The sequence below is a fragment of the Azospirillum sp. UENF 211521 genome (genome assembly GCF_058780535.1).
On the sequence record NZ_JBSNCF010000002.1, the window covers coordinates 340,001 to 570,686 of the forward strand.

Genomic DNA, 230,686 nt, shown 5'->3' on the forward strand with positions numbered 1-230,686 from the left:
CGCCGCTCGGGGCGGGAATGCCTTCGGCGTTGAGGGCGAGGGCGATGCGCTTGGGAGACAGCCCGGTTGCGTAATCGCGGAAAACCCGACGGACAACGGCTGCCTCGGCCTCGTTGATGCGCCGCTGTCCGTGCACCGGCAGCCCATCGGGCCCAAAGGCGTGCACGACATCATAGCCGTAGCACCGCCCGCCCGCCGAAGCACCAGCCTCCACCCGGCCGCGCAAGCCGCGCCGCGTCTTGTCGGCGAGATCCTTCAAGAAGAGGGCGTTCATCGTGCCCTTCAGGCCGACGTGCAGATCGGTGATTTCCCCCTCGGCCAGCGTGATGATGCGGATGCCGGCGAACTGCATGCGCTTGAAGAAGGCGGCGACGTCCGCTTGATCACGGCTGATCCGGTCCAGCGCCTCGGCCACCACGACCGCGAAGCGGGCGGCCATCGCGTCTTCGATCAACGCCTGAATGCCGGGGCGCAAGAGCGAACCGCCGCTGATCGCCCGGTCGGCGTAGGTCTGGGTGAGTGTCCGGCCTTCCCGAGCGAGACGCTCCCGGCACGGGCGAACCTGGTCCTTGATGGAGGCGTCACGCTGCTGGTCGGAGCTGTAGCGGGCGTAGATGACGGCTTTCATGCTCAGCCCTCCACGCTCGGGCGTCGGCCCCGGGTTCCCGGCCCTGTCCTGCGCAAGTGCTGCACGGTGTCCTGCAATTGTCGGGCGGCGTTCAGCGAGGCCGCATGGTTGTAGTAGCGCTCCGATGTCCGCAACGTGGCATGGCCCAGAATGGACATGATGATCGCCACCTCCTCGGGAGCCCGAAGCGCGACGGTGGTCGCCGCGCAGTCCCGGAAGAAGTGCGGCGGGATCGCAACCCCAACCGTCCGTTTGGTCACCCGCGGCAGGATCTGCTGCACGCTTTTGAGGTCGAGGGGCCCAAGCCGGCCGATCCACAAAGCGTCCGACGCCAGCCCCTCCAACAGGACCGGGCGATGTTCCGTAAGGTACGCATGCAAATGGGGCACCAGAGAACTGGGCCACGGGAATTCCAGTGGTCGGTGCGTCTTCATCTCGGAACCGGCAAAGCGCACGAGCACGGAATCGTCGTCGATGAGGACGTGCAAGCCGAGCGCCATCATCGCGAGGTTGGACAGGCGGATGGGCCGCAGCGCCAGGAAGGCCATCAACAATCCGTCGCGGTAGTGGAGCGCCCGGGTGCGCGGATTGCGCTTGGACTGCGCCTCGCTCATCAAACGCAAGCCGGCCTCGACGAGGCGGTTGGTCTCAACCAGCCGATCCATTTTGCTGCGCGCCGGCACCGCCTGCGCTTCCAACCGAGAGGCGGCGGTGCGCAGCCAACCGATATCGGCACCGGGCGCCATGACGCGGACCGCTTCGTGCAGGCGCGTGATCATGGTCGCAATCGATTTTGGTGCCAGGGAACGGCGCAGGTAGGCGAGATAACCATGCACGCGCTCGCGGGTGATCCGGCCGTCCGGCGGAAGGACGGGATCGAGCAGGCTCTGATCGGCGAGCCATGCCAGCCAGTGACCGTAGCACAGGACGGTGTGGTCCGCGGTGACGGCACGCCAATGGGCAGCCAGACCGGGATCGTCCAGCGGGTCCGAACCAGCGCGGGCCATCTCCCAGGCGTGGCGGTCAACGTCCGGCCAGGTTTTCAGGGCGAGCGGGGCCAACGGCAGAAGGCGGCGGCCGCGGGGCATCACCGAGCCTCCATACGGCGTGGGGAGAGTGATGGCCTGGAGCGGAGATCTTCGACCAGCCGATCATAACGACGGATGTTCGCGGCGCGTTCCTCCCCGGCGTAGTGGGTCACCGTGGTGGTGATGTTCCGATGCCCGAGCAGTTGGCGGGTCCCTTCGTAGTTGGTCGGGTCGTGCTGCAGGTTCAGCTTGGCGGCGATGTGACGGAAGCTGTGCGCCGTCACCGTCAGTCCGGTTTCCTTGTGGACCTGAGTGCTGATCTGTTCGGACAGGCGGTGGAGAGCTTTGTGGCCAGATCCCTTGCCGGGGAACAAATAGCGGTTGTCCGGCTCGGTCAACTGCGGGCGATACTCACGCAGATAGAGGTTGAGCAGACGGGTGGACGCAGGCGGTAACTCGAAGGCGAGATCTTGGCCGTTCTTCACCTCGTGTGCCTCCAACACGATGTGGACGGTGTCGCCGATCGGTGAGCGGGTCCAACGCAAGTGGCGGTCGAGGCAGAGCGTGGCCAAGTTGGCGCGACGGATGGCCGTCATCAGCAACAGTTCTACAGCGACGGCGGTCTGAACGCGCAGCGCTTCGCCGCGGGTGCCGAGCGCTTGGCGGTAAACGCTGTCGGTCACCCGCTGGGGAAACTGCAGCAGGTCGGCGAGGCGGGCCGGGTTGTCGAGCTGGCGCAGAATGGACTTGTTTTTGTCGGTCATCCCTTGCCGCGGCGGCCTGATGCGCCGGACGACGGCGCGCAGTACTTCCAGTTGATCATCCGGCAGACGCACCCAGTGCTGGGCGGCGCCCAGCATGGCGATGGCCAGGGCAGCCGGCTGTGCCTTGCCGTGCCCGTTGTCCGTGATGAGGTACCGCAGCGCTTCTTTGAATGTGTGCACTGTGACCAAATCGGCGAGCGACTTGAGTGTGCTCGGGTCGTTGCCGCGCAAGGCGATGGCGGAGGCCCACATGCGGACCTGCTGCCGGCGCGCCTTGAGTGTGCTCGGCTTCATCGGCCTCTTGGGGCCGAATTCGGCCAAGGGATCATCACCGGTCAGTTGCGCGAGCCAGTTGTCGACGTCGGTCTGCAGGCTTTCGGGAAAGCAATGCCATTCCAGCGACCATTGCCGGGGCGAGCGCGGCAACGTGAGGCGGGTCTTCGGCCAAGTCGGGACAGCCGTCGTCATCCGGTTCCAGATGCGGACCAGATCGCGCTGCATGGTCGCGGGGCCGCGGCAGAAGTCCACCTTGTCGAGGTAGTGACGGAAACCGGCTACCACGGTGTCATCGACATGCTCCGGAGCGATGTCCCGTTCCGAGCAGAAGCGGAAGAAGCGGGTCAGGGCATAGCGCGTGAATTTGCTGGGAACCTGCTCATAGAGGGCTGCCCAGGCCTCCGTGAAGATCCGGGTATTGCGGCCTTCGGACCAGCCAACCAGCCGAAGCGTGCGGGTGAGATCGGCCCGCAGGTTCTGCAGGCGCTTGGCGCTGACGCCGACCTCACGCGGGTGCAGCTTGTGCAGGCGAGCCAGCAAGGCGCGCTCGTTGGCCTCCAGCTGATCGGGGGCAGCCTTCAGGAGCTTGGCGATGGAAACGATCGACGAACGCAGGGCTCGCTGCTTGCCAACCTCGAGATCAGCTGCGTCGAGGCTATCCAGCAATTCGGCGAGCGTGCGGGGCTTTTTCGCAATGGTCGGCGTGGTCGTGCGGAGGGCGGGGTAAATGGTGTCCATGGGAACCTTGTGGAATGTTATGGAGTGGCGCGATCCCGGTGACCGTTTTGGGACAGTACCACGGGACAAAACGGAAGGTTTTGCTCCGTAGTGTTCTCCCAATGGCCTCTCAACCCATTGAAATGGGCAGAACTATGAGGAATCCAGGTGAATTAGCGACGGTGCATCTTGATGAAGACTTCCAGGTCTTCGGGAGCGATGCGGACGAGGCGCCCAAAGCGGTGGGCGTGCAGGTGTCCAGCCTTGATCTGTTCGCGGATCCACCGCGAGCAGGTCTGGGTGATATCCGCGACCTGTTCGACCGTCAGCATGCGCGACTCAGTCGTCTTGGAAGGAAAGGTTTTCGGCATCGGAGGCTCCGGGTTTGGCGTCGCGGAAGCCGGGCAAATCTCCGAAGTCGCTGGTCCCTTCGATCCACGCCTTGGCGGCGACACGAGCCAGCAAGCGGGAAAGCCCGATGAGGCCGGTGTCGTCGCTCGGGCGGTCGTCAAAGCAATCCGCCGTAACGGGCGGATGCGAATGGCGCCGAACGGAGTGCAGTGAATCCGGGGTGATCATGCTCGTCTTCGCGGGAACGCAGTGGAAACGAGCCCCCATAATGTGAATTGGCCGGATTGCCGCAACAAGCGTGGAGTCCGGCCGAATAGGGCTATTTATCCTCCAGGCTCTCCAGGAACATCGCGGTCCTCGTCTCTTCGAGCTCCCGGTAGGCCTGCAGAGCCTCGTAGATGTAGGAACGCGAGCGCTGGTGCTCCTGCATGAGTTCCGCGACCAACCGCTTCTGGTTGCTCACCTGTTCGAACCGGGGAGCTATGAGCTCTCCGAAGGCTTCAAGTTGCCCCTTGCGATCCGGAATGGATTGGCCGCCCTTCGGGAGGCGGATGGCGAACAGCATTGGAGCGTCCGAGTTCGGGTCGAACAGCTCGGCAAGCCAACGTTGGTCGTCGGGCGCTAAGCAGCCGCCCTGCAGACGCCGCACCAGTTCGTTGACGTCCAGCTTGTGGAGCAATGGCCCCCACAAGGCGTCGTGTGCCGCATTTGGGTAGGTCGGCGGACGTTGGACGATACGACGCTTCAGAACAAATCTGAACGGTGCCTTTTCGGAGTTGTCGAGAAAGCGTGCCACCCAACGCTGCGCCTGAAACGACAGAAGCCCGCAGCGTAGCAGGTGGATCAACTGATCAAGTTTCCACTCCTTGTGCAGCTGGTGATTGAGAAGTGCATCACGCACGATTTCAGATCCGTCGGCCATAGTTGCCTCGGTTAATTCGGGTTCGAGAGTTTTTCAGTGGTTGGCCGTGCCAGCGGAGAGTGTCGACGCCGGTACAACCGCTGTCGGACTGAAACTATCACCAAATCCTTCAGGAACGTTCCCTCTTCACCTAATCAGAAAGGATTAGTGCATGTCTTGTGTTTACGACAGAAACGTTGCAAACACGCGCTCGCTGATGTTTGGCGAGGTGTATCGCAGGTTGTCCCCACACCACGCGAGACAAAATGACCACGCAGCCATGCTGCGCTACGCGCTCGCCAGCGCACGTTTGGCTGCAGGTGCATACCTCTGCCATGTCGGAAAGGACGGCTTCGCCTCTCTTTCGCGCATCGACCTCGAAAGGCTGCTGTCGCGGATCGTCTGGGTCGTCCAGACTTCAGTGAATGCTGCTGACGACCTTAAGATCTTGCAGAGCAAGCGGGTCAAGGAGGCCGCCGATTTGGCCCTCAGGTTCACGCACGCGATTGGGAAACGCCGGTTGGAGGATTGGACCGCTACGGAATGGCGGCGCTTTGTTTGCATGATATTTGGCGTGATCGGAGAGACATCGCTGTCCGACTGAGACGCGAGCGCAAGGAAGGAAGTGTCGACCACCACAACGTGGATGGCAACGCCGATCCGAGCATCTTTCTTCACGCCCGTTTCAAGCAGAAAGCGTGCACGGTGCCGTGTGCGCTTTCTCGTCGTCTGCTGCTTATATGCCGGGGCGAGCAACGCAGATCAGCGATTCGGGTCGGCCCTCATATCGTCGTTGACGGATATGCGCATGTGGGCATATCTATATTTCGCATATTCGAAAAACGGATATGCTTTTCAAGGTATATGCGCTATAAAGGATATCCTAATGCTGGAATATGCGTGTTCCCTTTTTCAAGCGCTCTCGGACCCCATTCGCCTCCGCTGTATCATCATGATGCGTCTTAATGGGGCCATGGCAGTCAATGATCTAGCGTTTCTTTTGCAAGTTCCTCAACCCAAGGTTTCTAAGCATTTGGCAATACTCAAAAATGCAGGACTCGCTTGCAGACAAAGGGACGCGTCATGGGTTAAATACAGTATCGCCCCCGAATTGCCGGCTTGGGTTCATGCCGTTATTGAACAAGCTATGAATGGTCTGGCGGAGGTAAATGATCCGGTTGTTGGGAAAGATTTTGAGCGCCATATGTTATACAGGCTTCCGAGTCAGAAAGATGGTGAGAATAATAAAAATGATAAACAGGAGAAATTCTCCTCACAAGGCAAGTATTCTTTGAAGAAAGTGCCTCTATAACTCTATGAGATTGGTAATCAGTTGGAAGCCCATGTGCGGGCGACCCCTCTGGCGCATGAGGGAAATCCGAACTGACTGGCCAAGAAGGATGCATCCACGTGTCCATCCTGTTGTTGCAGCCGCTGGCTGCTGACCTTGATGATTTCCGCGGATTGATGCAAATATCACCTCGTCGCGCTCATAGCCCGTTTCGAAAGCTGTACTGACGGGGCTAGGGTTTGAGGCGGCAGCTATTGGCAGGGAAACCCATTGCCGAAGGCCGCCGATGTGGACACCCGAGGACCGCCGGTTGGTTGGCGATTACGGCGCCTGCCAAGCCCGGCGAACGCCCCCGCAGCACGAACGTGTGCCGACTGCTGGATGCCCTGTTCACCGTGGTGCGGACTGGCTCCAATGGCGCTGCCTGCCGTCTCCACCGGCCTTCCCGCCCTGGCCCACAGCCTACAGCTACTTCCGCGCATTTCTGGAAGCCGGCGTGTGGGAAAACCTGCGTCATCATCTGGTGGTGATGCTGCGTGAGCAGGAGGGCAGCGATCCGACCCCAACCGCCGCCATTTTCGACACCCAGAACGTGAAGACCACGAAAAGGGGGACGCTCAGCTTCGACGCGGCCAAGAAGGTCAAGGGCCGCAAGCGTCACATCGCCGTCGACACTTCGGGCTTCTTGCTCGGTGTTCTCGTCCAGGCTGTCGACATCCAGGATACCGGCAGCACCGGCGGAGCGTTGCTGACGCGGATCAAGCGGCTCTATTGCTGGCTACGGGCCGTCTTCGCCGACAGCATCTGCAACCGGATGCCGGTGATCCTCGTCTATTTCCTGCTCGGGCTGACGCTGATCATTGTCCGGCGCATCGCCGGTGACGGCTTCATCCTCGTTCCGCGCCGCTGGGTGGTCGAGCGATCCTTCGGATGGCTCGGACGATGGCGACGCTTGTCCAAGGATCATGAGGAATGCACGGACGTCCCCGAGGCCATGGTCACCGTCGCCGCCATCAGAATCATGCTGCACCGTCTCGTTCATCCAAACCGAAGGCGGCTTCCTTCACCTGACTTTTGAAGGTCACGTCCCTGAACGTGGTGTAGGAGCTGTGGGGAACCGGCCCGCCGAAGCGCCCCCCAGAGCTGGCGTAGGCGGGCCGGTTTTCCACGGCGGGGCGGTCATCGTGGGTCTTCGGTAGAGTCTGGTCACCACACCTCAACCCGACCGAAGGGTGACCACGATGACCGACGAGATGATGGCGCTTCGCGCGCTGCTGGAGAAGAGCCCTGACGCTGACGTCTTGCGCGAGATGATCGGCTTCGCGGCCGAGCGGCTGATGGAACTGGAGGTGCAAGGCCTGACCGGCGCCGCCCACAGTGAGCGCTCCGCCGAGCGGCTGGTTCAGCGCAACGGCTACCGCGAGCGTGATTGGGATACCCGCGCCGGCACGGTTGAGCTGCGCATCCCCAAGCTGCGCAAAGGCAGCTACTTCCCTGGCTTCCTGGAGCCGCGCCGCATGGCCGAGAAGGCGCTGACCGCCGTGATCCAGGAAGCCTACGTCCACGGCATCTCGACGCGCTCGGTGGATGATCTGGTGAAAGCGCTCGGCATGAGCAGCATCTCCAAGAGCCAGGTCAGCCGGCTATGCGAGGAGATCGACGAGCGGGTGAAGACCTTCCTGGAGCGCCCCATCGAAGGCGATTGGCCGTACCTGTGGATCGACGCCACCTACGTGAAGGTTCGCCAGAACGGGCGCATCGTCTCGGTGGCGGTCACCATCGCGGTGGCCGTGAACACCGACGGCCGGCGCGAGGTGCTGGGCATGGACATCGGCGCCTCGGAAGCCGAGACCTTCTGGATCGGGTTCCTACGCAAGCTCAAGCGCCGCGGCTTGGCCGGGGTGAAGCTGGTGATCTCCGACGCCCACGAAGGCATCAAGGTCGCCATCTCCAAGGTGTTCCGCGCCACGTGGCAGCGCTGCCGGGTGCACTTCATGCGCAACGCCCTGGCGCATGCCGGGCGGAGCGGCCGGCGCGTGGTGTCGGCCTTCATCGCCACCGCGTTCGCCCAGGATGACGCCGGCGCCGCCAAGGCGCAGTGGCGCCAGGTGGCCGATCAGGTCCGCCCCAAGCTGCCCAAGCTGGCCACCCTGCTCGACGAGGCCGAGGAGGACGTGCTGGCCTTCATGACCTTTCCCAAGGAGCACCGCGCCAAGATCCACAGCACGAACCCGCTGGAGCGGCTGAACGGCGAGATCAAGCGGCGCACCGAGGTGGTGGGCATCTTCCCCAACGAGGCGGCGATCACCCGCCTCATCGGCGCCATCCTGCTCGAACAGAACGACGAATGGGCGGTCCAGCGGGCGCGCTACATGACCCTGGAAACCATCGCCCCCTTGCGCGATGATCTCGCCCTCACGTTGCCCGCTGCGACCACGTGAACCTTCCGGCCAGACACGCCGGTGACCAGATGAGCGCCCCGGCTCCTACACCACGCCTCGGGACACGACCCTTTTGCCTTTTGAAACAGGCGATCAGCTTGCCACCGTTTCAGAAAGATGGAGGCGCCGTCCACCACATCAGTGCACACCACATTAGCTCAGATGATGACTTGAATGGAGCCAATAAGCATGCCAGATTTTTTAATGGGTTCCTCCCCAGACGGCCTATTTATGAGGTTGGGTGATGAATGGTGCGTCTGAGCGGAGTTGGGATGTGATCGAAGGGCGGCGGAGCCGCACAGGCCTGTTTGCGTTTTTGATGGGAATACTGAATGGTGTCAACATAGCGTTAACATTGGCCTTTTTGTTAGAAGTAAAAATTACCCTTCCATAGCCATCAGGTCATAGCCATTGGACCATAATTGTCTGGTATTCGCAGAGTGACCCGCTCCCCTGAAACTTCTCCACGCTGAGTGAGAGTCCGTCGAGCAAGGAGACGGACATGAAGAAGAGTCGGTTCAGCGAGGAACAGATCATTGGAATCCTGCGCGAGCAGGATGCCGGCAGGCCAACGGCGGAGGTCTGCCGTGAGCACGGGATCAGCGAGGCGACGTTTTTCCAGTGGAAGGCGAAGTACGGCGGTCTGGAGGTGTCGGAAGCCAAGCGGCTGAAGAGGCTGTTCACCTCGCTCGTCCATGCCCGTGCCGTCCTGGCGGTGTGGCACAGCGATTACAACCACGTCCGACCGCAATTCGGCCTTGGCGGCGCCGCGCTGATCGAGGTTGCCACGCGAATGTCGCCACAACCGGGGCCGGGGCATGCCCCGATTGCCATCAACGCCCGGTCAGGGCATTACATGAGGGAACTCCTACTCTGAGCGGAGGAAACTTGCGGAGCAGGTCAGCCTGCATCCTCATCGTCGCAACCCGCCTCGCGGAGTTCTGAAAACTGTGCCTCACACTCTGCCATGAGGCTATGCGATAGTGGTGACTGTCGCTGCGAACAACTCATTTAGATTCTCGGCTGTGCCCGAAGGCGGCATTAGCGCTTCATGGAACAGCCGGCGTTTACGAGTAAGCAATCCGTTCAGATTACGGTCGAAAGCCGAACAACCTTCGCCCAACACCGCCATGGGGATGTGCACGAACACGGGCTTGGTCTGGCCGATCCGCAGGGCGCGGCCGGTGCACTGGTCCTCCACCGCCGGGTTCCACCAGCGTGAAAGGTGGATCAGGTGGTTGGCGCTGGTCAGCGTCAGGCCGACACCACCAGCCCGAGGCGACAGGATCATCGCGTCGAATCCGTCGGCGCTTGCCTGGAAGCGGTCAACCCGCGCTTGCCGGGTGGTGCCGGACACTTGGCCGCTGATGATCATGGGCGGGGCAACGAGCCGATAGCGCCGTTGGAGGATGCCGGCCAAGCGCGCCTGCATCGCGAGGTCCTCAAGGAAGATGAGAACGCGTTCGCCTTTTCGAGCAATGTCGTCGAGCGCCGTGAAGGCGGCGGTCAAGCGGGCGGATGCGGCGATGAATGCGTCGTCGCCGACGGCGCTGTCGGGGGCCGGATGAAGCGATATGGCGCGCATCCGCTGCAGTGCCCCCAGCATGGCGCCGGCCTTTTCCGCCGTCCGGGCTTCGGTAATGGCTGATTCATAGGCGTTCCGCTGCACCGGCGGCATCGGCGTTTCGTAGATGATCTCCTGCGGCAGCGGCAGGTCAGGCAGCCGGTCCTGTTTCAGCCGGCGCAGCAGCAGAGGCGCGCGGCCGCCATGCCAGGCGTCGAGCGAGGACTTCAGGCGCTTCAGCCGCTCCGGATCGGGCGACCGTTCATAGTCGGCGCTGAAGCTCTTCAACTCGCCAAGCACGGCCGGGTGTATGGCGTCGGTGATGCACCACAGATCGGACAGGCGGTTCTCTACCGGCGTCCCGGTCATGGCGATGCGGAAGTCGGCGTTCATCGCCTTGGCCGCATCGGTCAGGCGCACGCCGGGCGTCTTGATCTTCTGCGCCTCGTCGAACAGCATGGCCGCGAAGCGGATCTTGCCGAAATCACGATCGAAGTCGCGCAGGGTCTCATAGGTGGTCAGCACCCAGTCGGCGGACTGCAGCGTATCGACGTCGAGCGCCGGGCTACCGTCGGCACTCCGGCGCTTCAGTGCGGCCAGCCCGCGTCCGAATGCCTCGGTGCAATGGCCGAGACCAGGGGAGGCGAGGTGGCGGTCGGCCTCCGCCCGCCAGTTCTGCAATAGGCCCGTCGGGGCGACGACGGCGACCGGCGCGCGCGGGATGGCGCCCTCCGCCATGCCGGCCCGAAGCCAAGCGAGGAAGGCCAAGCCTTGCAGGGTCTTGCCCAGTCCCATGTCGTCGGCGAGCAGAACGCCCGGTCGGCCCATCGTCCATGCCTGTTGCAGCCACGACAGCCCTTCGGTCTGGTGGGGCTTCAGCGGTGTGGCGAGTGCCGGCGGCAGCGATTGTGACGAAGCGGGGCGGGGCGAGAACTGTCCTTCAACCTCCACCGCCTCTTCGTTCGGGCGGATCAAGAGCACCTCGGGCCCGCTTTTCTCGTCGGACGTCGGTTCTGCCGGTGGTGGTGGGTCCTTCGGCATGCGGTCGGCGGCGAGTTTGTTCAAGGCCGCCAGCGTGTCGGTGGTGGCCGGAACGGGAATGTCCTGCCCGTCCACCAGCACCGACACGCTGGGCAAGCCGGCCCCGATGGCATCCTCCACCCGCGCGCGCAGCGCGTTGGCCTCGTCCTCCGTCAGGGGCACCGCCCGGTCGCCGATCATCAGGCCGGAGGGCGGCGGAGTGGCCGCGGCCGGTCCCCCCTTGCCACCCGCATCGCCCCTTCCGCCGTCGCCGAACCAGTCGGTGCGGGCGAGCGGCACCCAGGGCACGACCCGCGGTCGCCACAGGCCCAGCCCTACCACGCGGTCGGCGTAGGCGGCGGTTTCGCGAAAGACGGTCTCCAGGACCGTGTCGTCGACGTCGGGTCCGAGGGCATCGCGCAGGAAGGCGCGGGGAGACGCGAACAGCGCCCGTCGTGTCGCCGGCGGCGCCGATTGGACGCGCCGCACCTCTTCCAGTGCCCGGCGCAGCACCGGCGTCGTCACGGCGTACCAATTGCCGCCCAGTGCGTAGACGGACCGCGACGTGGTGAAGCGGTTGAACTGGTCCTCGCCGAAGATCCGTTGCCGGTCCTCCGTCAGCAGCGGCTGCTCCGGGGCGTCGCCTGCCCGATGCAGGATCGGCACCAGCCGCGCAGCATCGCCGTTGCCCTTCAGGTCCAGCGAAAAGGAGTCCGCGACGGCGATGGTCATTGTGCCGATCAACCCGCCGGCGTCGGCCGTCCCGGCATCGATCGCGGCGGGCAACACCTCGCGCAACGCCGCCATGGCGGCGAAGCGGGCACCCTGGTCGTCGCCCGAGGCCTGAGCCACGCGATCAACCGCCTCCGCGATCTGGAAGAGGGCATCGGGCAACCGTCCCCACTCCCCGCCGATCCGCAGGAAGGCTCCCATCCGCGTCGCTCCAACCACCGGCTGGCCGGTCGGGCGGCGCCATTCCAACTTCACGGTGAAGGAGGCGCTGGTGATCAGGCCCCTGGTCCGCAGATGAACCACCACCGGTGCGGGGGGCGGAAGCCCAAGCGCCGACGCCTCTCGGTTCGACAGGCCGGCGACCGCCCGGTGTTCGATCAGCAGAAGGTCGCCGTCGGCAATGGCGCTGTCGGCGGCGATCAGCCGCTGCGCCAAGTCGACGCTGGGCAGCAGGTTGTCTGGAACCGTCACCGCCCAGCGATCGACCGCCAAAGGTCCGGCCGGTCCGATCAGCCGGATTTCGACGCCTGCGGACTGCAGGTCGGCTGTGAAGCGATGGGTCATGTCGGCATCCAGTCGTGATAGGTCAGATGGATCCCCGCGCGATCGGCCAGCATCCGTGCGACGCTGCCCTGCCACCGGCTGCTGTCCGAGCCGATATGGCTCAGGCCGCCGGAATCGCGTCTTCCGTTAGAGCCATATCTGGGGTTTGGCGGGAAGGGGAGGCCGGCTCCCGTCACATCGTCACGCGAGTAGTTCCGTTGATAGAGTTTCGGCGCTGTCTTCCAGTCGATTGGCCATGCCCGAAGCTTCCCGTTGTGGCTCCATTCACAAAAAATCGTGTTCCGAACGCGCAGCAGGAGGATCGATTGATCACCCTGCACGCCATTGCCGCCCAAACGGGCAAAAGCACCGTTCAGGTCGCGAACGGCGCGCGCGGAGGCGTGGACGTTGGAACCGAGGGCCAGCCACGCATCGTCGATGCCGCCGGCTTCCAGGAAGGCCGACCAGAAAGCCTCCCGGTATCGCCATTGCTTGTCGTAGGCATAATCACCGATGACCTCGAAGAAGGCGTTGAGCGACGCCCGTGCCATCCAGCGACGCATCGCGGTAATCGCGTTCTCGCCGGCCGTTAGCCAGCGCTCCGGATGGAGGCGCGGATCGCGGAGATGGGTCAGGAGGAAGGACTGCACCGCAGCGCGCACCGACTCGTCGGGGGGGCGATGCTCGGTCATCCAGGGCGCCAGCAGACTGCGCGCGAGCTGGCCGTAGACCTCCGGTTCGGAAAAGCGCAACCGACCGTTGGGCGCCAGGAATTCCGTCAGGCGCGCCATGGCGGTTGCGCCGGCGGTGCCGACGAGGCATTCCGGCGCTAGTTGGAGCACCTCGTCCTGAACCGCGCGCATGTAGCCGGAGACGGCCCGCAGCGGATCGTCGAGGCACGCGCGGGCGAGCAGGTCGGGAACCGGATCGGTGCCTTGCAGGATGTGGCGCGCCAGCGTCTTCGGTCCCTGGGCGGCGTCGAAGAGGAGATACCCGCTGTCCGCCAGACGCCAGGGTTGAAGACGCGCATCGGAATTGCCGGCGATCAGGCGACGGATGGCGCGCCCGGCCTCTGCGATCCGAGGGCCATCCGGCGCAAAACCCTTCAACCATCCCTCGATGAGCGTCCGGCGCACCCCGGCGCGGCGGTCGGCCAGCCGGAGAACCGCTTCCAACAGTCCGTCCAGCGTGGCCAACGGTGCCTTGTCCGCCCACATCAGCCAAGGTGCATCCCGCAAGTCGCGCGGCGTTGCGGCATCCCAGCCCTGCGGATTGCGCGCGGCCTGTTGCAGCCGTTGGCGCACCGCCTGAAGGACATCGCCGGCCGGCAACGCCGGGGCCGCGTCACCGGCCGCCAGCGCGGCCACTATCCGCGCACTTTCCGGCACATCGGGCAGCCTTGCGCCGCGGCTCAGCAACTCCACGGCGGCATGCAGGGTCTTGAGCGCCTCGGCGGTGTGGTTCATGGGGGTGTGGTTCATGGGACGGTGCCCAGCAGGCCGCGGATACGGTCGCGCAACCGCTGCAACTCCTCGGAGGTGCGGGCGGACAGCACGAAGCGCAGGTCGATGCGCCGGTTGCGCCGGTAGTCCTCCTCCGTCGCCGCCTGGGCTTCGGGCAGGGGGCGCCGCTCGCCATAGCCGGACACGCCGAGTAAGGGGAGTCCATCGCTGTTGCGCAGCCCCTCCAGGACAGGCTGGGTCTGGCGCAGGGTCTGGAACACGGCCAGCGCACGGTCGGTCGACAGGCGGTCGTTGCGTGCCTGCGACTGCGACGGGGCAAGGTTGCGGTAGGGCTGCCGGTCCGTGTGCCCTTCCACCAGCATGGTTTCGAGGATCGGCATGCTGTCCGGCGGGCAGCCGTCCGCGCGTCCGCCCACGGCGTAGCAGGGCAGCAGCCCGGACAGGACGTCGGCCAGGGTCACGATAGTCTGCTGCGCCTCCGCCCGGTAGACGGCCTGCCCGGTCTCGAACAGGAGGTCGCCCGACAGCCGCAGAATGCCGGAACCGGGATCGAGCGACACGCGAACCCCCTGGTCCTGCAGAGACTTTTCCAGCGACAGCAGCAGCTGGTTGCGCAGGTTCTGACGGTTTTCCAGGTCGCGTTCGAGCTGGGCGACCGCCTCGGTCAGCAGGTGCCGCAGCTCTTCATTCTGCGCCCGCTGCCGGGCCGCTTCCTCCGACTGGCGTTGCGCCTCCGCCTGGGCCTGCCGTGCGCGCTCGGCCTGCTGCTGCGCCTCGGTCTCCGCCAGTTCGGCACGCCGCAGGGCCTCCTCATAGCGGGCGCGCTCGATCATCTGCTCTTCCTCCGCGTCGCGGAAGTTGAGGGCGAACACGGTCAGCATCAGCAGGAAAACGAACAGCACGCCGACCATCAGGTCGCTGATCGAGGCGAAGTAGCCCTCGCCGCCTTCGTCCTCGGCTCCGGTCGATGTCGCCATGTCCATTATCCTCAGCGCACAGCCGGTACGAAGTCTTCGAGGGTAGCCTCAAGATTCTGGACCAAGCTGCCCAGTTGGGTGGCCGCCTTCGCGAGATTCTGGTCGGTCTGGCTGACGAAGTCGGTGATCTCGCGCGTGAAGCCCTGAAGCCCGGTCTGAAGCGCGGCCAGGGTCTTCGCCAACTCGCGGTCCACGCCTTCGAAGCGTTGCGCGGCGCCGTCCAGGCTTGTGGTCAGCTTCTGGGCGGCGTCCAGCACCGTGGTGAAGCGGGTGGCGGTGCCGGACACCTGTTCGACCGCACGGCTGACCTCCAGCGAAGCTTTGGCCAATGGCTCCATGACCGCGCGGGCGCTCTGGCTGGCGGCGTTTATGGTGTCCGCCGCTTTGGACAGGGGCTCGGCCGCCTTTGCGGCGGCCTGTTCGAATTCCGTGCTGCGGGAGGCGAGCGTTGTGGCGGCTTGGCCCAGGGCGGCGATCTGGCCGGCCAGGCCACCGGCCCGTTCCCCAACCAGCCCGCCGGCATCGCGCATGGATCCGCCCGCGGCCTCGCCGCCCTTGCGGAGGGCGTCGGCCGCCTCGTTGCCTGCCCGGCCCAGCCGGTCGGCTGCACCGCTCAACGCCGTCGCGACACCATCCCCGGCTTCGCCTAGAGCCGTGCGGAGAGTAGCGGCGCTGGCGGTTCCGCTTTCCCGCAGCGCGTCGCCCGCTTGACCGAGCGCCGTTCGCAGATCGGCCATCATGGCCTGCAACTCGGTCCTCATGCCTTCGGTGGCGTCGGCGATGCGGTTCACCGCTTGCTCCGCCCCCTGGCCCAGCGCGCTGCCGCCTTCGGACGCCGCCCGTTCCAGGCCGGCGGACATCCGTTCTACCGACCGTTCCAGGCCGGCGGTGGTTTCCGCCACGCGGGCGGCCAGATGGCTGAAGGCCTCGGTTCCGGCGTTGCGGCTGCCTTCGGCGAGCGCCCGCAACTCCGCCACCATCGCCTCAATCGACGCCGAAAGGCGGGCGCCGCTTTCCTCCGCCTGCCGGCCCATGGTCGTTTCCATCGCGGCGGCGGCCTGGGCCAGGGTGGCGGCAACGCCACGGGCGGCTTCCTCGAAACCGGTGGCCGCGGCCTCGATCCGGGAGGCCATGTGCTGCCCGGCCTCGGCGCCGGCGGTGCGGCTCTGCTCCGCGACGGCACGCAGGGTCTCGGTCAGGCCGCCCATCTGGTCGGTGATGCGGGACAGTGCAGCTTCGGCCCCTTCGCCCATGCGGGCGGCCATGGCGTCGGCGGACTGCGCCATCCGCACCACGGCGTCACCCAACCCCTGCTGAAGACCTTCCAACCGCGCCCCCAGCCCCGACAGCGTCTCCGCCACGCCCTGCATGCGGTCGCCGGTTCCCCCCTGGAGCTTCTCCAAGAAGGCGTCGAGCATCGAGCGCATGGCGTCCTCATTGCGCGAGGCCATGCCGTCGGCCAGCCGGCCCATCGAGTTTGCCAGCGGGCCGATGTGCTCCCCGAGCCGCGTGTCGAAGGCGCGGTCCATGGCGCTTCCGAGCGAAACGGCCAGATCGTTCGTGAAACTCTCAAAATAGTCGGACTGCCGCGCCAGCAGTTCGTTCGTCTCCTGCTGGAGCGCGGCCGGCGTCATCAACGGAATGCGCAACTCAAGCGCCGCGTGGAAGCGGTCCAGGGCGCGTTCGACCTGCTTCAGGCGGTGTTTGCGGATGACCGCATAGACGATGGACAGCAGCATGCCCATCAGCGACGTGATGAACTTGAACGACGCCGTGTCGAGCAACTGCCGCAGAGCGCCGTTGCGTTCCGCCGCGGTGCCGGTCACCACCTCGCCGGCGCTGCCCAGCGCGACCGCAAGCCCAAGGAACGTGAACAGCAGTCCTGCGCCGACGAGCAGATTCGGCATGGCCGCGTGGTAGCGCAAGTCGGTTTCAATAGCCGGCCCGCGCAGAAGGTCCAGGTTGAACCAAGCCGCCGGTCGTGTCGTTGAGCGCACAGGGCGGCCCGTCGTCCGTGGCAGAAGCAGCGACTCCCGGTACTCCCCCCAAGCGCCGCGGAGGATCGGGTCGCGCCCCAAGCTGGCGTTGACCTCCTCATAGCGCTCGGCGAAGGACAACGCGTCGGCGGATCTGTCGAGTTCGCCATTCGCGGCCAGAAGAGAGCGGAGCAAACGCTTCGTTCCGTTATCCAAGGAGATAATCGAAGCCGTTGCCCAAAAAACAAGGAGTAGGATGACCAGCCCAATTGTGTAGGGATTGGAGATGATGGGAGCGACGGCTTGAGCTATGTTCATGGAGTGATGACTGCCTGAATAACCTCTCGCATACGATGGCATTTATAATTACAAATTCTTGAAAATGCCCTAACGGTATTGTGAATGCCAACCATAACCGTTTCGATCTATGACGGGGAGCAATTGTTGGAGCGGCGCGACTCCCGCGCGATCCTTCTGCCCGACCAACGCACGGCGGTGGTATGGCGTGGGCTGGCCTACCCGCTACTGAAGGGGGATCGTATCGACATTACGGGGGAGGCTGTGATCCCCACCGCCATCCCGCCGGGGCCGGCTGCGGCAGCGGCGCCCGTGGCACGCTTCGCCGTGGTCGAGGGGGTGGGGGAGGCCTATCTGCTGATCCAGGGATCGGTGCTGGATCGCGAGCAGGCGGCGGCCCGGCTGGCGGCTGGCGGACTCCCGGTCATCCGGTCCGGCCAGTATCTCAGCGAACCGGTGGACGGCTTGGCCGCCGACTGGTTCGTCAGGTTCGAAAGCCAAGCCGTTGCCCCAGGCGCTCTGGCGGCCCGCATCGGCGCCCTGCTCGAAGGTGCCCTGCTGTCGGCCGAGGGTCCCGCCAATATGGCGGAGTTGCGGCTTCGCCTCGTGGAAGGCGAACTGGCCCGGGCACACGCCGCGGCGGCGTCGCTGAAGGCGGAGGTTGCCGCCTTGCGGCTCGCGCTGGCCGAGCGAATGCCCGCCGATGCCCAGGACGAAGCCCGGGACCGGGCCGACCGGTTGCAGGCCGACTTAGAGGAACTGCAAAGAACGCTTGTCGAGGAGTTGAAGAACCGCCTCGCCGCGGAAGCGTTCGCGCTGGAAGCTCCGCCGACGCCACGCCCGGCGGCACCCGGGCGGCTGAGCGAGGAGGTGGCCGCCGTCTTTGCCAGCCTGCTGCCCCGCATCCGCTTGCTCCGCGCCAGCCTGGACGTGGCCGCCGTGGAGTTCTCCGACCGCCGGTTCCTGTATGGCGCCCTCGCGGAACTCGCCGCCGGCACCGGTGGAACCCCGGCGAACTGGAAAAAGGTCAAGGGCGCCGACCGCTGGTGGGAACGGCACATTTCCAACGGCCAGGATGACGCCGGCCGGATTTACGCGCGTCTGGATCCGGAAGACCGCAGATGGGAGGTGCTCGTGTCCCACAAGTCTGAGCAACCCAGGGACATTGCATGGTTACGATCCCGCGGCTGACCGGTGGCAGCCGTCGCGACAGGCCGTCTTTCGGCACCGACGCAGTAGCGCTTGGTCTACCCCAGGTCGCGGTCGTCCGGTGACATACCCCGTTGCGCGCCGTATAGTGTGCGCTCTCTGGGAGGAAATGTTGGGCCGGTCGGTCAATTTCGCATTCTTGGCGCAGCATGACACCCAGCTCGACCGGCTGGGGGCGCTGGCCGAGCGTTTCTTCGCCGAGGATGCCAACACCGCCATCATCAAGCTGCGCCAGTTCGCCGAACTGCTGGCCCAGCTCACCGCGGCGAAGCTGGGGCTGTGGACGTCGCCCGAGGAGAAACAGGCGGACCTGTTGCGCCGCTTGCGCGACCGCGGCGCCCTGACGCGCGAGGTCGGGGACCTCTTCCACTTCATCCGCAAGGCCGGCAACGCCGCCGCCCACGACCTGGACGGCGACCACGCGACCGCTCTGTCCTGTCTGAAGCACGCGCGCACGCTGGGCGTCTGGTTTCATCGCACCGTCACGGGCGACCGCGCGTTTGCCCCCAGCCCCTTCCTGCCGCCGCCCGATCCGCGCGCCGAGGGCGCGGCGCTGAAGGCAGAGCTGGAGCGGCTGCGCAAGGCGGTTGCGGAGCAGCAGTCGGCGCACGAGCGCATCGCGGCCGAGGCGCAGGCCGAAGCCGAACGGCGCCTGTCCGCCGAGGAACGCGCCGCCCGCGCCGACGCCGAGCGTCTGGAGTGGGAGCGGCTGGCGCAGGAGGCCGACGCCGACCGCGCGCGCCTGGAAGCAGAACTGGCCACCGCCCAGGCGAGCGCCGCCGCCGAAGCGCCCGAGGCGATCCAGCACCGCGTCGAGCTTGCTCACGAGGTCGGCCAGGGCATCGACCTGGACGAGCGCGAGACCCGCCGCCTGATCGACGCGCAGCTCCGCGATGCCGGATGGCAGGCCGACAGCGAAGCCCTGACCTTCGCCGCCGGCGCCCGACCGCAGAAAGGGTGCAACCTTGCCATCGCGGAATGGCCCACGGCGAACGGCCCGGCCGACTATGTGCTCTTCGCCGGGCTCACCGCCGTGGCCGTGGTGGAGGCCAAGCGCCGCAACGCCGACGCCCCGGCCGCCATTGATCAGGCGCGCCGCTACGCCGAGGGCTTCGTCCCCCATGGCGACGGGGCGCCGCCGGCGGAAGGGCCATGGGGCGCCATCCGGGTGCCCTTCCTGTTCGCCACCAACGGGCGCCCCTTCCTGCGCCAGTTCGAGACGGCGTCCGGCACATGGTTCCGCGACGCCCGCCACGCGGGTAACCTGCGCAAGGCGCTGGACGGCTGGTACAGCTCCGCGGGCCTGATGGAGCTGCTGCGCAACGACCCGCGCGCGGCGCAGGAGCGGCTGGCGCGCGACCCCTTCGCCTTCAACTTCCCGCTCCGCGACTACCAGGAGCGCGCCATCCGCCGGATCGAGGAGGCGATCGCCGGCGGCCGGCGCGAGGTGCTGGTGGCCATGGCGACCGGCACCGGCAAGACCAAGACCTGCATCGCGCTGGTCTACCGCCTGCTGAAGGCGCAGCGCTTCCGCCGCATCCTGTTCCTGGTGGACCGCACGGCGCTGGGTGAGCAGGCCGGCAACGCGTTCAAGGAAACGCGCATGGAGCACCAGCAGGTCTTCGCCGACATCTTCGCGGTGAAGGAGCTGGGGGAGATCGCCCCCGATCCCGAGACGAAGCTGCACATCGCCACCGTCCAGGCGCTGGTCAAGCGCACGCTCTACAGCGACGACCCGCCGCCCATCGACCAGTACGACTGCATCGTGGTGGACGAGTGCCACCGCGGCTACCTGCTCGACCGCGAGATGGGGGACGATGAGATCCGCTTCCGCGACCAGGGCGACTACATCTCCAAGTACCGGCGCGTGCTCGACCGCTTCGACGCGGTGAAGATCGGCCTGACCGCCACGCCGGCGCTGCACACGGTGGAGATCTTCGGCGAGCCGGCCTTCCGCTACACCTACCAGGAGGCGGTGATCGACGGCTGGCTGGTGGACCACGAGCCACCGCTGCGCGCCCACACCGCGCTCAGCCAGCAGGGCATCCACTGGGACGCGGGCGCGGCCGTGGACGTGCTGGACACCCGCACGGGCCAGCTCGACCTCATCAATCTGCCGGACGAGGTGCGGTTCGACGTCGAGGACTTCAACAGGAAGGTCATCACGCCGGACTTCAACCGCGTCATCGCCGAATGGCTGGCCGGGCACATCGACCCGGGCCTGCCCGGCAAGACCCTGGTGTTCTGCGCCACCGATCGGCACGCCGACATCGTCGTCGGCGCGCTCAAGGCCGCCTTCGCCGCGCGCTACGGCGCCATCGAGGACGATGCGGTGGTGAAGATCACCGGCAGGTCCGACCAGCCGATGCAGCACATCCGCCGCTTCAAGAACGAGGCGCTGCCCAAGGTCGCGGTCACCGTCGACCTGCTGACCACCGGCATCGACGTGCCGGAGATCGTCAACCTCGTCTTCATCCGCCGGGTCGGCAGCCGCATCCTGTACGAACAGATGATCGGCCGCGGCACCCGCCTGTGCCCGGACCTGTTCGGTCCCGGCATGGACAAGACCGCCTTCCGCATCTTCGACGCCATCGGCCTCTACGCCGCCATGCAGGACCTGACGGAAATGCGGCCGGTGGTGGCGAACCCCAACATCACCTTCGCCACACTGATGGAGGAACTGGCCGAGGCCACCGGCACGCCGGTGGACGCACCGCCGCCGCCCGGCTTCGCGTCAACGGGATTCGCTGAGGACGGCCCGGCCCCCTTCATCGGGCCGCCGGAGGTGGAGGAGCGCCGGTCGCAGCAGGCGCGCTGGCTGGTCGGCCAGATCGTCGCCAAGCTGCACCGCAAGAAGCGCCGCCTGTCCGACAGTGGCGCCCACCGCTTCCGCGACTTGGCCGGCAGCGACCCGGACGCCTTCATCCGCCGCCTGCGCGACGCCTCGCCGGAGGAGGCCGCGCGCCTGCTGCTTGACCACCGCGCGCTGATGGAGATGCTGGACACCCGCATCGGCGACGACCCGATCCACGTGCCGCTCTACACCGGCACCGACTCGTTCCGCCATGAGGAGACTGGCTACGGCCCCGGCATCACCCGGCCGGAGGACTATCTCGCCAGCTTCCGCAGCTACCTGACCGAGAACATGAACCGCATTCCAGCGCTGGCCGCCGTCGCCAACGCCCCGCGCGACCTGACCCGCGCGCAACTCCGCGAGGTGCGGCTGCGGCTGGAGCAGGACGGCTTCGGCGAGGCGGAACTGCGCGCCGCCTTCCGCGACGCCACCAACGCCGACATCGCCGCCTCGATCATCGGCTACATCCGCCAGGCAGCGCTGGGCGATCCGCTCTTCCCCTACGACGAGCGTGTGGACCACGCCATGCGCCGGGTGCTATCCAGCCGTCCCTGGACGCAGGCGCAGCGGCAATGGCTGGAGCGCATCGCCCGGCAGATGAAGAAGGAGGTCGTCATCGACCGCGAGACGCTGGATCAGGGCGAGTTCCGCCAGCAGGGCGGCGGCTTCGCACGGCTGAACCGGGTGTTCGACGGGCGGCTGGAGGCGATCCTAGGGGAGATCGGCGAGGGGATTTGGGGGAAATTTGGGTAATAAATTTGCTTAGAGCAATGTATGCCGCATTTCCCTAAGAAAAATATTAATCATATGGTGAGAAAATGAAGAAATGGATCGATTTTAGTGTTGATGCTAGTTCTTGGGCTGCGGTAAGTCGAGCCGTTCCCGGAACGTTTCCAACAGGTACTTGCAGCTTTTGTTTTCCACTGTCGGAAGTTCTTCTCATTATAGGATTAGTCACCATCCCAGGAAGCGCATCAGGAATTTCATTGGCCGAGTATTGGGCTTGGTTGCGATATTTTTCATGTGTGGATGACGGCAGAAAGCTGGCTTTGAACGCTTTTTGCAATGAACTCGATTTACATCAAAAGACAATTTTGAGTGATGATTTTGGCATGGGATTCGCCTTTTATTGTATGAAGGAACTTCTTGAATTTGAGGAATTTTGTGATGGAGCGTATTTTGAAAAACGTCTACTCCGAAAACTGGGAGGCCACTATATTGGAAAAGTTGCAAAGAGTGGTGCTCGAAAGACGCCTGATTTTGTGTGCAAGTCATATGGGCCGGATTTTTATCATCAGATTGAATGCAAGGGAACGCAAAGTAGCTATTCTGCGTTGAATAAACAAATTCAGGCTGGGATGACTCAAATAAAAAATATGAGTTTTCCCGCCGCGGTTTCTGGAGAGCGAATTGTGGTTGGGACGCTGGTTGAGTGCTCTGGAAAAGATCATAATTCAAAAATAGTAGTTGCCGATCCCGAATGGCAGGCAGAATTAGTTTTGTCAGAGCAGGATCTTCCTATTGTTGATGATGCTTTAGTAAGAGGCATGGTCGGAAAACTTCTGTGCGCTTCTGGCTTGCCGTCTACTTCATCAGTAATCATGGATCCTGATGGTGGGGTCGACTATGCTGAAAGGTTAGACCTTCCAGATTCCCATGTGGACTCTCTCCGGAGACAGGCCAGTAAAAGAAAGGAAAATGCTGTGACCGAACTGAGGCGAGGATCGATGCAGCAATTTTCGATCGGCTCTGGGGTGTTCATGGGTAGGGAGGCGGTAATTAACTTCAATTTACCAGTTATAGTCAATGGGTTGGAGTTTAGTAGCGCGATAATTCGCCAAGGTGTTGAGAAATCAGCTATTAATGGTATCTCCATAAACGACATTGATAGCGAAGATATCGGAAAATCTTGTCCTGGGTTGCGTCGCAACGGAAAAATAACGTCGAAATCAGAAAATGGATTCTCCGAACTTAGGATTGGAGAAAATTTTTATTCATCTTTGGAGCTTATTTAGTTTAAAATGAGTGGAAAAATGACCGCCACAACCGACATCGTCGCCAAGCTCTGGAATCTCTGCCACATCCTGCGGGATGATGGGATCACGTACCACCAGTACGTGACGGAGCTGACCTACCTGATCTTCCTCAAGATGGCGGCGGAGACCGGGGCGGAGGGCCAGTTGCCCGAGCACTACCGCTGGGCGGACATCCGCCGGCGCCAGGGGGGAGCAGCTGACCTTCTACAAGGAACTGCTGATCCACCTCGGTGCCGAGGGTTCGGCGCAGGTGCAGGCGATCTTCCAGAACGCGCAGACCTCGCTGCGCCAGCCGCGCATCCTCAAGGCGCTGGTGGAGGCCATCGACGGGCTGGACTGGTACTCGGCGCGGGAGGAAGGCCTCGGCAACATGTACGAGGGCCTGCTAGAGCGCAACGCGACCGAGAAGAAGTCGGGGGCGGGGCAGTACTTCACGCCGCGTCCGCTGATCGACAGCATGGTCGCGCTGATGCGTCCCAAGGCGGGCGAGTATGTCCAGGACCCAGCGGCGGGCACCGGCGGGTTCCTGATCGCCGCCGACCGCTGGATCAAGGCCCACACAAACAACCTGTGGGACCTGACCGAGGCCGAGCAGTATTTCCAGCGCCACAACGCCTTCTACGGGATGGAGCTGGTGCCGGACGCCCACCGGCTGGGCCTGATGAACCTGATGCTGCACGACGTCTCAGGCGACCTGCAGCTCGGCGACGCGCTGTCAGAGCAGGGGACGCGGCTGCACAAGGCCGACCTGATCCTCACCAACCCGCCCTTCGGCACCAAGAAGGGCGGCGGGCTGCCGTCGCGCGACGACTTCACCCACCCGACCTCCAACAAGCAGCTGGCCTTTCTCCAGCACATCTACCGCGGCCTGAAGCCCGGCGGACGCGCTGCGGTGGTGCTGCCCGACAACGTGCTGTTCGAGGACAACGCTGGCCGCGACATCCGCCGCGACCTGATGGACAAGTGCGACCTGCACACCATCCTGCGCCTGCCCACCGGCATCTTCTACAGCGCGGGCGTCAAGACCAACGTTCTGTTCTTCACGCGCGGCCGCACCGACAAGGGCAACACCGGTGACGTCTGGGTCTACGACCTGCGCTCCAACATGCCGCAGTTCGGCAAGACCCGTCCGCTGACCCGCGAGAACTTCGCCGCCTTCGAGGCCGCCTTCGGTCCTGACCCGCTGGGCAAGGCCCCGCGAACCGACGAGGGCGAGCTGGGCCGCTTCCGCCGCTTCACCCGCGAGCAGATCGCCGTACGCGGCGACAACCTAGACATCACGTGGCTGCGCGACGAAGGCACCGACGAGGCCCTGCCCGAACCCGATGTGATCGCCGCCGAGATCATCGACACCCTGCGCACCGCGCTGGAGGAGATGGAGGCGCTGGCGGACATGCTGGGGCCGGACGAGGATGCGGGCGCCACCGTGGCGGAGGCTGCGGAATGAATGGACGGGAACTGCCGGCCGGGTGGGAAACGGCGGAGATCGCTGATGTCTCTGACGTCGGTGGCGGGCTTACAAAGAACTCCAACCGGAGCAGTCTTTCTCTGCGCCGCCCCTATCTGCGAGTGGCCAATGTCTATGCCAACGAGTTGCGTCTCTCTGAAATCGCCGAAATCGGCGTAACCGAAGCCGAAGCACAAAGAACGACACTCGAAGTCGGCGATGTTTTAGTCGTCGAGGGCAACGGAAGCGTTGATCAAATTGGTCGTGTGGCGATCTGGGATGGAAGCATAAAGGATTGCCTACACCAAAATCATTTGATTAGGGTCAGGAGCAGGGCGATCATACGTCCGAAGTTCCTGCTTCAGTGGCTGCTTTCTCCGGAAGGGCGGAGGGCAATTGAGCGCAAGGCTTCCTCATCTGCGGGGCTGCACACGCTCAGCATCTCCAAGGTCGCAAGTCTACCGATTCCTGTTCCCCCTCTCCCCGAACAGGGTCGCATCGTCGAGAAGATCGAGGCGCTGACGGCGCGTTCGCGCAGGGCGCGAGAGGCGCTGGATGCTCTGCCGGCGCTCATCGACCGCTACCGCCAATCCATCCTCGCCGCCGCCCTTCGTGGTGACCTGACGGCGAAGTGGAGGAGCGGTCAGGCGGACGTTGATGGAGGCATCACACTTGATGCGATCAGAAAGGCGTTCCAAAATCGACAAAACAAGGTTGTCGCTCCCAAGCCGGATTGGGAATGCCCGGAAAACATTCCAACTGGTTGGGCCTGCGAGCGACTCGAACTACTGTGCGATCCCTCTCGAGGGATCCCATACGGTATTGTGCAGACTGGCGAGCCATTTACGAGCGGTGTGCCGACCGTCCGCTGTGGCGATATCAAGGATTACCGCATAGATCTGGAGCGCCTGAAGCGTGTTGATCCGTCCGTTGCGGCAGAATACTCGCGTACCCGGCTGCGTGGTGGCGAGGTACTGATCGCCATTCGGGGGACGGTGGGCGCCACAGCCGTTGCGGGACTGGAAATGGCAGGAATGAACATCAGCCGAGAGGTTGCGATGTTGCCGGTCCTGCCCGGTCTTGATGCCCGATACCTCTGCTACTTGATGACATCACCTCAGGGAGCAGCGCACCTGATGCAGCACGTCAAGGGTGTGGCTCAGACCGGCATCAACCTTTCCGATCTCCGCAACTTTCCTGTTCTCCTGCCGCACATTGATGAACAACTCGCTATCGTGAAGACTCTGGATGCTGCCTTCGACCGGCTTCGGAGCCTGAATGAACTGGTCACGGAGAAGGCAGGTTGCCTCTCCACCCTCGACCAATCCATCCTCGCCAAAGCCTTCTGTGGCGAACTCGTCCCGCAGGACCCGAACGACGAGCCGGCCTCGGTGCTGCTGGAGCGCATCCGCGCCGAGCGGGCGGCGGCGGGGGAGAAGCCCCGGCGCGGGCGTGCGCGCAAGGCGGGTTGAGGAGACGGAGTCCATGTCCGACATCAAGGTGTTCCGCGTCACGCCCACCGGCGTCGCCGAGCGGGCGGCGGCGGGGGAGAAGCCCCGGCGCGGGCGTGCGCGCAAGGCGGGTTGAGGAGACGGAGTCCATGTCCGACATCAAGGTGTTCCGCGTCACGCCCACCGGCGTCGCCGAGTTGCCGACCAAGTCCGCCAGCATCGAGAAGTCGTTGCAGACCCTGTTCGAGAGGAACCTGGAAGCGCTGCTCGGGGTGCGCTTCCTCGCCACGGAGTATTCGACGGGCAAGGTGCATGGCGGTCGCATCGACACGCTGGGCATCGATGAGAACGGCTGCCCGGTCATCATCGAGTACAAGCGCGCGGTCAACGAGAACGTCATCAACCAGGGGCTCTTTTACCTCGACTGGCTGCTCGACCACCGCAAGGAGTTCCAGTGGCTGGTCATGGAGACGCTGGGCGCCGAGACGGCCAAGGCGGTCGAGTGGTCGGGGCCGCGCCTGCTGTGCATCGCTGGCGACTTCACCAACTACGACCAGCACGCGGTCAAGCAGATCAACCGCAATATCGAACTGATGTCAGTGCCGATTGGATACTCCCCGGAAAGGGCGACTGAAAATTCCCCAGGCTAACGCAACGGCAGGGCTCCGGGGCGTACGCCCCGGAGCCCTGCGGCCACTCGTCGCCCATGATCACCCTCCGAGGCGGAGGGAGAGGGCCGGTGGTCAGACTTGGGGAACTCGTCATGATTCTCGATCTCGCCCGCGAGGGCCTGTCGGTGTCAGCAATCGCACGCCGCACCGGCCTGGATCGCAAGACCATCCGCAAATACATCGCCCGCGGATTGGAGGCGCCCGCCTACACTCCTCGGCCGGCTCGGCCGACGCTGCTCACACCCTTCGAGCCCTATCTGCGCGAACGCCTGCAGGCCTTTCCCGATCTCAGCGCCCGGCGACTGCTGCGGGAACTCAAGGAGCGCGGTTACACCGGCGGCTACACCATCCTGAAAGCCGTGGTTCGCGCCATCCGTCCCACCCCATCACCGTCCTTCGAGCGCCGCTTCGAGACACCGCCCGGCAAGCAGGCCCAGGTCGATTTCGCCTTCTTCAAGACGACCTTCACCGACGAGCCCGAGGTGGAACGGATCGTCTGGCTGTTCTCCATGGTGCTCGGCCACAGCCGCATGATGTGGGCCCGCTTTGTGGCCCGCCAGGACCTGCAAACCGTGCTCCGCTGCCACATCGCCGCCTTCGACAGCTTCGGCGGCGTGCCGGAACAGATCCTCTATGACCGCATGAAAACCGCCGTGCTAGGCGAGATCGAAGACCCCGATCAGCCGACCCAAGGCATTGCCTACAACCCCAAGCTCCTCTCCCTGGCCAGCCACTACGGTTTCCTGCCGAAGGCCTGCAAGCCGTACCGCGCCAAGACCAAGGGCAAAGTCGAACGGCCCTTCCGCTATGTGCGCGAGGACTTCTTTCTGGCCCGCAGCTTCCGCAATCTCGAGGACCTGAACATCCAGTTCACCCAGTGGCTGGATCAGCTCGCCAACCGCCGTCGGCACGCCACCACCCAGCGCGTCGTCGCCGAGCATTTCGCCGAGGAGCGCCCCCACCTCAAGCCGCTGCCGGCCGGCCCCTTCAACAGCGTCCTGGCCCTGGAGCGCCGCGTCACCCGCGACGGCATGGTGTCGGTCGGCGGCAACCTCTACTCCGTGCCGGATTGCACCCGCCGGCGGACGGTGGAGGTGGAGGTCACCGCCGGCACCGTCACCATTCTGGAGGACGGCATAGCCGTCGCATCCCACCCGGCGCTGGAAGGACGAGGCCGGCGGCGCATTGCCACCGGACACCGGACCCAGCCCCCACCGCCCAACAGCCAGACGCCCAGGGAGGTCGCCATGCCCCCGGCACCTCCGCTGCAGGGCGGCACCGTCACGCCCCGCTCGCTGGCCATCTACGACACCATCGGCCGCCACTTGGCCAACCAGCCGGGGAGCCCGTGATGAGCACCACGTCGCTGGAAGCCGGCCCCGCCACCCTCGACCGCATTCGCCAATATCTGGTTGGGCTGAAGATGCCGCGCGCCTTGGAAGCGCTGGAGCACATCCTGCGCCGGTTGGAACGCGGCGAACTCTCCGCCCTGGAGGCCATCGACGCCCTGCTGGGCGAGGAACTGACGTTGCGCGAGGGACGCCGCATCAAGGCGGCCCTGAAGATGGGCCGGCTTCTCTCCATCAAGACGCTCACCGGCTTCGACTTCTCCTTCCAGCCCTCGCTCGATCGCGATCGAATTATGACCTTGGCGCAGCTCGACTTCGTCGACCGGCACGAGGTGGTCCATTTCCTTGGCCAGCCCGGCTGCGGCAAGACGCACCTGGCCCTCGCTCTGGGGGTGGAGGCCGTCAAGGCCGGCCGCTCGGTCTACTTCGCCACACTGGCCGACATCGTGAGCTCGCTGGCCAAGGCCGAGCGCGAGGGGACCTTGCGGGAGCGTCTGCGCTTCCTATGTCGGCCACAGCTGCTGATCGTCGACGAGATCGGCTACCTGCCGGTGATCCCCGGCGGCGGCAACCTATTCTTCCAGCTCGTCAACGCCCGCTATGAACGCGGCGCCATGATCCTGACCTCCAACCGCGGCTTTTCTGAATGGGGCGATGTCTTCGGCGGCACTGTCGTCGCTTCCGCCCTACTGGACCGCCTGCTGCACCATGCCGTGGTGGTGCAGATCGAAGGCGCCAGCTACCGCCTGCGCCGTCATGCCGAACTGATGCCGGACAACAACCGCAGCAGGCCGATCACGGCCCCACCGCTGGCTCCACGGCGCCGAGGCCGGCCACCAAAAGCAAGGAGCGCCGACACCGAAGCCAATCCATAGCCCTTCAAACCATCTGGGGATTTTTCAACCGACCGTTCTGAGGAAACTTCATTCGGCCTTTACAACTGATCCGCTACCGCCACTGCGGCGACGACCTGCTGCTGCTGGAACTCGTCAACGCGACCACGGCCACCGTGGCGGCGCGCACCCCGACGATCACGCCGACCGACCTCGCCGATTCACCCACCAAGGCGCCGGTGTCGAAGCCGACTGGCGCGAACCCATACCAGTCGCAGTTCATCGACTATCGGCTCGCGCAGGCGAGCCAGCCGATCAAGGATCTTTACGAGGCCCTGAAGGCGTTCCTGCTGGGTCTTGGCGACGATGTCCAGTTCAAGCAGCTCCAGTTCTACTTCGCCTTCAAGCGCATCAAGAACTTCGCCTGCGTCGAGGTGTACCCGCAGGCGGGCAAGGTCACGGTGTTCCTGAAGGTCGACCCGAAGACCGTGACCATCGATCCGGGTTTCACCCGCGACGTCAGCAAGATCGGCCACTTCGGCACGGGCGACCTGGAGATCACCCTGTCCACGATGGCGGATCTGGATCGCGCCACGCCGCTCCTCGTCCGCAGCTACGAAGAATCCTGACGCACGGCAGCCGCGTCGCCGTCTGAACGACAAGAACGACACAGGGGTTGCGCCGGCTACCGCCGGCTCATGCCCAGCAGGACAAGCCAGATGGCCTCGTCGATGTCCTGCATCTGGAGCAACGCGATGTTCTCATCGGTCGTCAGGCCGTTGTTCAGTCCGGCCAGATCGCGGCCCGCGGCGCTCCGGATCGTGGTGATGGTGGCGTCCCAGTCGATGGGGGACAGAGGAAGACTCCGGTTCTCCACATCATCGTTGTGGAAGCGCATCATCGCTGCATAGGCGGGGTGCCTCACGATCGCCGCGGGATCGAGTTGGGAAGGGGTTTCCCCGCGCAGCAGGTCGGCCACCGCCTGCGCGGCGCCGCCGAAGCCGCCGAGCACGTAAACCGGCTTGGCCGCCTGCAACGCAAGCAGAACCTCTTCCAGAATGCCAGGGTAGCGCCCGCTGAAGCCGGTCAGCTTGCCGCCCATGACGATACGGGCGTCCACGTCCGCCGTCATTCTCTGCCGCATGGCCAGCATGCCGCGTGCCAGCGCATAAGCCCCGGCGGGCGTCCCCGTGTCGGGCGCTGTTTTCGGATCGATCAACCCGGCGTCCGTCAGGTCGTGTGGCGGGAGGATCGGGATGACGCGCAGATGCTTGCTCTGTTTCGCCAGCCTTCCATCATCCACCGCCAGAAGTCTTGGGCCAGGGGAGATAGTTGAGGATTCGCTCGTATTGGTTGCGCTGACTGGCATTGTGCGCGCGCACCAGCCCAGTCAGGAACTCCGTAATTCCGGCGCTTTGAAGGCCGCCACCGTAGGCGAGCGTCGCGCCTTTGGAGAGCAAAGCCCTAGCGATCAGCTCCGTCCCCGCCAGCAGATGCTTGTCCGACAACCCGATCCCGTCCAGCCCACTGGTTGGCGTGGATAGGGAAAGCCCGACGACCCGACCGGCCAGATTCTGCTTGCCGCAGGTCAGCGGTGTGACCAAGCGGGTGCGGTGATGCCTCAAATCGGTCAGTTCGCATCGGGGAAGCGGAGGGTCCGGATAGACGATCGTGCGCAAACCTTTCCCGTTCAATCGGCGCAGATCACGGTCTTCCGGTGGGCGGGCGTACGGAATGGCGTTGTTCGGCAACCGTCCCATTGCCGACAGATGCGTCAGCCGTCCGCGTGCGTGGAGAAAGCGCATGGATTCCACCACCGCCGCCTCGACGGCGTCGCGAAGGCGTGCGCGCAGCTTTTTCTTCTTAAGCGACGGGTCGATGCGCAGACATGGCACGTTGCCCAAGCCTGGCAAGGATCGGTCGTCGCGATGCTCCAGCGCATCCAGGACGATGATCGGGCGTTGCAGGCGCTTGGCCGCCAGAACCTCAAGATGGCACCAGGGGCTGGCTCCGTAGCCATCCGAGCGCACCACCAGCAGGGTGCTGCCCGCTATGGCCGTTTCGATCTTTCGTTCGATGTCGTCGCCGGCCTTGATGTCCACCGTATCGAAGAAATAGCGGGTCGGGCGACCTTCGTGCGCCAGCAGCTTCCTGATCTTACGGGCGAGCGTATGTGAGCGCGGGTCGCGCTTGGTGTGGCTGACGAACAGGGTAACACCGGTCGGCGCGTCCGGCGCATGACCTTCGATGACGCGGCAGATCTGGGATGCCGCTTGCAGCCGCAACTCCTGCATCTGGCGTGCCGCCGGCTGACCGAACAATTGGATGGCAAGATGGGCGGTGATCGCGTCGGGAAGCTGAAGCGCGCAATCCTCGACCGCGACGACGATCAGCCGGTGGCGTCCCTTGGAGGCGTCCACCCGTTCCTGAAGGCCGGTCAGCGCCGCCGTCCATGCCTGGTCGAGGACGAAACGCCGCTCCACGAGGGCGAATATGATGGTGTGCGCGGCGGCGTCCAGATCAATTCCCACCGGGCCGGGATGGGGCCAGCCGTCGGGGCGGGTGCGGAAAAAGGTCGGAATGCCGATTTCGCGGGCGAAGGGCCGCACGGCGTTCCAGCTCAGCAGGGTGAACAGGGTTGTCGCCATCTCCCGGCAGTCCGGCCTGACCGCCGCATCGGCGTGCCAGAGAACATAGGCGTGGAGGAACGGCTGGGAGGTGGACATCGCGGCCTGGGAAGCTTGTCGAAGAACAGGCCGAACATAGTAATTGCACCCGGAAACGGCGAAAATAATTCCTTGCTGCGTCCGGTCACGGGATTGCCGCGCCTGACATCACCTCACGCTTTCCTGCGCTGCGAAGCGGTGGCGAAGACCGCGCAAAACCAGGGCGACGATCTCGTCGGTGTTGCGGCTCGCTGCCAGCTGCCGCAGTTCGGTGCGGTCGAGGCCGCTGTTCAGATCGGCCTCGGTCCTGCCCGTGAAGTCCGGCCCGGCATCCCAGGAGGCGTGCGGAACCCGCCCCGGATCGATCAGACCGAGCGCGCCGCAGACCGCGCCCGCGGCACCGCCGAAGCCGCCGGCGAGGTAGAGGGGATTGCCGGCCTTCATCGCCTCCAGCGACTCTTCGGCGACGCCAGGCATCCAGCCCTTGCAGCCATCGACCTGACCGCCGAGGAGGACAGCCGCATCGGCCCGCGCCGCAACCGCCCGGCGCATGGCGGTCAACCCCGTTTCCCAATCCGCCGCGCCGATGGCGCTGGCCGGCGGCTCGGCGGCGCGCCGGTCGGTCGGCATGGCCGAGCCTTGGAGATCGAGGAACTCCATCACGGCGGCTGGCGCCACGGCCTTGGCCCGTGCCTCCAGGTCGCTCCAGCCCATGGCGCTGTGAACGGGCCAGGGCAGCGGGTTGATCAACACCGGCTTGGTCACGTCGCTGGCGTGCCGGTGGGCGAGTTGGAACAGCCGCTCCGTAAAGCCGCCCTGGCGCAGGTCGCCGCCATAGATCAGGGTGGCCCCTTGGGCGATCAGGTGGCGGGCCAGTTCCAACAGGGCGTCGCGCAGATGGGCCCCGCCGAGGCCGAGGCGCGCCAGATCGGGGCTGTCCGACACCGACAGGCTGATGGTGCGTCCATCCAGGAAACGATCGGCCTTCATGGCGTTCTCCGTCAGGCTTGGGCCAGCCACTGGGTGAAGGACAGCAGCCGGACCCGAGGCGCCACCTCATTGAACAGCCGGGATTCCTCTTCCGCCATGGGGGGATCGGGGTACACCACCAGCCCGCCGCCGCGCCGCACGGCGGCCAGCGCCATCAACTCCGGCGTGCGCGGCACGAAGGTGACCTTGGCGCGCTTGGCAGCGGCGCGGGCCAGCGCGCAGCGGCACCGCCACAGATGGTCCTTCAGAACCTCGCGGATCAGGCGACCGACGACCAGCGGGATGCGGTCCGTCCGTCCGGCGTCCAGCCGCACCACCGGCACGTTGCCGAGATAGGGGAAGGACCGCTCCTCCCGGTCGGTGACGGCGTGGGCGACCACCATCGGTACCCCGGCGCGCTTGGCCTCGATCACCTCGCGCCGGCACCATTCGCGGCTGGAATAGCTGTCGGTGACGATGGCGAGGAAAGCGCCGCGCCGCACATTGTGCATCAGCACCGTGTCGAACGGCAGGCCGGCGGGGATGTCATGCACATCGAAGAAGCTGTCGTAGCCGGACCCCTGGTGCAGGTGATTGCGGATCGCCGTGGCCAACGCCCCGCCGGTTCCGTCGCCGTCATGCTTGGAATGGCTGAGGAAGAGCTGGACGTTGCAGAGATACTCGGCGAAGGCGTCGCGGCAGGCGCGGTTGCGTTCGGCGCGCTGGCTGATCCAGGCCCGCAGCATCCGGCAGCACTGGTAATCGAGGTCGGTGAGCATCCGCAGGGTCTTCGCCGCCTCGTCGCCCTCCCACTGGTCCCAGCGCAGGAAGTTGAAGCGCCCGACCGTGTGCGACATCGACAAGGCGCTTTTGTCCAGGCAGACCAGGAAGGGCCGGGCGCGCAGATCGGGCGTGTCGCAGGCGGCCACGACTCCCTCCAGCCACGTCACCCAGGCGCGATCGCCGGCCAGCGCCGCATCGGCCAGCACTACCACCGCCACCGTCTCGCCGGCCTGGAGATCGACCGGGATGGTGTCCGGCCCGCGCCGTTCGACCGGCACCCCCAGCCGCTCGCCCAGCGCCCGGTCGGGATCGCCGGTGAAATGAGAGAGCAGGCGGTTTTCCATCGCCTCCCCACCGGCGAAATCCGGATGACGGACGACGAAAACGGCAAGCGGCGGGCGGGCGGGCAGGGTCATGGTGGGTCCAAAGAGGGTGGTGATGGGGTGCCAGAGGCTGTGTCGAGCGGAGGCTGTGACGGGTCAGCGTTCCTCGGACGGGTCTGTCGGTGAAACAGGCGGATCGCTTTAGCCGCGGGCCTCGCGCAAGGCATTTTCCAGGAAGCTGATCCAGCCCCGCTGGTCGCTGGACAGCAGTCCCCGCGCGTTCAGCCGGGTCAGGATTGCCAGCGCTTCGGACAGATGCCGTTCCGGCTGCATGCCCGCTTGGGCGATCCTGTGGAGGCTGACCACCACATCGGTTTGGAACTGGGTGTTGTCCGGCTCCCTTTCGGCCAGTCGGCGGCGGATTCCCAGGCTTTCCTCATACAAAGCGCGCGCGCCGTCGGGATCGTTGCGCCGCTGGAGGTCGGCGACGTTGTCGAGGCTGACGGAGAGATCGCGCTGGAATTCGGAGTTGTCGGGCTCCCTTTCGGCCAGACGGCGGCGGATTCCCAGGCTTTCCTCAACAAGAGCGCGCGCGCCGTCGGGATCGTTGCGCCGCTGGAGGTCGGCGACCTTGTCGAGGCTGACGGAGAGATCGCGCTGGAACTGGGTGTTGTCGGGCTCCCTTTCGGCCAGACGGCGGCGGATTCCCAGGCTTTCCTCAACAAGAGCGCGCGCGCCGTCGGGATCGTTGCGCCGCTGGAGGTCGGCGACGTTGTCGAGGCTGACGGAGAGATCGCGCTGGAATTCGGAGTTGTCGGGCTCCCTTTCGGCCAGACGGCGGCAGATTCTCAGGCTTTCCTCAACAAGAGCGCGCGCGCCGTCGGGATCGTTGCGCTGCTGGAGGTCGGCGACCTTGTCGAGGCTGACGGAGAGATCGCGCTTGAATTCGGTGTTGTCGGGCTCCCTTTCGGCCAGACGGCGGCAGATTCCCAGGCTTTCCTCATAAAGAGCGCGCGCGCCGTCGGGATCGTCGCGCCGCTGGAGGTCGGCGACCTTGTTGAGGCTGACGGAGAGATCGCGCTGGAACTGGGTGTTGTCCGGCTCCTTCTCAACCAGACGACGCATGATCGCAAGACTGTCTTCGACCGCCTTCTTCGCTCCCTTGGGATCGCCGAAATCGGCGAGGGACTGTGCCAGTTCGTTGAGCGTCACGGAACGGGTCCGTTGCAGGGAGAGGTCATCCTGGTGGTCCGTTGCCAACTGGTCCAGCAGGTCACGGGCGTGCTGGAGGATTTGCCGCGTGATCGCGTTGGGCATGCCAGTGTGTCTGAACTTCTGCACCAGATCGAACACCAGCCCGTTGGCCGTACGGATGGCTGCGGTCAGGTACCGCCGCTTCCGCGCCGCCTCGGCTTGGGCCATCGCGTCGGAACGGCGGATGAACTCACCTTCTTCCTGGCCGAAGCGCGTCGGATGCGTGGTCAGCCAATCGCAGGCGCTGTCCAGGATCGCGCCGGTCAACAGGCCGCCGTCCTTTCTGTCCTCCGGCAGCCGTCGCCAATCCTGGAAGGCCTGCTCGATGCGCCGTTTGCCGATCAGAAAGTCACGTTCCTCGTCCAGCCAGCCGGCAAGGCGGGGCCAGACACGGAACAGCGCCTCGTGCGTCGCCTCCACCATGGCTGGGTCGTCTGGCGTTCCGCCACCGCGGCGCACCAGAAGCCGGGCTTCCACCAGCCGTTCCAACTGCGCCCGCGCCGGGGCGGGGAATCTGTCCAGCGCCGCCGCCTGCCGGACGAACAGTCCACTGTCCTCCTGCAGGCGCACCAGCCACGGCACGAAGGCGTCGCGCAGGGCGTGGTCGTCCTCGGTTTTGTGGAGCAGCGTGCCCAGCGCGGCTTCCGCGCGGTCGCGCACGACGGCGTCGAGCGGGCTGAGGCCGGTACCGCGCGCGCCCAGGCTCTCATAGCCGGCCAGGGTCAATGCGCCGCCGCCGCCGAAGCGGGCATGCAACTCGCTCAGCGCGACTGCGACCAGCGGCAGGGCGTCCGGTCGTCCGGCGTCGCGGGTCAGGGCGTCGATCAGCCCATCCTCCACCCGCAGGCGGGCCACCCGCGCCGGACCCCGCACCAGCGCGGCGATGCGGTCCAGAGGGATCGGGTCCAGCGATTGGGAATCGAATGCAACCGTCAGGGCGGGTGCCGATTGCAGGCCAGCCAGGTAATCGGAACGCAGCGTCGCGACGGTCACGAAGGGCAGCGCCTCGTCCAGCGCGTGGCTGAGCAGGGTGAGGAAGGCGGTCCGCTCCGCCTCATCGGCGAGGGTGAGCGACTCCTCCATCTGGTCGATGGGCAGCAGGATGCTGGCGTCGGGTGCGGCATGCCGGTGCCGCAGAGTCCGCGCGACCTCCGCCAGCGCGGCGCCGGGCGCCTCCCCCTCCAGCGCGTCCCGCCACCGCGCGATCCGCTCGAATCCGACATCGCCCACGTCGGCCAGCAGGCACTCCACCAACTGCGCGCGCGGCGACCGGCCGGGGCGGAAGGGCGGCAGGGCGATCCAGTTGCGGTGGTCGCGCTTCAGGCGCGGGATCAATCCGGCACGGAGGAGGGAGGATTTGCCGCTGCCCGACGCACCCAGCAGCAGGATCAGCCGTGCCCCGCCCAGGGTGTGGCGGACGCGCAGACGCTCCAGCATCCGGTGGACGTCCGGCTCACGCCCGAAGAACACCGCCGCCCGATCCTCCTCGAACGCGGCGAGGCCGGGGAAGGGCGAAAGGCCCTTGGCCAGTTCGAACCCATCGGCGGATTGCCGCGCGATGTCGGACAGCCGCTGTTCCAGCCGTTCCAGCCCGGCTTGCCGGTTGGGCTGCAGGTCGATGTACTGCAGATCCTTGCCCACCTCCAATGGGCGGGTCGGGGCAACGAACAGCGGAATGATGTCCTTGCCCAGCGCACGCGCCAGGATGAGTTCGGCGAAACACCATTTGGACTCATGCCAACCCTCGGTCAGGACGAGCAGAACCGCCTGCGCCCCCTCCAACCGGCGATAGATGATCTTTTCCCAGTCTTCGCCAGGAGGAATGTCGGTGTCGATGAAGGAATTCCCGAAGGCGCGATCGGCCAGCCACGTCTTCAGCCTTACCGCCTCTTCCTTGTCGTGCTTGGAATGGGAAATGAAGATGCGGGCCAATCGAATCTCCGCGACGCGCGGCGCTTTTCGCGCAGTGAGGGAAGTCGGCTTATTCTATTCACATTTAAAGCGGTTTTGCGAAAAATATCCACTCAAAGTCGCCCTATCCATGATGAAGTTTCCTCAAGGGGGTGGGTCCCAGCCCAGCGCATACGACTGGATGGTGCAATCCACTGACTGCAGCGCGAGAGGATTCGCGTAACGGGTTCCCCCCCCCCCCCCTTGATCGGATAGTGCTGTTTGTTCCACTCGCCTTCCTGATAGAGGATTCTTGGCGAACCTGTTTCGATTGAATTGCGCGGATGGTATTTCTCACGATGACGCCCGACCGGACGAACACCGCCCTGACGTTTCTCGACTACTGGCAGGCGATCGAGGCGTTGTCGCCGACCTCCCCGCCGAAGAGCGACCGCCGGGATCACGTCTGGACGGCGGGGGACGCGACGACGCTTCCCTGGCACGCGCGGATGCGGGCCACCTACGCGGAAACCCGCGACGTGCGCTGGCGATTCCTGGTCCACATCGGCCTGTTCGAGATGGAAGGCGTGGTCGAGGAACTGCGCGACCTGCTGGGCGTCGAGGACGATGACGAGCGTCCACGCGGCGGCGAAGCGTCGCTGGTGTGCCTGTGCGTCACCGCCGATGGCCGGCCTTACGGCACGCCCGCCGTCTCGGCGGTGCCGTGGGCGATGAGCGAGATCGCGGCGGCGAGGGGCGAACTGCGTTTCGGCGACGTGGCGGCGGTCGAGGAACGGGTCGTCACCCGCATCACCGATTATCTGGCCGAACGGCACATCCTGTTGCCCGAGGGCACGGAAGCCGGCGCCTCCCCAGGCGCCGGGGGCGGTGCAGAACCGGCGCTGACCACGGAGGATTTCGACGCCATCGCCGCCATCGTCGCCCGTGAGACCGGCTGGAAGCCCCGCGCCGGGCTGACGGCCAGCGCCCGGTTTAAGGGCGTGGCGCTGAAGCGCCGCAAGAAGGACGGGCGGTTCGGCGAGATCGAACCCGACCTGCTCAACAGCTTCATCCTGCGCGACCTCGGCCGGGTGTCCGGCGCGGTTGGGCGGGGCGAGCACGGTCCCGGCCTGACCCGCTACCTGTTAGGCCATGACGGGGACCGCACCGACGTGGTGCGCGACGCCGCCGCCGCCGAAGGGCTGCTGCACCCGTCCATGCTGCCGCCGGGCTGCTGGCCGTCGCCGGGCGGTCATCCCCTGGTGATGGCGCAGCAGATGGCGGTGAACGCCGCGCTGCGGACGCTGAAGGACGGACGCGGCGTCTTCTCGGTCAACGGTCCGCCGGGCACCGGCAAGACGACGCTCCTGCGCGACCTGATCGTCGCCGTGGTGGTGGAGCGCGCCACGGTGATGGCAGGGTTCGCCCACCCGAACGACGCCTTCGGCGAGAAGCGCGCCGTTCGCCACACCGACTATCATTTCTGGGAAATCGACGAGCGGCTGCGCGGTTTCGAGATGGTGGTCGCCTCGTCCAACAACAGCGCGGTCGAAAACGTGACGCGCGAAGTGCCGGCGCTGAAGGCCATCGACCCGCGCTGGCTCGATCAGGCCGATCACTTCCGCGAGGCGGCGGACACGCTCTTCGCACCCGAGGAGAACCCGGCGAAGCCCGGCGCCTGCTGGGGTCTGATGGCGGCGGTCCTGGGCAACAAGGAGAACCGGTCCTCCTTCGCCAACCGCTTCTGGTTCGGCCGGTTCGACCGGGTGCGGGTTCAACCCGTCCTGTTCAAGGCCGCGTTCCAGGAGGACGGCCCGTCGTGGCCGGAGGCGCGCGCCGCCTTCCGCCAGGCCCTTGCCCGCTTCGAGGAGCGGCGCGCGGCGCTGGTGGCGCTGGCCGACGACTTGGCGGCCATGGACGGGGCGCGGGCGGATCGGACGGCAGCGGCCGATGCGCTGCAAAGGGATGAGGCCGAAGAGGCCCGCGCAAGGCTGGAGGCCGCGGCGGCGCGGCAGGATCTCGTTGAGGCGTCGGCCCGTGCCCAGCGGCTCGCGCAATGCCGTGAAGCGGTGGAGCGGGAGGAGGCCGGCCGGGCGGCCCTGGCCCGGCTGGACGCGGATCTGGCCGCCGCCGTCCGGCGGGAGGCGGAACTGCGGGATGAATTGGCGCAAGCGGAGGCGGAGGTCGCCGCCTGCGGCGCCCGCCTTTCCGTGGAACGCGGGGTGGCCGAACGGCTGGACCGCGACCGTCCCTCGTTTTTCGACCGGCTGATCGACACGGCGCGCCAGCGCGACTGGCGGACACGCCGCTCGGCAGCCGAGGACGCCGTCACCGCGCTGGAGCGCGAGCGGGTGGAAGCCGATTTGCGGCGTGCCAAGGCGGCCGCCGCGCTGGACGCCCTGCGGCGCCAACGTGACGCGGCACCGGCGGGGCGCGACCGGGCACTGGAGGAAAGGGACGCAGCCCGTCGGGAGCTGGCGGAACTGCTGGGGGCGGAGGCGTCCCTCGCCGAACCGGCGCTGCTGCTGGAGGCTGGCGACTGGCCGGGGCTCGGCGAAAGTCTGCGCGCCCTTGCGGACGAGGCCGCCGGAGCCCTGCGGGCGGCGACCGACGAGGCCCGCCGCAAGATGGGCGAGGCGGACGAGGCGCAACGCCGGCTGGCCGCGTCCCGCGACCTGTGCGAGGCGCGAAAAGCCGCCTGTGCGGCGCTGGAAGCCCGGCTCGCCGCAAATGACGGTGGCTTTGGCTTCGCCGGCACCCGGATCGACGCGGCGTGGCGCGCCCTGCCGGAGGAGGAGCGGCAGAAGACCGCGCCCTGGACCGACGCCGAACTGCACGAACTGCGCGTCACTTGCTTCCTGCGGGCGCTGGACCTGCACAGGGCCTTCCTGTCCGCGGCGTCGAAGAAGGTCTGGACCAACCTGAACCGCTTCATGGACGTGCTCACCGGAAAGACCGCCGGTGACGCCATCGAGGGCGGGCCCGCGTCGCTGTGGGCCACCTTCGGGCTGGCGGTGCCGCTGGTGTCCAGCACCTTTTCCTCGTTCGACCGGCTGTTCGACGGGATGAAGGCGGAAAGCATCGGCTGGCTGTTCGTGGACGAAGCCGGGCAGGCCACGCCCCAGGCGGCGGCCGGCGCGGTGTGGCGGGCGCGGCGCGCGGTGATCATCGGCGATCCGTTGCAATTGGAGCCGGTCGTCACCCTGCCGATGCAGGCGGTGGAGGCATTGCGCCGCCGCTGCGGGCTTGCCGACCGCTGGCATCCGGTGCGGGCCTCGGCCCAGGTGTTGGCCGACCGGGCCAACCCGCTGGGCACCACCCTGCCGCGCGAGGACGGCGACCCGCTGTGGGTGGGCAATCCGTTGCGCGTCCATCGCCGCTGCCTGGATCCGATGTTCTCAGTGGCGAACCGCATCGCCTATGACGGGCTGATGGTGCGAGGCCGGGACGCCGTTCCGCCGTCCGGTCCGTTTGCCAGAAGCCGCTGGATCGACATCCCGGCGGAAGGGGCGGAAGGCCATCTGATCCCGGCCCAGCGCGATCTGGCCCGCGCCATCGTCAAGGCGGTTGGGGCCCAGACCGGACACAAGGACCGGGCGCCCGGCCTCTATGTGATCACGCCGTTCCGCAAGGTGATGAAGGGCTTGCGGCAGGCCTTGGAGCGCGACGGGTTCGATGAACGCTGGGTCGAATCCGCCGTCGGCACCGTCCACACCTTCCAGGGGAAGGAGGAGGGGCTGGTGCTGCTGGTGCTGGGCGGCGATCCGGCCAAGCCCGGCGGCATGGATTGGGCGGCGCTGGCACCGAACCTGCTGAATGTGGCCCTGACCCGCGCCCGTGAGAGCATCCTCGTCATCGGCGACCGCGACCGCTGGAAAACGCGCCGCTATTTCGACGTGCTCGCCGCCAACCTGCCGATCGTGGACGAGGCCGCCGTTTGGAAGGATATCGCCGGACTGCCCACGGTCGCCGCAAAGGATGGGGGCATGCGGCGCACATCATGATCAGTTCGGTGGAGGAGTGCCGTCTGGCGCCATGCATCGCCTGACGCTTCGCCGAACCCGGCCAGGCGCTCATCGTCGCATCATGCGCGGTGCCGGGGTCCCAGATGGCCCTATGCTGAAAAATAGAAGCGCATCTACGGGATTTCGCACTTATAGGGCGCTCCTTGACGCATAATCGCGCAACGCGCTTCCCTGTTGTGGTCGCGCTCGCTTTTTTGCTGAGAGATTTGGTAACCTGCTTTCCCTTTCGTTGGCGTCCGCATCATTGATCATGAGCCCTCCTCTCCCTTTGAACATTGTCATCCTCCTGCATGCGAAAAGAGAGGGTCGAGGTTTGCTGGACAACGGCGAAGGAGGGGTTCATGCGCTTGGACTGGAACAGCGGGTATCTGCATCCGCCGACGGACCGTACTGATGCGCACCGCTATTGTCCTAACCGCCTTGAAGGTGGAAACCAAGCATGTGTTGCGGCATGTGTCGAATGTGGAGCTGGAACAGGTCCGCACCACAGTTTTTCATGTCGGACGCTACCTTGGAGAAACAGGGGAATGGCGAATTGCCGTTGCGGAACTGGGGCCGGGTAACGTGTCCACAGCCATGGCGGTCGAGCGGGCAACTCAGCATTTCAGACCGGATGTGGCGCTCTTCGTCGGAATCGCCGGTGGGCTGAAAGACGTGTCGGTCGGCGATGTCGTGATCGGCACCAAGATCTATGGCTACGAATTCGGCAAGGTGGAGGATGATGGTTTTAAGCCCCGGACCGAATTCGGCCGTTCATCCGGATCCCTTGTGCAGTGGGCGAGGGCCGTCGCGCACGCAGACGGATGGCAGGCGCAACCGCGTGATCCGGCGACGGGTGAAAGTCGCGCAATCTTACCTGGACCCATCGCCGCCGGGGAAAAGGTCGTAGCGTCGATTCGAGCGCCGCTTTACCACTTCCTGAGACAGCAATACAGCGACGCCTTGGCCGTCGAGATGGAAGGCTATGGCTTTGTCGAAGGCTTGGCTTTCGTGGAGGATGTGCGCGGGCTGCTCATCCGCGGCATTTCCGACCTGCTTGCCAATAAAGCTGAAAGCGACGAAGCGGGCAGCCAGGACATCGCTGCTGATGCCGCCGCAGCCGTCGCTTTCGAGGTGCTGTCGCGGCTTCCGGCGCCAGCCCAGAGCGCTGGCAGTGCTTCTCACCTGGCATCGTTGCCCATCGCCCCAACGGCGGCAGCATCGGTCGTGGAAATTGCCGAAATCGCGCCTGGGCGGTTCGCCTGGACGGGGGTTGTGACGCTGGCCGATGCGGGACGGCTCTGGGACGAGTCTCCGCCTGTCGATTTGCTTCGCATCGCCGTTCGGCCGGACGCCCCGCCCCGGCTTCGAAACGCCCTGTTGCGGCTTCTCTGCCACGCTGAACCGGACGCGTTCAAGGTTGAGGTTTCGGACCACGAGCAGTGGCGGCGCATCTTCAATGGCTGCTTGGACAAGCACATGCCGATCAATGGTCCGCCGGAATGGAGAGCATCGTGGGGTGCGTGCCCTTCGCTTCCCGCCGGTTCGTCCGCCGGCGGGGAGACGGCCGCGGAGCTTGCTCGGCGGATCGAGACGGCACTCGACCGGTGCACGCTGGACGCGCTGGACGTTGGAATTCAGAGTTGCATCAATGGCCCTGGAACTGGCCGCAACAGGTACGGCATCGCGGTCGAGATGGAATTGGGAGAACGCCTGCTCGAACTCTGGGACCGTTGGAAGGCGGACATGAACGAGCCGACGCGGCGACGCTTTCTGGAGATGCTGGCGTCGATCCATGACGGCGACGGAAAACCTCACGGGCTGATCGGCGTCGGTCGGCAGACTTTGGTGAAATGCCTAGTACCGGCGGCCGTCCTCGCCCTCGTGGTGGCCGAATGCGGCGACGCCATTCTGCACCCGGATGGCACCGGTCCACTGAAACCTCATCATGAAGCGCCAGGGAATCTCGGCTCGCTCTCTCTGCGCGGCCACAGCTGCGGGGTGGAATGGGTTGACGACAAGCCGATCGAGCATTGGTTGGGCGCGCTGGAGGAATTGCCTTGGATGTGCCGTGTCATCATCCTCGGTTCCGTGCGCTCGCCGCAGAATCTGGCGCGCGCCCGTCAGCGGCCCATTGGACACCAGTCGCCCGACGGGCGACTGACCGACAACAGCCTGTCCCATCCCATCGCCCTCGTGTTTGACCATGGGTTCTCAACGGCTCTGAAAAGCGGTCACGACGCAGTCGAGCAGCATCTTCGGGACGTGTTCCGTGCCCGATTGCGGGAGCAGGCCCGCTATCTGGAACGGCTGACCAACCCAACCAAGCAGGAATCTGTTCTCCATGATTGAGCTGGAGTTCCTGGCCGGTTCCCTGGCGGAGCGTGCCGAAGCCATCGCCCGGCGCTGTCCGGATCCCTCGGCGCTGAACGTGAACCGCGAGTCCCATGGCATGTTGCGCAAAAGGCTGTGGGTCGAGGCGGCCGTGGGTGACGGGGAAGCGGATGAACCATCGGCCGTGACGGAGCGGGAACTGCCCGAGCGCTCCCTGGCGCTCGCCATCGGCTACCACCGAGTGCTGGTCGGCTCGCTCGGGACTGATCCGGACCTTGGTGCGGTGGAAGGGGTGTTGCGCCGTCATCTCAATCAGGCGGCCATCGATTGGTCTTGGCTTGGTCGGGCAGGTGACGATCTGTTGTTGATTCTGGTGGGTCCCCCGGGCAGCGACACGGACGATGCCTGGAAACACGCTCGCGAAGTGGTCGAGCGCAACGAGCGCGTCTGTCGGGTGTTGGTCTGGTTGCCGTCGGAGCCGGAGCTTAGCGTTCTCTGGCAAAATTCGTTGGACACCGTGATCGACCGGACATTCCTGGTGCGACCCTGGCTGCCCGACGAGAAGGTTGGGAATGAAAATCGAGACGACGTGATCAGCGCCCCGCTCGACCCTTGGGCGCGTCTGGCGGCGGAACTGGTGGACGAGGGCGAAGAGTTCGACGAGGCCGCGGCTCGGAGCTGGATCGATATCCTCTCCGCTTCGGAGCCCGGCGACGATCTCCCGGAGCGTCTGGTTGCCGCGCTGGAGGCCGCGCCATGAAGGATCGCATCCATCTAAGCGAGGTCCGGCTGGACGATTTTCGCAGCTTCGGACCGAACTGCCGCATTCCCTTGCAGGCGGGGCCGAGCGTGCTGGTGGTGGCCGGTCCCAACGGGCTCGGCAAGACGACCTTGATCGAAGGCATCGAATGGGCATTGACCGGCCGGATTCGCCGGTTCAGTCAGAGCGAAGGCGAGGTCGATCGTGCTCTGACCCGCCGCGGCGCGGCCCTCGGCAGCCACGCCGTGACGCTAACGTTCAGCGACGGAAAAGCCATCACCCGCGGGCCGCAGTCGATGCCCACCTTGTCGGATGTGCTGGACGTGCTGCGCGATCCCGCTTGGCCGCACGGGATTGTGGATCTGGGGCATTATCTTGGCCTGACCCATGTGCTCAGCCAGTCGTCGACTCTGCGGCTCACATCCCGCGATCCGCAGGAACGGTGGAGGGACCTCAGCGAATTGACCGGGGCGGAACGTATCGACCGGATGATTGACCGGTTGGGGCAAAGTACGAAGACACGCTTGAAGAAAGGCGCCAACAAAGAGGCGGAGGCACGAGACGAGTTCAAGGCCAAGCGCGACAGGTTGAAGTCGCTGCTGAATCAGGCGCGCGAGCACGACGCTCTCCTCTCCGCCGGTTCCGCCTACTCCGCAGACCAAGTGCTGGACGAAGCGATGACCCTGGTGCGGCGGCTGGCGTCCGCCGGCGGTTTCGAGGCGGAGGCACACGACGATGCGGCGTTGACCCTGGAGGCTCTCGCCGCGGCGGTTGAGATGAGCCGAACCTCTATGGCGGAGCGCCAGGCCGCGCTGGTGCGGGCGGAGCAACAGGTCGCCCCCTGGACAACCGGGGTGGCGGAGCTGGCGCGCCTCGACGGTGCGGTTGCGGGCGTGACGGACCTCCATCGTGCGCTCGTCGTCAAAGCGGATGCCGAACTGTGGCTGGAGCGGTGGGAGCGGCGCCGTTCACTTCTGGCGCAACAGCCGGCTGCCGATGCCGCCGTCAAGGCAGTGGCCGATCGGCTTGAGCAGCACCGCCGGGCGGTGAGGGACGCGAATGAGGCCCAGCAGCCTCTGGAGGATCTGAACACTTACCTCGCTGAAGCGGACGAAGCGGTGCGGATCGAGGAGGGCGTGTTGGCGTCGTGGCGGGCGCTGGCGGAGGAGGGGCGGGCGGTGCGCATCGCCCTGCGCGGCGTGGCCAACGAGGCGGAGGCGCGTGCGCAGGCGGAGGACGCGCTGCGGGCCGCCGAGGAGCACCATAGGGCCCTGGAGGAGGCGCACGACGACGCGACGCTGGCACTGGCGGACGCCGAAGCGGCGCGTGCCGCCGCTGCCGAAAGCGTTGCGGACAAGGCGGCTCACCTCAGCGCCCTGATCAAGAATTTGCACGAGGGCGACACAGAATGCCCCCTGTGTCTCGCCGTCCACAAGGACGGCAGCCTGTACGACCGTGCCCACGAAGCGTTGAAGCGGGAGGACCCAGGTCTGACGGCGGCGACAGCGCGCGTTGCGGAGGCGGGTGCTCGGGTAAAGGCGTGCCTTGACGCGATCGCCGCGCACGGTCCGCTCCGCCAAGCCGCCGCGGACGCCCTTCAGCCGTATCTGGATCGCCAGTCGGCGGCCAATACCCGGGCCGATACGCTCCGACACCGACCCGAGATCGGGGGGCGGCCGCTGGATGGGTTGGCCGAATGGCTCGATGGCCAAGTGGCCGCCGCCGAGACGGAGGTGGCGCGGTTGCGGGAGGTCCGGCGCGCGCTCGACCCTGCCGAGACGCTGACGAACCGGCGGCAGCGGGCGGCGCAAACGGTTATGAGCGCGGCGGAGGCGCTTGCGGCCGTTGAGAAGGAGCATGAAGACGCACGGGCGCGCGTCGACCAGATCCTGGCATCCGCCCTGTATGCCGTCCCGGACTCATTTGAACTCGACCCCGTCGCCGTCGACGCCGCCGTTGCGGAGGCCCGCGCGGCGCTGGCGAAGGCTGAGGTGGACGTCGATGCGGCCGCGCGCGCGGTGGACGCCCGCGTGCTCGCTGCGCCGGAAGGAACTCCGCTCGTGCAGTGGACGAAAGCCAACCTGGACGCATTGGCACAGGAGCGTGCGGGACTCGCCGCCCAGCAGGACGCCTATCTGCGGATCTGGAAGGAGAACAGGCTGCCCGGTGAGCCCGCCACCGGTGCCTTGGTGGAGGCGCTTGCCAGGATCGCCGACGCGGAGGACGTGGTGGGCGCCGTCGGCGAACGCTGCCAAACACTGAAGGCCGGTTACGACCGGTGGCTTGCCGACCAGCGTCGCCACGATCTGCAGCGGCAGATCAAAGAACTGGTGGATGCCGAGAAAGCTGTCGACGAGGAGTCCTATCTGGCTCTGCTCGACAAGCGCATCGCCGGCGCCGAACAGGCGGAAAAGCAGTGGAACCGCGCGCATCGGATCGCGAACCGGATTGCCGGTATCATCGACATGAAGCAAGCGGAGTACATCGCTACCATCGTCGATCCCTTGCGGCATCGCGCGGACCGCTTCGACCAGGTCTGGTCTTCGTTTCCTGACCTGCGCCCCGACATGGCGCATGTTCGTCGGCGCAAGGGAGCGAAGGGAGAGTTAACCATCACCCTCGATGACAACGACGCGAATCTATACTTCAGCGAAGGACAAGCCGGCGTCAAGGCGCTCAGCTTCCTTCTCGCCGCCAGCACGGCCCACTCCTGGTCACGCTGGCGCGCCCTGCTGCTGGACGACCCGTTGCAGTACAACGACCTCGTCCACAAGGCGGCGTTCCTCGATATGCTGCGCCCGCTGGTCCGGGCCGAATCCTACCAAGTGGTCCTGTCGACCCATGACCTGGAGGAGGCGCGCTTCATCGAACGCAAATGCCGAAACGCCGGGATCGCATTCAACCTGTGCCGTTTGCACGCCCTCGGGAAGGACGGCGTGTCCTATTCGATCGATGAGGAAGGATTTTCGCAATAACGGGAAAATTTCGCCGTCGTTGGCGGGTCCTGACGAAGCATCTCTCGGTGGCGCGTCCAACCTACCTACGGAATTCCAGATACGCTACTAGGCTGAGTTCTGTGGTCCCCGATCACCGGCATGAACCTGATCAATCACCTCGAGCCATCCCCGGTAGTGTACCACGTGGCCGACCAGCGGAAACGCGACGTCGATGTCGAACAGGAAACGCGCGCCGTTGCCGGACTCGCTGCACTCGATGGTCGGGCGGCTCCAAGCCGGCAGGGGCATGCCGAGCACTCGCCAGCCCACCAGCGACCAGGCAAGCCTGCCCTGCGTCGGCTCCAGCCGGAACAGAAGGTCGAAGGGGCCGAAGCGCTCGATCAGTAACCCGTCGTCACGCTGGCGTCCGGCTTCCATCGTGCTGGCGTACCGGCGCCCGGCGAAGCGGCGGTTCCAGAATTCGCGGCCCCGGCCATCGGGATGGAAGGAGACGCTGACCGGAACGCCCTGTCCGGGCTTGGGCAGGCCGGCGACCTTGCACAGCAGCCAGGCTCCGGGGTTGGCGGCGGCTCGGATGTCGGCCAAGCCGGCGGTGTGGACGCTGGTGGTGAGCGCGTGCAGGGCGCGCACGGGGCCGGGCAGGTCCTCGAACGCGGCGCCGAGGATGCGCTGAAACGGGGTCATGGCGACTTTCTCCATTAGAATTCCGGTTTGAACACCATCAGCCCGACGATTGCGACCATCGCCGTGAAGGCGGGCCAGCCGAGCGCGAACCAGATGCGGAAATAGCGGCGGTACAGCGGAGGCAGCGGGGTTCCCGCGGCGACGGCGTCCTCCGCCATCCGCCGCATGCGGATTTGCAGCCACACCACCGGCAGCCAGCACGCGCCGGCAATGGCGTAGAGCACCAGCGTCAGCACGATCCAGCCCGAGCTGAGAGGCCATCCCTGTTCCAGCGCGAGCCACAGGCCGCTGACCGGCTGGATCACCACCGTGGGCGTGGTGAACAGCCAATCCGCCAGCACGACGTTGCGGTTGGCGACGGCGATGGCGCGCACGTCCTTCGACAGGTTGCTGGCCATGCCGTGGAAGGCGGTTCCCAGCCCGGTGCCGAACAGCAGGATGGCCGACAGGATGTGGATGAGCTTGAGCGTGGTCGCGTCCATATCAGGCCTCCATCGCCATCATCGTCAGCGTCGCCGCGGCGATGGGCAGGTTCTTGAGAAGAGGGGCGAAGGGGTGCGTCCAGTGGTCCAGGGGCAGGCCTGTGGCGATGATGGTGAAGGCCGCCATGCTGGCGAGCATGGCGCCGCCGACCGCCACCGGGCGCCAGCGGGCGAGCAGGAGCAGTCCGAGGATCAGGTCGAGGCCGGCACCGCCGAAGAGGGCCAAGTCGGCCAGCGGACCCTGCAACCCAACCGACGCGAGCAGGCGGTGGGAGTCCTCCAGCGGATGCAGGCCGAAGGACAGCAGGCCGGTGGCGATCCACAACAGGGCAAGGCTCCAGCGCAACACCGGGCGCAAGACATACAAGCGCGCGTGCAGGCGGTCGGCATCGGATGCCGGGTGGCGGGCCAGCGCCTGCGGTAGGGCAAGGGGCGCCCGCCCGAGAATTGCGGTGAAGGGCGCCGGGTCAGCGGTGTTGCCGGCCTTCAGCATGGCGAGGGTTTCGCGGTTGACCTGCCCGGCCCGCAGCCGGTCGCCGATGGCCGCGGCGATGGCGAGCAGCGGTTCGGGAACCGGAAGATGGTGCCGCGGCGGCAGGCCCATCCAGGCCCGCAGCGTCGTGGTCAGGTCGTCGGTGGTCATTGGTTCCGGCCCCACCACGTCGATGCGGCGGGGCAGGAGACCATCCAGAGACACCAGCCGGACCACCAGCGCGGCGAGGTCGTCCACATGCACGGGCTGGACCGCCCAGCAGCCCGGACCGATGCGCGGCGGAAGCGGCAGGACCGCCAGAGCGGAAAACAGCGCCGTGCTTGCCCCGCCGCGGCCGCCGACGACCGATGGCCGCAACACGCAGCAATCCAGATCGTGGCTGTTCGCCAGCAGCGCTTCGCCATGGCCCTTCGTGCGTTGGTAGAGGGTCGGCCCATCCATCGACGCGCCCAGCGCCGACAGGTGGACCAGCCTCGGCACGCCGGCCGCCCGGCAGGCGCGGACCAGCCGTTCCGTTCCGTCGGCGTGGACGGCTTCCAGGCTGTTGCCGCCGCGGCCTCGCACCAGACCGGCGGCGTTGATGACCACCTCCTGCCCGGCCAGCGCAGCGGCGAGGGTGGCGGTCTCATCGCGGACCAGATCGAAATCCGCGCGTCCGGGCGCGGTCACGTGATGACCGGCGGCATTGAGGGCGGCGCGCAGATGCCGGCCAATGAAGCCGCCGCCGCCGATGATCGTCACCGTCCGCGGCGTGGACAGAAAGTCGGTGGACACCGGTAAACCCCCAGTTTCATTCTGTTTCCACCAGGGAATGGCAAAGGCTGTGCCAAAGCCAGGATGCGCGGGTTCCGGGGCTTGAGGCGCGTCGGTTGTTAACTGGGGTTGCGAAATGCGCTAGGGTCCCTGTCAACGTTGGATACACCTATATCGGACGAGGGAGTGGTCGGGGTGACAGCATCGGCGGCGCTGGTTGCGGCCATGGGGCTTTGCGCGCTGGGGGGCGCCGGGCTGGCTGCCTTGCTGTGGCGGCATGGGGGGGCGCTTCCCGGAACCAAGCCGCTGGCGGCGTTCCTGCTCCTGGTTGGCGGCTGGTCGGTCGGATTGCTGTTTCCCGGCCCGTTCGGTGCGGCGCTGATGGCTCTGGCGCCGCTGGGCGGCGCGGTGTTCGTCCATGTCGCCGCCGCCCTGACGGGGCGTGCCGGTTCGGGGATACCCTGGGCCTATGCGACGGGGATCGCCGCCACGCTCGCTGCGATGATCGGCGGGGCCGGACGCTTCGTTCCGTGGCCGGGAGTGGGCACTCTGTTCCGTTATGAAGTGGCCGGGCTGGCCGCGGTCGCGGTCACGGTGGGGCTGGCGGCGGCGGGGCATTGGCTGTTGCTGGACGAATGGCGCGGGGCCGGCGGTGTGCGCCGCCGGCAATTGACTCTGGTTCTGCTGTCCTCCGGCCTCGGCCTGCTGTCGGTCGGCGGGCTGGCCTTGCCGGTGCTTGGTGTCGACGCCTATCCGTGGCCTTTGCTGCTTCTTCCCCTGTACCTGATCGTGCTGGCCTACGCCGTGCTGCGTTACAGGCTGATGGCGGTGAACCGCTGGGCCGTGCGGGCGGTGTGCTGGGGCCTGCTGATCGCGCTGGCGGCTCTCGTGTCGGCCTTGAGCGCAGGATTCGCCGCGGAGCGGGCCGGCGCGCCGTTCCTGTGGACCGCCGTCGCGTTGCTCGGGGGGCTTGGCCTTGCCGGGCCGCTCCGCCGGCTGGCCGACCGCATCGTCCATCCCGGCGGCGAGGTGACCGCCGACGATCTGGCCCGCTGGCGCCGAGAACTGCAGGAGGCGGGCGACGAGGCCGCACTGACGGCCACGGCGGACCGGCTGCTGCGCGAGCGGCTTGCGCTCGCCGATGGCGGCACGCCGGGGGCCTTCGATCCGGTCGAACTGGACCGTGCCCCGCCCGGTCCGCGCCGTGTGGCCGGGGTGCTGGCGGACCTCGTCGCGCAGGCCCATGACGACCTCGCCCGGCGCCGGTCCTTCGCCGAACGCCAGCGGCTGGCGGAACTGGGGGCGCTGGCCGCCACCGTGGCCCACGACCTGCGCAACCCCATGAACATCGTCGCGATGGCCGTGGCCGACGCCCCGCCGGAGACGCGCGGCGAGGTTCGGACCCAGCTCGCCCGCATGGATGCCCTGGTGCGCGACCTGCTCGACTACGCCAAGCCGTGGCGGGTGGAACTGGCCGAGGTCGATCTTGCGGATGCGCTCGCCGCGCTCGGCGTTGACGTGACGGCCGACATCCCGCCGGGCCTCACGCTGCGCGCCGATCCCGCGCGCTTGCGGCAGGCCCTGGCGAACCTGCTGGACAACGCCGGGGCGGCCGGCGGGCGTGCGCTCGTAAGCGCCGAGCGCGCCCCCGGCAGCGTGGTGATCGAGGTGTGCGACGACGGTCCAGGCGTGCCGGAGGAGATCCGTGCCTCGCTGTTCCAGCCCTTCGTGTCGCGCAGCCAGGGGGGCACCGGGCTGGGGCTCGCCATCGTCGCCAAGGTCATGGCCGCCCATGGGGGTTCGGTTTCGCTGGCCGAACGGCCGGGGTGGTCCACCTGTGTCCGCCTGAGGTTTCCATCATGAGCACGCTGCTTCTCGTCGATGACGAACCCGCCTTTCTCCGGCTCGCCGCGGCGTGGCTGGAAAAGCAGGGGCACCGGGTGGTCACCGCCGCGGACGGGGCGCAGGCGCGCGACCTCTTCCAGCGGGAGCGCCCTGATCTGGTGCTGCTCGATCTTGTCATGCCGCCCGAACGAACGCCGGAGGCCGGGCTGGCCCTGGTGCCCGCCTTCGCCGCGGTGCCGGTGGTCGTGCTGACCGCGCACGCGGAGCATGACCTGGCCCTGCGGGCGGTGGCGGAGGGCGCCTGGGATTTCCTGGCGAAGCCGGTGGAGCCGGAGCTGTTGCGCTTCGTCGTCGCCCGCGCCCTCGCCAAGCGCGGGCTGGAGCGGGAGCTCGCCACCCTTCGCGCCGCCCGGACGGAGGAGGACGGGATGGTCGGCGCCAGCCCGGCGATCCTGCGCCTGAAGGAGATGATCTGCCGCATCGGCCCGGCGGAGGTGCCGGTGATGGTGCTGGGACCCAGCGGCAGCGGCAAGGAGCTGGTGGCGCGCGCCCTGCACGCGGCGAGCCCGCGCGGCGCCGGCCCCTTCGTGCCCGTCCATTGCGGCGCCATCCCGGCGGAGCTTCTGGAAAGCGAGCTGTTCGGGCATCTGAAGGGCAGCTTCACCGGAGCCCACCAGGACCGTCCGGGGCTGGTGGCCGCCGCCCATGGCGGAACCCTGTTCCTCGACGAGGTCGGCGAGATGCCGCCGGCCATGCAGGTCAAGCTGCTGCGCTTCCTTCAGGAAGGCACCTACACGCCGGTCGGTGGACGCCAGCCCCGGATGGCGGATGTCCGGGTGGTCTCGGCGACCCACCGCGACCTGGACGCCATGGTGGCGCAGGGCTCGTTGCGCGAGGATTTCTATTACCGCCTCAAGGGGCTGATCCTGCGCACGCCTTCCCTGGCGGAGCGCCGCGAGGACGTGGCGCTTCTGGCGGTCCGCTTCCTGACGGACGCCTCTCCGCGGCGGCTGCGCTTGGCGCTGGACGCGCTGGTGTGGCTGTCGGAGCAGGACTGGCCGGGCAACGTCCGCGAATTGCGCGCGGTGGTCACGACCGCCGCCGCTCTGGCCGAAGGGGATGTCGTGACGGTGGCCGACCTTGCCTTTGCCCGCAGCGGCGATCCAGAGGCGCTCGTCCCAGCCCTACCGGCCACCCTGGCCGAGGCTGTGGCGGCGCTGGAGCGCCGGATGATCACCGCCGCCCTGACCGCCACAGGGAGCAACCACAGCGCCGCCGCGCGCCGGCTCGGCCTGTCGCGGGTGGGGTTGTTGAAGATGATGACCCGGCTGGGGCTGCGGCAGTCCGCTCCATAACCCTTGGCGAACCTGGCGGTTCAGGCGTCGTCGTCCGGCCGGGCAAGCCTGACCTCGAACAGGGCGCCGCGCTCTGAGGGCAGCAGGGCGATGGACCCGCCATGAGCCTCGACGATCCCGCGCGCGATGGCGAGGCCGAGACCGGTGCCGCCGCTCTGCCTTGCGGTCGTGAAGAAGGGCGTGAAGATGCGTCCGGCGTTGGCGGGCGACACGCCCGGTCCGTCGTCGGACACCCGCAAAACCGCGCCGTCGCCCTCCGGCGCCAGCGCAACCTCCACCCGCGCCTCCGGCCCGGCATGGCGGCGGGCGTTCTCGATCAGGTTCGCCAGGACGCTTTCCAGCGCCTCCGCTTCCATGGCGACCGGAAGCGACGGGGGAAGGGAGGCCATGGCGTCGTGGCGGGCGGCAAGACGGGCCGCGACCGGCACGGCGTCGGTCGCCACCTCCTCGGTCACCCGCATCACGTCGGCCCGCGCCAGTTCCAGGAGACGGCGGACGAGGCGCGACAGCCGCTCGGCCTCGGCGTCCATGTTGGCCAGGAAGCGGTCCCGCTCTTCCGCCGACATCGTGTCCAGATGGTCGCGCAACAGCTCCACCGTGCCGCGGATGGTGGTGAGCGGGGTCTTGAACTCGTGCGACACATGGGCGGCAAAGTCGCGGATGTAGTCCGCCCGCTGCTCCAGCGTCGCGGCCATGCGGGTCAGCGCGTCCGACAGCTCGGCCACCTCGCGCACGATTGGGCGCTGCACGGGGGCCATCACGCCGCGCTCGCCGTCCGCCGTGCGCTTCGCCAGCGCGGTCACGGCGCGCAGCGGGCGGCTGATGGCGACGGTCCCGAGGCGCGCCAGCATCCCCACCGACGCGAGCAGAACCACCGCCAACCCGGCGAGGTGCCAGCGCTTGCCGTACAGGGTGTCGGCCAAACTGCGCGGCGTGCGCGACAGCACCACGACCCCGACCACGTGGCCCTCGTCGAGCACCGGATGGGCCGTGAAAATGCGCAACGAGCGGCTGCGTTCGGGCGCGGTGCTTCCCTCCGCCCGCGCCTTGTGGCGGCTGTTGCGTTCGCGCAGCACGCTGGTCGCGTTGCCCGCCAGGGCGTGGCGGACCTCCTCCTGCGCGGCCAGGGACAGGCCAAGATCCTCTCCGGTGCTGGCAACGACGATGCCCTGGGGATCGGTGACCCGCATGCCGGCGAGCGTGACGCGTTGCGCCTCGCGCAGGATCGGGGCCAGCGAGGCACCCGCCGTCCGGGAAGCGGGGGCGGGCATGCTCTGGACCGGGGCGGGATCGGGAGCGGCGGGCAGGATCGGGTCCTCCGCCAGGTCCAGCCCGGCGAAACGGGGCGTCCAGGGCGCGTCGAACCCCGGCGGGTGTGTCCAGAGAGGATCGACGGGCGGGCCCAGTTCCTCCGTCCGCCCCCCGGCGCGGCGCCACGCATCGCGATAGACGGCGGCGACCACGCCGGCCTGGGCGATCAGCTCCGATTCCGTCTGGCGGAGCAGGGCGCTTTCGTAAAGGCGCAGGAACCACAGACCGCTCAAGGGCAGGGTCAGGGCCGCGAGCGTCATCACCAGCAGCACGGTTCCGATGGACAGGCGCCCTATGGGCCGGTGCAAGGTCGGCCGGGGCAAGGTTGGCCGGAACCGTCTCATCGGCAATCCGACAGCTTGTAGCCCAGCCCGTGCACGGTTTCGACGGGGGCGCCGCCCACAGCCAGGAACTTGGCCCGGACCCGCCGGATGTGGCTGTCCACCGTGCGGTCGGCGACGTAGCGCTCGGTGGCGTAGGCGCCGTCCATCAGGGCATCGCGGCTGAACACCTTGCCCGGACGTTCGGCCAGGGTGCGCAGGAGGCCGAACTCGGTCGCCGTCAGGACCACCTCCGCCTCGTCCCAGAAGGCGCGAACGCCGTCCAGGTCCAGCCGCAGGCGGTTGTGCCGAAGCTCCGGCGGCGGCGGTGGGGAAGGCGGTGGCTCCGAGGGGAGCGCGCGGCGCAGCACCGCCTTGACGCGCGCCACCAGCTCACGCGGGGAGAAAGGCTTGCTGACATAGTCGTCGCCACCGAGCTCCAGCCCCAGAATCCGGTCGATCTCGTCGTCGCGCGACGACAGGAAGATGATCGGCACCCGGCTGTCGCGGCGCAGCCGGCGGCAGACCTCCGTGCCGTCCATCTCCGGCATGGCGATGTCCAGGAGGATGAGGTCGGGTGCGTCCTCCCGCGCCAGATTGAGCCCGCGGGCGCCGTCCCCCGCCTCCATGACGGCAAATCCTTCCCGCGCCAGGGCGAAGCGGACGATGTCGCGGATGTGGGGATCGTCGTCGATCAGCAGGATCTTGGGCATGGCGGATTTGGGCGTAGCGGACTTGGGCTGGGGCGGCGCCACCTTATCCGAAAAGCTGCACGGGTTCTGCACACAGTTTCCTCCCTGGTTGCACGGCGGCGTCATCGCCGCGGCATGGCGCACCGTCATGGTGACGGCACAACCCGGCCGGGCCGGGGCCCCGCTTCCAGGAGAGTCCGCTTGAGCACCCCACCCGAACCGCCGCTGCCGAACCCCGCCGCTCCGCCGCCGCTGCCGTATGGCCGCCGCTCCCTCAAGGTCGGGCAGATCGTCCTGCTCCTGCTGGCGACGCTGGCGGCGGGGTGGCCGATCTCGGCGATCATCGGGGAGCGCGAAGCGCGTCAGGCCGGCCTGAGGGCGGACTTCATGAAAAGCTGGGGGCCGGACCAGACCGTGCAGGCGCCGGTCCTGGTGGTGCCCTACGTCGATGCCGGCGGACTCTCGCGCCACTATCTGAAGATCGCGCCCGAAACCCTGTCCACGAAGGTCGAACTGGTCCCCGAACGGAAGGCGCGCGGCCTGTTCTCCGCCACCGTCTACACGGCATCGGTCGAGATGGCCGGGACCTTTTCCATGCCGTCGCAATCCAGCGTGGAGGCGCGGGTCGGGCGGGGCGCCACGATCCTCTGGAAGGACAGCCTGCTGTTGCTGCAAGCGTCGGATCTGGCCGGCATGACGGCCGGCGACCATGCGGCCTGGGACGGGGCGGCGGTTGCGTGGCGCAACTGCGGCGAACTGGTCATCCTTGCCGAGGAATGCCGGGGCGCCCTGCTGGTGGCCAAGCCGCCAACGGAGGTGCTTCCCGCCACAGCCGGCAAGATGCCGTTCCAGGCGACCGTGACGCTCCGCGGAACCGGCTCCTTCCGGCACGTCCTGATGGGGCGGAAGGCCGAAGCGGTCGTTACGGCGCCCTGGCCGACGCCGAGCTTTGCCGGTACGGCGCTGCCGACGGACTCGACCGTCACCGACGCGGGGTTCGAGGCGCGCTGGCGAAGCGTGGATTATGCCCAGCCGCCGCTCTGGACCTCGTCCCGGCTGTCCGAGACATCGACGGAAATGCGCGGACCCTCCGTCGGTGTCGACCTGCTGGAGGCGGTTCCCACCTACCGGATGATCCATCGCGCGTCGAAGTACGGCATCCTCTTCGTCGTGTTGTCCTTCACCGTCTATGGGCTGATCGAGCTTCTGTCGGTGGCGCGCATCCACACGATCCAATACGGACTGCTGGGGGTGTCGGTGACGCTGTTCCCCCTTCTGCTGGTGTCTTTCGCCGAGCCGTTGGGCTATGCCGCCGGCTATTGGATCGGTGCCGCCTTCGTCCTGACCCAGGCGTCGCTCTACACCGCGGCGGTCACCCGGCGTATGGTCCCGACAGCGATCTTCGCTACGTCGCTGGGCGGCCTGTTCGGGTTTCTGTATGTGCTCCTCAGCCTGGAGACTTATTCGCTGCTGGTGGGGTCGGTCGCGCTGTTTCTGGTCCTGTCCGCGGTGATGGCGGTGACCCAGCGTGTGAACTGGCGGGCGGGGGAGGGATGAGCCGCGTGATCGGCTGGTGCCTTGGCCTGCTGCTGGTCGCCGCCGGGGCCAACATCCACGACCCTTACCTGATGGCGGTGCGCGGCTGGTCTGGTCCGGTCATCGCGGCGGCCGGGCTTTGCGGTCTGCTGATCGTGCTGAGGCGCGGAGTCAGGCGACGGGTGGCGATGCTGGCGCTCTGGGCCGCGGTTCCCCTGGCGGCGCTGGGGGCGGAGGGTGCTTTCCAGTGGCGCAAGGCCTCCGTCCTGTCGGCGCCGGAGGCGGTGGCGTACGAACTGGGCCGGCATTTCATGATCGGTTACGAACGGGTTGAGGAGGTCGAAGGGCTGGCCGCGCGCGGCTTGATCGGCGGCGTCTTCGTCTCGCGGCGCAATCTGGCCGGGCGGACGGCGGAGGAACTGCGCGACGAGATCCACCGGTTGCAGGATATCCGTCGGCACGCCGGGCTCCCCTCGTTGCGGGTGGCCGCTGACCAGGAGGGCGGGATCGTGTCGAAGCTGTCGCCGTGGCTTCCCAACCGCCCGGCGCCCTCCGCGCTAGCCGGCATGCCGCCTGACGAGCGGCGCGCCGCCGCGCGCGCGTTGGGCCGCGACCATGGCCGGGACCTGCGGTCGCTCGGCGTCACGATCAACTTCGCGCCGGTGCTCGACCTGCGCACCGATCGGGCGCCCGACCTGCTGGATTTCAACAGCCTTATCGCGCGGCGGGCGATCTCAGGGGACCCGGCGGTCGTCGGGGACGTTGCCGCCGCCTACGCCGCCGGGCTGGCCGAGACCGGCGTCCAGCCGACCGTCAAGCACTTCCCCGGCCTGGGCCGCGTCGGCACGGACACCCACCATTTCCGAGCCGCCATCGGGGACAGCCGTGAAACGCTGGAATCCAAGGACTGGAGACCTTTTCGTCATGTTCTGGCGGGCAACCCGCAGGCGCTGCTGATGGTTGGCCATGTGATCCTGAGCGCCGTCGATCCCGACCGCCCGGCGTCCCATTCGCACCGCGTGGTGGATGGGGTGATCCGCCGGGACTGGGGGTACAACGGTTTGATCGTCACGGACGATCTGGTCATGACGCCCGTCTATCAATACGGCCTGTGCCGGGCGGTGGAGGAGGCACTCAACGCCGGGGTCGATCTGCTGCTCATCGCGTTCGACGGAGCGCAGTACTATCGGGCCATGGCCTGCGCCATGGACGCGGCGAGGCGTGGTGAACTTCACCCGACCGCACTCGCCGCCAGCCGCGAGCGGCTGGGCCGTAGTTCCGCCGAGGCGTTGCCGTAGCGTGCTCAACTACCCGCATCGTCTAAGGGGGAGGTGGGTGACTGTGCGGAGCAAACAAAGGCGGTTGCGTGCCCCCGCAACCAAAAAGCGTTGAAAGCCCGTCTCGCAAGAGACGGGCTTTCGGCATTTCAGACCAGCCGCGTCCGAGACGGACTGAGTCCGTGAGCGGCCTGCATCAGGCCCCGTCGGATGTTTTTTCTGCTTTCCGATCACGTCGGCGCGGGTCACTTCGCTCAGCGTGTCCTGATGACCTTTCAGCGTGTCCTGATGACCTTTCAGCGTGTCCTGATGACCTTGCTGTGGGGTGGAGGGCTGTTGCGCTATGGCCGTTGGTGGACGGCGGGGCATCGGAAATTCACCTCCCATACACGGCCGGCACCAACGCTCGGGCGGCGGGGTTGGACGAACCCGCCATCGATCCCCAACCAAGGGCGGGTTCTTGGCGTTATTATTTACTAATATAACAGTTATTTTTTGTGGCATACCAGAGATGCTTTTGTGTGAAATCATATTGACCTCCCGATGGTCGCTGGGCTTAATCGGGCGCCTTACACAGTTCGCGCCGGAGAGCAGCATGATGGGACGGGATTCGCGGGTCGCAGGTGGGATTCGCCGGAGGTTGGTGGTGGCTGCGGCGGCGATGATGACCGCCGCGGTGGTGGTCGGCGTGCTTCCCGGGGCGATGGATAGCGCCGCGGCGCAGGAAGCGCGCCAGGGCGGCACCCTCAGCATCATCCTGCAGCCGGAACCTGTGACGCTCACGCCCTCGACCAACATGGCGCAGCCGACCCAGGTGGTTGCCGGCAACATCTTCGACGGTCTGGTCACCTACGACTTCGAGCTGAAGCCGAAGCCGGCGCTGGCCGAGCGCTGGGAGGTGGCGCCCGACGGGTTGACCATCACGTTCCACCTGCGCAGCGGTGTGAAATGGCATGACGGCCAGCCCTTCTCGGCCGCCGATGTGAAATGGTCGCTGGAGAATATCTGGAAGACCATCCACCCGCGCAACAAGTCGCTGTTCGAGAACGTCACCCAGGTCGACACCCCGGACGACGCCACCGTCATCCTGCGCCTGTCGAAGCCGTCGCTGCCGATCCTGTCGGTGCTGAACGGCGTCGGCGCCCCGATCCTGCCCAAGCACCTCTATGAGGGCACCGACGTCCTCAACAACCCGTACAACAACAAGCCGATCGGCACCGGCCCCTTCGTCTTCAAGGAGTGGAAGCGCGGCGAGTATGTCGAGCTGACCCGCAACCCGGATTACTGGGAGGCCGGCAAGCCACACCTCGACCGGCTGCTGTTCCGCATGATCCCCGACGCCGCCGCCCGCGCCGCCGCGATCGAGAAGGGGGAGATCCAGTACGCCCCCTACAACCCGGTGCCCTTCCGCGACGCCGAGCGGCTGGCCAAGCTGCCGCGCCTGAAGGTGGACACCCGCGGCTACGAGTGGCTGTCGCCGCTGCTCTATCTCGATTTCAACGTCGAAAACCAGTATCTCAAGGACGTCCGGGTGCGCCGGGCCATCGCCCACGCCATCGACCGCGCCGCCCTGGCGAAGATCGTGTGGTTCGGCTACGCCAAGCCGGCGATCAGCCCGGTGCCGTCGTCGCTCGTCACCTTCCACAACGCCAAGCTGCCGCAGTACCCCTTCGATGTGAAGAAGGCCGAGGCACTGCTGGATGAGGCCGGCCTCAAGCGTGACGCCAACGGCGTGCGCTTCACGCTGACCCATGACTTCCTGCCCTACGGCGACGATTACCGCCGCACCGGCGAGTTCCTCAAGCAGGCGCTGAAGCGCGTCGGCATCGAGGTCACCATCCGCTCGCAGGACAGCGCCGCCTTCATCAAGCGGGTCTATGTCGACCGCGATTTCGACTTCGCCATCTCCTACAACAACGCCTTCCCCGATCCGCAGATCGGCGTGGTGCGCGCTTTCTGGTCGGGCTGGCTCGGCACCGGCACGCCCTGGACCAACGGGTCGGGCTACCGCAACGCCAAGGCCGACGCGCTGATCCAGGAAGCCGGCGTCGAGGGCGATCCGGCCACGCGCGTCGCCCAGTTCAACGAGTTCCAGGACATCGTGTTGGGTGACGTTCCTTCGCTGCCGCTGCTGGAGCTGAACTTCTTCTCGGTCTATTCGGCCGACCTCGAGGGCATCGTCGAACAGGGCGATCAGGTCTATTCCTCGCTGAAGAACGCCCGCTTCGTGAACGCCCCGAAGGGGAACTGACGCGCCGTGCTGACCTATCTCAGGCGCAGCGCCGCCCAGGTGGTCTTCGTCCTCCTGGGCATCGCGCTGATCAACTTCTTCCTGCTTCATCTGGCGCCCGGCGACGCGGCCCAGGTGCTGGCGGGGGAGTCCGGGGCGGCGACGCCGGAGTATATGGAGGCGCTGCGGCGGCAGTTCGGGCTGGACCAGCCGCTCTACGTCCAGTTCCTCCGCTATCTCGGCAATCTGGTGACCTTCGACCTCGGCTACTCCTTCCGCCAGTCGCTGCCGGTGTCGGAGCTGATCCTGCAACGCCTGCCGGCGACGCTGCTGCTGATGGGAACCGCCATCGGCTTCGCGCTGGTCGCCGGCTGCTCGCTGGGCTTCCTCGCCGCGCGGCGGGCGGGGAAGCTGACCGACACGGTGATCTCCATCGTGGCGCTGCTGTTCTACGCCACCCCGGTCTTCTGGGTCGGCATCATGCTGATCGTCGTCTTCTCCGTCATGCTGGACTGGCTGCCGGTCGGCGGCATGACCAGCGTCGAGGCCAACCTGAGCGGCCTCGCCCTGGTCGGCGACGTGGCGCTGCATCTGGTGCTGCCCGCGGTGACGCTCGGGTTGTTCTACCTCGCCATCTACGCCCGGCTGATGCGGGCGGCGATGCTGGAGGTCTACGGCCAGGACTTCGTCCGCACCGCGCGGGCCAAGGGGGTGCGGCCCCGCCGCATCGCCTGGCGCCATGTGCTGCGCAACGCCCTGCTGCCGATCGTCACCACGCTCGGCGTGCAGCTCGGCTCCATCCTCGGCGGGGCGGTTCTGGTCGAGACGGTGTTCTCCTGGCCGGGGCTGGGCCGGCTGGCCTTCGCGGCGCTCTTCCAGCGCGACCTCAACCTGCTGCTCGGCATCCTCTTCTGCTCGTCGGTGGTCGTGGTCCTCGTCAACATCGCGGTCGATCTCGTCTACACGCTGCTCGACCCCCGCATTGAACTCAACTGACCGATGGCGCTTCCCGAGACCGTTTCCCTCCCGCCGGCGCGGGCGGACTTCCGCGACACCACCGTCGGACGGCTGCTGCGCCGCCCGTCGGCGCTGCTGGGTCTGCTCCTGCTGGCCGGCATCCTGGCCATGGCGGCCTTCGCCGACATCGCCTTCACCGGCGACCCGCTGGACATGGCGGGGATGCCGCTGCTGCGTCCGGGCGAGGACGCCGCGTTCCCGCTCGGCACCGACATGATGGGCCGCGATCTGGCGTCGGGCATCTTCCACGGCGCCCGCGTCTCGCTGCTGATCGGCGGGGTGGCGGCGCTGGTGTCGCTGGTGATCGGCATCGGCATCGGCGCGCTGTCCGGCTATTACGGCGGGCGGGTCGACCGGGCGCTGATGCGGGTGACCGAGCTGTTCCAGACCATCCCGCCCTTCCTGTTCACGCTGGCGCTGGTCGCCATCCTGCAGCCGTCCATCGCCACCATCACCGCGGCCATCGGCATCACCTCCTGGTCGGGGCTGGCGCGGCTGGTGCGGGCGGAGGTGCTGCGCCTGCGCAACAGCGAGCTGGCCCAGGCCTCGATCATCCTCGGCGCTTCCGACGCCCGGATCATTTTCCGGCACATCCTGCCGAACGCGCTGGCGCCGGTGATCGTGTCGGCTTCCATCCTGGTGGCGACCGCCATCCTCACCGAATCCTCGCTGTCCTTCCTTGGCCTCGGCGATCCCAACGTCGTCAGCTGGGGCGGCATGGTCGGGGCGGGGCGCGAGACGATCCGCACCGATCCGCATGTCGCCGCCATTCCCGGTGTCGCCATCGTCATCGCCGTGCTGGCGCTGAACCTGCTGGGCGACGGGCTGAACGACGTGCTGAGCGGCAAGGGGGAACGGCGATGAGCCACGACGTGCCGAAGGAACCGGTGCTGGCCGTCGATGGCCTGTCGATCGGCTTCCAGACCCGCCGCGGCCTGCTGCCGGCCGTTCGCGAGCTGTCCTTCTCGGTCCGGAGCGGCGAGATGCTGGCCATCGTCGGCGAGAGCGGCTGCGGCAAGTCGCTGACCGCGCTGGCCCTGCTCGGCCTCATCCCGCCGCCCGGCCGGGTGACCGGCGGCACAGTGCGGCTGGAGGGCCGCGACCTGCTGGCGCTCGACGAGGCGGCGCTGCGGCGCGTGCGCGGCGCCCGCATCGCGATGATCTTCCAGGAGCCGATGACCGCGCTCAACCCGGTGCTGACCGTGGGCGAGCAGATCATGGAGGCGATCCTCGAACACGAGGCGGTCAGCCGCAAGGCGGCGCGCGAGCGGACTCTGGCGCTTCTGGAGCGGGTGCGCATCCCCGATCCGGAGCGCCGCTTCGCCGAATACCCGCACCGTCTGTCGGGCGGCATGCGCCAGCGGGTGATGATCGCCATGGCGCTGGCCGGCGCCCCGGCCGTCCTGGTCGCCGACGAGCCGACCACCGCGCTCGACGTGACCATCCAGGCGCAGATCCTGTCGCTGATCGACGAGCTGCGGCGTGAGCAGGGCACAGCCGTGGTCTTCATCACCCACGACCTCGGCGTGGTGTCGCGCTACGTCGACCGCGTGCTGGTGATGTATGCCGGCCGCAAAGTGGAGGAGCGCGACACCCGCGACCTCTTCGCCGATCCGCTCCATCCCTACACCCGCGGCCTGATCGCGGCACAGCCGCGCGCGGGGGCCGGTGCGGCCGGCGCGGTGCGGGAGCGTCTGGCCGAGATTCCCGGCACCGTGCCGGCGCTGGCGGCGATGCCGGCCGGCTGTGCCTTCGCGCCGCGCTGCCCGCTGGCCGACGAGCGCTGCGTCCAGGCCGTTCCGCCGCCGCGCCGGGCCGGAAGCGGCCTCGTCGCCTGCCATCACGCGGGAGAGACCCATGCCCTCTGACGCCGTTCTCGCCGCGCCCGCGGTTTCCGCCCCCGTCACCGCCACCCCGGTGCTGCGGGTGAGCGGGCTGTCCGTCGAGTACCGGACGGCGCGCGGTGTCGTCCACGCGCTGGACAACGTGTCCTTCGAACTGGCGCCCGGCGAGACGCTGGGGATCGTCGGCGAATCCGGCTGCGGGAAATCGACGCTGGCGCGGGCGGTGGTCCGGCTGCTCGACCCCAGCGCCGGGACCATCCGGCTGGGCGAGACGGACATCACCCACGCCTCGCGGCGGCGGATGCGCGCGGCGCGGCGCGACCTCCAGATGGTGTTGCAGGACCCGGCGGCCTCGCTCGACCCGCGCTGGACGGTCGGCGACCTGCTGGCCGAGCCGCTGGAGATCCACGGCATCGGCAGCCGGGCCGAGCGGCGCGCGCGCGTCGCCGACCTGCTGGGCAAGGTGGGGCTGCCGCCCGAGGCGGCGCAGCGCCGACCGCACGAGTTCTCCGGCGGCCAGCGCCAGCGCATCGGCATCGCCCGCGCGCTGGCGCTGGAGCCGAAGGTCGTGGTCCTGGACGAGCCCGTCTCGGCGCTCGACGTTTCGGTCCAGGCGCAGATCCTCAATTTGCTGACCGACCTGCAGAGCACGCTGGGTGTCAGCTTCCTGTTCATCGGCCATGACCTGTCGGTGGTGGAGTATGTCTCCGACCGGGTGGCGGTGATGTATCTCGGCCGGATCGTCGAGCTGGGCGGCCGCGACAGCCTGTGGCGCCGGCCCGCCCATCCCTACACCCGCGCCCTGCTCGACGCCGCGCCGAGGATCGACGGCCCGTCCGCTCCCGCCGGGCCGGCATTGACCGGCGACACGCCCAGCCCCTACGACCTGCCGTCGGGCTGCCGCTTCCACACCCGTTGCCCGATCGCCGCCGACGTCTGCCGGCGCTTGGCGCCGGCCATGCAAGCGTTGTCGCCGGGCCATCACGTCGCCTGCCATTTCCCGGACAGCGGGTCGGAACCGCCTTCCATGCAATCCGCGATCAACAGCTGAGCATGCGCCCTGCCGTGGCTCTCACTGGAAGGATTTGCGGGTCTTCGGGAGGTCGCCGCTCCGGACGCGTCGATCGGCCAACATTCCGACGAAAACGGACAATCCATCCTGCGGCGATGGCCGGAATCGTGGTGTCTTTGACATTCCAGACAGGAGGCTGACCGCCTACTCTGACTCCAGCGCGGCGTCCCGAGGCCTGAAGCCCGGGGCTGGCGGCTTCGGAACGGGGCAGGGGCGGAGAGGGGCATGCTCACCATCGGTTTCGTGGTGTTCGACGATTTCCAGGTGATGGGCATGGCCGCGCTGTCGGCCTTCGAGATGGCCAATCTTGTGCTCGACCGGCCGGCCTACCGGGTCCATGTGCTGTCGGAACGGGGCGGGCCGGTGCGCAACTCGCTGGGCTTCGCCATCGACACCGTCCCGTTCGGCGACGGCTTCCACGACACGACCATCACCATCGGGTCGTTGCGGGTCAAACCCTCGACGCCCGGTCTGCTGGCCTATCTGAGCGATGCCGCCGCCAACTCGCGGCGGATCGCCGGCATCTGCACCGGCGCCTATGTGCTGGCCGAGGCCGGCCTGCTCGACGGTCGGCGCGCCTCCACCCACTGGAGCCACGCCCGGGCGCTGCAGCGCCTCTATCCCAAGGTGAGGGTGGAGGAGGACCGCATCTTCAGCGTCGACGGCTCCGTCTGGACCTCCGCCGGGATGACCGCCGGCATCGACCTCGCCATGGCGCTGGTCGAGGACGATTTCGGCGCCGAGGTCGCCAAGCAGGTGGCGCGCAAGCTGGTGGTCTATCTGCGCCGCCCCGGCGGGCAGTCGCAATTCTCCGCCCTGCTGGATCTGGAACCGCGCTCCGACCGGGTGCGCCGGGTGCTGGTCTATGCCAAGGAGAACCTTAAGAACGAGCTGTCTGTCGAGGAGCTGGCGGAGGCGGCCACTCTCAGCCCGCGCCAGTTCAGCCGCCTGTTCCGCCAGGAGACCGGCCAGACCCCGGCCAAGGCCGTCGAGCATCTGCGGCTGGAGGCGGCGCGCGTGATGATGGAGGAAGGACGGCATTCCATGGACATCATCGCCCGCGAAACCGGCTTCGCCGACCGCGAGCGCATGCGCCGCGCCTTCCTGCGCGCCTATGGCCAACCGCCGCAGGTGGTCCGCCGCGCCGTGGAAAGCGGCCGCCTGTCGGCGCTGGAGTGAGCGTCCGACCAAGCCGGGTCTTCCCCGACACCTGGACATGGCATCCCGCGATGCTTCGGCGGCGGTAGCCTTTTCCATCGTCAAAGTTGGCGTTTTCCTGGGAAGGCATTGCTTTCCCCGACGCTCCCCCTTGCTTTCTTTCAACCGAACGGACACCGAGCCATGCAACTCACCGGCAACACCATCTTCATCACCGGCGCGACCTCCGGCATCGGCCGCGGCCTGGCCGAGGCGTTCCACAAGCTCGGCAACCGGGTCATCATCGCCGGCCGGCGCAAGGCCCTTCTCGACGAGGTGACCGCCGCCAACCCCGGCATGACCGCCATCGAGCTGGACATCGCCGACCCGGCCAGCATCCAGGCCGCGGCCGAACGGCTGATCGCCGAAAACCCGACGCTGAACGTCCTGATCAACAACGCCGGCATCATGCCGTTCGACGACGCCTCCGGCCCGATGGACGACGCGCAGGCGCAGTCGATCCTGACGACCAACCTCCTCGGCCCGATCCGCATGACCTCGGCGCTGATCGAGCATCTGAAGGCACAGCCGCGCGCGGCGATCGTCAACAACACCTCGGTGCTCGCCTACACGCCGCTGGCCACCACCGCGGTCTATTCGGCCAGCAAGGCGGCGCTGCACAGCTACACGCTGTCCCAGCGCTTCATGCTGCGCGGCACCGGCGTCACCGTGCAGGAGATCGCGCCGCCCTGGGTCAACACCGACCTGATCAAGAAGGGCGACGACCCGCGCGCCATGCCGCTGGACGCCTTCATCGAGCAGACGATGGCCGCGCTGGCCACTGACGCAGAGGAGGCTATCGTCGAAAGCGCCCGTCCGATGCGCGACAACGCCGGCCCCAACGAGCACGCCCTGGTGATGGGCTTCAACAGCTACATCGCCGACAACCCGATCCCGGTCTGATCGGGCAGGTCGCCGCAAGAATGGGCCGCCGGGGTCCCGCCCCGGCGGTCCTTTCTCCATTCAGGACCGACACCCGCTGGTCGGCCGAGCGCTCTGCGCCCGACTGACGTGGCATCGGCGGCGGTAGGACCTCAACCCGTCGCGCCGTAGCGGGTGACGGTCCGTTCGCGCGCGCCGAGGGTCTCGGCCATCCGCACGAGGTCGGCCAGCGACTGGGCGTGCATCTTGCGCATCAGGTTGCCGCGGTGGATTTTCACCGTAACCTCGCTCAAGGCCAGCTTCGCCGCCACCTGCTTGTTCATCAGCCCGGCGGTGACCAGCCCCATCACGTCGCGTTCCCGCGGGGTCAGGGTGGCGTAGAGGGTGTGCACCGCGTCGTCCTGGCCGCGCGCGGATCGGCGGCGGCCGTCCAGCGCCACCGCTTCCCCGACCGCCCGCAGCACGTCCTGCTCGGCGAAGGGCTTGGTCAGGAAATCGATGGCGCCAGCCTTCATGCCGCGCACCGTCATCGGGATGTCGCCCTGGCCGGTCATCAGCACCACCGGCACGGCGATGGACCGGTCGTGCAGCGCCTGCTGCACCTCCAGCCCGTCGGCGCCGTCGAGATAGACGTCCAGCAGCAGGCAGGCGGCGTCCACCGCCTCCGCGCAGGCGAGATACTCGTCCGGCGTGGCGAAGGTGAGCACCCGGTAATCGGCGGAGCGCAGAAGGCTTTCCATCGCGCAGCGCACGTCGGCGTCGTCGTCGATGACGCAGACCAGGGCGGGGCCTTCCTGGACGGGTATGGCCGGAGTGGGGACGGCGTCCCCGGACCTGCCGCCGTCGACGATGGTGCGATCCCCCATGGGTTCCTCCGTCACGTCCCCGCGCCCACGTCCCCGCGCCGTCGCAGCGCGCGGCCGGCCGCGGCATGGTAGCCCGTCCGCTCCCCGGCGGCAAAGCCGTCGAGGTCGTACCTCCGGATGGGCGTGCCACCGTGCGGCACCATTCCGGTCATGGTTCGGGAGTCCCCTGGCGTGTCGAGAGGGCGTCCTCGATGAGGAGAAGCAGGTTTTCCGGGTCGAGCGGCTTGGTCACGAAGGCACAGGCCCCCAGCGCCAGCGAGCGGCTGCGCACCGCCGGCGTCGCAAAGGCGGTCATCACGATCACGGGCGGGCGGCGGCCCAGTTGCAGCAGCACCATCTGCAGGCTGAAACCATCCATGCCCTTGAGGTTCAGGTCGGTGACGAGGCAGTCGGCGTCCCCCTCGTGGGCGAGGAACGCTTCCGCCGTGGCGAAGGTGCGGACCCGCATGCCGGCCGAGCGCAGGAAATTGCCGAGGCTTTCCCGGACGCCTTCGTCGTCGTCGACGACACAGATGGTGGGAACGCTCAACACGACATCGCACTCCGACCGGGGCCCGCCTCGTCAACCACCTCCGTCGCGGGCGTTCCATTTCAACAGCTTGGCCAGGGCGCGCCATCCATACCTGCGTATAGGTTGACCCCGGAGCGGCACCGCGCCGTTTCCGCCCGCGCGCCGCGCCGGCCATACGGGGAATCGCGTATTCCCGTCCATCCGCCGCTCTCCGATGATCGATCGGGACAAGAAGGCGTGCGAAAACAATGCGGAAGCCGGACGCTCAGCCCGCTTCCCGCGCGCGCCGCCCCGTGCCCCCGTCACGCAAGGGAGATCGAGATGATCCACGGCGATATCACCAGCAGCAACGACACCGTCGGCGTCGCCGTCGTCAATTACAAGATGCCGCGCCTTCACACCAAGGCGGAGGTGCTGGAGAACGCGCAGAAAATCGCCGACATGCTGGTCGGCATGAAAACGGGCCTGCCGGGCCTCGACCTCGTGATCTTCCCCGAATATTCGACCCACGGAATCATGTATGATTCCAAGGAGATGTACGAGACCGCCGCGACCATCCCCGGCGACGAGACCGAGATTTTCGCCGCAGCCTGCCGCAAGGCGAAGGTGTGGGGCGTCTTCTCCCTGACCGGCGAGCGGCACGAGGAGCATCCCCACAAGGCGCCCTACAACACCCTGATCCTGATGAACGATCAGGGCGAGATCGTGCAGAAGTACCGCAAGATCATGCCCTGGGTGCCGATCGAGGGCTGGTATCCCGGCACCTGCACCTACGTGTCGGAGGGACCGAAGGGCCTGAAGGTCAGCCTGATCATCTGCGACGACGGCAATTATCCGGAAATCTGGCGCGACTGCGCCATGAAGGGGGCGGAGCTGATCGTCCGCTGCCAGGGCTACATGTACCCGGCCAAGGACCAGCAGGTGCTGATGGCCAAGGCGATGGCCTGGGCCAACAACACCTATGTCGCGGTGGCCAACGCCGCCGGTTTCGACGGCGTCTATTCCTATTTCGGCCATTCCGCCATCGTCGGTTTCGACGGCCGCACGCTCGGCGAATGCGGCGAGGAGGAGTACGGCATACAGTACGCCCAGCTCTCCAAGTCGCTGATCCGCGACTTCCGCAAGCACGGGCAATCGGAGAACCACCTCTTCAAGCTGGTCCATCGCGGCTACACCGGCATGATCAACAGCCACGACGGGGTGAAGGGGGAGGCGGCCTGCCCCTACGACTTCTACCGGCAGTGGGTCAGCGATCCGGAGGGCACGCGGGCCATGGTGGAATCCTTCACCCGCAAGACGGTCGGCACGCCCGAATGCCCGATCGACGGCATCCCGTCGGACGAGCCGGCGCACCGCTGATCTCCTTCCGAAAGGCGGACGGCATGGCGCTTCAAAGCTACCGGATTGCGCGGGAACCCTACTATTGCCCGGCCGGCGACGAGATCGCCCTGTTCGAGGCGGCGCACGCCGACCGCCTGCCGGTGATGCTGAAGGGGCCGACCGGCTGCGGCAAGACCCGCTTCGTCGAGCATATGGCGTGGCGGCTCGGCCGGCCGCTCGTCACCGTGGCCTGCAACGAGGACCTGACCGCCTCCGACCTGCTCGGCCGCTACCTGCTGGAGGCGGAGGGGACGGTGTGGCAGGACGGGCCGCTGACCCAGGCGGTGCGCCACGGCGCCATCTGCTATCTCGACGAGGTCGTGGAGGCGCGCGCCGACACCACGGTCGTCATCCATCCCCTGACCGACGACCGGCGGGCGCTGCCGCTCGACAAGCGGAACGAACTGCTGGCCGCCCATCCCGACTTCCAGCTCGTCGTCGCCTACAACCCCGGCTACCAGAGCGTGGCGAAGGATTTGAAGGAATCCACCAAGCAACGCTTCGCCGCGCTGGAATTCGGCTATCCGGCGGCCGCCATCGAAACCGAGATCGTCGCCCACGAGGCCGGGATCGAACCGGCCCTGGCCCGGCGTGTCGTGTCGGTGGCGGAGCGCAGCCGCAACCTGCGCGGCCGCGGGCTGGAGGAGGGCGCCTCGACCCGCATGCTGATCCACGCCGGCCGGCTGATCGCCCGCGGCGTCGCGCCGGAGGCCGCCTGCCGGATGGCCATCGTCCTGCCGCTGACCGACGACCCCGACCTGCGCGACGCGCTGGCGGCGGCGGTCGGCGCCTGCTTCTGACCAGCTATGGACGGCGTTGACGGCGAAATCGCTCTGGCCGATGTCGAACGCCGGCTGAGGGCCTATGGGGCGGCGCTGTGGGGAAGCGATCCGCCCTTGCGGCCCCTGGTCCGGGAGGATGACCCAGCGGCGCTGCGGCCCCGCTTCGACGCCGACCTTGTCCGGCTGCCGGCGGTCTGGCCGACCCTCGACCTCTACCGGGCGGCGCTGGCGCATGCCGGGGCGCACCGCATGTTCTCACGACCCTGGCCGGCCAAGGGGCTGAAGCCGCTGCTGACCATCGTCGTCTCGCTGGTCGAGGACGCGCGGGTGGAGCATCTGGCGATGCGGCGCCTTCCCGGCCTGCGGCGGCTGTGGGCGCCGTTCCATCGCGTCGAACCCTCGCCGTCGCTGATGGCGGCGGACTTGCTGGAACGGCTGGCGCGCGCCCTGTTCGACGCCGGGTACCGGGACGGCAACGCCTGGGTCGACAAGGGGCAGCGCCTGTTCTTCGAGCGGCCGGAGCGCTGGGACGATCCCAATTTCAGCTTGGCGCTCGGCGGCGATCTGGCCGGCGACCTCGGCAAGACGCGGGTCCAGATCAACGCCCGGGGGCACCGCGTCGATCCTCCCTACCGCGACGACAACGGTGGTCTCTGGCTGTACGACACCCCGCCGGAGCCGCCGCGCGATGCCGACGACCCGCTGGAGGCGGTTCGGCCGGAGCCGGCGGAGGGCGAGGGGACCCGTCGGAACGGACCGCCGCAGGACTCTTCCGCGCCGGCTCCGCTCGCCGTCGCCGAAACCACCGCGCTGCGGCCGGTGGCGCGCTACCCGGAATGGGACCACCGCATCGGCCTGCACCGGCCCGACTTCGTCCAGCTGGTGGAATGCGAGCCGGAACACCGTCGGCCGTTGGAGGCGCCCGCCGATCCCCGGCTCGCCGGCCGGGTCCGCGCCCTGGTCCGCCACGCGGTGGTGGCGCGGCCGGAGCGGTTGCGGCGGCAGAAGGACGGGGACGATCTCGACCTCGACGCCTGCATCGCGGCGAGCGCGGCGCGGCGCCACGGTCACGCTCCGGACATGCGTGTCTTCCGGCGGGTGCGGCGGCGCGGCCGCGACCTGTCGGTCCTGCTGCTGCTCGACGCGTCGCACTCGACCAACGATCCGGCCAACGATCGGGCGGGGGACGGCACGGTGCTGGACCTCGAACGCCGGTCGGCCGACCTGCTGGCCGGCGCGCTGGCCGCGGCCGGCGACCGCTTCGCCCTGGCCGCCTTCCGTTCCGACGGGCGGGAGGCGGTGCATTGGCTGCCGGTCAAGCGCTTCGCCGAACCCTATGACGCGGCGGCGCGCGGGCGCCTCGCCGGGCTGGACGGGCGCTGGTCGACGCGGATGGGGGCGGCGATCCGCCACGCCGGCGCGGCGCTCGCCGCCCAGCCGACGCTGCGCCGCCTGCTGCTGCTGGTGACCGACGGCGAGCCGTCCGACATCGACTGCCCCGATCCTCGCCATCTGGTGGAGGACGCCCGCAAGGCGGTGCGGGAGTTGACCGGGCGGGGCATCGACGTGGTCTGCGTGGCGCTGGGCGGCGATCCCCACACGCATCACCGCATCTTCGGCCGGCGCAACGTGCTGCCGGTCGACCGGGTGGAGCGGCTGCCCGACATCCTCCCGACCGTCTATGTCCGGCTGACCGGCTGAACTTGCGGACGTCTACCGGCCGTTCAGCGCCCGCACCGCCATCGCGGCGGCGGCGGCGCGGTTCTCGACGCCGAGCTTCGCGTAGATCTGCTCCAGATGCTTGTCGACGGTGCGCGGGCTGAGGCCGAGGATTTCGGCGATGTCGCGGTTGGGCTTGCCGTTGGCGACCCACATCAGCACCTCCGCTTCCCGCGGGGTCAGGGACAGCTTGTCCTTGAGCTGGGTGTCCTCGCCGGCGCCCGTTTCCTCGGCCAGTTGAAGGAGAATCTCGTCGGGACCGGTCTGGCCGACCGGGCTCAGGCGCAGGCGGCGGCCGTCCGTGCCGGTGGCGATCACCACGCTGTCGGGCTTGCGTCCGGGGCCGCCGGCCTGACGGTCGGCCAGCCAGCGCCGCGCCTCCTCCGGCAGGGAGACGCCATCCCCCCCGGCGGTGCCGAAGGCCGCCTCCAGCATGCGGGTGGTCTGCGGCGTGCACCACAGCACCTCGCCCCGGTGGTTGGCGGCCAGCAGGGTGCGGCCTGTGACGTCCAGCGCCGCTCGCGTGCTCTGGGCGACGCGGGCGTTGGCGAGATGGGCGTACATGCGGGCGATCAGGGTCTCGGCGACGATGGGCTTGGTGACGTAGTCGACCCCGCCGGCGGCGAAGCCCTTCAGGATGTGCTCCGTCTCGGTCAGCCCGGTCATGAAGATCACCGGGACATGAGCGACCTGGCTGCTGCGCTTCAACTGCCGGCAGGTTTCGAAGCCGTCCAGCCCCGGCATGATGGCGTCCATCAGGATGACGTCGGGGGTTACCTGCTCCAGCAGGGCCAGCGCCTTGCGGCCGTCCAGCGCGACCAGCACGGTCACCCCGGCCTCCTCCAGCGCGTCGGTCAGGAAGCTTAGGGCTTCGGGTGAATCGTCGACGACCAGGACGACGTCACGCGGTTTGGTTACGGGCTTCATCGTCATGGCTGGACTCGTCATGGCGGGAGTTGTCATGGCGGGGCTTGTCATCGCGGTACACTGCCTCCAGCGCGGCCATATACTGGTTGAGGTCGTAATTGCTGACGAGCGTGCGCATGCGGCCGACGAAGCGCTCCAGCTCCGGATGGGCGGCGGCGATCTCGGCGAGCTTGGCCTGCATGCCGCGCACATAGCCGATGCGGCCGAGATGGATCAGCTCGGCGATGTGGTGCTGCGGCGGCAGCTCCGAGGGGGCGAAGACCGGCGGACCGGCGTCGGTGTCGGCCGGCGCCTCGTACTCCCACTCGACGCCGCGCAGCCGGCCGATGCAGGCCAGCAGCTTGGGGATGGACACCGGCTTGGCGGCGAAGCCGTCGTGGGGCTGGTCGCCGTCGAGGCCGGGACCGGCGCGGTCCTCCCGCGTGTCGGCGGACACCAGAATGATGGTGGTGTCGCCGTGGCCGGCGGCGCGCAGCCGCCGCGCCACCTCCAGCCCGTTCATGCCGGGCATGGAGATGTCGAGCAGGAGGATGTCCGGCCGGTGCCGTTCCGCCATGGCGAGGCAGGTCGGCCCGTCGGTCGCCTTGAACACGGTGAAGCCCAGCTCCGCCAGCAGGTCGGACAGCAGGCTGCGGTGGGCGAGGTCGTCGTCGGTGACCAACACGGTCAGGCGCGGGCCGCGATAGCCGCGGATCGGGTGGTCGGGCTGGCTGGCGGCGGTGGACAGCATCGCCGCCGACATCATCAGCCGCACCCGGAACAGGCTGCCCTTGCCGGGCGTGCTGGTCACGGTGATCTCGCCGCCCATCACCTCGGTCAGCAGCTTGGTGATGGTCAGGCCGAGGCCCATGCCGGGCACCATCGGGTTGGCGGCCGACCCGCGCTCGAACGGTTCGAAGATGCGCTCGCGGTCGGCCTCGGCGATGCCGGGGCCGGTGTCCTCCACCTCGAACTCGGCGATCTGGCTGCGGTGGCGCACACGCAGGCAGACCGAGCCGGAATCGGTGAACTTGATGGCGTTGGACAGCAGATTGATGAGGATCTGGCGGATGCGCCCCTCGTCGGTGAAGACGACCGGCGGCAGGTCCTCCGGCGCGTCGAAGCGGAAGGCGATGCCCTTGGCCTCCGCCTGCAGGTGGAACATGCCGACGAGCTGGTCGAGCAGGTCGCCGAAGCGCACCTCCCCCCGGTTCAGCTGCAGCCGGCCGCTTTCGATCTTCGACACGTCGAGCAGCCCGTCGAGCAGGCCGGCCAGATGCTCGGCGCTGCGCCGGATGACGCGGACGGCGTCGACCCGGTGCGGCGGCATGGCCGCATCGCGCTCCAGGATCTGCGAATAGCCGAAGATGGCGCTGAGCGGTGTGCGGAACTCATGGCCGATGCCGACCAGATAACGGCTCTTGGCGAGGTTCGCCGCCTCCGCCGCCTCCTTGGCCTTCTGGAGCTGGGCGTCGGTGCGCTCGTGGGCCTCGATCTCCCGGATCAGCAGGGCGGTCTGCTTCTGCGTCTCCTCCTGCGCCACCTTGCGGCTTTCCCGCGCCAGAACGAACAGCCAGGTGGCGACGCCGGCGACGATCATCAGGATGAAGTAGACCTTCCACAGCGTGCTGCCGATCAGTGCCTGCGCCTCGGCGTTGACCGAGGCGACCTCGACATAGACCAGCGCCAGCACCGCGCCGACCGCCAGCGCCAGCATCAGCAGAACGCCCAGATAATGGCCGAGCCGGGCCTTCAGCGCCGTCGCGGCCCGCGGCGGCAACACGGCGTCGAGCGCGTGGCGCAACTGCACGCCCAGCCGGGCGTCGGTCTTGCAGCCGTCGCCGCAGCGGGCGTCCAGCGAGCAGCAGAGCGAGCAGATGGCCCCGGCATAGATCGGGCAGTGGGCCATATCCTCCGTCTCGAAGGCGTGCTGGCAGATGCAGCAGCGGATCGCCTCCTCGCCGTTCCAGTCGTCGAAGGGACGGCGCGCGATGTAGGTGCCGCCGCGCGTCGCCCAGGCGATGGCGGGGGCCGCGACGAAGGCGGTGCCGAAGGCGAGGAAGGGCGCGCAGACCTTCAGCGTCGGCCCCAGCGCGTCGAGGAAGGCCAGCATCGACAGCATCGTCGCCAGCAGCATGGCGCCGACGCCCACCGGGTTGATGTCGTAGAGGTGGGCGCGCTTGAACTCGACGTGGCGCGGGCTGAGGCCCAGCGGCTTGTTCACCACCAGATCGGCGACCAGCGCGCCGATCCACGAGGCGGCGACGCTGGAATAGAGGCCCAGCACCGGCTCCAGCGTCTTGTAGATGCCGAGTTCCATCAGCATCAGGCCGATGACGACGTTGAACACCACCCAGACCACCCGCCCGGGATGGCTGTGGGTCAGGCGCGAGAAGAAGTTCGACCAGGCGATGGAGCCGGCGTAGGTGTTGGTGACGTTGATCTTGAGCTGCGACAGCACGACGAACAGGCCGGTCAGGCCGAGGGCGAGCTGCGGCGACGGCGTCACATACTGGAAGGCGACGAGGTACATCCGCGTCGGCTCCGCCGCCATCTCCAGCGGCACGGCGTTCTGCAGCGCCAGCACCACCAGGAAGGAGCCGAGCAGCAGCTTGATCGTGCCGATGACGATCCAGCCCGGCCCGGCGGCCACCAGCGCCGCCCACCAGCGCAGCCGCTTGGCGCCCGTGGCGTCGGGGTCGTAGGGCAGGAAGCGGATGAAATCGACCTGCTCGCCGATCTGCGCCAGCAGGGAGAACACCACCGACGCCGCCGCGCCGAACAGCATCAGGTCGAAGGCGCCGCCCGCGTCGGCCGCCTGGCCGGTGAAGCTGGTCCAGGCGCTGAAGGATTCTCTGTCCTGGACCGCGATGAACAGGAAGGGCAGGGCGTGCAGCGCCAGCCACAGCGGCTGGGTCCACAGCTGGATGCGGCTGATGACGGTGAAGCCGTAGGCGACCAGCGGGATGACCAGAAGCGAGCTGACGACGTAGCCGGCGGCCAGCGGCAGATCGAAGACCATCTCCAGCGCCGTCGCCATGATCGCCGCCTCGATGGCGAAGAAGATGAAGGTGAAGGAGGCGTAGATCAGCGACGTGATGGTGGAGCCGATGTAGCCGAAGCCGGCGCCGCGCGTCAGCAGGTCCATGTCCACGCCGTAGCGGCTGGCGTAGTAGCTGATCGGCAGCGCGCTGGCGAAGATCAGGACGGCAGCGGCCAGGATGGCGAGGGCCGCGTTGGTGAAGCCGTAACTCAGCGTGATCGCCCCGCCGATGGCCTCCAGCGCCAGGAAGGAGATCGAGCCGAGCGCGGTGTTGGCGACGCGCAACGGCGACCACCGCCGCGCCTTCCGCGCGGTGAAGCGCAGCGCGTAATCCTCCAGTGTCTGGTTGGCAACCCAACGGTTGTAGGTCCGCCGGATCGCGACCACCCTCTGGCGCCCCGCCATCGGCCCCATTCACCCTCCTGAGGATATGTTTGTCTCACTGATTGTTTATTAGCCCTGTTTCCGGGCATTTTCGCTAATAAATCATCCGTCCCCGCCAGTCTGTCAGGAACAGATCGGCCAGACAACAGAGTTGAAGCACGTCGTTTCTTGCGGGTGGAGACAACTGTTCCACTCGCTTCGGGGTGGTTGCAGGCGCTCGGGCGGTTCCAGTCTCCCGCGATTTTATAACGATTTGCCGACCGGCGCCCCTATACGCAAATCCACGTATTGCTGCGATGCACTGTTCGGCCAACCATCGGGCTGTCCTAACGCGGAACGTTCCGCCCACCCCCCAAAAAACACCGCCTTTCCGACGGCCGCGCCCGGTTGCGCGCCGTCGTTGCAAGGCGACAACGGCGAACATCAGGAGGTTTCATGTCCTCAGACAAGTTTGATGCGGGCAAGCCCGTTGGCGGGCTGCCGTCGCCGCTCCGCCGCAAGCTCCTCCTCGGCATGGCGGCGCTGCCGGCCGTCGGGCTGCTGCCGCGCGGCGCGCTGGCCCAGGCGCTGCCGACCGACGCCGTCAACACGACGAAGCTGGCGGTCACCGACAGCACGGTGAAGGTCGGCATCCTGCATTCCACCACCGGCACCATGGCGATCTCGGAGACCGGCTCGGTGCAGGCCGAGAAGCTGGCGATCGCCCAGATCAACGAGATGGGCGGCGTGCTCGGCCGCAAGATCGAGGTGATCCAGGAGGACGGCGCCAGCGACTGGCCGACCTTTGCCGAGAAGGCGCGCAAGCTGCTGGTCGAGGACAAGGTGGCGGCGGTGTTCGGCTGCTGGACCTCGGCCTCGCGCAAGGCGGTGCTGCCGGTGTTCGAGCAGTACAACGGCATGCTCTACTACCCGACCTTCTACGAAGGGCTGGAGCAGTCGAAGAACGTCATCTACACCGGGCAGGAGGCGACCCAGCAGATCCTCGCCGGGCTGGACTGGGTGACGAAGGAGAAGGGCGCCAAGAGCTTCTTCCTGATCGGCTCCGACTACATCTGGCCGCGCACCTCCAACAAGATCGCCCGCAAGCACATCGAGATGAAGGGCCAGAAGGTGGTGGGCGAGGAGTACTTCCCGCTCGGTCACACCCAGTTCAACTCGGTCATCAACAAGATCAAGCTGACCAAGCCGGACGTCATCTACGCCTCGGTGGTCGGCGGCTCGAACGTCGCCTTCTACAAGCAGATGAAGGCGGCCGGCATCGACCTGAACAAGCAGGTGCTGATGACCATCTCGGTCACCGAGGACGAGATGCTCGGCATCGGCGGCGAGAACATCGCCGGCGCCTACGCCTGCATGAAGTACTTCCAGTCGCTGCAGAATCCCAACAACGAGAAGTTCGTCGCCGCCTTCAAGGCGATGTGGGGCGCGAACAGCGTCATCGGCGACGTGACCCAGGCCGGCTATCTCGGCCCCTGGCTGTGGAAGCTGACGGTGGAGAAGGCCAAGAGCTTCGACATCGACAAGATCGCCGTCGCGTCGGAAGGCATCGAGTTCAGCGGCGCGCCGGAAGGCTATGTCCGCGTCCACGGGAACCATCACCTGTGGAGCAAGACCCGCGTCGGCCGCGCCCGTCCGGACGGCCAGTTCGACGTCGTCTACGAGACGGCGGACCTCATCGAGCCGAACCCGTTCCCGAAGGGCTACCAGTAAGGGCGGGGGCGTCAGACCCCCACCCTGACCCTCCCCCGCCGGGCGGGGGAGGGGACGACGGCCGAACGCCGACAAGGCTCCCGCCTCCCTCCCCTGCAAGAGCGGGGGAGGGCCGGGGTGGGGGCAAGTGTGACGGGAGTTCCCATCATGTTCGAGGGCTACAGCCTGGCCGAGCTCGGGTCGATCTTTGCCATGCAGGGATTCGCGGGGCTCATTCTCTTTTCCGTTTTCGTGCTGATGGCGCTGGGCCTCGCCATCATCTTCGGGCAGATGGGCGTCATCAACATGGCGCACGGGGAGTTCATGATCCTCGGCGCCTACGTGACCTATCTCTGCTCCAATTTCATCTCCAGCACCGTGCCGGCGCTCTTTCCGGCCTATTTCTTCATCGCCATGATCCTGGCCTTCTTCGCCAGCGGGGCGCTGGGGATGCTGGTGGAATGGGGGATGATCCGCTTCCTCTACCGGCGCCCGCTCGACACGCTGCTGGCGACCTGGGGGCTGAGCCTGATCCTCCAGCAGGTCTTCCGCTCGGTCTTCGGCGCGCGCGAGGTCGGCGTGGTCCTGCCGGACTGGCTGATGGGCTCGGTCGCCGTCACCGACACCATCGAGGTGCCGATCAACGGCCTGTTCGTCATGGGCCTGACCATCGCCATCACCGTCGTCATCTACGCCGTGATGTTCCGCTCGCGCTGGGGCCAGGGCGTGCGGGCGGTGATGCAGAACCGCACGATGGCCGGCGCCGTCGGCATCAACACCGAGAGGGTCGACCGCTACACCTTCGGGCTCGGCTGCGGCATCGCCGGGGTGGCGGGCAGCGCCTTCACCATGGTCGGCTCGACCGGTCCGACCTCGGGTCAGCTCTACATCGTCGACACCTTCCTGGTGGTGGTGTTCGGCGGCGCCCAGAGCCTGATCGGCACCATCGCGTCGGCCTTCACCATCAGCCAGGCCCAGTCGACGATGGAGTTCTTCCTCAGCGGCTCGACCGCCAAGGTGCTGACGCTGCTGACCGTCGTCGTGATCCTGATGCTGCGCCCGCAGGGTCTGTTCGTCCTCAAAGTCCGCCGCTGAGGAGTCCATCACCATGACGCGCAACCCTCAAAACGGCCTTCTCGGGCGCAGTCTCTGGCGCATGGACGGCGACGTCGCCGGCATCCTGCTGCTGGCCGCCCTCCTGGTGATCGTGCTGCCGCTGGGGCTCGACATCTTCCGGCTGAACATGGTCGGAAAGTACCTGACCTACGCCTTCGTGGCGCTCGGCCTCGTGCTGTGCTGGGGCAGCGCCGGCATCCTGTCGCTGGGGCAGGGCATCTTCTTCGGCATCGGCGGCTACTGCATGGCGATGTTCCTGAAGCTGGAGGCCTCCAGCCCCGAGGCGACCAAGATCCAGTCCACCCCCGGCATCCCCGACTTCATGGACTGGAACCAGCTCACGGCGCTGCCCTGGTTCTGGGAGCCGTTCCACAGCCTGACCTTCTCCATCGTCGCGGTGGTGGCGGTTCCGGCGCTGCTCGCCCTCATCGTCGGGCTGGCGATGTTCAAGCGGCGGGTCGGCGGCGTCTACTTCGCCATCATCACCCAGGCCTTCGCCGCCATCCTGACCATCCTGATCGTCGGCCAGCAGGGCTACACCGGCGGCATCAACGGCATCACCGACCTGCGCACGCTGAAGGGCTGGGACATCCGCACCGACGAGGCGAAGCTGGTGCTCTACTTCGTCAACGCCGCCCTGCTGATCGGCTGCATCCTGCTCTGCCTCACCGTCCGCCGCTCCAAGCTCGGGCGCATCCTGGTGGCGCTGCGCGACAAGGAGGATCGGGTCCGCTTCTCCGGCTACGACGTCGCCAACTTCAAGATCTTCGTCTTCTGCTTCGCCGCGGCGCTGTCGGCGGTGGGCGGCGCGATGTTCACGCTGCAGGTCGGCTTCATGTCGCCGTCCTTCGTCGGCATCGTGCCGTCGATCGAGATGGTCATCTACTGCGCGGTCGGCGGCCGGCTGTCGCTGCTGGGCGCGGTGTACGGCACGCTGCTGGTCAACTGGGCCAAGACGATGCTGTCGGAGAGCTTCCCGGAGCTGTGGCTGTTCGCCATGGGCGCCCTGTTCATCGGCGTGGTGATGGTGTTCCCCAACGGGCTGGCCGGGCTCTACCAGCAGTACATCGCCCCGCGGCTGCGCCGCCCGACCGTCGGCCGGACGACGATCCCCGCCACCGCGGCGCCGATCATCCCGCCCCACACCGCCGCCGACTGAGGAGGGACGGAGCATGGCCAACAACACCGATTACCTGCTGGCGGTCGAAGGGCTGACCGTGTCCTTCGACGGGTTCAAGGCGGTCAACGACTTGTCCTTCTACGTCGACAGCAACGAGATCCACGTCATCATCGGCCCCAACGGCGCCGGCAAGACCACAGTGCTCGACCTGATCTGCGGGCGGACCAAGGCGTCCGGCGGCTCCATCAAGTTCCGCAACAAGGAACTGACGGCGATGAAGGAGCACCAGATCGTCAAGGCCGGCGTCGGGCGCAAGTTCCAGAACCCGTCGATCTACGACGACCTGACGGTGTTCGAGAATCTGGAGATCTCCTACCCCCGCGGCCGCAGCGTGTTCGGCGCGCTCGCCTTCAAGCGCGACGCCGCGGTGCGCGAGCGGGTGGCCGAGATCGCCGAGATGATCTTCCTCTCCGACCATCTCGACCAGCGCGCCGAGTATCTCAGCCACGGGCAGAAGCAGTGGCTGGAGATCGGCATGCTGCTGATCCAGGACCCCGAGCTGCTGATGCTCGACGAGCCGGTCGCCGGCATGAGCGTGAACGAGCGCAAGAAGACCGCCGAGCTGCTGAACCGCATCATTCAGAACCGCTCGGTGCTGGTGATCGAGCACGACATGAAATTCGTCGAGGACATCGCCCACCGCGTCACCGTCCTGCACCAGGGCAAGATCCTGTCGGAAGGCAGCATGGAACGGGTGAAGAACGATCCCAAGGTCGTCGAAGTCTATCTGGGCCACTGAGCGGGGGATCAAGAGATGCTGTCCGTCAATCAACTCCGCGTGTCCTACGGCGAGAGCGAGGTTCTGCATGGGCTGGACTTCACCGTGGCGCCCAACGAGATCGTCGCCATCATGGGCCGCAACGGCATGGGCAAGACGACCCTGATGAAGTCGTTGATGGGGATCGTGCCGACGCGCTCCGGCGCCATCCGCATCGGTGGCGACGAGATCACCGGGCTGAAAAGCTACGAGCGGGTGGCCAAGGGCGTGGCCTATGTCCCGCAGGGCCGCATGATCTTCCCGACCATGACGGTTCAGGAGAACATCGAGACGGGCCTCAGCGTCCACGGCGGGCGCAGCGTTCCGGGGGACCTGTACGAGCTGTTCCCGGTGCTGCTGGAGATGAAGGGCCGGCGCGGCGGCAACCTGTCGGGCGGGCAGCAGCAGCAGCTCGCCATCGCCCGCGCGCTTGCCACCAAGCCGAAGGTGCTGCTGCTCGACGAGCCGACGGAGGGCATCCAGCCGTCGATCATCCGCGAGATGGCCCGCACCCTGCGCCGCATCCGCGACGAGAAGGGCCTCAGCATCATCGTGTCGGAGCAGGTGCTGAGCTTCGCGCTCGACATCGCCGACCGCGTGCTGGTGATCGAGAACGGCGAGATCGTCCACGAGGACAGCCGCGATCAGGTCGACGAGGCGAAGGTCGCGCGGCTGCTGTCGGTCTAGGGCGCGGCCAGGGATTGCCCCCACCCTAACCCTCCCCCGCTTCGCAGGGGAGGGGATCTGGTTCTCCCTCCCCTGCGTGAGCGGGGGAGGGTCGGGGTGGGGGCACCCGTTCCCCCCACCCCATCTCCCACCACAGAAGGATGCGCCATGACATCCGCCAAGTCCGCGTCCACCGCCTGCGCCGTGGTCGCTCTGCTGACCGCAGTGGCGACGCCGCTGACCGGGTCGAGCGCGGTGCCGACCGCCGGCCTCGTCCTTTCGGCGGCGCTGGCCGCCGCCGCCGCCGCGCTGGCCCACCGACAGGGTGCCGGGCTCCGGCGGCTCGGCGAGCGGGCCGCCGCGCTGGCCGGCGATGCGGCGGTCGGCGGCAACGATCCGCAGCGCGACCTCGCCGCCGCCCTCGACCGCATCGCCGCCGCCGCCGAGGCGCGCGCCGCCCACGAGGCGCAGCGCGACGCCGAGCGCAAGGCGACGGAGGAACGCGCCGCCCGGCTGGAGGCGCTGACCCGCGACTTCGAAGGCAAGGTCGGCCGGCTGGTGCAGACCGTCTCCTCGGCGGCCGGCGAAATGACCGACACCGCCACCGCGATGAGCGGCACCGCCGAGCGCAGCAACCGGCTGTCGGCGGCGATGTCGGAGTCCTCGGCCCAGGCGTCGATGAACGTGCAGACCGTGGCGACGGCGACCGAGGAGCTGTCGGCCTCGATCCAGGAGATCGGCCGGCAGGTCGCCTCGTCGGCCGCCATCGCCGGCCGGGCAGTGGCCGACACCCGCCGCACCGACGCGGTGGTGCAGAGCCTCGCCGACAGCGCCGCGCGGATCGGGCAGGTGATCGGGCTGATCCAGGGCATCGCCGGGCAGACCAACCTGCTGGCGCTGAACGCCACCATCGAGGCGGCGCGGGCGGGGGAGGCCGGCAAGGGCTTCGCCGTCGTCGCCAGCGAGGTCAAGACCTTGGCCAACCAGACCGCCAAGGCGACGGAGGACATCGCCACCCAGGTCGGCGCCATCCAGTCGGCGACGGGCGAAGCGGTCGAGGCCATCCACGCCATCGCCGGCACCATCGCCGAGATCAACGAGATCGCCTCGGCCATCGCCGCCGCCGTCGAGCAGCAGGGGGCGGCCACCCGCGAGATCGCCCGCAACGTGCAGGAGGCGGCGCGCGGCACCGAGAGCGTGGCCTCCAACATCGTCGGCGTGTCGGACGCCGCGTCCGACACCGGCATGGCGGCCGGGCAGGTGCTCGGCGCCGCGTCCCAGGTCGCCGGCCACGCCGACGAGCTGAGCCGCGAGGTCAACAATTTCCTGGCGGAGGTCAGCCTGCAATCGGCGCTGCGCCGCCGCGCCTCGGTGGCCGGGCGCCTGATGGCGGCGGGCACGGCGCGGCGCGTCCAGGGACTGGCGCCGGGCGCGCCGGCCACGGCCATCGTCAACAGGAGCGGCATCGCCGTCACCGACGAGGCGGTGACGGTCGGCATCCTCCATTCCGCCACCGGCACCATGGCGCTGAGCGAGGGCGGGTCGATCCAGGCGGAGATGCTGGCGATCCAGCAGATCAACGAGTCCGGCGGCGTGCTGGGCCGGCGGATCGAGATCGCGCAGGAGGACGGCGCCAGCGACTGGCCGACCTTCGCGGCCCGCGCCGACAAACTGCTGGGGCGGGACAAGGTGGCGGCGATCTTCGGCTGCTGGACCTCGGCCTCGCGCAAGGAGGTGCTGCCGGTGCTGGAGAAGCGCGACGGCCTGCTCTACTACCCGACCTTCTACGAGGGGCTGGAGCAGTCCCGCCACGTCATCTACACCGGGCAGGAGGCGACCCAGCAGATCCTCGCCGGGCTGGACTGGGTGATGCGCGAGAAGGGGGCGAAGAGCTTCTTCCTCGTCGGATCGGACTACATCTGGCCGCGCGCGTCGAACGCCATCGCGCGGCGCCACATCGAGGCCAAGGGCTGCCGCGTCGTCGGCGAGGATTATGCCGAACTCGGCGACACCCGCTTCGAGGGCATCGTCGCGCGGATCAAGGTGGCCAAGCCCGACGTGATCTACGCCATCGTCGTCGGCGGCTCGAACGTCGCCTTCTACAAGCAGCTCAAGGCCGCCGGGATCGAGCTGGACCGCCAGATCCTGATGACCAACAGCGTCACCGAGGACGAGATGATGGGCATCGGCGGCGACTACATCGCCGGGGCCTTCACCTGCGCCAAGTATTTCCAGAGCCTGGAGCTGCCGGCCAACCGTGCCTTCGTCGCCGCCTTCAAGGCGATGTGGGGGGCGGACAGCGTCATCGGCGACGTCACCCACAACGCCTATCTTGGCCCCTGGCTGTGGAAGCTGGCGGTCGAGAAGGCCGGCAGCTTCGACGTGGCGCGCGTCATCGCCGCCTCGCCCGGCATCGAGTTCGCCGGGGCGCCGGCCGGCGGCTTGCGCATCCACGAGAACCATCACCTGTGGACCCGCACCCGCATCGGCCGCGCCCGGCGCGACGGCCAGTTCGACGTGGTCTTCGAGACCCGAGACCTGATCGAGCCCAACCCCTTCCCGGACGGATTCCGGGAACTGGCGGCCTGAGGCCCCCTCCCTAACCCTCCCCCGCTTCGCGGGAGAGGGGACGGACGCCGCTTCGTGCAAAGCCCCCTCTCCCGCGAAGCGGGGGAGGGCCGGGGAGGGGGCTCGCAGCATCCACCCCTTCGTCACCCCATCAGTCCACCAATAAGGAAGAGCAAACCATGGCTGACACCCTGATCAAGGCCGACCTGTCGCAGTCTCCCTATGAGAACGACATGATCCACAACCGCTGGCATCCGGACATCCCGATGGCGGTGACGGTGAAGCCGGGCGACGACTTCATCCTGGAATGCTACGACTGGACCGGCGGGCAGATCAAAAACGACGACGATGCCGCCGACGTGCGCGACGTCGATCTCAGCCAGGTGCATTTCCTGTCCGGCCCGGTCGGGGTCGAGGGGGCGGAGCCGGGCGACCTGCTGGTCGTCGACCTGCTGGACATCGGCGCCTTCCCGCAGCAGCAGTGGGGCTTCAACGGCTTCTTCTCCAAGCAGAACGGCGGCGGCTTCCTGACCGAGCATTTCCCGCTGGCCCAGAAGTCGATCTGGGACTTCGAGGGCATGTTCACCAAGTCGCGCCACATCCCCGGCGTGCGCTTCGCCGGGCTGATCCATCCCGGCCTGATCGGCTGCCTGCCGTCGCACGACCTGCTGGCCAAGTGGAACAAGCGCGAGCAGGCGCTGATCGACACCAACCCGACCCGCGTCCCCGGCCTCGCCAACCCGCCCTACGCGCCGACCGCGCACATGGGCCGGCTGAAGGGCGAGGCCCGCGACAAGGCGGCCGCGGAGGGTGCCCGCACCGTGCCGCCGCGCGAGCATGGCGGCAATTGCGACATCAAGGACCTGTCGCGCGGCTCGCGCATCTACTTCCCGGTCTATGTGAAGGGCGCCGGCCTGTCGATGGGCGACCTGCATTTCAGCCAGGGCGACGGCGAGATCACCTTCTGCGGCGCCATCGAGATGGCCGGTTGGGCGCATCTCAAGGTCAACCTGATCAAGGACGGCATGGCGAAGTACGGCATCAAGAACCCGATCTTCAAGCCGAGCCCGATCGTCCCGACCTACAACGACTACCTGATCTTCGAGGGCATCTCGGTCGACGAGGCGGGCGAGCAGCATTACCTGGACGTCCATGTCGCCTATCGCCAGGCCTGCCTCAACGCCATCGAGTATCTGAAGAAGTTCGGCTACTCCGGCGCCCAGGCCTACTCGATCCTCGGCACCGCACCGGTGCAGGGGCACATCAGCGGCGTGGTCGATGTGCCGAACGCCTGCGCCACCCTGTTCCTGCCGACGCAGATCTTCGACTTCGACATCACCCCGAACGCCGACGGCCCGACGAAGTTCATCAAGGGCGACGTCGACATGCCGATCGCCCAGGACCGCGTGTAAAGAGAGAGAGAAGGGAGGCCGCGCCATGCCGATGTACGATTACGAGTGCCCGACCTGCGGCGACTTCACGGGAATGCGGCCGATGGCGGAAAGTGGCCTGCCGCAGCCCTGTCCCGATTGCGGAACCCCGTCGCAGCGGGTGATCCGCATGGCGCCGGCCTTCTCCGGGCTGTCGGCCACCGTCCGGACGGCGCACGCCACCAACGAGCGCAGCGCCGACCGGCCCAAGCTGTTGTCGGAGGTCGGGCCGACGCACAAGCACGGACCGGGCTGCGGCTGCGGCGGTGGTGGCAAGAAGGGACGCTCGGTGCTCCGCACCCCCGACGGGGCGAAGGGCTTCCCGACGGCGCGGCCGTGGATGATCAGCCACTGACGCGTTGAAGACGACCACCACCGAACGGCCCGCCTCCCCCCGAGGCGGGCCGTTTGCGTTTCCCGTCCCCGCGACATCCGACACGGGTCCCGGCGCCGATCGTCCGTTTCCCCAACATCGCTGTTGACCAAAGCTGTATTATGGATCATACAGGTTCCTGTCTTATGGAGAGACGGACACCGGTTTCCAGCGAGAAGGAGGCGGGGCACAGTGAAGTCGTCGGTCGAACCGCTGAAGGCGCGCCGGATCTATCTGCTGCTGCGCGACCGCATCATCGCCGGCGACCTGCCGCCGGGCGAGCGCCTGCCGGGGGAACCGGCGCTGGCCGCCGAGCACGCCGTGTCGCGGGTGACCGTGCGCCGGGCGCTCGACCTGCTGGAGAAGGAAGGGCTGGTGCAGCGCAAGCCCGGCTCAGGCACCTTCGTCCATGACAGCCGCGCGGTCCGTCCGATCGTCGCCGACCTCTCCAACGTGCTGTCGCACCTGATCGACATGGGGCGCAGCACCGACGTGAAGCTGCTCTCCTTCGGCTATGTCGCGCCGCCGGAGGCCATCGCCGAGAGTTCTGGGGCTGAAGCCGGGCGAGCGGGTCCAGCGGTCGGTGCGCGTCCGGCTGATCGACGGGGAGCCCTTTTCCTACCTGACCACCCATGTGCCGGAATGGCTCGGCCTGACCTATTCGGAGGCGGAGCTGGCGGCGCGCCCGCTGCTGGAGCTGATCGAACGGTCGGGCGTGAAGACCGAGCGGGCGACCCAGGCGATCAACGCCACGCTGGCCGGGCCGGAGCCGGCGGCGGCGCTCGATCTGGAGATCGGCTCGCCGCTGCTGACGCTGACCCGCATCGTGCACGACCCGTCCGGCCGCGGGGTGGAGCATCTGCATGCGCTGTACCGGCCCGACCGCTACAGCTTCCACATGGATCTGGTGCGCATCGGCGACGACGGGGAGCGGCGCTGGAGCCCGGCCCTGGGCCGGCCGCGCGCATCCGAGAACGCCAAGACCGACAAGAACAAAGCGGGCGAAAAGCCCACCCGCGGCTCGCGGGCCATCAAGCAGAGGAGTTGAGCGTTATGGGACGTTCGGTTCAGGACTCCGCACTCTCCGGCGTTTCCCGCCGCACGGTGCTCAAGGCGGGCGCCGCGGCAGCCGCCTTCGCGACGGTGGGCGCCCCGTCGATTCTGCGGGCGCAGACCCCGGCTGTGAAGATCGGCATCCTCCAGCCGGTGACCGGCGCGCTCGCCCACGACGGCGACCTCGGCCGGCTCGGCGCCGAGATGGCGATCAACGAGATCAACGCGGCGGGCGGCCTCAAGGCGCTGGGCGGCGCCAAGATCGAGATGGTCTTCGGCGACGCCCGCTCCACTCCGGAGGCCGGCACGCAGGAGGTCGAGCGCATGCAGGCCGAGGGCGTGTGCGCCATCGTCGGCGGCTTCGCCAGCCCGATCTGCCTCGCCGCCTCGCAGGCGGCGGCGCGCTACGATCTGCCCTATCTGGTCGATGTCGGCGTGTCGGACCAGATCATGGCGCGCGGCCTGACCAACACCTTCCGCTTCAGCCCCGGCTTCGGCAAGGTCACCCAGGTCGCGCTCGACAACCTGACCAAGATCAACGAGCTGGCCGGCAAACCGGCGAAGACCGTCGTGCTGGTGCACGAGGACGGGCTGTTCGGATCGGGCCTCGCCAAGCTGCTGCAGACCGAGCTGCCCAAGCGCGGCTTTGAGATCCTGGAGACCATCGCCCACCCGACCCCGGCGCGCGACATGTCCAACGTGGCGCTGCGCATCCGCTCGCTGAACCCGGACCTCGTCATCCCGTCCAACTACTACGGCGAGTTCGTTCTGCTCGCCCGCACCATGCAGCAGCAGCGCATCAAGCCGAAGGGCGTCTACGCGGTGCTGGGCGGGGCGGCGTCGAACGGACGCTTCGTCAAGGAGTTCCCGCAGGCGGCCCAGAACGTCATCGACTGCAACCACTGGCACGACCCGCAGAATCCGCAGGCCCAGGCGCTGCGCAAGGCGGTGGAGGCGCAGGGCAAGTCCTTCGCCTACAACGTCCCGCTGAACTATTCGAACGTGCTTCTGCTCGCCGACGCCATCGAGCGCGCCGGTTCCGCCGACCGTAAGAAGATCATCGAGGCGCTGAACGGCTCCACCTTCGAGGGCCACATCATGCCCTACGGCCCGACGAAGTTCGTCAACGGCCAGAACGAGGGCGCCACGCCGATCAACACGCAGATCCAGGGCGAGGACATCAAGGTGATCTTCCCCGAGTACTTCGCGGAGGCGAAGGCCAACTTCCCGGCGGCGTAACCCGCCGCATCGCCTTCGCACCTCCCGCCGTTCTCCCCGCCCGTCCCGAAGCGCCGCGCACCGGCCGCGCGGACGGGCGGGGGAACCGTCTCCCTCATGCGCGGGCTGCCATGTATTCACCTCAGATCATCCTGGAAGCGGCGCTGAACGGGCTGATGACCGGCGCGGTCTACGCGCTGATCGCCCTCGGCCTGACGCTGATCTACGGCGTGCTCCACATCATCAATTTTGCCCACGGCGCTCTGCTGACCTGCGCGATGTTCGCGGTCTGGGTGGCCTGGGCCTGGCTCGGCCTCGACCCCTATCTGGTGATCGTGCCGCTGGTGCCGCTGATGTTCGTGCTGGGCTACGGGTTGCAGCGCTTCGTCATCGGGCCGGCCAGCCACGGCGACGACGGCAACATCCTCCTGGTCACGCTCGGCCTGTCGATCGTGCTGGAGAACGTGCTTCTGGCGGTCTTCCAGTCGGACACCCGCACGCTCGACACCGATTACTCGTTCCAGGTGGTCGCGCTGGGGCCGCTGCTGCTGTCCTACCCGCGGGTGATCGGGCTGGGGGTGGCGGTGGTGGTCACCGGGCTGCTCTGGCTGGTGCTGAACCGCACCGACACCGGCAAGGCGATCCGCGCCGTTGCCAAGGAGAAGCTGGGCGCCAATCTCGTCGGCATCGACGTGCCGCACGTCTACGCCGTGACCTTCGGGCTGGGCTGCGCCTGCCTCGCCGTGGCCGCCGCGCTGCTGATGCCGACCTTCTACGTCAACCCGCGCATCGGCGGCGCCTTCGTGCTGGTCGCCTTCACGGTGGTGGTGCTGGGAGGCATGGGCTCGCTGCCCGGCGCGCTGCTCGGCGGCCTGTTCATCGGCGTGGTGGAGAGCCTGTGCGGCCTGCTGCTGGGCGACAGCCTGGGGCAGATCGGCATCTTCCTGATCTTCATCGCCGTGCTGCTGGTGCGGCCGACCGGCCTGTTCGGAGCCAAGGCATGACCGCGCGCGACCTGATCCCGATCGCCGTCCTGGCCGTCCTCGCCGCGCTGCTGCCGCTGGTGGTCACGTCGAGCCCGGTGATGAACTTCCTCGTCTTCACGCTGATCGTGGCGTTGGGCGCGCAGGGCTGGAACATCCTGGGTGGCTTCGGCGGCCAGTTCAGCTTTGGCCACGCCGCCTTCTTCGGCACGGGCGCCTATGTGACGGCGATCCTGCAACTGCGCTATGGAATCAACGCCTGGGCCGGGCTGCTGCTGGCGATGGCGGCGGGGGCGGCGGTCGCCTGGACCATCGGCTTCCTCAGCTTCCGCTCCGGGCTGCGCGGCTCCTACTTCGCGCTGGTGACGCTGGCCTTCGCCGAGGTGTTCCGCATCCTCGCCAACGCGGCCTCCTTCACCGGCGGCGCCGCCGGCCTGCTGATCAAGCTGGACGTCCACCCCGCCAACCTGCAATTCGCCGACCGCGCCGTCTTCTACTGGCTGGTCCTGGCCTTCGTCACCGGCGTGCTGCTGCTGACGCGCTGGATCCAGCGCTCGCGCTTCGGCGCGCAGCTCGTCGCGGTGCGCGAGAACGAGGACGCGGCCAAGGCGCTGGGCGTCGACTCCCTGAAGGTGAAGCTGCGCGCCATCGCCCTGTCGGGCGCGGTGACGGCGCTGTCCGGCTGCCTCTACGCCCAGTATTTCCTCTACATCGACGCCCACATCGCCTACGGCAGCTGGATCTCGGTGGAGCTTCTGCTCGCCCCGATCATCGGCGGCGTCGGCACCGTCTTCGGGCCGGTGGTTGGGGCGCTGACCCTGCACGGGCTGGGCGAACTCGCCAAGCAGTTCGCCGGCCGCATCCCCGGCATCGATCTGATCGTCTTCGGCAGCGTGCTCGTGCTGGCCGTCGCCTTCGCCCGCGGCGGCATCCTGGGCCTGCTGGAGCGGCTGCGCGACCGCGGGCGCGGGATGATGACGCGCGGCGCCAAGGAGGTGTCCCATGCTGGCCGTTGAGTCCGTCTCCAAGCGCTTCGGCGGCCTGATGGCGGTGGACAACGCGTCGCTCGTGCTGGAGCCGGGCGGCATCGTCGGCCTGATCGGGCCGAACGGCGCCGGCAAGACCACGCTGTTCTCGATGATCTCCGGCTTCGTCGCACCGAGCGACGGGCGGATCCTGTTCGAGGGCACCGACATCACCGGCGAGGAGCCGCACCGCCGCGCCGAGCGCGGCATCGGCCGGACGTTCCAGATCGTCCAGCCCTTCGCCGGGTTGACGGTGTGCGAGAACATCGCGGTCGGCGCCTATCTGCGCCACGCCAAACGCGCCGACGCCATCGGCAAGGCGCGCGACGTCGCCCGCCGCGTCGGGCTGGCGGCGGAGCTGGACCGGCCGGCCGGCGGGCTGACGGTGGCCGGGCGCAAGCGGCTGGAGCTGGCCCGCGCGCTCGCCACCGAGCCGAAGCTGCTGCTGCTGGACGAGGTGCTGGCCGGCCTGAACCCGTCGGAGATCCGCGACATCATCCCGGTGATCCGGGGCATCCGCGACGAAGGGGTGACGATCCTGATGATCGAACACGTCATGCAGGCGGTGATGAACCTGTGCGAGCGCGTCTATGTGCTGGCCCAGGGCCGCATGATCGCCGAGGGCAAGCCGGCCGTCGTCTGCGCCGATCCCCGCGTGATCGAGGCCTATCTCGGCCATGGCGCCGCCGCCCGCCTTGCGGCGGAGGGGGCGGCCCATGGCTGAGGCGCTTCTGAGCATCCAGGGGCTGAAGACCGGCTACGGCGCCACCGAGGTGCTGCGCGGCATTGACATGGCCGTGCTGGATCGCGAGATCGTCACGGTCCTCGGCTCCAACGGCGTCGGCAAGACGACGCTGAACAAGGTGCTGTCCGGTGTGCTGCCGCCCTGGGCGGGCGAGATCCGCTTCGCCGGCAACCGGATCGACGGCCGTTCCGCCGCGCGCATCGTCGAGGAGGGGCTGATCCAGGTGCCGGAAGGCCGCAAGATCTTCCCCAACCTGTCGATCCGCGAAAATCTGGAGCTGGGCAGCTACCGGCGCGGCAAGCCGAACCGGGCGCGGAACCTGGAGCGCATCTTCACGACCTTCCCCCGCCTGAAGGAGCGTGAGGGCCAGCTCGCCGGAACGCTGTCGGGCGGCGAGCAGCAGATGCTCGCCATCGGGCGCGGCCTGATGGCCGAACCACTGCTGCTGATCCTCGACGAGCCGTCGCTCGGCCTGTCGCCGCTGGTGGTCGAGGAGATGTTCGGGCTGATCCGCCAGCTGAACGCGGGCGGGCTGGCGATCCTGCTGGTCGAGCAGAACGTGGTCCAGTCGCTGGAGGTCGCCCGCCGCGCCTACATCCTCGAAAACGGCGTCTTCGCGCTGTCGGGACCGTCCGACGACATCGCGCGCGACCCCGAATTGAAACGCACCTATCTCGGCCTCTAGGGGCCGTCCGCTCGGGAGCGGTGACATGACAAGCCTGTCCTTTGACGTGAAGCCGGCGAGCGCGCTGCTCGCCGCCGCCCGGCCGTCCTGGCTCGACCGTTGGGGCACCTTCGCCGCCGGCCTGACCGTCGCCGACCTGCCGGCCCCGGTGGTGGAGCGGGCGAAGCTGGTGCTGCTGGACTGCGTCGGCGTGATCGCCGCCGGCATGCAGGAGCCGGAATGCCGAGCGCTGGCGGGCCGTATGGCTGAGACCGGCGGTTCCGGCGATTGCCCGGCCATTGGCAGCGGCCGGGGCCTCGCCGCCGGGTCCGCCGCCTTCCTCAACGGCGTGGCCGGAACCATGCTGGAGCTGGACGAGGGCAACCAGTACGCCCGCGGCCATCCGGCGATCCACGTCGTTCCGGCCCTCCTCGCCGCCGGGCCGCGCCTGAAATCCTCCGGTGCCGACTTGCTGACCGCGCTGGCGCTCGGCTACGAGATCGGATCGCGCATCGGCATCGCCGCCAAGCTGCTGGTCACCACCCACCCGCACGGCACCTGGGGCACGGCGGGGGCTGCGCTGGGCGTGGCCCACCTGAACCGCGCCGACGCGGCGATGATGATCGAGACGCTCAACATCGCCTCCACCCTCGGCCTCGCCACCAGCCGGCGGACGATGCTGGAGGGCGGCACGGTGCGCAACGCCTACGCCGGCGTGTCGAACCAGCTCGGCCTGACCGCCTGGGATCTGGCGGCGAGCGGCATCATCGGCGAGACCGACGGGATCGGCAGCGTGTTCGGCGGCGTCATCGCCACCGACTTCCGGCCGGAGCTGATGGTCGAGGAGCTGGGCGAGCGCTGGGAGATCGCCCGCAACTACTTCAAGCGTCACGCCGCCTGCCGCTACACCCATGGCGCGCTCGACGCGCTGGGCGACATCGTGGCGCGGGCCGGCGGGCAGATCGCCCCGGCGGAGGTTGCGGCCATCGAGGTCGACACCTACGTCTGGGCCGCCCAGCTCGACGGGGCCGAGCCGAAGAACATGCTGGCCGCGAAATTCTCGCTGCCCTTCGCGCTGGCGACCTTCCTCGCCAACGGCGCCGCCACGCCCGGCGCCTTCCGCGACGATGCCCGCCAGGACGCGGCGACCCGCGACCTCGCCCGCCGGGTGACGGTGCGCGAGGATCGCGGCCTGACCGCCCGCCTTCCCGGCCTGCGCCCGGCCCGCGTCCGCCTGACCCTGGCCGATGGCCGGCGCTTCGAGGCGGAGGCGCTGACCAACAAGGGCGACACCGAGGACCCCTACAGCCCGGACGAGGTGAGCGCGAAGTTCGCCGACCTCGCCGGTCCGGTCTGGGGTGCTGCCCACGCCGCCGCCATTGCCGACTGCGTCGCGTCGATCGACCGCGCGGCCGACCTTTCAACCCTGACCCGGCTTCTGTCGGCGCCCGCCGCCGCCGGGGGGAGCGTCTGAAATGACCCGACCCGATCTCACCTTCAAACAGCGGCTTTCCGAGGACCGCGTCGTCCTGGCCCCCGGTGTCTACGACGCCTTCACCGCCTCGCTGGCCGCGGCCGCGGGGTTCGAGGCGCTGTACCTGTCGGGCGCGGCCATCGCCTACACCCGGCTCGGCCGGCCCGACATCGGGCTGGTCTCGGTCAGCGAGGTGGCGGACACCATCGCGCTGGTGCGCGACCGCGTGCCGACGCCGCTGGTGGTGGACGCCGACACCGGCTATGGCAACGCTCTGAACGTGCAGCGCACCGTGCGCATGTTCGAGCGCGCCGGCGCCACCGCCCTGCAGCTCGAGGACCAGAGCTTTCCCAAGCGCTGCGGCCACCTGACCGACAAGGCGGTGATCCCGGCCGGCGAGATGGCCGGCAAGATCAAGGCGGCGGTCGACGCCCGGACCAGCGAAGGCACGCTGATCATCGCCCGCACCGACGCGGTGGCGGTGGAGGGCGTCCCGGCGGCGCTCGACCGCGCCCGGCTCTACGTCGAGGCCGGTGCCGACGTGCTGTTCGTCGAGGCGCCGAAGAGCCGCGAGCAGCTCTCCGCCATCGCCACTGACCTCGGCGGCATCCGACCACTGCTGGCGAACATGGTGGAGGGCGGGCAGACGCCGATCAGCTCCGCCGCCGACCTCGGCGATCTCGGCTACCGGCTGGTGATCTTCCCCGGCGGCATCGTGCGGGCGCTGGCCCGGCAGGCGCAGGACTATTACGGGTCGCTGGCCCAGCACGGCACCACCCAGCCCTTCCGCGACCGCATGTTCGACTTCAACGCGCTGAACGATCTCATCGGCACGCCGGAGATGCTGGCGCTCGGCGAAACCTACAAGGACTTCACCTCCGCCAAGCGGGAGGACGCGGCATGACCACCAAAATCCCCACCATCGACCCCGTCACGCTGGCCGTCCTCAAGGGCCGGCTGGAGCAGATCGCCGACGAGATGGACGCGACGCTCTACCGTTCGGCCTTCAACCCGATCATCGCCGAGGCGCGCGACGCCTGCCACGGCCTCTACCACGCCGAGACCGGCGCCACCCTGGTGCAGGGTATCAACGGCCTGCCGATCTTCGTCGGCGCCATGGCCTTCGCGGTCAAGGCGGTGATCGACAAGGTGGCGCGGGAGGGCGACCTCCATCCCGACGACATCTTCCTGTTCAACGACCCCTACGACGGCGGCACTCACCTGAACGACTTCCGGCTGGTGCGGCCGATCTTCCGCCAGGGCCGACTGTTCTGCTGGATGGCGTCGGTCGGCCACTGGCTCGACATCGGAGGCAACGTGCCGGGCAACTTCAACGCGCGGGCCACCGACAGCTTCCAGGAGGGCGTGCGCATCCCGCCGGTGAAGCTGGTCAAGGCCGGGGTGATGAACCACGACCTGCTGGCGATCCTCGCCGCCAACTCCCGCGTGCCGGTGTCCAACTACGGCGACCTGAACGGGCAGCTCAACGCGCTCGACCTCGGCGTGCGCCGGCTGACCGAGCTGCTGAACGAGCATGGCGAGGACACCGTCGCCGCCGCCTTCGACGCCTTCACCGCGCGGGCCGAGGCGCTGATGCGCAGCGCGCTGTCCAAGCTGCCCGACGGCACCTACAGCTTCGAGGATTATCTCGACAACGACGGCATCACCGCCGACCGTTTGCGCATCGCGCTCGACCTGACCATCGCGGGTGACCGCATGGTGCTGGACTTCTCCCGCTCCTCGGCCCCCTGCGCCGGGCCGCTCAACATCGCCTACTCCACGGCGGTCGCCTGCTGCTACGTCGCGCTGAAGCACGTCTTCACCGACGTGCCGGCCAACGCCGGCTGCCTCAACCCGATCACCTTCGTCATTCCTGAGACGACGCTGCTGGCGGTGAAGCCGCCCAAGCCGGTCGGTGGCTACACCGAGACCATCCTGCGCGTCATCGGCGTGGTCTTCGGCGCGCTGGCCCTGGCCGATCCGGCCCGCGCCACCGCCGCGCCCTTCGGCACCATCAACGCGCTGTCGCTGGCCGGCCACCGTCCGGACGGTTCGCGCTGGGTGATGTTCTCCTTCTTCGGCGGCGGCCTGGGCGGCAATCCGGAGAGCGACGGGCTGAACCACGCCAACAACCCGATCTCCACCGCCACCATCCCGCCGGTGGAAATTCTCGAAGCCGCCTATCCGGTGATGTTCACCCAATGGGCGCTGCGCCCGGATTCCGCCGGGGCCGGCCTGCACCGCGGCGGGCTGGGCGCGGTCTACGAGATCGAGGCGCTGACCGCCGCCGACGTCTTTCTGCTCGGCGAGCGCGGTGTCTTCGCGCCCTTCGGGGTGGCCGGCGGCACGCCCGCGGCGCTGAACCGCTTCGTCTGGCAGAGCGACGAGGGCGAGAAATCGCCGCCGCTCGCCTCCAAGGTCACCGACGTCAAGATCCGCGACGGCCAGCGCGTCCGGCTGGAGACGCCGGGCGGCGGCGGCTGGGGCAATCCGTTCCGCCGCGACGCCGAGGCCGTGGCCCGTGACGTGCGGCTCGGCTACCTCGGCGCCGAGGCCGCGCGCAGCGCCTACGGCGTGGCGCTGACCGATGACGGCGCGCTCGACATCGCCGCCACCGCGGCGCTCCGCGAAACCTCCGCCGCCTGACGAATCCGGAAGCAAGACCATGAGCAACGGTATCACCAAGGGCGCCATCGTCGGCGTCGATGTCGGCGGCACCTTCACCGACCTGTTCCATTACGACGAGGCGCGCGGCAGCTTCCGCACCGCCAAGGTCCCGTCCAACCGCGGCGATGAGGCGGTCGGCTTCCTCGCCGGCCTGCAGAGCTTCGGCCCGGTCGCCGAGCTGGGCTCCATCGTCCACGGCACCACGGTCGGCACCAACGCGCTCTTGGAGCGCAAGGGCGCCAAGGTCGGCCTCATCACCACCGTCGGCTTCCGCGACGTGCTGGAGATGCGCCGCCGCGACCGCCGCCAGACCTGGGGCCTGTGGGGCGACTTCGTTCCCGTGGTCGACCGCGATCTGCGGTTGGAGGTGGCGGAGCGCACGCTGGCCGACGGCACCGTCCGCGCCGCCGTCGATCCCGACGAGGTGCGCGCCGCCGCTCGCCGTCTGGCCGAAATGGGCGCCGAGGCGCTGGCCATCGTCTTCATCAACGCCTACGCCAACCCGGCCAACGAGCTGGCGGCGCTGGAGGCGGCGCGCGCGGTGTGGCCCAACGCCAACCTGGAATGCTCCTCGCGCATCCTGCCGGAAATCCGCGAGTTCGAGCGCACCTCGACCACCGCGCTGAACGCCTATCTCCAGCCGGTTGTCGGCAGCTACCTCGCCAAGCTCGACAACGCGCTGGCGGGGGAGGGGTTCGGCGGCCGCTTCCACATCGTGCAGTCGAACGGTGGCGTCATGTCCACCGACACCGCGCGGCGCCTGCCGGTGCGCACCGCCCTGTCCGGCCCGGCGGCCGGCGTCATCGCCGCGGCGGCGATCTCCAAGGCGGCGGGCTTCCCCAACGTCATCACCGGCGACCTTGGCGGCACCAGCTTCGACGTGTCGCTGGTGGTGGAGGGGCAGACCATGCTGGCGGCCCAGACCACCATCGACTTCGGTCTGGTCGTCCGCACGCCGATGATTGAGATCACCACCATCGGCGCCGGCGGCGGCTCCATCGCCGGGGTCGATCCCGGCGGCATGCTCCAGGTCGGTCCGGAGAGCGCCGGCTCGCGGCCGGGGCCGGTCTGCTACGGCCAGGGCAACACCCGTCCGACGCTGACCGACGCGAACGTGCTGCTCGGCCGCATCAATGCGGAGCGTCCGATCGGCGGCAAGCTTGCCCGGCTGGACGTCGACGCCGCCCGCACCGCCATCGCCACCCACGTCGCCGAGCCGCTGGGCCTCGACGTCATGGCGGCGGCGGAGGCGGTGGTGCGCATCGCCAACAGCAAGATGGCCGGCGCCATCCGCCTCGTCTCCATCGAGCGCGGGCACGACCCGGCCAAATTCGCCGCCGTGCCGTTCGGCGGCGGCGGCGCGCTGCATGTCGGCGCGCTGATCAAGGAGGTCGGTCTGAAGGCGGCGCTGGTGCCGCGCTTCCCCGGCGTGACCTCGGCGCTCGGCTGCGTCATCGCCGACATCCGGCACGATCAGGTGCAGACGGTGAACCTGCCGCTGGCCAGCATCGACGCCGGGTCGCTCGACCGCCGCATGGTGGAGGAGGCGACCGCCGCCCGCGCCGTGGTGGAGTCCGCCGGCCTCAGCGTCGAGCGCATCGACCTCGTCTTCGAACTCGACATGCACTACATCGGCCAGACCCACACGGTCGCCGTGCCGCTGCCGGTGTCGGTTGAGAATGGCACGACAGGCGTCGACGAGGCGACCATCCGCGCCGCCTTCGAGCGCGCCTATCAAGCGTCCTTCAGCCGGCTGCTGCCGGGCGTCGGCGCCAAGATCGTCAACCTGCGCACCGCCGCCATCGGCCGTCGTCCGCATTTCGACCTCGCCGCCCTGGCCCCGGCCGCCGGAACGACGGTCGAGGGCGCCCACGCCGGCTCGCGGCCCGTCTGGTTCGACGGGGCGTGGCACGACACGGCGGTCTACAACCGCCTCGATCTGCCGGTCGGTGCGCACATCCAGGGTCCGGCGATCCTGGAGCAGCCGGACGCCACCACCGTCATCGACCCCGACCTCAGCGCCCGCGTCGACGGCTACGGCAACGTCATCGTGGAAAGGAGCGCCCGATGAGCGGCACCGCCATTCCGATGGAGCGCACCGCGCTTCTGGTCTGCGACCTGCAGAACGATTTCCTCCACCCGGAGGGGGCCTACGGCCGCGCCGGCCAGACGGCGCCGGACATCCTGGCGCTGCCGGAGCGGGTGAAGCCGCTGGCCGACCTGTTGCGGTCGCGCGGCGGCTGGGTGATCTCCACCAACTTCACCCTGGTGCCGGGCCGGTGCGGCGAGCCGATGATCTCGCCCCACCTGAAGGCGCTGCGGCCCTTCCTGGCGAAGGGCGACTTCCAGCCGGGCGGCTGGGGACACCGCACGGTGGACGTGCTCCAGCCCGTCGATGTCGAGGTGGAGAAGATCGCTTATTCCGCCTTCTACATGTCGCGGCTGGAGTGGGTGCTGCGCAAATGCGGGGTGGAGCGGCTGCTGGTCTGCGGCATCGTCACCAACGGCGGTGTCGCCTCCACCGTGCGCGACGCCCATGTCCGCGACTTCGACACCATCCTTCTGGAGGACGGCTGCGCCGCCTTCACGCCGCAGGTCCATGACGTCTCGGTCGCCGCTCTGCGCCCGGTCTGCCGTGTGGCGACGGTCGCAGCGATGCTGGAGGAGTTGACCGCGCCATGAGCCGCATCCTGCCCGCCGACGGGGTGACGTTCGAATTCACGGTGCCCGTCGTCGTGATCGGCGGCGGTGCGGCCGGGATGATCGCAGCGCTCGCCGCCCATGAGCGCGGGGCGGAGGTTCTGGTGCTGGAGCGCGACGCGCTGCCCCAGGGTTCCACCGCCCTGTCGGCCGGCCTGATCCCGGCGCCGGGCACGCGCTGGCAGCGTGCCGCCGGGATTGAGGACAGCCCCGAGCGCTTCGCCGCCGACATCATTGCCAAGGCAAAGGGGGAGCCTGACCCGGCGGACGTCTCCCGCGTCGCCCACGCGGTCGGCCCGGCGCTGGAATGGCTGGCCGACCGCTATGGCCTGCCGTTCTCGGTGGTCGACAACTTCACCTATCCCGGCCACAGCGCCCGGCGCATGCACGGGCTGCCCAGCCGGTCGGGGGCGGAGCTGATCGACCGGCTGCGCGGCGCTGTCGAGGCCGCCGGCATCGACGTGCTGTGCGAGGCGCAGGTGACCGCGCTCCACGCCGACGGCCCGCGCGTCCGCGGCGTCGAGGTCACCCGGCCCGACGGCAGCGTCGAGCGGGTCGGCTGCGCGGCGCTGATCCTCGCCTGCAACGGCTATGGCGGCAACAGGGCGTTGGTCGAGCGCCATGTGCCGGAGCTGGCCGACGCGCTCTATTTCGGCCACCCCGGCAACCAGGGCGACGCGCTTCTCTGGGGTGAAGCGCTGGGGGCGGCGACGCGGCATCTGTCGGGGCATCAGGGCCACGGCTCGGTCGCCCACCCCGCCGGCATCCTGGTCACCTGGGCGACGGTCACCGAAGGCGGCGTGCAGGTGAACAGCGCGGGCCAGCGCTTCTCCAACGAGGCGCAGGGCTATTCGGAGCAGGCCGCCGTCGTGCTGCGCCAGCCCGACGGCATCGCCTGGACCGTCTTTGACGAGCGCATCGCCGCCGTCGCCCGCCAGTTCGAGGATTTCCGGCAGGCCGAAGCGATGGGCGCGGTGCTCGGCGCCGACAGCCCGGCGGACCTCGCCCGTCTGATGAAGGTCGACGCGGACGCTCTGGCCGCCACCTTGGCCGAGGTCGACCGGTTGAAGGCAGCGGGGGAAAGCGACGGCTTCGGCCGGAGCTTCGCCGGCTCGGCGCCGCTGGCGGCACCTTATCGCGCTGTCCGCGTCACCGGCGCCCTGTTCCACACCCAGGGTGGGCTGGTGGTCGATGACGACGCCCGCGTCTTGGGCGGGCAGGGCAGGCCGCTGTCCAACCTCTACGCCGCCGGCGGGGCCGCCTGCGGCGTGTCGGGAGCGAAGGCGTCCGGCTACCTGTCCGGCAACGGGCTGCTGACCGCGGTGGCGCTGGGGCGCATCGCTGGAGCCGCCGCGGCGGACGCCGTGAAGGAGGAAAACACCCCATGACGCAGCCCCCCCGCAGCCTGTTCGACAAGGTCTGGGACGCCCATCTGGTGGCGACCCGGCCGGATGGGCAGGCGTTGCTCGCCATCGACCGCCATTTCCTGCACGAGGGCTCCTTCCACGCCTTCGGCATGATCGACCACGCCAAGCGCCCGGTGCGCCGGCCGGAGCTGACCTTCGCCGTCGCCGACCATTACGTGCCCTCGCACAGCCGCGCCAAGCCGATCGCCGATCCGGAGATCGCCAACATGGTGACGATGCTGGAGGCGAACGCCGGGCGCCACGGCCTGCGCCATTTCGGGCTGCACGACCCGGCGCAGGGCATCGTCCATGTGCTGGCTCCGGAGCAGGGGCTGACCCTGCCGGGCCTGACCATCGTCTGCGGCGACAGCCACACCTCCACCCACGGCGCCTTCGGCGCGCTCGCCTTCGGCATCGGCGCCACCGAGGTCTCGCATGTGCTGGCGACCCAGACCCTGTGGCAGCGCCGGCCCAAGACCATGCGCGTCACCGTCGATGGGGAGCTTGGCGCGCATGTGACGGCGAAGGACCTGATCCTGGCGGTGATCGGTTTCATCGGCGCCGACGGGGCGGCCGGCCACGTCATCGAATACGCCGGCAGCGCCATCCGCGCCCTGTCGATGGAGGGCCGGCTGACCGTCTGCAACATGTCGATCGAGGCGGGGGCGCGGGCCGGCATGATCGCCCCCGACGACACCACCTTCTCCTGGATCGAGGGGCGGACCTACGCCCCCAAGGGGGAGCTGTTCGACCGTGCGGTCGAACATTGGCGCACCCTGCCGAGCGACCCGGACGCCGCCTTCGACCGCGAGGTGTCGCTCGACGCCGCGGCCATCGCCCCCTCGGTCACCTGGGGCACCAGCCCGGAGACCGCGGTGCCGGTCACCGGTGCGGTTCCCGATCCCGGCGCCGAGAGCGACCCGGTGCGCGCCGGCCAGATGCGGAAGATGCTCGACTACATGGGGCTGACCCCCGGCACGCGGCTGGAGGAGGTCGGCATCGACCGCGTCTTCATCGGTTCCTGCACCAACGCCCGGCTGGAGGACCTGCGCGCCGCCGCCGCGGTGCTGCGCGGCCGCCGCGCCGTGGTGCCGGGGCTCGTCGTTCCGGGATCGGTCCCGGTGCGCCGTCAGGCCGAGGCGGAGGGGCTGGACCGCGTCTTCACCGACGCCGGCCTGGAGTGGGGCGAGCCCGGCTGTTCGATGTGCGTCGGCATCAACGGCGACCTCGTCCCGGCGGGGGAGCGCTGTGCCTCCACGACCAACCGCAACTTCCCTGGCCGCCAGGGGCCGAACGCGCGCACGCATCTGATGAGCCCGGCGATGGCCGCCGCCGCCGCCGTGACCGGCAAACTCACCGATGTCCGGACGCTTGATGTCCGCAAGCTGGGAGTTTCGTAAGGATGGACCCCTTCGTCACGCTGACCGCGCCGGCGGTGCCGCTCGACATCGCCAACATCGACACCGACCAGCTTCTCCCGGCGCGTTTCCTGAAGAAGCCGCGCAGCGCCGGCTACGGCAACTTCCTGCTCCGTGACGAGCGCAAGCCCGGCTTTCCCCTGGACGATCCCGCCTACGCCGGCGCCCGAGTGCTGGTGACCGACCGCAACTTCGGCTGCGGCTCGTCGCGGGAGGGTGCGGTCTACGCGCTGGTGGACGGCGGGTTCCGCTGCGTCGTCGCCCCCAGCTTCGGCGACATCTTCGCCGCCAACGCCGCCAAGAATGGCCTGCTGACCATCACCCTGCCGGAGGAGACGGTGGCGGAGCTGCGCCGCCAATTGCAGGAGACGCCGGGCGCCGCCGTCACCGTGGACCTGCCGGCCCAGACCCTGACCGGCCCGGACGGTCGGCCGCTGGCCTTCGCCATCGACCCGTTCAAGAAGGAATGCCTGATCGAGGGGCTCGACGACGTGGCCCTGACGCTGCGCCACCAGGACGCCATCGACGCCTTCGACCGCGCCGACGCCGCGGCGCGGCCCTGGCTGGTGCCGGGCACCTGACGGGGCGTTGACGGCCCGGCGCCGGATTACGACGCCGCGTCGCAGACCACCCGGTTGCGACCGCCGTTCTTCGCGCGGTACAGCGCCTCGTCCGCCCGGGCGAGCACCGCGGCGATGCCGGTCTCGGCCGGTCGCAGCGCGCTGACCCCGATGCTGACGGTGAAGGAGAGGACGGACCCGGCGCCGTTGGCGATCCGCACGTCGGTTTCGGCCAGCGCCCGGCGCAGCCGCTCCGCCAACAGAGCCGCCCCCTGCGGCGGCGTCTCCGGCAGCAGGATGGCGAACTCCTCGCCGCCCAGCCGGCCCAGGACGTCGGCGCCGCGCACCAGGGACCGGCAGACGCGGACCACGCTGCGGATCGCCTCGTCGCCGGTGGCGTGGCCGTAGGTGTCGTTGACCTTCTTGAAATGGTCGATGTCCAGCATGATCGCCGACAAGGGCTGGCCGCTGCGCTGCGCCCGCGCCACCTCGTCGGCGGCCCGCGCCATGAAGCGCCCGCGGTTCAGCGCCCCGGTCAGGGAATCGGTGGTGGCGAGCCGTTCCAACTGGCGCTGCATGTCGACCACGCGGGAGGCGGCGAGCAGCCGGGCGCGCAGCCATGTCAGGTCCAGCGGCTTGCGCAGGAACTCGTCGGCGCCATTCTCCACGACCTCGAAGAACTGGTTGGTGATGCTTCCGGGGATCATCAGCATCAGGTAGAGGTGCCGTTCCCGCTGGGCCGCGCGCAAGTGCCAGCAGACCTCCACGCCCTCCATGTCGCCGACGCGGAAATCGACCAGCGCGATGTCGATGGGCTCCTCGCGGCAGCGCGCCAGCGCCGCCTGACCGCTTTCGGCAAAGGCCGTCTGATGGCCGAAGCCTTCAAGCTGCTGGCACAGCACCGTGCGCGCCATGCGCGAATCGTCCACCACCAAAATCCGCATGCGGCCTCCACGACCATGGCTCCAGAGAACCACAAAGCCCTGAAGGAAACATTACAACCGTATGGATTTTCGAATGAACCCGCATCAACGGCTGTCCCGGTCCTGTTCGACCGAAAATAGCGTTGATGCAATCAAGGCTTGGTCAGGACTGGTGATTTTTCAACAATGAGGCGGTGCCTTCGATGGCCGTCTCAGCCCGCGAGGATCATCGCGCGCCGCTTGGTCGAGACCTGCGAGGCCGGAACGGCAGTGGCGTCCGCCACCGCGCGTTGATGTCGTTCCCATAGTCTCCATCAATCACCGTCGGTTTTCCGGACCCGCGTGTCGTTCCATCCGAGGGGCCGCCCGTTCCGCGCGCGCAGTTCCAGCCGCGCCACCGGCGCGCCGCTTTCGGCATCGACCAGCGAGGAGTGCGGTTCGCCGGGGCGGTAGAGATGGTCTTCACCCCATTGCCGCAGCGCGACGATGACGAGGAAGAGGCCGCGTCCCTTCTCGGTCAGGACATATTCGCGATAGGCGCTGCCGTCGGAGGCCGGCACGGTTTCCAGAATGCCGCGCCCGGTCAGGTCGCGCAGCCGTGTCGCCAGCATGCCCTTGGCAATGCCGAGGCCGGTCTGAAACTCGCTGAACCGCCGCACCCCGTCGAAGGCGTCGCGGATGATGAGCAGCGACCACCAGTCGCCAATGACATCGAGCGAGCGTGCGACCGGGCAGTCGGCGTCCCAAAGGCTGACCCGCTTGACCATGACCAGAACCCTTCAACCGCCCAATGTGGTCCTAAAATAGAACTGGATTTCCCGGCGCGCAAGTGGTCTCAACATAAAACCAGATTGCGTTTCACCAACGGGGTGTCCATGCCGCACGAAAGCAGCCCACGGCACCGGCCGGGCGCCGGGTTATCGAGGGTCACAGGGCTGATCTTCGCCGCCGCCGCCGGCCTCAGCGTCGCCAACATCTATGCCGCGCAACCCCTGCTCGACGCGATGGCGCGGGATTTCGGGATTCCACCCGGCGCGATCGGTCTCGTGGTGACGCTGACGCAGCTTGGCTATGGGCTGGGCCTGATCGTCCTGGTTCCACTCGGGGATCTCGTGGACCGTCGTCGGCTGATTGTCGGGCAAGGCGTCCTGTCCGTCGTCGCGCTGGCCGCCGTTGCCACGGCGCGGACGGAGGGGATGCTGTTCGCTGGCATGGCGGCGGTCGGGCTGCTCGCGGTGGTCGTCCAGGTGCTGGTGTCCTTCGCGGCGGCGCTCGCCACCCCCGCCGAGCGCGGCAGGGCCGTCGGCATGGTCACGAGCGGCGTCGTGATCGGCATCCTCGGCGCGCGCTCCGTTGCCGGTCTGCTCGCCGACCTCGGAGGCTGGCGCGCGGTCTATCTGGCCTCGGCGGCTCTCACGCTGGCGATGGCCGGCCTGCTGTGGCGGGTCCTCCCGCGCAATCTGCCGCCGGACAGCACGGACAACTACGCCGCGGCGCTGCGCTCGATCCCCGTCCTGTTCCTGACCGACCGCGTGCTGCTGGTTCGCGGCGTCCTCGCCCTGCTGATCTTCGCGGCGTTCAGCGCCTTCTGGACCGCGCTGGTGCTGCCGCTCAGCGCCGAGCCGTTCGGCTATTCCCATTCCCAGATCGGCCTGTTCGGGCTGGTCGGCATGGCGGGCGCCGTCGCCGCGACGGGGGCAGGAAGGCTGGCGGATCGTGGCCTCGCCCAATGGACCACGGGCGCCGCGCTCACGCTGCTTGTGGTGTCGTGGGGGCTGATCGCGTTGCTGCCGGTGTCCCTTCCCGGTCTGCTCGTCGGCGTCGTGACGCTCGACCTCGCGGTGCAGGCGGTCCATGTCAGCAACCAGAGCATCATCCTCGACCGACACCCGCAGGCGCGCAGCCGCCTCGTCGGCGGCTACATGGCGTTCTATTCCCTCGGCAGCGCGCTCGGCGCCATCGCGGCGACGATGGCCTATGCCCACGCCGGCTGGGCGGGTGTCTCGACGCTGGGGGCCGCGATCAGCGCGGCGGCATGGCTGACATGGGGCTTCACACGCCGCAGCCCGGCTCCGCCCGGGCGTGCCTGACGTGTCCAAAGCGCATCAACCTTTCCATGAGCCGAGCAGCACCTCCAGAAAGCGGGCCGCCATCGGCGAGAGGATGGCGCCGTGCCGGCGCACGACGCCGATCGTCCGGAAAATCTTCGGGTGGCTCAGCGGGATGGTGCGGATGATGGGATGGCCGGAGGCCGGGGTGGCGAGCTTGGGAAGCACCGCGACGCCGAGCCCGGCCTCCACCAGCCCGAGCGAACTGGCGAGGTGCGTGATCTCGTAGGACCAGTTGAGCTTCAGGCCGTGCTGCGCCAGGGCGTTGTCGATCAGCGCCCGGTTGCCGCTGGTCCGACCCACGGTGATGACCCGATGGGCCGCCAACTCGTCCCAGCCGACTTCCTGGCGGGAGGCCAGCGGGTGATCGTGCCGGCAGGCGACGACGAAGGGGTCCTCGGCCAGCGGCGTGAACTCGATGTCCGGATGCGACGTGCCGATGAAGTTGATGCCGAAATCGGCCTCGCCGCGGGCCACCGCCTCCAGCCCCTCGTTGGCGCCGAGGTCCAGGATGCGGATGCGGATGCGCGGGAACGCGATGCTGAAGCGGCTGATCGCGTTCGGCAGGAAGTAGAACACCGCCGTCGGAACGGAGGCGATGGTGATCTGCCCGCCGCTCCGCGCCCCCAGGTCGCTGATCCCCAGCAGCGATGACTCGAACTCGTCCAGGAAGCGCCGGACCTTGGGGATGAAGTCGCGTCCGACCATGGTCAGGGCGACGTGGCGGGTCGAGCGCTCGAACAAAGCGACGCCCAGCGTGTCCTCCAGCTTCTGGATGCGGCGGCTGAGCGCCGGCTGCGAAAGGTTCAGGAGTTCGGCGGCGCGGTTGAAGCTGCCCAGTTCGGCCACCGCCACGAAGGCTTTCAGATCGACCAGTTCAAAGTTCATGGCCAGCTCCCCGTGGCGGCGCCAATTGATGCGCGTGTCGCAATAATACCCTGAATCATTGCATTTAACAAATACGGTTCCGGGGCGGAATATCTGTCCATCGGCTTTCTTCGCCGCGACGGCGAGACCAAGAGACAGCAAGCGCCATGAACCACCTGACCAGCCGCCAAATCGGCATTCCCTGCGTGATGATGCGCGGCGGAACCTCCCGCGGGCCCTTCTTCCTGGCATCCGACCTTCCAGCATCCCCGGCGGAGCGCGACGCCCTTCTGCTCTCCGTCATGGGGGCGGGGAACGACCTGGGGATCGACGGCATCGGCGGCGGCAATCCCCTGACCAGCAAGGTCGCCATCGTCGGTCCCGCCACCCTGGCCGGCGCCGACGTGGATTATCTGTTCGCCCAGGTGCGGGTGCAGGAAGGGGTGGTCGACACCTCGCCCAACTGCGGAAACATGCTGGCCGCGGTCGCCCCCTTCGCCATCGAGGCCGGGCTGGTCCCGGCGACGGACGGCGTGACGGTGGTGCGCATCCACAACGTCAACACCGGCAAGCTGATCGAGGCGCGCGTCCAGACCCCCGACGGCCGGGTGACCTACGAGGGCGAGGCCGTCATCGACGGCGTGCCCGGCACCGCGGCGCCCATCCACCTCGCCTTTCTCGACGCGGCGGGCGCCAACACCGGCGGGCTGCTGCCCACCGGGGCGCCGATCGACCGCATCGGCGGGATCGAGGTGTCCTGCATCGACGCCGCCATCCCGGTGATGCTGGTCCGCGCCGCGGACCTGGGCAAGACGGGGCATGAGCCGATGGACAGCTACCGGCTCGACCGGGTCTTCATGGCCCGGCTGGAGGCGCTGCGCGTCGAGGCCGGCCGCCGCATGGGCTTCCCCAACGCCGCCGGCATGGTGATCCCCAAGCCCGTCCTGCTGGCGCCGCCGACCCGCGGCGGCACGCTCGCCGTGCGCTATTTCATGCCGCACGACTGCCACCGGGCGATGGCCATCACCGGGGCCGTCGCCACCGCGACCGCCTGCACGATTCCGGGAACCGTCGCCTCCGCGCTGGCCGGACGGATGGCGCTGCCCGGCGACGTCACCTTCGAGCATCCAGCCGGCCGGCTGACCGTCCGCCTCGATCCGGGTGCCGGTCAATCAGCCCCCACCGCCAGCATCCTGCGCACATCACGACGCCTGTTCGAGGGAACCGTGTTCGCACGGCCATCGGACCCGCCGCGGGCCGCCATGGCCGCCTGACCCAACAGCACACGAAGGAGGAAACGCCATGCGCCTACAAACGGGAGAGCAAACCCCGGCGCCGACCAAGCCCAAGGCCTTTTACAAGGCTCTCTATTTCCAGGTCGTCGTCGGCCTGACCCTGGGCATCCTGGCCGGCCATTTCTGGCCGGACTTCGGGGCCTCGCTGAAGCCGCTCGGCGACGGGTTCGTCAAGCTGGTCAAGATGATGATCGCGCCGGTCGTCTTCTGCACCATCGTCAGCGGCATCACCAGCCTCAACGACACCCGCGAGATCGGCAAGACGCTGGTCAAGTCGATGGCGCTGTTCTACGCGCTGACGGTGGCGGCGCTGCTCATCGGGCTGGCCGCGGTCATGATCATCGAGCCCGGCGTCGGCATGCACGTGTCGGCGGCGTCGCTCGACCCCACGGTGGCGGCGCGCTACGCCAAGCAGGCGGCTCCGGTCGGCTTCACCGATTTCGTACTGCACATCATCCCGCATTCCTTCTTCGGCGCCTTCGCCGAGGGCGAGGTGCTGCCGGTGCTGCTCATCTCCGTCCTGGTCGGCTTCGGGCTGACGCGGGTCGGCAAGGCCGGCGAACCGGTGGTCCAGGGCATCGAATCCTTCTCCCACGTGCTGTTCGCCGCCTTCGGCTTCATCATGAAGCTCGCTCCGATCGGCGCCTTCGGCGCGATGGCCTTCACCGTCGGCAAGTACGGCATCGACAGCATCGGTTCGCTCGGCCTGCTGATCCTCACCTTCTACGTCGCCTGCGGCTTCTTCCTGGTGGTCGTCATTGGCACGCTGGCGCGGCTGCACGGCTTCAGCCTGTGGAAGGTGCTGCGCTACTTCCGCGAGGAGCTGCTGATCGTGCTTGGCACCTCGTCCTCCGAGCCGGTCCTGCCGCGCGTGCTGCAGAAGCTGGAAGCGCTGGGCTGCAAGAAGGGCGTCTCCGGTCTCGTGCTGCCCATGGGCTACTCGTTCAATCTCGACGGGACGGCGATCTACCTGACCCTGGCCTCCCTGTTCATCGCCCAGGCCTGCGACATCCACCTGTCGGGCGGCCAGATCTTCGCCATGCTCGGCGTCATGCTGCTGACCTCGAAGGGGGCGGCCGGTGTCACCGGCAGCGGCTTCGTCGCCCTGGTCGCCACGCTGACGGTGATGCCGGACCTTCCGGTGGCGGGCGTCGCTCTGCTCGTCGGCATCGACCGCTTCATGTCCGAGGCCCGCGCCCTGACCAGCATCATCAGCAACTGCGTCGCCAGCATCGTCGTTTCGATCTGGGAGAACGCCTGCGACCGCGATGTCCTGCAGCGGGAGCTGAACCAGTGCTACGGCACCACCGAGCGGCGCCTGGATGAGAAGGGCGACATCGCCGTCCTGCCGCTGACCGCCCCCGCCCAGCCGTCGCACTGATCCGGCGCAGGCCGCCCCCACGCATCGAGGACGCCACCATGACCGCCCCCACCATGGCCGATTCCATCACAAGCGCGAAGGACTGGATCGGCCGGACCGAGACCGTGTCCGACACCGTCACCCCGACCCCCTACGCCGCTCTGTCCGCCACGCTGGACCGGCCCGCCGAGCGGCCCGCCGCCGGCACCCCGCTCCCGCCGCTGTGGCACTGGCTGTACTTCCTGCCGCTGCACCGCCAGTCGGAGATCGGGGCGGACGGGCATGCCCGGCGCGGCGGTTTCCTGCCCCCGGTGCCGCTGCCCCGCCGGATGTGGGCCGGCAGCCAGTTCGAGTTCCACAGCCCCCTGCGCGTCGGCGACGCCCTGACCCGGACCTCGACCATCCATGATGTGACCGAGAAGTCCGGGCGCACCGGCCCGCTGGTCTTCGTCAAGGTCCGCCACGAGATCCGCCGCGCCGGCGAGACCGAGGTGGCGCTGACCGAGTTCCACGACATCGTCTACCGCGAGGCCGCGATGGTGGACGACAGGCCGCCGGAACCCCGTCCGGCCCCGGCGGACGCGGCCTGGGAGACGCGCTGGGTTCCCGACGACGTGCTGCTGTTCCGCTACTCGGCGCTGACCTTCAACGGCCACCGCATCCACTACGACCGGCGCTACGTGACGGGGGTGGAGGGCTATCCGGGGCTGATCGTGCACGGCCCGCTGATCGCCACGCTGCTGCTCGACCTGCTGCGCCACCGGCAGCCGGAGGCCGAAGTCGCTTCTTTCCGTTTCAAGGCGGTGCGGCCGACCTTCGACATCAACCCCTTCTCGGTGTGCGGCACGCCGCTCGCCGACGGCAAGACGGTCCACCTGTGGGCCAAGGACCATGAGGGCTGGCTGACCATGGACGCCACCGCGGTCCTGACGTGAGGACACCCCCTATGAAACCGTTGTCCGGCATCACCGTCGTCACCCTGGAACACGCCATCGCCGCCCCCTTCGCGACGCGCCAGCTCGCCGACCTCGGCGCCCGCGTCATCAAGGTGGAGCGTCCCGGCGTCGGCGACTTCGCCCGCGGCTACGACGAGCGGGTGCGCGGCGTCGCCTCGCACTTCGTGTGGACCAACCGCTCCAAGGAAAGCCTGACGCTCGACGTCAAGCACCCGGAGGCGCAGGCCATCCTCAAGCGCCTGATCCGCGAGCAGGCCGACGTGGTGGTGCAGAACCTCGCCCCCGGCGCGGCGGCCCGCCTCGGCCTGTCCTACGAGGCGCTGTCCGCTGAAAAGCCGGGAATCATCGTCTGCGACATCTCCGGCTACGGCGACGACGGTCCCTACCGGGACAAGAAGGCCTACGACCTGCTGATCCAGGGCGAGTCCGGCTTCCTGTCGGTGACCGGCACGCCGGAGACGCCGGCCAAGGCCGGCCCGTCCATCGCCGACATCTCCGCCGGCATGTACGCCTACAGCAACATCCTGGCCGCCCTTCTCCAGCGCCAGCAGACGGGGCAGGGCTGCCGCATCGACGTCTCCATGCTGGAATCGCTGGTGGAGTGGATGAGCTACCCGCTCTACTACGCCTTCGACGGCGCGCCGCCGCCGGCCCGCACCGGCGCCAGCCACGCGACCATCTACCCCTACGGCCCGTTTCCGGCCGGCGACGGCAAGACGGTGCTGCTCGGCCTGCAGAACGAGCGCGAATGGGTGGCCTTCTGCGAGACGGTGCTGCAACGCCCCGAACTGGCGCGGGAGGAGCGCTTCTCCAGCAACTCCCGCCGCAACGCGGCGCGCGACGAGTTGCGCGGGATCATCGTGGCGGCCTTCGCCGGCCTGACCGCCGAGCAGGTGGTCGCCCGGCTGGAGCAGGCCGCCATCGCCAACGCCCAGGCCAACGCCATGCAGGACGTCTGGAACCACCCGCAACTGGCGGCCCGCGACCGCTGGCGCACGGTGGAGACCCAGAACGGGCCGGTGCCGGCCCTGCTGCCGCCGGGCATGGCAAGCAACGGGGATGCGCGCATGGACCCGGTGCCGGCGCTCGGCCAGCACACCGACAGCATCCTTACCGAGCTCGGCTACGCGCCCGGCGACATCGCCCGGCTGCGCGACGCGAAGGCGGTCTGAGCCGCGCCGCGAACAGAACGCCATTTCAGGGAGGACCAGCACCATGCCGTCCACGATCATCGACTCCGCCATCTTCGGCGACATCTTCAGCACTCCGGCCATGCGCGCCGTCTGGTCGGACGAGAACCGAACCCGCAAATACCTGGACATCGAGGCCGCACTCGCCCGCGTCCAGGGCCGCCTGGGCATCATCCCGCAGGAGGCCGCCGACGAGATCGTCGCCAACTGCTCGCTCGACAAGATCGACATGGCGACGCTGAAGGCGCAGACGGAGCGCATCGGCTATCCGGTGCTGGGCGTCGTCTCGCAGCTCAACGCGCTGTGCCGCGACCGGCTCGGCGAGTACTGCCACTGGGGCGCCACCACGCAGGACATCACCGACACCGCCACGGTCCTGCAGATGCGCGAGGCGCTGGCCATCGTGGACGAGGATCTCGCGGGCCTGTCGGCGGCCCTGGCGACCCTCGCCAAGCGCCACCGGGACACGCCGATGATCGGCCGCAGCAACCTGCAGCAGGCGGTGCCGGTGACCTTCGGCTACAAGATGGCCGGGCTGCTGTCGGCGGTGGAGCGCCATCGCGAGCGGCTGGCGCAGCTCCGTCCGCGCGTGCTGATGGGCGAGTTCGCCGGAGCGTCCGGCACGCTGGCCTCTCTGGAGCACGGCGCCATGGAGACCCAGGCGGGGCTGATGGAGGAGCTGGGCCTCGCCCAGCCGGTGATCGCCTGGCACACGATCCGCGACACCATTGCCGAGGTGGGCTGTTTCCTGGGTCTGGTCGGCGGCACCCTCGGCAAGCTGTCGATGGACGTGAAGCTGATGATGCAGACGGAGGTCGGCGAGGTTTACGAGCCCTACGCGCACGGCCGCGGGTCGAGCAGCACCATGCCGCAGAAGCGCAACCCGATCTCCAGCTGCTACATCCACGCGGCGATCTCCGTGCTGCGCCAGCACACGGCGGCCCTGCTCGACGCCATGGTGGCCGACCACGAGCGGTCGACCGGCCCGTGGGAGATCGAGTGGATCGTCCTGCCGGAGGCCTTCTGCCTGCTCGCCGGCGCCCTAAAGCAGGCGCGTTCCGTGGTCAGCGGGCTGGAGGTGGACGCCGAGCGGATGCGCGCCAACCTCGACATGACCAACGGGCTGGTGGCCTCCGAGGCGGTGATGATGGGGCTTGGCCGCCACATCGGCCGCGAGTACGCCCACGACCTCGTCTATGATCTCTGCCGCGCTGCGGTGCGGCAGAACCGGCCGCTGCTCGACCTGCTGGCCGAGACGCCGGAGATCAGCGCCTGCCTCAGCCGCGCCGAACTGGCCAAGCTGTGCGACCCGGCCAACTACCTGGGGCAGTCGGGGGTGATGGTCGATCGCGTTCTGGCCCGCATGAAGGCCTGATCGGGCTGTTCCACTCCGGCTGATGTGACCCACGATCGGGGTGTTGGCCGTTCCACCGGCGCGGTGCCCATGGCGAGTGCTCCTCCGGGAGCGCGCCATGGGCACCCTGCGGATAACGCGAGCGGCAGAACGGGGCAGGGAGCCCCTGCGCTTGCCGGTTGATCCAGGGCCGGTTGATCCAAGGGGAGCGGTCCGCCGTCGACCTTTTGATCAGCTTTTATCAAGCCGGCCGGGATGCACGATGCGCGACAGCGTTTCGCGTCACTTTTGCACACGCGTGGCGTCGCGATGTGCGATCTGCCTGCAGGCTTTTAAAATTTGAGATCGTTTGGGGAGGTTGGTTGGGGGACTAGGATTCGAACCTAGGCTGGCGGAGTCAGAGTCCGCTGTCCTACCGCTAGACGATCCCCCAGACCGTCGCCGGGGCGGCGCTGCGGCACGCCCCGTCGTGGGCCGCCCTTTTAGCAAAGCGGACAGGGCTTGTATAGCCCTTTTTTCGGCTCCGGTGCCGGGGTGTGGGCCTGTGGACACAATTCAAGACCAATCGTGGGCTTTCACTGGGACGTGAAACCGGGTTAAGATGACTCCCTTGAGCATGGCGGGGAGGAGACGTGGACCTTCAGGTGCACAGCGAGCGGCAGAACGACACCGGACGGTTGCGTTCGTCGGCGCCTGCGCGCCCGGTCTTTGCGGCCCTCGACCTCGGCACCAACAATTGCCGACTCCTGATCGCCCGGCCAATTCCCGGTGGTTTCCGTGTCATCGACGCCTTCTCGCGGATCGTCCGGCTGGGCGAAGGGCTGACGCGGAACGACCGGCTGTCCGACTCGGCGATGGAACGCACCCTCACGGCCCTGAAGATCTGCGGGTCCAAGATCGAGCGGCGCGGAGTCACCGCGGCGCGCGCCGTGGCGACCGAGGCCTGCCGCCGTGCCCGGAACTGCAGCGAGTTCATCGACGCGGTGGAGCGGGAAACCGGCATCGCCATCGAGATCATCTCCAGCCAGGAGGAAGGGCGCCTTGCGCTCGCCGGTTGCGCGTCCCTGCTCGACCCGAACGTGCCCTATGCGGTGGTGTTCGACATCGGCGGGGGTTCGACCGAGCTGATGTGGCTGGCGGTGGAGCGGGGGCGGCCCCCGCGCATCCTCGACCAGACCTCCATCCAGTGCGGCGTGATCGGGCTGACCGAGCAGTTCGGCGGTGCGGACGCCGACCGCGGCATGTATCGGCGCATGGTGGAGGAGGTGGCGTCGGCCATCGCCTCCTTCGAGGAGCGCAACGGCATCCGCGAGCGGGTCCTGGCCGGGCAGGTGCAGATGCTCGGCACCTCCGGCACGGTGACGACGCTGGCCGGGGTGCATCTCGGCCTCTGCCGCTACGACCGGCGGGCGGTGGACGGCAGCTTTCTGCGCATCGACCACGCCCGCGCGGTCATCGAACGTCTCGTGGCGCTGGACTTCGACGGGCGGGCGCGGCATCCCTGCATCGGACAGGACCGCGCGGATCTGGTGATCGCCGGATGCGCGGTGCTGGACGCGCTGTGCGACTGTTGGCCGGTGGAGCGCCTGCGCATCGCCGACCGCGGCTTGCGCGAGGGCATCCTCGTGGAGCTGATCGGGTCGACGCGGCAAATCTATTAAGGAAATGTGAGACCATGGTTGGAAAGCCTCCGTCCTCCTCGACGCCGGGTGGGCGCCGTGCCACCGTCCGCGTGAAGTCTGCGGCCAAGCGCACCACCTCCTCGGCCCGCTGGCTGGAGCGGCATCTGAACGACCCCTACGTGCACGAGGCGACGAAGCGCGGCTTCCGCTCCCGCGCCGCCTTCAAGCTGCTTCAGCTGGACGAGAAGTTCCATCTCCTGGGGCCGGGCAAGCGCGTGGTCGATCTCGGCGCCGCCCCCGGCGGCTGGACCCAGGTGGCGGTGGACAAGGTGCAGACCGGGCGCGAAGGCTGGAAGGTCGTCGGGCTGGACATCCTGCCCATGGACCCGGTGCCCGGCGCCACCACCATGCAGGCCGACTTCTTGGAGGAAGGCGCCGCCGAGCGTCTGAAGGAGGCGCTGGGCGGCCCCGCCGACGTGGTGCTGAGCGACATGGCCGCCCCGACCATCGGGCACCAGTCCACCGACCATCTGCGCATCATGGCGCTGGCCGAGGCCGCCTACGACTTCGCGGAGGAGGTTCTGGCCCCCGGCGGGGCGTTCGTCGCCAAGCTGTTCCAGGGCGGGGCGGAGAAGTCCCTGCTGGAGCGGCTGAAGCGTGATTTCACCACGGTGCGCCACGCCAAGCCGCCGGCCAGCCGCGCCGAATCCTCCGAAACCTATGTGGTCGCCACCGGTTTCCGTGGGGCCAACATGAACGACTAGGTCCACCTCCGGCTGCGGTCCGTTCGCGCAGGTCATGGCTGGCTTGCGCGGATGAGGCCCGGCACACGACAGTTTGTGGTTCAGGCGCCTTCACAAGCCCACGGTCTTGTGTATAGTGCGCCAAATTTTTTTCCGGCCCCTTTTTATCTCCCGGGAGACCGCCGATGGCCCGCTCGTCCACGATCCGCGAAGCTCTGACCTTCGACGACGTCCTCTTGGTTCCGGCCGAAAGTTCGGTCCTGCCGAACGAGGTGGACACCCGGACGCGCCTGACCAAGACCATCGAACTGGGCATCCCGCTGATGTCCTCCGCGATGGACACCGTGACCGAAAGCAGCCTCGCCATCGCCATGGCCCAGGCCGGCGGCATCGGCGTGGTCCACCGCAACCTGACCATCGAGCAGCAGGCCGAGGAGGTCCGCAAGGTCAAGCGGTACGAGTCCGGCATGGTGGTCAACCCGATCACCATCACGCCGGGCCAGACGCTGGCCGACGCGCTCCAACTCATGGCCGACTACCGCATCTCCGGCATCCCGGTGGTGGAGAGCCGCGATTCCCGCGGCAGCGGCAAGCTGGTCGGCATCCTGACCAACCGCGACGTCCGCTTCGCCACCAACCCGAACCAGCCGGTCAGCGAGCTGATGACCAAGGACGTGGTGTCGGTGCGCGAGGGCGTCAGCCAGGACGAGGCCAAACGCCTGATCCATCAGCACCGCATCGAGAAGCTGCTGGTTGTGGACGAGGCTCACCGCTGCATCGGCCTCATCACGGTCAAGGACATGGAGAAGGCCCAGGCCTACCCCAACGCCTGCAAGGACGCCCAGGGCCGTTTGCGCGTTGCCGCCGCCACCGGCACCGGCTCGGACGGGCTGCGCCGTGCCGAGGCGCTGTTCGACGCCGGCGTCGACGTTCTTGTGGTCGACACCGCCCACGGCCATTCGCTGAAGGTGCTGGACCAAGTACGCGCCGCGCGCAACATGTCCAACTACACCCAGGTGATCGCCGGCAACGTGGCGACCGCCGAGGCGGCGAAGGCGCTGGTCGATGCCGGCGCGGACGCCGTGAAGGTCGGCATCGGCCCCGGCTCCATCTGCACCACCCGCATCGTGGCGGGCGTCGGCGTGCCGCAGCTCACCGCCATCATGGACGTGGTCGAGGCCTGCGAAAAGATGGGCATCCCGGTGATCGCCGACGGCGGCATCAAGTTCTCGGGCGACCTCGCCAAGGCCATCGCGGCGGGCGCCAGCGTGGCGATGCTCGGCAGCCTGTTCGCCGGCACCGACGAGAGCCCCGGCGAGGTCATCCTCTACCAGGGCCGCTCCTACAAGAGCTACCGCGGCATGGGGTCGGTGGGCGCCATGGCCCGCGGCTCGGCCGACCGCTACTTCCAGCAGGAAGTCTCGACCATGAAGCTGGTGCCGGAAGGCGTCGAAGGCCGCGTGCCCTACAAGGGGCCGGTGTCGGCGGTGATCCACCAGCTCGTCGGCGGCCTGCGCGCGGCCATGGGCTACACCGGCAGCCAGTCCATCGCCGAGATGCAGACGAAGTGCGAGTTCGTCCGCATCACCAACGCCGGCCTGCGCGAGAGCCACGTCCACGACATCACCATCACCAACGAGTCGCCGAACTACCGTCAGGGCTGACCGGGCGCTCCTTTGGGGTGAGGGTCGAGAAGGCGAGGGGCGTTCCCCTCGCCTTTTTCATGTCCGGGTTTCAGCGTTTCTCTGTCAGCGGTTGGCGGCGAAGTGGCTGAACAGCGCCACGCTGGCCGCAACGGTGGCGTTGAGGGATTCCACGGCGCCCGTGGTCGGGATGGACAGGCGCTGTACGGGCAGGGCGGCGGGAATGCCCTGGCCCTCCTCGCCCAGCACCAGACGGACGTCGCGCGGCCAGCGGTAGGCCGCCATGTCGGCGCCACCGGCATCCAGGGCGACCAGCGGCCCGGCGGCCCGGTTCACATCCTCCCACCGGCCGCCGCGCAGCAGGGTCAGCTCGAACTGGGCGTTCGATGCGGCGCGCAGGCATTTGGGATGGTAGGGGTGCGCCGCCCCGTCGAGCAGGATCACCCGCCGGGCGCCGAAGGCGGCGGCGCTGCGCAGCAGGGCGCCGAGGTTGTTGGGATCGCCGAGCGCGCAGATCAACTCCAGCCCCTGCGGCGGTTGCGACAGGTCGATCAACGGCGTGTCCGGCACCGTGCCGACGAGCAGGGGAAAGCCGGTGCCGGGAGCATCCAGTGTGCGGAACAGGGCGGGAGCGAGTTGAACGATCTCCAGCCCCGCGGGCAGGCGCCAGCCCTCGGCCTGCGCCGGGTCGGTGACGAGCAGGGTGGAGAAGCGCTCCGGCCAGCGGGCCAGCGCCTCCGGCACCGTCTTCAGCCCCGCGAGCAGGAACTTGCCCTGTTTCTTCAGGCCGCGGCTCTCCAGCAGCGACTCCCACAGCTTGAACTGCGGATTCTGCGGGCTTTCGATCAGGCGCGGCGGGCGGATCATGCGGGACGGGCTTTCCAGGGCGGGCGGTCGTCAACGTTGCTGCGGACCTTAAGGCGCGGGGCGCCGCGTTGGGAAGGGGCATCAAAGGCCTTTGCCTGGGTTGGCCTTGATAGCCCTCTCCCCTCTGGGGAGAGGGTGGCCCGGAGGGCCGGTGAGGGGGTTCCGCATAGCGGAACGTCCGGCAAAAGTGCACCCCCCTCACCCCAAACCCTCTCCCCAGAGGGGAGAGGGAGCTTCGGAGGCGGGGGCTGCGCCACCGCCTGTTCTCCCACCGCCTTCCCGCTGCTATCATCGCGGAACCACGGAAAGGCGATCCCCATCATGCTTGCGCTGCGGCCCAACTGCGAATGCTGCAACCGGGATTTGCCCCCGGACTTCCGCGATGCCTACATCTGCTCCTTCGAATGCACCTTCTGCGGTGACTGCCGGGATGGGGCGCTGAAGGGGCATTGTCCGAACTGCGGCGGCGAACTGGTGCGGCGGCCCGTCCGTCCGGCGGCGAAGCTGGCCAACAACCCGGCGTCCACGCAACGGGTGCTCAAGGCCGACGGTTGTCCGCCCGCTTTCTAAACGGTGCTCAATCCAGGCGCCGGCCGAGGAACAGCAGCGCTCCCCGCTGGGTCGCCGTGGTGAAGCCGGCGCGCTGGTAGAAGCTGACGTTCCGCGCGAACACCCCGGTCACCAGATGCAGGCCGGGCAGGCCATCGGCGCGGCAGTCCTCCGCGAAGCGGTCCACCAGCGCCCGCCCGACCCCGTGATCGCGGAAGCCGGGCCGGACGTTGACGTGGAGATGGGCGGGAAAGGCGGTGAAGCGGTCGGCGAAGACTTGGTATTTCGGGATGATGCGGGCGAGGTCCAGCGCCCCGGCGCTGTCCTTGCAGCCGGTCAGATAGCCGATGACGGCGCCGTCATCGGCCAAGGCGAACCACACGTCGTCCGGCGCCCGCTCCACGTACCAGCCGGTCCAGGTCCGGAGGAAGGCGTCGCGCTCCTCCGCCGAGGCGAAGTCCTTGCGCAGCGTGGACAGGAAGAAGATGTCCTCCAGCGCGGCGAGGGCGGCCTCCCGGTCGGGCAACTCCGGCAATCGTACCAGCATCGGCGACCAGACCTCAGCGGCGTTGCGCCAGCGTGAAGGAGGTGGTGCGCGGCGCCAGCATTGTGTAGCGGCCCTTGGCCTTCATCACGCCGGCGCCCTCCGCGGCCTCCGCCCCGTGGCCCCAGAACAGATCGCCGCGCACCGCCCCCTTGATGGCGCCGCCGGTGTCCTGGGCGACGACGAGACGCTTGATCTCGCCCTGCGGCACCGGCGCCTCGCGCACGTCCAGCCACAGCGGCACGCCGAGCGGGACGTAGCCCGGATCCACGGCGAGGCTGCGGCCCGCCGTCAGTTCCATGTTGCGGGCGCCGCGCGCGCCGACGTCGGGGCGGAGCTGGAAGAAGACGTAGGACGGGTTCAGGTTCATCACCCGCTTGGCCTCGCCGGGATGCTCGGTCAGCCAACGGCGGATCAGCGGCATGGTCACCTGCTCCGGCGTGGCGTAGCCGATGTCGATCAGGTGCCGCCCGATGGGGACGTAGCGGTGGCCGTTCTGCCCGCCATAGCCCAGAGCCACCACCGACCCGTCGGTCATCCGCACGCGGCCCGACCCCTGGATTTCCAGGAAGAAGGCGTCGATGGGGTCGTCCACCCACAGGATCTCAAGCCCCTTGCCCTTCAGCGCGCCGTCGGTGATGCGGGCGCGGCTGGGCAGGCCGCGTTTGGTCCGCTTGGGCGCCTTGTAGAGGGGGACGTTGTAGCGCTCGGTCCGGGTCCAGCTGCCGCGCAGTTCGACCTCGTAGTAGCCGGTGAACAGGCCCTCCTGCCCCTCGGACAGGGCGACGGGAGTGAAGTGATCCTCGAAGAAGCGGCGGGCCGTCTCGGGCTGGGCGTCGGGCAGGCCGCGCAACGCCTCGCAGATCGGGCGCCAGTCCGACGTGGTGCCGGCGGCGGGGTTGGGGCCGAGCGGCTTGCCGGCAGGCTGCGATGCCACCCAACGGCAGGTGCGCTGAAGGGCGGGCAGGGCCTGCGCGTGGTCGTCGTCGATCCAGCCCGGCAGGCCGCGGAAATCCGCGGAGACCTTCTCCATGCCCGGCCGCCAGGACGCTGCGGTGAGGCCGCCGCCCGGTCCCGACCCGGTCGCCGCGTCGCCCGCACAGCCCGCCAGCAGGCCGAACGCAAGAAGGGTGGAGACGCGCGCCAACGCACGCGCCATGACACTGCCGACCGCAGCCGTCATCGCGGACCCCGCACCAGATTTCAAGAAGACGCCGAAGAAGAGGAAGCGCTGGACTTGCCGCCCGCAAGAGAGCCGGCGCAAGAACAACTACCCCTTTTTTGCCTCATTCATGGGATTGCGGTCAACCGCTCTTCGTGCGGATGGTTTCGATCGGGCCGTCTTGTCACAGGGCGCGTGCCCTGGAGCGGCGACTCGAAAGGCTGCCGCGCGTGCGCGGGGGATGACAAGCGCCCCCTGCTCGGGTTATCGAGCAGGGAATCTATCCGAGGACCATCCCATGACCCCCGCCGCCCGCCTTCAGGCGGTCATCGACCTGCTGACCGAGATCGACGAAACCCCGCGCCCCGCCGACGCGGTGATGAGCGCCTATTTCCGCGCCCGCCGCTACATCGGGTCGAAAGACCGCACCGCGGTGGCGCAGACGGCCTACGCGATCCTGCGGCGGCACGCCCGGCTGTGCTGGTGGCTGGAGCGTCAGGGCCATCCGCCAACCCCACGCGCCCGCGCGCTCGCCAACGAGATCCTGGCCGAGGGCAAGGCCGCGGCGACGGTGAAGGCGCTGTTCGGCGCCACCAAGTTCGCCCCGGACCCGCTGGCGCCGGAGGAGGCCAAACTCGCCAACGAGCTGGACACCCACACGCTGGAGCATCCGCAGATGCCGGAGAGCGTGGCCGTGGAATGCCCTCCCTGGGCGGAGGAGCCGATGCGCGCCGCCATGGGCGACCGCTTCGCGGTGGAGATGCGGACGTTGCTGGACTCGGCACCGCTCGACCTGCGCATCAACCCGGTGAAGGCCAACCGCGAGAGCGCGATCAAGGCGCTGGCCCGCGCCCACATCACCGCGGAGCCGACGCAGTGGTCGCCGCTGGGCCTGCGCGTCCAGGGCCGTCCGCCGCTGGGCACCGTGGACGCCTTCAAGGATGGTCTGGTCGAGATCCAGGACGAGGGCTCTCAGCTCGTGGCGATCGCCGTGGCGCCGAAGCCGGGGCAGCAGGTGGTGGATTTCTGCGCCGGGGCCGGCGGCAAGACGCTGGCCATCGCCGCGCTGATGAAGAACAAGGGCCGCGTCGTCGCCTGCGACGTGCTGGCCGGGCGCCTGAAGCGCGCCGCCGAGCGGTTCCGCCGCGCCGGTCTGCACAACATCGAGGCGCACCCGCTGTCCAGCGAGCGCGACCCCTGGGTGAAGCGGCACAAGCGCAAGTTCGACCGCGTTCTGGTCGACGCGCCGTGCAGCGGCACCGGCACCTGGCGCCGCAACCCCGACAGCCGCTGGCGCCAGCTCGGCCCCGGTCTGGCGGAGTTGGTGCCGCTTCAGGCCAACATCCTGGACAGCGCGGCCCGTCTGGTGAAGCCCGGCGGACGGCTGATCTACGCCACCTGCTCCCTGCTGCCGGAAGAGAACGAGAGGCAGGTGGCCGCCTTCCTGGAGACCCATCCCGACTTCACCGTGCTGCCGGTCGCCGAGGTTTGGGCCGAAGAGGAAGCGGGCACCCCGCCCGCCGAAGGGCCGTACCTGCGCCTGACCCCGGCCCGCCACGACACCGATGGCTTCTTCGCCGCCGTGATGGTGCGCAAGGCGGAAGAGGAACCGGCGGAAGCGGCTGACGAAGAAAAGCCCGAGTGACAGGCTGCCGCGCGGCGTCGGCCACGGTGTGGCAAGGCGCCCGTGGGGGCTACCGGTAATCGAAAGCCCCCTCGCCGATCAGGCGACGGACGGTGTCGCCGAAGGCGCCGAACGGATTCAGGCTGATGCCAAGATCGGCGATCCTCTTCGCCGAATCGTCGCCTCCCTCCTCAATGGCGAGGAAATAGGCGTTGGCCTGAGCGTCCCTGCCGGTTGCCGGGGAGGATGAAGACGATGGCTTGTCGACGCGGATCGGGGAGTTGTCCGGCTGCGTCGGCCTGTCCGACCGGCGCTGGCCGCGCTCAAGGAGTGGCGCTCCGCCGAGCGCGCGATTAGCGGCTTCCGAATCAAGATCGACGGCGGCAACATCGACCCCGGACTGAGCGAAGCCGACGCGTTTCAAACGTGTCGTCAAACCCTTCGCCACGTCGTCGCTGGTCAGGCCGCCAATGCGCACGGCGTCATCCAGTTTTCGGCGATCATCCTCGGTCAGCGCCTCCTTGAACATGGTGAGGGCATTGCCTTTGAGCGCTTCGGCCAGTTTGAGCGTGAGGCCGGAGTCCGAGGGTTTGTCCGTGACGGCTTGATTGTCCAGGCCGGGCGGCGGCGCGGGCGCGTCGGATTTGCGCCCGACGCCGGGAATGTCCACGGTTTCCGCGAATTTCTGGAACGCGTTGCCGAAGACGGTCCGGTCGAAGCCGAGTTCCTGAAGCTTCTGCTCGGCGGCTTCGCCGGCCGGCGCGTACAGATCCGTGAAGCCGGCGTCCTCCCCCATGGAGGCCAGCGCGGACTTGAAGCCCTGAAAGTTTTTCGTGAATCCACTGGCGTCGCTCAGAATGGCCGTCTGGTCGGTCGGCTTTCCATAGGCGCCACGGGTCGCCGCGATCTCGCCTTTGAACGCGTCCTGGACCGGCTTCAGGCGTTCGTTCATCTCGTCCATCGAGATGTCGCCGCGCTGCTGGGCTTCCTGAATCTCCTGGGTTTTGCGCCCGACCTCGGACAACGCGCCGGACATCCGGCTGCCATAGGCCTGCAGTTTCTGCCAAGCGGCCTCCGAGTCGGCGAGCCGCTGCTTGTCCTCCTCGTCACGGGGGCGTTCCGCGACGTAGCGGTTGAAGGTCGCCTTGGTCGCCAGCGATTTCAGCCCGGTCACCGCGTCTTCGGCGCTGATCTTGCCGGAACTGACGAGCCCTTCCAGCATGCCGCGCGCCTTGGCATCGAGCTGCTTGAACGCGTCGGCGGCGGCCCCGCCCAACGCCTGCCCGAGCTTGCTCACGGACACCGCGTCCGTCTTTCCGCTGCTTCCCGCGCTCAAGGGTTGAAGCCCGAAGGAGCCGTTCCCGGACGGCACAGGTTTCCAGTATCCGACGGCGGACGAGGAAAGAGAGGAAATGTTTGAACTCCCGACCATGGGTTTTCTCCCTGCCTGTCGGTGACGATCAATCCGTTGATTTCAATGAAGCAATAAATGCCTAAAACCATATTAATGATCGTTAGGTTTCTAAGTATAAATCCGAAGCAAAGGGGAACTTGTTAGTTCATTAGGTAATTTTATCTCGTGATTCTTGTCTTGAACGATGGGGCGTGTGGCGGCTTCCCGGCCTGTATGGCTTCCCGTTCTCTTCCAGACGGCACCCATGAAAAGGCTGTCGCAGGACTTGGGCGCGATCAGAGCGGTGAGGCGATTGGCGGCGGAAGGAAAGCCGCCGACACCGATCTCGGGCGGAACGCAAGCCGGCTTGCCCTGCCCACCATCGCCGCATGATCGTGCGACACTGCCTTTGCGCTAACGGCTCATTCTCTTTGCACCATTGGACGACCGGCTTCGGCGGCTGGAAAGGCGCCGGGAACCTGGGTTGTCGGTCACGCCAATCTTGAAATCATTATTCCTATGGAAAGGCCGCCCTTTTTGCTGCGATAACCCCTTTGGTTGCGCTTTATCGGCAGAGCGCATACTGTGATATGTATCGCAAAGGAATGGGCGTCAATGGCAAGAAATCCGTACTGGAGTGACAACCTCGCGACCCAGGTGCGTCGGCTTGAGGCGTGGCAGCATCCTGACGCCCATGTGTCATTTGCGAAAAGCAGCTCAACATTCTATGAAAATGACGGCGGCGCCAGAGGCTCCTTCACATCGACCGAAACGCTGGATTTCGTGACGGTGAACCTCTCGACGAACGCCGAATACACGTTTGTGGGGGTCGGGACTTATCAGGTATCCATCAACCTGTACGACTCCGGCGGGTATCTTCTCCTGACGGTGGACGGGGACGACATCGGCTACCGCGATCCCTACCGCGCCGACTCCATCGTCCAATTCCGCCCGGACGCCCCGGGCACCTATTATCTGAGCATCTCCAACTCGTACACGGCCGGCTCCGGCGATTGGGGGCTCGGAGTCGCCGAGGATATCGGTGGCGATGAGAAGAACAGCGGCCCGGCGGCCCCCAGCGTTTCGGTGACCATGAAGCGCACCGTGGGCGGCGCCACCGAGGACGTGAGGGCGGCCGCCTATGACGGGCCGGTTCCCGGTCTGCAATGGACCTTCCTGGGTGACGCCCGCAACGAGGTGCTGGGCGGGTCCGACGGCAACGACTTCATCAACCTGCTGGGCGGAGACGACGCGGCGACGGGCGGCGCCGGCGACGACGTGCTGGACGGCGGATCGGGGTCCAACTGGTTGGTCGGCGGGGCCGGCAAGGACACCTTCTTCGTCGATGGCCGCGGGGGTGTAACGACCTGGTCCACGGTCACCGATCTGGAACGTGGCGAGTTGTCCACCCTGTGGGGCTACAAGGAGGGTGTCTCCAAGCTGTCCTGGGAGGAGATTGGCGGTGCCAGCGGCTACAACGGTGCCACCGTCCACTGCGACATCGATGGCAACGGCACGATCGACGCCAGCATGACCTTCAGCGGAAAAACCGTCGGGGCGATGACGTTCTCGACCGGCACCACCGCCGATGCCAACAGCTACGTCGCCTTCTTCCAGGCCTGAGGCGACCGGCGGGCTTCGCTGTGGCGGCCCCGTTCCCTGCCGCCGACATGATGCGGGTCCGGATCGCCGCCGCCACTCATGCGGGGACACACGGAGGGGCCTGCTGATTTGTAGCGGGTCATAGCGTGAGGTTTGCGGTTAGGGTGCGACCTTTCCCCGCATGTTGGAGCGCAATGATGTGGAACACGTCCCGCTGGCGGAGCGCCGCCCTGTCCGCCCTTTTCCTGTTGGGGCTGGGCACTTCCGCCGAGGCGGCTGAGCCGGTCAAGGTCAAGGTGTTCGTCGGCGCCATGTTCGAGATCGGCAAGAACACCGGCGACCGCGCCGGAGAGTTCCAGAACTGGTACGAGCGCTACTGGCAGTCCGCCGAGCCGATCGCCGTGAAGGGCGCGCTGAACCCCGTCTACTGCAACGCCGACGGCGTCTGCGGCGCGGTCCTGGGGATGGGCAAGGTCAGCTCCTCCGCGTCCATGCAGGCGATCCTGCTGAACCCGCAGCTCGACCTGTCGCAGGCCTATTTCATCATCTCCGGCGTGGCCGGCACGCCGCCGTCGCGCGGCACCATCGCCGAGGTCAACTGGGCGACTTGGTTGGTGGATTACGATCTGGGCCACCGCTGGGCACCGGAGGAGGGCAAGCCGGGCGAGCCGACCTTCATGCCGCGCAAGGGCTACGAGTTCGTCCGCCTGTTCCAGATGAACCCGACGCTGGTGTCCTGGGCGATGAAGCTGACCGGTGATACGCCGCTGAAGGATTCCGACAGCGCCCGTGCCTACCGCCAGCGCTACCCGCAGGATGCCGCCCGGCGCGCGCCCTTCGTCGGCACCGGCACGCACATGACCGGCGACACCTTCTTCCACGGCCCCGGCATGTCCGAGCAGGCGCAGTACATCGCGAAGCTCTATGGCGCCGACGATTACGTCATCACCGAGATGGAGGCCGCGGCGATCACGCTGGTCATCAAGCGGACGCTGGGCTCCGACCGGGTGATGAGCTTGCGTGGCGCGGTCAACTTCGACCAGGGCAACCCCAAGGAAACCACGCTGGAGCATCTCGATCCGAAGCCGGGCGAGACCGCCGGCGGCTTCGCCGAGACGGTGGAGAACGTGGCGGTGGTCGGTGCGCGCATGACCGACCACATCGTGTCCCACTGGGACCAGTGGCAGGCGGGCGTTCCGGCCCTTCCGGCCCAGTAACCCGAAGGCCGGCGGTGCGGCGGCCGTCCACCGTCGCTCCGTTCCGGCCCATTTGGCTGACTGGACATCCTCCAGCCCGGCTCCCAGTTTCCAATGGGGTGGGAAACGGGTCCGGAGATGTCCCATGGATGAAGCGCTGGTGATTTGCGACGCGCGGCCGTCGGACGCGGTGGGCATCGCCAAGGTCCATGTCGCCACGTGGCAATCCACCTATCCGGGGCTCGTCCCCGATGCCTACCTCGTCAACCTGTCGGAAGCCGCCGCGGCGATGCGCTGGCACAACGCCGTCCAGGCGCACGGGCCGGGGCAGGGCGCCCTGGTCGCGGTGGGCGGCGCGGACTCGGTGGTGGGATTCGCCACCTACGGCGGGCGCCGCATTCCCGTTGAGGGGTACGAGGGGGAATTCTACGCCCTCTACCTGCTGGACGAGGCGCAGGGGCGGGGGCATGGCCGCCGCCTGATGGCGACGATGGCGGAGCGGCTTCAGGAGGGCGGCAAGCGCACCGCCGTGGTCTGGTGCCTGCGCGAGAATCCGGCCCGCTGGTTCTACGAGCGGCTGGGCGGTGTCCGCGTGGCGGAGCGGCCGATCCGCTTCGCCGGGAAGGAACTGGTGGAGATCGCCTATGGCTGGCGCGACCTCGCGCCGCTTGCACGCTTGTCCACGGGCCCCGAAATGCGGTAGTCAGGGGCTTGTCCCCCCGCATCAGGTTGTCGTCCATGTCCGCCGAGCGCGTTCTCATCCTCGATTTCGGGTCGCAGGTGACCCAGCTCATCGCCCGCCGCGTCCGCGAAGCCGGCGTCTATTGCGAAATCCATCCGTTCAGCATGAGCGAGGAGCGGATTCGCGAGTACGCGCCGAAGGCGATCATCCTGTCGGGCAGCCCGGCCTCCGTCACCGAAGAGAACGGCCCGCGCGCGCCGGAGCTGGTCTTCACGCTGGGCGTTCCGGTCCTGGGCATCTGCTACGGCCAGCAGACGATGTGCCACCAGCTCGGCGGCACCGTGTCGGGCTCCGACCACCGCGAGTTCGGCCGCGCCTTCATCGAGGTGAAGCAGACCTGCGCCCTGTTCGACGGGCTGTGGGCGGTCGGCTCGCGCGAGCAGGTGTGGATGAGCCACGGCGACCGCGTCACCGCCCTGCCGGACGGCTTCCAGGCGGTGGCGGTCAGCGACGGCGCGCCCTTCGCCGCCATCGCCGACGACGCCCGCCAGTTCTACGGCGTGCAGTTCCACCCGGAGGTCGTGCACACCCCGCACGGCGCGCAGCTCCTGTCGAACTTCGTGCACCGCGTCGCCGGGCTGAAGGGCGACTGGACCATGGCCGCCTTCAAGCAGCAGGCCATCGAGAAGATCCGCGCCCAGGTCGGCACCGGCAAGGTGATCTGCGGCCTGTCGGGCGGCGTCGATTCCTCGGTGGCCGCCGTGCTGATCCATGAGGCCATCGGCGACCAGCTCACCTGCATCTTCGTCGACACCGGCCTGATGCGCGCCGGCGAGGCGGAGGAGGTGGTGACGCTGTTCCGCGACCACTACAACATCCCGCTGGTCCACCGGAACGCGTCCGAGCTGTTCCTGGGCAAGCTGGCCGGCGTCACCGACCCGGAGCAGAAGCGCAAGATCATCGGCGGCCTGTTCATCGAGGTGTTCGACGAGGAGAGCGCCAAGGTCGGCGGCGCGCAGTTCCTGGCCCAGGGCACGCTGTACCCCGACGTGATCGAGAGCGTGTCCTTCACCGGCGGCCCCTCGGTCACCATCAAGTCGCACCACAACGTCGGCGGCCTGCCGGAGCGCATGAAGCTGAAGCTGGTGGAGCCGCTGCGCGAGCTGTTCAAGGACGAGGTCCGGGCGCTCGGCCGCGAACTCGGCCTGCCGGCCGCCTTCATCGGGCGCCACCCGTTCCCCGGCCCCGGCCTCGCCATCCGCGTCCCCGGCGAGATCACCCCGGAGAAGCTGGACATCCTGCGCAAGGCCGACACGGTCTATCTGGAGGAGATCCGCAACGCCGGCCTCTACGACGCGATCTGGCAGGCCTTCGCGGTGCTGCTGCCGGTGCGCACCGTGGGCGTGATGGGCGACGGGCGCACCTACGACCATGTGCTGGCCCTGCGCGCGGTGACCTCCACCGACGGCATGACCGCCGACTGGTACCCGTTCCCGCACGACTTCCTGGCCCGCGTGTCGAACCGCATCGTCAACGAGGTGCGCGGCGTCAACCGCGTCGTCTACGACATCACCTCGAAGCCGCCCGGCACGATCGAGTGGGAGTGACGCTCAAGGTTTCGGCGGCGCGGCAGCCGGTTCGGTTGCCGCCCGGATAGGGCTGGGGCACATCCGCTGTGGGGAGGTCCGTGGGGACACCCCCGCGGCGGAGACGCCGGAAGGAGCGGGCTCGATCACCAAGCCGTGGTCCGGGGCCCTTGGGCGCGGCCGTCCCACGCGGGTGCGTCACATCCGGATCGGGCGGCCGAGATTCGACAGCCGCTTCGTCGGCTTCGGCGGTGTCGGGGAATCCGAGAAATCGGGCAGGCTCGGCGCGCGGCTGATGACCTTGCGGATCATGACGCCGGTCGCCTCCAAGTCCTCAATCACCGTGGCCGACACGCGGCCGGCGTAATGCGGGCGGTCCAGCTTGCCGCGCATCTCTTCGATGATCCTCAATTCCGGCTCGAACAGCTCGCGCGCACCGATGGGAAGCGCCTGATCGTCCCGCATGCGTTCGAAGTAATTCCGCGTGGCGCGGGCCAGCAGGCCGGTCAGCAGCAGGTCGATCCGCTCGAACTCCGTGCGCAGGTCGGCCAGCTTGGCCGTGTTGACGGTGGTCAGGCGCTCTTCCGTCAGGGCGACGAGGGCACGCACCTCCTCCACCTTGCGGCGGAAGCCGAGGAAGGAGGAGAAACGGTCCTCCTCAATGTCGCGCTGCGCGCGCGCTCCCAAGGCGATGGCTTCGCCGGCCTGCTGCTCGATGGCCGTCAGCAGTTCTTCGATCGCTCTGCGGCCGCTGTCCTGTCCCCAGACCATCGTCTTGCCGCCTCTCCCTGCGGGTGGACGCTCGCTCGGTTTCCGAGTCGGTCTTGAGGATGCGTGAAAAAATTTAAGAAATGTCTGACCCGTCGCGCAGATCGAGCAGGACGGGCGTGTGGTCGGACGCTTTTTCGGCGCCGCGCGGGCGGCGGTCGATGCGGCACTCCACCAGACGGTCGGCGGCCTGCGGGGACAGCAGGAAGTGATCGATGCGCAACCCGAGATCGCGCGGCCAGCAACCCGCCTGATAGTCCCAGAAGGTGTAGGCGTGGTCGTCGTCGTGCAGGGCGCGGTAGGCCTCGGTCAGCCCCAGATTTCAGCAGGGCGCGGAATTTCGCCCGCGATTCCGGCTGGAACAGGGCGTCGCCGGCGAAGGCCACCGGATCGAAGACGTCGCGCGGTTCCGGAATGATGTTGTAGTCGCCGCCCAGGACGAAGGGGATCTCCTGAGCCAGCAGGCCGCGGGCATGGGCATGCAGCCGGTCCATCCAGCGGAGCTTGTAGGCGAACTTCTCCGTCCCGAGCGGGTTGCCGTTGGGCAGGTAGAGCGAGGCGATGCGCACGCCGGCCACCGTGGCCTCGACGTAGCGGGCCTGCTCGTCCTCCGGCTCGCCGGGCAGGCGGGTCAGCACATCCTCGTGCGGCGCCTTGGAGAGGAACGCCACGCCGTTGTAGGACTTCTGCCCCACCGGCGTGACGTGATAGCCCAACTCCTCGAAGGCGGCGCGGGGGAAGGCCGCGGTCTCGCATTTGATCTCCTGGAGAAGCGCGACGTCCGGGGACTCCGCGCGCAGCCAGTCGGTGATCAGCGGAAGGCGGGCCTTCGCCGAATTGACGTTCCAGGTGGCGATCTTCACGTCGTGTTCTTCTTGTTCGGCAAAGGCCAGGAGGGAAAGGCCAAGGGGTAAAAGGTCCCGTCAGGCGGCGAAGGAGTTGCCGCAGCCGCAGGATGCCGTGGCGTTCGGATTCTTGATCTGGAAGGCGGCCCCCATCAGGTCCTCGACATAATCGAGGGTGGAGCCGGCCAGCAGGTCCAGCGAGACGTCGTCGGTGACCACCTTCACGCCGTTCTTCTCAAACACATGGTCGTCCTCGTTCGCCGTGGCGTCGAAGGCGAAGCCGTACTGGAAGCCGGAGCAGCCGCCGCCCGACACGGTCAGGCGCAGCATCAGGGCCGGATCGCCCTCGTGCTCGATCAGGAAGGCGACGCGCTTGGCGGCGCTGTCGGACACGGTCAGAACGCGCGCACCCTCTTGCGCGGTGGCGGGAAGGGCGGTGTCGGGCATGGGACGGACCTCGGTGTTTCGCGGGCGGGGTTTCGCGGGACAGACGACACGATGACGAATGTAAGGGTGTGTCCGCCTTTCGTCAAAGGCATGTCCGGCGAACTCATGCCTGACCTGCGGTTCGCCTGCGCCCGAATGCCTGCAAGCGGCTGCCGGATGTCTCGGCCGGTCTCCGCCTTCGCCGTTGCACAGTGCGGTTTGCGTCGGTAGTGTCCGCGCCATGACGGCGGACTTCTTCCAGGATCGCCCGGCGCCCTATGGCTGCGACCCCGCACAGACGCGCGGCCGGCTGTTCCCGGAGCCGGAAAGCCCGACGCGCTCGTGCTACCAGCGCGACCGCGACCGCATCGTGCATTCCGGTGCCTTCCGCAAGCTGAAGTACAAGACGCAGGTCTTCGTCTATCACGAGGGCGACTATTTCCGCACCCGCCTGACCCACAGCCTGGAGGTGGCGCAGATCGCCCGCTCGATCAGCCGCGCGCTCGGGCTGAACGAGGATCTGGCGGAGGCGGTGGCGCTCGCCCACGATCTCGGCCACACCCCCTTCGGCCATGCCGGCGAGGACGCGCTCGACGCCTGCATGGCGCCCTACGGTGGTTTCGCCCACAACGACCAGACGCTGCGCATCCTGACGATGCTGGAGCGCCGCTACGCCGACTTCGACGGGCTGAACCTGACCTGGGAAGCGCTGGAGGGCGTGGTCAAGCACAACGGCCCGCTGCTGCCTCTGCGTGATGGTGGAGCGCTGCCGACGACGCTGGCCGCCTTCCAGGAGCGCTGGGATCTGGAGCTTCGCACCAACCCGGGCGCCGAGGCGCAGGTGGCGGCCCTGGCCGACGACATCGCCTACAACAACCACGACATCGACGACGGGCTGCGCGCCGGCCTGTTCACGGTGGACGAGGTGGCGGAACTGCCGCTGGTCGGCCCGGTGGTGCGGCAGGTCTGCGACCGCTATCCGGGGCTGGAGCGCTCCCGCCTGATCCACGAGACGATCCGGCGGATGATCAACAACATGATCGTCGACCTGCTGGCCGAGACGCGGGAGCGGCTGGACCGCCATCGCCCCGGCAGCGCCGCCGAGCTGCGCGCCCTCCCGGAGCCGGTCGTCAGCTTCTCCCCCGCGATGTTCGAGGCGCAGCGGCCCTTGCGCGCCTTCCTGAAACAGCGCATGTACCGCCATTACCGGGTGAACCGGGAAATGAGCAAGTGCAAGCGGGTGGTCACCGCCCTGTTCGACCTGTTCCTGGCCGAGCCGAACACCCTGCCGACACAGTGGCAGGAGGAGATCGCCAAACAGGGCGGGCACGGCGATCGGACGGTGCTGGCGCGGCTGGTCGCCGACTACATCGCCGGAATGACCGACCGCTACGCGCTCGCCGAATACGCCCGCCTGTTCGACATGGACGCCAAGACCTAAACGGCCCAGACCTAAAGCAAGAATTGAACCGATGAACATCTTCAAGGTCTTCGAGAACGACATCCGCAAGCTGCTGGACGAGCTGGCCGCCGAGGGCCAGATCCCGGCGGGGCTGGACACCGCGCGCCTGACGGTGGAGCCGCCGCGCGAGGCGGCGCACGGCGACCTGTCGACCAACGCGGCGATGATCCTGGCCAAGCCGGCGGGCAAGCCGCCCCGCGCGCTGGCCGAGCTGCTGGTGGCGAAGCTGAAGACCCGCCCCGACGTGGCGAGCGCCGAGATCGCCGGTCCGGGCTTCGTGAACCTGCGCCTGACGGCCGACGTCTGGCGCGACCGCATCCGCGACGTGCTGACCGCCGGCACCGCCTATGGCGAGAGCACGCTGGGCGGCAAGCGTCCGGTCAACGTCGAGTATGTGTCGGCCAACCCCACCGGCCCGCTGCACGCGGCCCACGGCCGCGGCGCCGTGTTCGGCGACGCGCTGGCGGCGCTGCTGGAGAAGGCCGGCTACGCCGTCGCCCGTGAATATTACATCAACGACGCCGGCGCCCAGGTCGACGTGCTGGGCCGCTCCACCTTCCTGCGCTACCGCGAGGCGCTGGGCGAGGACATCGGCGAGATCCCGGCGGGCCTCTATCCCGGCGAGTATCTGAAGGAGGTCGGGCAGGCCCTGGCCGAGCGCGACGGCAACACGTGGGTCGGGGCGGACGAGGCCGACTGGCTGCCGGCCTGCCGCGACTTCGCCATCGCCACGATCATGGAATGGATCAAGGAGGACCTCGGCGTCCTCGGCGTCCGCATGGACGTCTACAGCTCCGAACGCGCGCTCGTGAAGGCCGGGGCGGTGGACACGGCGCTGAAGGCGCTGGAGGACCGCGGCCTGATCTATGTCGGCGTGCTGGAGCCGCCGAAGGGCAAGAAGCCCGACGACTGGGAGCCGCGCCCGCAGACTCTGTTCAAGTCCACCGACTTCGGCGACGACGTCGACCGCCCGCTGAAGAAGTCGGACGGGTCCTTCACCTATTTCTCCAACGACATCGCCTACCACTACGACAAGCACCGCCGCGGCTTCGACCTGCAGATCGACGTGTGGGGCGCCGACCATGGCGGCTACGTCAAGCGCATGCAGGCGGCGACCATGGCGATCACCGAGGGCAAGGCGTCGCTGGACGTGAAGCTCTGCCAGCTCGTCCATCTGATGAAGAACGGCGAGCCGGTGAAGATGTCCAAGCGCGCGGGCACCTTCGTGACGCTGCGCGACGTGATCGAGGAGGTCGGCCGCGACGTCGTCCGCTTCATCATGCTGACCCGCCGCAACGACCAGACGCTGGACTTCGATTTCGCCAAGGTGGTCGAGCAGTCGAAGGACAACCCGGTCTTCTACGTGCAGTACGCCCACGCCCGCTGCCGCTCGGTCCTGCGCCACGCCGCGACGGCGCTGCCGGGGGCCGACCTGTCGCTGGCGGCGCTGGCCGCCAAGGCCAACCTCGCCCGCCTCGACAGCGAGGAGGAGATGGCGCTGGCCAAGCGCATGGCGACCTGGCCGCGCCTGGTCGAATCCGCCGCCGAGGCGCACGAGCCGCACCGCGTGGCCTTCTACCTCTACGATCTCGCCAGCGACTTCCACGCCCTGTGGAACAAGGGCCGCGACGACACCAGCCTGCGCTTCCTGATCGAGGGTGACGAGGAGGTGACGGTGGCCCGTCTGGCGCTGATCAGCGCGGTCGCCACGGTGATCGCTTCCGGTCTCGCCGTGATGGGCGTGGAGCCGGTGGAGGAATTGCGGTCATGAGGTATGAGGGCGATGTCAACCACGCCAGCGATCCCTACGGCACGCCGCCGCAGCGGGGAGGTCGGCGCGGTCTGCTCGGCCTCGGTCTGGCGGTGGTCGGCATCGTGGCATTCGCCGGCGCGATCGTCGTGGTCTATGGCGGCAAGGGGCAGAGCACGCAGGACGGCGGTCCGCCGCTGCTGATGGCCGACAGTGCGCCGACCAAGGCCCGCCCGGAGCAGCCCGGCGGCATGGAAGTGCCGCACCAGGACAAGCTGGTCTACGAGCGGCTGAACGACCGCGGATCGAAGTCGCAGATCGAGCGCCTGCTGCCGCCGCCGGAGGAGCCGCTGCCGCGGCCGGTCGTGGCGCCGCAGGTGCCGCCGTCGCCGACCCTGCCGGAGGCGCCCGCGGTGGCCCAGTTGCCGCCGCCCCCGCCGGGCTCCACCACCACGGTGCCGCGCCAGGACGGGGAGGGGGCACCACCGCCCGCCGCCGCTCCGGCCCCGCCGCCCGCCGTGGCCGCCCTTCCGGCGCCGGTGCCGGCGGCTCCGGCGCCCAAGCCGCAGCCCGCACCGCCTGCTGCCAAGCCGGCGCCCGCTCCCCCGCAGGCCCAGACGCCGCCCCCTCCGCCCGCCGCGGCGCCCAAGCCGCAGCCCGCGCCGCCGGTGGCCGCCGCCCCGGCTCCGCAGCCGGCACCCGCCCCGGCACCCGCCAAGGCATCGGGTGGGGGAACTGGCGAGTCCAGCTCGCCGCGGTGCGCAGCGAGGCCGAGGCCTCGACGGAATGGAAGCGCCTGACCAGCCGCTACGGAGCGGCGCTCGGCGGGCTGTCCATGCAGGTCGCCAAGGCCGATCTGGGCGAGAAGGGCATCTTCTACCGCATCCAGGGCGTCGGCCTCGACGAGGAGCGCGCCAAGTCGGTCTGCGCCCAGCTCAAGTCCCAGAATGTGGGGTGTGTGGTTGTCCGTCCCTGATCCGGCTTTGCCGAACGCTCACGCCGTGACCGAACACGACCGCGCGGCCCATCGCGCCGTGGTGTTCGGCGCCGCCGGCACCGCCCTGACCGCGGACGAGCGCGCCTTTTTCCGCGACGCCGATCCGCTGGGCTTCATCCTGTTCCGGCGCAATTGCGAGACGCCGGAGCAGGTCCGCGCGCTGGTGGCGGAGATGCGCACGGCGGTGGGCCGCGCCGACGCTCCCGTGCTGATCGACCAGGAGGGCGGGCGGGTGGCCCGGATGCGCCCGCCGCACTGGCCGGCCTTTCCGCCGATGCGCGCCTTCGGCGACCTTTCGGCCCGCGACGCCGCCGCCGGGCGGGAGGCCGCCCGGATCAACGCCCGGTTGCTGGCGCTGATGCTGGCCGATTGCGGCGTGACGGTGGATTGCGCCCCGGTCTGCGACGTGCCGGTGGAGGGCGCCCACGACATCATCGGCGACCGCGCTTTCTGCGGCGATCCGGCCCGTGTGGCCGATCTGGCGCGGGCGACCTGCGAGGGGCTGATGGCCGGCGGCGTGCTGCCGGTCGTCAAGCATCTGCCCGGCCATGGCCGGGCCTTCACCGACAGCCACGCCGAACTGCCGGTGGTGGACGCCCCGCGCGCGGCGCTGGAGGCCACCGACTTCGCGCCCTTCCGCGCCCTGGCCGACATGCCGCTCGGCATGGTCGCCCATGTGGTGATGAAGGCCATCGATCCGGACCAGCCGGCCAGCACCTCGGCGATCGTGGTGCGCGACGTGGTGCGCGGCTCCCCCATCGGCTTCGACGGGCTGCTGTTCAGCGACGACCTGTCGATGGGCGCGCTGGCCGGCGGCATGCGCGGTCGGGCCGAGGCGGTTCTCGCCGCCGGGCTGGACGTCGTGCTCCACTGCAACGGCGTGATGGAGGAGATGGCGGCGGTGGCCGAGGGTGTTCCGGCGATGAGCGACGCGGCCGTCCGCCGCTGGGCGCGGGCCGAGGCGCTGCGCGGCCCGGCGCCGCCGGTGGACGCCGACGAGCTGCGGGCGCGTCTGGCGGAACTGCTGGGAACTCCCCAAGTTTAAGGCCGGCCGGATTCAAGGCCATGCTCAGGCTTCCCGGACGGGTCCGGGGGGCATAACGGGAGAGACGGGCGTGCTGGAAGGTCTGATAGACCGCATACCGATGATCTTCGCGGTCGCCATCCCCGCGATCCTCGCCATCACGATGCACGAGGCGGCGCACGGATTCGTGGCGATGTGGCGCGGCGACGATACGGCGTGGCGGCTCGGCCGGGTGACGCTGAACCCGCTCCGCCACATCGACCCGCTGGGCACGGTAGTGCTGCCGGCGGTGATGTATTTCACCACCGGCTTCGTCTTCGGCTGGGCCAAGCCGGTGCCGGTGAATTTTGGGCGTCTGCATCACCCGCGCCGCGACATGGTGTGGGTGGCGCTGGCCGGCCCGGGGGTGAATTTCGTTCTGGCGCTGGTCTCCGCGATCATCTGGGGCTTCACCAGCCCGCAGGGCGGGGCGACCGAGATGTGGGTCCGCGCCGCGCTGGAGGTGTCGGTCCTGGTCAACGTCGTGCTGATGGTCTTCAACATGATCCCGCTGCCGCCGCTCGACGGCGGGCGCGTGGCGGTCGGCATCCTGCCCGACGCGCTGGCCTTCCCGCTGGCCCGGCTGGAGAAGTACGGCATGCTGATCCTGATCGGCGCTTTCTTCCTGCTGCCCTTCATCGGGCGTGAGCTTGGCATGGACCTCAGCGTCTTCTCCTGGGTGCTTGGCCCGCCGATCGACTACATGATCGACCTGATCCGCATCCTCAGCGGCAACTGACGGAATGGTTGGCAGGAAACCCCCGGATCATGAGGACGAGGCCGCGGCGGCCAGCCCGGCGGAACAGCTCGTCCTCGTCCTGGACGGGTTCGAGGGGCCGCTCGACATGCTGCTGGCGCTGGGGCGCGAGCAGAAGGTGGACCTGACGAAGATTTCCATCCTCCAGCTCGCCGACCAGTATCTCGCCTTCATTGCCGAGGCGCGGAAGGTGCGGCTGGAGCTGGCGGCGGACTATCTCGTCATGGCGGCGTGGCTGGCCTATCTGAAGTCGCGCCTGCTGATCCCGGAGGTCGAGGACGAGGAGCCCTCGGGCGAGGACATGGCGGCGGCGCTGGCCTTCCAGCTCCAGCGGCTGGAGGCGATGAAGGGGGCGGCGGCCAAGCTGTTCGCCCGCCCGCAGCTCGGGGTGGACCGCTTCGCCCGCGGCGCCCCGGAGGACCTCGACATCCTGCGCAAGTCGGTCTTCCAGGTCACGCTCTACGACCTGCTGAAGGCCTATGGCGAGCACAGGAAGCGGCAGGAGGGCGGCGTCCTGCACATCGAGCCGGTGCGCCTCTATTCGCTGGAGGACGCGGTGCGCCGTCTGTCCGAGCTGCTGGGCCGCATGCCGGACTGGGCCACCCTGTCGAGTTTCCTGCCCGACGGCGTGCGCGGCGGGCTGCTGACCCGCTCGGCGCTGGCCGCCCATTTCGCGGCGACGCTGGAGCTGGCCAAGGCGGGGCGGGTGGAGCTTCGCCAGGACGGCGCCTTTTCCCCCATCTACGTCCGCCGGGCATTGCGCCGGCATGAGCACCAGCATGAGCAAGGCGACGAGGAATGAGCGGACCCGACGGCATGATCCAGGAGATCGAGAACCCGGAGGAGGTCGAGCGGCGCCTGCGCGATCTGCGCCTGCTGGAAGCGTTGCTCTTCGCTTCCGCCGACCCGCTGGATGAGGAAACGCTCGGCCGGCGGCTGACCCGCGACGCCGACGTGCGGGCGCTGCTGGAGGAACTGCGCGTCCATTACGCGGCGCGGGGCGTGAACCTGATCCGCACCGGCGCCGGCTGGTCCTTCCGCACGGCGCTCGACCTCGCGCCGCTGCTGCGGCCGGAGGAGGAGGTCTCCAAGAAACTGTCCCGCGCCGCCATCGAGACGCTGGCGATCATCGCCTACCACCAGCCGGTGACCCGGGCCGAGATCGAGGCGATCCGCGGCGTGGCGACCAGCAAGGGCACGCTGGACATCCTGATGGAGAACGGCTGGATCCGGCCGGGCCGCCGCCGCGAGACGCCGGGCCGCCCGCTGACCTGGATCACCACCGACCATTTCCTCGACCATTTCGGCCTGGAGACGCTGCGCGACCTGCCGGGGGTCGAGGACTTGCGCGCCGCCGGCCTGCTCGATTCGCGGCCCGTGCTGCTGGGCATCGGCGGAGCCGGGCTGGAGGATACGGAACCATCGGAAAACACTGACGATTCCGATACCTGAGCGAAACGCTCGAAAATAAGAACCATTTGCATCAGGGTCGGCGCACCGGTACTAAGGTCAATCGACCGCCATCAAACGACCCCCGGGCCGCTTCAGACTGGGACCGCCATGGATCGTCCGTCCGTCACCGACGCCCGTTCTTTCTCCGCGACCGGAGACGCCGTTTCCGAACCCCGCCCGGCCGGCCTGCGCAGCGCGCTGCGCGACAAGGCGTCGGCCCTGTTCAGCCGCGGGACCGATCCGCGGCAGGGCGCGCCCTGCGAGGCCGCGCCGGTCACGCTGCCGGTCAACGGGCGGCATCTCGACGCCTCCGGTCCGCAGGGCGGCCCCCGGGGCGGCGGCGCCGCCATCACGATGGAGGCCCTGGCGCTGAACGGCGTCACCCACCGCTACGGGCGCGTCGTCGCCGTCGACGATGTCAGCGTGACCATCGGGGCGGGGGAGATCGTCTGCCTGTGCGGGCCGTCCGGCTGCGGCAAGTCCTCGCTGCTGCGCATCGCGGCGGGGCTGGAGGCGGTGCAGACCGGCTCCGTCCGGATCGGTGGCACGGTGGTGGCTGACGAGCGCGGCGCGGTGCCGCCGGAACGCCGCGGCGTCGGCCTCGTCTTCCAGGATTACGCGCTGTTTCCGCACCTGTCGGTGCTCGACAACGTGCGCTTCGGCCTGACCGCCCTGTCCGGCGAGGCGCAGCGCAAGCGGGCGCTGGAGACGCTGGGGCAGGTCGGCATGGCCGGCTACGCCGATTCCTTCCCGCACCACCTGTCCGGTGGGCAGCAGCAGCGCGTGGCGCTGGCCCGCGCGCTCGCCCCGAATCCGGCGGTCCTGCTGCTCGACGAGCCCTTCTCGGGCCTGGACGCCCGGCTGCGCGAGCAGGTGCGCGACGAGACTCTGCACGTGCTGAAGCAGAACGGCGCGGCGACCATGCTGGTCACCCACGATCCGGAGGAGGCCATGTTCCTGGCCGACCGCATCGCCCTGATGCGCGCCGGCGAGGTCGTCCAGGTCGGCAACCCGGTGGACCTCTACACCCGCCCGGTCAACGCCTTCGCGGCCGAGTTCTTCGGCGAGGTCAACCGGCTGTCGGGCGTCGTGCGGGATGGGGCGGTGGACACGCCGGTCGGCCCGATCCCCACGGAGGTCGCCGACGGCACCGCCGTCGACGTGCTGATCCGCCCGGAGGCGCTGAAGCTGTCCGCCCAGCCCGCGGCCACCGTTCCCGCCGGGGACCTGCCGGTTTTGGCGCGGGTGATGGCGGCGCGCCTGCTGGGCCGGACCAGCCTGGTCCATCTCGACGTGCCGGACGGGAATGGCGGGTCGGTGCATCTGCACTCCCGCATGCCGGGCCAGTTCCTGCCCGCCGAACAAAGTCACGTTTCGGTGTGCATGGACCTGTGTCAGGCCTTCGTTTTTCCAGCCGGTGCACCCACTTAGTCGTTTGAGCGGTTTCGCCCGACCGATCGTTGCGGGAGGGGAACCTTTCTGCCATAGTGCCGCCCCGCCATTGGGCTGCCTGTTCAGGAAACGTGTGTCATGGGATTCTCCAGCGTCTGGCATTGGGTCATCGTCCTTCTGATCGTCCTGCTCCTGTTCGGCGCCGGCAAGCTGCCGAAGGTCATGGGCGACCTCGCCAAGGGCATCAAGAACTTCAAGGCCGGCCTGAAGGACGAGGAAGAGGGTACCGCCGCCGGTGCCGACTCCAAGGTCCTGCCGAACCAGCCGGTTCCGCCGGCCCAGCCGGTGTCCCCGGTCCATCCGGTTTCGCCCGCTGCCGATCCCGGCGTGAAGAAGGACGAGACGGCCCGCACCTGACCGTCCGGCGCCCGTCATCCCCGCGCCGCTTCGAAAGGCTGAGGAGCCATGTTCGACATCGCATGGTCGGAACTGATGGTCATCGCGGTCATCGCCCTCGTGGTGATCGGCCCGAAGGACCTGCCCAAGGCCATCTACACCCTGGGAAAATGGGTGAAGAAGGCGCGCGTCGTCGCGCGCGATTTCCAGGGCCACATCGACGACATGATGCGGGAGGCGGAGCTTGACGAGCTTCGCAAGGAGGCCCTGAAGGTCCGCGACACGAACCTCCAGAAGATGGTCGAGAACACGATCGATCCGAAGGGGGATCTGAAGGGCGCCTTCGACATGGGGGGCGACCTCGGGGCCAGCGGCTATCACGGCAGCCCGCCGGAGGATGGCCCGTCCTCGACGGCCGCATCTCCGACCCCCGTGCCTCCCGTCGGTTCGCCGCAGGTGACGGCGGCCCAGCCGCAGCCGGCGACCGAACCGCCGGTCACGGCCCCGCTTCCTCCGGCTCCGCCAGCGGAATTCGTCCCGGCCCCGGCCCAGCCGCCGGTTCCGGCCTCCGCCGATTCCGCTGCGGCGGCAACCACGAACAAGCAGGCGTGACCCAGTGTCCGGCGAAACGCGCATGACCGGCGAGTCCGACGACGAGCTCGAAGAAAGCAAGATGCCGCTGATCGACCATCTGGTCGAGCTGCGCAACCGGCTGATGTACGCGACGCTGGCGATCCTCATCGCCTTCTTCGTCTGCTACGCCTTCTCGGACCGCATCTACAACTTCCTCGTCCAGCCCCTGGCCGACATCCTGGCCGGGCAGGGGCGGCGGATGATCTACACCGGCCTGACCGAAGCCTTCTTCACCTATGTGAAGGTGGCTTTCTGGGCCGGCTGCTTCCTGTCCTTCCCCATCGTCGCCAGCCAGATCTGGATGTTCGTCGCACCCGGCCTCTACAAGCACGAGCGCAAGGCCTTCCTGCCCTTCCTGGTGGCCACCCCGATCCTGTTCTTCCTGGGCGGGGCGATGGTCTACTACTTCATCTTCCCGCTGGCTTGGCGCTTCTTCCTGGGGTTCGAGTTCCACCCGGGGATGGACGCCGGCGCCCTGCCGATCGAGTTCGAGGCCCGCGTCAGCGAGTATCTCGGCCTCGTGATGCATCTGATCTTCGCCTTCGGTCTGGCCTTCCAGCTTCCGGTCCTGCTGACCCTGCTGATCCGCGCCGGGCTGCTGACCACGGAGACGCTGGCCGCCAAACGGCGCTACGCCATCGTGTTCGTGTTCGTCGTCGCGGCGATCCTGACCCCGCCGGACGTCATCAGCCAGGTCGGCCTCGCCATCCCGCTGCTGGCGCTCTACGAGGTGTCGATCCTGATCGGTCGCCGCATCGAGAAGACGCGCGGCGACGCCGACGAGACGGAAGCCGAACAGGCGTAAGGCCGTCACGCCCTACGCCGTCGCTTCGTCGACCACCACCTGATTGCGGCCGTTCCGCTTGGCCCGGTAGAGGGCCAGGTCGGCGGCCGCCAGAGCGGCATCGAGATCCTCACCGCTGCGGCAAGCGGCGATGCCGATGCTGACGCTGGCGGCGATCTCGTGGCCCTGGAAGGGCAGCGGCCGCGCCGCCACGTCGCGCCGCAGCGCCTCCGCCAACGCTGCCGCCCCGCTCCGGTCGGTGTCGGGCAGCAGAAGGCAGAACTCCTCCCCGCCATAGCGCCCGAACAGGTCGGTGCGGCGCAGCCGCGTCGTGACGGTCTCGGAGAAAAGCCGGAGAAGCGCGTCGCCGGCGAGATGGCCGAAGGTGTCGTTGACCCGCTTGAAGCGGTCGAGGTCGAGCAGCAGCAGGGTCAGCGGCGCCCCGTTGCGTTGCGCCCGCAGCAACTCCCGCTCGGCGTGCTTGAGGAAGGCCCGGCGGTTGTAGGCGCCCGTCAGCGGGTCGATGGTGCCGATGCGGTCCAGATCGGCCTGAAGCTTCTCGCTGGTCATGACAAGGAAACCGAATCCCCAGCCCGTGACCGCCAGGATGGCCTCCAGGAATCCGGCGCTCTGCACCAAGTTGGGTGACAGGATGCTGTCCACCGGCCCGCCCCAGGCGGTCAGCACGGCGCGCCCTGCCACGAACAGGGCGTGGGCCAGGAAAACCAGGGCGGTGACCCGTTGCGCCCGGCGCGGCCGGTCCCCCGGCCCCGTCCACCACAGCTCCAGGGCCGCCAGCAGCGACAGGCCGGTGATTCCGGCGGACATGATCAGGACACGCGCCGTCACGTCGTTGGTTGCCACCACGAACCACGCGATGCCGGCGGTCAACACGGCGAGCAGCGCCATCCCGAAGCGCCAGGGGATGGACCGTCCGGCGAAGCTGCGCACGCCGAACCAGTTTAGGATGTAGGTGGCGGCCACCAAGGCGTTGCTCAGCGGCACGACGGCGGCAGCCGGCCAGACGCCGTAAGCGGTGACCATGGCCATCCCGACGGTGCCGAGCAGCGCTCCCCCGGCCCAATAGGCCAGCGCGGTGATGTGGCGGTGCGCTCTCCAGGTCAGGAAGGCGGCGATGGACAGCAGAGCGCCGATGCCCACCAGGACGATGATGAGGGTGCGGGTGTCGAGGATCATGTCCGGAGTGGGGAGGGGCAGCGGTCGATTCCGGGGTTCTGCACGCATTCGCGTTCCCGGCGCCACCGATAAGTATAGGACACCAATCATTTCAGGGTCTTTCCCATCGGCGGGGCTCCGCCTCTGGACCTTCACCCGGCGGCGGACTATAACCAGCCTCCCACCCATTCCGTATCGCCGTGAGCCATGCACGACCTTCGCGCCATCCGTGAGAACCCCGAATCCTTCGACCGCGGTCTCGCCCGCCGGGGCCTTGAGCCGATGTCGCCGACGGTGCTGGACCTCGATTCGCGCCGCCGCGCCGCGCAGACCCACTTGCAGGAGATGCAGGCGCGCCGCAACGAGGCGGCGAAGGAGATCGGCCTCGCCAAGCGGGAGGGCCGCGACGCCCAGCCGCTGATGGACGAGATGGCGCAGCTCAAGGAGCGGCTGCCCCAGGTCGAGGAGGAGGAGAAGGCGCTGGGCGCCGAGCTGGAGGGTCTGCTCGCCTCCATCCCGAACCTGCCCGCCGACGACGTGCCGGAAGGCCCGGACGAGAGCGCCAACGTCGAAATCCGCCGTTGGGGCGAGCCGAAGGCGATCGCCGACGCCAAGCAGCATTTCGAGCTGGGCGAAGCGCTGGGCCTGATGGATTTCGAGGCGGCGTCGCGCATGTCGGGCGCCCGCTTCACCGTGCTGAAAGGCGGCCTGGCCCGGCTGGAGCGCGCGCTCGCCGACTTCATGCTGGATATCCACACCGGCGAGCACGGCTACACCGAGATCGCGCCGCCGCTGATGGTCCGCGACAACGCCCTGTTCGGCACCGGCCAGCTTCCGAAGTTCGAGGAGGACCTGTTCCGCACGGGCGACCACTACCTGATCCCGACCTCGGAAGTGCCGCTGACCAACCTCGTCAACGACCAGATCGTGGCGACGGAAGAGCTGCCCTACCGCTACACCGCGCTGACCCCCTGCTTCCGCGCCGAGGCCGGGTCGGCGGGCCGCGACACCCGCGGCATGATCCGCCAGCACCAGTTCTGGAAGGTCGAGATGGTCAGCGTCACCGCGCCGGACCAGTCGGAGGCGGAGCACCAGCGCATGACCCAGTGCGCCGAGACCATCCTGCAGCGGCTGGGGCTGCCCTACCGCGTGGTCACGCTGTGCACCGGCGACATGGGCTTCTCCGCGCGCAAGACCTACGACATCGAGGTCTGGCTGCCCGGCCAGAACATGTACCGCGAGATTTCGAGCTGCTCGAACTGCGGCGACTTCCAGGCCCGCCGCATGAAGGCCCGCTGCCGTCCGAAGGGCGAGAAGCAGACGCAGTTCGTCCACACGCTGAACGGCTCGGGCGTGGCGGTCGGGCGCTGCCTGATCGCGGTGCTGGAGAACTACCAGCAGCCCGACGGCTCCATCCTGGTCCCCGAAGCGCTCCGGCCCTACATGCGCGGGCTGGAAAGGATCACCGCCTGATGTTCGATCACCCGCTCGACCTGTCGAACGCGCGCATCCTCGTCACCAACGATGACGGCATCCACGCGCCGGGCCTGAAGGTGCTGGAGGCCATCGCGCGCTCCCTCACCGACGACGTGTGGGTCGTGGCGCCGGAGATGGAGCAGTCGGCGGCCAGCCATTCGCTGACCATCAACCGGCCGCTGCGCCTGCGCCAGCTGGACGAGCGGCGCTTCACGGTGGACGGCACGCCGACCGACTGCGTGCTGCTGGCGGTCAACAAGGTGATGCGGGACGCCCGGCCGACGCTGGTCCTGTCCGGCGTCAACCAGGGCTCCAACATCGGCGAGGACGTGACCTATTCGGGCACCATCGCGGCGGCCATGGAGGCGACCCTGCTGGGCGTTCCGGCCATCGCGCTCAGCCAGCATTACGAGACCCGCTCCCAGATCGACTGGTCGGCGGCGGAGCGCTGGGGGGCCGAGGTGGTTCGCAAGGCGGTGTCCACGCCCTGGCCGAAATACGTCCTGCTGAACGTGAACTTCCCGGCCTGTCCGGCGGACCGGGTCACCGGCATCCAGGTGGTCCGCCACGGCAAGCGCAAGATCGGCGACGAGCTGGTGGAGCGTGTCGATCCGCGCGGCAAGCCCTATATCTGGATTGGGACGCTGCGCGGCGAGGCGGACGTGGCGCCGGACACCGACATCCATGTGGTCTTCCACGGCGGCATTTCGGTGACGCCGGTCTATCTGGACCTGACCCACACGCCGACGCTCCAGACGTTGCGGCACGCGTTCGAATAGAGGTGTTTCCGAGGGGAATGGGCAGGGTGTGACCGTCGAGGCACGCAAGATCCGGCTTCTGATGGCGTTGCGCCGCAACGGCGTGACCGACACCCGGGTTCTGGCCGCGATCGAACGGATCCCGCGCGAGCGCTTCGTCCCAGACCCCTTCCAGGATCAGGCGTGGGAGGACACGGCGCTTCCCATCGATCTGGGCCAGACCATCAGCCAGCCGCTGATCGTGGCGCTGATGACCCAGGCGCTGGAGCTTGGGGAGCGCCAGCGGGTGCTGGAAATCGGCACCGGCTCCGGCTACCAAGCGGCGGTTTTGTCGCGGCTGTGCCGGCGGGTCTACACCATCGAGCGGCTGCGCCCGCTGCTGACCGAGGCGGAGAGCCGATTCCAGGCTCTGCGCCTGCACAACATCACGACCCGCCACGGCGACGGGACGAAAGGCTGGCCCGAACAGGCGCCGTTCGAGCGCATACTGGTCACGGCCGCCGGAGGTCCCGATGCGCCAAAGGACTTGACGGATCAGCTCGCCGTTGGTGGTGTCATGGTCATCCCGCTGGGGGGCGACTACCGCGGTCAGCGGGTCGTCCGCATCCGGCGGACCGAAACCGGTCTTACACGGGAGGATTTGTGGCCCGTCCGCTTCGTACCGTTGCTGTCCGACCCTCCGTCCCCTCCCGGAACGGAGTAGTTGGCCCGTTCGGCGTGTCATTCCGCGTGTCCGGGCGCGCCCTCCTCGCGGCGCTGACGATGATCCCGCTGCTCGCCGCCTGCCAGCAGCGCACGGGAGAGCTGGCGCCGGTCACCTCGGTGTCCAACACCCCGGATTCCATCGGCGGCGCGGTGATCGTGCAGCGCGGGGACTCCGCTTATTCGCTGTCGCGGCGCTACAACGTGCCGCTGCGCGACCTGTTGGAGGTCAACCACCTGTCGCCGCCCTACCAGCTCCAGGTCGGGCAGCGCTTGGTCCTGCCGGTGTCGCGCCAGTACATCGTCCAGCGCGGCGACACGCTCTACGGCATCTCCCGCATGTTCAGCGCGGACATGAGCGAGCTGACCCGCCTCAACGGCCTGACCGCCCCTTACGCGGTGCAGGCCGGGCAGCCGCTGCGCCTGCCGGGCGGTGGCGATGCGTCGGGGGGCACCGCGGTGGCTCAGGCGCCGTCCTCCAACGCCGGGGCCGCGGTCGGCGGCGTGGTCGCCTCGGCGCCGGTCAAGCAGGTGTCGCGCGGGTCCATCCAGGCGGCGGAGCTGCCGCCGCCGGGCGCCTCGGCTCCGGCACCGGTCGAAAGGGCCCCGGTGGACAGCCCGCCGTCGACCGCGACCGTCCTCGCCCCGGTGCCCGCCGCCAAGCCGGGCGCCGCGCCGGAGGCGACGACCGGAGCACCCGTCTACCAGCCCGGGCAGGCCCCGACCTCGCTGCGCCCGCCCGGCCAGAAGCCCGCCGTTCCGGAGCCGGCGCCCGCGCCGCGCGTCGTCGAGGCCGCTCCGGTCCCGGCTCCGCCGCCGGCACCGGCCCAGGAGGTCGCCGCCGCCCCGCCCCCGCCGCCAAAGGCCGCGGAGCCGGCGACGGCGCAGCGCGCCACCGGGCGCCTGCTCTGGCCGGTGAAGGGGAAGGTGATCTCGACCTTCGGGCCGAAGCCGGACGGCCTGCACAACGATGGCCTGAACATCGCCGCCACCAAGGGAACGACCGTGGTCGCCGCCGACAACGGCGTCGTCGCCTACGCCGGCAACGAGTTGCGTGGCTTCGGCAACCTGCTGCTGGTGAAGCATTCCGACGGCTTCATCACCGCCTACGCCCATCTCGACCGCATCGACGTGGAGCGGGGCGTGGCGGTGAAGCGCGGGCAGGCCATCGGCACGGTCGGCCAGACCGGGTCGGTGACGAGCCCGCAGCTTCACTTCGAACTGCGCAAGGGCAGCCAGGCGGTCGATCCGCGCGACCGCATGGAGCCGCGGGTCAGCGAAGGGGCTTCTCCAGACGGCCAGCCAGGTCCTGGATGAACTGCCAGGCCACCCGGCCGGAGCGGCTGCCGCGGGTCACCGACCATTCCACGGCCTCGGCCCGCAGCTGCTCCGCCGGGATGTCCAGCCCGAAGCGGGCGGCGTAGCCCTCGATCATCGCGAAGTAGGTCGGCTGGTCGCAGTTGTGGAAGCCCAGCCACAGGCCGAAGCGGTCGGACAGCGACACCTTCTCCTCGACCGCCTCGGCCGGGTTGATGGCGGTGGAGCGCTCGTTCTCGATCATGTCGCGCGGCATCAGGTGGCGGCGGTTGGAGGTGGCGTAGAACACCACATTCTCCGGACGCCCCTCGATCCCGCCCTCCAGAACGGCCTTCAGCGACTTGTAGTGGGCGTCGTCATGGTCGAAGGAGAGGTCGTCGCAGAACAGGATGAAGCGGCGCGGCTCGTCCTTCAGCCGGACGAGCAGGCGGGGCAGGGTGGGAATGTCCTCGCGGTGGATCTCCACCAGAGCCAGCGTGCCGGGATGGTCCTGGGCCACCGCGGCGTGCACCGACTTGACCAGCGAGCTCTTGCCCATGCCGCGCGAGCCCCAGAGCAGGGCGTTGTTGGCGGGCAGGCCGGTGGCGAAGCGGGTGGTGTTGTCGAGCAGGATGTCGCGCTGCCGCTCGACGCCGCGCAGCAGGCCGATCTCGACCCGGTTGACGGTGGGCACCGGCTCCAGCCGGTCGGGATCGGCGTGCCAGACGAAGGCGTCGGCGGCGCCGAGGTCGAGCCGGCCCGGCGGCGGCGGGGCGAGCCGTTCCAGGGCTTCGGCGATGCGGGTGAGGAGGGGCAGCAGTTGGGCGTCCGACATCGTGTTCCTTTGCAGGCGTTTCTTCCGGTTTCGTTGCGCCGACCCTAACCCGTCGCTGCGCCGCCGGACAAGGCGGCGCGCTTGCGGGGGAGGGGTGCGCGCCGCTAAGGTGCGCGCAACGCGAACCGAGGGCCGGCCATGCACGCAGAACGTTCCGTCGATCTCCGCACCCCGGCGGGGAGCGCCGATCATGTCCTGCGGCGGCTGGAGGAGACGCCCCTTCGCGAGGACCCCTTTCCGCATCTGGTGGTGCCGGACGCCCTGCCGGCGGACCTCTACGCCCGCGCCGTCGCCCGTTGGCCGCGGTTCGAGGCGCTGGCCCTCCTGCAGATGGACACGCTTCCCCAGCGCCATCAGATGGTGCTGACCGACCGCGCCCTGAGGGAGATGGAGCCGGAGGCCGGAGCGGTCTGGCGGGAGGTCCGCGATTGCCTGTTCGGTCCGGAGACGCTGAAAAGGCTCGCCCCGCGCTTCCCCTCGCTCGCCGCCAAGCTGGAAACGCCCGTCGCGGCCCGGCCGGCGACGGTCTACGCGCGGCTGGTCGAGGACCATGCGGGCCACGCCATGCTGCCCCACACCGACGTGTTCGGCACCTTCCTGTCCATGCTGCTCTACATGCCGGCGGACGGCAGCCGCCCCGATCTCGGGACGGCGCTGTACCGGCCCCGCGACCCGTCCTTCACCGCCAACACCGGGCGCTCGACGGAGCGGTTCCCGCGCGAGGATTTCGAGTTGGCCGGCACCGCGCCTTTCCTGCCGAACCATCTTCTGGCCTACGCGCCGTCCGACCGATCCTTCCACGGGGTGGAGCCGGTCGAGGCGCCCTGCGTGCGCCGCTTCCTGCTTCTCTTTGCCGTGATGGACAGCCGCGGCCCTTGAAGCCCGGCGGGCGTACCCCTATTCCATTGCATCGACGGCCCGGACCGTTATAGTCGCCGCGTCCGCGAGCGCCCGCTGCGCCTTCGGAACCAAACCACAGGGAGCCTCCAGATGTTCGTTTCGACGGCCTATGCACAGACCGCCGCGCCCGCCGCCGGTGGGGCCGACATGATCGTGCAGTTCCTGCCGCTGATCCTGATCTTCGTCGTCTTCTATTTCCTGCTGATCCGTCCGCAGCAGAAGAAGATGAAGGAACACAAGGGCATGCTGGAGGCCATCCGTCGCGGCGACCGCGTGGTGACCGGCGGCGGCATCATCGGCACCATCACCAAGGTCGGCCCGGACGACGAGCTCCAGGTCGAGATCGCCGAGAACGTCCGCGTCCGCGTCATGCGCTCCACCGTGAATCTCGTGCTGTCGAAGTCCGAGCCGGCCAAGAGCGCCGACGAGAAGGCTGAAGAAAAGGTTGCGGACCGCAAGTAACGCGGTTCTCCGGTAGCGAACGGGACTGGTTTACGAATGCTGTATTTTCCGCGCTGGAAGATTTTTCTGATCGTCGCGATCTGCGTGCTCGGGACCATCCTCACGCTGCCGAATTTTTTCAGCCGCGAGACGCTGTCGGCCCTGCCGAGCTGGTACGCGCACAGCCGGGTCAATCTCGGCCTCGATCTGCGCGGCGGGTCGCACCTGCTGCTCGAGGTGGACATGGGCGCGGTCATCCGTGACCGCGTCGAAGGCCTGGTCGATTCGGCGCGCACCCAGCTGCGCAACGACAATGTCGGCTACACGGCGATCAACCCGGGCGACCGCGGCATCACCGTGCAGCTCCGCGACCCGGCGCAGGCCGACACGGCGGTGCGGGCGCTGCGCCAGCTCGCCAACACCATCGGCGGCGGCCCGCTCGGCGGCGGCCAGCCCGACCTGGAGGTCACCGCCAACGGAGGCAGCGTCACCGCCCGGCTGAGCGAGATCGCCCTGCGCGAGCGCGCCACCCAGGCCATCGAGCAGTCCATCGAGATCGTGCGCCGCCGCATCGACGAGACCGGCGTCAACGAGCCGACCATCGCCCGCCAGGGCGCCGACCGCATCCTCGTCCAGCTTCCCGGCGTCGAGGACCCCGACCGCGTGAAGCGGCTGCTCGGCACCACCGCGAAGATGACCTTCCGCTTGGTCGACATGAACGCCGACCCGAGCGCCGGCCGCGCCCCTCCGGGGACCGACATCCTGCCCTCGGCGGAAGGCGGGCGGGCGCAGAGCGCCTACGTCATCCGCAAGAAGGTCGAGGTGGACGGCGCCAACCTGACCAACGCCACCGCGGGCAGCAACCCGCAGACCGGCGAGTGGGTGGTCAATTTCGAATTCGACAGCATCGGCGCCCGCCGCTTCGCCGACGTGACCCGCGCCAACGTCGGCCGGCCCTTCGCCATCGTGCTCGACAACAAGGTCATCAGCGCCCCGGTGATCCGCGAGCCGATCACCGGCGGACGCGGCCAGATCAGCGGCAGCTTCACCGCCGCCGACGCCAACGACCTCGCCGTGCTGCTGCGCGCCGGCGCCCTGCCGGCCCCGCTGAAGGTGATCGAGGAGCGCACGGTCGGTCCCGACCTGGGCGCCGATTCGATCCGCGCCGGCCTGATGTCGGTGGGGATCGGCTTCGTGCTGGTCTGCGCCTACATGATCGCCGCCTACGGCCTGTTCGGGGCCTTCGCCTGCTTCGCCCTGCTGGTCAACACCGTCCTCACCCTGGCCGCGCTGTCGCTGCTCCAGGCGACGCTGACCCTGCCGGGCATCGCCGGTGTCCTGCTGTCGCTCGGTCTGGCGGTCGACGCCAACATCCTGATCAACGAGCGCATCCGCGAGGAAACCAAGAAGGGGCGCGGCGTCTTCGGCTCGGTCGAGGCCGGCTTCAGCCGTGCCTATTCCACCATCGTGGACGCCAACCTGACCACCGCCATCAAGATGGCCATCCTGTTCGTGCTGGGCACCGGCGCGATCAAGGGCTTCGCCGTCACCATCACCTTCGGCATCCTGATTTCGCTGTTCACGGCCACCGTGCTCGTGCGTCTCATGATGGTCAGTTGGCTGCGCAAGACGCGGCCGGCCGCCCTGCCGGTGTAAGAGGTCATTCCCATGTTCCGGCTTCGTCTGGTCCCTGACAACACCAACATCCAGTTCATGCGCGGGCGACACGCCGGCCTGATCGTGTCGGCGTTCCTGTCGATCGCGTCGGTGGTGCTGTTCTTCTATCCCGGCCTGAACTACGGCATCGACTTCCGCGGTGGCATCGTCATCGAGGCGCGCACGCCGCAGGCCGCCGACTTCGCCTCGCTGCGCCACACGCTGACCCAGCTCAACATGGGGCAGGTGGCGTTGCAGGAGTTCGGTTCGCCCCAGGACGTGCTGATCCGCCTGGAACGCCAGCCGGGCGACGACGCGGCGCAGCAGGTGGCCGCCGACAAGGTGAGGGCCACGCTCGCCCAGGAGATTCCCGGCACCACCGTGCGCCGCGTCGAGGCGGTCGGCGCCTCGGTCAGCGGCGAGCTGTTCTTCAACGGCATGCTGGCGCTCGGCCTCGCGCTGCTGGCGATGCTCGTCTACATCTGGTTCCGCTTCGAATGGCAGTTCGGCTTCGGCGCCATCGTGACGCTGCTGCTGGACGTGACGAAGGTGGTCGGCTTCTACGCGATCACCGGGATGCAGTTCAACCTGACGGCCATCGCGGCGATCCTGACGATCATGGGCTATTCGACCAACGACAAGGTCGTGGTCTATGACCGCATGCGTGAGAACCTGCGCATCTACAAGAAAATGCCGTTGCGCGAGCTGATCGACCGCTCGATCAACGAGACGCTGAACCGCACGCTGGGCACCTCCATGTCGACGCTGCTGTCGATCCTGCCGCTGGCCTTCTTCGGCGGCGAGGCGCTGCAGGACTTCGGCATCGTGCTGATCTTCGGCATTTTCCTGGCCACCTCCTCGTCCATCTTCATCGCCGCCCCCATCTTGCTGTTCCTGGGCGAGAACCGGCTGCGCCGCAACGCGCCGGCGGAGAACGCGGCCCCGGCCGCCAACCCGACGCCCTGAGCGACAAGAACAGGAACGGATCAGAGATGGCGGACATCACGCCGATCATCCCGTCGGACCGTCAGGTCATCGACGGCTACGGGGACGGGCAGTTCTGCGTGTCCGGGCAATGGCGCACCGGGGCGGTCGTGGTCCTTCCCGACCGCACGGAGCCCTGGCGCCCCCAGGACTTCGCCGCCCTGACGGCGGAGGACTTCGCCCAGGTCATCACGGCGGAGCCGCGGGTGGAGTTCCTCCTCCTCGGCTCCGGCGCCCGGATGCAGCTTCTGCCCAAGGCGCTGCGCCAGGGCCTGCGCGACGCCGGTCTGGTGGTCGAAGTGATGGACACCGGGGCGGCATGCCGCACCTACAACGTCCTGCTGGCCGAAGGCCGGCGGGTGGGGGCGGCGCTCTTGCCGGTGTGAGCCGGGTCTGTAGCCCGGCCGGAATGGAGCAACAAAAAAGGCCCCCGATCGGGGGCCTTTTCCGTTCTGGCGATCCGGGGAAGGATCAGGCCGGGGCCTTCGACAGGCGCTCGGCCACGAATTCCCAGTTCACCAGGCTCTCCAGGAACGCCTTCACGAAGTCCGCGCGGCGGTTCTGGTAGTCGACGTAGTAGGCGTGCTCCCACACGTCGGCGGTCAGCAGCGGGAAGTGACCCTGGGCCAGCGGGGTGTCGGCGTTGGAGGTCTTGGTGACCTTCAGCTTGCCGCCGTCGATGTACAGCCACGCCCAGCCCGAGCCGAACTGGGTGATGGCGGCGTTCGAGAACTCTTCCTTGAACTTGTCGACGCTGCCGAAGTCGGCGATCAGGCGCTTCTCAAGCTCGCCCGGGATGGCGCCGCCACCGTTCTTCTTCATGCTCTGCCAGTAGAAGGTGTGGTTCCACACCTGGCCGGCGTTGTTGAACAGGCCCTGCTTGGAGGCGTCGCCGTAGCTTTGCTTGATGACGTCTTCCAGGCTGGCGTCGGCCAGCGGGCTGTCCTTCGTCAGGTTGTTCAGGTTGGTGACGTAGGTCTGGTGGTGCTTGTCGTGATGCAGGTGCAGCGTCTCCGACGACATGAACGGCTGCAGAGCATCATAGCCATACGGGAGCGGCGGCAGTTCGAACGCCATTGAGTTACCCTCTCTTCTTGGATTGTCCCATCTCGGCCCGCGCCTTGGCGGCACGGCACCTCCGTCCGCTCAAATAGGCCCGCGGCGCGGCAAAGTGAAGGCTGGAAAAAGGCCGAGGCGCGAAAAGGTGGTAATCCCAGCGGTTAGGACCGCCCGCGCGGCGAACTCGCCGGAGCGGACCGCACCTTCGAGCGTTGCCGGAAGCCCCATGTTCGTCCAATCGCCGGCCAGAACGAGGTTTTTCAAAGCGGTTCGGGCACAGGGGCGATTCGCCGCATGGACAGGGGACTGGTCCGGAGTCGCCCGGCGCTCCTTGATGATTCGGAAAGGCGGCAGGGCTGCATCGGGGGTGCCCAGCGCTTGTGCCGCGTCGCGCCACAGCGTGGCGGCGACCGCGTCGGTGGGCTGGGCAGCCAGCGCGTCGGCATCGCTGACCGTTACCGACAGCACGTCGCCGCGCCGGAACAGCCAATCGGCGGTGCCACCCACCAGCCCGAGGAAGGGCAGGCCGTCCGGCAGCGCCGTTGCGGCGGGCAGCCGGAAGTGAGCATTGACGATGGCCCGGCCGGCGGCGGGAACGGGTACGGCTTCGGGAAGCAGGCGCGCGGCGATCCAGGCCGGCGCCGCCAGGATCACCACGTCACCGCCGCCGAGGGCGATGCGCTCCCCATCCACCGACAGGGCGGCGATGCGATCCCCCGCGCGCTCCAGCCCATCCACCCGCGCGCCGGTGCGCAGCTCGGCGCCGTGCCGGTCCAGCCACGCCACCGCCGGATCGACCAGGGCGGCCGACAGACCCTTCTCGGCGAACAGGGGGCGGCAGGCGGCCTCGCCGCGCAGCAGCGTTTCCCGCAGCACGGCGCCGAACAGCCGGGCGGACACCCGCTCCGGCGCCCCGTTCATCACCGACACGGCCAGCGGCCGCCACAGGCGGTCGTACAGCGCTCCGCCGGGGGGCAGGGCGTCGGCCACCGCCGCGGCAGGACCGGCGGTCAGGGTCCGCAGGGCGGCGAGGTAATCGGCGGGGCGGCTTTCCGGCACGCGGCGCGCCTTGTCGAACAGCCACATCCCGCCGGGCCGCAGGCACCAGCGCTCGCCGCTGCTGAGATCGAGGAAGGGAAAGGCGGCGGGGCGCAGTTCGGTCAGGGCGCCGCCAGCGCCGACCCGCTCTAGATAGCCGAGCAGGGAGCGGTTGCCGCTGAGCGCCAGATGGCTGCCGTTGTCCACCACACGGTCCAGCGTGGCGTTGTAAAAGGAGCGGCAGCGTCCCCCGGCCTGCGGCGCGCTCTCGTGCAGGATGACCCGGCGCCCGGCCTCGGTCAGGCGGACGGCGGCGGACAGACCGGCAAGGCCGGCGCCGACGATGTGGACGGTGCCCAAGCCGGCCCGTCAGGCGGCGGGCGGATAGCCGAGCGCACAGCGCACGGCCACCAGGGCGCATTCGCGCTTGCCGACCCGCACCCGCCGGTCGAGATCGCGCCAGCCCCGGGCGCGCAGCCGCACCAGCAGCCGGTGGTACAGCACCATCATGGCAACCGCCGCCCACAGCGAGCCGCGCCGCCCGGCGGACTGCCCCTCGGCAAGCGCCCGCCGCGCCTCGGCGAAGCGCTCCTCGGCGAGCACCGCCAGCGCCTCGCAGGTCTGCGGCAGGTTGGGGTGGGCGAGCACCGTGGCGGGGTCGGAGCTGCCGATGCCGGCCTCGTCGAGCAACTCGCGCGGCAGATAGAGCCGGCCCATCTCCGCGTCCTCGGTCAGGTCGCGCAGGATGTTGGTCAACTGCAGTGCCTCACCCAGCGCCAGGGCGAAGGCCTCGGTGGAGGCGTCCGCCCGGTCGAACACGCGAATCGCCAGCATGCCCACCGCGCCGGCGACGCGGCGGCAATAGAGCCGCAGGGTCGGCAGCGCCGGGCCGGTCATGCCCCCGCTGTTGCCGGCCCCGTTGCCGCCGGTCCCGTTGCCACCATCCGCGGGAATGTCCATCGCCATGCCGTCGATCAGCGCTTCAAGCTCGCCGCGCGGCAGGCCGTAGCGCTCGATGGCGCCCTTCAGCGCCGCACCCAGGGAACTGGACGGCGCGCCGCCGGCGTAGAGGCCGCGAATCTCGGTCCTCCAGGCGTCGAGCGCCGCGCGCTTCTCCGCAGGGTCTCCGGGCTCGTCCGCGATGTCGTCGATTCGCCGGCAGAAGGCGTAGATGGCGAACATCGCCGCCCGCTTGGAGCGGGGGAGAAGCAGCATTGGCCAGTAGAAGGTGCTGCCCGACCGCCCGGTCACCGCCGCCGCCGCGGCAGCCGGGCTGCCGGCGGTGTCGCTCTGCGTCGAATCCAGCGATGGCTGCGGCATACGTCGGTCCTGCGTGGTGGCGGTCGAAGGGGGCGGAGTCTATTTGCTCCCGATGGCGCGCGCCAGCCCGCGTGCGGTGGCGAACAGCTTATGATGCGTGCCGAGCACCACCCGCTTCTTCAGCGGGTCGCGGCTGCGCAGCCGCTGCGCCAGCGACTCGGCGAGGCTGAGGATCACCGACGCCTCCATCCGAAGGCCGCGGTGCTGGATCAGGCCGGGCAGGGGGGCGGCGCGCTCCAGCAGCCGGTCGGTGTGTTCCAGCGTGCGGTCGAAGATGGCGCGCAGCTTGGCGTCGCTCTCCGTCTCGACCAGCCGTTCAACGCTGATCGCCGAATCGTCGAACCAGACCAGTGGGATGTAGCAGCGCCCGAGCTGGCTCCAATCCTCCCGGCAGTCCTGGAGGTGGTTCAGCACCTGCAGGGCGGTGCACAGCGCGTCCGACGCCGGCCCGGCGGCCACGCCCTCGCCGTGCAGGTCCAGCAGGTAGCGCCCGACCGGGTTGGCGGAGAAGCGGCAGTAGAGCAGCAGGTCGCTCCAGCTGTGGCAGCGCGCCCCCACCGCGTCGCGCCGGAAGGCGCGCAGCACCTGCCGGGGGTGGCGGTCGCTGACGCCGGTCGCCTGCAGGCTGGCGCGCAGATCCAGCGCCGGCTTCAGATAGGCGTGCTTGGCTTGGCCCGTGGTCAGCGAGCGTTCCAGCGCCTCCAGATAGGCGAGCTTGGTCTCCGGCTCGAGATCGGGATCGTCGGCGATGTCGTCGCCCAGCCGGACGAACCGGTAGAAGGCCATGACATGCGGCCTGAGATGCTTCGGCAGCAGACGCGAGGCGACCGGAAAATTCTCCGAGTCCGTGTCCTTGCGGGCGACCGGGCTGGGTTTGCGGGGCTTGGTGGGGGCGACGTTGAAATCGGCCATTGTTCCGCCTGCTGCGCGTCGGGGCTGGTGTGGAGAGCCTGTCTGCCTAATATAAGGCGCGAGCGGGCTTTGCCCCGCTTCCAAACTGTGCCACCCCCATTTTTCCAGAACAGGCATCACATGGCGAAGGCGACCCCCGACCTGTCCTATTGCGGACGGGAGGTGAGGAAATATGACAACGACCGTTTCCTGACGTGCCTTTTCGCCCCGGCGGAGCGCCGCGAATCGCTGTTCGCCCTCTACGCCTTCAACCTGGAGATCGCCAAGACCCGCGAGGTGGTGACCGAGCCGGTGCTGGGCCAGATGCGGCTGCAATTCTGGCGCGACGGGCTGGACAAGGTCTACGAGGGCGCCGCCGTGCCCAAGCACGCGGTGATGGAGCCGCTGGCCGCCGCCGTACGCGAGAGCGCGCTGAGCCGCGCCCTGTTCGACCGGCTGATCGACGCGCGGGAGGCCGATCTGGACGACACGCCGCCGGCCAACCTGTCCTGCCTTGTCAATTACGCGGAGGTCACCGGGGCGCCGCTGGTCCAACTCGCTCTGGAAATCCTCGGCGCGAGGGATGCCGACGCGGTGGAGGCCGGGCGTCAGGCCGGGATCGGCTACGCCCTGGCCGGCATCGCCCGGGCGGTGCCGTTCCACGCCCGCCAGCACCGCCAGCTTCTCCCCGCCGACCGCATGGCGGCGCACGGCGCCAAACAAGGGGATCTGTTCGAGCTGCGCTCCACTCCCGAACTGCGCCCCGTGGTGCGCGAGGTGGCGCAGGCCGCCCGCGACCATCTGGCGAAGGCCCGCGCGCTCCGCCGGTCCGTGCCGCGCGGCGCCTTGTCGGCCCTGCTGCCGGCGGTGCTGGCCGGGCTGCATCTGGACGCGCTGGCGAAGGAGGGCGACGACCCCTTCGCCCCGCGTGTGCTGATGCCCCACCCGCTGCGCCACGCCAAGCTGGCCTGGGCGGCGCTGCGCGGGCGGTTCTGAGCCCTTTCGGTCAGGCGGCGCGGATCATCGCCACGAACCGCTCCACCTCCTGGCGGAGCTGGTCGGCCTCCCGCGACAGGTCGCCGGCGGCGCCGAGCGCCTGATCGGCCATCGTGCCGGTGGAGCCCGCCGCCTGGGTGACCCCGCCGATGTTGGCGGACACGGCGGCGGTGCCGATCGACGCCTGCTGGACGTTGCGGCTGATCTCCTGGGTGGCGGCGCCCTGCTGTTCCGCTGCGGCGGCGATGGCGGTGATCGTCTCGTTGATGGCGATGATGCTGCGCCCCACCGTCCCGATGACGCTGACCACCGTGCCGCTGACCGTCTGCATGTCGGCGATCTGGCGCGAGATGTCCTCGGTCGCCTTGGCCGTCTGGTTCGCCAGATTCTTCACCTCGCTGGCGACGACGGCGAAGCCCTTGCCCGCCTCCCCGGCGCGGGCGGCCTCGATGGTGGCGTTGAGCGCCAGCAGGTTGGTCTGCCCGGCGATGCCCTGGATCAGATTCACCACGTCGCCGATCTTCTGCGCGGCGGTGGACAGACCTTCCAGAGTGGCGTTGGTGCGCTCCACCTCGGCCACCGCCTCCGTGGCCATCTGCGAGGACCGGCCGATCCGCTCGTTGATCTCGCGGATCGAGCAGCTCAGCTCCTCCGCCGCGGCGGCCACCGTCTGGACGTTCTGGCTGGCCTCCTCGGCGGCGGTGGACACAGCGGCGGCCTGACGGTCGGTCTGGGTGGCGATGGCCGACAGGTTCTGCGCGGTGCCGCGCATCGCGCCGGCCTGTTCCGACACGTTGCGCACAACGCCGCCCACCGACGCCTCGAACCGGCTGGCGACGTCGGCGAGGTCGCGCTTGCGGCGCTCCGCGGCGCGCTGCTCCTCGCGGTGGCGTTCCTCCTCCAGCTCCGCCATGCGGGCGGTGTTGTCCTGGAAGAGCTTCAGGGCCTTGTTGATGGCGCCGATTTCGTCGGTGCGGCCGGTGTCGGTGATGACCACGCCGCGCTCCCCGGCGACCACGGCGTCCAGCGTCGCGATGGTGCGACGCAACGGCAGGCCGACGATGCGGCGGCTGGCGAACAGAAGCGCCGACACCAGGGCGGCCAGCAGGACCAGCCCGCCGACGATGGTGACGTTGCGCAGCTCCCGGACCGGGGCGTTGACCTTGTCGAGCGGCAGGTTGACCTGCAGGGCCCAGGGGGTTTCCGTTCCCGCGACCTTCACCGGCAGGAACAGCTGCTTCACGGGCTGCCCGTCGGCGACCGCCGTCTGTTCGAAACTCCGCCCCGCGCGGATGGCCGGCTTGGCGGCGTCGAGCGCCGGGTCCGACTTGCCGATCGGTTGCCCCATCCGCTCGCTGTCGGGATGGCCGGCCCAGACGCCGTCGTTGGAAATCAGGTGGATGGACCCGCTGTCGAACGGCTTCACCGTCTTCAGCATGGACCAGATGCCGTCGGTGGACAGATCGATGCCGGCAACCCCGATGACCCGGCCGTTCTCGACGATCGGGGCGGACATGGACACCATCAGCACCTTCCGGCCGGCGACCGTGTAGCTGTAAGGCTCCACCACCATGGCGCGCCCGGTGCGCTTGGGGATCTGATAATAGGCGCCGTCGGAACCCGGATCGTCGTAACCGACAAGGGCCTCCAGCGCCACCGCCCCCGACCCGCGGTTCCAATAGGGGAGGAACCGGCCGGAGGCGTCGGAGCCCGGCTTGTTGGCGAACTCAGCGTCACGGCCGTCCAGGGCGTTCGGCTCCATGCCCACCCACACGCCGAGGAAATCCGGGTTGGCCTCGGCGATGCTCTTGAGCCAGGTGGAGAGCTGCTCCCGGTCGGCCCGGCCCGTGGCCTTCAGGCCGACCAGGGAGGCCGCAATGAAGCGGCTGGCTTCCATCGCGGTGCCCAGCCGGGCCTGCACCATCTCGCCATAGCGGTGGCCAAGCTGCTCTCCGCTCTGGAACGCCAGGGATTCGATGTCCGACCCGCTCTTGGTTGTCAGGGCCGCGATCCCCGCCGCCAGGGAAACGATCGTCACCATCACGATGACGATCACCTGTTTGGCAACCAATGATTTTGTTTTAATCATAACCATCCCGTTGGAAGACTTTTCCGCTCTTTCGAAAGAAAGTGTTCCACGGAGATGGTTAAGTCTCACTTATGATCTTTATTATGGTTCAGTAACATTTTGACTGGAATCACCGCTCCTCAGGCCGTGACGCCGGGCGCGGCGGCGAGCCAGCCGCCCAGATCCTCAAGCGCGCGGCGGGTGTAGGCCAGCTTGCGGTCCCGGCCGCGGATGCGCTCGTCCACCGGCGGGAACAGGCCGAAATTGACGTTCATCGGCTGGTAGGTGTCGGCGTTGGCGCCGCCGGTGATGTGGCCGAGGATCGCCCCCAGCGCCGTGGTGACCGGCGGTGCGGACGGCTCGCCGCCCAGCCGCTCGGCGGCGGCGAAGCGTCCGGCCAGCAGGCCGACGGCGGCGCTTTCCACATAGCCCTCGCAGCCGGTGACCTGACCGGCGAAGCGGATGCGCGGCTGCGCCTTCAGCCGCAGCGCGCCGTCCAGCAGGCGTGGGCTGTTCAGGAAGGTGTTGCGGTGCAGGCCGCCCAGCCGCGCGAACTCCGCTTTTTCCAGGCCGGGGATCATGCGGAAGATGCGCGCCTGCTCGGCGTGGCGCAGCTTGGTCTGGAAGCCGACGAGGTTGTAGAGCGTGCCCAGCGCGTTGTCCTGGCGGAGCTGGACCACCGCGTAGGGGCGGCGTTCCGGCTTGTGGGGGTTGGTCAGGCCGACCGGCTTCATCGGGCCGTAGCGCAGCGTGTCGACCCCGCGCTCCGCCATCACCTCGATGGGCAGACAGCCTTCGAAGTAGGGCGTGCTCTTCTCCCACTCCTTGAAGTCCACCTTCTCGCCTGTCAGCAGGGCGTCGATGAAGGCGCGGTACTCGTCCTTCTCGAAGGCGCAGTTGATGTAGTCCTTGCCGGTGCCGCCGGGGCCGGGCTTGTCGTAGCGCGACTGGAACCACGCCTTGGACAGGTCCACGCTCTCCAGATAGACGATCGGGGCGATGGCGTCGAAGAAGGCCAGCGATTCCTCGCCGGTGAAGCCGCGGATCGCCTCGGCCAGCGGCGGCGAGGTCAGCGGGCCGGTGGCGATGACGACGCTGTCCCAATCCTCCGGCGGAAGGCCGGCGACCTCGCCGCGCTCCACGGTGATGAGCGGGTGGCCGGTGATCGCCTCGGTCACGGCGCCCGCGAAGCCGTCGCGGTCCATGGCCAGCGCGCCGCCCGCCGGCACCTTGTGCGCGTCGGCGCAGCGCAGGATCAGCGAGCCGCAGCGCCGCATCTCCTCGTGCAGCAGCCCGACCGCGTTGTACTCCGCGTCGTCCGACCGGAAGGAGTTGGAGCAGACCAGCTCGGCGAGTTGGTCGGTGCTGTGCGCCTCGGTCGGGCGGACAGGCCGCATCTCGTGCAGCACGACGGGAACGCCGCGCTGGGCGAGTTGCCAGGCGGCTTCGGAGCCGGCGAGACCGCCGCCGATGACGTGAACGGGGGAAAGGGACGTGTCGGCCATATCAGCAACTTTCACAAAGTTGCCGAACAAGTAGACCGTCACTGTCGCCACGGCAAGACCAACCGGACCACGGCGCGGAATCGCGGCCAGGATCGTCCGCCGGTTCCGACGACCCTGGTCGCTCGCCCGACGTGCGGTGACTTACTGGGCGGCGAGCTTCTGCTTCAGCCCGTCGAATCCGGAGGTGAAGATGCCGGAAATCACTTTGCGCGATTCCTCGTCGCTGGCGCCGTTGGAGGTGTAGCGCGCCTTCCACACGACGCGCGTGCCTTTGCCCGCCGGTTCGGCCGACAGGGAGGCCGCGTAGTCCTTGACCGGCAGCGGGCTGGTCAGGATCGAGTAGCGGATGCGGTGGCTGCTGGCGGAGGAGGAGAGCAGCCGCTCCTCGATCGTGCCGCCGCCCTTGAGGGCCAGCACGCGCTCCTGCGCGCCGTCCTTCCGGCGCAGAGTGCAGGTCTCCACCGCCGGGTGCCAGGTGCCGAGGTTGCAGAAGGGGCCGATCTGCTGCCAGACCTTCTCGACCGGGTAGGGCAGGGTGGCCGACTCCGTGACCTCGACGGCCAGGGCCGGGCTGGCCAGCGCGGCCAGGGTGGCCGCGACCGCGAACAGGGTGCGCATGGGGTTCCCTCCGTTGTTCGGCTGTTCCGGCGCGCGTCGTTGGGCGCGCCTCGAAATCCTAGCCGAGCGGAGAAGGCTTGAAACTTGTACGTTGGTAGGACGAACAAGCAAAGAGTCGGCAAGACAGAGTTGGCAAGACAACGGCCGGTCCCGCCCATGCGAAGCCGGCCGTTTTTCATGGGACCGAAACGAACAGTCCTTATTCGCTCTTGGTCGTCGTCGTGCGCTCGGTGGTGGTCGACCCGCTGCCCGGCGGGGTGGTCAGGCTGGAGTTGCCGTAGTTGGGCGAGGTGGTCGTGGTGGTGGTCGTGGTGCTGGTGGTCTCGTCGGTCCCGCAGGCGCTGACCAGCAGGGCCGCGCCGAAGGCCAGTGCCACACCGGACATCATGGTCTTGGACATGCTCCGTCTCCATCCTGATTGGCGAACGATGAAGAGGAAACACTCCCGCTCCGGCTTTGTTTCCAGGGCAAAAATCGGTCGAAAGAAAAAGGCCGGGGATGACCCCGGCCCATCTTCACGCCCTCTTCCGGCTTTTCGGCTTCGCCTTCAGGTAGGGGGCGAGATACTGGCCGGTGTAACTCCGCTTGACCTTCACCACATCTTCCGGGGTGCCCTCCGCGACGATCTCACCACCGCCGGTCCCGCCTTCGGGGCCGAGATCGATGATCCAGTCGGCGGTTTTGATGACCTCCAGATTGTGCTCGATCACCAGCACCGTGTTGCCCTGGTCGACCAGCGCGTGGAGCACCTCCATCAGCTTCTCGACGTCGGCGAAATGCAGGCCGGTGGTCGGCTCGTCGAGGATGTAGAGGGTGCGGCCGGTGGCGCGGCGGCTCAGCTCCTTGGACAGCTTCACCCGCTGCGCCTCGCCGCCGGACAGGGTCGTGGCGGGCTGGCCGATGTGGATGTAGCCGAGGCCCACCCGCTCCAGGGTCTCCAGCTTGTCGCGGATGCCCGGCACCGCCTTGAAGAACTCCTTGCCCTCCTCGACCGTCATGTCGAGCACATCGGCGATGGTCTTGTCGCGGTAGGTGACCTCCAAGGTCTCGCGGTTGTAGCGCTTGCCGTGGCAGACGTCGCAGGTGACGTAGACGTCGGGCAGGAAGTGCATCTCGATCTTGATGACGCCGTCGCCCTGGCACGCCTCGCAGCGCCCGCCCTTCACGTTGAAGGAGAAGCGGCCGGGGCCGTAGCCGCGGGCCTTGGCCTCCGGCAGGCCGGCGAACCAGTCGCGGATCGGGGTGAAGGCGCCGGTGTAGGTCGCCGGGTTGGAGCGCGGGGTGCGGCCGATCGGCGACTGGTCGATGTCGATGACCTTGTCGAGATTCTCCAGCCCCAGCAGCTCGTCATGCTCGGCCGGATGCTCGCGCGCGCCCATCAGCTTGCGCGCCACCGCTTTGTAGAGCGTTTCGATGATCAAGGTGGACTTGCCGCCGCCCGACACGCCGGTCACGCAGGTGAAGGTGCCCATCGGGATGCGCGCCGAGACGTTCTGAAGGTTGTTGGCGCGCGCGCCCTTCACCTCCAGGAACTGGCCCTTGTGGCCGGGGCGGCGCTCGTCCGGCACCGGCACGAAGCGGGTGCCGTTGAGGAACTGGGCGGTGACGCTGTCGGGGTTGGCCTGGACCTCCTCCGGGGTGCCCTGGGCGATCACGGTGCCGCCGTGCTGGCCGGCGCCGGGGCCCATATCCACCAGATAGTCGGCGGTGCGGATGGCGTCCTCGTCATGCTCGACCACGATCACGGTGTTGCCGAGGTCGCGGAGCCGCTTCAGGGTCGCCAGCAGCCGGTCGTTGTCGCGCTGGTGCAGGCCGATCGACGGCTCGTCCAGCACGTAGAGCACGCCGGTCAGGCCGGAGCCGATCTGCGAGGCCAGCCGGATGCGCTGGCTCTCGCCGCCGGACAGCGATCCGGAGCCGCGGCTGAGCGTCAGGTATTCCAGCCCCACCGCGTTGAGGAAGCCCAGCCGCTCGTTGATCTCCTTGAGGATGCGGTAGGCGATCTCCTTGTCCTTCGGACGCAGATGGTCGTTCAGCGTGCTGAACCACGCCGCCGCGTCAGCGATGGACATCTCCGCCGCCTGGGAGATGTGCTGGCCGTGCACCTTGACGGCCAGCGCCTCCGGCTTCAGGCGGGCGCCCTTGCAGGTCTCGCAGGGCTGGGAGGACTGGTACTTGGACAGCTCCTCCCGCATGTGGACGCTTTCCGTCTCGCGGTAACGCCGCTCCAGGTTGTTGACGATGCCTTCGAAGGCCTTGTTCGTCTGGTAGCTGCGCAGCCCGTCGTCGTAGGTCATCGTGATCGGCGCGCCGTCGGAGCCGTAGAGGATGGTCTGGCGGACCTTCTCCGGCAGCGTCTCCCACGGCGTGTCCATGGCGACGCCGAAATGCTTGGCGATGCTCTCCAGCGTCTGCACGTAATACTGGGAGGAGGAGCCGGCCCAGGGGGCAATGGCGCCCTTCTTCAGCGACAGCCGCTCGTCCGGGACGACCAGCATGGGATCGAAGTAGATCTTGCTGCCCAGCCCGTCGCAGGCCGGGCAGGCGCCGAACGGGTTGTTGAAGGAGAACAGCCGGGGCTCGATCTCCGGGATCGTGAAGCCGGACACCGGGCAGGCGAATTTCTGTGAGAAGACGGTCTGCTCGTGCGACTCGGCGTCCTCGACGAAGACGATCCCGTCGGCGAGGCCGAGCGCCGTCTCCAGCGAATCGGCGAGCCGGTTGCCCAGCCCCTCGCGGACGACGATGCGGTCGACCACCACGTCGATGTCGTGCTTCAGCTTCTTGTTGAGCGCCGGGACCTCGTCGATCTCGTGCATCGTGCCGTCGACGCGCACGCGCTGGAAGCCGCGCTTGCGGAGGTCCTGGATCTCTTTCTTGTACTCGCCCTTGCGGCCGCGGATGAGCGGCGCCAGCAGCAGCAGGCGCGTGCCCTCCGGCATCGCCAGGATGCGATCGACCATCTGGCTGACCGTCTGGCTCTCGATGGGCAGACCGGTGGCCGGGGAGTAGGGGATACCGACCCGCGCCCACAGCAGGCGCATGTAGTCGTAGATCTCTGTCACCGTGCCGACGGTGGAGCGCGGATTCTTCGAGGTCGTCTTCTGTTCGATGGAGATGGCCGGTGACAGCCCCTCGATCGAATCGACGTCCGGCTTCTGCATCAGCTCCAGGAACTGGCGCGCGTAGGCCGACAGGCTCTCGACGTAGCGTCGCTGGCCTTCCGCGTAGATCGTGTCGAACGCCAGCGATGACTTGCCCGATCCCGACAAGCCGGTGATGACGATCAGCTCGTCCCGAGGCAGATCGACATCGACGTTCTTGAGGTTGTGCTCCCGCGCGCCGCGGACACTGATGTGCTTGTTCATGGAGTGTTCTTAGCCGAAACCGGAGGGGAAGGGAAGGCGCCAAAAAAGCTCCGAAAGCCCGGACAGATATGTGCCACGCGCAGGCGTTTGCCACCGGCGCGCGGCCCTTTCCGGCCGCGTCGGACGCAGGGGCGGGATGCGGGAACCCTGGGAGGTGGTGGGGAGGCGCCGGGGAGACGATGATGGGGAGCCCCCAAGGAATCGGTTGGCGGCACGGACTCTCTCTGCTATGTTTGTTCATGGAGTGTTCTCTTCCGTGCGGGCCGGGCGGGTTGTTCCGGACGGAAGGGGCAAGGCGCTCCGGCGGCGGCGGTTGACCCGTGCCTGTCCCCCGTGCTTTGTGAAGCGCAAGGCGGGGCGGGCATGGACCGGACCACGGATCAAACCGGCCCTGCGAACAGACACCCCCGGTATCCGGACGCCCTTCCGCCGGGCGCCCGAACGGGTCGGATGGGATACCGGGAACCCGCGCTAGGAGACACGTGCGATGAATGTATGGACGTTTACGGGGCGCCTCGGCGCGGATGGCGAGCTTCGCTCCACGCAGAGCGGTGAAAAGGTTCTGGGCTTCCGCGTTGCCAACGACGTCGGGTTTGGCGACCGCAAGACCACCCAGTGGGTGGACTGCTCCGTCTGGGGCCGCCGTGCGGAGGCTCTGGCACCGCACCTGACCAAGGGCAAGGCCGTGGTGATCTCCGGCGAGGTGACGCTCCGCGAGTTCGAGAAGCGCGACGGCACCCGTGGCGCCGGCCTGTCGGTGCGTGTCGCCGAGATCGATTTCACCGGCGGTCGTGAGGGCGAAGGCGGCGGTGGTGGCGGTTACGGCGGCGGCGGTGGCGGCGGCTACGAGTCGCGTGGCGGCGGTGGTGGCGGTGGCTACGGCGGTGGCAGCAGCGGCGGTGGCGGCTACGGCGGTGGCGGTGGCGGCCGCAGCGGCGGCGGGGCTCCGCCCAAGCACGACGATCTGGACGACGAAATCCCGTTCTGAAATCGGTCGGCTGATCTCGTGCAAGGCTTCGCGAGCCGAGGACCTTTCCCCGTCCGAGGGGCTGTTCCTCCCACCGGCCCTCATCTCATCCGTGTGAGATGAGGGCCGGAAAGGGCACGTGGAGAATACCGGCCAATGGCGTCTGCATGACCGTCATGGAGCAGGGCGATCTCGTCCTGCCGTGATGGACGGCATGGTTGGGCTCCCGAGGGAGCAAGCGGTCGATAACGAAGATGCCGCGGTTCCTGCGACCAAGCCCGTCTGGAGTCGCTTGCTGGCATCGAACGCGATGGCAATCGGCAAGCTGTTCACGCGACCGTCGCCAGCGTCACATCCGAGTGGCCAAGGCACCGTCGGCGTGAATAGCTGTGCCCGGAAACGGGACAAGATCAACGGGAACCTGTCCCCGGTGCGGATTGCGGCCGGTGGCGGGCGACCGATGGTCCGAAGGTGGCCATGATGGACCGGAACTTGGCCGTGGCGACGACGCTGATCGGCATCGGCGCCGTCACGCCACCCTAACCGGGTCTCCGCACGGCTTCCGTCCCATGGCCCGGCGGCACAAGCCCCGGCAGCACGAGGGTTGTGCCGGTTTCGGATTCCAACAGATGCCTTTCGGCGTCATCCTGCCACGGCAGACGGTGGATCGGGGCTTCCTGGAGGGTATGGAAAACGGCGCGGTTTCGTTCGACCGCGGTCAGGTCGGCGCCAGACGGCATGTCAAGGATGGTCAGCCCGCCGGGGATCATGACGAAGGAGGAAATGGCGCCCTCCGGCCGCTCAATCTCGCGCACGCCGAATCCGGCGCGGCGGTTGCGAATGGTGAGGTCCAAGTGCTCGAAGCCGTACCCTCGGAATCGGGTGTCATAGAACCCGACCTCGGCCAGCGAGCGCAGCGAGAACGCCATGCAGAGGCCGTGCAGATACTCACAGACATAAGGCTCTTCCGGGGTTCCATGACCACCGTAGAACATTCCTTCCGTCACGAAGGGAATGTGCGAGGCACCCATCCAGTTGACGTGATGCCAGCGGTCGATGGCCTCGATCCATGATCGGTTCCAGCCGTCTTCGGTTACTCCCGTGTCGTCCTCCAAAAGGATGAACCGGTCGCACCCCCGCCCAAGCAGCCAATGGAGGGCGCGATTCTTGTTCCATGCCACCCCGCGGTTTGCGCCCGTGACGAAGGGCACGTCCGCCCGCCGACAGACATCGAGCGTCTCGTCACCGCTGCCGTCGTCGGCGACCACGAGGCGGTGGTCTCCGTGTGTCGCCCGCCGCAACGCATCAAGCAGCGTGGCAAGCGCGGCCGGGCGCCGGTGCGTGACGACACCAATCCCCAACATCCCGCTCAATTCCACCCTCCCTGGCCTCGCTGACTGAACAAGGCTCCGAACAGCAATCGCATCGCGATGTTCGTCTCCATCACGTTGAGATTGGCGATGGGAACGGAAAAATCCTCGATGACGATCTCGTCAAGAGCCACCTTCAGGGTGCGTGGTCGCTGCTCCATATCCTGGGCAAGGATCGGAAGAACGAAGCCGTGGCGCCCATTGCCAATGCCCGCCTTCTCCAGATCGGGGCGGTATCGGGTTGCATCGACGCTGCGCACGATCCAGCCGTCCAGCAGCAATTGTACGCTAACGGGCCGGTCGGGCCGGTCGGGCCGCCAAACCCACCCCTCCAGTCGATCGGCGGTCAGCAGATCGAGGCACCCGACCGCGCCATCCGCTTTGAGGTCATGCATTGGTGCGCTCACTTCTGTTTGGGGCACTGATACAGCAAGCCACGTCCCGCGCCCTGCGGTGTCAAGCCCAGTCCCTTCAGGCAGGACTCGAAGGCAGCATAACCCCGCTGCTCACCAACCCGGTGCGCAAGCGCTTGACCGCCCCGGCGCAGGTCTTCCAAGTCTGATTGTTCGATGGCGGCGATGGTGCGCGCGACCGCATCGATGTCCAGGAAGTTGTCGATGAAGACGGCGTCCCGGCCATGCGTAAAAATGGTCTCCGGCGCCCCTTTGCGCGTCATGACTGGAATGGCGCCGCAGAAGGCCGCCTCGAGCGGAAGCAGGCCCAGTCCCTCATAGAGCGAGAAATCGAGGTAGAATTCGACCTGCGAGAAGAGCTGCGCCACCTTGGCGGGTTCGAGGAAGCCATGCACCTCGCCGAACCCGGCCAGCGCTTCGGCCGTATCGGTCTGCTTCCCGAAGAAGGACAGGGAGAAGCCTTGTTCCCGCAGCACTTCGGCGACGGGAAGGGCCAAGCCGGCCCCCTTTTCGACGCTGCCCGGAATGGCCATGGCGATCGACCGGGGGCGCCGCGGTTTTCCTGTGCGTGGGTAGAAAACGAGCGGGTTGGGGCCGAACGGAATCGTCGCGATCGATCGCCCGGACAGCGTTTGGGCGAAATTCCTGAGATAATCCGACACGCCGACGATGTGGTCGACATTACGCAACGCGTCGCGAAACGCCGGGAATGTCTTGCCGCCGTCGAAATAGGCCTCCGGTCCCTGGAGAAACCAGAGAATCGGCGCCTTGAAATGACTGCTCAGCAGGCGCGCCGTTTCAATGGTGTCGATGCAGGTCGGAACCACCACGGTCAGTTCGGTGATGTCACGCAACGCATGATTGAGGTCGACGTAGGGCCGAACGCCGCCCTTCCAGCCCGATGCGATCTGGTGGGCCTCGGTCAGGCAGAGGATCTTGGCGTTCCATCCCCGGGCCACAAGATACTCCACCAGGCTGACCGTCGCGCGGACCCCGCCATATTGGAGTGCGTCGGTCGGCAGGATGAACAGGGCGTCCACCGCCTGGTTCGCCAGCAGGGCGTTGAGATTGCCATGCCCGTCCATGAGGTGCCGGAGCGAGCCGGACAGGTTGTAGCTCAACTCGTCGGCGATGTGGGTCTGGCCCCAGCGTGAGAAGAACACCCGCCGGTTTCGCGCCTGGATGCGTGACAGGTCGGGCTGAAGCAGGTAACTGGCTGATCCGTGATGGTGGATCACCAGATTGTCGCAGATGACCGAGCGCGCGCCGCGGCGTTTGACCCGGTAATGCAGGTCGGAGTCCTCGCCGTAGCCGTGGGAGTAGACCGGGTCGAACAGCGGTCCTGTCGGCAGGGCGGTCCGTCGGATGGCGAGGCAGTAGCCAATGGCGGTGCACGCATCGGCGTAGCGGGGGCTGCGTTGGCCGGCGATGGCATCGGCCTCGCGCCAGTCCTGTCCCGGCTGCAGAGTGACGGTAAGGTTGGCGCCCGAGGTCGCCAGCGGTGTGACCAGCCCGATCGACGCGTCGTGAACGAAGGGAGCCATCAGCCGATCGAGCCAACCGGTGGGCAGTTCGATGTCGGAATTCAGCAGGATGACGAAGGGGGCCTGGGACGCCGAGAAGGCACGGTTGCAGCTTTCCAGGAAACCCAGATTTTCCCGATTGCGCAGCAAGATGAACTTGCGGCCCAACACTTCGCCCAATCCCTCGAGGTAGCGCGCGGTGAAAGGATCGCTCGCGTCGTCGATGATGATGAGCCGCTCGATCCGTTCATCCGGCAGGTCATCCAGCAGCGTGTTCAGCAGACGGTCGAGGAGGTCGGGCCGCTGGTAGACCGGAATGATGATGTCCACGGACATCGGTGCCCCCAGCTCGATGGCTTGGGGTGCTGCGGGGAGCGTGGGCAGGCGGACGGCGTGAATGCCGATTTCCACATCGTCGGACAGCGGAGCCAGCGGAGCGTTGACGAAGCTTGTCCCGTCGTCGGCAAAGGCAATGCCACACGGGTGGTTGACGCTCGCTTCCACCGGCAACGAGAATTCCCCAAGCAGGAGCGTAAACCCCTCCAGGGTGGTCCATTCCTTCAGGGGGACCGGAACCGTCCTCCGGATGGCCCGGTGCGTGACGGCGATCTTCACCTCGAAGGGAGCCGAGCGCCCCCCGACGGCCACGGCGATGGTGACCTGTCCGCCGCGCTGGTAGGCAATCATGCCCAGACGCGCCGGCGGAGCGGTGTCTGGACGCATGAGCATGGTGTGCAGGACGTGTTGCGTGAAATTCAGCAGCAAGTCGCTGCTCGCCGACTGTTGTGCCGCCCGGCTGAGGCAGGCCGTCATGCGGACGAGGTCACCGCGCTGGCACGCGATGAACGCGTGAAGCAGACTGATCTCCGAATGCTGCGGCGCATACAGGTTCGCAACGCGCAGCATCTTGGCCGCCGTCGCAAGGTCACCTTCGATCAGAGCCGAGGTGATCAAATACACGAGCGGCGTGACGGCCGCCGGATCGCCGATCAGGAAGCGGTGAGCGATCTCCTCGCTTAGTCCTTCGGGCAATGACGTCCGGAAGGCGAGTATCGCAGAGACATCCAGCTCCGTAAGCGGCTTGGACGCCCGGCCATCCGAGGACAAAAGGTTGATGCCGGTGGTATGATGCAAGGCGATGAGAAGTGGAGCCGCTTCGTGATTTTGCATAGCCATGATGAGTTGTCTTTGAATGCCAGCTTCCATTCAAGCTGGTCGATAGCGGCTTCCGGACGGATGTCGCATCAACGTGCGATTGGTTTCGCGTCGCTCATGTCATAGAAGTGTCCAGCCGGTCTGCGGGTTGGTTCCCAGGATCTGAGCGGACTGGATGGAGGTTCCGTTCATGGCCCAGAGCGACAGCGCGCCGGTGCTTTGCGAGCGCCACAGGATGTCGGTCTGGCCGTCCCCGGTGAAGTCGTCGAGCTTGGCGATCTGCCAGTCGGTCGAGCCGGGGCTGCCGACTGGCTGGACCCGGAAGACGTCGGTGCCGTGCATCTCCCACAGCGACATCGTGCCGGTGCTCTGCGAACGCCACAGGATGTCGGTCTGGCCGTCGCCGGTGAAGTCGGCGGTGCCGGCGATCTGCCAGTCGAGCGAACCGGGGTCGCCGACCACGCTGACCTTGGACACCTGGGTGCCGTTCATCGTCCACAGCGACATGTTGCCCTGCGAGGCCGAGCGCCACAGGATGTCCGGCCGGCCGTCGCCGGAGAAGTCCTCCACCGCGGCGATCTGCCAGTCGGTGGACCCCGGATCGCCGACCGCGCTGACCGCGGCCACGCTCGTGCCGTTCATCGTCCACAGCGACATGATGCCCTGCGAGGCCGAGCGCCACAGGATGTCGGTCTGGCCGTCGCCGGTGAAGTCCTGGGTGGCCGCCACCTGCCAGTCGGTCGAGCCGGGATCGCCGACCGCGCTGACCGCCGCCACGCCGCCCTGGCCGTCCATCGTCCACAGCGACATGATGCCCGCCGACTGCGAGCGCCACAGGATGTCCGCCTTGCCGTCGCCGGAGAAGTCCTGGAAGCCGGCCGGCCGCCAGTCGGTGGAACCGGCGTCGCCCATGAAGGTCGCCGTCGCCTGCGCCCCGTTCATCGACCACAGCGTCAGGCCGCCCTGCGCGTTCTGCCACACCAAATCCGCACGACCGTTCCCGTCAAAGTCCAGCCGCGGCGCCGCCACGAGAGGCAATGTGGACACGGACAAGGAGCGGTCGCTGAAGAGCAGCGTCTCGGTGTTCGTCAGGGTGTCGGTGCCGCCGGTCCCCACGGTGTCCCGAACGGTGACGCCGGTGGCGGTGCGCACCACCGCGTAAGTGGCGTAGGCGCCGCCGAAGGACGCAACGTCGATGCCGGCGCCGCCGTCCAGCGTATCGTTGCCCACTCCCCCTTCCAACGTGTCATCGCCCGCACCGCCCCGCAGAGTGTTTGCGGCATCGTTGCCGACGATGCTGTCGTTGCCGGCGCCGCCGATGGCGGTCTCGATGATCACACCGGCAGCGATCCCCAGATTGTTGACACCGTCGTAAGTCGGGGTTGGCACGCCGGTCGCCCAGCTCGGCAGGTTCATCCGCCGCTCGGCATCGCTCTGGCGGATCGCGATGGAGCTGAGGCTGCCCGGTCGCAGATCGAGGCGGCTTCCCAGGGTTTGATTGGACAGGTCGATGGTGTCGGTGCCGCCGCCATCCCAGATCGTCTCGAAGAAGGCTTCGGAAACCTGCCAGGAATAGACGGTGTCGCCGCTCCGCGTGGCGGTGTTGGCACCGTAGAGATATTGAACGGCGGCGACATCGTAGAGCATCGGCGTGCGCGGCACGACCATCTCCGACACCCAGGAATACTGGTTGGCGGTTCCCGTCACTGTTATGAGCGTGCTGTTCGAGGGCGCCGTGTAGGACATCACCGAATAATCGTAGTTGTCCTGGGCGGTCGGCAGCGTGTTCGGTGCCTCGAACGGATGCTTCAAGCCAAGCGCATGGCCGATCTCATGGATCAGCGTCATGTTGCCGAATCGGCCCTGGGTCTGGTCGAGATTGGTGTTGCTGGCGTCCAGCCAGACATCGCCGCCGATCGGGTTTTCATAAACCTGCGTGATGGTCCCGGACGCCCCCGGCGAACCGGAATAGCTGTAGCTGAAGGACGGATAATAAGCGTAGCCGCCACTGTCACTCAGCGTGTCGGTGCCGAAGCGGATCTGCCCGCCGTTGCCGCTGTCCGCCACCTCGGTGAAGGTGACGTTCGCCACCTGCGCATAGAGCGCGAGCACGGCCCGCGCGGCGGCCTTCTGCGATTCCGTGAACGGGGTGAACCGCGTGATGCTTCCCGCTTGGTAGTAGGACGGGACGGCGGTCATGAAGCTGTAGGTGATGGAAACCGACTGACCGAGCCCGCCCGGCGCGCTGTACGGCGTGCCGACGGCCGCAGCGAAGTTCCACCGCGCCGTATCGCCGACGTCGGACAGGGCGAGCAAGGCGTCGAGAGTCGAGCTTCCGCTGGACGCAAAAGCTTGCGGATCGGCCGGAGGCGTCACCAGCATTTCCACTCCAGAGAGTTGCGTGTCTTCTCCCAACGCGTTTCTGAAAGAGTGGCTTTGCGACATTGTGGTTGGTTTCCATGGCTTTCAATCTTTCTGCATTATGAAAGATTGAGATGGTCCCATATACCACTTCGTCGGGGGTCTGTAAAAAAGGAAAATGCAGTTTAGGGGCGCGGTCCTGTGCGTCTTTAACCCGCATGGTGGATGACGGTTTTATCGCAACAATCGATATGATAAAACCATAAGGTGCGGTTTTCAATCGCATAACATAGTATGCAGCAATTTCCGGCAAGGGAATGTTGCTTACAGTTGCGACGTCCTGTGCGGTTGGCGCCCTCTCAACAAGGAATAGCAAGCGTGTCGAATAGCAACGATTTCATTCACCTCCCTGGTGATGGACGGATCGCGCCGGCGGGGGCGAACGACTTGACGCAGGCAACCGACGGCAACGACGTCATCGATGCGCTCGATGGCGATGACACGGTGTATGGCGGGGCTGGAAGTGACTGGATCGGCGGCGGTGACGGCAACGACGTCCTGTACGGCGAGGCCGGGAACGACACGCTGGTCGGCGGCGCCGGCAACGACAGCCTGGACGGCGGGGCCGGCGACGACAAGCTGTACGGCAACGACGGCGACGACACGCTGATCGGAAGCGATAACGACACTCTGGACGGCGGGGCTGGCAACGATGTGCTGATCCTGAACAACCAGGGCTACACGCTCACTTTTGCTTATGGTGGGGACGGCGACGACAGCCTGGTCGGTGGCGACGGCAATCAATGGCTGGAGGGCGGCGCCGGCAACGACACGCTGAGCGGCGGCGGCGGCAACGACATACTGTATGGCGGGAAAGGCGCCGACGTCCTGACCGGCGGCAGCGGCGCCGACGAGTTCCGATTCTTCGGCATCTATCTCAGCCACTCGGGCAGCCCCGCCATGGAGTGGGTGGGCGACCGCATCACCGACTTCGAGGGCGGCGACAAGCTGCGCTTCATCGGGATAACGCTGCCCCCCTCGCGCATCCAGGTGACGGCGGCCAACGGGGTGACCACGCTGGCCATCGACGTCGACGGCAACGGCAGCTTCGAGAGCGCCCTGACCCTCGACGGTACCTTCGCCGCCGACGGCCTGATCGTCGAAACCGAGGGCAGCGACACCGTGATCTCCCTGCCTTCGGTGCAGGGCACCTCCAACGACGACTTCATTCATGTTGCCGGAGATGGCCTCACCGCGCCGGCCGGATCCAACGATTTGACGCAGGCGACCGGCGGCAACGACGCGATCTTCAGCGGCGCCGGCAACGACACGGTGTATGGCGGGGCTGGAAGTGACTGGATCGGCGGCGGTGACGGCAACGATGTCCTGTACGGCGAGGCCGGGAACGACACGCTGGTCGGCGGCGCCGGCAACGACAGCCTGGACGGCGGGGCCGGCGACGACAAGCTGTACGGCAACGACGGCGACGACACGCTGATCGGAAGCGACAACGACACTCTGGACGGCGGGGCCGGCAACGACGTGCTGATCCTGAACAACCAGGGCTACACGCTCACTTTTGCTTATGGTGGGGACGGCGACGACAGCCTGGTCGGTGGCGACGGCAATCAATGGCTGGAGGGCGGCGCCGGCAACGACACGCTGAGCGGCGGCGGCGGCAACGACATACTGTATGGCGGGAAAGGCGCCGACGTCCTGACCGGCGGCAGCGGCGCCGACGAGTTCCGATTCTCCGGCACCTATCTCAGTCAGTTGGGCAGCCCCGCCATGGAGTGGGTGGGCGACCGGATCACCGATTTCGAGGCCGGCGACAAGCTGCGCTTCACCAATCTGACACTGACCCCCTCGCGCATCCAGGTGACGGCGGCCAACGGCGTGACCACGCTGGCCATCGACGTCGACGGCAACGGCAGCTTCGAGAGCGCCCTGACCCTCGACGGCACCTTCGCCGCCGACGGCCTGATCGTCGACACCGAGGGCAGCGACACCGTGATCTCCCTGCCTTCGGTGCAGGGCACCTCCAACAACGATTTCATTCATGTCGCCGGAGATGGCCTCACCGCGCCGGCCGGATCCAACGATTTGACGCAGGCGACCGCCGGCAACGACGCAATCTTCAGCGGCGCCGGCAACGACACGGTGTATGGCGGGGCCGGGGGTGACTGGATCGGCGGTGGTGACGGCAACGATGTCCTGTACGGCGAGGCCGGGAACGACACGCTGGTCGGCGGCGCCGGCAACGACTACCTGGACGGCGGCGCCGGCATCGACAAGCTGTATGGCAACGACGGCGACGACACGCTGATCGGAAGCGACAACGACACTCTGGACGGCGGGGCCGGCAACGACGTGCTGATCCTGAACAACCAGGGCTACACGATCACTTTTGCTTATGGTGGGGACGGCGACGACAGCCTGGTCGGCGGCGACGGCAATCAATGGCTGGAAGGCGGCGCCGGCAACGACACGCTGAGCGGCGGCGGCGGCAACGACATACTGTATGGCGGGAAAGGCGCCGACGTCCTGACCGGCGGCAGCGGCGCCGACGAGTTCCGATTCTCCGGCACCTATCTCAGTCAGTTGGGCAGCCCCGCCATGGAGTGGGTGGGCGACCGGATCACCGATTTCGAGGCCGGCGACAAGCTGCGCTTCACCAATCTGACACTGACCCCCTCGCGCATCCAGGTGACGGCGGCCAACGGCGTGACCACGCTGGCCATCGACGTCGACGGCAACGGCAGCTTCGAGAGCGCCCTGACCCTCGACGGTACCTTCGCCGCCGATGGCCTGATCGTCGCCAACGAGGGCAGCGACACCGTGATCCTGGTGCCGACCACCCAAGGCACCACCAACGACGACTTCATCCACGTCGCCGGGGATGGTCATGCCGCACCGCCGGGCGCCAATGACCGAACCATCGCAACGACGGGCCCCGACATCATCTCCGCCCTGGCGGGTGACGACACCGTCTATGCCGGGGACGGCCATGACTGGATCGACGGCGGGGCCGGAAACGACCTGCTTTATGGTGAGAACGGGAACGACGTTCTCACAGGCGGGGCCGGCAACGACACCCTTGTTGGCGGCAGCGGCGACGACGTGGCGGTCTTCAGCGGTGCCTTCGCCAACTACACGATCACGCGCAACGGCACCTCGGTCATCGTTCGGGACACTGTGGGAAGCGACGGGACCGACACGTTGATCGGCGTCGAAACCCTGTTCTTCACCGACCGCACCGTCGCGGCCCCGACCGGGGCGGCGCCGCGGCTGGACTTTGACGGGAACGGTCGTGCGGACCTTGTGTGGCAGAACGCGCAGGGCGGCCTGACGCTGTGGTCGATGAACGGGGCGCAGGCGACGGCGACCTTCATGGGCGACGCCGGTTCCACCGACTGGCGGCCGGCCGGCTTCAAGGACTTCTCCGGCGACGGCAAGGCGGACATCCTGTGGCGCTCGCAGTCGGCGGGCATCATGTCGCTGTGGACGATGGACGGCCAGGGCGGCGTGGCGGCGGTCAGCGCGGTCGGCGATCCCGGCTCGACCGACTGGCAGGTGGCGGCCACCCAGGACTTCACCGGCGACGGCCAGACCGACATCCTGTGGCGCTCGGCCTCCCAGGGCATCATGTCGCTGTGGACGATGAACGGCACGAGCGTGGCCGCGGTCAGCGCGGTCGGCGATCCGGGGTCCACCGACTGGCAGATCGCCGCGGTGGAGGACTTCTCCGGCGACGGCCGCCCGGACATCCTGTGGCGCTCGGCCTCCCAGGGCAACATGTCGCTGTGGACGATGAACGGCACCCAGGTGTCCAAGGTCAGCGTGGTCGGCGACCCCGGCTCGCTCGACTGGCAGATCGCCGGCACCGCCGACTTCACCGGCGACGGCCAGACCGACATCCTGTGGCGTTCGCAGAGCACCGGCACGATGTCGCTGTGGGAGATGCACGGCACCGACGTCTTCCGGGTCCAGCCGGTCGGCAGCCCCGGCTCGACCGACTGGCAGATCGCCAAGCTCGACGACTTCACCGGGGACGGCCAGACCGACATCCTGTGGCGCTCGCAGAGCACCGGCGCGCTGTCGCTCTGGGCCATGAACGGAACCACCGTCCAGTCCGCTCAGATCCTGTCGGCCACCCCGCAGACCGATTGGGCGTTGCTGTAGGCCTCGGCCGAGGTTGTCGGGAATTCCGCCAGCGGCATAAAAAATTGAAACTGATGCAAACTTGATTGAAAAACGCGAAATGTGTATGACCGTTCCCTGAAACGATTCTCTCTGGAAACGCGTCCTCAACACATGATTGGTGAAACCCCAGCACTTGATGGTTCTGCCTGCGCTGATGCCAGCCCCGATGGCCTGGGGACGGCATCAGCCGCGTCGAGCGTGGACGATCGTGCGTTTTCCGCACCCACCGAACTGCCGACGCAAGCCGGCCCGATGGGCCTCCGCTACGACTTCAACGATGGGTGCCGCGTGCTGCTGCCGGAAGGCCGGCAACTCTGGCGGGTCCGCCTGTCCGACCTCGACACCGGCAATATCCTTTTCGAAAGCGTCTTGAAGGAAGGCCGCGTCAACAGCACCAAACGCTATTTCCTGCGGATCCGGCTGGAGGTCTGGCACGGCGACAAGCAGGTTCTGACGCATGACTACGACGCGCGCGGCCGTGAGGTCCTGATCCAGTTTCCGGTGGGCACGCTGGGCGATACGCTCGGCTGGTTTCCCTACGCCGTCCGCTTCCAGCAACGCCATGGCTGCCGGGTCACCTGCGTCGTGGCGGCGCGCATCATCCCGTTGCTGCGGGCCGCCAATCCGGAAGTCGACCTGATCGCACCCGACGAAGTCGAGCCGACCCGCTATTACGCCACCTACAACATCGGTTTGTTCTTCAACGACGACGATCACGTGTTTCAGCCCTGCGACTTCCGGTTGGTCGGACTGCACCGGACCGCCGGCCATATTCTGGGTGTCGACCCCGCCGAGACCCCGCCATTGATCGCGCTGGCCGACGACTCGCGTCCCATGGCCGAACCCTATGTGTGCATCGCGGTGCAGAGTTCGAGTGGCTGCAAATACTGGAACAACCCCTTCGGCTGGGGGGAGGTGGTCCACTTTCTCAAGGAAGCCGGATACCGGGTGGTGTGCATCGATCAGAAGCCGGTGCATGGCGACGGGCTGATGTGGACCCACATCCCGCACGGCGCGCAGGATGAGACCGGGGACCGGCCGTTGACGGAACGGGCGCGCTGGCTGAAGCACGCCGCCTTCTTCATCGGCCTGTCGAGCGGACTGGGGTGGCTGGCCTGGGCGGCCGGAACCCCGGTGGTGATGATCAGCGGATTCACCCACCCGACCAACGAGTTCAATACGCCCTATCGGGTGATCAATTACCACGCCTGCAACAGCTGCTGGAACGATCCGCGGGTTCGTTTCGACCACAGGGATTTCTTCTGGTGCCCAAAGCACAAGGGCACGCCACAGCATTTCGAATGCACGAAGCTGATCACGGCTGAACAGGTGAAGGCGGTGATCAGGACCATTCCAGGTTTTGCCATGCCCACTCCCGTGACCGGGGGCATGCCATCGGAGAGAAGGACATGAGCAATATTGTCGTCGGAATTGGACAAACCTCCTCGGGAATAACGGTCGGAAGCGGTTCGACGCTGTCTGTGACATCCGGAGGCGTGGTCAGCAGCGCGTTCGTGACCAGCAACGGCAGGCTCACCGCCGTGGCGGGGGGCAGCGCTGTTGGAACGGTGGTCGATTCCGGCGGCCTCATAACGGTCAGCTCCGGCGGCGTCACCTCGGGAACGCGCGCCGACTACTGGTACGGCTCCGAAACCGTGTCGTCGGGCGGTGTGGCCGTGGGCACGGTGATCGGCAGCACCGGGGCGCAGACCATTCTGTCGGGCGGCGTCGCCAGCGGAACGGTGATCAGCTCGGGAGGCGCGGAATACGTGTCGTCGGGCGGCGTCGCCAGCGGCACGGTGATCAGCTCCGGCGGCGCCCAATACATCGGTGGCGTCTATTACTCGGCCGGCGGCCTGTCGGTCGGCACGGTGATCAGCTCCGGCGGCGTGGAGTATGTCTACTCGCGCAACACGGCGAGCAACACCGTGCTGCGCGGCGGCGCGCTGATGGTTTCCTCGGGCGGCTACATCTCGGGGATCGACTTCAGCGGCGGCGGCGTCCTGGAGCTGGGCGGCCTGACCGGGGCGGCCAGCTACGTGGTGTCGGCCGGGACGCTCAGCCTGCTCAACAGCTCCGGCGGCCTGCTGTCCGCCACCGCGGTCACCGGCGGCACGCTCGGGCTGATCCTGCAGAGCGGCGGATCGAGCGGCACCCAGCTGGTGGCGCCGACCACGGTGATCAGCGGCGTGGTCTCCAGCGGCGCCGTCTACAGCGCCGGCACCATCGCCGAGGTGCTGGGCGGCGGCACCCAGCTGTCGGCGACGGTCAGTTCCGGCGCGGTCAGCTACGCCGCGTCAGGCGGCGTCGCCAGCGGCGTCTCGGTTCTCAACAGCGGCGGCCTGATCGTGGTCGCCGGGGGCCGCGCGGTCAACACCGACGTCACGTCCTGGGGCGGGGTGACGGTCCGGTCGGGCGGCGTCACCACGGGCACGGGCTTGAACGCCTACGCCGCCAGTCAGGTCGTCTCGTCGGGCGGCGTCGCCAGCGGAACGGTCATCCGCACCTACGGTTCGCAGACCATCCTGTCGGGCGGCGTCGCCAGCGGCACGGTGATCAGTTCGGGAGGCGCGGAATACGTGTCGTCGGGCGGCGTCGCCAGCGGCACGGTGATCAGCTCCGGCGGCGAGCAGCACATCGGTGGCGTCTATTACTCGGCCGGCGGCCTGTCGGTCGGCACGGTGATCAGCTCCGGCGGCGTGGAGTATGTCTACTCGCGCAACACGGCGAGCAACACCGTGCTGCGCGGCGGCGCGCTGATGGTCTCCTCGGGCGGCTACATCTCGGGGATCGACTTCAGCGGCGGCGGCATCCTGGAACTGGGCGGCCTGACCGGGGCGGCCAGCTACGTGGTGTCGGCCGGGACGCTCAGCCTGCTCAACAGCTCCGGCGGCCTGCTGTCGGCCACCGCGGTCACCGGCGGCACGCTCGGGCTGATCCTGCAGAGCGGCGGATCGAGCGGCACCCAGCTGGTGGCGCCGACCACGGTGATCAGCGGCGTGGTCTCCAGCGGCGCCGTCTACAGCGCCGGCACCATCGCCGAGGTGCTGGGCGGCGGCACCCAGCTGTCGGCGACGGTCAGTTCCGGCGCGGTCAGCTACGCCGCGTCGGGCGGCGTCGCCAGCGGCGTCTCGGTTCTCAACAGCGGCGGCCTGATCGTGGTCGCCGGGGGCCGCGCGGTCAACACCGACGTCACGTCCTGGGGCGGGGTGACGGTCCGGTCGGGCGGCGTCACCACGGGCACGGGCTTGAACGCCTACGCCGCCAGTCAGGTCGTCTCGTCGGGCGGCGTCGCCAGCGGAACGGTCATCCGCTCCTACGGCTCGCAGACCATCCTGTCGGGTGGCATCACCAGCGGCACGGTGATCAGCTCCGGGGGAGCGGAATACGTGTCGTCGGGCGGCGTCGCCAGCGGCACGGTGATCAGCTCCGGCGGCGAGCAGCATATCGGCGGCGTCTATTATTCGGCCGGCGGCCTGTCGGTCGGCACGGTGATCAGCTCTGGCGGCGTGGAGTATGTCTACTCGCGCAACACGGCGAGCAACACCGTGCTGCGCGGCGGCGCGCTGATGGTCTCCTCGGGCGGCTACATCTCGGGGATCGACTTCAGCGGCGGCGGCATCCTGGAACTGGGCGGCCTGACCGGGGCGGCCAGCTACGTGGTGTCGGCCGGGACGCTCAGCCTGCTCAACAGCTCCGGCGGCCTGCTGTCCGCCACCGCGGTCACCGGCGGCACGCTCGGGCTGATCCTGCAGAGCGGCGGATCGAGCGGCACCCAGCTGGTGGCGCCGACCACGGTGATCAGCGGCGTGGTCTCCAGCGGCGCCGTCTACAGCGCCGGCACCATCGCCGAGGTGCTGGGCGGCGGCACCCAGCTGTCGGCGACGGTCAGTTCCGGCGCGGTCAGCTACGCCGCGTCAGGCGGCGTCGCCAGCGGCGTCTCGGTTCTCAACAGCGGCGGCCTGATCGTGGTCGCCGGGGGCCGCGCGGTCAACACCGACGTCACGTCCTGGGGCGGGGTCACGGTCCGGTCGGGCGGCGTCACCACGGGCACGAACCTGAACGCCTACGCCGCCGGTCAGGTCGTCTCGTCGGGCGGCGTCGCCAGCGGCACGGTCATCCGCTCCTACGGCTCGCAGACCATCCTGTCGGGCGGCATCGCCAGCGGAACGGTGATCAGTTCGGGAGGCGCGGAATACGTGTCGTCGGGCGGCGTCGCCAGCGGCACGGTGGTCAGCTCCGGCGGCGCCCAATACATCGGTGGCGTCTATTACTCGGCCGGGGGCCTGGCGGTCGGCACGGTGGTCAGCAGCGGCGGCATCGGGTACGTCTATTCCGGCAACACGGCGAGCAACACCGTGCTGCGCGGTGGCACTCTGGTGGTGTCCTCGGGCGGACGGGTTTCCGGAATCGACCTGACGCGCGGCGGGGTGGTTGACCTGCGCGGCATCGGCGGCGCGACGAGCTACACCATCTCGGCCGGGACCTTCAATCTCTTCAACAGCTCGGGCGGCGTGCTGTCGTCGTTCTCGATTTCCGGATACGCACAGAGCGTGTCCATTCAGGGTGACGGCTACGGCGGCACCAGCATCATCGCCTCCACCGCCATCGCTCCGCGGCTGGACTTTGACGGGAACGGTCGTGCGGATTTGGTGTGGCAGAACGCGCAGGGCGGCCTGACGCTGTGGTCGATGAACGGGGCGCAGGCGACGGCGACCTTCATGGGCGACGCCGGTTCCACCGACTGGCGGCCGGCCGGCTTCCAGGACTTCTCCGGCGACGGCAAGGCGGACATCCTGTGGCGCTCGCAGTCGGCGGGCATCATGTCGCTGTGGACGATGGACGGCCAGGGCGGCGTGGCGGCGGTCAGCGCGGTCGGCGATCCCGGCTCGACCGACTGGCAGGTGGCGGCCACCCAGGACTTCACCGGCGACGGCCAGACCGACATCCTGTGGCGCTCGGCCTCGCAGGGCATCATGTCGCTGTGGACGATGAACGGCACGAGCGTGGCCGCGGTCAGCGCGGTCGGCGATCCGGGGTCCACCGACTGGCAGATCGCCGCGGTGGAGGACTTCTCCGGCGACGGCCGGCCGGACATCCTGTGGCGCTCGGCCTCGCAGGGCAACATGTCGCTGTGGACGATGAACGGCACCCAGGTGTCCAAGGTCAGCGTGGTCGGCGACCCCGGTTCGCTCGACTGGCAGATCGCCGGCACCGCCGACTTCACCGGCGACGGCCAGACCGACATCCTGTGGCGTTCGCAGAGCACCGGCACGATGTCGCTGTGGGAGATGCACGGCACCGACGTCTTCCGGGTCCAGCCGGTCGGCAGCCCCGGCTCGACCGACTGGCAGATCGCCAAGCTCGACGACTTCACCGGCGACGGCCAGACCGACATCCTGTGGCGCTCGCAGAGCAGTGGGGCGCTGTCGCTTTGGGCCATGAACGGAACCACCATCCAGTCCGCTCAGATCCTGGGAACCAACCCGCAGACCGGCTGGACACTGTTGTAACTGCAACTGGGCTGTAACTGCAGCCGGCTGGAGCCGGCTCTCACACTGAGACGATGTGGTGGACACGCCGCCACCACATCGTCACTTGACGGGGAGGGTCTGCCACCCGAGATTCCGCGGCACGCGTTCGCCGTGATCCAGGAGCAGCCATGGTCCCCCAGCGCCGTCACATCCTGCGCGCCCTTGCCGCCGTCGCGGTCGGTGGTGGCGCGGCGACCCTGTCCGGTCCCGCTGCGGCGTTCCGCGTGATTCCGAACGACGATCTGAAGGGCGTGCTGGACGAGGGATGCGGCGCCACCGCCTATCATCGCCGGATGATCGACGAGGCGGTTCAGGCCGCCGGCGTGTCGCTGACGGAGGAGCAGCGCAACACGCTCCTTTCCCAGATCGCCTGCCCGACCTGCCGCTGCCCGCTCAACCAGATCGACAATCCCGACGCGGCCGGCCTGCGCTTTTGAGCGGCTGTCACGGCGCCGCGCGCCGACGGGCACGTCCGGACACCAAGTCCCTCAGGCCGCGCGGGATCCGCGTGCGGTCGCTCCAGCGCACGGCGATCCCGGCGGCGCGGCACTCCGCGGCCAACTCTCGCCCGTTCTCGTAGCGGTGCTGGTCGAGCAGCGGCCAGCCATCCAACCCCCGGTAATCGAAGGGGCGTCCGTCGAGGAAATCCCGGAACCCGTCGAAGAATCGGGGATGCAGCACCACCGGCTTGGCTTCCCGCCAGGAGCGCGCGCCGTAGAAGCGGTTGTTGGTCACCCCATTCATTGGTACAGCCCCGGCCCGGCGCCCGGAGGGGTGTCCAGAACGGCCCGTCCCAACTTGTCGAGCAATCCCGCCGTCGCGATCGGCCCGTGCAGCGCGGCGAGGCGGTCCACCGCTTCGACCATCATGGCCCAGGCGACCATCCGCTCCGGCACGCCCTCTTGGCGCCCCTCGGTCCACAGGGACCGCACCAAATCCAGCGCCGCTGTGAACTCCGCCGGAACGTCCGGCGCGTCGTAAGCGGTGTTCTGGCCCCACCTTCCGGCGGGATCAGGGCAGAGCGAATCTCCCGGATCGCATGATCGGGAGAACGGTTTGTGTCTACGCTCGACCTTACGCTTGACCAGGAGCCCGTGCGGGTGCGCCGGATGGAGTTGATCACGGGCGATGTGGGCCGCCGGACCTGGTCGCCGGAGGAGAAGGAACGGATTCTGGCCGAGGCGGCGGTGCCTGGGGCCGTGGTCTCCGAAGTGGCCCGGCGTCACGGATTGCGGCCCCAGCAGGTGTTCGGCTGGCGTCGGGAGGCGCGTGCCGCCAACCGCTTCCAGGAAGAGGGCTTGGTGTTCGCGCCGGTGGTGCTGGACACCACGCCGCCCCCGGCCGCGCCGAAGGGACTCCCGGCCATCGAGGTGCAGATCGGCGATGCGATGGTGCGCGTGCCGGCCGGCATGGACGGCGCCACCGTCAAGGCGGTGCTGCGCGCGGTGAGGGCGTCGCGGTGATCGGCATTGAGGGCGCGGTGCGGGTTCTTGTCGCCGCCAAGCCGGTCGATTTCCGCAAGGGTATGGATGGGTTGGCCGCCCTGGTGCAGCAGCAACTGGGGGCGGATCCCTTCAGCGGGGTCATCTACGTCTTCCGCTCCAAGCGAGCCGACCGGGTGAAACTCCTGCACTGGGACGGCACCGGCTTGGTCGTCCTGGCGTCATAATGCCTCTCCAGAGCAGGTTCCTTGTCATCAGGTAACGTGCTTGACCTTGGTCGGCTTGCGGGGGCGGCGCTGCTGGTCGTGAGCCAGGGCGTCCTCCAAGCGGACAAGCCAGAGGTTCTGGCTTACCGCCGGCGCCCGACGTGCCGGGACCAATCCTTTGTACAGCCACCGGTAGATCGTGCCCTCGGGGACACCCAAACGGACCGACAATTCTGCCACTGTGAACTCGTCCGGAGCCCGTTCCACCACCAGCGTCGGCCGGTGCCGCCCGTCTGGCAGCAGGCCCCGGCGTTGCAGCCAGGAACGCACGCCCTTTTCCGTGGCTGGTCCGCCGTGTGGCATAAGCCAGCCCTCGGCTGCCAAGGTTCGGGCAATGGCCGGCGGGCGCAGTCCGTCAGCGAACAGGGCCGTGGTCCGGGAAAAAAGCTCGTCGTGGCCGGCCAACTGGGTCATGCGACGCACCGCCCGCCGCAGCCGGTGGCGGGTTCGGCGGCCGCCGGCCCAGTGACACTCCACCTCCATGTTCTCCGTCTCGCCCTCCACCGTGACCACGACCCGATCCAGCATCAGGCGGACGATCTCCTTGCGCTCGACCGCGGTGGTGCTCGCCGCCCGCCAAATCGCCGGCACGTCGGCGGCGAGCCGTTCGATGGCGGCCCGATCCGCCGCGGTCAGCCGAACTGGCTGACGGGCCAGGAAGCGGGCATGCTCGGCCGCGAGCTGCGTCTCGGTCTGCAACGCCGCTTCCCAGCGCCGTTCCAGTGTGCGGGCGACCAGCCGGTTTTCCGGCTCGACCTCGTCGTACTGGCGTTGCGCCCGTTCGGTCTCGTAGCGTGCCTGCTCGAGCCGCAATTCCCATTGCCGATGCTCCCGGGCGCGTTCGATCTCCACGTCCTCGGCGAGTTGCAAGGCGACGTCGACGGCGCCGGGCTGCAGCGCCGCCAGGACCAGGTCGGCGATGAGGGTGTCCAGGGTCTCGCCGGCGAACCCCTGGCAATGCTCCTCGCCGCGGTTGATCATCCGCCGCGTGCACTCGTAGCGCAGGCTGTGGCCGTTGTTGCGGTAGGTCGTCACCATGCGCGAGCCGCAGCGGCCGCAGACCAGGATCCCGGTCAACAGCGACGGCCCGCCGCGGGCGACGCCGATGTGCTTGCTCTGGTTGGCCTTCAATTGGCGCTGGTTCCTCTCGAACGTGTCCCAATCGATGTAGGCCGGCCAGCGGTCCTTGATCAGGATCTGCCACTCACCGGGGCTGGTCGCCCGGCTTCGTTTCGAGGGGTCCGTTGGCGGTGGCCGTTGCCGGCCATAGGCGTAGGCGCCGGCATAGGCAGGGCTCGTCAGGAGCTTCAGCACGGCATTCCGGGTGACGGGCGCCCACACGAGGTCGCCCTTGGCCGGCCCGCCCCGCACCCGATCGGGGAGTTGGAGGTCGTGGGCGTGAAAGTACCGCACCACGCCGTGGATGCTGCGCCGCCGCTCGAAGATCTCGAAGACCAGGTGAAGGCTGTCGCGCGCCCGCTCGTCGGGATCTTGGACGATCTCCCCCGAGGGCCGGCGGAGGAAGCCGCGCGGCATCGGAAAGCCGAAGTCCCCGCGCTCGGCCTTGTTCCAGCGCCCCTCCTCGAAGCGGGCACGCATGATGTGCAGTTCCGCCTCGCTCATCGTGCCCTTCAACCCGAGCAGGAGCCGGTCGTTGTAGAGGCCGGGGTCGTAGACGCCGTCGTTGTCGCCGATCAGCGTTCCGGCCAGGGCGCAAATCTCCAGGAGATGGTACCAGTCCCGGCAGGAGCGGGCGAGCCGGGAGACTTCGAAGCCAAGAATCAGGCCAACGTGACCGAGCCCAACCTCGGCCACCAAGCGCTGGAAGCCGGGCCGCCCAGCGGCGGATGCGGCGGAGCAGCCGAGATCGTCATCGATGACGGCGACCCGCGGTCGAGCCCAGCCCAGCGAGCAGGCCCGCTCGACCAGGGCGTACTGGACCGCGGTGGATTCCTTGTTGTGCTCCAACTGCTGAAGCGTCGACTGCCGAACATAGACGACGGCCTGACGGTCAAGATGGCGGCCCTCGATCTTGCTCGACAGCGTCCCGCTGATCCGCCTCGTGCGACTCATGACCGGCCTCCGCCGGGGCGCGGCCCTGCGCCATCCGCCAAGCCAATTGCCCCACCAGCACCGCCAGCCTCTGCCGGCGTGTGCGCGGCAGGTCGCCCCAGGACACCGTCTCGGTTATTGTCGCTGGTTCGGGCATGGTGCCTCGCCACCCAGTGCGCCAACGCCCGCAGGGCCTCCGCGCCGACACCGGGCGCTGAATCAAACCCGACCTCCTTTGCAGAGGTTCCTTGTCGGGGGGATGGTTCTCATCGCGAAGAAATTGGAGGCCGGCCGGTTCCGCTGGCCAGCGATCCGCGACGGCGTGATCCGGCTGACCCCGGCTCAGCTCTCGGCGCTCGTCGAGGGTCTGGACTGGACCCGGGTGCGGGGCGTGCGGGTGCCTCGGCCGACGTCCGCCGGCTGAGCTGCGACACAGCGACTCGCTTGCCGCTTCGGAGGCGAGGACTGCGCAAGCCGCCGCTATACTGGTGGACGTGACGACCGCGCCTGAAACCCTTCCCAGCGATCCGGACGAACTGCGTGCCCTGCTGTTGGCCGAACGGCTCCGGCATGCCGCGGAGTTGACGGCGGCCCGCTCCTCGGCCGAGGAGGAGATCGCCCGGCTGCGCCAGATCATCCGGGAATTGCAGCGCCATCGCTTCGGCCGCCGGGCCGAACCGCTCGATCCGGATCAGCTCGCCTTGGCCTTGGAGGACCTGGAGCAGACGCTGGCTGCCAAGGAGGCCGAGCCCACCGGCTGTGCTGCAGCCAAGCCGGCCCCTTCGCCGCTACGGCGTCGGATGAACCGCGGCAACCTGCCGACCGATCTGCCGCGCGAAGAGATCCTCATCGATGTCGCCGACAAGACCTGCCCGTGTTGTGGCGGCACGCTGCATCCCATCGGCGAGGATGTCTCGCAGCGTCTGGATCTCATCCCAGCCCGCTTCCGGGTGCTGGTGACCCGCCGGCCGAAATACGCCTGCCGCCAGTGCGAGGAGGGCGTCGTGCAAGCCCCGGCGCCGGCGCGCATCGTGGACGCCGGCATCCCCACCGAGGCGCTGATCGCCCACGTGCTGGTGTCCAAATTTGCCGATCACCTGCCGCTCTACCGCCAGGCTCAGATCTACGCGCGCCAGGGTGTCGATCTCGACCGCTCCACCCTGGCCGACTGGGTTGGGCGGGCGGCGTGGTACCTGCGGCCCCTGCACGACCGGCTGCTGGCCAACCTGAAAGCCTCGGGCAAGCTGTTCGCTGACGAGACGACGGCGCCCGTGCTCGACCCCGGACGGGGCAGCACGAAGACCGGCCAGCTCTGGGCCTACGCGCGCGACGATCGCCCCTGGAACGGACCGGAGCCGCCGGCGGTGGCCTACGTCTATGCTCCCGATCGCAAGGCGGAACGCCCCGTGATGCATCTGCAGGGGTTCACCGGCGTGCTCCAGGTCGACGGCTATGCCGGCTATCGCAAGCTGGCCGAGGGCGGAGCCGTGCGCCTCGCGTTCTGCTGGGCGCACGTCCGCCGCGGCTTCTATGATCTCCAGACCGGCGCCTCGGCACCGATCGCCAGCGAAGCCTTGCGGCGCATCGCCCAGCTGTACGCGGTGGAGGCCGAGCTCCGCAGCCGTGACGCCGAGGCGCGCCGCCGAGAGCGCCAGGCCCGCTCGACGCCGCTGATTGCCGAACTGAAGACGTGGCTGGAAAAGCAGCTGGCGACGGTGTCGCGCAAATCGACGTTGGCCGAGGCGATCCGCTATGCGCTCAGCCGCTGGGAGGGGCTGACGCTGTTCCTCGACGACGGCCGGGTGGAGATCGACAGCAACAGCGTGGAGCGCAGCATCCGCCCGCTGGCTCTCACGCGCAAGAATGCTCTGTTCGCCGGCAGCGACGGCGGCGGCGAGCACTGGGCGACCATCGCGTCGCTGGGGGAAACCTGCAAGCTCAGCGGTGTCGATCCGCAGGCCTGGTTCGCCGATGTCCTGACCAAACTCGCCAGCGGCCAACCGATCACCAAGCTCGATGAGCTGCTGCCCTGGGTCTATGCCCGGCAGGCGGAACCCGCCGTGGCCTGAGAACACCGCTTACGGCGCGTCCATGCCTTCGATCATCGTTCCCCCATCGCCGTCCGTCTCCAGACCTCACGCGGGAACTGTAACGTTATATCATAACAATATAAAGACAGAAGGGCGCCCCATGGCCGGACCTTGCGCCCCGTCACGGGGAGACGCGAGATCCGGCCGAAGGGGTGTTCAGCGCGGGGCGGTGGCGCGGTTCCAGTTGGTGGCGTCCGCCGGATTGCCGGCGGGGGCAAGGGCCGGCGCCATCGCGGCGGGCGTGGCGAACAGGGCGTCGAACTGGTCCGCGCTCATCTCGGTGAGGACGAGCGCCTGCCGTTCTTCCGAGTAGCGCAGCTGACCGGAGTCCAGCGTCACGTGGCGCCTCACCGGGTGGACCGGCGCGCCGCTCGCCACCACGAGTTGGACCGGCTCGCGCGCCGGGGTGACGACGACATCCTCCACCGCACCCAGGATGCGGTTCTCGGGAATGGACTGCACGGTCAGCCCGACCAGCTCCAGCGGCGACATCTGCGCCATGGGCCGCTGCGTGGCGCCGGTTTCCGCGCAGGCGCCGAGCGCGGCCAGGGCGCAGACGGCCAGCAGCCGGGTGGCGGGGCGGGGGGTGAAGCGTCGATGGTTCATGCGTGGCTCCTCCGTCGCGTGGGCAAGGCTATAACGCGGCAGCGGAGCGGAGGGGCCGCGGATCGGACCGGAAAAGGGCGCGGCCCACCATGGCCACGCCCCTTGTGCCATCAGCCCCTCATGCCCGCGGTACTTCCTTCAGATAAAGGGGCCGGTCCGCCGAACGACCGATCATGTGAACACATAATCGCGGCCCGCGATCAGCCCCACCGAGTCCACGGTCAGCGACGACCCGTCCCGGAAGCCGAAGGACGTGTTGGTCGCGGTCGTGGAGACGGTCAGGTCGGCAGCGGAGAAGCCGCGGAACTCGAGGCGATCGATCCCGGCCTCGAAGTAGCTGATGTCGTCGGTGCCGAAGCCGCCCGGCGCCACGTCGAATCGGAAGATGTCCGTCGCTCCGTCGCGGTAGCTGACCATATGGTCGTTGCCGGCGCCGGGCAGGAAAACGTCGGACCCGTCGTCGCGCAGCGTGTCGATCAGCCAATCATCGCCGGTTCCGCCGACCAGCGTGTCGTCGCCGCGCCCGCCCTTCACCGTGTCATTGCCCGATCCGCCGTCCAGCCAGTCGTTCCCGGCCCCGCCGAACAGCTGGTCGTTGCCCTGGCGTCCATACATACGGTCGTTTCCCGGATCGCCGGCGTAGGGATCGCCCAACCAGTCGTTCCCGAGCCCGCCATCCAGGAAATCGTTGCCGAGACCTCCGGAGAGCGAATCATTCCCCCCATTGCCATAGACCGTGTCGGCGGAGTCGGTGCCGAGATAGCGTTCGGCGGCGTTGGTTCCCGAAAACCTGGCCATGGTTGCCTCTCCTCAATGATTAACAAATCGTTAACATTGAGGTGGGGTGGCGGAAAGGTAAAAAAACACCGTGCGCATCGGTGCCAATTTTTGCCACGGTCCCTTGGGACTTGTTGCCCTTGTGTTTCGGTGTTGTTTCCAGATTCGAATCTTCGACTTTCGATGCAGAGGCTTCGGACAAAGAAAACGGCCGGAGCCTGAGGGCCCCGGCCGTTTTCGCATCGGCGGTCACCGGTCGGTCGTCGTGCCCGGCGCCTTACGCCTGGGTCGGCGTCGGCATGCCCGGTGTCGGCTGGTCCGCCGGCGGCGGCATCTCCGGAGGGGTGTCGGGGTTCTCGGGAACCGGGTAGGGGTCCGGCGTGGTCGGACGGTCCGGCTGCGGGGTGTTCGGGTTGCTTGGCGGCGGCACCTCGGTGGGGCGCTCCGGCATCATGGGATCGCTCATGCGGGCGTCTCTCTTGTGGTTGAAAGGCGGGTGGGGCGCGTCACTCGGCGGCGCGTTCGACGGCGCGGCCGCCGGCCTGGACATCCTGCCCGGCCCCTTCGACCGTGTTGCAGCCGACGAGCAGCGCGGCGAAGGTCAGGACGAAGCTGGCGAGGGCAATCTGGCGGACGGGGAACGGCATGGCGCGGCTCATGATCCCGAACTCCTCAATAGATGCTGTTGCTTCGTCAACGCGCCGCCGCGGGCGTTGGTTCCGGCCCATTCGGCGGATTTGCAACAGGGCGGAAGGACAATAAGCCGCCACTTGACGTGGTACGTCGCACGGTCAAGATGGCCGGTTCCGCCACCGGCGGTGACAACCGAACACAAGCGACCGACACCCTGATCATGCCTGACCACGCGATTCCCGCCCCTCTCCTGGCCGACCGTCTGCGCATCCATGCCGGCGAACTGCTGCGGCTGGCCGCCCCGGTCATCGTCTCGCGCGCCGGGCTGGTCGTCATGATGGCGGTGGATACGGCCATCGTCGGCCGCTACAGCGCGCAGGAACTCGCCTATTACGGGCTGGCCCATCTGCCGGCCAACCTGCTGGTCACCACCGGTGTCGGGCTGATGATGGGCGTGGTGGCGGTGACCGCCCATGCCCTGGGCGCCGGCCAGGACGCCGAGTGCGGGCGCATCTGGCGCCGGGCGATTCCCTACGCGCTGCTGCTCGGTATCCTGTTCGCCCTGGCCTCGCTGGCCGGCGAGCCGTTCTTCCGCCTGACCGGCCAATCCGCGGATCTGGCGGCGGGCGGCGGTCGGGTGATGGCGGTGCTCGGCTTCGGCATGCCGGGCATGATGCTGTACGTCGCCACCGGCTTCTTCCTGGAAGGGCTGAAGAGGCCCGTGCCGGGCATGGTGGCGATGATCCTCGGCAATCTCCTGAACGCTCTGCTCGCCTGGATGCTGGTCTGGGGGCATGGCGGCTTCCCGGCCCTGGGAGCGGTCGGTTCGGCCTGGGCGACCACGGCCGTGCGCTGGGGGATGGGGCTCGGCCTTGCCTTCTACGCCTGGCACATGAGCGATCACGCCCGCTGGGCGGTGCGCGACCCGGTCCGCGACTGGTGGAGCGGCAGCCGCAAGCAGCGCCATCTCGGCTACGCCGCCGGGGTCAGCCTGGGCGTGGAGAGCGGCGCCTTCGCCACGCTGGGGCTGTTCGCCGGGATGATCTCGCCGCTGGCGCTCGGTGCCTACACGGTCGGGCTGAACCTGACGGCGCTGCCCTTCATGGCGGCGGTCGGGCTGGCCTCGGCCACGGCGGTGCGGGTGGGGGTGGCCTATGGCCGGCGCGACCCGCTGGACATGGCCCTGGCCGGCTGGACGGGGCTGGCGGTCACCAGCCTGATCCTGGCCGGAGTCGGTGTGCTCTACCGCTGGGTGCCGGAGCCGCTGGCCGCCATCTACAGCGCCGACCCCGAACTGATCGCCGCGGTGGCGCCGCTGATCGCCTTCACTGCCTGGGTTCTGGTGGCCGACGGCGGGCAGGTGGTCATGGCGAACGCGCTGCGCGGGCGCGGCGACGCCTGGGTCCCCACCGCGCTGCACTTCATCTCCTACGCGGTGGTGATGATTCCGGTGTCGGCCCTGCTCGCCTTCGGGTTGGACCGCGGCGCGCGTGGTCTTTTTGAGGGAATTTTGATCGCCAGTGTGGTATCCGTGACCATCCTTTCGCTGCGCTTCGCGCTGTTGAGCCGCCCCCGGTCCGCCAAGGCCGGAGGCCATTGACCTGCAAAGGCCAGAAACCGTGGGATTGCCGGAGCGTTGTGTGCACATGCGAAAGCTGATAGGAATTCTTATATTACATGCAGCGGCCCGAAGGGCCGTGCGGACGAGCACCGTTGAGCCTTAAGTGTTGAACCGAGTGCGTTGAACAGCAAGCGCTGAACACCGAGCATCGCCGCAGCCCGTAGAATGAGTTTGTCTCCTTGAGCACGACGCCCCTTCCTCCCGCCTCCGACATCGCGCCGGTCACCATCGAAGACGAGATGCGCCGGTCCTATCTCGATTACGCGATGAGCGTGATCGTGAGCCGCGCTCTGCCCGACGTCCGCGACGGGCTGAAGCCGGTGCACCGCCGCATCCTCTACGCGATGAAGGAGGGCGGGTACGACTCGACCAAGCCCTACAAGAAGTCGGCGCGCATCGTCGGCGACGTGATGGGTAAATATCACCCGCACGGCGACAGCGCGATCTACGACGCCATGGTCCGCATGGCGCAGGGCTTCTCCATGCGCCTGCCGCTGATCGACGGGCAGGGCAACTTCGGTTCGATGGACGGCGACCCGGCCGCGGCCATGCGCTACACCGAGGCGCGGCTGGCCAAGGCGGCGGAGGCGCTGCTCGACGACATCGACAAGGACACCGTCGATTTCCAGGCCAACTACGACGATTCGGGCAAGGAGCCCACGGTCGTCCCGGCGCGCTTCCCGAATCTGTTGGTCAACGGCGCCGGCGGCATCGCCGTCGGCATGGCGACCAACATCCCCACCCACAATCTGAGTGAGGTGGTGGACGCCTGCTGCGCCTACATCGACAACAACGATGTCACGCTCGAAGAGCTGATCGAGATCGTGCCCGGTCCGGACTTCCCGACGGGCGGCATGATCCTCGGCCGGTCGGGCGTCCGCTCGGCCCTGATGACTGGGCGCGGCTCCGTCATCATCCGCGCCAAGACCGACATCGAAGAGGTGCGCAAGGACCGCCTCGCCATCGTGGCGACGGAGATCCCGTACCAAGTCAACAAGTCCAAGCTGATGGAGCGCATCGGCGAGGTCGTCAACGACAAGACGATCGAGGGCATCGCCGACCTGCGCGACGAATTGGACCGCGACGGCGTGCGCGTGGTGATCGAGCTGAAGCGCGACGCCGTGCCCGACGTGGTGCTGGCTCAGCTCTTCCGCCACACCCAGCTGCAGACGTCCTTCGGCGTCAACATGCTGGCGCTGAACGGCGGCCGCCCGGAACTGATGAACCTGAAGGACATCATTGTTGCCTTCGTCCGGTTCCGCGAGCAGGTCATCACCCGGCGCACCGAGTTCCTGCTGGGCAAGGCGCGCGAGCGCGCCCACACCTTGGTCGGTCTGGCCGTCGCCGTCGCCAATCTGGACGCCATGATTGCGCTCATCCGCAGCGCCCCGGACCCCGTCTGGGCGCGCGAGCAGATGATGGAGCGCGAGTGGCCGGCGATGGACGTCGCCCCGCTGATCGCGCTCATCGACGAGCCGGGCCGCGGCGTGTCGGAGAACGGCACCTACCGGCTGTCGGAGGAGCAGGCCCGCGCCATCCTCGACCTGCGTCTGCACCGCCTGACCGGGCTGGAGCGCGACCGCATCGGCGCCGAGCTGAAGGACGTGACCGACCAGATCGCCGACTACCTGGAGACGCTGGCCAACCGCGCAAAGCTGCTTGGCATCCTCCGCGACGAGCTGGTGGAGATGAAGGAGCGGTTCGGCACCCCGCGCCGCACCGAGATCCAGGAGCTGGAGTTCGAGGCCGACATCGAGGACCTGATCCAGCGCGAGGACATGGTCGTCACGGTCAGCCAGTCCGGCTACGTGAAGCGCGTTCCGCTGTCCACCTACCGCGCGCAGAAGCGCGGCGGCAAGGGCCGGTCGGGCATGTCGATGAAGGCGGAGGACGCGGTCAGCGACCTGTTCGTCGCCAACACCCACACGCCGCTGCTGCTCTTCTCGTCGCGCGGCATGGTCTACAAGCTGAAGGTCTACCGCCTGCCGCTGGGCAACCCGCAGGCGCGCGGCAAGGCCTTCGTCAACCTGCTGCCGCTGATCGACGGCGAGACCATCACCACGGTCCTGCCGCTGCCCGAGGACGAGGCCGTGTGGGCAGACCTGCACGTCGTCTTCGCCACCTCGAAGGGCAACGTGCGGCGCAACCGCCTGTCGGACTTCGCCAACATCCGCTCCAACGGCCTGATCGCCATGAAGCTGGAGGAGGAGGGCGAGCGTCTGATCGCCGTCCGCACCTGCTCGGAGGCCGACGACGTCCTGCTGGCGACCGGTGGCGGCAAGTGCATCCGCTTCGAGGTCGCCGACGTGCGCGTCTTCGCCGGCCGCACCTCGACCGGCGTGCGCGGCATCCGACTGGCCGACGGCGACGAGGTCATCTCGATGACCACGCTCCACCACGTCGACTCCTCGCCCGAGGAGCGCGCCGCCTTCCTGAAGCGCAAGCGCGAGGAAGGCGTCGATATGGAGGGCGAGGCGGCGCCGGAGGCCGATGAGGTGCCGACCGAAGCCGTGACGCTCAGCATGGAGCGCTACGAGGAGCTGAAGGGCCTGGAGCAGTATGTGCTGACCGTGACCGAGCGCGGCTACGGCAAGCGGACCTCCTCCTACGAGTACCGGGTGACCGGCCGCGGCGGCCAGGGCATCTGGAATATGGAGATGGGCGACCGCAACGGTTCCATCGTGGCGGCCTTCCCGGTGGAGGACTCGCATCAGGTGATGATGGTCACCAACGGCGGTCAGGTCATCCGCATGCCGATCCACGACGTGCGCATCGCGGGCCGCAAGACGCTGGGCGTCACGCTGTTCCGCGTGGGTGCGGACGAGCGCGTGGTGTCCGTCGCCTCCATCGCGGAGGACGAGGATACCAACGGGAACGGGGCCAACGGAAACGGTGGCCTGGGCGGTGATCTCGACGGCGGCGGGACGGCCGCCGTGGACGACAGCGCCGATGCCGCCGGCCCCGGCGAGACGCCCGGTGAACCGATCGAATAAGAAGAGGCGGAAGGTACTCCCATGGCCAAGCGCCGCATCGGTGTCTATCCCGGCACCTTCGACCCGATCACCAACGGGCACATGGACATCATCCAGCGGGCGTCGCGCCTCGTCGATCACCTGATCGTCGGCGTCGCCCGCAACGCCGGCAAGGGGCCGCTCTTCTCGACGGACGAGCGGGTGGCGATGGTCCGGGAGGACGTGACCGCCCTCAACAACGCGGGGGCCAGCATCGAGGTGCGGGCCTTCGACACGCTGCTGATGCATTTTGCGGTGGAGGTGAACGCCACCGTGATCATCCGCGGCCTGCGGGCGGTTTCCGATTTCGAGTACGAGTTCCAGATGGCGGGCATGAACGCCCGTCTGAACCCGAAGATCGAGACCATGTTCCTCATGGCCTCGGAGAAGAGCCAGTTCATCTCCTCGCGCTTCGTCAAGGAGATCGGGCGCCTGGGCGGCGACATCCGCGGCTTTGTCAGCGGCCGCGTGGCCGATCATCTGGCCGAGCGTTTCGCCCTGGAAGCCGGCAACGGCGACGCCAACAAGAAAGTGCAGACCCTTAAGCAGTGACGCCGAACAGCGGCGGCGGCGGGGTGGCGGCGGATGGCGAAATTTTTGTACGCTCCGCCCAACCCCGCTGTTGACGGGGGAGTCACTGGCCCCTATGTTGCGCCCCGCATCGGCGACAGGCCGTACGCTTCTGTGATCCGGTAGCTCAGTCGGTAGAGCACGTGACTTTTAATCATGTGGCCGTGGGTTCGAATCCCACCCGGATCACCATTTCCCCCAATGACTTGACGGTCTGATCGGCCATCCGATCTGGCTCCTCCGGCAAACCGATCCGTGACGGTTTGCAAGGTGTGGGGTACCGCTCCCGATTGCCGGCGGTTTAAAAAGATCGGGTGGGCGATCCCTCGTGTCACCCCGGCAGCAAACCGGAACCTTCGGCCAACTTGCGGTGTTGCTTGGCGGCAGCGTCAAGAGGGGGAGTCGCCGGCATGAACCGAGCCACCGATCCGTATGCCGACACCATGCACGGCGTCGCGGCGGGCAACACAGCAGACAGCACGCCCACATCCGAAAGCCCGGCATCGCCGCGCGGCCGGCGTGGGACGGACGAGATCGAACAGGACATCCACGCCATCCGCGGCCGCATGGACGCGGTTCTCGACGAAATCGAGTTCCGCCTGTCGCCCGGCCAGATGTCGGGCGGCGTCATCGAGGTGGTGCGCGACGTGGTCGAGGGCAACCCGTCGCGCATGGCCCGGGCCATACGCTCCAACCCTTGGCCGCTGGCCCTGGTGGCGGCGGGCGCCCTGTGGTTCGCCTGGACCGTGTCGCGCACGCCGGAGGTCGAACCGGTCGCCTCCGCAACGCCGACCGGACGGGTTGTCGACGGGACGATCCAGGATGTGCTGAGCGTTCTGGTCGCCGCCTGCCGCCAGGGAGCCACCGGGTTCCGTCAGGCCGACATGGTCCTCGACGACCCCGATCTGAGGAACCGGCTTTCTCAGGTCGCCACCCAGTTCGACCGCAGCGCCGCCGCCCTGGAGGCGGAACTGGTGCGTCGCGGCGGAGGGCGGGACCTGCGTTTGCCGGTTCATGCGGTCTGGCGCGACCTGGACACCGAACTGGGCGGCGCGCGGACGCGCGGCGGGCTGCTCCGCGGGCTGGAAAGCGGCGTGGAGGGCACGCTGGGTCTGTTCCGCAACAGCCTGCACGACGAACTTCCCGAGGAGTTGACGGTGATCGTCGGCGCCCATTTCCACGAGATCGAGACAGTGCGCCACCGCGTCGGCGCGCTGCGTGAAGCGGTCGCGTAAAGGGGGAACCATGCTGGGGCTGAGCCGTCGCCACCGCAACCAATATCCGCGCGTCGAGATGGGGGGAAGAGGGCGGTCGGCGGCCCGGCCGTCCGACATTCCCAAAGCGGGCTGGAAGGACATCCTCTGGCGCACCTGGGAAGAGCAGGGCAAGGACAACATCTCCATCGTGGCGGCGGGCGTGGCCTACTACGCCCTGTTCGCCATCTTCCCGGCCATCGCCGCGCTGGTGTCGCTCTACGGCCTCGCCTTCGACCCGGCGGGGGTGGAACAGCAGGTCAATCAACTGGCCGGACTGCTGCCGCCGGAGGCGTTGAATGTGCTGCGCGATCAGGCGCGCAACGTGGCGTCGGCGCCGCAGGAAGGTCTGGGTTTCGGCGTCCTGTTCGGCCTCGCCTTGACTCTGTGGAGCGCGTCGCGCGGCACCAATTCCCTGATCACCGCGCTGAACATCGCGTACGGAGAGAAGGAGCGGCGCAGCTTCATCTGGCTCGCCGGCCTGTCACTGGTTCTGACGCTGGCCGGGCTGGTCTTCGTGATCATGACCCTGGCAATGATCGTGGCGGTGCCGGCGGCCATCAATTTCCTCGGCTTGCGGGACACCCCGATCGGTTGGGCCGCCAGCCTCGCGCGCTGGCCCATCCTGGCGGTGGCGATCGTCCTGGCGCTTGCCGTGCTCTACCGCTACGGGCCGGACCGCCGGCAGCCGAAATGGCGCTGGGTCACCTGGGGATCGGCCATCGCCACGGCGCTGTGGATCATCGCCTCGGTGGGCTTCTCGGTCTACGTCTCGAACTTCGGCAGCTACAACCAGACCTACGGGTCGGTCGGAGCGGGCGTGGTGCTTCTGCTGTGGTTCAACCTGACCTCCTACGTGATCCTGATGGGAGCCGAGCTGAACGCGGAGATCGAGCACCAGACCGCCCAGGACACCACCGAGGAGGACGGGCGCGGCCCGAAGCCGATGGGCCATCGGGACGCCTACGTCGCCGACACGGTGGGCAAGCGCCGGGCGTAGGGTCCCACTCCCGGTCAGCGGCTGCCGCAGCTTTGGATGATGCCGTCGACTTTGCGGGCGCTGTCGGCGGTCAGGCGGTCGTGGACGAAGTCGGACCACAGGCCGGCGCCGTTCAGGTCGTCGGAGACGCAGCGGCAGGTGGCGGTGCAGTGCGCCACCGCGCCGCCGCCGGACGTGCAGGTCGCCACGCAGGAGGTCTGGAAGCTGCGGACGTCCGCCGGGTCGGCGCCGGCCCCCATCGCCAGCAGCGACAGCAGGCCGAACAGAATGGGCTGGTGCAGCAGATAGACGGCCAAGCTGTGCTGCCCGGCCCAGGCGAATGCGCGCCTGACCGCTCCACCTCGAACCGCGTTCGGGGCAGGCCGCCACAAGCGCCCCAGCGCCATTCCGAACAGGAAGCCACCGAACCAGGGAAAGAGCGGCACGTAGTCGTTCGATTCCGGCGCGAAGGTCATCAGCCCGATCCAGCGCAGCCAGGGCGTGTCGAACAGGGGCAGGGCGACCGTCTCTCCTGCGGCGATGACCGCCACGCCGAGCAGCAGGAGCGCCGGCCACGGCAGGCGCAGCAGCGCAAGCCCAAGCAGGCTCGCCACCGCCATATGATGCAGCACGCCGAAGAAGATCGGGCTGTCTGGAAACAGGACCAGCGACACCGCCGACACGCCACCCGCCGCCAGGACGAGCAGAGCGAACCGCCGCAGGAACCGCCGCCGGTCGATCCCACCCTCCGCCGCCAGAACGAGGCTGAGGCCCGACAGAATCAGGAAGCTGCCGAGGATGCCGGTGCGCGCGGCCAGCCACAATGGGTCGCCGAACAGGTCGAAATCAGCCAGCCCCAGATAGGTCAGGTCCCAGGAGCCGTGATAGAGGGCCATGGCGAGCAGGGCCACGCCGCGGGCCGTGTCGATGGCGCCGATGCGCCGGTTTGCCGGGGCCACCGATGCGGGGGAGGGGGAGAGGATGGGCATGGGCGGGACTTTTGCCCAAATGCCCTATCGCTGTCCACCGGGCCGCTGTCCACCGTTGCCCGTCAGGGCGGGGTGGGCTGGGACAGGGCAAGCCGGGCCGTGGTGCCCTGTCCGTTGGCCCCGCTCATGCTGAAGGTCGCTCCGATCTGGGTGGCCAGCGAGCTGACGATCTTCAGGCCGAGACTGGAGGGGCGGGTCAGGGTGAAGCCGTCGGGAAGGCCCGCCCCGTCGTCGCACACAGTCAGAACCAGCCCCCCATCGCCCGCTTGCAAATCCACCCCGATGCGGCCGGCCTCGCCGTTGGGGAAACCATGCTCCAGGGCGTTGCTGACCAGTTCGGTGAGGATGAGGGCGAGCGGGATCAGGGTGTCCGGCGACAGGTCGAACGCGGCGGCGCTGACCGTGCAATCGATCCGCTCCGCCCCGGAGGTCTTGAGGATGTCCTGGCACAGCTCGCGCAGGAACGGTTCCATGTCCATCGGCCCGTCATGGGGCGCGTGGAGCCGCCGGTGCAGGCGGCCGAGCGTGGACAGCCGTCCTGCGGCCTCCTCCAGCGCGCGGCGGGCTTCCGGGTCCCTCACCTTCGACTTCTGGATCGCGATCAGGGAAGAGGCGAGCTGAAGGTTGTTCGAGACGCGGTGCTGAAGCTCGCTGAACATCACCTGGGTCTGCTGCGTCAGGCGGGCGCTGCGGTTGCGCTCCTCTGCCAGCCGTTCCAGCGCCACGTTCATGATGTGGATCACGGCGATGTCCACGGCCACGACCAGGCCGAAGAAGCCCAGAGCCAGCGCGCTGCCGGGAGGCAGATCGAGCGACTGGGCGGTCCCAAGGAAGAAATACCAGGAGGCCAGCCCGCTCAGCAGAGCGGTCAGGATGCCCGGCCACAGCCCGGCGAGGAAGGTGGTGACGATGACCGCCGGGAAGAAGGTGAGGAAGGGAAAGCCCGCCGGAAGCCGGTCGTCCAAGGCGAGACGCGCGACCAGCGCGACGGCGAAGGTCGCCAGCGCGAACATGAACCCCAAACCCCTGTGCCCGCGCAATCGGGTGAGCTGGGCAAGAGTCATCGTCGGCGGTTGTCCGTTTCGAAAGCAGGGAACGGACGATGCCGTCCGCAGGGGAGAGCGTCTACGATATGGAGATTCGTATGCGAACGCACCGCCTTTTATGCGGGTGCTTGGCAAATTAAGCTCGATCTTCGTGGCGTCTGTCCAGCGTTCCCCGGTCCCTCATCACAGCGACGTCACGGATCTGCGCAGATCGGCGCATTGCGCCAGCAACGACGCCATCGAGCGCCGCGCGGCGATGCCGGCGGCGTCGTCCACGGATGACCGGGCCGCGTCGACGTTCCCCTGCGCGGCCAGCCCGCGGGCCAGGGCAAGCCGCGCCCAGGCCTCGTCACTGGCCTGTCCGGCGCCCGCGGCCTTCTCCGCGGCGTCTCGGGCGTTGCGGACGGTGTCCTCCGGCTGGCCGGAGAGCAGGGCGGCCTCGGCGATCCAGATGAGGATCTGCGGCTCGTGGCGCCGGATGCCGAGCATGCGGGCATGCTCCCGGCTGCCCAGCAGCAGGGACGCCCCGTCGCTGAGCGCACCCGTGCGGGCCAGCGCGTAGCCCAGCGCGCCGAGGACGAGCGGCTGGCAAGCGTGCAGGCGGATCGTTTCGGTGATGGCGACGGCCCGTTTCAGCGGGTCCACCGCCTGGGCGTAACGCCCCCCGGTCAGCGCCGCCCAGCCGAGATGCAGACAGGCCAGGGCGCGCGACGCGGCGTGGCCGCTGTGCTCCGCCTGGGCGAGTGCCTCCTGCGCCAGTCGCAGCGCGTCCTCCGGATCGCCGAGTTCCGCCCGGCAGCGCGCCCGGTGCGCGGCGACGCACACTGAAGCCAGCGCCGTCGGGCCATGGAGTCGGCGAGTCTCCCGCTGATGCGCCGGGTCGACCGCCAAGTTGGCGGCGGAATCGGCGGCCGGATCGGCGACTAGGCCCGCAGCGGCGCGCAGGACGGTGTCGGCGTGTCGGAAGCGGCCCGCCTCGGTCAGGCCACGGCCGAGCTTGATCAGCGTTTGAACCTGCTGCCGGGGGCTTTCGGACTGACGCCAGATCCGCAACGCCCGCAGGCCCGTCCGCTGGGCCGCCGGCAGGTTGCCGCCGACCCAGCGCAGGCTTGCCAGGATCGACAGGGCCCGCGCGGTGCGCATCCGATCGCCAAGGTCCTCGGCGAGCGCGTGGGCCTTCTCCGCCGCCTTGATCGCGCCACCATCCGCCGACGGACGGGTCCGCGCCAAGGCGGTCCACAGGTCGATGCGCCGTTGCGCGTGCCGCCGGGTCGCCGGCAAGCGGTCCAGCGCGTCCAGCGCGTCCGCGTAATGCCGGGCGGCGTCGGCTGGACGGCAGTCCGCCTCCGCCCGCCGTCCGGCGTGCCGCGCGCAGGCGCAGGCCAGAGCCCAATCCCCGGCCAATGGGGCGTGATGGGCCATCCACTCGATCCGCTCCGGCCGCCGGTCGCGGCGCAGCGCCCTCACCAGGATGGCGTGCGGCGCCGGATCATCCGCATGCGGATCCGGGCCGCCGCCGTCCGCGCCCGGCAGGACCATGCGCCGTGCCGTGCCGGAGGGCGTCCATCCGCCGGGCCGAGCGCCGGACGCCGGAGAACCGATGGCCAGCAGGCACAGCCGGGCGTCCTCGACGGCATTGCCCAGCGCGTCGAGCAGCGGCACCGTCAAGCCGCGCGCCCACTGGGCGTTCTCCACCACGATCAGGACGGGGCGCTCGTAGCACAGGTCCAGTATGGCGGCGGCCAGCCCCTCCACCTGGAAATCCGCCCTCTGCGCGCCGTCCAGACCCAGCCACAGCGGGTGGAGCGACGGCAGGCCGAGCAGGCCGCGCACCGCCGCCCCCGCCAGTTCACCACCGCCGCGTTCGGCGGCCAGGACGAGGTTGCAATGGGTGTCGTCCGTGGGCCCATCGGCCAGAGTCAGAAGGCTGTGGGCCACCGCTTCGAGATCGTCGGGCCCGCCCAGCGGCGGCAGAAGGGATTGCGGCCAGCGCAGAACGCCGAATCCGGCGGTGACGGGGCTGTGGACGAGGGCGGCGATCAGGCGGTGGGAGTCCTCCGCCGCCGCTGTCACGGCCAGGACGGAACCGATGCCTTCCTCGGCCCGGTGCAGGGCATCCGCGATGTCCATCAGCGCGCGCCGGAACGCCGCACCCGCGGGTGTCGCTTTGGCATCCTCCCGGACGACGGACCGCGGCTGCGCCATCGGTTTCCCCGTGGTGTTGATCTTCCGGAACGCGTGTCGCGTTCCGGCATGCCGGCGCATGCCCAAGGACGATGACAGATTTCGCGATCGAAGGCCTGTGCTTCTTTCGGCGATGGTGCAGGGGGATCGGAGACATACTGCCGCATGCCCTTGCGTCCTTCACTGCCCCCGCAAAGCGAAACGGCACCGTGGATTGCCGCGGTGCCGTTCGTTGCTGTTGACGATGCTCACAACCTTTCCGAAAGTCTTAACCGGAAGGACCGGGGTCCTTCGGTCGCGCCTTCGGAGGGGCGTCAGCGCTTCACGGCGATGCCTTCGACCTGCGAGACATCGCGGACCGCGCCGCGGTCGGCGCTGGTGGTCAGGGCGGCGTAGGCGCGCAGCGCCGGCGAGACGACGCGGTTGCGGTTGGCCGGCTTCCAGGCGTCGGCGCCCTTGGCGTTCTCGGCGTCGCGACGGCTCCGCAGCTCTTCCTCGGACACCGCGAGGTTGATCTTGCGGTTGGGGATGTCGATCTCGATCCGGTCGCCGTCGCGGACGAGGCCGATGGCGCCGCCCTGGGCCGCTTCCGGCGAGGCGTGGCCGATCGACAGGCCCGAGGTGCCGCCCGAGAAGCGGCCGTCGGTGACCAGGGCGCAGGCCTTGCCCAGCCCCTTCGACTTCAGGTAGCTGGTCGGGTAGAGCATCTCCTGCATGCCGGGGCCGCCGCGCGGGCCTTCGTAGCGGATGACCACCACCTCGCCCGCCTTGACGGTGTCGCCCAGGATCGCCTCGACCGCCGCGTCCTGGCTTTCAAAGACGCGGGCCGGGCCGGCGAAGACGAGGTTGGAGGCGTCGACGCCCGCCGTCTTCACGATGCAGCCCTTTTCGGCGATGTTGCCGAACAGCACGGCGAGGCCGCCGTCCTTGCTGAAGGCGCTGTCGACGGAGCGGATGACGCCCTTGTCGCGGTCGAGGTCCAGTTCCGGCCAGCGCTTCTCCTGGCTGAAGGCGATGGTCGTCGGGATGCCGCCGGGAGCGGCCTTGAACATGGTATGCACGCCCTCGTCCTGGGTGCGCTTGACGTCCCAGCGGTCCAGCGCGTCGCCCAGGGTCTTGGCGTGGACGGTGGCGACGTCGCGGTTCAGCAGACCGCCGCGGTCAAGCTCGCCCAGGATGCCGAAGATGCCGCCGGCCTTGTGCACATCCTCGATGTGGACGTCGGAGACCGCCGGCGCGACCTTGCAGACGTTGGGCACGCGGCGCGACAGACGGTCGATGTCGGCCATGGTGAAGGGCACCTGGCCTTCCTGCGCGGCGGCCAGCAGGTGCAGCACCGTGTTGGTGGAGCCGCCCATGGCGATGTCGAGCGTCATGGCGTTTTCGAACGCCTCGAAGGTGGCGATGCCGCGGGGCAGGGCGGTGGCGTCCTCCTCCTGGTACCAACGGCGGCACAGCTCCACCGCCATGCGGCCGGCGGCCAGGAACAGCTCCTTGCGGTCGGCGTGGGTCGCCAGGATGGTGCCGTTGCCGGGCAGGGAGAGGCCCAGCGCCTCGGTCAGGCAGTTCATCGAGTTGGCGGTGAACATGCCGGAGCAGGAGCCGCAGGTCGGGCAGGAGCCGCGCTCCATGACCGCGGCCTCCTCGTCGGTCACCGTCGGGTCGGCGGCGGCGACCATGGCGTCGATCAGGTCCACGGCCTTGGTCTTGCCGCGCCAGTTGACCTTGCCGGCCTCCATCGGGCCGCCCGACACGAAGACTGCCGGGATGTTCAGCCGCATGGCTGCCATCAGCATGCCGGGGGTGATCTTGTCGCAATTGGAGATGCAGACCAGCGCGTCGGCGCAATGGGCGTTGGCCATGTACTCGACGGCGTCGGCGATCAGCTCGCGCGAGGGCAGGCTGTAGAGCATGCCGTCGTGGCCCATGGCGATGCCGTCGTCCACCGCGATGGTGTTGAACTCCTTGGCGACGCCGCCGGCCTTTTCGATCTCGCGGGCGACGAGCTGGCCCAGATCCTTTAGGTGGACGTGCCCCGGCACGAACTGGGTGAAGGAGTTGGCGATCGCGATGATCGGCTTGCCGAAATCGCCGTCCTTCATGCCCGTCGCGCGCCACAGGCCGCGGGCGCCCGCCATGTTGCGGCCGTGCGTGGAAGTGCGGGAGCGATAATGCGGCATGTCTCTACCTCAGGGATCGAACATTGCGTGCGGATGCGCAGGGGCAGCAACACTAGCAATCCCGAAGGGCGGAAACCAGACCTCTCGTTCCCTTTTCCGTCCCATTTTCCGTCCTGCGGGGCATGGGAGGTCTGCGCGGCATGGGGGGGGAGGGCCCCCGCCCCTTCAGCCGCGCGAGGCGTCCCGGCGCGACGCCTTGCCCGGCTTTCCGCTGGCTGCACCACCGCGTGAGATCTGGCCGCCGGTTTTGGTCGTGCCGGTCTGCTCCGTCCGTCCGGCCGCCACCGCCGACAGGTTTTCCGCCGCCGCCCGCGTGCCGCTGCCCCCAACGGCCTTGGAAGCGGCCTTTGACTCCTTTGCGGAGGACTGCTTCGCGGCGGTCGCCTTGGAGCGCCGTTTCGGCGGAGCGTCCGGCGCGCCGCTTTCCGTTTCCTCGCCCCGCCGCTCGGCGCGGATCTCGTCGTCGACCTCGGCTTCGGCCTGGGCCCAATGCTCGTCGTGGCGTCCGTCGGGGCGGCCCTCCCGCTCCCAGATGTCATGGGCGCGGCGGCGCACGCGCTCGGCCCGATCGTGGCCCGGCTTTTCAGTCATGGGGCTGCCTCCTCCTGGTCGTGGCGGGACGTCATGGCGGGTCGGGGTCACGGACCGGCCTGCCCGTCACAACGCAGGAGAGCGGCGGTGGTTTCAAACCATCGGAAGCAGAAGGCCGGATGAGGGGCGATTTCCCGTCAGCGGCTGTCCTGTCCGACGAAGCGGTTCTCGAAACGGGCGACGTCGGCGGGGGCCAAGGCAACATGCACATGGGCCTGCCCGTCCTCGTCCCGACGGTCCAGCACCTGCCCATGTTCATAGAGCCAGGCCAGGGCGCGCCCGTCCGACAGGTTCACGCTCAGCTCCAGCACCTGCCGCCCGGCCGAGATGCGCCGGTCCAGCAACTCCAAAAGATCGTCCAGCCCCTCGCCGGTCAGGGCCGACACGGCGACGGCGCGCTCTTCCCCCTCCATCATCCGCTGGTTGGCAAGGCGCATGTGCAGCGCGCCACGGGCGGTCGCCGGCATCTGGTCGGTCTTGTTGAGCACCTCGACCACCCGCGGGTCATTGTCGGCGTCGATCCCGAGGTCGGCCAGCACCGAATCCACATCCGCCTTCTGCGCCGCCGTGTCGGGGTGCGAGACGTCGCGGACGTGCAGGATCAGGTCGGCGGCCTGCACCTCCTCCAGCGTGGCGCGGAAGGCGGCGATGAGCTGGGTCGGCAACTCCGACACGAAACCCACCGTGTCCGACAGGGCCATGGTCTTGCCCGAGGCCAATACGATCCGGCGCACCGTGGGGTCGAGAGTGGCGAACAGCATGTCCTCGGCGGTGACGCCGGCGCCGGACAGCCGGTTGAACAGGGTCGACTTGCCGGCGTTGGTGTAGCCGACCAGCGCCACCAGCGGGGTGCCACCGCGTTGCCGGGCGGAGCGGTGCAGCTTGCGCGTCCGCCGCACCTCCTCCAAGTCCGATTTCAGCCGCGCGATGCGTTCGGCGATCAGGCGGCGGTCGAGTTCGAGCTGGCTTTCGCCGGGGCCGCCGAGGAAGCCGAAGCCGCCGCGCTGCCGCTCCAGGTGGGTCCAGGACCGCACCAGCCGCGAACGCTGGTAGGTCAGCGCCGCCAGCTCGACCTGCAACTGGCCCTCGCGGGTGTGGGCGCGCTCCCCGAAGATCTCCAGGATCAGGCCGGTGCGGTCGATCACCTTGGCCATGCAGCGGCGCTCCAGGTTGCGCTGCTGCACCGGGCTCAGGGGATGGTCGATCACCACCAGATCGGCGTGGAAGGCCTCGACCATGCCGCCGATCCGCTCGGCGGTGCCGCGCCCGAACAGGGTGGCGGGATCGGGGCGGGCGACGCGGATGACCTCGGCGTGCGGCACCTCCAGGCGGATGGCTTGGGCAAGCGCGATCGCTTCGGACAGCCGGGCGTCGGGCTGGCGGAACCCTCCCTGTCCATGAATGCCGTTCCCCTCGTCGGGATGGGCGGGCAGGAGGGGAAGGATGACCAGGGCACGGCCGGAGGAGGGAGGCCGCGCCCCGTCAGGGTCCTGGCCGTGAGCGCTGCGGGAAACGGCGGCGGTGGAACGGGGTGACGGGCGGTCGTCGGAATCAGGCATCGGGCTGGCACCGTTCCTATGGCAATGGGATTGATCGATCAGGAGTTGCAGGTCCGCAAAAAACAGCCCGCCGCCGCCGCGGTTCCAAAACCGTCCGGAATCGTGCACAAACCGCTGGCGCGTAACCTCTGGACATACTCCGATCATGTCATCGTTCGACCGCGGCGCCGTCTCGCCCCATGGGGGCATGCCCAACCGCACCACCGGGATGCCCGGCACCGGCCTGCTGGACCGCTGGCCCTGGTGGGGGCTGTGCGCGGCGCTGGCGCTGGTGATGGTGGTGTCGGCCCTGGCGATCGGCTTCCGCACCCCCTACTGGTCGCACGCCGACCAGGATCTGGTGCTGGCCTATCACGGGCTGCTGTTCAACGAGGGGCTGCCCCAGGAGTATTTCGACCATCCCGGCTACACCTATTTCCTGGTGATCGAGGTCTGGTACCGGCTGCTGCACGCCCTGGGGCTGATGCCGGTCGTCACCCTGTCCGGCTTGCCGCCCGCCGCCGACACCGCCGCCTACACCGCAGCCTGGCAGAATCTGGTGGAGGCCGGGCGGGCGCTGTCCATCCTCATCACCACGACCTTCGCGCTGGTCTACGCCAATCTCGTCCGCGCGCTGGTCGGCGACCGACGGGTGGCCTTCCTGGCCGCCGTGGTGATGGCCTTCGGCATCGGCCTGTCCACCCAGGCGCGGCAGATGCGCACCGATCTGCTGTCGGCCTCCTTCGTGGTGACGGCGCTGCTCCTCGTGCTGGTCGCCGTCCGCACCGCGCCGGGCTGGCGCCCCCTGCTGCTGCTCGGGCTCGCCGGGCTGCTGGCCGGGCTGGCGGTGGTGACGAAGATCCAGGCGATCTTCCTGGCGATGGGCATTCCGGTCATCGCGCTGGCCTTCGGGCGGCGTTTCGCCGGGGAGAGCGGTCCCCGCTGGATTGCCGCCGGGATTCTGGGTCTGGCCGCCGCCGCGTCCATTCCCGCGGTGGCCCTGATCCAGCACGGCATCGCCAGCGCCGGCCAGTCGCTCTATCCCTACCGCCCGGTCGGCGGCGGGCTGTCGGGGGTCTATCAGGGGATCATCGTCGGGTGGGTCGTCCTCGGCATGGCCGTCTACGCGGCGGTGTGGCGGGTGCGCCTGTCCTACGCGGCGGCGGCCATGGCGGCGGTCGCGCTCGGGCTGGCGCTCGGCGTGCTCGCCCTGACGATCCGCCCGCACGAGCAGAACGTCATCGCCGTCGCCAACCTGATCGAGCATATGTTCGTCTTCACCACCTGGAAGCATCAGGCCGCCCTCCAGGGGCAGGAGCAGGTGCTGTCCGACGGGCTGGTGACGTTGCTGGCGAAGGGGCTGTGGCGCACGCTGGCGATCCGCACCATCGTCCTGCACCCCGACAACATCCCGCAGACCGTGGTGGTGGAGTGGTTCATCATCGGCGGCTGCATCGTCCTGTGGCGGCGGGGGGAGCGGGTGGCCGCGGCGCAGGCGGCGCTTCTGCTGCTGGTCGCCTGGGGGCTGGAGACGCTGTTCTCCCTGCGCGGCTTCCAGCGGGCCTACGCCGCCTACACCGACCCGCTGATGGGTCTGGCCGCGGCCTGGGTTCTGCTGCGCCTGCCCGGTCTGCTGGAGCACGCGCGGACGCGGCGCCGGCTCATCGGCACGGTGGCGCTGGTGGTGGTGGTCGCCCAGGTCTGGCCGGCCATCGAGGCGATCCGCCTGCCCAACCCCGCCGGGCAGTGCGGCTGGATTCCCACCTACATGAAGCGGGTCGAGCCCTTCCCCTTCTGCCGCCCCGGTTGAGGTGCGGCGCGGGCGTCCCACATCATGGGGAACAGGCTGACCACGAGGCTCGACCCCATGGACGACACCGCCGACACCCGCTGGAAGACCGACCCCGAAGCCCCCGATGCGGCTGAGAGCGCCGCGGCCGAAAGCGCCACGGCGGGGGGAGGCGCCGACGACCTGGACCGGCGGGTGGCCGCCGCGGCGATGCGGCTCGCCGCCGGACAGGGCTGGCGCAACACCGGCCTGCTGGCGATCGCGCGGGCCGCCGGGGTGCCGCCGGACGTCTTCTACCGCCGCTTTCCCAACCGTTCCGACACGCTGGCCGCGGTGTCGCGGATCGCCGACACCGCGGTCCTCGCCGACGACGCCCCGGCCGGTCCGGACGAGAGCGCCCGCGACCGGCTGTTCGACGTGATGATGCGCCGCTACGACGCGCTGCTGCCCTACCGCGAGGGGCTGCGCTCGGTCGTGCGCGACCTGCGGCGGGAGCCGCTGACCGCGTTGGCCTTCTCCCGCCATTTCGGACGCTCGATGGCCTGGATGCTGCGCGCCGCCGGGGTGGAGGCCGACCGTACCGGCGGTGCCCTGCTGGTGGCCGGTCTGGGCGCGGTGCAGGCGCGGGTCATGCGTGTCTTCCTGGAGGACGACAACGCCGACCTGTCGCGGACCATGGCGGCGCTCGATTCCGAACTGCGGCGGGCGGAACGCTGGGCTGGGGCATTAAGCCGCAGATCCGGGCGCGCTTCTCCCACCGAAGCGCAGGCGGCGCCGCAGAGCGCGGGAGAACCGGCCAGGGAACCGGGAAGCGCGTCCGCTGGTTGAGGTTCCGTAGGACGCAGTGTAGCCCCTGGTGCGACGCACAAGGGCGTTGACTATCTTTTTGGCAATCTGCATAGTCGCGCCACAGGTTTGCTGCGCCGCAGCACGCCGAATGAATCCTTTCGTCGGGGGTGAGAACCATGGCCAAGCAGACCGGTAACCCGTTCCTCGAATTCGACCTGTCCAAGATGCTGGGCGAGTACAAGGTGCCCGGCCTCGACGTCGAATCGATCCTGGCGAGCCAGCGCAAGAACATCGAGGCGGTGACCGCCGCCAACCAGCTCGCGATCGAGGGCCTGCAGGCCGTGCTGCGCCGCCAGGCCGAGATCGTCCGCTCCTCCGTCGAGGAGGCCGGCACCTATGTGAATCAGGTCGCCGCCGCCGGCACGCCGGAAGAGAAGGCCGCCAAGCAGGCCGAACTGGTCAAGGTCGCCTTCGAGAAGGCCCTGTCGAACATCAAGGAACTGGCCGAACTGGTCGCCAAGTCCAACACCGAGGCCGCCGACGTGCTGTCCAAGCGCGTGTCGGAGAGCCTGGACGAGGTCAAGGCCGCCATCGCCAAGAAGTAAGCCTCTCTCCCACCGGGGAGATGCGCCGCAAAGGGCCGCCCATCGGGGCGGCCCTTTCGCGTTTCGGCTTCGGCGTCACCGGTGCTAGCCTTGCCCGTGGTGATTGAAACCGTGACGACCGCAACAGGGCAGGGACGAGAGCCGTGACCATCAGCTACGACGATTTCCTGAAGGTGGACATCCGCGTCGGCACCATCACCGCGGCGGAGCCCTTTCCGGAGGCGCGCAAGCCGGCCTACAAGCTGACCATCGACTTTGGACCGGAGATCGGCACCCGGCGCAGCTCCGCCCAGATCACCCGCCACTACACGCTCGACGAGTTGGTGGGGCGGCAGGTGCTGGGCGTGGTGAACTTCCCGCCCAAGCGCATCGGCCCCTTCACCAGCGAGGTCCTGTGCCTGGGGCTTCCGGACGCCGACGGCGAGGTGGTGCTGGTCGGGCCGGGACAGGGCGTTCCGAACGGCGGGCGGCTGTACTGAGCGTGTGAACAGAAAAAGGGCCGGGAGGCATTGCCGTCCCGGCCCTTTGTCCTTTTGACCGACCGGTCTTACTCGGAGCGCTCGATGGAGCCCCAGAGGTCGTACTCGTCGGCGTGCTCGATGGTCACGTCCACGATGTCGCCCGGCTTCACGTTCGTCTCGCCGTTCAGGAAGACGTTGCCGTCGATCTCCGGCGCGTCGGCGTAGGAGCGGCCGATGGCGCCCTCCTCGTCGACCTCGTCGATGAGAACGCCCAGCGTGAAGCCGACCTTCTGCTGGAGCCGTTCGGCGCTGATCGCCTTCTGCGTCTCCATGAAGCGCTCCCAGCGCTCCTGCTTGACCTCTTCCGGAACGGCGCCGGGCAGATCGTTGGCGGTGGCGCCCTCGACCGGCTCGTACTTGAAGCAGCCGACGCGGTCGAGCTGCGCTTCCTTCAACCACTCCAGCATGAACTGGAAGTCCTCCTCCGTCTCGCCGGGGAAGCCGGTGATGAAGGTGGAGCGCAGAACCAGATGCGGGCATTCCTGCCGCCACTTCCGGATGCGGTCGAGCTGCTTCTCCTGGGCCGCCGGGCGGCGCATCGCCTTCAGCACGGTGGGGGAGGCGTGCTGGAACGGGATGTCCAGATAGGGGAGGATGCGGCCCTCCGCCATCAGCGGGATCACCTCGTCCACATGCGGGTAGGGATAGACGTAGTGCAGGCGCACCCAAACGTCGAAGTTCGCCAGCTCACGACAGAGGTCGATGAAGCGGGCCTTCACCTTGCGACCGTACCAGTCCTCTTCCGCATACTTGCGGTCGACGCCGTAGGCGCTGGTGTCCTGGGAGATGACCAGCAGTTCCTTGACGCCGGCGGTCGCCAGCTTCTCCGCCTCGCGCAGGACCGAGACGACGGGACGGCTGACCAGATCGCCGCGCAGGGACGGGATGATGCAGAAGCTGCAGCGGTTGTTGCAGCCCTCGGAAATCTTCAGATAGGCGTAATGGCGCGGGGTCAGCCGCAGCCCTTCCGGCGGCACCAGATCGGTGAAGGGGTCATGCACCGGCGGCACGGCGTCGTGCACGGCGTTGACCACCTGCTCGTACTGGTGGGGGCCGGTGACGGCCAGCACGTCCGGATGGACCTGCCGGATCATGTCCAATTCCACGCCCATGCAGCCGGTCACGATGACCCGGCCGTTTTCCTTGATCGCCTCGCCGATGGCCTCCAGCGATTCCTTCTTGGCCGAATCGAGGAAGCCGCAGGTGTTGACCAGCACCACGTCCGCGCCGTCGTAGGACGGCGAGATCTCGTAGCCTTCGGCGCGCAGGCGCGTGAGGATGCGCTCGGAGTCGACGAGCGCCTTGGGGCAACCCAGGCTGACGATCCCCACCTTGGGGGAGGAGGCCGGGTTGGTCTTGAAACCGGGAATGGACGGGGGCGTGCTGGTCATGGCGCGGATATATAGGCGAGTCGCGGCGCAACGCCAGACAAAACGCGCGGCGCAGCCCCGACACGAGGTGGTAGGAGCCCTGCGTTGTCTCCGCACCGGGTCCGGTGAACCGGACGGCGCCACAGGGGGGGTGCGACACCTTGTGCTGGATGAGTTTTAAGGTCAATGTTTCGTTTACTGTGCCGATGACGTAGTGTGCGCCCCGTCGTCGGGGGTGGGGGAGTCGTGGACTTGCCTACTGGGGCATGATAGTTTTGTAACCATATAGTCTCTGCATCGTACAGACTCGTTGCCGGCGACTTCGCTGCGCTGCGGGTCATTTTTTTGGCAACTGTCGAGACCCCGCTGCATGTCGAAAAGCCCCCAGTCCCTGGCATCGGCGCAGGCGATCGCCGAGGTCATGATGCACATCGGTCACATCGCCGACAGCATGGGCTACACGCAGGGTTTGAAGCCGTCGCAGTGGACGGCGCTGCGCTACTTCGCGCGCGCCAACGACAGCCAGCGGACGGTGTCGGCCTTCGCGGACTTCCACGCGACGACCCGCGGCGCGGCGTCCCAGATGGTCGAGGTGCTGGTGACGAAGGAGTTGCTGACGCGGGTTCCGGTGCCGGAGGACCGCCGCGTCGTGCAGCTTCACCCGACGGAGAAGGCGCTGGCGCTTCTCGAATACGATCCGCTGAAGGATTTCGCCGCGGTCATCGCCGCTCTGCCGGGGCCGGAGCAGTTCCAACTGGCGGATCTGCTGTCACGCGTGCTCAAGGGGTTGCTGAGCAAGCGGGCGTAGGGAGGACAGGCACGAGCCCCCTCCCTAACCCTCCCCCGCTGACGCAGGGGAGGGGACAATTTCTCCCTTCCCTGCGTCAGCGGGGGAGGGCCGGGGTGGGGGCAACGCGTTCCTACGCGCTGCCCACCGTCGGCCCCTTCAGCCGCTCGACCGCCTGGGTGACGATCTCGTGCAGGCCCTCGCCGCCGGCGCTGCTGTGCTCCAGCAGGCGCTGGCGCATGCGGGGTTCCCAGAAGGCGCGGATGTGGCCGGCGGTTTCGATCACCGCCTCGTCCTGCGGGTAGGACTGGAAATAGCTGGCGATCTGGTTCGCCATGCGGACGAGTTCGCGTGTGGTGTCCATGGGTCGGCTCCCGGAAAAGTCGGTTTTCTTCGTTAACGGAACAGCATGACGCCGTTGCCGCGGGCGCGGGCGGCCAGGGTCATGCCGGCGGCACGGGCGAGCTTCAGCGCCAGCGCCGTGGGGGCGGAGATGGTGGCGAGCATGGGGATGCCGATGGTCGCGGCCTTCTGGACCAGCTCGAAGCTGCAACGGCTGCTCATCACCGCGAAGCCGCCGGACGGGTCGATGCCCGCACGGGCCAGCGCGCCGGCCAGCTTGTCGAGCGCGTTGTGCCGCCCGACGTCTTCCCGCGCCATCACGATGCGCCCGTCCGGCCCGGCCCAGGCCGCGGCGTGCAGCGATTTGTTGGCGCGGTTCATCGGCTGGTGGTCGGGCAAGGCGGCGAAGGCGGCGGCCACCGCCGCCACCGACGGGGTGAAGCCCGCCGTCACCTTCGGCGGCTCGCGCACCGCGTTGGCGAGGCTGTCGATCCCGCACAGGCCGCAGCCGCTCCGCCCTTCCATGGAACGGCGGCGGAGCGAGCCGCGCAGAAGACGCAACGGGTCCGCCTCGATGGACAGGACGATGCCATCCTCGACCGGGCGGACGTCGACGCGGTCGATGTCGGCGGCGCTGCCGACGATTTCCTCGCACAGGCTGAAGCCGAGCGCGAAGTCCTCCAGATCGGCGGGCGTCGCCATCATCACGGCGTGGGAGCGTCCGTTGTATTCGAACGCCACCGGGGTCTCCTCGGCGACCAGCCACGTCACGTCCGCCGTTCTGGCCGCCTGATTCGCCGCCTGATCGGCGAATTCCGGAAAGCCGGTGCCGCTGGCCGGCAGGGAATGGGCGTGAGTGAGCATGGCTGGTCCTCCGCTGCGCGTTGCCGCTTTACTCCGCCGCCACTTCCACCAGATCGCCGCGGCGGATCTGCCAGTCGGACGGGTGGTTGCTCAGCGTCACCTGCACCGCGGTCACCTTGTATTCGGGGCAGTTGGTGGCCCAATCCGAATTCTCGGTGGTGACCACGTTGGCGCCCGTCACCGGGTGGTGGAAGGTGGTGTAGACCACACCCTGCGGCATCCGGTCGGAGATGCGCGCCCGCAGCGTGGTGGCGCCGATGCGGCTGGCGATGGAGACCAGATCGCCGTCGCGGATGCCCCGCTCCTCGGCGTCGTGGGCGTGGAGTTCCAGAATGTCCTCCGGGTGCCACGCCACGTTGGCGGTACGGCGGGTCTGGGCGCCGACGTTGTAGTGGCTGAGGATGCGGCCCGTCGTCAGGATCAGCGGGTAGAAGCGGGAAGCGCGCTCCTCCGTCGGCACATACTCGGTGATCATGAAGCGGCCCTGGCCGCGGACGAAGCCGTCGGCGTGCATGATCGGCGTGCCGACCGACTCCTCGTCGGTGCAGGGCCACTGCACGCTGCCCACCCGGTCCAGCTTCTCGAAGCTGACGCCGGAGAAGGTGGGGGTCAGGCGGGCGATCTCGTCCATGATCTGCGCGCCGCTGCGGTAGAACATGGGATAGCCCATGGCGGTGGCCAGATCGCAGACGACCTCCCATTCCTGCTTGCCGGTCTTGGACGGCATCACCGGGCGGACGCGGTTGATGCGGCGCTCGGCGTTGGTGAAGGTGCCGTCCTTCTCCAGGAAGGAGGTGCCGGGCAGGAAGACGTGGGCGAAGGCCGCGGTCTCGTTCAGGAACAGGTCCTGCACCACGACGATCTCCATGGCCCGCAGGGCGGCGAACACATGCTGGGTGTTCGGGTCGGACTGGGCGATGTCCTCGCCCTGCACGAAGATGCCCTTGAAGGTGCCGTCCACCGCGGAGTCGAACATGTTGGGGATGCGCAGGCCCGGCTCGGGGTCGAGCGCCGCGTTCCACACCTCCTCGAACTGCTGGCGGACCACATCGTCGGAGACATGGCGGTAGCCGGTCAGCTCGTGCGGGAAGGAGCCCATGTCGCAGGAGCCCTGGACATTGTTCTGCCCACGCAGCGGGTTCACGCCGACGCCGTCACGCCCGATGTTGCCGGTCGCCATGGCGAGGTTCGCCATGCCCATCACCGCGGTCGAGCCCTGGCTGTGCTCGGTGACGCCCAGGCCGTAATAGATCGCCGCGTTGCCGCCGGTGGCGTAAAGCCGGGCCGCCGCGCGCATCTCCGCCGCCGGGATGCCGGTGTACTGCTCGGTGTTCTCCGGGGAGTGGCGCGGGTCGCGGACGAAGGCTTCCCACCGGGCGAACTCCATCGGGTCGCACCGGTCGGCCACGAAATTGCGGTCGACCAGATCCTCGGTGACGATCACATGGGCCAGCGCGTTCATCGCGGCGACGTTGGTGCCGGGGCGGAGCTGGAGATGGTGCGTCGCCGAGACGTGCGGGCTGCGCACGAGGTCGATGCGGCGCGGATCGATGACGATCAGCTTGGCGCCCTGGCGCAGCCGCTTCTTCATGCGGGAGCCGAAGACCGGGTGGCCGTCCGTCGGGTTGGCGCCGATGACCAGGATCACGTCGGACTTGTCGACGCTCTTGAAGTCCTGCGTGCCGGCGGAGGTGCCGAAGGTCTGCTTCAGGCCGTAGCCGGTCGGGGAATGGCAGACGCGGGCGCAGGTGTCGACGTTGTTGTTGCCGAAGGCGGCGCGGATCATCTTCTGGACGACGTACACCTCCTCGTTCGTGCAACGGGACGAGGTGATGCCGCCGATGGAGCCGCGGCCGTATTTCTGCTGGACCGCGCGCAGGCGGGTGGCGGCGTAGGCGATCGCCTCCTCCCAGGACACGACGCGCCACGGATCGTCGATGGTCTCGCGGATCATCGGCTGCATCTGGCGGTCGGCGTGGGTGGCGTAGCCCCAGGCGAAGCGGCCCTTGACGCAGGAATGGCCCTCGTTGGCGCCGCCGTCCTTGTGGGGGACCATGCGGACCACGGTGGTGCCCTTCATCTCCGCCTTGAAGGAGCAGCCGACGCCGCAATAGGCGCAGGTGGTGATGACGCTGTGCTCCGGCTGGCCCAGCTCGATCAGCGACTTCTCGGTCAGGGTCGCGGTCGGGCAGGCCTGGACGCAGGCGCCGCAGGACACGCACTCGCTGTCCATGAACTGTTCCAGCGCGCCCGGCGACACCTTGCTGTCGAAGCCGCGCCCGTCGATGGTCAGGGCGAAGGTGCCCTGGACCTCGCCGCAGGCGCGCACGCAGCGCGAGCAGACGATGCACTTGGACGGGTCGAAGGTGAAGTAGGGGTTGCTCTCGTCCTTCACGGCGGCGCGGTGGTTCTCACCCTCGTAGCCGTAGCGGACGTTGCGCAGGCCGACCGCGCCGGCCATGTCCTGAAGCTCGCAATTGCCGTTTGTCGGGCAGGTCAGGCAATCCAGCGGATGGTCGGAGATGTACAGCTCCATCACGCCGCGGCGCAGACGGCCCAGACGCTCGTTCTGGGTGTGCACCTTCATGCCCGGCGCGACCGGCGTGGTGCAGGAGGCCGGCGTGCCGCGCCGTCCCTCGATCTCCACCATGCACAGGCGGCAGGAGCCATAGGCGTCCAGCATGTCGGTCGCGCACAGCTTGGGCACGGTGATGCCGGCCTCCATGGCCGCGCGCATCACCGAGGTGCCTTCCGGCACGGTCACCGTGCGGCCGTCGATGTCCAGCGTCACCATGGTGGCGGACTCGCGGGCCGGGGTGCCGTAATCGATGTCTTGGATGGACATGGGATCTGGTCCTTTCCGCTCACTCGGCCGCGACAGCCGCGGGGCTGCGGGTGAAATCCTCGGGGAAGTGCTTCAGGGCGCTGCGCACCGGGATCGGCGTCATGCCGCCCATGGCGCAGAGCGAGCCGTCGGTCATGACCTCGCACAGGTCGTTGAGCAGCGTGATGTTCGCCTCCACCTTCTCGCCGGCGATGATGTGGTCCATCACCTCGACGCCGCGCACCGCGCCGATGCGGCAGGGGGTACACTTGCCGCAGGATTCGGCGGCGCAGAACTCCATGGCGAAACGGGCCTGCTTGGCCATGTCGACGCTGTCGTCGAAGACGACGATGCCGCCGTGGCCGACCATCGCCTCGACCGCCGCGAAGGCCTCGTAGTCCTTCGGCAGCTCGAACAGCGAGGGCGGCAGATAGGCGCCGAGGGGGCCGCCGGCCTGCACCGCGCGGATTGGGCGCCCGGTGATGGTGCCGCCGCCGAACTCGTAGAGCAGCTCGTGCAGGGTGACGCCGAAGGCCTTCTCGACGATTCCGCCGTGCTTGATGTTGCCGGCGAGCTGGAAGGCCAGCGTGCCGCGCGAGCGGCCGACGCCGAAGTCGCGGTAGTGGTTGGCGCCCTTGTCCAGGATGATCGGGACGGAGGTCAGCGACAGCACGTTGTTGACGACGGTCGGCTTGCCGAACAGGCCCTCCAGCGCCGGCAGCGGCGGCTTGGCCCGGACGGTGCCGCGCTTGCCCTCCAGGCTTTCCAGCATGGAGGTCTCCTCACCGCAGATGTAGGCGCCGGCGCCGACGCGGACGTCGAGGTGGAAGCGGTGGCCGGTGCCGTGGATCTCGTCGCCCAGCCACTTCTCGTCATAGGCCAGCCGGATCGCTTCGCGCATGGTCGCGACGGCGTGCGGGTACTCGGACCGGATGTAGATGTAGCCCTCGGTGGCGCCCACCGCGATGGCGGCGATGGTCATGCCCTCGATCAGGCAGAAGGGGTCGCCCTCCATGATCATGCGGTCGGCGAAGGTGCCGCTGTCGCCCTCGTCGGCGTTGCAGCAGATGTACTTCTGGTCCGCCCTGGCGTTCAGCACCGTGTTCCACTTGATGCCGGTCGGGAAGCCGGCGCCGCCGCGGCCGCGCAGGCCGGATTCGGTGACCTCGGTCACGATCTCCGCCGGGGTCATGGCGAGCGCCCGCTCCAGCCCGCGGAAGCCGCCGTGCAGCCGGTAATCCTCGACCGACAGCGGGTCGATGATGCCGCAGCGGGCGAAGGTCAGACGCTCCTGCTTGGCGAAATAGGGGATCTTCTCGGTCAGGCCGTGGGCCAGCGCGTGGTCGGCGCCTTCGAGGAAACCGGCGTCGAACAGGCCGGCCACGTCCTCGGCCATCACCGGGCCATAGGCGACCCGGCCCTCGGGCGTCTCCACCTCGACCAGCGTCTCCAGCCACAGCATGCCGCGGGAGCCGTTGCGGACGATGCGGAGCGGGATGCCGCGCTTGTTGGCCTCGGCGCGGATGGCGGCGGCGGTCTCGTCGGCGCCCACCGACAGGGCGGCGGCATCGCGCGGCACGTACACGGTGTGCAGGGGCTCGCTCATCGCGCGGCCTCCGTGGCCAGGGTGGAGGCGGTGATGGCATCGAAGCGGGCCGGGCTGACCCGGCCGTGCAGCGTCTCGTCGACCATCACGGCGGGGGCCAGGGCGCAGTTGCCCAGGCAGAAGACCGGCTCCAGCGAGAAGGCGTCGTCGGCGGTGGTCTCGTGGAAATCCACCTTCAGGCGGCGGCGGATGTGCTCGATCAGCCCGTCGGCGTTCATCGACTGGCAGGCCTCGGCCCGGCAGACCTTGATGGTGTGGCGGCCGGGACGGCTGCGGCGGAACTCGTGGTAGAAGGACACCACCCCGTGCACGTCGGCGCGCGACAGGTTCAGCTCACGCGCCAGCAGCGGGATGGCCTCCTCGTCGATGCAGCCGAACTCTTCCTGCAGAGCGTGCAGCATCGGCAGCAGGGCCCCGCGCAGGTGACGGTTGGCGGCGATCACCGCCGTGGCGCGGTCCTCGCTCCATGGAGATCGGGCGTTCATGGTCTCCTCCCCCGCGTCCGCCTGGATCGGCGGCGCTTCGTTGGTGTCTCGTCCGTCAGCGTTACGGACATTGGAGGAGGCGCGCAAATTTGATTTTCTGATGCGGTGATAGGGTTTCGCTATCACCACACGGATTGCGCGGTTATGTCCTTGAGATCATAGCCCTTTTGGCAGGCCCCAGGGGGCCAGGGCCTCGTCGGTCAAGGCGCGCACGCGCTCGGCGAGGCCCGGTTCGGCGGCGACGGAGGCCAGCGCCTTGGCGAGCGGGGCCGGCGGATCGCGGTCGGCGTAGACGAGTCCGACGGCGTAGGTCAGGTCGGGCTCGGTCAGCGGCAGGGCGACCAGATCGGGGTGGAGCGCGACCAGGGTGAGGAGCTGGCTGGGCACCACGCTGGCCGCCAGACCGCTGCGCACGATGGTGTAGATGGTGACGATGGAGTTCGTCTCCATCAGCGGAACCACCGTCCGGTCGGCCATGCGGAAGGCGGTGTCGGCGATGCGCCGGTTCTGCATGTCCGGGGTGAGCAGGCACAGCGGCAGTTTCGCCGCGTCCGCCCAGCGGATGCCGGTCGCGCCCTCCCGGACCTGGCGGCGCTGGGCCAGGAGGAAGTAGCGCTCCGAGAAGAGCGGCACGGTGCGGACGTTGCTCAGCGGCTCGTTGTCGAGGTAGGTGACGGCGGCGTCCAGCTCGAACCCGTCGAGGTCGCGCTGGATGTCCCGCGAGCTGAGCGAACGCACACTGGAGCGGATCTGCGGGTAGCGCTCGGCGAAGCGGGCCAGCACATGGGGGACGGCGGGCAGGGCGGTCGGGATGGCGCCGATCCGCAGATGGCCGGACAGGCCCTGGCCGAGCGCCGTCAGCTCCTGGTACAGCCCGTCCCGTTCCGCGACGATGCGGCGCGCGTATTCGAGCACCTTCAGCCCTTCCGGCGTGAAGCCGGAGAATTTCTGCCCGCGCTCAACGATGGGCACGCGCAGCTCGTCCTCGAGCTGGCGGATGGCGTTGGACAGCGTCGGCTGGGAAACGTGGCAGGCCTCCGCCGCCCGGCCGAAATGCTGCTCGCGCGCCAGGGCCAGCAGATAGACGAATTTGCGGAACACAGTCCCCTCCCGTGCGTGATGGGCCGGTGCCCCATCGGCGCCCGCAGCCGGGCGTCGCGCACGTTATGCCGAATCGGGCACACCGGCGGCAAGGAAAGAGGTTCCCCGCCGGCGCGTCCGTCGGCGGATCACTCCCCGGGTTGCGCCGCGTGGGCCGCGTGGGTGGAGCGCATCAGGGTTCCGCGTTCGGTCAGCAGAACGGTCAGCAGCGCCAGCAGGCCCAGCACCGTGAAGCCGATGGTCAGCGGCCGCACGGTGCCGTCGAAGGACTGGCCGACGATCCAGCCGACCACGGCCGCCAGTCCGGTGCTGAAGAAACCGACGAAGGAGGATCCCATGCCCGCCACATGTCCCAGCGGCTCCATCGCCATGGCGTTGAAGTTCGGGGCGATCAGGCCGAAGCAGAAGAAGATCGCCGCCATGAACAGGCCGAGGCCGAGCAGCGGCGGGTGTTCCGGAAAGCCGAGCAGCGCCATGGCGAGGCCGGTCAGCGCGTAGCCGATCAGGGCGACGTGCGACACCCGGTGCATGCCGACCCGCCCGACCAGCCGCGCGTTGACCAGCGAGGCCAGAGCCATCACGCCGGCGATCGCCCCAAAGGCCACCGGGAACAGCGCGCCCAGCCCGTAAACGTCCACGAAAATCTGCTGGGCGCTGCCGACGTAGCTCAGCAGCCCGCCGAACAGCAGCCCCATCGCCGCGGTGTAGCCGACCGTGGCGCGCGTCGTCACCACTTTGTGGAAGGCGTGGCCGAGCGCCGCCGGGGACAGCGGCAGCCTATCCTCCGCCGCGCGGGTTTCCCTCAGCCGAAGCATCGACCAGGCGAAGGCGGCGACGGCGGCCAGGAACAGCGCGCCGAACACCCACGGCCAAGTGCCGAGACGCAGGATGCCCTCGCCCAGGGCCGGCGCGATGATCGGCACGATGATGAAGATCATCATGACGAAGGACATCACCCGCGCCATGTCGCGCCCGACGAAGCGGTCGCGCACGATGGCGATGGCGACGACGCGCGGCGCGGCGGCGCCGAAGCCCTGGAGCGCGCGGGCGGCCAGCAGCGTGGTGAAGCTGGGGGCGAAGACCGCGCCCAGCGACCCGATGGCGAAGATCACCAGCCCGGCGGCCAGCACCGGCTTGCGCCCGAAGCGGTCGGACAGCGGTCCGTGGAAGGGTTGCCCGACCGCGAAGCCCAGCATGTAGGCGGTGATGACGAACTGCCGGTCGTTTTCGCGGACCACCCCGAAGGACGCGGCGATGTCCGGCAAAGCAACGAGCATGATGTCGATGGACAGCGCCGTCAGCGCCATCAAGAGGGCCATGAGCGCGACGAACTCGCCGAAACGGACGTCGCCGCTCCGGCCGGCGGAAGCGGAATGGGGCATGGAGTCAGGCATTGGACCAATGTGCCGCCCGTCCGTCTCCGCGGCAAATCGAATTCCCGCAGGCCCGCCATCGATATTTGGACATCGACAATTCAAGGCTGTGGCACCTTCCCGCCTTGTGCGCCGCACACTACCACTTTTTATGGAAGGCCCAACTTTCATTTGCGAAAGACAAGAACTTCACGTGGACACTGCTGAAAATAGTGATAGATGCGCGGATTTTGTGGGAGTCGCCTGAGTGCGTCTCTATAGTGGGCGGCGTCAACGGTCTGTGAAAAGTGGGTATGCGCCTTCGTCTCCCCTTTGTGGCCCTGCTGGCGCTTCTTCCGCTCGTCGCCTTTGCGGTGGCCGCGATCATGCTGGTCGACCGTCAGCAGGAGCGGTCGGTGGAGGAGTTGGTCCGCCATGCCACCGACGCGGCGGTGCGGACGGTTGATGGGCGCGTCCTTATGACGCGCAGCGCGTTGGAGATCATGTCCTCGGCCCGTTCGCTGGACATCGGCGACCGCAACGTCTGGAAGGAGCGGTCGGAGCGTGCGCTGCGGCAGCGTCCGGATTGGGTCGCCCTGGAGGTGCGCGACCGCCAGGGTATGGTCACCCTGCTCCAACGGCCGCAGGATCCGGACGCCGGCCGAATCGATCCCGCCGCCCGGGCCGCCCAGGCCGACCGGGTGTTCCGGTCGGGAGAGTCCTGGGTCGGCGGCGTCATCAGGGATCCGGCCGGCACGGTGGAACCGGTCTTCGCGGTCAGCGTGCCGGTGTGGGGCGTGGGCGAGGTGCGGCTGGTGCTGACCGCCTATGTGCGGGCCTGGTCGCTGCGTCAGGTCTTGATCGATCAGGTGGTGACCCCGAGTTGGGTCGGCGCGCTACTCGACCGCGACGGGCGGATCGTCGCCCGGACGCGATCCGAAACCGCCTTCGATCCGGCGGTCGGACAACCGGCGCCCGACACCCTGGTCCGTCCGCTGAGGAGCGGCGAGGAGTTCTTCCTGGCCCACACCCGACTGGGGGAGGAGATTCTGTCGGCGAAGGCCGGTTCCATCGCCGCGTCCGGCTGGCTCCTGGCTCTCGGCACGCCGGCCGAGCCGATCCAGGCGGCGGCGCGGCGCACGATCTACACCGTGGCCGGCGGCGGGCTGGGCGCCCTGGCCATAGCGGCGCTGGTTGCCTGGACGCTGGCACGCTCCCATGCCCGGCGGGAGGCGGCGGAGCAACGCGCCCGGGTGGCCGAGGCCGCGGCGGAGGCCGACCGGCGGTCGCACGCCATTCTGGAAAGCACGACGGACGGCGTCTACGAAATCGACCGGTCCTGGCGCATCGTCTACATGAACGGGCGCGCGCGCGGCCTGATGGGCGGCAGCAGCGACCTGACCGGTCAGCGGCTCTGGGAAGCCTTTCCCGACGCCATGGGGACGGTGCTCTGGGACCGCCTGCAAACGGCCATGAGGGACCGCCACCCCGACGAGTTCGAAGCCTATTTCGCACCGCTCGGCGTCTGGCTCTACCTGCGGGTTTTCCCGTCGTCGGTCGGTCTGGCCATCTATTTCCAGGACATCAGCAAGCGCCTTCTCGCCGAACGTGCGCTGGAACGCGCGGTGGAGCAGGCGAACCAGATCCTGGAGAGCATTGGCGACGCCTTCTACGCCATCGACCGCGACTGGCGGATCACCTATGTGAACAAGCGCGCCCAGGAGATGTTCGACCGCACGCGTGTTGATCTTGTCGGACGCTGCCTGCTGGATCTGTTTCCTGAAGTGGCCGGCAACACCATCATCCGCACCTTCGAAGCCGCCATGGCCGACCAGCAGCCGCGGGAGTTCGAGGCGCTGTCCGGCATCTTCCAGCGCTGGACCATGTTCAACGTTTACCCGCAGGCGGGCGGCGGCCTGTCCATCTATTTCCGCGACGTGTCCGCCCACCGCGCGGCGGAGGCCGCCCTGCGGGCCAGCGAGCAGCGCTACCGGACGCTCCTGGAGGCGCTGCCGCAGATGGTCTGGACCTGCCGGGCGGACGGCGGCTGCGACTTCCTCAGCCGGCAATGGCTGTCTTACACCGGCCAGACGATGGAGGAGGGACGGGGGAACGGCTGGTCCGCGGTCATTCATCCCGATGACAGGGAGCGGATGTTCGCGGTCTGGATGCAGGCCGTGGAGAAGCGGACGACTTACGACACGGAGGCGCGCATCCGCAGCGTCGATGGAACCTACCGCTGGTTCAAGCAGTGCGCGTTGCCGATCGTCGATCCGGAAACCGGCGAGGAGCGTTGGTTCGGCACCTCCACCGACATCACCGACATGTTCGAGGCGCGCACCGCGATGCAGGCGGCGAAGGAGGAGGCGGAGCAGGTCGGGCTGCGCTTCCGCACGCTGGCCGATTCGATCCCGCAGCTCGCCTGGATGGCGCGTCCGGATGGCCGCATCTTCTGGTACAACCGGCGATGGCGCGACTACACGGGTGTCGAGGGCGCGGACTCCGCAAACGGCCCGTTGTGGGACGGCATCCTTCCCGCCGACCACGCCGACCGCGTCACCGCCAGCCTCCAACGCTCCTTCCGGACGGGGGAGCCGTGGGAGGACACCTTCCCCATGGCCGGACGGGACGGCGCCTTCCGCTGGTTCCTGTCGCGGGCGTTGCCCGTGCGCGATTCCGACGGCGCCATCGTGCTGTGGTTCGGCACCAACACCGATGTGACCGACCGGCTGGAGTCCGAGGAGGCCCTGCGCCGGGCCAAGGAGGAGGCGGAGCGGGCGGCCCTGTCCAAATCCAAGTTCCTCGCCTCGGCCAGCCACGACCTGCGCCAGCCGATGCAGTCGCTGTTCCTGTTCTCGGGCGCGCTGCATGGCCACGTCCAGAGCGAGAAGGGACAGAAGGCGCTGCGCCTCCTGGAGAGCGGGCTGGACGCGCTGAAAGGGTTGCTGGACAGCCTGCTCGATGTGTCCCGTCTCGACGCCGGGGTGGTCAAGCCGACGCTGGAGGACTTCCCGATGGCTCTGCTGCTCGACCACATCGCGGCGGGCTACGCCCCGGTGGCCCGTGGCAAGGGGCTCGACTGGACGATGGAGGGGTGCCCGCTGAACATCCGCTCCGACCGTGTCCTGCTGGGCCGGATGATCCGCAATCTCGTGGAGAACGCCATCCGCTACACCGAGCAGGGCAACATCGCCATCACCTGCTCGGTCGTGGACGGGCGGATGCGGATCACGGTCGCCGACACCGGCATCGGCATTTCGGACGAGCATCTGCCCCGGATCTTCGAGGAGTTCCACCAAGTCGGAAACCCGGAGCGCGACCGCAGCCAGGGTCTCGGGCTGGGCCTCGCCATCGTGCAGCGCATCGGGCTGCTGCTGGAGCACCCGGTGACCGTCCGCTCCACGCCCGGCGTCGGGTCGGTCTTCACCATCGAGGTGCCGCTGGGCGAGACTCCGAAGCCGGTGGACCTCGTGCCGGCGGTGCACCCCCTTGCGACGCGGCCCGTGGCGGCGGGCGGCGGGGAGGAGCGGCTGGCGATGGTCATCGACGACGATTCCATCGTGCTGCTGGGCCTGCAGGCGATCCTGCGCGAATGGGGCTACGAGGTGCTGATCGCCGGGTCCGGGGAGCAGGCGGTGGACAAGCTGCGCTCGGTCAGCCGCAAGCCCGACATCATCATCGCCGACTACCGTCTGCGCGAAGGCAAGGTCGGCACCGACGCCATCCTCGACATCCGCCGGCTGTTCGACTCCGAGATTCCGGCGATCGTCGTGACCGGCGAGACCGGTCCGGAGTGCCAGCGCGACGCGGTGCGCCACGGCTTCGGCCTGATGCACAAGCCGGTGACCCCGCGCCAGCTGGCCGGGGCGATGGAGCGCTCCCTGCAGCTGGCCGAGTGAGGCCGGCGGAGTGACGCCGACGGCGTCGGAGGGTCAGTCGCCGCCGCCGCCCATCGCGGGCGGGCTGGGGGGAAGGCGGCGGCGGGTCTCGCGGTGCAGAATGTAGAGGCCGCTCACCGCCACCACGGCGGCGCCCGACACCATGTGCAGGGTCGGCATCTCGTTCCACAGCAGCCAGCCGAACAGCACGGCCCACAGCAGCGCGGCGTAGTTGAAGGGCGCCACCACGGCCGCCGGGGCCAGCGAATAGGCCCGCGTCAGGAACAGCTGCGCGCCACCGCCGAGAACGCCGGTGGCCGACAGCAGGGCGAAATCGGTCAGGCTGCGCGGGGTGACCCACACGAAGGGCATGACCAGCGCCAGGATCAGGGTGGTGATGGCCGTGAAGTAAAAGACGATGGTGTTGGCGCGCTCGGTCTTGCTGAGCTGGCGGATCGCCACCATCGCGAAGGACTGGCAGAAGGCGGCGCCGAGCGCGACCAGGGCGCCCAGATGCGTGAGCATCTCGCCGGACGGCTGGACCATGATGAGGACGCCGACGAAGCCGACCAGCACCGCGCTCCACCGGTAGACGCCCACCCTCTCGCCGAGCAGCGGCACCGACAGGGCGGTGAGGAAGAGCGGGGCCGAGAAGTTCAGCGCCACCGCGTCGCCCAGCGGCAACAGGTTGAACGACCAGAAGGTCAGCGACATCGCGGTCAGCCCGACGACCGAGCGCCAGACATGCCCCATCGGCCGCTCGGTGCGCAGGTTGTTGATCCAGCCGCCCTGAAGAGAGATGACCACCGCCACGGGGATCAGCGCCATGGCGTTGCGGAAGAAGGTCACCTCGATGACGGGGTACGTCTCCGAGAGCAGCTTCACCAGCACGTTCATCACGGAGAAGAGCAGCACCGACCCCAGCATCATGACGATGCCGAGCGGTATGTTCTCCACGCGGATGTGGCGGGGCGTCGCGGGACGGGCGGGGGCGGGGGAGAGGGGGGGCGCGGTCACGCCCGAATGCTATCAAGCGCAACCACCCGCGTCACGTTGCCGCGACGCGGGTGGTCATGTCCTGACGGAATGGCCGGATTGCGGCGCCATGCCGATCCGGCCGCCTTGCGGTCCCGTCAGCGGTTGTTCAGCAGGTCGGCGATCTCGGCCTCGGCCAGCAGCCAATGGTCCATCTCGCGTCCGTTCGGCCGGCCCTCGCGCTCCCAGATCTCATAGGCGCGCTCCTGCACCATGCGGCTCTTCTGGCCCTGCAGCAGGCCCTCCGCGATGTGCATGTTGATGCGCGACAGCGAAACCAGCTTGCGCGCCTCGATGGAGCCCTTGGTCGCTTCCATGGTGGTGACGGTGACGTACTGCGCGAGGTTGCGCAGGTTCGCCTTCACCTCGGAGTCCAGGGTGTTCTCCTCGTTCTGGAGCACCGTCTTGATGGCGACCCAGAGGCGCAGGTTGTGGTCGAGCGCGTGGCTCGCCTTCTCCGGGGTGTCGGCTTCGACCAGCAGGCTGGCGGCGTGCAGGAGAGCGACCGCGTCCTGCTCGATGGCCGCGAAATTGGTGTTCAGGACGATTTCCGCCCCGGTGTCGGTGGCGAGCGCCTCGGCCGCTTCAAGCGACGGAGCGGCTTCGACGGTCTTTGCGGTGGCGGTCTTGCGCTTGGCCATGATCGAATCCCCGGCGTTGGTCCCCATGGTCAATAGAACCAGCCGTCATTAACAAGTGGTTAAGGCGAGTATTGCCAACCCCTTTGCGCAGCCTTCGCGTCAGAACAGAGGTCAAGTGATTCGCGGATGGTCATGCTGCGCCGCAAAACAACCGGCGGAGTCTCAGCGTCCGGTGAAGGCTCCGAACGGCATGCGGTAATAAAATCCGAAGACGTTGTTGGCCGGCGTGGCGGCGTCGGTGGCCGGGCCGCTGGTGTCGATGCGGCTGTAGCCGAGACTGAAGCGGGCCTTGTTCTCGAACTGGTACCCGAGTTCGAGCTGGGAGCGGAACTCGACCACGCTGCCGGTCGCCGACGGATCGCGCGGAGTGACGGGCAGGGTTCCGGCGCCGACGCTGGGCGTGAAGACGAAGGAGGAACCGCCGAGCGGCACGTCGATCAGGATGCCGCCCATGCCGTGCAGGCTGCCGTCCGGCGCGCTGGGGCCGAGCGACACCCAGGGACGCACCTCCGCGTAGCCGTCGAGCTTGGGCAGCAGGGAGGAGCCGATGCGGATCTTGTTGTGCAGGTCGGACACCTTGGTGTCCGGCGTTTCCCCGACGCTGTAGGCGAGGCCGCCGATCTTCCAGTTTCCGATCCGGTCTTCGGGCATCGACAGGGTCTGCGCGCCGGCGGGACCGGAGAGCGCGAGGCCCGCCACGGCAACCACCAGACAGAGGCACGAGGTCCCATGACGCACGGCGGCCTGCTCCCGATCGATCGTTGACCGTCCTACTCCGGCTGCTCCAGCCTACCGCGTCCGATCCCGACGCGGTTGTGGCATTACGCGTTGCACCGCACCCCCGCGCAAGCGCGTAACGGGGCTACTCCCACATGTCGTGCGCGCCGCGCGCCGCGTCAATGGTGGGAGGGCTGCCCTGATCGGGACGGCCTAGGCGGTTGGCGGGGCTCATCGGGGGGCGGGGGAGCGTGCTAGACTGTAGTCATGCAGCCCACCGCTTCCGATCCGGCACAGGAGCCGACGCCGTCGGTGGCCGCCTTCCTCGCTGATCCGGCGAGCCACGGCGGTGCGGCGGTGGAGCGTGTCGAAACCCACGCGGCCATGGTGTTCCTGGCCGGTGACCGCGCCTACAAGCTGAAGCGCGCGGTCCGCTATCCCTATCTGGATTATTCGACGGCGGAGCGGCGGCGGGCGGCCTGCCTGGAGGAACTGCGCCTGAACCGGCGGACGGCGCCCTCCCTTTATCTCGGCCTGGAGTCGGTGGTGCGGCGGGCGGACGGAACGCTCGCCTTCGGCGGCGCGGATGCCGCGGGTGGCGTGGCGCTGGACTGGCTGGTCGTGATGCGCCGCTTTCCCCAGGACGCCCTCCTGGACCGCGTGGCGGAGCTGGGCGGTCTCGACGAGGCGCTGGTTCGCGGCCTCGCGGACGCCGTCACCGCCTTCCACCAGGCCGCCGCGCCGCGCCCGGACGGCGGCGGGGCCGTGGCGATGCGGGAGGTGGTGGAGGGGAACATCGCTGAATTGCGCGCCAGCCCCACACTGTTCCCGCCGGAGCGTGTGGAGCGGCTGGCCAGCGCGTCGGCGGCGGCGCTTGAGCGGCTGTCCCCGCTGCTGGAGGAGCGGCGACGCGGCGGTTTCGTCCGGCATTGCCACGGCGACCTCCATCTGCGGAACATCGTTGATTTGGACGGAAGGCCCGTCCTGTTCGACGGCATTGAGTTCGACGAGCGGCTGGCGGTCATCGACGTCGCCTATGATCTGGCCTTCCTTCTGATGGATCTGGACCGGCGGGGGCTTCGCCCGCTGGGCAACGCCGTCCTCAACCGCAGTCTGGACGCGACGGAGGATTACGGCGCCCTGGCGCTTCTGCCCCTGTTCCTGTCGGCGCGGGCGGCCATCCGCGCCAAGATCGCGGCCAGCACGGCGTCTCTCGGTCACGGCGGTGACGCGGCACGCACGTCGGAAGGGGAGGCGGCCGCCTATCTGGAGCAGTCCCTCGCGGCGCTGGAGCCGCCGCCACCGCGGCTGGTTGCCGTCGGCGGCCTGTCCGGCAGCGGCAAGACCCGGCTGGCCCGCGCCCTGGCGCCCTCGCTCGGGGCATCGCCCGGTGCCGTCGTCCTGCGGTCCGACGCACTGCGCAAGCGCCTCGGCGGCGTTGCGGAGACGGAGCGCCTTCCCGCGGAGGCCTACGCGCCGGCGATGACCGAGCGGGTCTATGCCGGGCTTCTTGAGCGGGCACGGATCGTGCTGGCCGCCGGGCACGCCGTGGTGCTGGACGCGGTGCACGCCCGCCCGGACGAACGGGACGCCGTCGCCCGTCTTGCGGCGGAGGCTGGCGTGAGATTTGACGGCGTCTGGCTCGACGCGCCCTTGGATACCCGGATCGCCCGCATCGCCGTCCGCCGCGGCGACGCCTCGGACGCGACGGCGGAGGTCGCCGAGCGTCAGGACGTCTATGATCTGGGCCCGCTCGCGTGGCTGCGTACGAATGCTGGCAGGGATGCGGGGGAAACGCTTGCGGCCGTGCTGGAGCGACTGGTGTAATTCCAGGTGGAACGGGCGCCGCCGGTTCCCCATGGTCTAGACTACGGGCGGCGCGGCGCTGGAAACGGTGCATCCAGCCGCCGTTCCGACAGGCACCGTCCAGAAGATGGGCCGGCGGAAACGGCCCGGGGGGAGATCATGTCACTCAAGACGATCCTTGTGCCGCTGGCCGGACTCGACGGCGACACGGTGGCTTTGAACGCCGCGCTGAAGATCGCGCGCGAATTCGACGCCCATATCGACGCCCTGTTCGTGTCGCTGGACCCGCGCGACGCCGTGCCCATGCTGGGCGAGGGCATGTCCGGCGCGATGGTCGAGGAGATCATGCGCGCCGCCGAAGGGGAGTCGAAGACCCACCTCCACACCGCCCGCCGCACCTTCGACGATGTGATTCGCGCCGCGGACATCGAACTGCGCGACATGCCCACCGGCGTCGAGGCGCCGACCGCCCAGTGGCGCGAGGAAACCGGCCGCGTCGAGGAGGTGGTGCCGCGCGAAGGGCGGCTGGCCGATCTGCTGGTCTTCGCCCACACCACCTTGGACAGCAACACCCAGGCCTACGCCACGGTGGAAAGCGCCCTCTTGGGGGCGGCCCGTCCGCTGCTGCTGGCGCCCGCCACGCTGCCGGACGAGATCGGGCGCACGGTCGCGCTCGCCTGGAACGGCAGCCCCGAATCGGTGCGCGCCCTGGCCGGGGCGATGCCCTTCCTGACCGGCGCCGATACCGTTCATGTCCTGACCGCCGAAACCTCCAACACCCAGGCTGCGGCAGGTCGTCGCATTGCCCAACATCTGGCTTGGCACGGCATTAAGGTTCAGGTAACCATATTGAAGCCGGGATCGGAACCCGTCGGCCAAGCCATCATCAACAAGGCCGCGGAACTTGGGTCCGACCTCCTCGTGATGGGGGGCTACGGACACAGCCGGATGCGGGAAATGATCCTGGGTGGCGTGACCCGCTATGTGCTGAATCACGCCGGCCTGCCCGTGCTGATGGCCCACTGACCACAGGGCCGCTCTTTCAAAAGGCCGGGCTTCTCCGATCCGACGCGCGGCGCCGCACTGTCCGGCGCCCTCCACGCCGATGGTTTTCAACCAAAAAGGCCACCCGGACTCCGGTCCGGGCAAGGCCCGGCAATCGGGAAGGAACGCGCCATGTTGACGATCGACGATTGCATCGCGCTCAGCGATCTGACCGAAGCGGAAATCGACGCCATCGCGGAACATGAGCATCTGCCGGAAATCCTGGCGGTGGAACTGGGCTGCTGCCTCGCCCACGACGCCGAAGGCATCCGTCGGATCGCCCGCATCATCCGCGAGGACATCGACCGCGCCCGCAGCCACGGGCAGGTCGTCCATGCCCGCCAGCTGACGGTGGTCCTGGACGGCTTCGTGCACCAGCACCCGGCCCTGTAGACGAGCCTGCGGCGCACAGGCCCCACGGGTCGGAAGCGAGGAAGGAAACGCCCCATCCGCACCGCGACGGTGCGGTGGGGAGCGGGGAGGTGCGGAACAACCGGCCCTCCGTTCGGTTGGCATTGGCGGGTTGGCGTCGGGGGGACGGCGGGGAGTGCGCAAGGCGCGCTCCCCCAACCGTCGAGCCACCGCGACGCGCAGTCTTGTTCCGCCGCCAGCACAAAGGACGACGCCCGTGCCCTTGAAGACGATCCGCCTCGAACTGGCCCGCACCGCCGACCATCCGGAAGGCAGCGCGGAGCATGGCTATGAATTCACCGCTCCGCTGACCGCGGACGGTCACCTCGATCTCGAGGAATGGCGCAACCAGACGTCCGCCTGCACGGTCCGCCGCTTCTGGCGCGGCGAGGACGAGCAGGCCGGCCACTTGGTGCACCGGGGCAAGGGATGGCTTTTCGACTACGACGCCGACGACACGGACGACGACGAACCGATCTTCCGTTTCGACCGCCATACGCTGGTCGAGGGCGAATACATCTCCATCACCGAACATGACGGAGAGCAGCGCCCCTTCCGCGTCGTATCTGTCCGCTGAACGCCGGCCCGCTGAACGCCGGACGACTTCCGCGGCGGTCGGCTTGTTCCGGACCCGCCGCGCGACGTCACCCGATCAGGCGGCCAGCATCAAGGAGGCCGGCATCAGGCGGCCAGCCGGTCCTCGCGGTCGCGCAAATTGCGCCCGACCTGTTCAAGAAGTTGCCGTAGGGTTTCCGCGGTCATGCCGTCCCGATTCATCAGGGCGACGATGATGGGCTCGTCCAGGATTTCCGACAGGGTCGGAGCCGTCAATTGGTCCATGTTACCCTCCCTGTTCATTCCGGCCGGCCGAGAGGCGGCGTCGTTTCCATTCTACGCAAGATACGGTATTTCGCAACAATGATGCGCCGCGAAATAAACGAATAGAGTCGGCGCAAAGGTAGAAAAGCGCTGAGTGTTCATGCCTGAACGTCGCACCGATGCCTATGCGGGTAATGTGGTTACCCCGATGGAGGGATTTGGTCCGGCTCAGCTGTCCGCGTCGCGGTTCCGGATGATCGTAACTCCGGCTCCGGCGGTGTCAGGACGCGGGGAGGAAAGCTCCACATCGACGCGCGCACGGCGGACCTTCGGGTGGGCCAGGCAGAGATCGGCGGTGCAGTTGGCCAGATAGTCGGGACCCGGCACCGACTCCTGCGCGCACAACCGGCGGAGATCTTCGACGATGTCTTCGTAGGACATGACGGCGGTGATGTCGTCGGGGAAGCTCACGCCGGGGTGGCTGACCTTCAACTCGAGGCTGATTCGGACGGTGGAGCGGTCGGGGCGCCCGGCGAGCGACACGGTGGCGGTGAAGTCGCGCAGCAGAATGGTGTAGGTCGCCGCCGCGACGGAGGCATCGGCGCCGGAAGGTCGGGTAACAGGGTCGTTGGCCAAAAAACATCTCCTGGCGGGTGGCGGCCCTGGTCCATGCCCCGCCGGGGGCGGCCGCCTCGTCGCTGCGCCGCGCCCACTATAGCGCAGGCGCCCGCCCATTCGGCAAGGTCAGTCCGCCTACTCAGTCCGCCTACAAGGATCGGTCCGCTTCGACCATCGCCGGGGTCAGACCGTCACCGGACGCTCCGCGCCGATGCGGACCACCGTGTCGCGGCCCGGAACGGCGGCCAGAAGATCGTCGACGCTGCGCGCGATCGCCGGGTGCTGGAGGTCGCCCGCGATGTCGCCCAGCGGGGCCAGGACGAAAGCGCGCTCCGCGAGGCGGGGATGGGGGATCTCCAGCTCCGGCGCGTACATCACCAGCTCGCCATAAAACAGGATGTCGATGTCGATGGGGCGCGGCCCGAAGCGCGGTCCACCCTTCAGGTCGCGGCCCATCTCCGCCTCGACGCCTTTGACGTGGCTCAGGAGTTCCCATGGGCCGAGCGCGGTCTGGGCGCACAGCACCATGTTCAGGAAGGCCGGCTGGTCGGTCACATACATCGGGGCGGTTTCATAGACGGGCGAGGCCAGAGTGATGCGGACCTGCGGAGCGAGCCGCTGCTGCGCGGCCGCCAGATTGGCGGCGCGGTCGCCCAGATTGCTGCCAAGCGCTAGGTAGACCGTGGTCATCGCAGAACCGTCGCTAGTCGAAACCATACCATTGTCAGTCATACCACGATCCTCCGCTCCATCAACCGTCAAAGCGTGCTCACATCCGAAACCGGCCTCTCGTCCCCTGGGGAGGGGCGACCCCGAACGGGATCGGCGGGGAGCACGCTCCGGTTTAGGTAGCCGGCTTTCTCCGGGAACCGCAAGCGGTGGGCGGGGTTGTGCCAGTCGTGCGATGCTGCGTGGGAGGATGAGGGTCATGACGCTTCGGCAGGTCGGGACGGCGGCGCTTCTTGGGATGGCCGGGGCAATTCTGGCGTCCTGCGCCACGGGGCCGGACCCGCAGATCGCCCGGCGCGCCCAGACCGAACTGGTCGGCATGCCGAAGGAAAGGCTCCTCGCCTGCGCCGGTGTTCCGGCGCGGCAGGCCCAGGCCGGCGGTCGGGAATACTACACTTACGTCTCAGACCCCGGCGTGGCCGTCAGCCCGCTCGGCGGCAGCAGCATCGGCGTCGGCGGCTTCGGCGGGGGTGGGTCCAGCGGCGTCGGTGTCGGGCTGGGATTCGGGTTCCCGTTCAGCTCCTCCTCCCCCGGCATGTGCGAGGCCACGTTCGTCCTCGGACCGGGCGGAACCGTGGAGCAGGTGTCCTACCCGGGCAACGCCTCGCTGTCCGCCTGCACGCCGATCGTCCAGAACTGCGTGCCGCCCGCCCCGCGCTGAGCCGGTTCCGTCCCAGGTGAAAGGGGGACTGTGCTGAAAGGGGGGCTGTTGCCGGTTGCGGCCTTGCCGTATCGTCCGGCTATGGCTTGGCTGTGAAAAAAAGGCAGGGGAGGACAAGGTCATGGACATGAGCGGCAGCCAGCGCATCACGGCCCCGCGGGACAAGGTGTGGGCGGCGCTGAACGACCCGGAGATCCTGCGCCAGTGCATTCCCGGCTGCGAGGAGGTGCAGAAGACCTCCGACACGGAATTCACCGCCAAGGTGGTTGCCAAGGTCGGGCCGGTCAGCGCCAAGTTCTCCGGCAAGGTGACGCTCTCCGACCTCGACCCGCCCAACGGCTACAACATCACGGGCGAAGGGTCCGGCGGGGCCGCCGGTTTCGGCAAAGGCGGCGCCAAGGTCTCGCTGCAACCGGACGGCGAGGCAG

General features: G+C 68.3%; 191 protein-coding genes, 2 tRNA genes and 3 pseudogenes (2 of these 196 cut by a window edge). 119 read left to right on the forward strand and 77 right to left on the reverse strand.

The window, feature by feature from the left end:
• The 6 genes from ACWPN5_RS18310 to ACWPN5_RS18335 form a co-directional block, all read right to left on the reverse strand.
• On the reverse strand, positions 1-628 hold the 5' end (the start) of the coding sequence (locus tag ACWPN5_RS18310) for a recombinase family protein (protein WP_492297996.1). It extends 1,034 nt beyond the left edge of the window; only the first 628 of its 1,662 coding nucleotides appear in the window; the start codon lies at positions 626-628; the stop codon falls past the left edge of the window.
• 2 nt (positions 629-630) lie between these two features.
• Positions 631-1,716, reverse strand: coding sequence for a tyrosine-type recombinase/integrase (locus tag ACWPN5_RS18315; protein WP_492296701.1), 1,086 nt, complete (start codon positions 1,714-1,716; stop codon positions 631-633).
• The gene (locus ACWPN5_RS18320) at positions 1,716-3,434 is read right to left on the reverse strand and encodes a site-specific integrase (protein WP_492296702.1); all 1,719 of its coding nucleotides are present in this window, start codon (positions 3,432-3,434) and stop codon (positions 1,716-1,718) included. Before ACWPN5_RS18320 ends, ACWPN5_RS18315 begins: the two co-directional genes overlap by 1 nt.
• Before the next feature lie 152 nt (positions 3,435-3,586).
• Positions 3,587-3,745, reverse strand: coding sequence for a helix-turn-helix domain-containing protein (locus tag ACWPN5_RS18325; RefSeq protein ID WP_158282677.1), 159 nt, complete (start codon positions 3,743-3,745; stop codon positions 3,587-3,589).
• A gap of 7 nt (positions 3,746-3,752) precedes the next feature.
• Positions 3,753-3,992, reverse strand: coding sequence for a hypothetical protein (locus ACWPN5_RS18330; protein WP_492296704.1), 240 nt, complete (start codon positions 3,990-3,992; stop codon positions 3,753-3,755).
• A 91-nt stretch (positions 3,993-4,083) separates the two neighbouring features.
• Positions 4,084-4,686 carry a hypothetical protein gene (locus ACWPN5_RS18335; protein WP_456531615.1) on the reverse strand — a complete coding sequence of 201 codons (603 nt, stop codon included), beginning with the start codon at positions 4,684-4,686 and terminating at the stop codon, positions 4,084-4,086.
• A gap of 259 nt (positions 4,687-4,945) precedes the next feature.
• Here ACWPN5_RS18335 and ACWPN5_RS18340 point away from each other — a divergent pair, with 259 nt between their 5' ends.
• From ACWPN5_RS18340 to ACWPN5_RS18360, 5 genes and pseudogenes are all read left to right on the forward strand, one after another.
• Positions 4,946-5,269, forward strand: a complete 324-nt coding sequence (locus ACWPN5_RS18340; protein WP_492296706.1) for a hypothetical protein — start codon at positions 4,946-4,948, stop codon at positions 5,267-5,269.
• Positions 5,270-5,551: 282 nt separating this feature from the next.
• Positions 5,552-5,977, forward strand: coding sequence for an ArsR/SmtB family transcription factor (locus tag ACWPN5_RS18345; protein ID WP_492296708.1), 426 nt, complete (start codon positions 5,552-5,554; stop codon positions 5,975-5,977).
• 289 nt (positions 5,978-6,266) lie between these two features.
• On the forward strand, positions 6,267-7,034 hold the full coding sequence (locus ACWPN5_RS18350) for an IS5 family transposase (RefSeq protein ID WP_492296710.1): 768 nt from the start codon (positions 6,267-6,269) through the stop codon (positions 7,032-7,034).
• Between the two features lie 163 nt (positions 7,035-7,197).
• Positions 7,198-8,397 carry an IS256 family transposase gene (locus ACWPN5_RS18355; RefSeq protein ID WP_492296712.1) on the forward strand — a complete coding sequence of 400 codons (1,200 nt, stop codon included), beginning with the start codon at positions 7,198-7,200 and terminating at the stop codon, positions 8,395-8,397.
• Between the two features lie 502 nt (positions 8,398-8,899).
• A pseudogene (locus tag ACWPN5_RS18360) lies at positions 8,900-9,112 on the forward strand (transposase); the annotation flags it as partial.
• A gap of 258 nt (positions 9,113-9,370) precedes the next feature.
• Here the strand turns inward: ACWPN5_RS18360 and ACWPN5_RS18365 are convergent.
• The 4 genes from ACWPN5_RS18365 to ACWPN5_RS18380 are packed head-to-tail and all read right to left on the reverse strand — an operon-like array spanning position 9,371 to position 16,990.
• Complete coding sequence (locus ACWPN5_RS18365) at positions 9,371-12,277, reverse strand: DEAD/DEAH box helicase (protein ID WP_492296713.1); 2,907 nt, start codon at positions 12,275-12,277, stop codon at positions 9,371-9,373.
• Positions 12,274-13,722 (reverse strand): EH signature domain-containing protein, encoded by a 1,449-nt coding sequence (locus tag ACWPN5_RS18370; protein ID WP_492296715.1) that lies wholly within the window; start codon positions 13,720-13,722, stop codon positions 12,274-12,276. The genes ACWPN5_RS18365 and ACWPN5_RS18370 overlap by 4 nt, the downstream gene beginning before the upstream one ends.
• 11 nt (positions 13,723-13,733) lie before the next feature.
• On the reverse strand, positions 13,734-14,696 hold the full coding sequence (locus tag ACWPN5_RS18375; protein ID WP_492296717.1) for a hypothetical protein: 963 nt from the start codon (positions 14,694-14,696) through the stop codon (positions 13,734-13,736).
• A gap of 11 nt (positions 14,697-14,707) precedes the next feature.
• The gene (locus ACWPN5_RS18380) at positions 14,708-16,990 is read right to left on the reverse strand and encodes a hypothetical protein (RefSeq protein ID WP_492296718.1); all 2,283 of its coding nucleotides are present in this window, start codon (positions 16,988-16,990) and stop codon (positions 14,708-14,710) included.
• A gap of 84 nt (positions 16,991-17,074) precedes the next feature.
• On the opposite strand from ACWPN5_RS18380, the gene ACWPN5_RS18385 reads away from it, so the two are divergent.
• From ACWPN5_RS18385 to ACWPN5_RS18425, 9 genes are all read left to right on the forward strand, one after another.
• Positions 17,075-18,160 (forward strand): hypothetical protein, encoded by a 1,086-nt coding sequence (locus tag ACWPN5_RS18385; protein ID WP_492296719.1) that lies wholly within the window; start codon positions 17,075-17,077, stop codon positions 18,158-18,160.
• Between the two features lie 127 nt (positions 18,161-18,287).
• Positions 18,288-21,785 (forward strand): type I restriction-modification system endonuclease, encoded by a 3,498-nt coding sequence (gene hsdR, locus ACWPN5_RS18390; protein WP_492296721.1) that lies wholly within the window; start codon positions 18,288-18,290, stop codon positions 21,783-21,785.
• A 65-nt stretch (positions 21,786-21,850) separates the two neighbouring features.
• Positions 21,851-23,047 (forward strand): hypothetical protein, encoded by a 1,197-nt coding sequence (locus ACWPN5_RS18395; protein ID WP_492296722.1) that lies wholly within the window; start codon positions 21,851-21,853, stop codon positions 23,045-23,047.
• Between the two features lie 271 nt (positions 23,048-23,318).
• Positions 23,319-24,515 (forward strand): HsdM family class I SAM-dependent methyltransferase, encoded by a 1,197-nt coding sequence (locus ACWPN5_RS18400; protein WP_492296723.1) that lies wholly within the window; start codon positions 23,319-23,321, stop codon positions 24,513-24,515.
• A complete protein-coding gene (locus ACWPN5_RS18405; RefSeq protein WP_492296725.1) occupies positions 24,512-25,987 on the forward strand; it encodes a restriction endonuclease subunit S in 1,476 nt (491 codons plus the stop codon). Before ACWPN5_RS18400 ends, ACWPN5_RS18405 begins: the two co-directional genes overlap by 4 nt.
• A 128-nt stretch (positions 25,988-26,115) precedes the next feature.
• The gene (locus ACWPN5_RS18410) at positions 26,116-26,616 is read left to right on the forward strand and encodes a hypothetical protein (protein WP_492296727.1); all 501 of its coding nucleotides are present in this window, start codon (positions 26,116-26,118) and stop codon (positions 26,614-26,616) included.
• 89 nt (positions 26,617-26,705) lie between these two features.
• Complete coding sequence (gene istA / locus ACWPN5_RS18415) at positions 26,706-27,989, forward strand: IS21-like element ISAzs30 family transposase (protein WP_492296729.1); 1,284 nt, start codon at positions 26,706-26,708, stop codon at positions 27,987-27,989.
• Positions 27,989-28,861, forward strand: coding sequence for an IS21-like element ISAzs30 family helper ATPase IstB (gene istB / locus ACWPN5_RS18420; RefSeq protein WP_492296731.1), 873 nt, complete (start codon positions 27,989-27,991; stop codon positions 28,859-28,861). Before istA ends, istB begins: the two co-directional genes overlap by 1 nt.
• Before the next feature lie 134 nt (positions 28,862-28,995).
• Complete coding sequence (locus tag ACWPN5_RS18425) at positions 28,996-29,448, forward strand: DUF5655 domain-containing protein (protein WP_492296733.1); 453 nt, start codon at positions 28,996-28,998, stop codon at positions 29,446-29,448.
• A 56-nt stretch (positions 29,449-29,504) separates the two neighbouring features.
• Here ACWPN5_RS18425 and ACWPN5_RS18430 read toward each other — a convergent pair whose 3' ends face one another.
• The 5 genes from ACWPN5_RS18430 to ACWPN5_RS18450 form a co-directional block, all read right to left on the reverse strand.
• A complete protein-coding gene (locus ACWPN5_RS18430) occupies positions 29,505-30,122 on the reverse strand; it encodes a hypothetical protein (protein WP_492296735.1) in 618 nt (205 codons plus the stop codon).
• Positions 30,115-31,545: a toll/interleukin-1 receptor domain-containing protein gene (locus ACWPN5_RS18435; RefSeq protein WP_492296736.1), complete on the reverse strand. Its 1,431-nt coding sequence runs from the start codon at positions 31,543-31,545 to the stop codon at positions 30,115-30,117. Before ACWPN5_RS18435 ends, ACWPN5_RS18430 begins: the two co-directional genes overlap by 8 nt.
• A 108-nt stretch (positions 31,546-31,653) precedes the next feature.
• Positions 31,654-32,475, reverse strand: a complete 822-nt coding sequence (locus tag ACWPN5_RS18440) for a hypothetical protein (protein ID WP_492296738.1) — start codon at positions 32,473-32,475, stop codon at positions 31,654-31,656.
• Positions 32,476-32,486: 11 nt separating this feature from the next.
• On the reverse strand, positions 32,487-33,653 hold the full coding sequence (locus ACWPN5_RS18445) for a toll/interleukin-1 receptor domain-containing protein (protein ID WP_492296739.1): 1,167 nt from the start codon (positions 33,651-33,653) through the stop codon (positions 32,487-32,489).
• Between the two features lie 108 nt (positions 33,654-33,761).
• Complete coding sequence (locus tag ACWPN5_RS18450) at positions 33,762-36,746, reverse strand: nSTAND1 domain-containing NTPase (protein WP_492296741.1); 2,985 nt, start codon at positions 36,744-36,746, stop codon at positions 33,762-33,764.
• Positions 36,747-37,048: 302 nt separating this feature from the next.
• Here ACWPN5_RS18450 and ACWPN5_RS18455 point away from each other — a divergent pair, with 302 nt between their 5' ends.
• The 4 genes from ACWPN5_RS18455 to ACWPN5_RS18470 all read left to right on the forward strand — a co-directional run bounded on the left by ACWPN5_RS18455 (position 37,049) and on the right by ACWPN5_RS18470 (position 46,777).
• A complete protein-coding gene (locus tag ACWPN5_RS18455; RefSeq protein ID WP_492296743.1) occupies positions 37,049-40,708 on the forward strand; it encodes a DEAD/DEAH box helicase in 3,660 nt (1,219 codons plus the stop codon).
• 414 nt (positions 40,709-41,122) lie between these two features.
• On the forward strand, positions 41,123-43,060 hold the full coding sequence (locus ACWPN5_RS18460) for an ABC-three component system protein (RefSeq protein WP_492296745.1): 1,938 nt from the start codon (positions 41,123-41,125) through the stop codon (positions 43,058-43,060).
• Entirely contained in the window at positions 43,053-43,802 is a 750-nt protein-coding gene (locus ACWPN5_RS18465) for a hypothetical protein (RefSeq protein ID WP_492296747.1), read from the forward strand. Before ACWPN5_RS18460 ends, ACWPN5_RS18465 begins: the two co-directional genes overlap by 8 nt.
• A complete protein-coding gene (locus tag ACWPN5_RS18470) occupies positions 43,799-46,777 on the forward strand; it encodes an AAA family ATPase (protein ID WP_492296749.1) in 2,979 nt (992 codons plus the stop codon). Before ACWPN5_RS18465 ends, ACWPN5_RS18470 begins: the two co-directional genes overlap by 4 nt.
• 87 nt (positions 46,778-46,864) lie before the next feature.
• On the opposite strand, the gene ACWPN5_RS18475 is transcribed toward ACWPN5_RS18470, so the two are convergent.
• The 3 genes from ACWPN5_RS18475 to ACWPN5_RS18485 are packed head-to-tail and all read right to left on the reverse strand — an operon-like array spanning position 46,865 to position 49,192.
• A complete protein-coding gene (locus tag ACWPN5_RS18475) occupies positions 46,865-47,443 on the reverse strand; it encodes a DUF4166 domain-containing protein (protein WP_200479822.1) in 579 nt (192 codons plus the stop codon).
• 14 nt (positions 47,444-47,457) lie between these two features.
• Entirely contained in the window at positions 47,458-47,925 is a 468-nt protein-coding gene (locus tag ACWPN5_RS18480; RefSeq protein ID WP_200479823.1) for a DUF2269 family protein, read from the reverse strand.
• A gap of 1 nt (position 47,926) precedes the next feature.
• Entirely contained in the window at positions 47,927-49,192 is a 1,266-nt protein-coding gene (locus tag ACWPN5_RS18485; protein ID WP_200479824.1) for an SDR family oxidoreductase, read from the reverse strand.
• Between the two features lie 174 nt (positions 49,193-49,366).
• On the opposite strand from ACWPN5_RS18485, the gene ACWPN5_RS18490 reads away from it, so the two are divergent.
• Positions 49,367-51,034, forward strand: a complete 1,668-nt coding sequence (locus tag ACWPN5_RS18490) for a sensor histidine kinase (protein WP_492296751.1) — start codon at positions 49,367-49,369, stop codon at positions 51,032-51,034.
• Entirely contained in the window at positions 51,031-52,371 is a 1,341-nt protein-coding gene (locus ACWPN5_RS18495; protein WP_200479826.1) for a sigma-54-dependent transcriptional regulator, read from the forward strand. The genes ACWPN5_RS18490 and ACWPN5_RS18495 overlap by 4 nt, the downstream gene beginning before the upstream one ends.
• Before the next feature lie 20 nt (positions 52,372-52,391).
• Here ACWPN5_RS18495 and ACWPN5_RS18500 read toward each other — a convergent pair whose 3' ends face one another.
• Both ACWPN5_RS18500 and ACWPN5_RS18505 read right to left on the reverse strand, forming a co-directional pair.
• A complete protein-coding gene (locus ACWPN5_RS18500) occupies positions 52,392-53,990 on the reverse strand; it encodes a sensor histidine kinase (protein WP_492296753.1) in 1,599 nt (532 codons plus the stop codon).
• A gap of 32 nt (positions 53,991-54,022) precedes the next feature.
• A complete protein-coding gene (locus tag ACWPN5_RS18505; RefSeq protein ID WP_200479780.1) occupies positions 54,023-54,715 on the reverse strand; it encodes a response regulator transcription factor in 693 nt (230 codons plus the stop codon).
• A gap of 180 nt (positions 54,716-54,895) precedes the next feature.
• Between ACWPN5_RS18505 and creD the strand changes: the two genes are divergently transcribed.
• The 9 genes from creD (at position 54,896) to ACWPN5_RS18550 (ending at position 65,770) form a co-directional block, all read left to right on the forward strand.
• The gene (creD, locus tag ACWPN5_RS18510; RefSeq protein WP_492296754.1) at positions 54,896-56,251 is read left to right on the forward strand and encodes a cell envelope integrity protein CreD; all 1,356 of its coding nucleotides are present in this window, start codon (positions 54,896-54,898) and stop codon (positions 56,249-56,251) included.
• Positions 56,248-57,528: a glycoside hydrolase family 3 N-terminal domain-containing protein gene (locus ACWPN5_RS18515; RefSeq protein ID WP_492296756.1), complete on the forward strand. Its 1,281-nt coding sequence runs from the start codon at positions 56,248-56,250 to the stop codon at positions 57,526-57,528. Before creD ends, ACWPN5_RS18515 begins: the two co-directional genes overlap by 4 nt.
• Before the next feature lie 625 nt (positions 57,529-58,153).
• The gene (locus ACWPN5_RS18520; protein WP_307833669.1) at positions 58,154-59,758 is read left to right on the forward strand and encodes an ABC transporter substrate-binding protein; all 1,605 of its coding nucleotides are present in this window, start codon (positions 58,154-58,156) and stop codon (positions 59,756-59,758) included.
• Between the two features lie 6 nt (positions 59,759-59,764).
• The gene (locus ACWPN5_RS18525) at positions 59,765-60,733 is read left to right on the forward strand and encodes an ABC transporter permease (protein WP_094307401.1); all 969 of its coding nucleotides are present in this window, start codon (positions 59,765-59,767) and stop codon (positions 60,731-60,733) included.
• A gap of 3 nt (positions 60,734-60,736) precedes the next feature.
• Positions 60,737-61,618, forward strand: coding sequence for an ABC transporter permease (locus ACWPN5_RS18530; RefSeq protein ID WP_492296758.1), 882 nt, complete (start codon positions 60,737-60,739; stop codon positions 61,616-61,618).
• On the forward strand, positions 61,615-62,622 hold the full coding sequence (locus tag ACWPN5_RS18535) for an ABC transporter ATP-binding protein (protein WP_492296760.1): 1,008 nt from the start codon (positions 61,615-61,617) through the stop codon (positions 62,620-62,622). The genes ACWPN5_RS18530 and ACWPN5_RS18535 overlap by 4 nt, the downstream gene beginning before the upstream one ends.
• Positions 62,612-63,649, forward strand: coding sequence for an ABC transporter ATP-binding protein (locus ACWPN5_RS18540; protein WP_492296762.1), 1,038 nt, complete (start codon positions 62,612-62,614; stop codon positions 63,647-63,649). Before ACWPN5_RS18535 ends, ACWPN5_RS18540 begins: the two co-directional genes overlap by 11 nt.
• 246 nt (positions 63,650-63,895) lie before the next feature.
• Positions 63,896-64,849 carry a GlxA family transcriptional regulator gene (locus ACWPN5_RS18545; protein WP_145690629.1) on the forward strand — a complete coding sequence of 318 codons (954 nt, stop codon included), beginning with the start codon at positions 63,896-63,898 and terminating at the stop codon, positions 64,847-64,849.
• A gap of 162 nt (positions 64,850-65,011) precedes the next feature.
• Entirely contained in the window at positions 65,012-65,770 is a 759-nt protein-coding gene (locus ACWPN5_RS18550; RefSeq protein WP_145690627.1) for an SDR family oxidoreductase, read from the forward strand.
• A gap of 131 nt (positions 65,771-65,901) precedes the next feature.
• Here the strand turns inward: ACWPN5_RS18550 and ACWPN5_RS18555 are convergent, their stop codons facing one another.
• Both ACWPN5_RS18555 and ACWPN5_RS18560 read right to left on the reverse strand, forming a co-directional pair.
• Entirely contained in the window at positions 65,902-66,615 is a 714-nt protein-coding gene (locus tag ACWPN5_RS18555) for a response regulator transcription factor (RefSeq protein WP_492296765.1), read from the reverse strand.
• A gap of 148 nt (positions 66,616-66,763) precedes the next feature.
• Positions 66,764-67,147: a response regulator transcription factor gene (locus tag ACWPN5_RS18560; protein ID WP_145690623.1), complete on the reverse strand. Its 384-nt coding sequence runs from the start codon at positions 67,145-67,147 to the stop codon at positions 66,764-66,766.
• 300 nt (positions 67,148-67,447) lie between these two features.
• On the opposite strand from ACWPN5_RS18560, the gene ACWPN5_RS18565 reads away from it, so the two are divergent.
• The 3 genes from ACWPN5_RS18565 to ACWPN5_RS18575 are packed head-to-tail and all read left to right on the forward strand — an operon-like array spanning position 67,448 to position 70,989.
• Positions 67,448-68,485, forward strand: coding sequence for an aliphatic amidase (locus ACWPN5_RS18565; protein ID WP_492296767.1), 1,038 nt, complete (start codon positions 67,448-67,450; stop codon positions 68,483-68,485).
• Positions 68,486-68,508: 23 nt separating this feature from the next.
• Complete coding sequence (locus ACWPN5_RS18570; protein WP_492296769.1) at positions 68,509-69,306, forward strand: CbbQ/NirQ/NorQ/GpvN family protein; 798 nt, start codon at positions 68,509-68,511, stop codon at positions 69,304-69,306.
• Between the two features lie 6 nt (positions 69,307-69,312).
• On the forward strand, positions 69,313-70,989 hold the full coding sequence (locus tag ACWPN5_RS18575; protein ID WP_492296770.1) for a nitric oxide reductase activation protein NorD: 1,677 nt from the start codon (positions 69,313-69,315) through the stop codon (positions 70,987-70,989).
• Between the two features lie 12 nt (positions 70,990-71,001).
• Here the strand turns inward: ACWPN5_RS18575 and ACWPN5_RS18580 are convergent, their stop codons facing one another.
• Complete coding sequence (locus ACWPN5_RS18580) at positions 71,002-71,940, reverse strand: response regulator transcription factor (RefSeq protein WP_247877122.1); 939 nt, start codon at positions 71,938-71,940, stop codon at positions 71,002-71,004.
• Positions 71,909-75,370, reverse strand: coding sequence for a hybrid sensor histidine kinase/response regulator (locus ACWPN5_RS18585; protein ID WP_492296773.1), 3,462 nt, complete (start codon positions 75,368-75,370; stop codon positions 71,909-71,911). Before ACWPN5_RS18585 ends, ACWPN5_RS18580 begins: the two co-directional genes overlap by 32 nt.
• 405 nt (positions 75,371-75,775) lie before the next feature.
• Here ACWPN5_RS18585 and urtA (ACWPN5_RS18590) point away from each other — a divergent pair, with 405 nt between their 5' ends.
• The 23 genes and pseudogenes from urtA (ACWPN5_RS18590) to leuD all read left to right on the forward strand — a co-directional run bounded on the left by urtA (ACWPN5_RS18590) (position 75,776) and on the right by leuD (position 101,053).
• The gene (gene urtA / locus ACWPN5_RS18590) at positions 75,776-77,050 is read left to right on the forward strand and encodes an urea ABC transporter substrate-binding protein (protein WP_114858873.1); all 1,275 of its coding nucleotides are present in this window, start codon (positions 75,776-75,778) and stop codon (positions 77,048-77,050) included.
• Between the two features lie 147 nt (positions 77,051-77,197).
• Entirely contained in the window at positions 77,198-78,124 is a 927-nt protein-coding gene (gene urtB, locus ACWPN5_RS18595) for an urea ABC transporter permease subunit UrtB (RefSeq protein WP_492296775.1), read from the forward strand.
• A 13-nt stretch (positions 78,125-78,137) separates the two neighbouring features.
• Positions 78,138-79,304 carry an urea ABC transporter permease subunit UrtC gene (urtC, locus tag ACWPN5_RS18600; RefSeq protein ID WP_492296776.1) on the forward strand — a complete coding sequence of 389 codons (1,167 nt, stop codon included), beginning with the start codon at positions 78,138-78,140 and terminating at the stop codon, positions 79,302-79,304.
• 13 nt (positions 79,305-79,317) lie between these two features.
• On the forward strand, positions 79,318-80,064 hold the full coding sequence (urtD, locus tag ACWPN5_RS18605; protein WP_040133977.1) for an urea ABC transporter ATP-binding protein UrtD: 747 nt from the start codon (positions 79,318-79,320) through the stop codon (positions 80,062-80,064).
• Between the two features lie 15 nt (positions 80,065-80,079).
• Positions 80,080-80,769: an urea ABC transporter ATP-binding subunit UrtE gene (gene urtE / locus ACWPN5_RS18610; RefSeq protein ID WP_040133978.1), complete on the forward strand. Its 690-nt coding sequence runs from the start codon at positions 80,080-80,082 to the stop codon at positions 80,767-80,769.
• Positions 80,770-80,916: 147 nt separating this feature from the next.
• Positions 80,917-83,337: an urea ABC transporter substrate-binding protein gene (urtA, locus tag ACWPN5_RS18615; protein WP_492296778.1), complete on the forward strand. Its 2,421-nt coding sequence runs from the start codon at positions 80,917-80,919 to the stop codon at positions 83,335-83,337.
• 158 nt (positions 83,338-83,495) lie between these two features.
• Positions 83,496-84,728 carry a formamidase gene (gene fmdA / locus ACWPN5_RS18620; RefSeq protein ID WP_094302374.1) on the forward strand — a complete coding sequence of 411 codons (1,233 nt, stop codon included), beginning with the start codon at positions 83,496-83,498 and terminating at the stop codon, positions 84,726-84,728.
• Positions 84,729-84,753: 25 nt separating this feature from the next.
• Entirely contained in the window at positions 84,754-85,101 is a 348-nt protein-coding gene (locus ACWPN5_RS18625; RefSeq protein WP_492296780.1) for an FmdB family zinc ribbon protein, read from the forward strand.
• Positions 85,102-85,311: 210 nt separating this feature from the next.
• A pseudogene (locus ACWPN5_RS18630) lies at positions 85,312-85,467 on the forward strand (GntR family transcriptional regulator); the annotation flags it as partial.
• A gap of 166 nt (positions 85,468-85,633) precedes the next feature.
• Complete coding sequence (locus tag ACWPN5_RS18635) at positions 85,634-86,167, forward strand: GntR family transcriptional regulator (RefSeq protein ID WP_492297998.1); 534 nt, start codon at positions 85,634-85,636, stop codon at positions 86,165-86,167.
• 5 nt (positions 86,168-86,172) lie between these two features.
• Positions 86,173-87,411, forward strand: a complete 1,239-nt coding sequence (locus ACWPN5_RS18640; RefSeq protein ID WP_492298000.1) for an ABC transporter substrate-binding protein — start codon at positions 86,173-86,175, stop codon at positions 87,409-87,411.
• A gap of 110 nt (positions 87,412-87,521) precedes the next feature.
• Positions 87,522-88,394 (forward strand): branched-chain amino acid ABC transporter permease, encoded by an 873-nt coding sequence (locus ACWPN5_RS18645; protein WP_114858882.1) that lies wholly within the window; start codon positions 87,522-87,524, stop codon positions 88,392-88,394.
• Positions 88,391-89,389 carry a branched-chain amino acid ABC transporter permease gene (locus ACWPN5_RS18650; RefSeq protein WP_492296782.1) on the forward strand — a complete coding sequence of 333 codons (999 nt, stop codon included), beginning with the start codon at positions 88,391-88,393 and terminating at the stop codon, positions 89,387-89,389. The genes ACWPN5_RS18645 and ACWPN5_RS18650 overlap by 4 nt, the downstream gene beginning before the upstream one ends.
• Positions 89,376-90,122 carry an ABC transporter ATP-binding protein gene (locus ACWPN5_RS18655; RefSeq protein WP_200476338.1) on the forward strand — a complete coding sequence of 249 codons (747 nt, stop codon included), beginning with the start codon at positions 89,376-89,378 and terminating at the stop codon, positions 90,120-90,122. Before ACWPN5_RS18650 ends, ACWPN5_RS18655 begins: the two co-directional genes overlap by 14 nt.
• The gene (locus ACWPN5_RS18660; RefSeq protein ID WP_492296784.1) at positions 90,115-90,828 is read left to right on the forward strand and encodes an ABC transporter ATP-binding protein; all 714 of its coding nucleotides are present in this window, start codon (positions 90,115-90,117) and stop codon (positions 90,826-90,828) included. The genes ACWPN5_RS18655 and ACWPN5_RS18660 overlap by 8 nt, the downstream gene beginning before the upstream one ends.
• A gap of 25 nt (positions 90,829-90,853) precedes the next feature.
• On the forward strand, positions 90,854-92,281 hold the full coding sequence (locus ACWPN5_RS18665) for an MmgE/PrpD family protein (protein WP_492296786.1): 1,428 nt from the start codon (positions 90,854-90,856) through the stop codon (positions 92,279-92,281).
• A gap of 1 nt (position 92,282) precedes the next feature.
• Positions 92,283-93,185 (forward strand): isocitrate lyase/PEP mutase family protein, encoded by a 903-nt coding sequence (locus ACWPN5_RS18670; RefSeq protein ID WP_449227604.1) that lies wholly within the window; start codon positions 92,283-92,285, stop codon positions 93,183-93,185.
• Positions 93,182-94,927 (forward strand): hydantoinase B/oxoprolinase family protein, encoded by a 1,746-nt coding sequence (locus tag ACWPN5_RS18675; protein ID WP_492296789.1) that lies wholly within the window; start codon positions 93,182-93,184, stop codon positions 94,925-94,927. The genes ACWPN5_RS18670 and ACWPN5_RS18675 overlap by 4 nt, the downstream gene beginning before the upstream one ends.
• A gap of 19 nt (positions 94,928-94,946) precedes the next feature.
• Positions 94,947-97,019 carry a hydantoinase/oxoprolinase family protein gene (locus ACWPN5_RS18680; RefSeq protein WP_492296790.1) on the forward strand — a complete coding sequence of 691 codons (2,073 nt, stop codon included), beginning with the start codon at positions 94,947-94,949 and terminating at the stop codon, positions 97,017-97,019.
• Positions 97,016-97,630, forward strand: coding sequence for a cysteine hydrolase family protein (locus ACWPN5_RS18685; RefSeq protein ID WP_145690589.1), 615 nt, complete (start codon positions 97,016-97,018; stop codon positions 97,628-97,630). Before ACWPN5_RS18680 ends, ACWPN5_RS18685 begins: the two co-directional genes overlap by 4 nt.
• On the forward strand, positions 97,627-99,036 hold the full coding sequence (locus ACWPN5_RS18690; protein WP_492296792.1) for an FAD-dependent oxidoreductase: 1,410 nt from the start codon (positions 97,627-97,629) through the stop codon (positions 99,034-99,036). The genes ACWPN5_RS18685 and ACWPN5_RS18690 overlap by 4 nt, the downstream gene beginning before the upstream one ends.
• On the forward strand, positions 99,033-100,454 hold the full coding sequence (gene leuC / locus ACWPN5_RS18695) for a 3-isopropylmalate dehydratase large subunit (protein WP_492296794.1): 1,422 nt from the start codon (positions 99,033-99,035) through the stop codon (positions 100,452-100,454). The genes ACWPN5_RS18690 and leuC overlap by 4 nt, the downstream gene beginning before the upstream one ends.
• A 2-nt stretch (positions 100,455-100,456) precedes the next feature.
• The gene (gene leuD / locus ACWPN5_RS18700) at positions 100,457-101,053 is read left to right on the forward strand and encodes a 3-isopropylmalate dehydratase small subunit (RefSeq protein WP_145690582.1); all 597 of its coding nucleotides are present in this window, start codon (positions 100,457-100,459) and stop codon (positions 101,051-101,053) included.
• 26 nt (positions 101,054-101,079) lie between these two features.
• On the opposite strand, the gene ACWPN5_RS18705 is transcribed toward leuD, so the two are convergent.
• A complete protein-coding gene (locus tag ACWPN5_RS18705) occupies positions 101,080-101,976 on the reverse strand; it encodes a diguanylate cyclase (RefSeq protein ID WP_200476329.1) in 897 nt (298 codons plus the stop codon).
• 293 nt (positions 101,977-102,269) lie between these two features.
• Positions 102,270-102,722, reverse strand: a complete 453-nt coding sequence (locus ACWPN5_RS18710) for a winged helix-turn-helix transcriptional regulator (protein ID WP_145690578.1) — start codon at positions 102,720-102,722, stop codon at positions 102,270-102,272.
• Between the two features lie 108 nt (positions 102,723-102,830).
• Between ACWPN5_RS18710 and ACWPN5_RS18715 the strand changes: the two genes are divergently transcribed.
• Complete coding sequence (locus ACWPN5_RS18715) at positions 102,831-104,045, forward strand: MFS transporter (RefSeq protein ID WP_492296797.1); 1,215 nt, start codon at positions 102,831-102,833, stop codon at positions 104,043-104,045.
• Between the two features lie 15 nt (positions 104,046-104,060).
• Here ACWPN5_RS18715 and ACWPN5_RS18720 read toward each other — a convergent pair whose 3' ends face one another.
• Positions 104,061-104,951, reverse strand: coding sequence for a LysR family transcriptional regulator (locus tag ACWPN5_RS18720; RefSeq protein WP_145690574.1), 891 nt, complete (start codon positions 104,949-104,951; stop codon positions 104,061-104,063).
• Between the two features lie 146 nt (positions 104,952-105,097).
• Between ACWPN5_RS18720 and ACWPN5_RS18725 the strand changes: the two genes are divergently transcribed.
• From ACWPN5_RS18725 to pcaB, 5 genes are read left to right on the forward strand one after another with little or no spacing between them, the layout of a single operon-like run.
• Positions 105,098-106,204 carry a 4-oxalomesaconate tautomerase gene (locus ACWPN5_RS18725; RefSeq protein WP_200476326.1) on the forward strand — a complete coding sequence of 369 codons (1,107 nt, stop codon included), beginning with the start codon at positions 105,098-105,100 and terminating at the stop codon, positions 106,202-106,204.
• Between the two features lie 28 nt (positions 106,205-106,232).
• Positions 106,233-107,606 (forward strand): C4-dicarboxylate transporter DctA, encoded by a 1,374-nt coding sequence (gene dctA / locus ACWPN5_RS18730; RefSeq protein WP_145690570.1) that lies wholly within the window; start codon positions 106,233-106,235, stop codon positions 107,604-107,606.
• 38 nt (positions 107,607-107,644) lie between these two features.
• Complete coding sequence (locus ACWPN5_RS18735; protein ID WP_492296800.1) at positions 107,645-108,520, forward strand: HTD2 family dehydratase; 876 nt, start codon at positions 107,645-107,647, stop codon at positions 108,518-108,520.
• Between the two features lie 11 nt (positions 108,521-108,531).
• Positions 108,532-109,713: a CaiB/BaiF CoA transferase family protein gene (locus ACWPN5_RS18740; RefSeq protein WP_492296802.1), complete on the forward strand. Its 1,182-nt coding sequence runs from the start codon at positions 108,532-108,534 to the stop codon at positions 109,711-109,713.
• Between the two features lie 43 nt (positions 109,714-109,756).
• On the forward strand, positions 109,757-111,106 hold the full coding sequence (gene pcaB, locus ACWPN5_RS18745) for a 3-carboxy-cis,cis-muconate cycloisomerase (protein WP_492296804.1): 1,350 nt from the start codon (positions 109,757-109,759) through the stop codon (positions 111,104-111,106).
• A 338-nt stretch (positions 111,107-111,444) separates the two neighbouring features.
• On the opposite strand, the gene ACWPN5_RS18750 is transcribed toward pcaB, so the two are convergent.
• Positions 111,445-111,518: transfer RNA gene (locus ACWPN5_RS18750), tRNA-Gln, on the reverse strand.
• 199 nt (positions 111,519-111,717) lie between these two features.
• Between ACWPN5_RS18750 and ACWPN5_RS18755 the strand changes: the two genes are divergently transcribed.
• From ACWPN5_RS18755 to guaB, 3 genes are all read left to right on the forward strand, one after another.
• Positions 111,718-112,746, forward strand: coding sequence for a Ppx/GppA phosphatase family protein (locus ACWPN5_RS18755; protein WP_145690385.1), 1,029 nt, complete (start codon positions 111,718-111,720; stop codon positions 112,744-112,746).
• A 14-nt stretch (positions 112,747-112,760) separates the two neighbouring features.
• Entirely contained in the window at positions 112,761-113,471 is a 711-nt protein-coding gene (locus ACWPN5_RS18760; protein WP_035676587.1) for an RlmE family RNA methyltransferase, read from the forward strand.
• A gap of 164 nt (positions 113,472-113,635) precedes the next feature.
• A complete protein-coding gene (gene guaB, locus ACWPN5_RS18765) occupies positions 113,636-115,114 on the forward strand; it encodes an IMP dehydrogenase (RefSeq protein ID WP_114857453.1) in 1,479 nt (492 codons plus the stop codon).
• An 84-nt stretch (positions 115,115-115,198) separates the two neighbouring features.
• Here guaB and ACWPN5_RS18770 read toward each other — a convergent pair whose 3' ends face one another.
• Positions 115,199-115,960 carry a TrmH family RNA methyltransferase gene (locus tag ACWPN5_RS18770; protein ID WP_200476322.1) on the reverse strand — a complete coding sequence of 254 codons (762 nt, stop codon included), beginning with the start codon at positions 115,958-115,960 and terminating at the stop codon, positions 115,199-115,201.
• 321 nt (positions 115,961-116,281) lie between these two features.
• On the opposite strand from ACWPN5_RS18770, the gene ACWPN5_RS18775 reads away from it, so the two are divergent.
• Positions 116,282-116,530 carry a DUF1272 domain-containing protein gene (locus tag ACWPN5_RS18775; RefSeq protein WP_492296808.1) on the forward strand — a complete coding sequence of 83 codons (249 nt, stop codon included), beginning with the start codon at positions 116,282-116,284 and terminating at the stop codon, positions 116,528-116,530.
• Between the two features lie 7 nt (positions 116,531-116,537).
• On the opposite strand, the gene ACWPN5_RS18780 is transcribed toward ACWPN5_RS18775, so the two are convergent.
• A complete protein-coding gene (locus ACWPN5_RS18780) occupies positions 116,538-117,056 on the reverse strand; it encodes a GNAT family N-acetyltransferase (RefSeq protein WP_492296809.1) in 519 nt (172 codons plus the stop codon).
• Between the two features lie 13 nt (positions 117,057-117,069).
• Positions 117,070-118,212, reverse strand: coding sequence for a murein transglycosylase A (mltA, locus tag ACWPN5_RS18785; RefSeq protein ID WP_247888562.1), 1,143 nt, complete (start codon positions 118,210-118,212; stop codon positions 117,070-117,072).
• A gap of 301 nt (positions 118,213-118,513) precedes the next feature.
• On the opposite strand from mltA, the gene ACWPN5_RS18790 reads away from it, so the two are divergent.
• Positions 118,514-119,860, forward strand: coding sequence for an RsmB/NOP family class I SAM-dependent RNA methyltransferase (locus ACWPN5_RS18790; protein ID WP_492296812.1), 1,347 nt, complete (start codon positions 118,514-118,516; stop codon positions 119,858-119,860).
• 49 nt (positions 119,861-119,909) lie between these two features.
• Here ACWPN5_RS18790 and ACWPN5_RS18795 read toward each other — a convergent pair whose 3' ends face one another.
• Positions 119,910-121,136 (reverse strand): hypothetical protein, encoded by a 1,227-nt coding sequence (locus ACWPN5_RS18795; RefSeq protein WP_492296813.1) that lies wholly within the window; start codon positions 121,134-121,136, stop codon positions 119,910-119,912.
• Between the two features lie 885 nt (positions 121,137-122,021).
• Between ACWPN5_RS18795 and ACWPN5_RS18800 the strand changes: the two genes are divergently transcribed.
• The 4 genes from ACWPN5_RS18800 (at position 122,022) to guaA (ending at position 126,319) form a co-directional block, all read left to right on the forward strand.
• Positions 122,022-122,855 (forward strand): calcium-binding protein, encoded by an 834-nt coding sequence (locus ACWPN5_RS18800; protein WP_492296814.1) that lies wholly within the window; start codon positions 122,022-122,024, stop codon positions 122,853-122,855.
• A 173-nt stretch (positions 122,856-123,028) separates the two neighbouring features.
• Complete coding sequence (locus ACWPN5_RS18805; RefSeq protein WP_492296815.1) at positions 123,029-124,051, forward strand: purine-nucleoside phosphorylase; 1,023 nt, start codon at positions 123,029-123,031, stop codon at positions 124,049-124,051.
• Between the two features lie 124 nt (positions 124,052-124,175).
• Positions 124,176-124,733, forward strand: coding sequence for a GNAT family N-acetyltransferase (locus tag ACWPN5_RS18810; RefSeq protein ID WP_492296817.1), 558 nt, complete (start codon positions 124,176-124,178; stop codon positions 124,731-124,733).
• Positions 124,734-124,768: 35 nt separating this feature from the next.
• Entirely contained in the window at positions 124,769-126,319 is a 1,551-nt protein-coding gene (gene guaA / locus ACWPN5_RS18815; RefSeq protein ID WP_145690367.1) for a glutamine-hydrolyzing GMP synthase, read from the forward strand.
• Positions 126,320-126,496: 177 nt separating this feature from the next.
• Here guaA and ACWPN5_RS18820 read toward each other — a convergent pair whose 3' ends face one another.
• The 3 genes and pseudogenes from ACWPN5_RS18820 to erpA form a co-directional block, all read right to left on the reverse strand.
• On the reverse strand, positions 126,497-127,069 hold the full coding sequence (locus ACWPN5_RS18820; protein WP_145690364.1) for a hypothetical protein: 573 nt from the start codon (positions 127,067-127,069) through the stop codon (positions 126,497-126,499).
• Positions 127,070-127,142: 73 nt separating this feature from the next.
• A pseudogene (locus ACWPN5_RS18825) lies at positions 127,143-127,929 on the reverse strand (exodeoxyribonuclease III).
• Between the two features lie 60 nt (positions 127,930-127,989).
• Positions 127,990-128,358, reverse strand: coding sequence for an iron-sulfur cluster insertion protein ErpA (erpA, locus tag ACWPN5_RS18830; RefSeq protein ID WP_040134010.1), 369 nt, complete (start codon positions 128,356-128,358; stop codon positions 127,990-127,992).
• Positions 128,359-128,578: 220 nt separating this feature from the next.
• Between erpA and ACWPN5_RS18835 the strand changes: the two genes are divergently transcribed.
• From ACWPN5_RS18835 to tatC, 12 genes are all read left to right on the forward strand, one after another.
• The gene (locus ACWPN5_RS18835) at positions 128,579-129,778 is read left to right on the forward strand and encodes a deoxyguanosinetriphosphate triphosphohydrolase (protein WP_492296819.1); all 1,200 of its coding nucleotides are present in this window, start codon (positions 128,579-128,581) and stop codon (positions 129,776-129,778) included.
• 31 nt (positions 129,779-129,809) lie between these two features.
• Positions 129,810-131,570, forward strand: a complete 1,761-nt coding sequence (gene argS / locus ACWPN5_RS18840; protein ID WP_492296820.1) for an arginine--tRNA ligase — start codon at positions 129,810-129,812, stop codon at positions 131,568-131,570.
• Positions 131,567-132,349: an SPOR domain-containing protein gene (locus ACWPN5_RS18845; RefSeq protein ID WP_492296822.1), complete on the forward strand. Its 783-nt coding sequence runs from the start codon at positions 131,567-131,569 to the stop codon at positions 132,347-132,349. The genes argS and ACWPN5_RS18845 overlap by 4 nt, the downstream gene beginning before the upstream one ends.
• Entirely contained in the window at positions 132,307-132,525 is a 219-nt protein-coding gene (locus ACWPN5_RS18850) for an SPOR domain-containing protein (protein WP_236778297.1), read from the forward strand. The genes ACWPN5_RS18845 and ACWPN5_RS18850 overlap by 43 nt, the downstream gene beginning before the upstream one ends.
• Positions 132,526-132,550: 25 nt before the next feature.
• On the forward strand, positions 132,551-133,591 hold the full coding sequence (nagZ, locus tag ACWPN5_RS18855) for a beta-N-acetylhexosaminidase (RefSeq protein WP_492296823.1): 1,041 nt from the start codon (positions 132,551-132,553) through the stop codon (positions 133,589-133,591).
• Between the two features lie 100 nt (positions 133,592-133,691).
• Positions 133,692-134,348 (forward strand): site-2 protease family protein, encoded by a 657-nt coding sequence (locus ACWPN5_RS18860; RefSeq protein ID WP_186466227.1) that lies wholly within the window; start codon positions 133,692-133,694, stop codon positions 134,346-134,348.
• Positions 134,349-134,352: 4 nt separating this feature from the next.
• Positions 134,353-135,168: a segregation and condensation protein A gene (locus tag ACWPN5_RS18865; protein ID WP_349602185.1), complete on the forward strand. Its 816-nt coding sequence runs from the start codon at positions 134,353-134,355 to the stop codon at positions 135,166-135,168.
• Entirely contained in the window at positions 135,165-135,818 is a 654-nt protein-coding gene (scpB, locus tag ACWPN5_RS18870) for an SMC-Scp complex subunit ScpB (RefSeq protein WP_145690349.1), read from the forward strand. Before ACWPN5_RS18865 ends, scpB begins: the two co-directional genes overlap by 4 nt.
• A 108-nt stretch (positions 135,819-135,926) precedes the next feature.
• Positions 135,927-137,249, forward strand: a complete 1,323-nt coding sequence (locus tag ACWPN5_RS18875) for an ABC transporter ATP-binding protein (RefSeq protein WP_492296826.1) — start codon at positions 135,927-135,929, stop codon at positions 137,247-137,249.
• A 99-nt stretch (positions 137,250-137,348) separates the two neighbouring features.
• Positions 137,349-137,627: a twin-arginine translocase TatA/TatE family subunit gene (locus ACWPN5_RS18880; RefSeq protein WP_492296828.1), complete on the forward strand. Its 279-nt coding sequence runs from the start codon at positions 137,349-137,351 to the stop codon at positions 137,625-137,627.
• 48 nt (positions 137,628-137,675) lie between these two features.
• Positions 137,676-138,218 (forward strand): Sec-independent protein translocase protein TatB, encoded by a 543-nt coding sequence (tatB, locus tag ACWPN5_RS18885; protein ID WP_349602181.1) that lies wholly within the window; start codon positions 137,676-137,678, stop codon positions 138,216-138,218.
• 22 nt (positions 138,219-138,240) lie between these two features.
• Entirely contained in the window at positions 138,241-139,044 is an 804-nt protein-coding gene (gene tatC, locus ACWPN5_RS18890; RefSeq protein ID WP_149164873.1) for a twin-arginine translocase subunit TatC, read from the forward strand.
• A 12-nt stretch (positions 139,045-139,056) separates the two neighbouring features.
• Here tatC and ACWPN5_RS18895 read toward each other — a convergent pair whose 3' ends face one another.
• Positions 139,057-140,268 (reverse strand): GGDEF domain-containing protein, encoded by a 1,212-nt coding sequence (locus tag ACWPN5_RS18895; RefSeq protein WP_492296831.1) that lies wholly within the window; start codon positions 140,266-140,268, stop codon positions 139,057-139,059.
• Positions 140,269-140,406: 138 nt separating this feature from the next.
• Here ACWPN5_RS18895 and serS point away from each other — a divergent pair, with 138 nt between their 5' ends.
• Genes serS through ACWPN5_RS18915 form a run of 4 tightly spaced genes read left to right on the forward strand, consistent with a single transcriptional unit; the run spans position 140,407 to position 144,452 of the window.
• Positions 140,407-141,672: a serine--tRNA ligase gene (serS, locus tag ACWPN5_RS18900; RefSeq protein ID WP_492296833.1), complete on the forward strand. Its 1,266-nt coding sequence runs from the start codon at positions 140,407-140,409 to the stop codon at positions 141,670-141,672.
• Positions 141,672-142,454 (forward strand): 5'/3'-nucleotidase SurE, encoded by a 783-nt coding sequence (gene surE, locus ACWPN5_RS18905; protein WP_114858910.1) that lies wholly within the window; start codon positions 141,672-141,674, stop codon positions 142,452-142,454. Before serS ends, surE begins: the two co-directional genes overlap by 1 nt.
• Positions 142,455-142,482: 28 nt before the next feature.
• Positions 142,483-143,136 (forward strand): protein-L-isoaspartate(D-aspartate) O-methyltransferase, encoded by a 654-nt coding sequence (locus ACWPN5_RS18910; protein ID WP_200476306.1) that lies wholly within the window; start codon positions 142,483-142,485, stop codon positions 143,134-143,136.
• Positions 143,137-143,162: 26 nt separating this feature from the next.
• A complete protein-coding gene (locus ACWPN5_RS18915) occupies positions 143,163-144,452 on the forward strand; it encodes a peptidoglycan DD-metalloendopeptidase family protein (RefSeq protein ID WP_492296836.1) in 1,290 nt (429 codons plus the stop codon).
• Here ACWPN5_RS18915 and ACWPN5_RS18920 read toward each other — a convergent pair.
• Positions 144,409-145,266 carry an ATP-binding protein gene (locus ACWPN5_RS18920; protein WP_200476305.1) on the reverse strand — a complete coding sequence of 286 codons (858 nt, stop codon included), beginning with the start codon at positions 145,264-145,266 and terminating at the stop codon, positions 144,409-144,411. The genes ACWPN5_RS18915 and ACWPN5_RS18920 overlap by 44 nt on opposite strands.
• 138 nt (positions 145,267-145,404) lie before the next feature.
• Between ACWPN5_RS18920 and ACWPN5_RS18925 the strand changes: the two genes are divergently transcribed.
• From ACWPN5_RS18925 to ACWPN5_RS18945, 5 genes are all read left to right on the forward strand, one after another.
• The gene (locus ACWPN5_RS18925) at positions 145,405-146,145 is read left to right on the forward strand and encodes a hypothetical protein (protein ID WP_492296838.1); all 741 of its coding nucleotides are present in this window, start codon (positions 145,405-145,407) and stop codon (positions 146,143-146,145) included.
• A gap of 111 nt (positions 146,146-146,256) precedes the next feature.
• Entirely contained in the window at positions 146,257-146,628 is a 372-nt protein-coding gene (yajC, locus tag ACWPN5_RS18930) for a preprotein translocase subunit YajC (RefSeq protein ID WP_145690325.1), read from the forward strand.
• Between the two features lie 36 nt (positions 146,629-146,664).
• Positions 146,665-148,263 carry a protein translocase subunit SecD gene (secD, locus tag ACWPN5_RS18935; RefSeq protein ID WP_247895892.1) on the forward strand — a complete coding sequence of 533 codons (1,599 nt, stop codon included), beginning with the start codon at positions 146,665-146,667 and terminating at the stop codon, positions 148,261-148,263.
• A gap of 12 nt (positions 148,264-148,275) precedes the next feature.
• Positions 148,276-149,229 carry a protein translocase subunit SecF gene (secF, locus tag ACWPN5_RS18940; protein ID WP_247888530.1) on the forward strand — a complete coding sequence of 318 codons (954 nt, stop codon included), beginning with the start codon at positions 148,276-148,278 and terminating at the stop codon, positions 149,227-149,229.
• Positions 149,230-149,255: 26 nt separating this feature from the next.
• Positions 149,256-149,633, forward strand: a complete 378-nt coding sequence (locus ACWPN5_RS18945) for an Mth938-like domain-containing protein (RefSeq protein ID WP_200476303.1) — start codon at positions 149,256-149,258, stop codon at positions 149,631-149,633.
• A gap of 85 nt (positions 149,634-149,718) precedes the next feature.
• Here the strand turns inward: ACWPN5_RS18945 and ACWPN5_RS18950 are convergent, their stop codons facing one another.
• The 4 genes from ACWPN5_RS18950 to ACWPN5_RS18965 form a co-directional block, all read right to left on the reverse strand.
• Positions 149,719-150,324 carry a superoxide dismutase gene (locus tag ACWPN5_RS18950; RefSeq protein WP_014197280.1) on the reverse strand — a complete coding sequence of 202 codons (606 nt, stop codon included), beginning with the start codon at positions 150,322-150,324 and terminating at the stop codon, positions 149,719-149,721.
• Positions 150,325-150,393: 69 nt separating this feature from the next.
• Positions 150,394-151,704 carry a hydroxysqualene dehydroxylase HpnE gene (gene hpnE, locus ACWPN5_RS18955; protein ID WP_492296841.1) on the reverse strand — a complete coding sequence of 437 codons (1,311 nt, stop codon included), beginning with the start codon at positions 151,702-151,704 and terminating at the stop codon, positions 150,394-150,396.
• Between the two features lie 9 nt (positions 151,705-151,713).
• The gene (locus ACWPN5_RS18960) at positions 151,714-152,664 is read right to left on the reverse strand and encodes a squalene/phytoene synthase family protein (RefSeq protein ID WP_492296842.1); all 951 of its coding nucleotides are present in this window, start codon (positions 152,662-152,664) and stop codon (positions 151,714-151,716) included.
• Between the two features lie 39 nt (positions 152,665-152,703).
• Positions 152,704-153,576, reverse strand: coding sequence for a squalene/phytoene synthase family protein (locus tag ACWPN5_RS18965; RefSeq protein ID WP_040134027.1), 873 nt, complete (start codon positions 153,574-153,576; stop codon positions 152,704-152,706).
• Positions 153,577-153,696: 120 nt separating this feature from the next.
• Here ACWPN5_RS18965 and ACWPN5_RS18970 point away from each other — a divergent pair, with 120 nt between their 5' ends.
• Positions 153,697-154,551, forward strand: coding sequence for a phytoene/squalene synthase family protein (locus ACWPN5_RS18970; RefSeq protein WP_492296843.1), 855 nt, complete (start codon positions 153,697-153,699; stop codon positions 154,549-154,551).
• A gap of 10 nt (positions 154,552-154,561) precedes the next feature.
• Here the strand turns inward: ACWPN5_RS18970 and ACWPN5_RS18975 are convergent, their stop codons facing one another.
• The 5 genes from ACWPN5_RS18975 to uvrA all read right to left on the reverse strand — a co-directional run bounded on the left by ACWPN5_RS18975 (position 154,562) and on the right by uvrA (position 162,110).
• Positions 154,562-156,592, reverse strand: a complete 2,031-nt coding sequence (locus ACWPN5_RS18975; protein ID WP_492296845.1) for a methyl-accepting chemotaxis protein — start codon at positions 156,590-156,592, stop codon at positions 154,562-154,564.
• 167 nt (positions 156,593-156,759) lie between these two features.
• Positions 156,760-158,124 carry a methylenetetrahydrofolate--tRNA-(uracil(54)-C(5))-methyltransferase (FADH(2)-oxidizing) TrmFO gene (gene trmFO, locus ACWPN5_RS18980; RefSeq protein WP_492296846.1) on the reverse strand — a complete coding sequence of 455 codons (1,365 nt, stop codon included), beginning with the start codon at positions 158,122-158,124 and terminating at the stop codon, positions 156,760-156,762.
• A gap of 141 nt (positions 158,125-158,265) precedes the next feature.
• Positions 158,266-158,742 carry an SRPBCC family protein gene (locus ACWPN5_RS18985; RefSeq protein ID WP_200476298.1) on the reverse strand — a complete coding sequence of 159 codons (477 nt, stop codon included), beginning with the start codon at positions 158,740-158,742 and terminating at the stop codon, positions 158,266-158,268.
• 199 nt (positions 158,743-158,941) lie between these two features.
• Positions 158,942-159,142 (reverse strand): hypothetical protein, encoded by a 201-nt coding sequence (locus ACWPN5_RS18990; RefSeq protein ID WP_492296849.1) that lies wholly within the window; start codon positions 159,140-159,142, stop codon positions 158,942-158,944.
• 115 nt (positions 159,143-159,257) lie between these two features.
• Positions 159,258-162,110, reverse strand: coding sequence for an excinuclease ABC subunit UvrA (gene uvrA / locus ACWPN5_RS18995; RefSeq protein WP_492296851.1), 2,853 nt, complete (start codon positions 162,108-162,110; stop codon positions 159,258-159,260).
• A 487-nt stretch (positions 162,111-162,597) separates the two neighbouring features.
• Between uvrA and ACWPN5_RS19000 the strand changes: the two genes are divergently transcribed.
• The gene (locus tag ACWPN5_RS19000) at positions 162,598-163,098 is read left to right on the forward strand and encodes a single-stranded DNA-binding protein (RefSeq protein WP_145690304.1); all 501 of its coding nucleotides are present in this window, start codon (positions 162,598-162,600) and stop codon (positions 163,096-163,098) included.
• A gap of 518 nt (positions 163,099-163,616) precedes the next feature.
• Here ACWPN5_RS19000 and ACWPN5_RS19005 read toward each other — a convergent pair.
• From ACWPN5_RS19005 to ACWPN5_RS19020, 4 genes are all read right to left on the reverse strand, one after another.
• Positions 163,617-164,441, reverse strand: a complete 825-nt coding sequence (locus ACWPN5_RS19005) for a glycosyltransferase family 2 protein (RefSeq protein ID WP_492298001.1) — start codon at positions 164,439-164,441, stop codon at positions 163,617-163,619.
• A gap of 5 nt (positions 164,442-164,446) precedes the next feature.
• Positions 164,447-164,842 carry a hypothetical protein gene (locus ACWPN5_RS19010; protein WP_200479998.1) on the reverse strand — a complete coding sequence of 132 codons (396 nt, stop codon included), beginning with the start codon at positions 164,840-164,842 and terminating at the stop codon, positions 164,447-164,449.
• Between the two features lie 8 nt (positions 164,843-164,850).
• A complete protein-coding gene (locus tag ACWPN5_RS19015; protein ID WP_492296853.1) occupies positions 164,851-167,589 on the reverse strand; it encodes a glycosyltransferase in 2,739 nt (912 codons plus the stop codon).
• Between the two features lie 69 nt (positions 167,590-167,658).
• The gene (locus ACWPN5_RS19020; protein ID WP_492296854.1) at positions 167,659-169,920 is read right to left on the reverse strand and encodes an FG-GAP-like repeat-containing protein; all 2,262 of its coding nucleotides are present in this window, start codon (positions 169,918-169,920) and stop codon (positions 167,659-167,661) included.
• Positions 169,921-170,346: 426 nt separating this feature from the next.
• Here ACWPN5_RS19020 and ACWPN5_RS19025 point away from each other — a divergent pair, with 426 nt between their 5' ends.
• From ACWPN5_RS19025 to ACWPN5_RS19040, 4 genes are all read left to right on the forward strand, one after another.
• Positions 170,347-174,081, forward strand: coding sequence for an FG-GAP-like repeat-containing protein (locus tag ACWPN5_RS19025; RefSeq protein WP_492296856.1), 3,735 nt, complete (start codon positions 170,347-170,349; stop codon positions 174,079-174,081).
• Between the two features lie 132 nt (positions 174,082-174,213).
• Positions 174,214-175,515, forward strand: coding sequence for an autotransporter strand-loop-strand O-heptosyltransferase (locus ACWPN5_RS19030; RefSeq protein WP_145691160.1), 1,302 nt, complete (start codon positions 174,214-174,216; stop codon positions 175,513-175,515).
• Complete coding sequence (locus ACWPN5_RS19035) at positions 175,512-179,615, forward strand: AIDA repeat-containing protein (RefSeq protein WP_492296858.1); 4,104 nt, start codon at positions 175,512-175,514, stop codon at positions 179,613-179,615. The genes ACWPN5_RS19030 and ACWPN5_RS19035 overlap by 4 nt, the downstream gene beginning before the upstream one ends.
• Before the next feature lie 149 nt (positions 179,616-179,764).
• Positions 179,765-180,073, forward strand: a complete 309-nt coding sequence (locus ACWPN5_RS19040) for a hypothetical protein (RefSeq protein WP_492296860.1) — start codon at positions 179,765-179,767, stop codon at positions 180,071-180,073.
• A 7-nt stretch (positions 180,074-180,080) separates the two neighbouring features.
• Here the strand turns inward: ACWPN5_RS19040 and ACWPN5_RS19045 are convergent, their stop codons facing one another.
• Complete coding sequence (locus ACWPN5_RS19045; protein ID WP_492296862.1) at positions 180,081-180,380, reverse strand: hypothetical protein; 300 nt, start codon at positions 180,378-180,380, stop codon at positions 180,081-180,083.
• Positions 180,377-180,568, reverse strand: a complete 192-nt coding sequence (locus ACWPN5_RS19050) for a hypothetical protein (RefSeq protein WP_492296864.1) — start codon at positions 180,566-180,568, stop codon at positions 180,377-180,379. Before ACWPN5_RS19050 ends, ACWPN5_RS19045 begins: the two co-directional genes overlap by 4 nt.
• Before the next feature lie 177 nt (positions 180,569-180,745).
• Between ACWPN5_RS19050 and tnpA the strand changes: the two genes are divergently transcribed.
• Together tnpA and tnpB (ACWPN5_RS19060) are read left to right on the forward strand one after the other, a co-directional pair.
• Positions 180,746-181,099 carry an IS66-like element accessory protein TnpA gene (gene tnpA, locus ACWPN5_RS19055; RefSeq protein ID WP_492296865.1) on the forward strand — a complete coding sequence of 118 codons (354 nt, stop codon included), beginning with the start codon at positions 180,746-180,748 and terminating at the stop codon, positions 181,097-181,099.
• Positions 181,096-181,305: an IS66 family insertion sequence element accessory protein TnpB gene (gene tnpB, locus ACWPN5_RS19060; protein ID WP_492296866.1), complete on the forward strand. Its 210-nt coding sequence runs from the start codon at positions 181,096-181,098 to the stop codon at positions 181,303-181,305. Before tnpA ends, tnpB (ACWPN5_RS19060) begins: the two co-directional genes overlap by 4 nt.
• Before the next feature lie 27 nt (positions 181,306-181,332).
• Here the strand turns inward: tnpB (ACWPN5_RS19060) and ACWPN5_RS19065 are convergent, their stop codons facing one another.
• Positions 181,333-183,417, reverse strand: coding sequence for a recombinase family protein (locus ACWPN5_RS19065; protein ID WP_492296580.1), 2,085 nt, complete (start codon positions 183,415-183,417; stop codon positions 181,333-181,335).
• A 238-nt stretch (positions 183,418-183,655) separates the two neighbouring features.
• On the opposite strand from ACWPN5_RS19065, the gene tnpB (ACWPN5_RS19070) reads away from it, so the two are divergent.
• Both tnpB (ACWPN5_RS19070) and tnpC read left to right on the forward strand, forming a co-directional pair.
• Positions 183,656-183,820: an IS66 family insertion sequence element accessory protein TnpB gene (tnpB, locus tag ACWPN5_RS19070; RefSeq protein WP_492295004.1), complete on the forward strand. Its 165-nt coding sequence runs from the start codon at positions 183,656-183,658 to the stop codon at positions 183,818-183,820.
• A 70-nt stretch (positions 183,821-183,890) separates the two neighbouring features.
• Positions 183,891-185,465, forward strand: coding sequence for an IS66 family transposase (gene tnpC, locus ACWPN5_RS19075; RefSeq protein ID WP_492298002.1), 1,575 nt, complete (start codon positions 183,891-183,893; stop codon positions 185,463-185,465).
• A gap of 177 nt (positions 185,466-185,642) precedes the next feature.
• On the opposite strand, the gene ACWPN5_RS19080 is transcribed toward tnpC, so the two are convergent.
• From ACWPN5_RS19080 to ACWPN5_RS19095, 4 genes are all read right to left on the reverse strand, one after another.
• Positions 185,643-186,092, reverse strand: a complete 450-nt coding sequence (locus tag ACWPN5_RS19080; protein WP_145690886.1) for a hypothetical protein — start codon at positions 186,090-186,092, stop codon at positions 185,643-185,645.
• Positions 186,093-186,263: 171 nt separating this feature from the next.
• Positions 186,264-186,890 (reverse strand): calcium-binding protein, encoded by a 627-nt coding sequence (locus ACWPN5_RS19085; RefSeq protein ID WP_492296868.1) that lies wholly within the window; start codon positions 186,888-186,890, stop codon positions 186,264-186,266.
• Positions 186,891-187,146: 256 nt separating this feature from the next.
• Positions 187,147-187,335, reverse strand: a complete 189-nt coding sequence (locus ACWPN5_RS19090; protein ID WP_492296870.1) for a hypothetical protein — start codon at positions 187,333-187,335, stop codon at positions 187,147-187,149.
• 40 nt (positions 187,336-187,375) lie between these two features.
• The gene (locus ACWPN5_RS19095) at positions 187,376-187,528 is read right to left on the reverse strand and encodes an entericidin A/B family lipoprotein (RefSeq protein ID WP_145671776.1); all 153 of its coding nucleotides are present in this window, start codon (positions 187,526-187,528) and stop codon (positions 187,376-187,378) included.
• A 194-nt stretch (positions 187,529-187,722) separates the two neighbouring features.
• Between ACWPN5_RS19095 and ACWPN5_RS19100 the strand changes: the two genes are divergently transcribed.
• The 6 genes from ACWPN5_RS19100 to ACWPN5_RS19125 all read left to right on the forward strand — a co-directional run bounded on the left by ACWPN5_RS19100 (position 187,723) and on the right by ACWPN5_RS19125 (position 194,957).
• Positions 187,723-189,102: an MATE family efflux transporter gene (locus ACWPN5_RS19100; protein ID WP_492296872.1), complete on the forward strand. Its 1,380-nt coding sequence runs from the start codon at positions 187,723-187,725 to the stop codon at positions 189,100-189,102.
• A 200-nt stretch (positions 189,103-189,302) separates the two neighbouring features.
• On the forward strand, positions 189,303-192,116 hold the full coding sequence (gene gyrA / locus ACWPN5_RS19105) for a DNA gyrase subunit A (protein ID WP_492296873.1): 2,814 nt from the start codon (positions 189,303-189,305) through the stop codon (positions 192,114-192,116).
• A gap of 21 nt (positions 192,117-192,137) precedes the next feature.
• The gene (gene coaD, locus ACWPN5_RS19110; protein WP_145671779.1) at positions 192,138-192,686 is read left to right on the forward strand and encodes a pantetheine-phosphate adenylyltransferase; all 549 of its coding nucleotides are present in this window, start codon (positions 192,138-192,140) and stop codon (positions 192,684-192,686) included.
• A 134-nt stretch (positions 192,687-192,820) separates the two neighbouring features.
• A tRNA-Lys gene (locus ACWPN5_RS19115) sits at positions 192,821-192,896 on the forward strand.
• A gap of 218 nt (positions 192,897-193,114) precedes the next feature.
• Complete coding sequence (locus ACWPN5_RS19120) at positions 193,115-193,939, forward strand: DUF3618 domain-containing protein (RefSeq protein WP_145680546.1); 825 nt, start codon at positions 193,115-193,117, stop codon at positions 193,937-193,939.
• A 10-nt stretch (positions 193,940-193,949) separates the two neighbouring features.
• The gene (locus ACWPN5_RS19125; protein ID WP_200478999.1) at positions 193,950-194,957 is read left to right on the forward strand and encodes a YihY/virulence factor BrkB family protein; all 1,008 of its coding nucleotides are present in this window, start codon (positions 193,950-193,952) and stop codon (positions 194,955-194,957) included.
• Positions 194,958-194,971: 14 nt separating this feature from the next.
• Here ACWPN5_RS19125 and ACWPN5_RS19130 read toward each other — a convergent pair whose 3' ends face one another.
• The 6 genes from ACWPN5_RS19130 to hflX form a co-directional block, all read right to left on the reverse strand.
• Positions 194,972-195,925 (reverse strand): acetyltransferase domain-containing protein, encoded by a 954-nt coding sequence (locus tag ACWPN5_RS19130; protein WP_492296875.1) that lies wholly within the window; start codon positions 195,923-195,925, stop codon positions 194,972-194,974.
• A gap of 62 nt (positions 195,926-195,987) precedes the next feature.
• Positions 195,988-196,938 carry a sensor histidine kinase gene (locus ACWPN5_RS19135; RefSeq protein ID WP_492296876.1) on the reverse strand — a complete coding sequence of 317 codons (951 nt, stop codon included), beginning with the start codon at positions 196,936-196,938 and terminating at the stop codon, positions 195,988-195,990.
• 216 nt (positions 196,939-197,154) lie between these two features.
• The gene (locus ACWPN5_RS19140; RefSeq protein ID WP_492296877.1) at positions 197,155-199,101 is read right to left on the reverse strand and encodes a hypothetical protein; all 1,947 of its coding nucleotides are present in this window, start codon (positions 199,099-199,101) and stop codon (positions 197,155-197,157) included.
• Between the two features lie 368 nt (positions 199,102-199,469).
• The gene (gene ilvD, locus ACWPN5_RS19145) at positions 199,470-201,335 is read right to left on the reverse strand and encodes a dihydroxy-acid dehydratase (RefSeq protein ID WP_145680551.1); all 1,866 of its coding nucleotides are present in this window, start codon (positions 201,333-201,335) and stop codon (positions 199,470-199,472) included.
• 165 nt (positions 201,336-201,500) lie between these two features.
• Positions 201,501-201,926, reverse strand: coding sequence for a DUF2934 domain-containing protein (locus tag ACWPN5_RS19150; protein ID WP_492296880.1), 426 nt, complete (start codon positions 201,924-201,926; stop codon positions 201,501-201,503).
• Between the two features lie 137 nt (positions 201,927-202,063).
• Complete coding sequence (hflX, locus tag ACWPN5_RS19155; RefSeq protein ID WP_145680553.1) at positions 202,064-203,485, reverse strand: GTPase HflX; 1,422 nt, start codon at positions 203,483-203,485, stop codon at positions 202,064-202,066.
• A 145-nt stretch (positions 203,486-203,630) separates the two neighbouring features.
• Here hflX and ACWPN5_RS19160 point away from each other — a divergent pair, with 145 nt between their 5' ends.
• The 4 genes from ACWPN5_RS19160 (at position 203,631) to ACWPN5_RS19175 (ending at position 207,126) form a co-directional block, all read left to right on the forward strand.
• The gene (locus ACWPN5_RS19160) at positions 203,631-205,274 is read left to right on the forward strand and encodes a hypothetical protein (protein WP_492296882.1); all 1,644 of its coding nucleotides are present in this window, start codon (positions 203,631-203,633) and stop codon (positions 205,272-205,274) included.
• Positions 205,275-205,331: 57 nt separating this feature from the next.
• Positions 205,332-206,081, forward strand: a complete 750-nt coding sequence (locus ACWPN5_RS19165; protein WP_492296884.1) for a TetR family transcriptional regulator — start codon at positions 205,332-205,334, stop codon at positions 206,079-206,081.
• A gap of 137 nt (positions 206,082-206,218) precedes the next feature.
• Positions 206,219-206,647, forward strand: a complete 429-nt coding sequence (locus ACWPN5_RS19170) for a phasin family protein (RefSeq protein WP_035676200.1) — start codon at positions 206,219-206,221, stop codon at positions 206,645-206,647.
• Between the two features lie 143 nt (positions 206,648-206,790).
• On the forward strand, positions 206,791-207,126 hold the full coding sequence (locus ACWPN5_RS19175; RefSeq protein ID WP_014197175.1) for a tRNA-binding protein: 336 nt from the start codon (positions 206,791-206,793) through the stop codon (positions 207,124-207,126).
• Positions 207,127-207,194: 68 nt separating this feature from the next.
• Here the strand turns inward: ACWPN5_RS19175 and rimO are convergent, their stop codons facing one another.
• The gene (gene rimO, locus ACWPN5_RS19180) at positions 207,195-208,559 is read right to left on the reverse strand and encodes a 30S ribosomal protein S12 methylthiotransferase RimO (RefSeq protein ID WP_492296886.1); all 1,365 of its coding nucleotides are present in this window, start codon (positions 208,557-208,559) and stop codon (positions 207,195-207,197) included.
• A 349-nt stretch (positions 208,560-208,908) separates the two neighbouring features.
• Here rimO and ACWPN5_RS19185 point away from each other — a divergent pair, with 349 nt between their 5' ends.
• Positions 208,909-209,346, forward strand: a complete 438-nt coding sequence (locus ACWPN5_RS19185; RefSeq protein ID WP_109069538.1) for a MarR family winged helix-turn-helix transcriptional regulator — start codon at positions 208,909-208,911, stop codon at positions 209,344-209,346.
• 112 nt (positions 209,347-209,458) lie between these two features.
• On the opposite strand, the gene ACWPN5_RS19190 is transcribed toward ACWPN5_RS19185, so the two are convergent.
• From ACWPN5_RS19190 to ACWPN5_RS19220, 7 genes are all read right to left on the reverse strand, one after another.
• Entirely contained in the window at positions 209,459-209,689 is a 231-nt protein-coding gene (locus ACWPN5_RS19190) for a formate dehydrogenase subunit delta (RefSeq protein WP_149650286.1), read from the reverse strand.
• Positions 209,690-209,721: 32 nt separating this feature from the next.
• Positions 209,722-210,531 (reverse strand): formate dehydrogenase accessory sulfurtransferase FdhD, encoded by an 810-nt coding sequence (gene fdhD, locus ACWPN5_RS19195; protein ID WP_492296889.1) that lies wholly within the window; start codon positions 210,529-210,531, stop codon positions 209,722-209,724.
• Positions 210,532-210,559: 28 nt separating this feature from the next.
• The gene (gene fdhF / locus ACWPN5_RS19200; protein WP_492296891.1) at positions 210,560-213,376 is read right to left on the reverse strand and encodes a formate dehydrogenase subunit alpha; all 2,817 of its coding nucleotides are present in this window, start codon (positions 213,374-213,376) and stop codon (positions 210,560-210,562) included.
• A 19-nt stretch (positions 213,377-213,395) separates the two neighbouring features.
• Positions 213,396-214,961, reverse strand: coding sequence for a formate dehydrogenase beta subunit (locus ACWPN5_RS19205; RefSeq protein WP_492296893.1), 1,566 nt, complete (start codon positions 214,959-214,961; stop codon positions 213,396-213,398).
• Entirely contained in the window at positions 214,958-215,446 is a 489-nt protein-coding gene (locus ACWPN5_RS19210; RefSeq protein ID WP_014197167.1) for a formate dehydrogenase subunit gamma, read from the reverse strand. The genes ACWPN5_RS19205 and ACWPN5_RS19210 overlap by 4 nt, the downstream gene beginning before the upstream one ends.
• 156 nt (positions 215,447-215,602) lie before the next feature.
• Positions 215,603-216,547: a LysR family transcriptional regulator gene (locus ACWPN5_RS19215; RefSeq protein ID WP_353859568.1), complete on the reverse strand. Its 945-nt coding sequence runs from the start codon at positions 216,545-216,547 to the stop codon at positions 215,603-215,605.
• 128 nt (positions 216,548-216,675) lie between these two features.
• Entirely contained in the window at positions 216,676-217,929 is a 1,254-nt protein-coding gene (locus tag ACWPN5_RS19220) for a multidrug effflux MFS transporter (RefSeq protein ID WP_200479107.1), read from the reverse strand.
• A 284-nt stretch (positions 217,930-218,213) separates the two neighbouring features.
• Here ACWPN5_RS19220 and ACWPN5_RS19225 point away from each other — a divergent pair, with 284 nt between their 5' ends.
• The gene (locus ACWPN5_RS19225) at positions 218,214-221,798 is read left to right on the forward strand and encodes a PAS domain-containing protein (protein ID WP_492296897.1); all 3,585 of its coding nucleotides are present in this window, start codon (positions 218,214-218,216) and stop codon (positions 221,796-221,798) included.
• 33 nt (positions 221,799-221,831) lie between these two features.
• Here ACWPN5_RS19225 and ACWPN5_RS19230 read toward each other — a convergent pair whose 3' ends face one another.
• The 3 genes from ACWPN5_RS19230 to ACWPN5_RS19240 all read right to left on the reverse strand — a co-directional run bounded on the left by ACWPN5_RS19230 (position 221,832) and on the right by ACWPN5_RS19240 (position 224,191).
• Complete coding sequence (locus ACWPN5_RS19230; protein ID WP_145680562.1) at positions 221,832-222,794, reverse strand: DMT family transporter; 963 nt, start codon at positions 222,792-222,794, stop codon at positions 221,832-221,834.
• A 116-nt stretch (positions 222,795-222,910) separates the two neighbouring features.
• A complete protein-coding gene (locus ACWPN5_RS19235; RefSeq protein ID WP_145680563.1) occupies positions 222,911-223,453 on the reverse strand; it encodes a DUF2934 domain-containing protein in 543 nt (180 codons plus the stop codon).
• Positions 223,454-223,615: 162 nt separating this feature from the next.
• Positions 223,616-224,191 (reverse strand): acyloxyacyl hydrolase, encoded by a 576-nt coding sequence (locus tag ACWPN5_RS19240; RefSeq protein ID WP_247888067.1) that lies wholly within the window; start codon positions 224,189-224,191, stop codon positions 223,616-223,618.
• A 246-nt stretch (positions 224,192-224,437) separates the two neighbouring features.
• Between ACWPN5_RS19240 and ACWPN5_RS19245 the strand changes: the two genes are divergently transcribed.
• The 4 genes from ACWPN5_RS19245 to ACWPN5_RS19260 all read left to right on the forward strand — a co-directional run bounded on the left by ACWPN5_RS19245 (position 224,438) and on the right by ACWPN5_RS19260 (position 228,008).
• Positions 224,438-225,997: a bifunctional aminoglycoside phosphotransferase/ATP-binding protein gene (locus ACWPN5_RS19245; protein WP_492296900.1), complete on the forward strand. Its 1,560-nt coding sequence runs from the start codon at positions 224,438-224,440 to the stop codon at positions 225,995-225,997.
• 138 nt (positions 225,998-226,135) lie between these two features.
• Entirely contained in the window at positions 226,136-227,002 is an 867-nt protein-coding gene (locus tag ACWPN5_RS19250; protein ID WP_492296902.1) for a universal stress protein, read from the forward strand.
• A gap of 150 nt (positions 227,003-227,152) precedes the next feature.
• Positions 227,153-227,413, forward strand: coding sequence for a hypothetical protein (locus ACWPN5_RS19255; protein WP_145680566.1), 261 nt, complete (start codon positions 227,153-227,155; stop codon positions 227,411-227,413).
• Positions 227,414-227,648: 235 nt separating this feature from the next.
• Positions 227,649-228,008, forward strand: a complete 360-nt coding sequence (locus ACWPN5_RS19260; protein WP_492296904.1) for a hypothetical protein — start codon at positions 227,649-227,651, stop codon at positions 228,006-228,008.
• Positions 228,009-228,112: 104 nt separating this feature from the next.
• Here ACWPN5_RS19260 and ACWPN5_RS19265 read toward each other — a convergent pair whose 3' ends face one another.
• The 3 genes from ACWPN5_RS19265 to folK form a co-directional block, all read right to left on the reverse strand.
• Positions 228,113-228,271 carry a hypothetical protein gene (locus ACWPN5_RS19265; RefSeq protein WP_174440004.1) on the reverse strand — a complete coding sequence of 53 codons (159 nt, stop codon included), beginning with the start codon at positions 228,269-228,271 and terminating at the stop codon, positions 228,113-228,115.
• A 207-nt stretch (positions 228,272-228,478) separates the two neighbouring features.
• The gene (locus tag ACWPN5_RS19270; protein ID WP_145680568.1) at positions 228,479-228,886 is read right to left on the reverse strand and encodes a dihydroneopterin aldolase; all 408 of its coding nucleotides are present in this window, start codon (positions 228,884-228,886) and stop codon (positions 228,479-228,481) included.
• A 165-nt stretch (positions 228,887-229,051) separates the two neighbouring features.
• A complete protein-coding gene (gene folK, locus ACWPN5_RS19275) occupies positions 229,052-229,558 on the reverse strand; it encodes a 2-amino-4-hydroxy-6-hydroxymethyldihydropteridine diphosphokinase (RefSeq protein ID WP_145680569.1) in 507 nt (168 codons plus the stop codon).
• A 238-nt stretch (positions 229,559-229,796) separates the two neighbouring features.
• Here folK and ACWPN5_RS19280 point away from each other — a divergent pair, with 238 nt between their 5' ends.
• Both ACWPN5_RS19280 and ACWPN5_RS19285 read left to right on the forward strand, forming a co-directional pair.
• A complete protein-coding gene (locus tag ACWPN5_RS19280) occupies positions 229,797-230,258 on the forward strand; it encodes a hypothetical protein (RefSeq protein ID WP_145680570.1) in 462 nt (153 codons plus the stop codon).
• Between the two features lie 121 nt (positions 230,259-230,379).
• Positions 230,380-230,686: the start of an SRPBCC family protein gene (locus ACWPN5_RS19285; RefSeq protein WP_492296908.1), read on the forward strand. Its footprint extends 389 nt past the window's final position; 307 of the gene's 696 nt are visible here — the first part of the coding sequence; its start codon is at positions 230,380-230,382; its stop codon lies beyond the right edge, outside the window.

Excerpts from the sequence above, each read along its gene's own strand:
- ACWPN5_RS18640 (WP_492298000.1), top strand. The coding sequence starts at position 86,173 with ATGGGACGTTCGGTTCAGGACTCCGCACTCTCCGGCGTTTCCCGCCGC.
- ACWPN5_RS19185 (WP_109069538.1), top strand. The coding sequence starts at position 208,909 with ATGTCGAAAAGCCCCCAGTCCCTGGCATCGGCGCAGGCGATCGCCGAG.
- ACWPN5_RS19235 (WP_145680563.1), bottom strand. The coding sequence starts at position 223,453 with ATGGCCAAGCGCAAGACCGCCACCGCAAAGACCGTCGAAGCCGCTCCG.
- ACWPN5_RS19095 (WP_145671776.1), bottom strand. The coding sequence starts at position 187,528 with ATGAGCCGCGCCATGCCGTTCCCCGTCCGCCAGATTGCCCTCGCCAGC.
- ACWPN5_RS19065 (WP_492296580.1), bottom strand. The coding sequence starts at position 183,417 with ATGAGTCGCACGAGGCGGATCAGCGGGACGCTGTCGAGCAAGATCGAG.
- urtA (WP_492296778.1), top strand. The coding sequence starts at position 80,917 with ATGACATCCGCCAAGTCCGCGTCCACCGCCTGCGCCGTGGTCGCTCTG.
- ACWPN5_RS18645 (WP_114858882.1), top strand. The coding sequence starts at position 87,522 with ATGTATTCACCTCAGATCATCCTGGAAGCGGCGCTGAACGGGCTGATG.
- ACWPN5_RS19090 (WP_492296870.1), bottom strand. The coding sequence starts at position 187,335 with ATGAGCGATCCCATGATGCCGGAGCGCCCCACCGAGGTGCCGCCGCCA.
- ACWPN5_RS18685 (WP_145690589.1), top strand. The coding sequence starts at position 97,016 with ATGAGCGGCACCGCCATTCCGATGGAGCGCACCGCGCTTCTGGTCTGC.
- ACWPN5_RS19135 (WP_492296876.1), bottom strand. The coding sequence starts at position 196,938 with ATGTTCGCGCTGGCGACCTTCGCCGTCGCGCTGGTCGCGCGTCTCGCC.
- ACWPN5_RS18465 (WP_492296747.1), top strand. The coding sequence starts at position 43,053 with ATGATTGAGCTGGAGTTCCTGGCCGGTTCCCTGGCGGAGCGTGCCGAA.
- pcaB (WP_492296804.1), top strand. The coding sequence starts at position 109,757 with ATGCCGTCCACGATCATCGACTCCGCCATCTTCGGCGACATCTTCAGC.
- ACWPN5_RS18395 (WP_492296722.1), top strand. The coding sequence starts at position 21,851 with ATGAAGAAATGGATCGATTTTAGTGTTGATGCTAGTTCTTGGGCTGCG.
- ACWPN5_RS18705 (WP_200476329.1), bottom strand. The coding sequence starts at position 101,976 with ATGCGGATTTTGGTGGTGGACGATTCGCGCATGGCGCGCACGGTGCTG.
- ACWPN5_RS19130 (WP_492296875.1), bottom strand. The coding sequence starts at position 195,925 with ATGCCCATCCTCTCCCCCTCCCCCGCATCGGTGGCCCCGGCAAACCGG.
- ACWPN5_RS18405 (WP_492296725.1), top strand. The coding sequence starts at position 24,512 with ATGAATGGACGGGAACTGCCGGCCGGGTGGGAAACGGCGGAGATCGCT.
- mltA (WP_247888562.1), bottom strand. The coding sequence starts at position 118,212 with ATGGCGCGTGCGTTGGCGCGCGTCTCCACCCTTCTTGCGTTCGGCCTG.
- erpA (WP_040134010.1), bottom strand. The coding sequence starts at position 128,358 with ATGCCCGACACCGCCCTTCCCGCCACCGCGCAAGAGGGTGCGCGCGTT.
- ACWPN5_RS18775 (WP_492296808.1), top strand. The coding sequence starts at position 116,282 with ATGCTTGCGCTGCGGCCCAACTGCGAATGCTGCAACCGGGATTTGCCC.
- ACWPN5_RS18925 (WP_492296838.1), top strand. The coding sequence starts at position 145,405 with ATGCACGCAGAACGTTCCGTCGATCTCCGCACCCCGGCGGGGAGCGCC.
- urtD (WP_040133977.1), top strand. The coding sequence starts at position 79,318 with ATGGCCAACAACACCGATTACCTGCTGGCGGTCGAAGGGCTGACCGTG.
- ACWPN5_RS18950 (WP_014197280.1), bottom strand. The coding sequence starts at position 150,324 with ATGGCGTTCGAACTGCCGCCGCTCCCGTATGGCTATGATGCTCTGCAG.
- ACWPN5_RS18375 (WP_492296717.1), bottom strand. The coding sequence starts at position 14,696 with ATGGCGACATCGACCGGAGCCGAGGACGAAGGCGGCGAGGGCTACTTC.
- dctA (WP_145690570.1), top strand. The coding sequence starts at position 106,233 with ATGCGCCTACAAACGGGAGAGCAAACCCCGGCGCCGACCAAGCCCAAG.
- ACWPN5_RS18985 (WP_200476298.1), bottom strand. The coding sequence starts at position 158,742 with ATGCGCACCCTGTTCGCGGTCGCGGCCACCCTGGCCGCGCTGGCCAGC.
- ACWPN5_RS19080 (WP_145690886.1), bottom strand. The coding sequence starts at position 186,092 with ATGAACCATCGACGCTTCACCCCCCGCCCCGCCACCCGGCTGCTGGCC.
- ACWPN5_RS18345 (WP_492296708.1), top strand. The coding sequence starts at position 5,552 with ATGCTGGAATATGCGTGTTCCCTTTTTCAAGCGCTCTCGGACCCCATT.
- ACWPN5_RS18495 (WP_200479826.1), top strand. The coding sequence starts at position 51,031 with ATGAGCACGCTGCTTCTCGTCGATGACGAACCCGCCTTTCTCCGGCTC.
- guaB (WP_114857453.1), top strand. The coding sequence starts at position 113,636 with ATGGCCCGCTCGTCCACGATCCGCGAAGCTCTGACCTTCGACGACGTC.
- urtC (WP_492296776.1), top strand. The coding sequence starts at position 78,138 with ATGACGCGCAACCCTCAAAACGGCCTTCTCGGGCGCAGTCTCTGGCGC.
- istB (WP_492296731.1), top strand. The coding sequence starts at position 27,989 with ATGAGCACCACGTCGCTGGAAGCCGGCCCCGCCACCCTCGACCGCATT.
- ACWPN5_RS18575 (WP_492296770.1), top strand. The coding sequence starts at position 69,313 with ATGGACGGCGTTGACGGCGAAATCGCTCTGGCCGATGTCGAACGCCGG.
- uvrA (WP_492296851.1), bottom strand. The coding sequence starts at position 162,110 with ATGAACAAGCACATCAGTGTCCGCGGCGCGCGGGAGCACAACCTCAAG.
- ACWPN5_RS19160 (WP_492296882.1), top strand. The coding sequence starts at position 203,631 with ATGTCATCGTTCGACCGCGGCGCCGTCTCGCCCCATGGGGGCATGCCC.
- ACWPN5_RS18715 (WP_492296797.1), top strand. The coding sequence starts at position 102,831 with ATGCCGCACGAAAGCAGCCCACGGCACCGGCCGGGCGCCGGGTTATCG.
- ACWPN5_RS19190 (WP_149650286.1), bottom strand. The coding sequence starts at position 209,689 with ATGGACACCACACGCGAACTCGTCCGCATGGCGAACCAGATCGCCAGC.
- leuD (WP_145690582.1), top strand. The coding sequence starts at position 100,457 with ATGGACCCCTTCGTCACGCTGACCGCGCCGGCGGTGCCGCTCGACATC.
- ACWPN5_RS18790 (WP_492296812.1), top strand. The coding sequence starts at position 118,514 with ATGACCCCCGCCGCCCGCCTTCAGGCGGTCATCGACCTGCTGACCGAG.
- ACWPN5_RS18370 (WP_492296715.1), bottom strand. The coding sequence starts at position 13,722 with ATGAACCACACCGCCGAGGCGCTCAAGACCCTGCATGCCGCCGTGGAG.
- ACWPN5_RS18320 (WP_492296702.1), bottom strand. The coding sequence starts at position 3,434 with ATGGACACCATTTACCCCGCCCTCCGCACGACCACGCCGACCATTGCG.
- ACWPN5_RS18665 (WP_492296786.1), top strand. The coding sequence starts at position 90,854 with ATGACAAGCCTGTCCTTTGACGTGAAGCCGGCGAGCGCGCTGCTCGCC.
- ACWPN5_RS18780 (WP_492296809.1), bottom strand. The coding sequence starts at position 117,056 with ATGCTGGTACGATTGCCGGAGTTGCCCGACCGGGAGGCCGCCCTCGCC.
- ACWPN5_RS19005 (WP_492298001.1), bottom strand. The coding sequence starts at position 164,441 with ATGTTGGGGATTGGTGTCGTCACGCACCGGCGCCCGGCCGCGCTTGCC.
- ACWPN5_RS18835 (WP_492296819.1), top strand. The coding sequence starts at position 128,579 with ATGACGGCGGACTTCTTCCAGGATCGCCCGGCGCCCTATGGCTGCGAC.
- ACWPN5_RS18470 (WP_492296749.1), top strand. The coding sequence starts at position 43,799 with ATGAAGGATCGCATCCATCTAAGCGAGGTCCGGCTGGACGATTTTCGC.
- ACWPN5_RS18965 (WP_040134027.1), bottom strand. The coding sequence starts at position 153,576 with ATGGCCGATTTCAACGTCGCCCCCACCAAGCCCCGCAAACCCAGCCCG.
- ilvD (WP_145680551.1), bottom strand. The coding sequence starts at position 201,335 with ATGCCGCATTATCGCTCCCGCACTTCCACGCACGGCCGCAACATGGCG.
- ACWPN5_RS19010 (WP_200479998.1), bottom strand. The coding sequence starts at position 164,842 with ATGCATGACCTCAAAGCGGATGGCGCGGTCGGGTGCCTCGATCTGCTG.
- ACWPN5_RS18530 (WP_492296758.1), top strand. The coding sequence starts at position 60,737 with ATGGCGCTTCCCGAGACCGTTTCCCTCCCGCCGGCGCGGGCGGACTTC.
- ACWPN5_RS18770 (WP_200476322.1), bottom strand. The coding sequence starts at position 115,960 with ATGATCCGCCCGCCGCGCCTGATCGAAAGCCCGCAGAATCCGCAGTTC.
- ACWPN5_RS18330 (WP_492296704.1), bottom strand. The coding sequence starts at position 3,992 with ATGATCACCCCGGATTCACTGCACTCCGTTCGGCGCCATTCGCATCCG.
- ACWPN5_RS19150 (WP_492296880.1), bottom strand. The coding sequence starts at position 201,926 with ATGACTGAAAAGCCGGGCCACGATCGGGCCGAGCGCGTGCGCCGCCGC.
- ACWPN5_RS18365 (WP_492296713.1), bottom strand. The coding sequence starts at position 12,277 with ATGACCCATCGCTTCACAGCCGACCTGCAGTCCGCAGGCGTCGAAATC.
- ACWPN5_RS18455 (WP_492296743.1), top strand. The coding sequence starts at position 37,049 with ATGGTATTTCTCACGATGACGCCCGACCGGACGAACACCGCCCTGACG.
- ACWPN5_RS18860 (WP_186466227.1), top strand. The coding sequence starts at position 133,692 with ATGATCTTCGCGGTCGCCATCCCCGCGATCCTCGCCATCACGATGCAC.
- secD (WP_247895892.1), top strand. The coding sequence starts at position 146,665 with ATGCTGTATTTTCCGCGCTGGAAGATTTTTCTGATCGTCGCGATCTGC.
- ACWPN5_RS19030 (WP_145691160.1), top strand. The coding sequence starts at position 174,214 with ATGATTGGTGAAACCCCAGCACTTGATGGTTCTGCCTGCGCTGATGCC.
- ACWPN5_RS18540 (WP_492296762.1), top strand. The coding sequence starts at position 62,612 with ATGCCCTCTGACGCCGTTCTCGCCGCGCCCGCGGTTTCCGCCCCCGTC.
- ACWPN5_RS18480 (WP_200479823.1), bottom strand. The coding sequence starts at position 47,925 with ATGGACGCGACCACGCTCAAGCTCATCCACATCCTGTCGGCCATCCTG.
- ACWPN5_RS18655 (WP_200476338.1), top strand. The coding sequence starts at position 89,376 with ATGCTGGCCGTTGAGTCCGTCTCCAAGCGCTTCGGCGGCCTGATGGCG.
- ACWPN5_RS18555 (WP_492296765.1), bottom strand. The coding sequence starts at position 66,615 with ATGGGGGATCGCACCATCGTCGACGGCGGCAGGTCCGGGGACGCCGTC.
- ACWPN5_RS18460 (WP_492296745.1), top strand. The coding sequence starts at position 41,123 with ATGCGCACCGCTATTGTCCTAACCGCCTTGAAGGTGGAAACCAAGCAT.
- yajC (WP_145690325.1), top strand. The coding sequence starts at position 146,257 with ATGTTCGTTTCGACGGCCTATGCACAGACCGCCGCGCCCGCCGCCGGT.
- urtB (WP_492296775.1), top strand. The coding sequence starts at position 77,198 with ATGTTCGAGGGCTACAGCCTGGCCGAGCTCGGGTCGATCTTTGCCATG.
- ACWPN5_RS18970 (WP_492296843.1), top strand. The coding sequence starts at position 153,697 with ATGGCGAAGGCGACCCCCGACCTGTCCTATTGCGGACGGGAGGTGAGG.
- coaD (WP_145671779.1), top strand. The coding sequence starts at position 192,138 with ATGGCCAAGCGCCGCATCGGTGTCTATCCCGGCACCTTCGACCCGATC.
- ACWPN5_RS19035 (WP_492296858.1), top strand. The coding sequence starts at position 175,512 with ATGAGCAATATTGTCGTCGGAATTGGACAAACCTCCTCGGGAATAACG.
- surE (WP_114858910.1), top strand. The coding sequence starts at position 141,672 with ATGTTCGATCACCCGCTCGACCTGTCGAACGCGCGCATCCTCGTCACC.
- ACWPN5_RS18335 (WP_456531615.1), bottom strand. The coding sequence starts at position 4,686 with ATGGCCGACGGATCTGAAATCGTGCGTGATGCACTTCTCAATCACCAG.
- ACWPN5_RS18690 (WP_492296792.1), top strand. The coding sequence starts at position 97,627 with ATGAGCCGCATCCTGCCCGCCGACGGGGTGACGTTCGAATTCACGGTG.
- ACWPN5_RS18385 (WP_492296719.1), top strand. The coding sequence starts at position 17,075 with ATGCCAACCATAACCGTTTCGATCTATGACGGGGAGCAATTGTTGGAG.
- ACWPN5_RS19210 (WP_014197167.1), bottom strand. The coding sequence starts at position 215,446 with ATGAACGCCCGATCTCCATGGAGCGAGGACCGCGCCACGGCGGTGATC.
- ACWPN5_RS18805 (WP_492296815.1), top strand. The coding sequence starts at position 123,029 with ATGATGTGGAACACGTCCCGCTGGCGGAGCGCCGCCCTGTCCGCCCTT.
- ACWPN5_RS19265 (WP_174440004.1), bottom strand. The coding sequence starts at position 228,271 with ATGGACCAATTGACGGCTCCGACCCTGTCGGAAATCCTGGACGAGCCC.
- ACWPN5_RS19040 (WP_492296860.1), top strand. The coding sequence starts at position 179,765 with ATGGTCCCCCAGCGCCGTCACATCCTGCGCGCCCTTGCCGCCGTCGCG.
- ACWPN5_RS18650 (WP_492296782.1), top strand. The coding sequence starts at position 88,391 with ATGACCGCGCGCGACCTGATCCCGATCGCCGTCCTGGCCGTCCTCGCC.
- ACWPN5_RS18635 (WP_492297998.1), top strand. The coding sequence starts at position 85,634 with ATGTCGCGCCGCCGGAGGCCATCGCCGAGAGTTCTGGGGCTGAAGCCG.
- ACWPN5_RS19255 (WP_145680566.1), top strand. The coding sequence starts at position 227,153 with ATGTTGACGATCGACGATTGCATCGCGCTCAGCGATCTGACCGAAGCG.
- tatB (WP_349602181.1), top strand. The coding sequence starts at position 137,676 with ATGTTCGACATCGCATGGTCGGAACTGATGGTCATCGCGGTCATCGCC.
- ACWPN5_RS18720 (WP_145690574.1), bottom strand. The coding sequence starts at position 104,951 with ATGAACTTTGAACTGGTCGATCTGAAAGCCTTCGTGGCGGTGGCCGAA.
- ACWPN5_RS18545 (WP_145690629.1), top strand. The coding sequence starts at position 63,896 with ATGCTCACCATCGGTTTCGTGGTGTTCGACGATTTCCAGGTGATGGGC.
- secF (WP_247888530.1), top strand. The coding sequence starts at position 148,276 with ATGTTCCGGCTTCGTCTGGTCCCTGACAACACCAACATCCAGTTCATG.
- ACWPN5_RS18315 (WP_492296701.1), bottom strand. The coding sequence starts at position 1,716 with ATGCCCCGCGGCCGCCGCCTTCTGCCGTTGGCCCCGCTCGCCCTGAAA.
- ACWPN5_RS18845 (WP_492296822.1), top strand. The coding sequence starts at position 131,567 with ATGAGGTATGAGGGCGATGTCAACCACGCCAGCGATCCCTACGGCACG.
- ACWPN5_RS18580 (WP_247877122.1), bottom strand. The coding sequence starts at position 71,940 with ATGACGATGAAGCCCGTAACCAAACCGCGTGACGTCGTCCTGGTCGTC.
- urtE (WP_040133978.1), top strand. The coding sequence starts at position 80,080 with ATGCTGTCCGTCAATCAACTCCGCGTGTCCTACGGCGAGAGCGAGGTT.
- tnpA (WP_492296865.1), top strand. The coding sequence starts at position 180,746 with ATGGAGTTGATCACGGGCGATGTGGGCCGCCGGACCTGGTCGCCGGAG.
- ACWPN5_RS18810 (WP_492296817.1), top strand. The coding sequence starts at position 124,176 with ATGGATGAAGCGCTGGTGATTTGCGACGCGCGGCCGTCGGACGCGGTG.
- ACWPN5_RS19015 (WP_492296853.1), bottom strand. The coding sequence starts at position 167,589 with ATGGAAGCTGGCATTCAAAGACAACTCATCATGGCTATGCAAAATCAC.
- hsdR (WP_492296721.1), top strand. The coding sequence starts at position 18,288 with ATGTTGGGCCGGTCGGTCAATTTCGCATTCTTGGCGCAGCATGACACC.
- hflX (WP_145680553.1), bottom strand. The coding sequence starts at position 203,485 with ATGCCTGATTCCGACGACCGCCCGTCACCCCGTTCCACCGCCGCCGTT.
- argS (WP_492296820.1), top strand. The coding sequence starts at position 129,810 with ATGAACATCTTCAAGGTCTTCGAGAACGACATCCGCAAGCTGCTGGAC.
- ACWPN5_RS19140 (WP_492296877.1), bottom strand. The coding sequence starts at position 199,101 with ATGGACATCGCGGATGCCCTGCACCGGGCCGAGGAAGGCATCGGTTCC.
- ACWPN5_RS19120 (WP_145680546.1), top strand. The coding sequence starts at position 193,115 with ATGAACCGAGCCACCGATCCGTATGCCGACACCATGCACGGCGTCGCG.
- ACWPN5_RS19170 (WP_035676200.1), top strand. The coding sequence starts at position 206,219 with ATGGCCAAGCAGACCGGTAACCCGTTCCTCGAATTCGACCTGTCCAAG.
- ACWPN5_RS18440 (WP_492296738.1), bottom strand. The coding sequence starts at position 32,475 with ATGAAGGCCGATCGTTTCCTGGATGGACGCACCATCAGCCTGTCGGTG.
- ACWPN5_RS18570 (WP_492296769.1), top strand. The coding sequence starts at position 68,509 with ATGGCGCTTCAAAGCTACCGGATTGCGCGGGAACCCTACTATTGCCCG.
- ACWPN5_RS19000 (WP_145690304.1), top strand. The coding sequence starts at position 162,598 with ATGAATGTATGGACGTTTACGGGGCGCCTCGGCGCGGATGGCGAGCTT.
- folK (WP_145680569.1), bottom strand. The coding sequence starts at position 229,558 with ATGACCACGGTCTACCTAGCGCTTGGCAGCAATCTGGGCGACCGCGCC.
- scpB (WP_145690349.1), top strand. The coding sequence starts at position 135,165 with ATGAGCGGACCCGACGGCATGATCCAGGAGATCGAGAACCCGGAGGAG.
- ACWPN5_RS18735 (WP_492296800.1), top strand. The coding sequence starts at position 107,645 with ATGACCGCCCCCACCATGGCCGATTCCATCACAAGCGCGAAGGACTGG.
- urtA (WP_114858873.1), top strand. The coding sequence starts at position 75,776 with ATGTCCTCAGACAAGTTTGATGCGGGCAAGCCCGTTGGCGGGCTGCCG.
- ACWPN5_RS18355 (WP_492296712.1), top strand. The coding sequence starts at position 7,198 with ATGACCGACGAGATGATGGCGCTTCGCGCGCTGCTGGAGAAGAGCCCT.
- serS (WP_492296833.1), top strand. The coding sequence starts at position 140,407 with ATGCACGACCTTCGCGCCATCCGTGAGAACCCCGAATCCTTCGACCGC.
- ACWPN5_RS18675 (WP_492296789.1), top strand. The coding sequence starts at position 93,182 with ATGACCACCAAAATCCCCACCATCGACCCCGTCACGCTGGCCGTCCTC.
- ACWPN5_RS18380 (WP_492296718.1), bottom strand. The coding sequence starts at position 16,990 with ATGAACATAGCTCAAGCCGTCGCTCCCATCATCTCCAATCCCTACACA.
- ACWPN5_RS19085 (WP_492296868.1), bottom strand. The coding sequence starts at position 186,890 with ATGGCCAGGTTTTCGGGAACCAACGCCGCCGAACGCTATCTCGGCACC.
- rimO (WP_492296886.1), bottom strand. The coding sequence starts at position 208,559 with ATGACCAGCACGCCCCCGTCCATTCCCGGTTTCAAGACCAACCCGGCC.
- ACWPN5_RS19250 (WP_492296902.1), top strand. The coding sequence starts at position 226,136 with ATGTCACTCAAGACGATCCTTGTGCCGCTGGCCGGACTCGACGGCGAC.
- guaA (WP_145690367.1), top strand. The coding sequence starts at position 124,769 with ATGTCCGCCGAGCGCGTTCTCATCCTCGATTTCGGGTCGCAGGTGACC.
- ACWPN5_RS18740 (WP_492296802.1), top strand. The coding sequence starts at position 108,532 with ATGAAACCGTTGTCCGGCATCACCGTCGTCACCCTGGAACACGCCATC.
- ACWPN5_RS18945 (WP_200476303.1), top strand. The coding sequence starts at position 149,256 with ATGGCGGACATCACGCCGATCATCCCGTCGGACCGTCAGGTCATCGAC.
- ACWPN5_RS18710 (WP_145690578.1), bottom strand. The coding sequence starts at position 102,722 with ATGGTCAAGCGGGTCAGCCTTTGGGACGCCGACTGCCCGGTCGCACGC.
- ACWPN5_RS19205 (WP_492296893.1), bottom strand. The coding sequence starts at position 214,961 with ATGAGCGAGCCCCTGCACACCGTGTACGTGCCGCGCGATGCCGCCGCC.
- ACWPN5_RS18820 (WP_145690364.1), bottom strand. The coding sequence starts at position 127,069 with ATGGTCTGGGGACAGGACAGCGGCCGCAGAGCGATCGAAGAACTGCTG.
- ACWPN5_RS18325 (WP_158282677.1), bottom strand. The coding sequence starts at position 3,745 with ATGCTGACGGTCGAACAGGTCGCGGATATCACCCAGACCTGCTCGCGG.
- ACWPN5_RS19100 (WP_492296872.1), top strand. The coding sequence starts at position 187,723 with ATGCCTGACCACGCGATTCCCGCCCCTCTCCTGGCCGACCGTCTGCGC.
- ACWPN5_RS19245 (WP_492296900.1), top strand. The coding sequence starts at position 224,438 with ATGCAGCCCACCGCTTCCGATCCGGCACAGGAGCCGACGCCGTCGGTG.
- ACWPN5_RS18585 (WP_492296773.1), bottom strand. The coding sequence starts at position 75,370 with ATGGGGCCGATGGCGGGGCGCCAGAGGGTGGTCGCGATCCGGCGGACC.
- ACWPN5_RS18875 (WP_492296826.1), top strand. The coding sequence starts at position 135,927 with ATGGATCGTCCGTCCGTCACCGACGCCCGTTCTTTCTCCGCGACCGGA.
- tnpB (WP_492295004.1), top strand. The coding sequence starts at position 183,656 with ATGGTTCTCATCGCGAAGAAATTGGAGGCCGGCCGGTTCCGCTGGCCA.
- ACWPN5_RS19220 (WP_200479107.1), bottom strand. The coding sequence starts at position 217,929 with ATGCCCCATTCCGCTTCCGCCGGCCGGAGCGGCGACGTCCGTTTCGGC.
- ACWPN5_RS19020 (WP_492296854.1), bottom strand. The coding sequence starts at position 169,920 with ATGCTGGTGACGCCTCCGGCCGATCCGCAAGCTTTTGCGTCCAGCGGA.
- ACWPN5_RS18435 (WP_492296736.1), bottom strand. The coding sequence starts at position 31,545 with ATGTCCACCTCCCAGCCGTTCCTCCACGCCTATGTTCTCTGGCACGCC.
- ACWPN5_RS18680 (WP_492296790.1), top strand. The coding sequence starts at position 94,947 with ATGAGCAACGGTATCACCAAGGGCGCCATCGTCGGCGTCGATGTCGGC.
- fdhF (WP_492296891.1), bottom strand. The coding sequence starts at position 213,376 with ATGTCCATCCAAGACATCGATTACGGCACCCCGGCCCGCGAGTCCGCC.
- ACWPN5_RS18990 (WP_492296849.1), bottom strand. The coding sequence starts at position 159,142 with ATGTCCAAGACCATGATGTCCGGTGTGGCACTGGCCTTCGGCGCGGCC.
- trmFO (WP_492296846.1), bottom strand. The coding sequence starts at position 158,124 with ATGGCCGACACGTCCCTTTCCCCCGTTCACGTCATCGGCGGCGGTCTC.
- ACWPN5_RS18760 (WP_035676587.1), top strand. The coding sequence starts at position 112,761 with ATGGTTGGAAAGCCTCCGTCCTCCTCGACGCCGGGTGGGCGCCGTGCC.
- tatC (WP_149164873.1), top strand. The coding sequence starts at position 138,241 with ATGACCGGCGAGTCCGACGACGAGCTCGAAGAAAGCAAGATGCCGCTG.
- ACWPN5_RS18660 (WP_492296784.1), top strand. The coding sequence starts at position 90,115 with ATGGCTGAGGCGCTTCTGAGCATCCAGGGGCTGAAGACCGGCTACGGC.
- ACWPN5_RS18725 (WP_200476326.1), top strand. The coding sequence starts at position 105,098 with ATGAACCACCTGACCAGCCGCCAAATCGGCATTCCCTGCGTGATGATG.
- ACWPN5_RS18625 (WP_492296780.1), top strand. The coding sequence starts at position 84,754 with ATGCCGATGTACGATTACGAGTGCCCGACCTGCGGCGACTTCACGGGA.
- ACWPN5_RS19165 (WP_492296884.1), top strand. The coding sequence starts at position 205,332 with ATGGACGACACCGCCGACACCCGCTGGAAGACCGACCCCGAAGCCCCC.
- fdhD (WP_492296889.1), bottom strand. The coding sequence starts at position 210,531 with ATGCTCACTCACGCCCATTCCCTGCCGGCCAGCGGCACCGGCTTTCCG.
- ACWPN5_RS19280 (WP_145680570.1), top strand. The coding sequence starts at position 229,797 with ATGACGCTTCGGCAGGTCGGGACGGCGGCGCTTCTTGGGATGGCCGGG.
- ACWPN5_RS19225 (WP_492296897.1), top strand. The coding sequence starts at position 218,214 with ATGCGCCTTCGTCTCCCCTTTGTGGCCCTGCTGGCGCTTCTTCCGCTC.
- ACWPN5_RS18920 (WP_200476305.1), bottom strand. The coding sequence starts at position 145,266 with ATGTCGGACGCCCAACTGCTGCCCCTCCTCACCCGCATCGCCGAAGCC.
- ACWPN5_RS18475 (WP_200479822.1), bottom strand. The coding sequence starts at position 47,443 with ATGACCCCGTTTCAGCGCATCCTCGGCGCCGCGTTCGAGGACCTGCCC.
- ACWPN5_RS18670 (WP_449227604.1), top strand. The coding sequence starts at position 92,283 with ATGACCCGACCCGATCTCACCTTCAAACAGCGGCTTTCCGAGGACCGC.
- ACWPN5_RS18340 (WP_492296706.1), top strand. The coding sequence starts at position 4,946 with ATGCTGCGCTACGCGCTCGCCAGCGCACGTTTGGCTGCAGGTGCATAC.
- ACWPN5_RS18565 (WP_492296767.1), top strand. The coding sequence starts at position 67,448 with ATGATCCACGGCGATATCACCAGCAGCAACGACACCGTCGGCGTCGCC.
- ACWPN5_RS18535 (WP_492296760.1), top strand. The coding sequence starts at position 61,615 with ATGAGCCACGACGTGCCGAAGGAACCGGTGCTGGCCGTCGATGGCCTG.
- ACWPN5_RS18410 (WP_492296727.1), top strand. The coding sequence starts at position 26,116 with ATGTCCGACATCAAGGTGTTCCGCGTCACGCCCACCGGCGTCGCCGAG.
- leuC (WP_492296794.1), top strand. The coding sequence starts at position 99,033 with ATGACGCAGCCCCCCCGCAGCCTGTTCGACAAGGTCTGGGACGCCCAT.
- ACWPN5_RS18550 (WP_145690627.1), top strand. The coding sequence starts at position 65,012 with ATGCAACTCACCGGCAACACCATCTTCATCACCGGCGCGACCTCCGGC.
- ACWPN5_RS18975 (WP_492296845.1), bottom strand. The coding sequence starts at position 156,592 with ATGGTGACGATCGTTTCCCTGGCGGCGGGGATCGCGGCCCTGACAACC.
- ACWPN5_RS18505 (WP_200479780.1), bottom strand. The coding sequence starts at position 54,715 with ATGCCCAAGATCCTGCTGATCGACGACGATCCCCACATCCGCGACATC.
- ACWPN5_RS19045 (WP_492296862.1), bottom strand. The coding sequence starts at position 180,380 with ATGAATGGGGTGACCAACAACCGCTTCTACGGCGCGCGCTCCTGGCGG.
- ACWPN5_RS18865 (WP_349602185.1), top strand. The coding sequence starts at position 134,353 with ATGGTTGGCAGGAAACCCCCGGATCATGAGGACGAGGCCGCGGCGGCC.
- ACWPN5_RS18960 (WP_492296842.1), bottom strand. The coding sequence starts at position 152,664 with ATGCCGCAGCCATCGCTGGATTCGACGCAGAGCGACACCGCCGGCAGC.
- ACWPN5_RS18895 (WP_492296831.1), bottom strand. The coding sequence starts at position 140,268 with ATGCGTGCAGAACCCCGGAATCGACCGCTGCCCCTCCCCACTCCGGAC.
- fmdA (WP_094302374.1), top strand. The coding sequence starts at position 83,496 with ATGGCTGACACCCTGATCAAGGCCGACCTGTCGCAGTCTCCCTATGAG.
- ACWPN5_RS18445 (WP_492296739.1), bottom strand. The coding sequence starts at position 33,653 with ATGACCCTGCCCGCCCGCCCGCCGCTTGCCGTTTTCGTCGTCCGTCAT.
- ACWPN5_RS18880 (WP_492296828.1), top strand. The coding sequence starts at position 137,349 with ATGGGATTCTCCAGCGTCTGGCATTGGGTCATCGTCCTTCTGATCGTC.
- ACWPN5_RS19125 (WP_200478999.1), top strand. The coding sequence starts at position 193,950 with ATGCTGGGGCTGAGCCGTCGCCACCGCAACCAATATCCGCGCGTCGAG.
- ACWPN5_RS18515 (WP_492296756.1), top strand. The coding sequence starts at position 56,248 with ATGAGCCGCGTGATCGGCTGGTGCCTTGGCCTGCTGCTGGTCGCCGCC.